Source organism: Ensifer sp. Root142, assembly GCF_001426785.1.
Lineage (GTDB): Bacteria > Pseudomonadota > Alphaproteobacteria > Rhizobiales > Rhizobiaceae > Ensifer > Ensifer canadensis.
The window spans coordinates 169,311-357,500 of sequence record NZ_LMFK01000046.1 but is presented as its reverse complement, the minus strand read 5'-3'; the positions used below and the strand labels follow the sequence as shown (position 1 = coordinate 357,500).

The 188,190-nt window shown below is 62.4% G+C and carries 167 protein-coding genes, 1 tRNA gene, 2 pseudogenes and 2 riboswitches (1 of these 172 cut by a window edge); of the genes and pseudogenes, 81 read left to right on the top strand and 89 right to left on the bottom strand.

From position 1 onward, the window contains the following. A protein-coding gene (locus ASD52_RS32105) for a citrate synthase (protein ID WP_057226510.1) crosses the window boundary here: on the bottom strand, positions 1-377 show its beginning. It extends 754 nt beyond the left edge of the window; the window shows 377 of its 1,131 coding nt (coding positions 1-377); its start codon is at positions 375-377; the stop codon falls past the left edge of the window. 73 nt (positions 378-450) lie between these two features. Between ASD52_RS32105 and ASD52_RS32100 the strand changes: the two genes are divergently transcribed. Continuing rightward, complete coding sequence (locus tag ASD52_RS32100) at positions 451-1,539, top strand: citrate synthase/methylcitrate synthase (protein ID WP_057226501.1); 1,089 nt, start codon at positions 451-453, stop codon at positions 1,537-1,539. 133 nt (positions 1,540-1,672) lie between these two features. Here ASD52_RS32100 and ASD52_RS32095 read toward each other — a convergent pair whose 3' ends face one another. The 10 genes from ASD52_RS32095 to ASD52_RS32050 form a co-directional block, all read right to left on the bottom strand. Continuing rightward, complete coding sequence (locus ASD52_RS32095) at positions 1,673-2,494, bottom strand: alpha/beta hydrolase (protein ID WP_057226499.1); 822 nt, start codon at positions 2,492-2,494, stop codon at positions 1,673-1,675. Positions 2,495-2,631: 137 nt separating this feature from the next. Beyond that, entirely contained in the window at positions 2,632-4,269 is a 1,638-nt protein-coding gene (locus ASD52_RS32090; RefSeq protein WP_057226497.1) for an MFS transporter, read from the bottom strand. Beyond that, complete coding sequence (locus ASD52_RS32085) at positions 4,266-4,727, bottom strand: DoxX family protein (RefSeq protein ID WP_057226495.1); 462 nt, start codon at positions 4,725-4,727, stop codon at positions 4,266-4,268. Before ASD52_RS32085 ends, ASD52_RS32090 begins: the two co-directional genes overlap by 4 nt. A 13-nt stretch (positions 4,728-4,740) precedes the next feature. After that, a complete protein-coding gene (locus ASD52_RS32080) occupies positions 4,741-6,726 on the bottom strand; it encodes an amidohydrolase (RefSeq protein WP_156613067.1) in 1,986 nt (661 codons plus the stop codon). Continuing rightward, the gene (locus ASD52_RS32075; RefSeq protein WP_025430081.1) at positions 6,726-7,013 is read right to left on the bottom strand and encodes a DUF1427 family protein; all 288 of its coding nucleotides are present in this window, start codon (positions 7,011-7,013) and stop codon (positions 6,726-6,728) included. Before ASD52_RS32075 ends, ASD52_RS32080 begins: the two co-directional genes overlap by 1 nt. A gap of 79 nt (positions 7,014-7,092) precedes the next feature. Then, positions 7,093-7,749 carry a hydrolase gene (locus ASD52_RS32070; RefSeq protein WP_057210453.1) on the bottom strand — a complete coding sequence of 219 codons (657 nt, stop codon included), beginning with the start codon at positions 7,747-7,749 and terminating at the stop codon, positions 7,093-7,095. A gap of 214 nt (positions 7,750-7,963) precedes the next feature. After that, entirely contained in the window at positions 7,964-8,884 is a 921-nt protein-coding gene (locus ASD52_RS32065; protein WP_057217638.1) for a helix-turn-helix domain-containing protein, read from the bottom strand. A gap of 179 nt (positions 8,885-9,063) precedes the next feature. After that, the gene (locus ASD52_RS32060) at positions 9,064-9,882 is read right to left on the bottom strand and encodes an AraC family transcriptional regulator (RefSeq protein ID WP_347369228.1); all 819 of its coding nucleotides are present in this window, start codon (positions 9,880-9,882) and stop codon (positions 9,064-9,066) included. A 169-nt stretch (positions 9,883-10,051) separates the two neighbouring features. After that, positions 10,052-10,789 carry a helix-turn-helix transcriptional regulator gene (locus ASD52_RS32055; RefSeq protein ID WP_057226490.1) on the bottom strand — a complete coding sequence of 246 codons (738 nt, stop codon included), beginning with the start codon at positions 10,787-10,789 and terminating at the stop codon, positions 10,052-10,054. A gap of 529 nt (positions 10,790-11,318) precedes the next feature. Continuing rightward, complete coding sequence (locus ASD52_RS32050; protein WP_244497542.1) at positions 11,319-12,350, bottom strand: PLP-dependent aminotransferase family protein; 1,032 nt, start codon at positions 12,348-12,350, stop codon at positions 11,319-11,321. Positions 12,351-13,041: 691 nt separating this feature from the next. Here ASD52_RS32050 and ASD52_RS32045 point away from each other — a divergent pair. Further along, positions 13,042-14,118: a D-alanine--D-alanine ligase family protein gene (locus ASD52_RS32045; RefSeq protein ID WP_057226486.1), complete on the top strand. Its 1,077-nt coding sequence runs from the start codon at positions 13,042-13,044 to the stop codon at positions 14,116-14,118. 104 nt (positions 14,119-14,222) lie between these two features. On the opposite strand, the gene ASD52_RS32040 is transcribed toward ASD52_RS32045, so the two are convergent. Both ASD52_RS32040 and ASD52_RS32035 read right to left on the bottom strand, forming a co-directional pair. After that, positions 14,223-14,804: a dienelactone hydrolase family protein gene (locus ASD52_RS32040; protein ID WP_057226484.1), complete on the bottom strand. Its 582-nt coding sequence runs from the start codon at positions 14,802-14,804 to the stop codon at positions 14,223-14,225. Positions 14,805-14,907: 103 nt separating this feature from the next. Beyond that, positions 14,908-15,135: an amidohydrolase family protein gene (locus ASD52_RS32035; protein ID WP_025430089.1), complete on the bottom strand. Its 228-nt coding sequence runs from the start codon at positions 15,133-15,135 to the stop codon at positions 14,908-14,910. 128 nt (positions 15,136-15,263) lie between these two features. Here ASD52_RS32035 and ASD52_RS32030 point away from each other — a divergent pair, with 128 nt between their 5' ends. Further along, entirely contained in the window at positions 15,264-16,265 is a 1,002-nt protein-coding gene (locus ASD52_RS32030; RefSeq protein ID WP_156613065.1) for a hypothetical protein, read from the top strand. A gap of 71 nt (positions 16,266-16,336) precedes the next feature. Here the strand turns inward: ASD52_RS32030 and ASD52_RS32025 are convergent, their stop codons facing one another. The 4 genes from ASD52_RS32025 to ASD52_RS32010 form a co-directional block, all read right to left on the bottom strand. Next, the gene (locus ASD52_RS32025) at positions 16,337-17,947 is read right to left on the bottom strand and encodes a GMC family oxidoreductase N-terminal domain-containing protein (protein WP_057226480.1); all 1,611 of its coding nucleotides are present in this window, start codon (positions 17,945-17,947) and stop codon (positions 16,337-16,339) included. Between the two features lie 7 nt (positions 17,948-17,954). Continuing rightward, positions 17,955-19,175, bottom strand: a complete 1,221-nt coding sequence (locus ASD52_RS32020) for a mandelate racemase/muconate lactonizing enzyme family protein (RefSeq protein WP_057226478.1) — start codon at positions 19,173-19,175, stop codon at positions 17,955-17,957. A 26-nt stretch (positions 19,176-19,201) separates the two neighbouring features. Continuing rightward, positions 19,202-20,620, bottom strand: a complete 1,419-nt coding sequence (locus tag ASD52_RS32015; RefSeq protein WP_025430093.1) for an aldehyde dehydrogenase family protein — start codon at positions 20,618-20,620, stop codon at positions 19,202-19,204. A 381-nt stretch (positions 20,621-21,001) separates the two neighbouring features. Beyond that, positions 21,002-22,060: an adenylate/guanylate cyclase domain-containing protein gene (locus ASD52_RS32010; protein WP_057217650.1), complete on the bottom strand. Its 1,059-nt coding sequence runs from the start codon at positions 22,058-22,060 to the stop codon at positions 21,002-21,004. A gap of 153 nt (positions 22,061-22,213) precedes the next feature. On the opposite strand from ASD52_RS32010, the gene ASD52_RS32005 reads away from it, so the two are divergent. Beyond that, complete coding sequence (locus ASD52_RS32005) at positions 22,214-22,672, top strand: SRPBCC family protein (protein WP_057226476.1); 459 nt, start codon at positions 22,214-22,216, stop codon at positions 22,670-22,672. 72 nt (positions 22,673-22,744) lie between these two features. On the opposite strand, the gene ASD52_RS32000 is transcribed toward ASD52_RS32005, so the two are convergent. Next, complete coding sequence (locus tag ASD52_RS32000; protein ID WP_057226474.1) at positions 22,745-23,338, bottom strand: histidine phosphatase family protein; 594 nt, start codon at positions 23,336-23,338, stop codon at positions 22,745-22,747. A gap of 407 nt (positions 23,339-23,745) precedes the next feature. After that, a pseudogene (gene leuB, locus ASD52_RS31995) lies at positions 23,746-24,952 on the bottom strand (3-isopropylmalate dehydrogenase). Between the two features lie 515 nt (positions 24,953-25,467). Between leuB and ASD52_RS31990 the strand changes: the two are divergent. The 3 genes from ASD52_RS31990 to ASD52_RS38985 all read left to right on the top strand — a co-directional run bounded on the left by ASD52_RS31990 (position 25,468) and on the right by ASD52_RS38985 (position 28,535). Beyond that, positions 25,468-26,109, top strand: coding sequence for a LysE family translocator (locus tag ASD52_RS31990; protein ID WP_025425268.1), 642 nt, complete (start codon positions 25,468-25,470; stop codon positions 26,107-26,109). Positions 26,110-26,241: 132 nt separating this feature from the next. Further along, on the top strand, positions 26,242-28,305 hold the full coding sequence (locus tag ASD52_RS31985) for a M3 family metallopeptidase (RefSeq protein WP_025425267.1): 2,064 nt from the start codon (positions 26,242-26,244) through the stop codon (positions 28,303-28,305). A 62-nt stretch (positions 28,306-28,367) separates the two neighbouring features. After that, positions 28,368-28,535, top strand: a complete 168-nt coding sequence (locus tag ASD52_RS38985) for a hypothetical protein (protein WP_156585884.1) — start codon at positions 28,368-28,370, stop codon at positions 28,533-28,535. A gap of 65 nt (positions 28,536-28,600) precedes the next feature. Here the strand turns inward: ASD52_RS38985 and ASD52_RS31980 are convergent, their stop codons facing one another. After that, positions 28,601-29,773 (bottom strand): dihydrodipicolinate synthase family protein, encoded by a 1,173-nt coding sequence (locus ASD52_RS31980; protein WP_025425266.1) that lies wholly within the window; start codon positions 29,771-29,773, stop codon positions 28,601-28,603. A 317-nt stretch (positions 29,774-30,090) separates the two neighbouring features. On the opposite strand from ASD52_RS31980, the gene ASD52_RS31975 reads away from it, so the two are divergent. From ASD52_RS31975 to ASD52_RS31955, 5 genes are read left to right on the top strand one after another with little or no spacing between them, the layout of a single operon-like run. Then, positions 30,091-31,134: a LacI family DNA-binding transcriptional regulator gene (locus ASD52_RS31975; RefSeq protein ID WP_025425265.1), complete on the top strand. Its 1,044-nt coding sequence runs from the start codon at positions 30,091-30,093 to the stop codon at positions 31,132-31,134. Then, a complete protein-coding gene (locus ASD52_RS31970) occupies positions 31,131-32,132 on the top strand; it encodes a Gfo/Idh/MocA family oxidoreductase (RefSeq protein ID WP_025425264.1) in 1,002 nt (333 codons plus the stop codon). Before ASD52_RS31975 ends, ASD52_RS31970 begins: the two co-directional genes overlap by 4 nt. 4 nt (positions 32,133-32,136) lie before the next feature. Continuing rightward, the gene (locus ASD52_RS31965; protein WP_025425263.1) at positions 32,137-33,756 is read left to right on the top strand and encodes an acyl CoA:acetate/3-ketoacid CoA transferase; all 1,620 of its coding nucleotides are present in this window, start codon (positions 32,137-32,139) and stop codon (positions 33,754-33,756) included. Then, positions 33,749-34,528 carry an enoyl-CoA hydratase/isomerase family protein gene (locus ASD52_RS31960; RefSeq protein ID WP_025425262.1) on the top strand — a complete coding sequence of 260 codons (780 nt, stop codon included), beginning with the start codon at positions 33,749-33,751 and terminating at the stop codon, positions 34,526-34,528. The genes ASD52_RS31965 and ASD52_RS31960 overlap by 8 nt, the downstream gene beginning before the upstream one ends. Next, positions 34,528-36,036, top strand: coding sequence for an aldehyde dehydrogenase family protein (locus ASD52_RS31955; protein WP_025425261.1), 1,509 nt, complete (start codon positions 34,528-34,530; stop codon positions 36,034-36,036). The genes ASD52_RS31960 and ASD52_RS31955 overlap by 1 nt, the downstream gene beginning before the upstream one ends. A gap of 202 nt (positions 36,037-36,238) precedes the next feature. On the opposite strand, the gene ASD52_RS31950 is transcribed toward ASD52_RS31955, so the two are convergent. After that, positions 36,239-37,303, bottom strand: a complete 1,065-nt coding sequence (locus ASD52_RS31950; RefSeq protein ID WP_025425260.1) for a LacI family transcriptional regulator — start codon at positions 37,301-37,303, stop codon at positions 36,239-36,241. Positions 37,304-37,607: 304 nt separating this feature from the next. On the opposite strand from ASD52_RS31950, the gene ASD52_RS31945 reads away from it, so the two are divergent. The 9 genes from ASD52_RS31945 (at position 37,608) to ASD52_RS31905 (ending at position 47,559) form a co-directional block, all read left to right on the top strand. Then, positions 37,608-38,852 (top strand): ABC transporter substrate-binding protein, encoded by a 1,245-nt coding sequence (locus ASD52_RS31945; RefSeq protein WP_025425259.1) that lies wholly within the window; start codon positions 37,608-37,610, stop codon positions 38,850-38,852. 179 nt (positions 38,853-39,031) lie between these two features. Next, on the top strand, positions 39,032-39,913 hold the full coding sequence (locus ASD52_RS31940; RefSeq protein ID WP_057226472.1) for a sugar ABC transporter permease: 882 nt from the start codon (positions 39,032-39,034) through the stop codon (positions 39,911-39,913). Further along, positions 39,910-40,791, top strand: a complete 882-nt coding sequence (locus ASD52_RS31935; RefSeq protein WP_025425257.1) for a carbohydrate ABC transporter permease — start codon at positions 39,910-39,912, stop codon at positions 40,789-40,791. The genes ASD52_RS31940 and ASD52_RS31935 overlap by 4 nt, the downstream gene beginning before the upstream one ends. Positions 40,792-40,795: 4 nt before the next feature. After that, entirely contained in the window at positions 40,796-41,911 is a 1,116-nt protein-coding gene (gene ugpC / locus ASD52_RS31930) for a sn-glycerol-3-phosphate ABC transporter ATP-binding protein UgpC (protein WP_025425256.1), read from the top strand. Between the two features lie 6 nt (positions 41,912-41,917). Next, entirely contained in the window at positions 41,918-43,417 is a 1,500-nt protein-coding gene (locus ASD52_RS31925; RefSeq protein ID WP_025425255.1) for a GMC family oxidoreductase, read from the top strand. Further along, positions 43,414-44,193 carry a 3-ketoacyl-ACP reductase gene (locus ASD52_RS31920; RefSeq protein ID WP_025425254.1) on the top strand — a complete coding sequence of 260 codons (780 nt, stop codon included), beginning with the start codon at positions 43,414-43,416 and terminating at the stop codon, positions 44,191-44,193. The genes ASD52_RS31925 and ASD52_RS31920 overlap by 4 nt, the downstream gene beginning before the upstream one ends. A gap of 107 nt (positions 44,194-44,300) precedes the next feature. Next, the gene (locus tag ASD52_RS31915; RefSeq protein WP_025425253.1) at positions 44,301-45,956 is read left to right on the top strand and encodes a GMC family oxidoreductase N-terminal domain-containing protein; all 1,656 of its coding nucleotides are present in this window, start codon (positions 44,301-44,303) and stop codon (positions 45,954-45,956) included. An 8-nt stretch (positions 45,957-45,964) separates the two neighbouring features. Beyond that, entirely contained in the window at positions 45,965-46,282 is a 318-nt protein-coding gene (locus tag ASD52_RS31910; protein ID WP_025425252.1) for a Dabb family protein, read from the top strand. A 5-nt stretch (positions 46,283-46,287) separates the two neighbouring features. Further along, entirely contained in the window at positions 46,288-47,559 is a 1,272-nt protein-coding gene (locus ASD52_RS31905; RefSeq protein WP_025425251.1) for a glycerate kinase, read from the top strand. An 87-nt stretch (positions 47,560-47,646) separates the two neighbouring features. Here ASD52_RS31905 and ASD52_RS31900 read toward each other — a convergent pair whose 3' ends face one another. After that, positions 47,647-48,984: an aspartate aminotransferase family protein gene (locus ASD52_RS31900; RefSeq protein ID WP_025425250.1), complete on the bottom strand. Its 1,338-nt coding sequence runs from the start codon at positions 48,982-48,984 to the stop codon at positions 47,647-47,649. 149 nt (positions 48,985-49,133) lie between these two features. Between ASD52_RS31900 and ASD52_RS31895 the strand changes: the two genes are divergently transcribed. Then, the gene (locus ASD52_RS31895; protein ID WP_057226470.1) at positions 49,134-49,682 is read left to right on the top strand and encodes a cupin domain-containing protein; all 549 of its coding nucleotides are present in this window, start codon (positions 49,134-49,136) and stop codon (positions 49,680-49,682) included. Between the two features lie 182 nt (positions 49,683-49,864). Here ASD52_RS31895 and ASD52_RS31890 read toward each other — a convergent pair whose 3' ends face one another. From ASD52_RS31890 to ASD52_RS31875, 4 genes are read right to left on the bottom strand one after another with little or no spacing between them, the layout of a single operon-like run. Then, positions 49,865-51,097 carry a pyridoxal phosphate-dependent aminotransferase gene (locus ASD52_RS31890; RefSeq protein WP_057210881.1) on the bottom strand — a complete coding sequence of 411 codons (1,233 nt, stop codon included), beginning with the start codon at positions 51,095-51,097 and terminating at the stop codon, positions 49,865-49,867. Between the two features lie 9 nt (positions 51,098-51,106). Next, on the bottom strand, positions 51,107-52,639 hold the full coding sequence (locus ASD52_RS31885) for an aldehyde dehydrogenase family protein (protein WP_025425247.1): 1,533 nt from the start codon (positions 52,637-52,639) through the stop codon (positions 51,107-51,109). Positions 52,640-52,669: 30 nt separating this feature from the next. After that, positions 52,670-54,091: an FAD-binding oxidoreductase gene (locus ASD52_RS31880; RefSeq protein WP_057226469.1), complete on the bottom strand. Its 1,422-nt coding sequence runs from the start codon at positions 54,089-54,091 to the stop codon at positions 52,670-52,672. Between the two features lie 10 nt (positions 54,092-54,101). After that, positions 54,102-55,502, bottom strand: a complete 1,401-nt coding sequence (locus ASD52_RS31875; protein ID WP_025425245.1) for a VOC family protein — start codon at positions 55,500-55,502, stop codon at positions 54,102-54,104. 113 nt (positions 55,503-55,615) lie between these two features. On the opposite strand from ASD52_RS31875, the gene ASD52_RS31870 reads away from it, so the two are divergent. The 3 genes from ASD52_RS31870 (at position 55,616) to opgC (ending at position 66,865) form a co-directional block, all read left to right on the top strand. Then, positions 55,616-56,509: a LysR family transcriptional regulator gene (locus tag ASD52_RS31870; protein WP_025425244.1), complete on the top strand. Its 894-nt coding sequence runs from the start codon at positions 55,616-55,618 to the stop codon at positions 56,507-56,509. A gap of 370 nt (positions 56,510-56,879) precedes the next feature. After that, a complete protein-coding gene (gene ndvB, locus ASD52_RS31865) occupies positions 56,880-65,495 on the top strand; it encodes a cyclic beta-(1,2)-glucan synthase (RefSeq protein ID WP_057226467.1) in 8,616 nt (2,871 codons plus the stop codon). A 212-nt stretch (positions 65,496-65,707) separates the two neighbouring features. After that, positions 65,708-66,865, top strand: coding sequence for an OpgC domain-containing protein (gene opgC, locus ASD52_RS31860; protein ID WP_025425242.1), 1,158 nt, complete (start codon positions 65,708-65,710; stop codon positions 66,863-66,865). Between the two features lie 248 nt (positions 66,866-67,113). Here the strand turns inward: opgC and ASD52_RS31855 are convergent, their stop codons facing one another. Both ASD52_RS31855 and ASD52_RS31850 read right to left on the bottom strand, forming a co-directional pair. Next, a complete protein-coding gene (locus ASD52_RS31855; RefSeq protein WP_025425241.1) occupies positions 67,114-67,416 on the bottom strand; it encodes a hypothetical protein in 303 nt (100 codons plus the stop codon). A gap of 349 nt (positions 67,417-67,765) precedes the next feature. After that, positions 67,766-69,523: a glucan ABC transporter ATP-binding protein/ permease gene (locus ASD52_RS31850; protein WP_025425240.1), complete on the bottom strand. Its 1,758-nt coding sequence runs from the start codon at positions 69,521-69,523 to the stop codon at positions 67,766-67,768. Positions 69,524-69,911: 388 nt separating this feature from the next. On the opposite strand from ASD52_RS31850, the gene ASD52_RS31845 reads away from it, so the two are divergent. Next, positions 69,912-70,652 carry an autoinducer binding domain-containing protein gene (locus ASD52_RS31845; protein WP_057210879.1) on the top strand — a complete coding sequence of 247 codons (741 nt, stop codon included), beginning with the start codon at positions 69,912-69,914 and terminating at the stop codon, positions 70,650-70,652. A 115-nt stretch (positions 70,653-70,767) separates the two neighbouring features. Beyond that, entirely contained in the window at positions 70,768-74,226 is a 3,459-nt protein-coding gene (gene pyc / locus ASD52_RS31840; RefSeq protein ID WP_025425238.1) for a pyruvate carboxylase, read from the top strand. Between the two features lie 314 nt (positions 74,227-74,540). Here the strand turns inward: pyc and ASD52_RS31835 are convergent, their stop codons facing one another. From ASD52_RS31835 to ASD52_RS31825, 3 genes are all read right to left on the bottom strand, one after another. Then, entirely contained in the window at positions 74,541-75,302 is a 762-nt protein-coding gene (locus ASD52_RS31835) for an amino acid ABC transporter ATP-binding protein (protein WP_025425237.1), read from the bottom strand. Further along, positions 75,299-75,979 carry an amino acid ABC transporter permease gene (locus ASD52_RS31830; protein ID WP_025425236.1) on the bottom strand — a complete coding sequence of 227 codons (681 nt, stop codon included), beginning with the start codon at positions 75,977-75,979 and terminating at the stop codon, positions 75,299-75,301. Before ASD52_RS31830 ends, ASD52_RS31835 begins: the two co-directional genes overlap by 4 nt. A gap of 212 nt (positions 75,980-76,191) precedes the next feature. Then, the gene (locus ASD52_RS31825; RefSeq protein WP_025425235.1) at positions 76,192-76,965 is read right to left on the bottom strand and encodes an amino acid ABC transporter substrate-binding protein; all 774 of its coding nucleotides are present in this window, start codon (positions 76,963-76,965) and stop codon (positions 76,192-76,194) included. A 272-nt stretch (positions 76,966-77,237) separates the two neighbouring features. Between ASD52_RS31825 and ASD52_RS31820 the strand changes: the two genes are divergently transcribed. From ASD52_RS31820 to ispG, 4 genes are all read left to right on the top strand, one after another. Further along, positions 77,238-78,020 (top strand): DeoR/GlpR family DNA-binding transcription regulator, encoded by a 783-nt coding sequence (locus ASD52_RS31820; RefSeq protein WP_057210877.1) that lies wholly within the window; start codon positions 77,238-77,240, stop codon positions 78,018-78,020. Further along, entirely contained in the window at positions 78,017-78,403 is a 387-nt protein-coding gene (locus ASD52_RS31815) for a glyoxalase/bleomycin resistance/extradiol dioxygenase family protein (protein ID WP_057226465.1), read from the top strand. Before ASD52_RS31820 ends, ASD52_RS31815 begins: the two co-directional genes overlap by 4 nt. 30 nt (positions 78,404-78,433) lie before the next feature. Next, entirely contained in the window at positions 78,434-79,618 is a 1,185-nt protein-coding gene (locus ASD52_RS31810; protein ID WP_025425232.1) for an MFS transporter, read from the top strand. A gap of 188 nt (positions 79,619-79,806) precedes the next feature. Next, a complete protein-coding gene (gene ispG, locus ASD52_RS31805; RefSeq protein ID WP_025425231.1) occupies positions 79,807-81,060 on the top strand; it encodes a flavodoxin-dependent (E)-4-hydroxy-3-methylbut-2-enyl-diphosphate synthase in 1,254 nt (417 codons plus the stop codon). Between the two features lie 103 nt (positions 81,061-81,163). Here the strand turns inward: ispG and ASD52_RS31800 are convergent, their stop codons facing one another. From ASD52_RS31800 to ASD52_RS31790, 3 genes are all read right to left on the bottom strand, one after another. Beyond that, positions 81,164-81,805 carry a LysE family translocator gene (locus ASD52_RS31800; RefSeq protein ID WP_057226463.1) on the bottom strand — a complete coding sequence of 214 codons (642 nt, stop codon included), beginning with the start codon at positions 81,803-81,805 and terminating at the stop codon, positions 81,164-81,166. 99 nt (positions 81,806-81,904) lie between these two features. Continuing rightward, complete coding sequence (hisC, locus tag ASD52_RS31795) at positions 81,905-82,960, bottom strand: histidinol-phosphate transaminase (RefSeq protein WP_057226461.1); 1,056 nt, start codon at positions 82,958-82,960, stop codon at positions 81,905-81,907. Positions 82,961-82,963: 3 nt separating this feature from the next. Continuing rightward, positions 82,964-83,878: a polyprenyl synthetase family protein gene (locus ASD52_RS31790; protein WP_025425228.1), complete on the bottom strand. Its 915-nt coding sequence runs from the start codon at positions 83,876-83,878 to the stop codon at positions 82,964-82,966. A 172-nt stretch (positions 83,879-84,050) separates the two neighbouring features. On the opposite strand from ASD52_RS31790, the gene mtgA reads away from it, so the two are divergent. From mtgA to ASD52_RS31770, 4 genes are all read left to right on the top strand, one after another. Continuing rightward, on the top strand, positions 84,051-84,797 hold the full coding sequence (gene mtgA, locus ASD52_RS31785) for a monofunctional biosynthetic peptidoglycan transglycosylase (RefSeq protein ID WP_025425227.1): 747 nt from the start codon (positions 84,051-84,053) through the stop codon (positions 84,795-84,797). A 178-nt stretch (positions 84,798-84,975) separates the two neighbouring features. After that, positions 84,976-85,623 carry a glutathione S-transferase family protein gene (locus ASD52_RS31780; RefSeq protein ID WP_025425226.1) on the top strand — a complete coding sequence of 216 codons (648 nt, stop codon included), beginning with the start codon at positions 84,976-84,978 and terminating at the stop codon, positions 85,621-85,623. Between the two features lie 159 nt (positions 85,624-85,782). After that, complete coding sequence (gene rpmF / locus ASD52_RS31775; protein WP_025425225.1) at positions 85,783-85,968, top strand: 50S ribosomal protein L32; 186 nt, start codon at positions 85,783-85,785, stop codon at positions 85,966-85,968. 166 nt (positions 85,969-86,134) lie between these two features. Further along, entirely contained in the window at positions 86,135-86,536 is a 402-nt protein-coding gene (locus ASD52_RS31770) for a hypothetical protein (protein ID WP_025425224.1), read from the top strand. Between the two features lie 67 nt (positions 86,537-86,603). Here ASD52_RS31770 and phaR read toward each other — a convergent pair whose 3' ends face one another. After that, positions 86,604-87,182 carry a polyhydroxyalkanoate synthesis repressor PhaR gene (gene phaR, locus ASD52_RS31765; RefSeq protein WP_025425223.1) on the bottom strand — a complete coding sequence of 193 codons (579 nt, stop codon included), beginning with the start codon at positions 87,180-87,182 and terminating at the stop codon, positions 86,604-86,606. 223 nt (positions 87,183-87,405) lie between these two features. On the opposite strand from phaR, the gene ASD52_RS31760 reads away from it, so the two are divergent. From ASD52_RS31760 to ASD52_RS31725, 8 genes are all read left to right on the top strand, one after another. Beyond that, on the top strand, positions 87,406-88,587 hold the full coding sequence (locus ASD52_RS31760) for an acetyl-CoA C-acetyltransferase (RefSeq protein ID WP_025425222.1): 1,182 nt from the start codon (positions 87,406-87,408) through the stop codon (positions 88,585-88,587). Positions 88,588-88,600: 13 nt separating this feature from the next. After that, on the top strand, positions 88,601-88,960 hold the full coding sequence (locus ASD52_RS31755; protein ID WP_025425221.1) for a hypothetical protein: 360 nt from the start codon (positions 88,601-88,603) through the stop codon (positions 88,958-88,960). A gap of 17 nt (positions 88,961-88,977) precedes the next feature. Then, entirely contained in the window at positions 88,978-89,703 is a 726-nt protein-coding gene (locus tag ASD52_RS31750) for a beta-ketoacyl-ACP reductase (RefSeq protein WP_025425220.1), read from the top strand. 685 nt (positions 89,704-90,388) lie between these two features. After that, entirely contained in the window at positions 90,389-93,397 is a 3,009-nt protein-coding gene (locus ASD52_RS31745) for a DEAD/DEAH box helicase (protein WP_057221816.1), read from the top strand. A 7-nt stretch (positions 93,398-93,404) separates the two neighbouring features. Further along, positions 93,405-93,818, top strand: a complete 414-nt coding sequence (locus tag ASD52_RS31740) for an RNA-binding S4 domain-containing protein (RefSeq protein WP_057210875.1) — start codon at positions 93,405-93,407, stop codon at positions 93,816-93,818. A gap of 201 nt (positions 93,819-94,019) precedes the next feature. Beyond that, positions 94,020-94,358, top strand: a complete 339-nt coding sequence (fdxA, locus tag ASD52_RS31735; RefSeq protein WP_025425217.1) for a ferredoxin FdxA — start codon at positions 94,020-94,022, stop codon at positions 94,356-94,358. A gap of 412 nt (positions 94,359-94,770) precedes the next feature. Next, positions 94,771-95,340, top strand: coding sequence for a CarD family transcriptional regulator (locus ASD52_RS31730; RefSeq protein WP_025425216.1), 570 nt, complete (start codon positions 94,771-94,773; stop codon positions 95,338-95,340). A 348-nt stretch (positions 95,341-95,688) separates the two neighbouring features. Then, positions 95,689-96,555, top strand: a complete 867-nt coding sequence (locus tag ASD52_RS31725; RefSeq protein ID WP_025425215.1) for an RNA polymerase factor sigma-32 — start codon at positions 95,689-95,691, stop codon at positions 96,553-96,555. 293 nt (positions 96,556-96,848) lie between these two features. Here the strand turns inward: ASD52_RS31725 and ASD52_RS31720 are convergent, their stop codons facing one another. From ASD52_RS31720 to thiB, 4 genes are all read right to left on the bottom strand, one after another. Next, complete coding sequence (locus ASD52_RS31720; RefSeq protein ID WP_025425214.1) at positions 96,849-98,360, bottom strand: M48 family metalloprotease; 1,512 nt, start codon at positions 98,358-98,360, stop codon at positions 96,849-96,851. A gap of 397 nt (positions 98,361-98,757) precedes the next feature. Beyond that, on the bottom strand, positions 98,758-99,474 hold the full coding sequence (locus ASD52_RS31715) for an ATP-binding cassette domain-containing protein (RefSeq protein WP_025425213.1): 717 nt from the start codon (positions 99,472-99,474) through the stop codon (positions 98,758-98,760). After that, entirely contained in the window at positions 99,471-101,075 is a 1,605-nt protein-coding gene (gene thiP / locus ASD52_RS31710) for a thiamine/thiamine pyrophosphate ABC transporter permease ThiP (protein ID WP_025425212.1), read from the bottom strand. The genes ASD52_RS31715 and thiP overlap by 4 nt, the downstream gene beginning before the upstream one ends. A gap of 31 nt (positions 101,076-101,106) precedes the next feature. Next, a complete protein-coding gene (thiB, locus tag ASD52_RS31705; protein ID WP_025425211.1) occupies positions 101,107-102,135 on the bottom strand; it encodes a thiamine ABC transporter substrate binding subunit in 1,029 nt (342 codons plus the stop codon). 49 nt (positions 102,136-102,184) lie between these two features. Further along, positions 102,185-102,302, bottom strand: a riboswitch (TPP riboswitch). A 134-nt stretch (positions 102,303-102,436) separates the two neighbouring features. Here thiB and ASD52_RS31700 point away from each other — a divergent pair. The 5 genes and pseudogenes from ASD52_RS31700 to ASD52_RS31680 all read left to right on the top strand — a co-directional run bounded on the left by ASD52_RS31700 (position 102,437) and on the right by ASD52_RS31680 (position 107,279). After that, a pseudogene (locus ASD52_RS31700) lies at positions 102,437-102,920 on the top strand (GNAT family N-acetyltransferase). An 86-nt stretch (positions 102,921-103,006) separates the two neighbouring features. Further along, positions 103,007-103,657 (top strand): thiamine diphosphokinase, encoded by a 651-nt coding sequence (locus tag ASD52_RS31695; RefSeq protein ID WP_025425210.1) that lies wholly within the window; start codon positions 103,007-103,009, stop codon positions 103,655-103,657. Positions 103,658-103,660: 3 nt separating this feature from the next. Further along, a complete protein-coding gene (locus ASD52_RS31690) occupies positions 103,661-105,487 on the top strand; it encodes an ABC-F family ATP-binding cassette domain-containing protein (protein ID WP_025425209.1) in 1,827 nt (608 codons plus the stop codon). Positions 105,488-105,564: 77 nt separating this feature from the next. Further along, complete coding sequence (locus ASD52_RS31685) at positions 105,565-106,044, top strand: MarR family transcriptional regulator (RefSeq protein ID WP_025425208.1); 480 nt, start codon at positions 105,565-105,567, stop codon at positions 106,042-106,044. Beyond that, on the top strand, positions 106,041-107,279 hold the full coding sequence (locus tag ASD52_RS31680; protein WP_025425207.1) for a multidrug effflux MFS transporter: 1,239 nt from the start codon (positions 106,041-106,043) through the stop codon (positions 107,277-107,279). The genes ASD52_RS31685 and ASD52_RS31680 overlap by 4 nt, the downstream gene beginning before the upstream one ends. 66 nt (positions 107,280-107,345) lie before the next feature. Here ASD52_RS31680 and ASD52_RS31675 read toward each other — a convergent pair whose 3' ends face one another. Beyond that, the gene (locus ASD52_RS31675) at positions 107,346-108,563 is read right to left on the bottom strand and encodes an argininosuccinate synthase (RefSeq protein ID WP_025425206.1); all 1,218 of its coding nucleotides are present in this window, start codon (positions 108,561-108,563) and stop codon (positions 107,346-107,348) included. A 175-nt stretch (positions 108,564-108,738) separates the two neighbouring features. Between ASD52_RS31675 and ASD52_RS31670 the strand changes: the two genes are divergently transcribed. After that, the gene (locus tag ASD52_RS31670) at positions 108,739-109,380 is read left to right on the top strand and encodes a LysE family translocator (RefSeq protein ID WP_025425205.1); all 642 of its coding nucleotides are present in this window, start codon (positions 108,739-108,741) and stop codon (positions 109,378-109,380) included. Between the two features lie 266 nt (positions 109,381-109,646). On the opposite strand, the gene ASD52_RS31665 is transcribed toward ASD52_RS31670, so the two are convergent. The 7 genes from ASD52_RS31665 to ASD52_RS31635 all read right to left on the bottom strand — a co-directional run bounded on the left by ASD52_RS31665 (position 109,647) and on the right by ASD52_RS31635 (position 115,848). After that, the gene (locus tag ASD52_RS31665) at positions 109,647-110,441 is read right to left on the bottom strand and encodes an ABC transporter ATP-binding protein (protein ID WP_025425204.1); all 795 of its coding nucleotides are present in this window, start codon (positions 110,439-110,441) and stop codon (positions 109,647-109,649) included. Further along, on the bottom strand, positions 110,438-111,316 hold the full coding sequence (locus ASD52_RS31660) for an ABC transporter permease (RefSeq protein WP_025425203.1): 879 nt from the start codon (positions 111,314-111,316) through the stop codon (positions 110,438-110,440). Before ASD52_RS31660 ends, ASD52_RS31665 begins: the two co-directional genes overlap by 4 nt. A 224-nt stretch (positions 111,317-111,540) precedes the next feature. After that, a complete protein-coding gene (locus ASD52_RS31655; protein WP_025425202.1) occupies positions 111,541-112,494 on the bottom strand; it encodes an ABC transporter substrate-binding protein in 954 nt (317 codons plus the stop codon). Between the two features lie 215 nt (positions 112,495-112,709). Beyond that, the gene (gene rlmN / locus ASD52_RS31650) at positions 112,710-113,945 is read right to left on the bottom strand and encodes a 23S rRNA (adenine(2503)-C(2))-methyltransferase RlmN (protein ID WP_025425201.1); all 1,236 of its coding nucleotides are present in this window, start codon (positions 113,943-113,945) and stop codon (positions 112,710-112,712) included. Positions 113,946-114,179: 234 nt separating this feature from the next. Continuing rightward, the gene (locus ASD52_RS31645) at positions 114,180-114,683 is read right to left on the bottom strand and encodes an invasion associated locus B family protein (RefSeq protein WP_025425200.1); all 504 of its coding nucleotides are present in this window, start codon (positions 114,681-114,683) and stop codon (positions 114,180-114,182) included. Between the two features lie 408 nt (positions 114,684-115,091). Next, entirely contained in the window at positions 115,092-115,469 is a 378-nt protein-coding gene (locus ASD52_RS31640) for a YkvA family protein (RefSeq protein ID WP_025425199.1), read from the bottom strand. 61 nt (positions 115,470-115,530) lie between these two features. Beyond that, positions 115,531-115,848 (bottom strand): 4a-hydroxytetrahydrobiopterin dehydratase, encoded by a 318-nt coding sequence (locus ASD52_RS31635; protein WP_025425198.1) that lies wholly within the window; start codon positions 115,846-115,848, stop codon positions 115,531-115,533. Between the two features lie 86 nt (positions 115,849-115,934). On the opposite strand from ASD52_RS31635, the gene ASD52_RS31630 reads away from it, so the two are divergent. Further along, on the top strand, positions 115,935-116,411 hold the full coding sequence (locus tag ASD52_RS31630) for a low molecular weight protein-tyrosine-phosphatase (RefSeq protein WP_025425197.1): 477 nt from the start codon (positions 115,935-115,937) through the stop codon (positions 116,409-116,411). On the opposite strand, the gene thpR is transcribed toward ASD52_RS31630, so the two are convergent. After that, positions 116,348-116,938 (bottom strand): RNA 2',3'-cyclic phosphodiesterase, encoded by a 591-nt coding sequence (gene thpR, locus ASD52_RS31625; protein WP_025425196.1) that lies wholly within the window; start codon positions 116,936-116,938, stop codon positions 116,348-116,350. The two genes, ASD52_RS31630 and thpR, sit on opposite strands and share 64 nt — an antisense overlap. 114 nt (positions 116,939-117,052) lie before the next feature. Continuing rightward, complete coding sequence (locus ASD52_RS31620; protein ID WP_025425195.1) at positions 117,053-117,694, bottom strand: arylesterase; 642 nt, start codon at positions 117,692-117,694, stop codon at positions 117,053-117,055. Between the two features lie 67 nt (positions 117,695-117,761). Here ASD52_RS31620 and ASD52_RS31615 point away from each other — a divergent pair, with 67 nt between their 5' ends. The 4 genes from ASD52_RS31615 to ASD52_RS31600 all read left to right on the top strand — a co-directional run bounded on the left by ASD52_RS31615 (position 117,762) and on the right by ASD52_RS31600 (position 122,674). After that, positions 117,762-118,487, top strand: coding sequence for an ABC transporter ATP-binding protein (locus ASD52_RS31615; protein WP_025425194.1), 726 nt, complete (start codon positions 117,762-117,764; stop codon positions 118,485-118,487). Continuing rightward, positions 118,484-121,036 carry an ABC transporter permease gene (locus tag ASD52_RS31610; protein WP_057226458.1) on the top strand — a complete coding sequence of 851 codons (2,553 nt, stop codon included), beginning with the start codon at positions 118,484-118,486 and terminating at the stop codon, positions 121,034-121,036. The genes ASD52_RS31615 and ASD52_RS31610 overlap by 4 nt, the downstream gene beginning before the upstream one ends. Positions 121,037-121,257: 221 nt before the next feature. After that, on the top strand, positions 121,258-121,995 hold the full coding sequence (locus ASD52_RS31605; protein WP_025425192.1) for a Bax inhibitor-1/YccA family protein: 738 nt from the start codon (positions 121,258-121,260) through the stop codon (positions 121,993-121,995). Positions 121,996-122,116: 121 nt separating this feature from the next. After that, on the top strand, positions 122,117-122,674 hold the full coding sequence (locus tag ASD52_RS31600; protein ID WP_025425191.1) for a GNAT family N-acetyltransferase: 558 nt from the start codon (positions 122,117-122,119) through the stop codon (positions 122,672-122,674). 67 nt (positions 122,675-122,741) lie between these two features. On the opposite strand, the gene ASD52_RS31595 is transcribed toward ASD52_RS31600, so the two are convergent. The 3 genes from ASD52_RS31595 to acnA all read right to left on the bottom strand — a co-directional run bounded on the left by ASD52_RS31595 (position 122,742) and on the right by acnA (position 127,207). Further along, entirely contained in the window at positions 122,742-123,146 is a 405-nt protein-coding gene (locus ASD52_RS31595) for a DUF2794 domain-containing protein (RefSeq protein WP_038576579.1), read from the bottom strand. Positions 123,147-123,559: 413 nt separating this feature from the next. Beyond that, complete coding sequence (locus ASD52_RS31590; protein ID WP_025425189.1) at positions 123,560-124,333, bottom strand: thioredoxin family protein; 774 nt, start codon at positions 124,331-124,333, stop codon at positions 123,560-123,562. 183 nt (positions 124,334-124,516) lie between these two features. Next, entirely contained in the window at positions 124,517-127,207 is a 2,691-nt protein-coding gene (gene acnA / locus ASD52_RS31585; RefSeq protein ID WP_025425188.1) for an aconitate hydratase AcnA, read from the bottom strand. Between the two features lie 270 nt (positions 127,208-127,477). On the opposite strand from acnA, the gene ccmA reads away from it, so the two are divergent. The 5 genes from ccmA to ASD52_RS31565 all read left to right on the top strand — a co-directional run bounded on the left by ccmA (position 127,478) and on the right by ASD52_RS31565 (position 130,553). Continuing rightward, positions 127,478-128,128, top strand: coding sequence for a heme ABC exporter ATP-binding protein CcmA (gene ccmA, locus ASD52_RS31580; RefSeq protein WP_025425187.1), 651 nt, complete (start codon positions 127,478-127,480; stop codon positions 128,126-128,128). Positions 128,129-128,167: 39 nt separating this feature from the next. Continuing rightward, complete coding sequence (gene ccmB, locus ASD52_RS31575) at positions 128,168-128,827, top strand: heme exporter protein CcmB (RefSeq protein WP_025425186.1); 660 nt, start codon at positions 128,168-128,170, stop codon at positions 128,825-128,827. Positions 128,828-129,004: 177 nt separating this feature from the next. Continuing rightward, the gene (locus tag ASD52_RS31570) at positions 129,005-129,766 is read left to right on the top strand and encodes a heme ABC transporter permease (RefSeq protein ID WP_025425185.1); all 762 of its coding nucleotides are present in this window, start codon (positions 129,005-129,007) and stop codon (positions 129,764-129,766) included. 5 nt (positions 129,767-129,771) lie between these two features. After that, on the top strand, positions 129,772-129,948 hold the full coding sequence (gene ccmD, locus ASD52_RS36650) for a heme exporter protein CcmD (RefSeq protein ID WP_171520373.1): 177 nt from the start codon (positions 129,772-129,774) through the stop codon (positions 129,946-129,948). Beyond that, positions 129,945-130,553: a DsbE family thiol:disulfide interchange protein gene (locus ASD52_RS31565; protein ID WP_057210868.1), complete on the top strand. Its 609-nt coding sequence runs from the start codon at positions 129,945-129,947 to the stop codon at positions 130,551-130,553. The genes ccmD and ASD52_RS31565 overlap by 4 nt, the downstream gene beginning before the upstream one ends. 284 nt (positions 130,554-130,837) lie before the next feature. Here the strand turns inward: ASD52_RS31565 and ASD52_RS31560 are convergent, their stop codons facing one another. The 6 genes from ASD52_RS31560 to ASD52_RS31535 form a co-directional block, all read right to left on the bottom strand. Beyond that, the gene (locus ASD52_RS31560) at positions 130,838-131,431 is read right to left on the bottom strand and encodes a DUF2585 domain-containing protein (RefSeq protein WP_025425183.1); all 594 of its coding nucleotides are present in this window, start codon (positions 131,429-131,431) and stop codon (positions 130,838-130,840) included. Next, positions 131,428-132,060 carry a septation protein A gene (locus ASD52_RS31555; protein ID WP_025425182.1) on the bottom strand — a complete coding sequence of 211 codons (633 nt, stop codon included), beginning with the start codon at positions 132,058-132,060 and terminating at the stop codon, positions 131,428-131,430. Before ASD52_RS31555 ends, ASD52_RS31560 begins: the two co-directional genes overlap by 4 nt. A 198-nt stretch (positions 132,061-132,258) precedes the next feature. Beyond that, positions 132,259-133,950 (bottom strand): signal recognition particle-docking protein FtsY, encoded by a 1,692-nt coding sequence (ftsY, locus tag ASD52_RS31550; RefSeq protein ID WP_025425181.1) that lies wholly within the window; start codon positions 133,948-133,950, stop codon positions 132,259-132,261. 18 nt (positions 133,951-133,968) lie between these two features. Beyond that, complete coding sequence (mtaB, locus tag ASD52_RS31545; RefSeq protein ID WP_025425180.1) at positions 133,969-135,243, bottom strand: tRNA (N(6)-L-threonylcarbamoyladenosine(37)-C(2))-methylthiotransferase MtaB; 1,275 nt, start codon at positions 135,241-135,243, stop codon at positions 133,969-133,971. Then, positions 135,240-136,145 carry a diaminopimelate epimerase gene (gene dapF, locus ASD52_RS31540; RefSeq protein ID WP_171520372.1) on the bottom strand — a complete coding sequence of 302 codons (906 nt, stop codon included), beginning with the start codon at positions 136,143-136,145 and terminating at the stop codon, positions 135,240-135,242. Before dapF ends, mtaB begins: the two co-directional genes overlap by 4 nt. Positions 136,146-136,251: 106 nt before the next feature. Then, the gene (locus tag ASD52_RS31535) at positions 136,252-137,265 is read right to left on the bottom strand and encodes an MBL fold metallo-hydrolase (protein WP_057210863.1); all 1,014 of its coding nucleotides are present in this window, start codon (positions 137,263-137,265) and stop codon (positions 136,252-136,254) included. Between the two features lie 129 nt (positions 137,266-137,394). On the opposite strand from ASD52_RS31535, the gene ASD52_RS31530 reads away from it, so the two are divergent. The 6 genes from ASD52_RS31530 (at position 137,395) to trmD (ending at position 141,861) form a co-directional block, all read left to right on the top strand. Next, entirely contained in the window at positions 137,395-137,877 is a 483-nt protein-coding gene (locus tag ASD52_RS31530) for a MarR family transcriptional regulator (RefSeq protein WP_025425177.1), read from the top strand. 303 nt (positions 137,878-138,180) lie between these two features. After that, positions 138,181-139,743, top strand: a complete 1,563-nt coding sequence (gene ffh, locus ASD52_RS31525; RefSeq protein ID WP_025425176.1) for a signal recognition particle protein — start codon at positions 138,181-138,183, stop codon at positions 139,741-139,743. 13 nt (positions 139,744-139,756) lie between these two features. After that, on the top strand, positions 139,757-140,092 hold the full coding sequence (locus ASD52_RS31520) for a chorismate mutase (RefSeq protein ID WP_025425175.1): 336 nt from the start codon (positions 139,757-139,759) through the stop codon (positions 140,090-140,092). A 37-nt stretch (positions 140,093-140,129) separates the two neighbouring features. Further along, positions 140,130-140,504 (top strand): 30S ribosomal protein S16, encoded by a 375-nt coding sequence (gene rpsP, locus ASD52_RS31515; RefSeq protein ID WP_025425174.1) that lies wholly within the window; start codon positions 140,130-140,132, stop codon positions 140,502-140,504. A 92-nt stretch (positions 140,505-140,596) separates the two neighbouring features. Beyond that, on the top strand, positions 140,597-141,157 hold the full coding sequence (gene rimM, locus ASD52_RS31510; protein ID WP_025425173.1) for a ribosome maturation factor RimM: 561 nt from the start codon (positions 140,597-140,599) through the stop codon (positions 141,155-141,157). Positions 141,158-141,168: 11 nt separating this feature from the next. Beyond that, a complete protein-coding gene (gene trmD / locus ASD52_RS31505) occupies positions 141,169-141,861 on the top strand; it encodes a tRNA (guanosine(37)-N1)-methyltransferase TrmD (protein WP_025425172.1) in 693 nt (230 codons plus the stop codon). On the opposite strand, the gene ASD52_RS31500 is transcribed toward trmD, so the two are convergent. Next, positions 141,843-142,589, bottom strand: coding sequence for a sulfite exporter TauE/SafE family protein (locus tag ASD52_RS31500; protein ID WP_025425171.1), 747 nt, complete (start codon positions 142,587-142,589; stop codon positions 141,843-141,845). The genes trmD and ASD52_RS31500 overlap by 19 nt on opposite strands. Positions 142,590-142,916: 327 nt before the next feature. On the opposite strand from ASD52_RS31500, the gene rplS reads away from it, so the two are divergent. The 5 genes from rplS (at position 142,917) to ASD52_RS31475 (ending at position 147,688) form a co-directional block, all read left to right on the top strand. Then, a complete protein-coding gene (gene rplS, locus ASD52_RS31495) occupies positions 142,917-143,459 on the top strand; it encodes a 50S ribosomal protein L19 (protein WP_025425170.1) in 543 nt (180 codons plus the stop codon). Positions 143,460-143,586: 127 nt separating this feature from the next. Beyond that, a complete protein-coding gene (locus ASD52_RS31490; RefSeq protein ID WP_025425169.1) occupies positions 143,587-144,396 on the top strand; it encodes a transporter substrate-binding domain-containing protein in 810 nt (269 codons plus the stop codon). 9 nt (positions 144,397-144,405) lie between these two features. Then, complete coding sequence (locus ASD52_RS31485) at positions 144,406-145,227, top strand: amino acid ABC transporter permease (RefSeq protein ID WP_025425168.1); 822 nt, start codon at positions 144,406-144,408, stop codon at positions 145,225-145,227. Between the two features lie 243 nt (positions 145,228-145,470). After that, positions 145,471-146,880: a 3-isopropylmalate dehydratase large subunit gene (gene leuC, locus ASD52_RS31480; RefSeq protein ID WP_025425167.1), complete on the top strand. Its 1,410-nt coding sequence runs from the start codon at positions 145,471-145,473 to the stop codon at positions 146,878-146,880. Positions 146,881-147,151: 271 nt separating this feature from the next. Next, on the top strand, positions 147,152-147,688 hold the full coding sequence (locus ASD52_RS31475) for a histidine phosphatase family protein (RefSeq protein WP_025425166.1): 537 nt from the start codon (positions 147,152-147,154) through the stop codon (positions 147,686-147,688). A gap of 25 nt (positions 147,689-147,713) precedes the next feature. Here ASD52_RS31475 and ASD52_RS40845 read toward each other — a convergent pair whose 3' ends face one another. From ASD52_RS40845 to ASD52_RS31460, 4 genes are all read right to left on the bottom strand, one after another. Then, entirely contained in the window at positions 147,714-148,013 is a 300-nt protein-coding gene (locus tag ASD52_RS40845) for a GNAT family N-acetyltransferase (protein WP_156613064.1), read from the bottom strand. Then, on the bottom strand, positions 147,962-148,900 hold the full coding sequence (locus ASD52_RS40840) for a GNAT family N-acetyltransferase (protein ID WP_082571914.1): 939 nt from the start codon (positions 148,898-148,900) through the stop codon (positions 147,962-147,964). The genes ASD52_RS40845 and ASD52_RS40840 overlap by 52 nt, the downstream gene beginning before the upstream one ends. A 3-nt stretch (positions 148,901-148,903) precedes the next feature. Next, positions 148,904-149,554 carry a DUF6875 domain-containing protein gene (locus ASD52_RS31465; RefSeq protein WP_128090482.1) on the bottom strand — a complete coding sequence of 217 codons (651 nt, stop codon included), beginning with the start codon at positions 149,552-149,554 and terminating at the stop codon, positions 148,904-148,906. Between the two features lie 156 nt (positions 149,555-149,710). Continuing rightward, entirely contained in the window at positions 149,711-150,259 is a 549-nt protein-coding gene (locus ASD52_RS31460; protein ID WP_025425163.1) for a L,D-transpeptidase family protein, read from the bottom strand. 143 nt (positions 150,260-150,402) lie between these two features. On the opposite strand from ASD52_RS31460, the gene ASD52_RS31455 reads away from it, so the two are divergent. Both ASD52_RS31455 and ASD52_RS31450 read left to right on the top strand, forming a co-directional pair. Further along, entirely contained in the window at positions 150,403-151,086 is a 684-nt protein-coding gene (locus ASD52_RS31455; RefSeq protein ID WP_025425162.1) for a response regulator transcription factor, read from the top strand. A gap of 114 nt (positions 151,087-151,200) precedes the next feature. Then, on the top strand, positions 151,201-151,656 hold the full coding sequence (locus tag ASD52_RS31450) for a cyclic nucleotide-binding domain-containing protein (protein ID WP_025425161.1): 456 nt from the start codon (positions 151,201-151,203) through the stop codon (positions 151,654-151,656). 39 nt (positions 151,657-151,695) lie between these two features. On the opposite strand, the gene ASD52_RS31445 is transcribed toward ASD52_RS31450, so the two are convergent. The 7 genes from ASD52_RS31445 to tesB form a co-directional block, all read right to left on the bottom strand. After that, complete coding sequence (locus tag ASD52_RS31445) at positions 151,696-153,870, bottom strand: TonB-dependent siderophore receptor (protein WP_057221806.1); 2,175 nt, start codon at positions 153,868-153,870, stop codon at positions 151,696-151,698. Between the two features lie 263 nt (positions 153,871-154,133). Further along, positions 154,134-154,940, bottom strand: coding sequence for an exodeoxyribonuclease III (locus tag ASD52_RS31440; protein WP_025425159.1), 807 nt, complete (start codon positions 154,938-154,940; stop codon positions 154,134-154,136). A 231-nt stretch (positions 154,941-155,171) separates the two neighbouring features. Continuing rightward, entirely contained in the window at positions 155,172-155,834 is a 663-nt protein-coding gene (locus ASD52_RS31435; protein WP_025425158.1) for an outer membrane lipoprotein carrier protein LolA, read from the bottom strand. A 136-nt stretch (positions 155,835-155,970) separates the two neighbouring features. Further along, the gene (locus ASD52_RS31430) at positions 155,971-158,643 is read right to left on the bottom strand and encodes a DNA translocase FtsK (RefSeq protein ID WP_025425157.1); all 2,673 of its coding nucleotides are present in this window, start codon (positions 158,641-158,643) and stop codon (positions 155,971-155,973) included. Positions 158,644-158,885: 242 nt separating this feature from the next. Continuing rightward, positions 158,886-160,250, bottom strand: a complete 1,365-nt coding sequence (locus ASD52_RS31425) for an ammonium transporter (protein ID WP_057226453.1) — start codon at positions 160,248-160,250, stop codon at positions 158,886-158,888. Between the two features lie 27 nt (positions 160,251-160,277). Next, positions 160,278-160,616 carry a P-II family nitrogen regulator gene (locus ASD52_RS31420; RefSeq protein WP_025425156.1) on the bottom strand — a complete coding sequence of 113 codons (339 nt, stop codon included), beginning with the start codon at positions 160,614-160,616 and terminating at the stop codon, positions 160,278-160,280. Between the two features lie 231 nt (positions 160,617-160,847). Beyond that, a complete protein-coding gene (gene tesB / locus ASD52_RS31415; RefSeq protein ID WP_025425155.1) occupies positions 160,848-161,738 on the bottom strand; it encodes an acyl-CoA thioesterase II in 891 nt (296 codons plus the stop codon). An 85-nt stretch (positions 161,739-161,823) separates the two neighbouring features. Between tesB and ASD52_RS31410 the strand changes: the two genes are divergently transcribed. After that, entirely contained in the window at positions 161,824-163,038 is a 1,215-nt protein-coding gene (locus tag ASD52_RS31410) for a ubiquinone biosynthesis hydroxylase (RefSeq protein WP_057226450.1), read from the top strand. 4 nt (positions 163,039-163,042) lie between these two features. Here the strand turns inward: ASD52_RS31410 and ASD52_RS31405 are convergent, their stop codons facing one another. From ASD52_RS31405 to ASD52_RS31385, 5 genes are all read right to left on the bottom strand, one after another. After that, positions 163,043-163,435, bottom strand: a complete 393-nt coding sequence (locus ASD52_RS31405) for a hypothetical protein (RefSeq protein WP_025425153.1) — start codon at positions 163,433-163,435, stop codon at positions 163,043-163,045. Positions 163,436-163,522: 87 nt separating this feature from the next. Further along, on the bottom strand, positions 163,523-163,711 hold the full coding sequence (locus ASD52_RS31400) for a Trm112 family protein (RefSeq protein ID WP_025425152.1): 189 nt from the start codon (positions 163,709-163,711) through the stop codon (positions 163,523-163,525). Between the two features lie 10 nt (positions 163,712-163,721). Next, positions 163,722-164,402, bottom strand: coding sequence for an LON peptidase substrate-binding domain-containing protein (locus tag ASD52_RS31395; RefSeq protein WP_025425151.1), 681 nt, complete (start codon positions 164,400-164,402; stop codon positions 163,722-163,724). A 124-nt stretch (positions 164,403-164,526) separates the two neighbouring features. Beyond that, a complete protein-coding gene (gene trxA / locus ASD52_RS31390) occupies positions 164,527-165,504 on the bottom strand; it encodes a thioredoxin (RefSeq protein WP_025425150.1) in 978 nt (325 codons plus the stop codon). A gap of 58 nt (positions 165,505-165,562) precedes the next feature. Continuing rightward, positions 165,563-166,072, bottom strand: a complete 510-nt coding sequence (locus tag ASD52_RS31385) for a prolyl-tRNA synthetase associated domain-containing protein (protein WP_025425149.1) — start codon at positions 166,070-166,072, stop codon at positions 165,563-165,565. 255 nt (positions 166,073-166,327) lie between these two features. Between ASD52_RS31385 and ASD52_RS31380 the strand changes: the two genes are divergently transcribed. Next, positions 166,328-166,402: transfer RNA gene (locus ASD52_RS31380), tRNA-Gly, on the top strand. Between the two features lie 112 nt (positions 166,403-166,514). On the opposite strand, the gene ASD52_RS31375 is transcribed toward ASD52_RS31380, so the two are convergent. From ASD52_RS31375 to ASD52_RS31335, 9 genes are all read right to left on the bottom strand, one after another. Next, positions 166,515-167,537, bottom strand: a complete 1,023-nt coding sequence (locus tag ASD52_RS31375; RefSeq protein WP_025425148.1) for an aldose epimerase family protein — start codon at positions 167,535-167,537, stop codon at positions 166,515-166,517. A gap of 289 nt (positions 167,538-167,826) precedes the next feature. Then, positions 167,827-169,011 (bottom strand): VWA domain-containing protein, encoded by a 1,185-nt coding sequence (locus tag ASD52_RS31370; RefSeq protein ID WP_025425147.1) that lies wholly within the window; start codon positions 169,009-169,011, stop codon positions 167,827-167,829. Between the two features lie 14 nt (positions 169,012-169,025). Then, positions 169,026-169,952 carry a homoserine O-succinyltransferase gene (gene metA / locus ASD52_RS31365; protein WP_025425146.1) on the bottom strand — a complete coding sequence of 309 codons (927 nt, stop codon included), beginning with the start codon at positions 169,950-169,952 and terminating at the stop codon, positions 169,026-169,028. Positions 169,953-170,015: 63 nt separating this feature from the next. Beyond that, positions 170,016-170,093: riboswitch (SAM riboswitch) on the bottom strand. 192 nt (positions 170,094-170,285) lie between these two features. Beyond that, positions 170,286-170,738 (bottom strand): NUDIX domain-containing protein, encoded by a 453-nt coding sequence (locus tag ASD52_RS31360; RefSeq protein WP_025425145.1) that lies wholly within the window; start codon positions 170,736-170,738, stop codon positions 170,286-170,288. Then, positions 170,735-171,574, bottom strand: a complete 840-nt coding sequence (locus ASD52_RS31355; RefSeq protein WP_025425144.1) for a MoxR family ATPase — start codon at positions 171,572-171,574, stop codon at positions 170,735-170,737. Before ASD52_RS31355 ends, ASD52_RS31360 begins: the two co-directional genes overlap by 4 nt. A 121-nt stretch (positions 171,575-171,695) precedes the next feature. After that, entirely contained in the window at positions 171,696-172,076 is a 381-nt protein-coding gene (locus ASD52_RS31350; RefSeq protein ID WP_025425143.1) for a RidA family protein, read from the bottom strand. Positions 172,077-172,084: 8 nt separating this feature from the next. Further along, positions 172,085-172,690, bottom strand: coding sequence for a 3-isopropylmalate dehydratase small subunit (gene leuD, locus ASD52_RS31345; RefSeq protein ID WP_025425142.1), 606 nt, complete (start codon positions 172,688-172,690; stop codon positions 172,085-172,087). 215 nt (positions 172,691-172,905) lie between these two features. After that, on the bottom strand, positions 172,906-173,337 hold the full coding sequence (locus ASD52_RS31340; RefSeq protein ID WP_025425141.1) for a glyoxalase/bleomycin resistance/extradiol dioxygenase family protein: 432 nt from the start codon (positions 173,335-173,337) through the stop codon (positions 172,906-172,908). 249 nt (positions 173,338-173,586) lie between these two features. Beyond that, a complete protein-coding gene (locus ASD52_RS31335; RefSeq protein ID WP_025425140.1) occupies positions 173,587-173,832 on the bottom strand; it encodes a hypothetical protein in 246 nt (81 codons plus the stop codon). A 111-nt stretch (positions 173,833-173,943) separates the two neighbouring features. Between ASD52_RS31335 and ASD52_RS31330 the strand changes: the two genes are divergently transcribed. Both ASD52_RS31330 and ASD52_RS31325 read left to right on the top strand, forming a co-directional pair. Beyond that, the gene (locus ASD52_RS31330; RefSeq protein WP_025425139.1) at positions 173,944-174,849 is read left to right on the top strand and encodes a CoA ester lyase; all 906 of its coding nucleotides are present in this window, start codon (positions 173,944-173,946) and stop codon (positions 174,847-174,849) included. After that, complete coding sequence (locus tag ASD52_RS31325) at positions 174,846-175,052, top strand: DUF1737 domain-containing protein (protein WP_025425138.1); 207 nt, start codon at positions 174,846-174,848, stop codon at positions 175,050-175,052. The genes ASD52_RS31330 and ASD52_RS31325 overlap by 4 nt, the downstream gene beginning before the upstream one ends. Before the next feature lie 88 nt (positions 175,053-175,140). On the opposite strand, the gene ASD52_RS31320 is transcribed toward ASD52_RS31325, so the two are convergent. After that, on the bottom strand, positions 175,141-175,575 hold the full coding sequence (locus ASD52_RS31320; protein WP_025425137.1) for a metallopeptidase family protein: 435 nt from the start codon (positions 175,573-175,575) through the stop codon (positions 175,141-175,143). 170 nt (positions 175,576-175,745) lie between these two features. On the opposite strand from ASD52_RS31320, the gene ASD52_RS40485 reads away from it, so the two are divergent. The 5 genes from ASD52_RS40485 to bfr all read left to right on the top strand — a co-directional run bounded on the left by ASD52_RS40485 (position 175,746) and on the right by bfr (position 182,639). Beyond that, the gene (locus ASD52_RS40485) at positions 175,746-176,705 is read left to right on the top strand and encodes a hypothetical protein (protein ID WP_025425136.1); all 960 of its coding nucleotides are present in this window, start codon (positions 175,746-175,748) and stop codon (positions 176,703-176,705) included. Then, positions 176,656-178,173, top strand: a complete 1,518-nt coding sequence (locus ASD52_RS31310) for a DNA polymerase Y family protein (protein WP_239637582.1) — start codon at positions 176,656-176,658, stop codon at positions 178,171-178,173. The genes ASD52_RS40485 and ASD52_RS31310 overlap by 50 nt, the downstream gene beginning before the upstream one ends. After that, complete coding sequence (locus ASD52_RS31305; protein ID WP_038575756.1) at positions 178,170-181,526, top strand: error-prone DNA polymerase; 3,357 nt, start codon at positions 178,170-178,172, stop codon at positions 181,524-181,526. Before ASD52_RS31310 ends, ASD52_RS31305 begins: the two co-directional genes overlap by 4 nt. A gap of 242 nt (positions 181,527-181,768) precedes the next feature. Next, the gene (locus ASD52_RS38010; RefSeq protein WP_239637581.1) at positions 181,769-182,182 is read left to right on the top strand and encodes a (2Fe-2S)-binding protein; all 414 of its coding nucleotides are present in this window, start codon (positions 181,769-181,771) and stop codon (positions 182,180-182,182) included. After that, the gene (gene bfr, locus ASD52_RS31295) at positions 182,148-182,639 is read left to right on the top strand and encodes a bacterioferritin (RefSeq protein ID WP_025425133.1); all 492 of its coding nucleotides are present in this window, start codon (positions 182,148-182,150) and stop codon (positions 182,637-182,639) included. The genes ASD52_RS38010 and bfr overlap by 35 nt, the downstream gene beginning before the upstream one ends. Positions 182,640-183,273: 634 nt before the next feature. On the opposite strand, the gene ASD52_RS31290 is transcribed toward bfr, so the two are convergent. The 4 genes from ASD52_RS31290 to ASD52_RS31275 form a co-directional block, all read right to left on the bottom strand. Continuing rightward, positions 183,274-183,801 (bottom strand): RNA pyrophosphohydrolase, encoded by a 528-nt coding sequence (locus tag ASD52_RS31290; protein WP_025425132.1) that lies wholly within the window; start codon positions 183,799-183,801, stop codon positions 183,274-183,276. A 238-nt stretch (positions 183,802-184,039) separates the two neighbouring features. Next, positions 184,040-185,257: a divergent polysaccharide deacetylase family protein gene (locus tag ASD52_RS31285; protein WP_057226448.1), complete on the bottom strand. Its 1,218-nt coding sequence runs from the start codon at positions 185,255-185,257 to the stop codon at positions 184,040-184,042. 137 nt (positions 185,258-185,394) lie between these two features. Then, the gene (locus ASD52_RS31280) at positions 185,395-186,717 is read right to left on the bottom strand and encodes a S41 family peptidase (protein WP_025425130.1); all 1,323 of its coding nucleotides are present in this window, start codon (positions 186,715-186,717) and stop codon (positions 185,395-185,397) included. Beyond that, complete coding sequence (locus ASD52_RS31275; protein WP_025425129.1) at positions 186,707-188,125, bottom strand: murein hydrolase activator EnvC; 1,419 nt, start codon at positions 188,123-188,125, stop codon at positions 186,707-186,709. Before ASD52_RS31275 ends, ASD52_RS31280 begins: the two co-directional genes overlap by 11 nt. Positions 188,126-188,190 lie beyond the last annotated feature (65 nt).

Genomic DNA, 188,190 nt, shown 5'->3' with positions numbered 1-188,190 from the left:
ACATCGGCCGCACGGACAGTGATCGTGGGTGTCTGCCAGAGCAGGGTCGCGACATCTTCCAGATCGGCTGTCAACGAGAGCTCAACTGCATCATGGCCACGATAAGACAGGCGTCCATCGGCAATACTGGAGATCGTCGTGGGTAGGACCGGGTCGCCCCAGCGGATCGCCTCGGCGGCGACGGCCGATGCGCGCGGGCGGCCCGCGTGACGTTCCGCCAGCCGCCTGACATCGTCAGCCTGATAAAGGCTGCGGCGCGAGTCGACTGGATCAGCCTTCGCGCGTATGCGCCCACGGCTCACATTCGCATAAAGCGTCTGCGGTTTGGTGCCGAGCTGACTGAGCGCCTCCTCAGCGGTGATCCAGAGCGTGTTCATATTGATCAAATTTATCAAGATTGACGTCAATACATCTTAGCCGGACCATTCTCCCGGTAAAGGAGAAACATCTATGAAAAACGGACTTGAAGATGTCATCGCCGCTGAAACGCAGCTCTCGGATGTGGATGGCGAGGCCGGTCGACTGGTCATTCGTGGTGTGTCGCTCGAACACCTCGTTGATGACGCCAGCTATGAGGATGTCGTTATCCTTCTGCTTGGTGGCCTGATCGAAGGAAATCTGCAGAAGGAGGAACTGCGCCGACGTCTGGGGCACATGCGGACAGAGGTCTTCGCAGATATCCGGACCATCGACGACCATATGCTGGAATTGCCACCTGTCGACATCATGCGCGCGCTCATCGCGCGGCTGCCTGATGGTGACGATCTCGAGGCAGCGCTCCGCCTGCTTGCTGCACCCGCCGTCTTCCTGCCGGCAATCCTGCGCCTGAAGAATGGCGACAAGCCGATTGCCCCATCGCCGTCGCTCTCCCAATCGGCAGACATTCTCGCGATGCTTGGCGGCGGGCTGCCGAGCGCGGGAAAGGTCAAAGCACTCGATGCCTATCTCGTGACGATTTCCGACCATGGCCTTAACGCTTCGACTTTCGCGTCAAGGGTGATCGCCTCCACCGGAGCCGGCCTCACATCGTCCGTCCTCGGGGCGATCGGTGCCCTCAAGGGGCCACTTCATGGCGGCGCGCCCGGACCGGTGCTCGACATGCTCGATGCGATCGGAACGCAAGAGAACGCGAAAGCATGGCTCAACCAGGCGCTTGATCGCGGTGAACGGCTGATGGGGTTCGGCCACAGAGTGTACCGCGTCCGCGATCCACGCGCCGATGCGCTGAGGCTTGCCCTGAAGCCCCTGATCGACGTTGGGCAGGTCGATCGCGAACGCATCGAGCTCGCCAATGCCGTCGAACAGGCAGCACTCATGATATTGAAGGAGCGCAAGCCGGATCGCCCGCTCGACGTCAATGTCGAGTTTTATACAGCACTGCTGCTCGATGCGTTGGGCTTCCCGAGAGATGCTTTCACCGGCGTCTTCGCCATCGGCCGCACCATCGGCTGGATTGCCCATGCACGCGAGCAGGCGCTCAAAGGTCGCCTGATCCGCCCGCGCTCGGTTTATGTCGGGCCGCTGCCACGGGCTGCCTAAGTCACTGACATGGCGCCTGCGGCAGGCAACCGCGCAGCCGCCCACCCGCTTTGTTCAGCCTTTGCCGAAGAGCCGTTGGAGCCGGGTCGAAAAACCCGGCTCCAACGGCTGCATGACAAAGACACGCCCGATATCAAGCCTTGATGAAGGCCAGGACGTCGGCGTTGAACTTGTCGGGCTCGATCTGGGCCAGGCCATGTGCCCCACCCTTGTAAACGATGAGCTTGGCGTCCCTTACGATCTTGGCCGTCTTTGCGGCGGATGCGGCAAACGGAACGATCTGGTCGTCATCGCCGTGGATCACCAGCGTCGGGCGATCGATCTTCTTCAGGTCGTCGGTGTAGTCGACTTCGGAGAATTCGCGGACGCAATCATAGTGACCCTTGATCGAGCCGACCATCCCCTGCAGCCAGAAGGATTCGCGAAGCCCGTCATTCATCTTCGCGCCTTCGAGGTTGAAGCCATAGAAGGGAAGAGTGAGTTCCTTGAAGAACTGCGAGCGATCGCCCGCGGTGCCCTTGCGAATGCCGTCGAAAACCTCAATCGGCGTTCCTTCTGGATTCGCCGCAGTCTTCAGCATGAGCGGAGGGACCGCGCCGACGAGAACCACCTTTGCAACGCGCCCGCTGCCGTGACGGCCGATATAATGGGCCACTTCGCCGCCGCCGGTCGAATGCCCGATCAGGATCGCATCCTTGAGGTCGAGTTTCTCGATCAGTTCCGCCAGATCGTCGGCATACTGATCCATGTTGTTGCCGTCCCACGGCTGGTCCGAACGACCATGGCCGCGCCTATCGTGGGCGATGACGCGGTAGCCGTTCTGCCCGAAGAACAGCATCTGGGCTTCCCAGGCGTCGCCCGATAGCGGCCAGCCGTGGGAGAAGACGATCGGCTGTCCCTTGCCCCAATCCTTGTAGAAGATGTTGGTGCCGTCCTTGGTAGTGATGAAACTCATGGGGTTCTCTCCATCTGGTGTTGGGATCGGGTTCTGGGCGCCAAGGCCGAGGCCGGGCAGAAACAAGGTGGCGCCAACTGCGCCGGCGGTCCTGAGGACCGTTCGGCGGGCAACTGGAAAAAGCGCGTTCCAATCTGTCATGGCGTCTCCTTGATGTTGTCTCTCGCCTGCGTCAGGCGCTCCGGCCCGACGCTCAGCAGGTGGCGAACGAGCGGAGCTGCGTCGCCGCGATGGAATTTGCGCACCTCCTGCTGCAGGTCGGCATCGGCCTTGGAGACCCGTCGATGCTGGCGCAGGTGCTCGGCCCAGGATTCGACGAAGAACCATTCGACCATGATCTCCGGATCAGCAGTGTCTTCCGTCACACCCCAGCCATAGGCACCGTCCCGCCGCCGTTCCGAAGAAAGCCTGTAGAGAGCGCTCGTGAACGCCTGTCGATCGGCGGGATCGACGCGATATTCTATGGTGATCAGCACGGGGCCGCGGTCATTGTCGATCGGCGAGGCCGTCAACGGCTCGGGCCAGTGATTGGAGGCGACCAGATCAGCCTCACCGGCAGGCAGCTTCACGATGTGAAATACCACGCCAACGACCACCAGCCCGGCGGCGCCGACCAGAAGGGTCGCCGGAACGCCAAGGAGTTCCGCTATGGCACCCCAGGCCAGGCTCCCGGCGGTCATCGCGCCGTTGAACACCGTGAGGTAGACTGCAAGCGCCCTACCGCGCACCCAGTTCGGCAGGATCGCCTGAGCCGCGCCGTTGAGTGTCGTCAGCGCGGTTATCCATGCGGCCCCGAGGCTCAGCAACAGGATGATCGCCACCCATTGCGGCGGTGCAGATGACAGGCCGGCCATGACGACGGCCGTGACCAGCGCGGCGGCGAGCAACAGCCCATCTGCACTGAGGAGCCTACGCAGCCTCGGCATGACGAGGGCGCCGCCAATCGCTCCGACTCCGACGGCCCCGAGAAGGACACCGTAAAAGCCGGCATCCCCGCCGAGCAGGTTGCGTGCAACGAGCGGCAGCAGCGCCCAGACGGCGCTCGAAAACGCGAAGAACACGGCAGCGCGCAGCAGCACCACGTGCAGTTCGCGGCTGGCGCGCGCATAGCGCAGACCCGCACGAAATGCGCCGGCGAACTTCTCCGACAAGCCATCGTCCGCACCGGGGGCGCGCCGCCACCAAAGCAGGGCCGCGATGACGAAGAGATAGCTCGCAACGTCGGTTGCATAGGTGATGGCCGCACCGAAGCTCGCAAGGATGAGCCCGCCGACCGCAGGGCCAATGGCACGCGAGATGTTGATGCCGAGCGAGTTCAGGGCGACGGCGCTCTTCAACTCCTGCCGCGTGACGAGTTCGGGAACGATCGATTGCCAGGTGGGTGCCATCAGCGCAGCACCTATACCACCGAGGAAGGTCAGCGCCACGAGCGAGCTCACGCTCTGCAATCCGGTCGCTGAAAGCAGCATGAGCCCGATGCTGACGGACGCCAGCAGTAGCTGGATGACGATCAGAAACCGGCGGCGATCGAGGATATCAGACAGAACGCCCGCAGGTATGGCGAGCAGGAAGATCGGCAGGGTCGCAGCCGCCTGAACCATGGCAACGGCCGCCGGAGCACCGGAGAGATCGGTCACCAGCCATGAACTGGCGACGTCGCGGATGAAACTGCCGGTATTGCCGATGACGGTGGCCACCCAAAGGACGGCAAAGACGGGCTGGCGCAGCGGTGCAAAGCCGCCTGCGGCCGGCGGCGGCGTGACATTCTGGGTCATGGCAGCGGTTCGCCTCCCGCCTCGTTTCGACGGTCAAGATCGTACCACGCGACCAGCAGGAAGGCGCCGGCAAGGCCGAGATGCTCGAAGAAGGCGTTGGTCGCCATGAACCGTTCCTGGCCGGGGGCCAGCTCCCAGAAGCGCAAGGCGATGAAGGTTGCGGCGAGCGTGAACGCGGCGAGGCCGAGAGCGGCAAGCCAACGCAGAATGCCTGCGAGGATCATCGCCGAGGCGAGAAGTTCGAAGACGATCACCGCCACCGCGAACAGTGCGGCCGGCTGAAGTCCGAAATGGTTCATCTCGCCGAGAGCGGCATCAAAGTCGAGGATCTTCGTCAACGGCCCTTGGATATAGGCGGCGCAGAGCCCAAGATGGGCGATGAACCGAATAGTGGGCGTGGTCACAAACGGCTGGACACCGGCCGCCAGCCGCGACGCAATTGTGGAGGAATGTGTCATTGCGGCTCCCTCCTCACACCGCCCAGCAGGCGCAGCCGAGCGCGCCGAAGAAACCCTTGAGATCGGCGATCGGCAGGCGTGATGTCCAGGCGCCGGCGTGGTCGTGGCCGTGGACATTGCAGTCGTTCAGGCATCCGCATGTGGAGATTGCGGTGCGGCGAAGGCTTCGTTTGCCGGCACCTTCCGGCTCCCCCCAGGAGGCATAGCCACCGAAGGTCCTGACCGGCGACCAGTCGGGCATGGCGGGCGGCACCGGGTTTTCGTCATGGGTGGCGAAGTCACCGGCGGCATAGACGACCTTGCCGCCGACCACCGTCAGCTCGGACGTCAGGAACGAGATCTCGTCTTCGGCGCAGGCAAAGAAGTCCTTGTCCGGCACGATCAGGTCGGCGAACTGCCCCTTTTCGATCCGGCCCTTCTTGCCTTCCTCGTTGGAAAACCAGGTGACCTTTTCGGTCCACATCCGCAGCGCCGTCTCGCGATCGAGGCAATTGGCGCGCGGGTAGAGTTGCAGCCCGCCGAGCGTCTTGCCGGTCACCATCCAGGACAGCGAGACCCAGGGATTGTAGGAGGCGACACGGGTGGCATCGGTACCGGCGGAAACATTGACGCCCTTGTCGAGCATCCGTTTGATCGGCGGTGTCGCTTCGGCGACGCCGTGGCCGTAGCGCTCGACAAAATATTCGCCCTGATAGGCCATGCGATGCTGGGTTGCGATGCCGCCGCCAAGCGCGGCGATCCGGTCGATCGAGCGCTCGGAAATTGTCTCGGCATGGTCGAAGAACCAGTTCAGGCCTTCAAGCGGGATGTCCTTGTTGACCTTCTCGAAGACGTCGAGGGCGCGGGAGATCGTTTCGTCATAGGTGGCATGAAGACGCCAGGGCCAGCGGTTTTCGGCAAGGATGCGCACCACCTCTTCCAGTTCGCCTTCCATTTCCGGAGCCATCTCCGGGCGTGGCTGGCGGAAATCCTCAAAGTCCGCGGCGGAAAACACCAGCATCTCACCGGCGCCGTTGTGGCGGAAATAGTCGTTGCCCTGCTTGTATTTGACCGAGGAGGTCCAGTTGAGGAAGTCCTCTTTCTCCTGTTTGGGCTTCTGGGTGAAGAGATTATAGGCCAGCCTCACGGTCATCTGCCCCTCGTCGGACAGTTTTTGGATGACCTCGTAATCATCGGGATAGTTCTGAAAGCCGCCACCAGCATCGATCACGCCGGTGACGCCGAGCCGGTTGAGTTCGCGCATGAAATGGCGGGTCGAATTGACCTGATAATCGAGCGGCAGTTTCGGCCCTTTGGCGAGCGTCGAATAGAGAATGCCGGCATTGGGCTTGGCAAGCAGCAGACCGGTCGGATTGCCCTTGGTGTCGCGGGTGATCTCCCCGCCCGGCGGGTTCGGCGTATCCTTGGTGTAGCCGACGGCCCTGAGCGCAGCGCCGTTGAGGAGCGCACGGTCGTAGAGATGCAAGAGAAAGACGGGCGTGTCGGGCGCGATCGCATTGATCTCCTCGATCGTCGGCAGGCGCTTTTCAACGAACTGATGCTCGGTAAAGCCGCCGACGACCCGCACCCATTGCGGCGCTGGCGTGATCGCCACTTGGCGCTTCAGCATATCCATGGCGTCGGCGAGCGAGCGCACCCCGTCCCATCGCAGCTCCATGTTGAAGTTCAGGCCGCCGCGGACGACATGGGTGTGGTTGTCGATCAGCCCGGGCAAAACCCGCTTGCCCTTCAGATCGATGATCCTGGTGTCGGGACCGGCGAGCGCCATGATCTCCTGATCCTGGCCGACGGCGAGAAACCTGCCGTCCTTGATTGCGACCGCGCTGGCGTTGGGATTGGAGCGGTCAAGCGTGGTGACGAGCCCGTGATGCAGGATAATATCGGCGTCCATCGGATTGTCTCCCTTGGTCGAAACGGTGTCGGCGGCAAGCGCCGGCGAAAACAGCGAGGGGAAGGCGAGCGTCGAGGCTGCCCCCAGAAAGCCGCGGCGTGTCGGCATCAGCCCACCTCCCCTTTCGAAGAGCGGTCGCGCGTGGCCACGTCATGGTCGGTTCCCGTCGGCAGCGCGCCGAAAACGTGGGGCACGCAACGGCTGTTGAACCAGGAGACGGTGACCGGCGCGCCAGAGACCAGCCGCTTGACGAGCGGAACGGCCTGTTCGCCGACGAGGATGCCGAGCAGGCCAAGCAGGGCGATCACGGGCGGCGCCGGCGAGCGCACATTCAGCAGTCCGTAGATGACACCGACCAGCAGACCGACGCCGAGCGACAGAAGATACATTTTCATCGAGTTCTCCTCACGGGACGGGTTGCCCGCTTCTCCGTCCCGCCGACTGGCGAGACGGCAACCTTCGGAATGAGGACGATCAGTGGCCTTCGGAGGCGCCGAACATCGTCTTGGCGTAGATAATGCCGAGGCCGTAGGCGCCGCCGAACTTCTTGGCGATACCGGTCGTCATGTCGTAGGTCTCGGTGCGGGCCCAGTCGCGCTGGAGTTCCAGCATATATTGCAGCGACGTCATCGGCCGAACGCCAGCCTGGACCATGCGGTCCATCGCCCGATCGTGTGCCTCGTCCGAGACGTCACCGCAGGCATCGGCAATCACATAAACCTCGAAGCCCTGATCGAGCGCAGAGAGCGTCGGGCCGACGATGCAAACGCTGGTCCAGAGGCCGCAAAAGACCAGCCGCTTCTTGCCGATGGCGTTGACATTGTCGATGACGGCGGCGTCTTCCCAGGTGTTCATCGAGGTACGGTCGAGAAGGCCCTGGCCTGGAAAGGCATCGGTGATCTCTGAGAACATCGGGCCCGAGAAAGCCTTCTCCGCCACCGTCGTCAGAATGGTGGAAACGCCGAAGCCGGCGGCCGCATGCGCGACCAGCGCCGCATTGTTGCGCAGCAAGACAGCATCGATCGACTTCGTCGCAAAGGCCATCTGCGACTGGAAATCGATCATGATCAGCGTGTGGTCTTTCGGCGAAACCAGGAGGCTGCCGGGCGTCGGCGTGGCGTTTAAGGTCATGGTCATCATCTCCTCGATGTCCTGGATTCTGAAGATCCGCAGGGAATGACCCGACTATGCCCGAGCCGGGCTGCCCGTTCTTGTCGGATATGCTGATGTTTTGAACATTCTGCCCGAGATACATCGCAAGCAAAGCGCAAAAGTCATATTGGAAGCAACGGCATAAGGATGGAGCGCGTGCCGCCGCAAGCAAGGCCCGCGCGCGGCCAGACCGCTAGGCCCTGCGACTGCGCCGCCAGGCGCCGGGGGATGCCCCCGTCGCCCGGGCAAAGACGCGCGTGAAGTGGCTCTGATCGGCAAAGCCGCTGGCGACCGCGATTTCACCGATCGTCAGCGACGAAAATTCCAGCATGTCGCGCGCCCTGTCCAACCGCTGCTGCAGGAACCATTGGAACGGCGTGATACCCAGTGTTTGGCGAAAGGCGCGCAGGAACGTGCCCTGTGACAGATGACAAGCCTCAGCGAGTTCCTCGATCGACAAATCGCCGCCAAGCCTGCTTCGCATTAGTTCCTGCACCATCGACAGGCTGCGCGCCGAGAGCCTGCGCCCCTTGATCGCTGCCCCCGACGTCGTGCGGTGGCTCGCACTGCCGTAGTGTTGAGCGACGTGGATTCCGATCGCCACCGACAATTGGTCGACGAACAAGGGGCTTCTCTCCAATTGGCCGTTCATGTCTGCAAACAGCGCCGCCATCAGCCCGCCCAACACTGGATCGGCTCGCTCGCCGACCGCACACAGTTCGCGGACGCCGCTCAGATCGGCGCAGTCGGCCATCCGCTCGATCGCGCTGTGCCCCACCTCGAGCAAAACAAAATCGAAGCTGCCGGAGAGATCCGCCTGATAGGGATCGTGAAAGTTTCGGAGGTAGACGGAGTTCTCGTCGAACTCATGCATTGTCTCGTGATGTTCGTGAAGGATCCGCCGGCGATGGCCCCCCGACAGTGACAGGCCGAGCAGATAACCGCGGTTGTTGGCCGGCGTGTGCACGCGCTCGCGCGGTGCGGCCTGCGCTTTCTTGCGATAAAAAGTCAACCCGGCGCCGTCAATCCGCCGGTCTTCGTCGAGGCCAGCCACTGTACATCCGAAACTGTCGCGGGGTGGAGGTGCGATCGCGATCGAAGAAGCTGCTGTCATACCTCCGCCTCCGCACAACTTCGCTGCCTGTCCGCGACCACGAGGGTGCCGACTGCGGCGGTCTCAACTTTTGCACGACACCGCTTCGCCAGCGTGCTTGCGCAGCATTGCGTCCGAACATCACGATCATATGAACCGAATGGCTGTCTTGTCGATGGCATCGCGACTATTGTCTTCCGTCACAGGGCCGCTTTTTCCAGCTCCAGGCGTCGGGTACGCCGGAAGCGCGCTGGCGTTTCGCCGGCGATCGCCACGAATGTCTTAGTCATATGGCTCTGATCGGCAAAGCCGCAGGATATGGCAATCTCTGCGATCGGCACGTTCTTCAACAACAACTCCTTCGCACGGGTAACCCGATATTCGGCCAGCCACCGCAAAGGCGTACAGCCGAAGCTCACCTTGAATGCCTTGATGAAATAGCTTTTCGACAACGCACAGGCCTCGGCAAGCTCGCTGAGCGAGAACTGCCCATCGACATGGCCCGAGAGAAAGTCGAGCGCCCTTTTCTCCTGCCACGCAGCCAGCGTCCCCTTGCGCTCTTTGGGTAGATAGAGCCCGCCATAGGTCTGCATCAAATGCGTCAGAATCGCGAGGCTCACCTGGTCGAGAAAGAGCTGGCTTGCCTCTTGCGGTCTCTCGAAAGCTGGAAGCAATGCCTGCGCTAGCCCCAGCATGACGCCGTCATGCGTGCCCGGCGCACAGCGCAGACCGGTAAAGTCAGGCCGTCCCTGTTCAGTCGCAAAGGCGCGCATCTGCGAGAACGGTATCTGAAGGCGCACATTGTCAAAGGGCGACAGGTGATGGCAGCGCCATTCCTCGCGCAGGTCGGTGATGGCAAGCGCTCCCTTGCGATGCCCGCCCTCAAAGACAAGGGTGCCGCCCCGCCACAGCCGATGCAGGCGAAAATCACTGAGCTGGGTGATGATGTTGAACGCCTCCTCGCGCCTGTTGGCAACCGCCGGACCCAGGTCGCAGCCATCACTGCTCAACCGCGTCAGGGTTATGGGGGGAACACGCAGGATCGATCGGCGCAAGGCGCCCACTTCGCTGGCCGTTTCTGGACGAGACTCTAAATTCAACAAAATTCCCCGAAAGTGCACCAGGCATTCAAGCAATGCAGAATACGATACACTGCCGCCAACAATCAATTCCGTCCCGCGACCGGCGCTAATGCAGAGGTGCGCTCCGCCAGGCTTGTGGTGTCGTACCGGTCTCCCCCAGAAACACCGTCGTGAAATGGCTGAGGCTGCTGAAGCCGCAAAGGAACGCGATCGAGCCCAGAGGCAGTGAACTCGCGCGCAGAAGCTGCTTGGCCTGAACAACGCGCCGGCGCATCTGCAATTGATGGGGCGCCCGTGTCGCTTCCTGCCGAATGTGGAACGCCGTCGGATCATTGGATCCGTCGAAAGGATTTCCGCCGTCGTCGCCCTCCATCTCGGCCGAATGGTGGTGCAGAAGATGGGCGCAAACGGCCACGGCGACATGCTGCAGCAGCTCGGGTGGGCTGCTGTCCATACGTTCAAAAAGGGCCAGAAGCGCCAGTCCGAGACTGCAGAGTATCGAGTCCACTTCGCCACGCCGGCACACCAGCCGTTGTGGCTTGACCGTCGGTGACAGGGCGGCGACTTCCGCGATCAGATTCTTGGGAAGGACGAAGGCAAGCGCGCTCAGGTCGCTATGGAGCGCGATCGAGGCCCCCTGGCGCAGATCGACGAGACATATCGAGCCGCGCACGTATCGGCGAACAGCAGACCTCTCGCCGTTTACCTTGATGTCCGCATGTTCGGCATCATCGAGGTAAAGCATCAGAAAATAGGCTTCACATGCGGGCAGAGCCACTTCTGGCCGCTGCGCCCGCGTCAAACGTTTTCGAATTCGGGTGACCGAAAAGACCGCTGCCTCCATCGGGATCGTCGTGAGGCACGGAGCGTCCGGCGTTCCAAAATAGCGCCCCACGCACCCCATTTCCGGACAAGGAGAAGTCAACTCTAGCCTCCCAACCGACGCACTGCGTCATGGCCAAAGCATTGCAAACATTTGATCAAAAACCTCGGTGCATCCGAGACTGGCATGCAAGACCCATCATGGCACGAGACCGTTTTTCGCGACCGCTCTGGCCTCATGGAATGTCTACCGGTTCATCTTTTGCCCACCGTAGGGGCAATCCGCGCGCAGCGACAAGGGCTTCGCGCGGATTCAGTCGGGAATGTTCAAAAAGGAAGACCGTCGTTCAATAAGATGGGATCCGCCTAGCCAAAAATCGCGCTGGGCCAGACGTTCATGGCTATCGCCAGAAGCGTTTCGCATCCACCAGATCGACACACAGACGTCTTCGGCCGCGTCACAGGGCCCCTTCTTATTGCCCTTTGCGATCAGGACGCCGCTGCCGGAACTCCGGACAGTCTCGGACGTTGCATTGACCGGTCACGTAATTCTAACCAACATCGGGAGTTCTGCGAAAATCTCCGCGCTTGAAGACCTCCGCCAGGATCCTGCTCCCCATATCTGCTTCTTGTTCGGAGAGCCCCGAAAATCCAAGCAGCAACCTGGATGTGTCCGATGAAGCGACATTCATGCGGGAAAGGGGCATCACGACAACGCCCTTCTTTAGCGCAGCCTGTGAGACGGCGGTGTCGCTGCTCCAGGTCCCCGTGCTGTGCACGGTCAGATTGATGCCCTGATCCGGCAACGAAACGCTCAGATGTTCGCTGGTACGGTCTTTCAAGAGATTTGCAAGCAAATCGCGTGAGGCACGCAGACGCTCCCTGAGCCGGCGCAGATGCGCCGGAAAATATCCCTCATTGAAAAAGTCGCCGACGACACGCTGCTGAAACGTCGGGGGACAACGGTCAAGCGCGGGACGCACGGCTCTGAATACCGGTACCAGATCCATCGGAACCACGAGATAGCCGATGCGCAGGCTCGGCAGCAGGGCCTTGCTGAACGTGCCCGTATAAAGGACCCGGCCGGCCTGATCGAGGCCCTGAAGCGATGCGATCGGATGCCCATCGTAGCGAAACTCGCTGTCATAATCGTCCTCGACGATCCAGCAGCCATTCTCCCGCGCATAAGCGAGCAACTCCAGCCGCCGGGGCAGCGAGAGGACGGAACCGACGGGGTACTGGTTGGATGGCGTCACATAGAACAGCGTCGGCGGCAGGGAGCAGGCAGCCAACTTTTCCGTCATGATGCCGTCGGCATCAACGGGAAGACCGATGATTTTTACGCCATTCAGTGCCAGGCATTGTCTGGCCGGCGGATAACAGGGGTCTTCGACGACAGCCGTATCGCCCGGCGTCATCAGGACGCGGAACGCGAGATCAAGCGCTTGCTGTGTCCCGGCGGTGATAAATATCTGCTCGGCGGCGCAACGCACCCCGCGTGAAGCGGCCAGATGAGCCGCAATGGCGCTCCGCAGCTCGAATTCGCCCTGAATGTCGCCGTAGCCTTCAGCGGCATAGTTCATGTGCCGGCCAGCAATGCGGTTTAGCAATCTCGCTGTCCGATCGTCATGAGCGATACGCCCCGTGACAAACGGCAAAACCTTCTGCGGTTCGAGGCTAGGCCCGGAGGTGAGAACTCTCGTGGCCGCGTTGGAGACAGCGCGGCGGGTCGAGTAGGCGATTGTCTCATTGCGATGGTCGATTCTGGACAGCCCGCCTGGAACGCCTGACGCAATATATGTACCGGACCCATGCCGGGCGACCGCAAAACCTTCCGCGACGAGGATTTCATAGGCTTCGGCAACCGAGCCGCGTGAAAGCTTCCATTCCTTTGCGGCCAGACGTGTCGATGGCAGCCGTTGCCCGGCATCCAGCCGCCCGTCAGCAATTGCACCGCGCAGGGAAAGATAGAGCTGTCTCACCAAGGGTGCTGGCGAAGAGGTATCGATGCTTGGCCGAAAACCCACCGACGGGCTCTCTCTTCGCCGTCTCAGTGTCATGGGCGCCTTTCGTCAGAGTGGCTCATCAATCTCGCCAATTGTGGCTCTGTAATCTTATCATATGTTGAATTTAAATCGAGCCACTTTCAAGCCGCCATCACAAACGACGTCGGCCGGAAATTGAATTGCGCCTGCGCCGACACGGGACACCGATACGGGAAATGGCATTGCCGTCAGTCTCTGGCCATTACGCTCTGTCATTTTGGAGACTTTCATGACCCCTTCTTCGACCAGGCTGCGTATTGCCGTCCTCTTCGGCGGACGCTCGGCCGAACACGACGTTTCCGTACTTTCGGCTACCAATGTCATGCGCGCTCTGGAGCCTGCAAAATATGATGCCGTGCCGATTTTCGTGACGCGCGAAGGTCAATGGCTGTTGAGCCACTTCGACAATGGTGTGCTTGCCAAGCCTGCGAACGGCACGCAGATCAGCCTCGTTCCCGGCGGGCAAGGGCGGATGGTGGCGATTTCGGCCGAGGGAAAGATGAGCGATGCCGGCACCATCGACATTCTGTTTCCGGTCTTGCACGGCCTTCATGGTGAAGATGGCTCTGTGCAGGGGCTCGCAGAGGTGGCGCGCGTACCGCTCGCCGGTTGCGGGATTCTCGGCTCGGCGACCGCACTCGACAAGGAAATTGCCAAGCAGCTTCTGAGGGCCGCCGGCCTCCCGGTCGCGCGCTCGGTGACGATCCACAAGGATGCGGCACCTGATCTCGCTGTGCTCGAAGGCGAACTCGGGCTGCCGCTGTTCATCAAACCCGCCCGGCAGGGGTCATCCGTTGGCGTTAGAAAGGTATCAGGCAGCCAGGAGTTTGCGCCGGCGTTGGTCGAAGGTTTCCAGCATGATGGCAAGCTGCTTGCCGAGGAATATGTCGCTGGGCGCGAGATTGAATTCAGCGTGCTGGAAGATCCGAAAGGTGGCCTTTTCGTCTCTCGTCCCGGCGAGATCATCCCGGCCGAATCCCACGGCTTTTACAGCTACAACGCAAAATATATCGACGAGGACGGCGCGGCGCTCAAGGTACCAGCGGAACTGCCGCCCGAAGTTGAGGCAGAGATGAGGGCGGCGGCGGCAAGGGCATTCAGGGCTTTGGGCTGCGATGCCATGGCGCGTGTCGACTTCTTTCTGACGACGGGCATGACGTTCGTTGTCAACGAAGTGAACACCATTCCCGGTTTTACCGACATCAGTATGTATTCCAAGGCGATGGCGGCAAGCGGCGTCAGTTATGCCGAAATCATTGAAAGGCTCATTGCCCATGGCCTGACACGTGCCGGCCGAAGCGTCTGAACATGCAAACACAGACCCGTCAGCCGAGCGGGCGGATCAAACGGATCCGTCCAAGGACGAGGCCCACTTTCGAAAATGAGCTCAAGCCAAGACGCCGGCATGGATCAGACGCGATCGAGGAACTCGAGCACTCGGATGGTGAGCAACGCGGTCGCATCCGCGTCGTACGACGGGAGCGAACTGTCGGCGAAGTAGTGCTGATCGCCGGGGTACAGGAACAGCTCTGCGTCCTCGACCTTCTCCACGATCTCGCGGGCCGCGTCGATGTCGCCCTCCCCGACGAAGATCGGGTCGTTGTCCATACCGTGGATCTGGACCGCCACGTCGTCCGGCCAAGGCCCGAAGGCCCACTCGCCGCTGATCGGCAGGCAAGAGTAGAAGAGCAGAGCTCCGCGGGCTCCGGGCCGCGTCTGTGCCAACTTCTGTGCCGGCAGCACACCGAACGAGAACCCGGCGTAGACGAGTTCGGAAGGCAGTTCGTTCGCGACGCGGACCCCGCGCTCCCGCATTTCGTCGAATCCGACCTTGCCGATGTAGGCTAGCCCCTCGTCGATACTCTCGAACGTCCGTCCATCGAACAAGTCCGGCATGTGCACGATGTGACCGGCGGCCCGCAAGTCGTCGGCGAACGCCCGCACACCCGAGGTCAACCCCTGTGCGTGGTGGAACAACAGGACCTCAGCCATATGGAGCCTCCGGGTGTGATGGTCGGGCGCACGTTTCATCACTCTACAGCGACGTCGCCCGGCCCGGAAGAATGCGGACACGTTATAGAGATTTCGTCCCCAGCTAGTCTTGGCCGCTACCGAGTTCGTCGTGAACGACCCTGCCACCAAGCAGCGTCAGCACCGAGCGCAGCCTATGGATGTCGGATGCCGGCATTGTCAGATACGGCCTATCCAGGACGGCGATGTCAGCCAATTTTCCCGCCGACAAGCTGCCTCGCTCATTCTCGTCAAAGGCGATCCAAGCGGCATTGTTGGTGTAGAGCCTCAGCGCCTCATGTCGGTCGAGCAAGCATGGTTCGTTCCAGCCGCCAGCGGGTTTTCACTTTGCCCGTGATCGGTGGTTGCCACATCGGCTGCCAGGTTCTACCATAGGTTTCTCTGTCGGTTATCACTTGGGTATCTTTGATGAGGCCCCCGATGAAGATATTGCTGTCCACACTAGCGCTATCCGGCCACTTGATTTCTTCAGCCGTGGCCGAAGACGGGAAGATTCCAGCCTATTTCGTTCTGGATCAAACCTATGGAGGTGGCTTTGACACCGCCGCCTGGCAGGCCGCGATCGATGCCATCAAGGGTCATGGGAGGCTGGTGCATACTTACAATTTTGCTGGAGACAAACAGGTCGTCAGCCAAGCACAGCAGGACGTAGCCAAGGCAAACGCCCAAAAGCCGATCTACCTGGTGAATGAGAAAGTGGCCAAGGATTCCACCGAACTCCGGCAATCGCTGGCCACGTTCAAGGAGCAGTTGCGGAACGATACGAATTCCAAGGGATCGCAGGTAGTCGCCGAATGGCCGATGTGTGCGCTCGTCGAGCAAGGGTCGGAAGGTGCGGTCCGAGCCATGCAGGGCGGTGTGATCCTGTTGATCGACCACCCGCAGGCCGCAGCTCATTGCTACGCGATGGTACAATCATATTTCCTCACTCCGGCCGCCCCGGACGGCAAGCGGGCCGCGCCGGTCAGCGTCGACGCTACAACCGTCGCGATGCAGGCTAAGTTGCCGCCCATGAAGCTCGCCAGGCACATATTGGCCGATAAGGCGGCATCCAAGCCGGGAGATTTTGTCGAGCGCCCGACAAACGTCTTCGCGCCGGGCGAAGAGATCTTCATTTATGCCTATTTCGAGAATGTCGGGCGGATCAACGTCGGCACGCCGATCTCAAGCTACGAAATCGGCCTCGATATCGAGGTGCGGGACCGCGCGGGCAAGGTTCTCAGGACATTCCCCGACGCGCACGTGTTCAAGGCCGAATCTCCCCCGCCATTTCCGGTTTCCGCCAAGCATTTTACCAATTTCGCGACTGCCGGCATCGCCCTGCATGACCCGGGAGACTATGTCGTGGCATACATCTTCCACGACCGCTCGCGGCCAGAAACGCCGTCGGTGACTGCCGCGTTCGAGGTGACTGTCAAGTAGCAGCCCCAGTCATACGATGGCGCCGTGTTACTCAGTCGCTTCACAGCGTCGAGAGAATAACGAGATGCCGGCTAGCTTCCGGTGATGATCATAGTCGCGGCTTTTTCGGCGACCATCATCGTCGGGGCATTGATGTTTCCGGCCGTGATGTTGGGGAAGATCGAAGCGTCAACTATTCGCAAGCCATGCAACCCATGCACCTTTAGCGATGCATCGACGACTGAGGTGGAATCATCCGGGCCCATCGCTGCGGTGCCGCACAGGTGATAAATTGAACCGCTATGCTCCCGAAAATAGTCCAGGAGCTCGGCGTCGGTGGAAGCTTCTGCAGAAGGAGGCATTTCGCTTGCAGTAATCGATTGCAGTGCCGGTGCGCTCATGATTTTGCGCGCAAGCCGACTTGCCTGAAGCGCCTCCGCCTCGTCATGGGCAGTCGTCAGGTAGTTGGGGTTGATGCGCGGTGCAACGGTGACATCGGGCGACGCGACCGTGACACTGCCTCGGCTTGTGGGCCTGCATGCATTGAACGCCAACAGGAAACCGGAATAGGGCTCCGGCTTCAGACCGGCGCGCGGGTCGGACGGAATACGATAGGAAAGCGGGTTGAAATAGAGCTGGATGTTTGGCCTCTCCTCACCCGGCTCGCCGCGCAGGAAGCCTCCTGCCTGGTTGACGCTGAGAGCCAAGGGACCGCGTCTTGTCAGCACATAGCGCAGCGCCTGCCGCGCCTGACCGAACAGGTTCCCCAGCTCGTCGTTCAGCGTCGGAACGCTTGAGCGGTAGTAGAAGCTCGCGCAAAGATGATCCTGAAGGTTTCTCCCAACCGCCGGCAGATGTCGGACGACGGGGATACCGAACGTTTGCAGCTCTCGGCCATCGCCGATACCGGAGAGCTGCAGCAGCTTCGGCGTATCGACCGCACCGGCACATAGGATCACCTCGTTCCGGGCGGAATAGATTACCATCCCATCGGCTGTGGCAACCTCCACGCCGGTCGCCCTTCCTTCCTCGACGACAACCCTTCTGGCATGGCTCCTGCGCAGGATGGAGAGATTGGGGCGGTTGAGAGCCGGCCGCAGATAGGCGAACGACGAGGACGAGCGCACGCCATTTCGCGTATTGATATCGTAAATCCCTGCGCCCTCGATCGACGCGCCATTGAAGTCGGTATTGAGCGGCAGTTGCAGTTCGGCACAGGCAGAAAGGAACCGCGCGGTAATCGGATGGGTCTGGCCGCGCATCGGCGTGACGTGGATGGGGCCGTCCCCGCCATGAAATTCGGACTGGCCATGCGCATGGGTTTCAAGTTTCTTGAAATAGGGCAGCACGTCCTCATGGGCCCAGCCGGGATTGCCGGCCTTAGCCCAGTCGTCGAAATCCGCCGCGGCGCCCCGCACGAAGATCATGGCGTTTATCGAACCCGAGCCACCTTGTACCTTGCCGCGCGGCGCATAGATGCGGCGATTGTTCAGGGCGGCTTCCGGCTCGGTCCAGTACATCCAGTTGACGTTCGGGTCATAGTAGGACCGCGCATAGCCGACCGGGATGCGAAACCACGGTGAACTGTCGTTGCCGCCCGCCTCGAGCAGCAGCACGCTGTGTTTGCCTGTCTCGCTCAGGCGCGCCGCAACGATACAGCCGGCGGATCCCGCCCCGACAATGATGTAGTCGTAAGTGGTCATGTGTTCCTCAACCGCGCGCCGGGGCAAATGCCTTGATGTCGGCGGGCTTGTCGTCCATCTGCAGGTGCAGACGCTTTCCTTCGTAGGGCGAGTGCTTTTCAACCACCTCGAGATTGAGCTCCACGCCGAGCCCCGGTTCGCGAGACGGGATGAGATAGCCATCGTCGAACTGCAATGGCGTCTTGAGAATCTCGGCGTAGAAGCCTGAGAAGTCGATGATCGCCTCGTGGATGAGGAAATTGGGGGTGGCCGCAGCGAGCTGGATGCTCGCCGCCGCCCCGATCGGTCCGTTGTAGAGGTGCGGTGCGATCTGCGCATAGTGCGCCTCGGCCATGCCGGCGATCTTCTTTGCCTCCAGCAAGCCGCCGCACCGCGCGACGTTCATCTGCAGGATCGAGGCTGCGCCCGTTTCAAGCACGCGCTGGAACTCGTATTTGGTCGTCAGCCGCTCGCCCGTGGCAATGGGGATAGAGGTTGCCTTGGCAACAGATGCCATCGCTGCCTCCTGACCAGGCGGCACCGGCTCCTCGAACCAGAGCGGATCGTATTTTTCGAGCCGTCGCGCAAGGCGAATGGCCGAGGACGGCACCATCTGGCCATGGGTGCCGAAGAGCAGGTCGGCTCGCCCGCCGACCGCGGCACGGACCTTGGCGCAGAATTCTTCGCACCGCTCCATGACGCCAAGCGAAAGCTGGTGGCCGGAATAGGCGGTGTAGGGGCCGGCCGGATCGAACTTGACGGCGGTGAACCCCTTCGTGTCGACCATTTCCGCCGCGAAGTCGGCGGCAAGCTCTGGATCGTTGTAATCATATTCGCCGGCTGCATTCTTGGGGTAGAGATAGGTGTAGGCACGCAGCTTTTCGTGCACGAGGCCGCCCAGCAGCTTGTGCACCGGTCGGCCGGCAGCCTTGCCGATGATGTCCCAGCAGGCGATTTCGAGACCGGAGACGACGCCCATGATCGTCGGGTCCGGGCGCTGCGTGAAGCCGCTCGAATAGGCCGAACGCCAGAAGCGCTCGATATCGTGCGGATCGTGGCCGAGGAGATGGCGCTCGAACACATCCTCGATCAGCGGCACCAACGCGTTCGGATGGAAGGCGGTCGCGTAGATTTCCCCGACCCCTTCGATGCCGCACTTCGTGGTGAGCCTGACGAAGATCCAGTACATCCCGCCGATATGGGGCGGTGGGACGGCAACGACATGAACGGCGAGCGAAGCGATCTGCATGTTGAAGTTCCTTCTGACGAATCCGATCAGTGCTTCAGCACCACGAGACGAGTTTGTGTGAATTCGAGCATGCCGTGCTTGCCGTCATCGCCCCCGAGGCCCGAGCGCTTCCAGCCTGCATGGAATCCCTGATAGGGATCCGCCGGGAAGCGGTTCACATAGAGTTCGCCGGCCTCGATGGTGTCGGCAAAGCGCATGACCGTGCTGTAGTTGTTGGTGAAGAGAACCGAACTCAGACCGAACTGGTGATCGTTGGCAAGCGCCAGGGCTTCCTCGACGCTGTCATAGGAAAGCACGGCGAGAACTGGGCCGAACACCTCTTCGGCGACGACGTCCATCTCCTGCCGGCAGTTGGAAAGCAGGGTTGGCGGGTAGTAGTTGCCCACGCCTTCCGGCAGTACGCCGCCAGCCTCTATGCGTGCCCCCTGCTCCACCGCATGGCGAACCATCGCGTGAACATTGGCCTGTGCCGATTTCGTTTCAAGTGGTCCCATACGCGTCGGATCGCTGGCGCGGTCGCCGAACGTCCTTGCCGCAAAGCCGGTGCGAAGCCGCTCGAGAAGTGCGTCGTGGATGGACGTATGCACATAGACCCGTTCTGGCGCCGTGCAGACCTGCCCGCAATGATTGGTCTTGGCGGCAACGAGCTGAGCGGCAACCGCATCGATATCCGCATCGGGTTCGACAATGACAGGTGTCTTGCCGCCGAGTTCCAGTGATGGCTTGGCGATATTCGCCTTGCAATATTCGAGAACGACGCGGCCGGCCTGCAGGCTACCGGTGAGCGTTATCATGCCGACCGACGGCTGGGTGCAAAGTGTCGCGGCGACGTCATGCGACATGGTCAAGATGTTGACCAGCCCGGCCGGAAGGTCCGCGTCGAGCGCCGCCTCGGCGATCTCGAAAGCGGAGGCAGGCGTCGAGTTGCTCGGCCGCACCACAACGGCGTTGCCAGCGATCAGTGCGGGGGCAATCTTGCGCACCAGCGTATAGACCGGAAAATTGAACGGGATGAGGCAGGCAACGACCCCGATCGGCTCGCGCTTCAGAAGCAAGGTCTCGCCCGGATTGTCGCTCTGGATCACTTCCCCTTCGATCCGGCGCGCCCACTCCGCATGATAGCGCATCAGCTCGACGCCATAGATCGCTTCTGCCGTGGCATCGGCGAGGCTCTTGCCGGACTCGAGGGCGAGCGCCGCGCCGATCTGGCCGGCGCGCGCCTCGATTGCCGCCGCGAAACGGCGCAAGGCATCCCCGCGAGCGATCGCCGGCAAGGCTTTCCACGTCTTCTGCGCTGCGGCTGCGTTTTCAACCGCTGCGATTGCCTCCAGCGCGCTCGCCGCGGGCACCCTCGCAATGACCTCTCCGTTTGAGGGATCGAGCACCGGGACCAGGTCCGATGCGGGCTGAAACGCGCCGGCGACAAAGTTGCGATAGTCGGTCAAGACGATATCCTTTTATGTTTCCACCATAGGACAGGCTTCAGAACGTGCTCCGGCCGGGAGCCGCATCGAGCAATGTTCTTGTGTAAGGGTGGCTCGGGTCAAGGAGCACTTTCGCTGCCCCGCCCCGTTCGACGATCTCGCTCGCTGAGGCACCAGAGATGAAGACGAATCGCGCTCGGCCCGCAGAGATTGTTTGCAGGTTCAGCCTGAAGGCTCGCCTTGACAAGACCGTATTCTGAACGAAAGCGCCGCGCGTCTTATCAGACACGCAAAGGTCGCTGCAGCACTTCGAAATGCTGCGAAAGCGCCCAACGTTGACTAGAACTGGCGATGGTTGCACCGAGACAATCCCGCCAACGATCGACTTCGGCCGCGAACCGCTCAGGTATCCGGCAACGTGAAGACTGCGCAAGGCGCCGCGATGCCGCGCAGCACGTGTTCGCCCAGCGACACCAGCGGCGTGACGGTCTCGGCGGCGACCGCGCCCGAGATCAGCACCGACCGGCCGAGCGGCCGGCAAAGGCCCTCCAGTCGGCTGACCAGGTTTACCGCGGGACCGATTGCGGTGAAGTCCAGCCGGTCGGCCGTGCCGATATTGCCCCACAGCATTTCACCGAGATGCAGCGCTGCGCCGAAGGGCAGCGGCGGCAGCCCCTCTGCCTGTCGCAGGGCATCGAGGTGGGCCATGCCTGCGCGGGCGGCGGCGACCGCTCGCAGCGCCGCTTCGCAGGCGTCAACCGGTGCACTGGCAACCGGGAAGATTGCCAGCACGCCATCGCCGACAAACTTCAGCACCTCGCCACCGAAGGCGTGTATCGCACCGGCAACACGGTCGAACCAGGCGTCGAGGACAGCGATCATTGCCGCAGGTTCCGTCGCCTCGGACAGGGCGGTGAAGTTCCGCAGATCGGCGCAAAGCAGCACAGCGCGGATAGTTTCTCCGGTGCCGCGGTGCAGCGCGCCCGCCTGCACCCGGGCGGCACTGCGTCGGCCGAGATAGGCCTCGAGCAGCGTTGCAAGGGCCGCCCGCTCGGCCAAGGCAGCCAAAGGCGCGGTGGCGAAGCGCGCGGTCTGCCGCAGTCGGCCGATCTCAGCAGGGTCGAACAGACGCGCGCCGGCCCAGCCAAGCAACCGCCCGTCCGGCTCTGGGCCGACCGTGTCCTCCTGCACCGGGCCAAGCGCACTCAGCCAATCACCCCCAGCCTGGCTTTGCGGGCTGTCGGCAAAGCCCAGTGCTTCGATCACTGCTCCGGTCTCGGCTCGCCACAGCCACGTGCGGCGGGTAACGATCGGATGCGGCACTGCCAGTGTCAGGGTACCGCCGACCAACGGAAAGCCGTTAGCCAGCAGCCGGCCGCCGAGTTCGGCCAAGAACCGGTCGGGACCAGGCGAGGCGCTGGCCTCGTCCACCAGCCAGGCGAGGTGTGTGGGCAGATCCATGCACGATCATACCGTCAGGTCCCCCAACCTGTCATCCGTGCAGGTGGTAGCGCAGTTGGCCCAGCGGGCATATCATCGTGGAAGGAGCTGATCCGATAGCCGTCAATTCTGCGCCGCAGTCTGGGCAGATCATAGCAACCAAAGGGGAAGCCGATGCAAGAGGCCCTCATCGTCCGCCGTGAAGCACACATCCCGGCTCCGCCAGCCGCGGTGTTCGCTCTGCTGACCGATCCTGAGAAAATCCTGCGCTGGATGGGAACGGAGGCGCAGATCGAGCCGCAGCGCGGCGGGCTCTACCTCGTCAACGTCACCGGGGCCTGTTTCGCTCGTGGTTCCTTCCGCGAGGTGGTGCCAGTGCACCGCCTGGTATACAGCTTCGGCTGGGAAGACAGCGAAGTGGTGCCGCCGGCGTCAAGCCTTGTCGAGATCGACCTCGTCGAACAACCACCGGACGGAACGTTGCTTCGCCTCACCCACACTGGCCTGCCAAGTGCCGAGCAGTGCGCCGGCCACGAGGAAGGCTGGGCCCATTACCTAGACCGGTTGGCCGAGGTTGCCGCCGGGCGTGATCCGGGGCCGGACCCCTGGCACGGCCGCACTGGTAGGGAATGACTCCGCGGCCAGTATCTTGGCACCTGAGCCTGCCGGCCTGCATTGGCGCTCAGCGATCAAAGGATGAACCCGTTAGGCGAGCATGCTGGGTACGGGATCACTTACTATACTGAATTCACCGTCGCAAAGGCGGTAGAACCCGTCTTGAGGAACGGGCAACTCCAACATTTCGCGCTTCGAAAGACCGGAATACACGCCGCGCACCAATCTACCAAACAGCCCATGAGAAACTGCTACGGTTGGTCCACGTATATCCGCGATCCAGTCCTTTGCCCGGGAGCACGCAGCATCGAAGCTCTCTCCGTCCGGAGATTTGAAATACCAGTCAAAAGCGTCGGAGCCATCCAGCATTCCCGGAAACTCGTTGTCGATCTCGAACCTAGTCATTCCGTCCCAATAGCCGACGGAGACCTCCATCAGGCGGGCTTCTTCGTGTGTTACCAGTGGCAGCACCCGCTTCACGCGTTCTGCAGTTTGTCGCGTTCGGCCTAGGGGGCTGACGTGCATTTGGAATGATTGCCTACTTTCCGAAATTTCCTTCTGAAGGAGTTTCGCGACGCGATCCGCCTGTTCGATGCCGCGCTCCGTAAGGGGCGAATCTTTCTGCCCCTGGAACCGACCCAAGGTGTTCCAAATGGTCTCGCCATGGCGAAGCAGGTAAATCATCAATGTTGCCCCAGACGAAGTCGTGCGTTGGATTAAGTGCGTTATTGGACCGAAGGGTCGGCCACTTGTCACGGCTAATTTGCGCGGCACATCGATGAAGATTGGCGGCCCTAACGTTTGGCGTAGATTGGTTGCATTTCCTACTTCAATTCGCGCTTCTTGAAAAACGTATTGTCGCTGCGAAAGAAGTTCGACAAGCACGACCGCCTCGTTCGGGTCGAGACCGATTTGAGCTTCATCGTTCGTTTTCTCCATACGGCCTCCGCTGGTGATGATGGATCGTTATGAGCATGACGAGTTCTACCAGCCGCCAAATTCAAGACAGTACAACGTAAAACACCTCCGGATTGCTCCGGAGGTGTTTTGAAGAATTGCGTGGCGCCGCCGACTAAGGGCGCTCTTGCAGATCAGGCAGACAGTGCCTTGAACTCGGAGAGGATGGCTTCGCCCATCTCGACGGTTCCGACCTGGCGTGCGCCTTCGGCCATGATGTCGCCGGTGCGGATGCCCTTGTCGAGCACGGCGGCGATCGCCTTCTCCAGGTTGTCGGCTTCCGTCACCAGGTTGAAGGAGTAGCGCAGGCACATGGCAAACGAGGCGATCATGGCGATCGGGTTGGCGATGCCCTTGCCGGCGGTTGTCGGCTTCCGTCACCAGGTTGAAGGAGTAGCGCAGGCACATGGCAAACGAGGCGATCATGGCGATCGGGTTGGCGATGCCCTTGCCGGCAATGTCCGGCGCCGAGCCATGCACCGGCTCGTAGAGCGCCTTGCGCTTGCCGGTGACACCATCCGGTGCACCGAGCGAGGCCGAAGGCAGCATGCCGAGCGAGCCGGTCAGCATCGCCGCCACGTCCGACAGCATGTCGCCGAACAGGTTGTCGGTGACGATGACGTCGAACTGCTTGGGCTGGCGCACCAGCTGCATGCCGCCGGCATCGGCCAGCATATGCTCGAGCTGGACATCGGAATATTTCGCCTTGTGGGTTTCGGTCACCACCTGGTTCCACAACACGCCCGACTTCATGACGTTGCGCTTTTCCATCGAGCAGACGCGGTTGTTGCGGGTGCGGGCCAGTTCGAAGGCAACGCCGGCGATGCGCTCGATCTCGTAGGTGTCGTAGACCTGGGTGTCGATGCCGCGCTTCTGGCCRTTGCCGAGATCGATGATTTCCTTCGGCTCGCCGAAATAGACACCGCCGGTCAACTCGCGCACGATCAGGATGTCGAGGCCTTCGACCAGTTCCGGCTTCAGCGACGATGCGGCGGAAAGCGCSGGATAGCAGATGGCCGGGCGCAGGTTGGCAAACAGCTGCAGGTCCTTGCGCAGGCGTAAGAGACCGGCTTCGGGACGGACCTCGTAAGGCACSGCATCCCACTTCGGACCGCCGACGGCACCAAACAGCACGGCGTCGGCTGCAAGCGCCTTGGCCATGTCCCCTTCCGAAATCGCCTGGCCGTGGGCGTCATAGGCAGAACCGCCGACGAGGCCTTCGTCCGTCACGAAGCCGGCGCCAAGCTCGGCATTCATGTAGGCGATGATTTTGCGGACTTCCGCCATGGCTTCCGGGCCGATGCCGTCGCCGGGCAGAAGGAAGAGATTGCGCACTGTCATGGAAAGTCCTTCTCGCGGGGAAAACTCGCGCGCGTCTTAGCGCAACTTCGTATCGAGGGAAATGATCGCGACGAAAGAATTGTGCGCCAACATCCCGGCCCCGCGCCGGTTACCGGAGAAACAGCGTGCACGCCGAAAGGGTGGAATTCTCACATCCGCGGCCCGAAGCCGCAACGCCCGCACACACACGGAAAAGGATCGAGATCATGCGCAATTTCACTCACGAGATCACGACGCTTCTCGGCGCCAGCGTCAATGCCCTTGTCTTCGGCAACCGTCGAGCCAGCGGTTCCCGTCGCTAGAACACAGTTCTTCGTGTCACTGCATGCCGCCACTCTTCGGTGGAGGTCTGTCTTGCCGTTCGCGCCTACCGATTTTCGCGAAGCGACCGTGCGCCTGGAAATCCTGGAGCGTTTTTGCAGTTCCCGTTTCGACATTCTCTCGGAGCAGCCTTTCCGCTTGACGGAATCGTTGGCTGGGGATCGAATGGCCGCTGACACAACCGGGGACCCGCCATGTCCGAGACGCTGCTGATCGGTGCCTTTCTCGCCGCCCTTTCCTATACGCTCATTCCCGGGCCGGCTTTTCTGGCCTTGCTCGGCATCGGTGCCGGCCAGGGCCGCAAGGCAGGCGCCCTGTTCATGGGCGGCCATCTCGCCGGCGATATCCTCTGGTCGGGCTTGGCGCTGGTTGCGATCGTCGGCGCGCGTTCGGTCGGCACGACGATCTTCGACATTCTCGGCCTCTTCTGTGGCCTCTATCTCGGCTGGATCGGCTGGACCGCGCTGCGCGCCCGGCCGACGGGCGAAAACAGGGCGCTGATCACGGTGGAGCGACCGCTCCGGCGCGGGCTTATCTTCGGCCTGACAAACCCGAAGGGGTATCCGGTGGCGCTCGCGACCTTCACCGCCCTGCTCGCCGGCTCCGCCAACGCGCTTGAATTCGACGCCCTGCCGATGCTGCTCGGCGTCTCGCTTATCGGCTTTCTCGTTGCCGACCTGATCCTGATCGTAATCATCGGCGCGTCGGTCGTTCGGCGTTTCTATCGCCACCATGAGCTGGCGATCGTTCGGCTCTCAGGGCTGCTGTTCATCGGCTTTGCCGTCCAGGCCGTGTGGCACGCCGCCCCCGGCCTTCTCGGTCTGCGCAAGCCCTGAAACCCAAGCCCAAGTCTTGACGCTGGGGCCGCCAGCAACCACCTCAAGCTCTTCCGCCCGACGTTGTCTCCAGCTGCGTGGGCGCTCCCCTCCCCGGCCATTAGCCGGCATCCGCATGCGAAAGGATCCTTCATGACCGCCAGCACCCCGCTCAATCCTGCCCTGACGACCTGGACCGGACATGAGGGCTTGCCCCGCTTCGACCTGGTGAAGGACACGGATTTCGCGCCCGCCTTCGAGGCGGCCTTCAAGGTGCATGAAGCGGAGATCGACGAAATCGCCGGAAGCACTGATGCGCCGACCTTCGACAACACCGTGATCGCGCTTGAGATTGCCGGCGATGAGCTGTCGCGCATCTCCTCGCTCTTCTGGAACAAGGCCGGCGCCGACACCAACGAAACCATCCAGGCGCTGGAACGCGACATCGCGCCGAAAATGTCCCGGCACTATTCCAGGATCGGCACGAATGCAGCGCTGTTCAAGCGGATCGACACGCTGTGGGAAAACCGCGAAACCCTCGGTCTCGACCTTGAGGCGACGCGGGTCCTGGAGCGGCACTGGAAGGGTTTCGTCAAATCCGGCGCGAAGCTGGCGAAGGATGAGCAGGAGCGGCTGGCGGCGATCAACGAGACGCTTGCCGGCCTCGGCGCCAAGTTCGGTCAGAACGTGCTTGCCGACGAAAAGAACTGGGCCCTCTTCCTTGAGAGCGACGAGGATCTGGCCGGGGTGCCGGACTTCCTGCGCGACGCCATGGCGGCTGCCGCCAGCGACCGCGGCGAAAAGAGCAAATATGCGGTGACGCTGTCGCGTTCGATCATCGAGCCGTTTCTGACCTTCTCCGACAATCGCGAGCTGAGGGAGCAGGCCTTCCGGGCCTGGATCGCCCGCGGTGAGAATGGCGGCGAGACCGACAATCGCGGCCTCATCGCCGAAACGCTGGCTCTGCGGGCCGAGAAGGCCAGGCTGCTCGGCTATGCCAATTACGCGGCGCTGAAGCTCGACAACACCATGGCCAAGACACCGGCAGCCGTGAACGGCCTGTTGATGCAGGTCTGGGAAAAGGCGGTCTCCCGTGCCCGCGAGGAAGAGGCCGATCTTGCCAAGCTGATCGCAGCCGAAGGCCGCAATCACGACGTCATGCCGTGGGACTGGCGCCACTATGCGGAAAAGCTGCGTGCCGAAAAGTTCAATTTCTCGGAAGGCGAGCTGAAGCCCTATCTGCAGCTCGAAAAGATCATCTACGCCTGCTTCGATGTCGCCCAGCGCCTGTTCGGCATCACCGCGACGGAAAAGAAGGGCATGGCCGGCTATCATCCGGATGTGCGCGTCTTCGAGATCCGCGACGCCGCCGGCAAGCTTGTGGCGCTGTTCCTCGGCGATTACTTCGCGCGTTCGTCGAAGCGCTCCGGCGCCTGGATGAGTTCGTTCCAGTCTCAGCACAAGCTGACGCTCAAGAACGGCACCGTCGGCGAACTGCCGATCATCTACAACGTCTGCAACTTTGCCAAACCCGCTGAAGGCAAGCCGGCGCTCCTGTCGCTCGACGACGCGCGCACCCTCTTCCACGAGTTCGGGCATGCGTTGCATGGCATGCTATCCAACGTCACCTACCCCTCCGTATCCGGTACGGGCGTGTCGCGAGATTTCGTCGAACTGCCTTCGCAGCTCTACGAACACTGGCTGACGGTGCCGGATATCCTCAAGCGCTATGCGGTGCACTACCAGACCGGCGAGCCGATGCCCGAGGCGCTGCTCGACAAGGTGCTGGCCGCACGCACCTTCAACTCCGGCTTCGCCACGGTCGAGTTCACCTCGTCCGCCTTGGTCGACATGGCCTATCACACGGCGGAAACGCAGGGTGAGCCGATGGCGCTCGAAACGGCGACACTGGAAAAGATCGGCATGCCGAAGTCGATCGTCATGCGGCATCGCAGCCCGCATTTCCTGCATGTCTTCTCCGGGGACGGCTACTCTGCGGGGTACTATTCCTACATGTGGTCGGAAGTGCTCGATGCGGATGCGTTTGCCGCCTTCGAAGAGACGGGCAATCCTTTCGATCCCGTCATGGCGCGCAAGCTCAGGGACAACGTCTATTCGGTCGGCGGCTCCATCGATCCGGAAGACGCCTACAAGGGGTTCCGCGGCAAGCTGCCGAGCCCCGATGCCATGTTGGCCAAGAAGGGCCTGGCGGCCTGAGGCATGATTGTCGGTCCTACCGCGCCATCTGGCGCGATCGGCCCGACCACAGTGCGCGCGCCGTGTTGCGCGCCGCCTCGAAGTCGGAGGCGTTGCCGAGACTGCTCGGCGAAGGCCTGACCCTCAGTGCCGCCGTCTACAATCTCCTGGACAAGAAGGTCGAGCAGACGGATTTCAACACGGTGATGGAGGGCCGCCGTTTCTGGATGAGCCTGACGACAACGTTCTGAGGCCATCCGCCGGGGTCGCTGCCCCGGTCATCGACGGCGCCCGTTGCGGGCGCCGTTTTTCGTTGTCAGCCGGCCTGTTCGACGCCGAGGGTCGTAACAAAGCTCTGCATCCGCTTTGCCGCCAACTCGGGTCGATCAAGCACGTTGGCCTTGTCGGCAAGCCGGAAGATGTCGGAGTAGTGCAGCAGGCCACGCGCCGACTGCATGCCTGCCGGCATGGTGAAATGGCCCTGGTGGCCGTTCAGCCAGGCGAGGAAAACGACGCCGGCCTTGTAGTACTGTGTCGGCGTCTCGAAGATCTTGCGCGACAGCGGCACGGTCGGCTCGATGACGCCACGGAAAGTGGCCACATCGCCCTTGGCCAATGCCGCAAGCGCCTTGGAGGCGGAAGGTGCCACCGCATCGAAAATGCCGAGAAGTGCGTGACTGTATTTCGCGCCGTCGCCCTCGATGAGCTCCGCATAGTTGAAGTCATCGCCGGTGAAGCAAAGTACGCCCTCCGGCAGTCGGTTGCGCAAGGCGACTTCTTTGGCGTTGTCGAGCAGGGAGATCTTGATGCCTTCAACCTTGTCGCGGTTGGCCTGGATGATCGACAGCACCGCGTCGAGTGCCTCATTGAAATCGTCAGAGCCCCAGTAACCCTTGAGCTGCGGATCGAACATGTCGCCGAGCCAATGCAGCACGACCTTGTTTTTTGTCTGGCGCAGAATGTGACCGTAGACGTGGCGATAATCGTCGGGCGAGCGGGCGACGCGGGCAAGCGCGCGGCTTGCCATCATGATGGCGCGGCCGCCCTCACCCTCGACGAATCCGATTTGTTCCTCGTAGGCGGCAATCACGTCGTCGAGCGAGCGTGCCTCAGTGGGCGCCAGGTGATCGGTGCCCGCACCGCAGGCAAGGTCAGCGCCCGGCACGCTTCGCGCCTCGGTGAGGGAGCGGCGGATCAGTTCCTGCGCGCCCGGCCAGGCGAGGCCCATGCCGCGCTGGGCGGTGTCCATCGCCTCGGCGATCTTGAAGCCCAGGCCCCAGAGATGATGGCGGAAGGCCATCGTCCGCTCCCAGTCGATGGCGGCATTGCCCCAGGGATCGGCATCGCGAAACGGATCCGACACAACATGAGCGGCGGCATAGGCAATGCGATTGAAGGTTGGGGCGGCGCTTGGCCGCTCGATCGGGATGCCCGCCAGACTGTATCGCTCAAGTGAACCGTCATGGCGTGGCAGCGTCAGGCTTGTCATCGGCTTTCTTCTCCTCCTCGGATCGTTGCATTCGAATAATTTAGATCGTTCCAAATTTCAAGTGGGAAATCTGGCATCCGATGCCAATCGAGGTGCCAAGGCTCCGGAATGAAAAGAAAAATATGGCATAAGCCATTGTAAACAAGGATATTTATAAACAATTACAACGGTGATGCCGTGGATCTATTACCTGTATCGCTGGGACTGAGATGGCCATAGAATAGTACGGAAACCAAAAAAGTGATCCTCCACCTCTTGACGAATTTGGAACGTTCCAATTATGAATGTGAAAAATAAGGCGGGTTTGGGAGGGTGCTTTGGTCAAGGAACGGGTAACGGTGGTGGATATCGCACACGCAGCCGGCGTGTCGAAGTCGACCGTGTCGCTCGTCCTTCAGGGCAGCTCGCTGGTCAACGAGGTGACGCGCGCCAAGGTCAACGCGACCATTCGCGAGCTTGGTTACGTCTACAATCGCAGCGCTGCCAACCTGCGCCAATCGAAGTCGAAGATCATCGGCATCGTCGTCAACGACCTGACCAACAGCTTCTTTGCCGAACTGGCGGTTGGCGTCGATACCGTGGTGCAGTCAGCCGGCTTCGTCCAGTTTCTCGCCAACACGAATGAAAAGATCGAGCGGCAACGCGAGGTCGTGGCGTCCATGCGCGAGCATGGGGTCTCCGGGCTGATCATCTCCCCGGCGCGCGGCACCGAGGCTGCCGATCTGGCGCCTCTGGTCGATAGCGGCATCCCCGTCGTGCTCGTCGTTCGCGATATCGCCGACGCGGGCGTTTCATCGCTGACGTCTGACAATCATGCCGGCGCCATGGCGGCGGTGCGCCACCTGATCGAGCGGGGTCATCGGCGCATCGCGTTCCTCGGTGGTTTCCACGACACCGCCGTATTCGAGGCGCGCATGCGCGGCTACCGCGAAGCTTTGCTCGAGGCGGGACTTGATGCGGCCGAGGCGCTTGTCATCGGCTCGGCGCCATCGCGCGCCGGCGGTGTCACGGCCATCGAGCAGGCGATGATGCTTTCCGACCGGCCAACGGCCGCGCTCTGCTTCAACGACGCGGTCGCATTCGGTGTCTGCGACGGCCTGCGGGCGCGGCGGCTGGAGCCGGGCGCCGACTTTGCTGTGATCGGCTTCGACGATGTGATCGAGGCGAAGACGGCGGTGCCGGCACTGACGACCGTGTCCGTCGATCCGCAAGGCATGGGGCAGAGGGCGGCGGAATTGCTGCTGAAGCAGATCAATGCGGGCAAGGCGGAGGCCGAAGCGATTATCGGTTCGGTGCGTCTCGTCGTTCGCCAGAGCTGCGGTGCTGCGATCGAGCGCAGAACGAGGGAGGCATTGTCATGAACAGATGGGGTCTGATCGGCGCGAGCACGATCGCGCGCGAATGGGTCATTGGCGCAATTCGCGCCACCGGTGGCGAAGTGGTTTCGGTGATGAGCACCAGCGCTGAGCGCGGTGCTGCCTATGCCACGGAAAATGGCATCGGCAAGTCGGTGACGTCGGTCGAGGAACTGGTCGGTGATCCCGATGTTGATGCCGTCTACGTCTCGACCACCAACGAGCTGCACCGCGAGCAGACGCTGGCGGCAATTCGGGCCGGCAAGCACGTGCTATGTGAAAAGCCCTTGGCGATGACGCTGGAGGATGCGCGCGAAATGGTTGTCGCCGCACGCGAAGCCGGCGTGGTGCTTGGCACCAACCATCACCTGCGCAACGCCGCTGCCCACCGGGCGATGCGGGATGCCATCGCCGAAGGGCGGATCGGCCGGCCGATCGCGGCACGGGTCTTCCATGCGGTCTATCTGCCGCCGCATCTGCAGGGCTGGCGGCTGGAGCGGCCGGAAGCCGGTGGCGGCGTCATTCTCGACATTACCGTGCACGATGCCGACACCTTGCGCTTCGTCCTTAACGACGATCCGGCCGAAGCCGTTGCCATCAGCCATAGCGCCGGCATGGGCAAGGAGGGGGTGGAGGACGGCGTCATGGGGGTGCTGCGCTTCCAGTCGGGCGTCATCGCCCAGTTCCACGATGCTTTCACCACCAAGTTTGCCGAGACCGGGTTCGAAGTCCACGGCACGGAGGGGTCGCTGATTGGCCGCAACGTCATGACGCAGAAGCCGGTCGGCACCGTCACCTTGCGTAATGCCGAGGGCGAAAGCCAACTGCCGCTCGATCCGGCCAATCTCTATGAAACCGCCCTTGCGGCGTTTCATTCAGCGATCGAAGGCCATGGCCAGCCCTCGGCAACCGGCGAGGACGGTGTCTGGTCGCTGGCAACCGGCCTTGCGGTCGTCAAGGCGGCAGCGACCGGTCAGGCGGCTGCGATCGAAACGGGACTTTGAGTTGATGTCGATGAACAAGCATATTTCACCCACTGAGGCCGCCGCGCTGATCCCGGATGGTGCCGTCGTTTCGGTCTCGTCGTCGAGTGGTCTTGGCTGCCCCGATCTGATGCTAAAGGCGATCGGCGAGCGTTTTGACGCAACCGGCCATCCTCGCGACCTGACGACGCTGCACCCGATCGCCGCCGGCGACATGAGCGGCATCAAGGGTGTCGATTACATCGCCAAGAAGGGACTTTTGAAGAGGATCATCGGCGGCTCCTATCCCTCGGGTCCGTCGAGTGCCGAACCGCCCCTGATCTGGCAGATGATCGGCGCCGACGAGGTTGCAGCCTACAATATCCCCTCCGGCGTTCTCTTCGACATGCACCGCGAGGCCGCCGCCAAGCGCCCTGGCGTTATGACCAAGGTCGGGCTCGACACCTTCGTCGATCCGTCGCGCGAAGGCTGCGCCATGAATGCCTCGGCGTCAGTCGAGCCGGTGGTCAAAAAGGTCGCCTTTGAGGGCGAGGACTGGCTCTATTTCAAGGCGATCGCACCGCAGGTGGCGATTATTCGCGCGACGACTGCGGACGAGCGCGGCAATCTTACCTATGAGCACGAGGGTGCGTATCTCGGTGGTCTCGATCAGGCGCTGGCCGCCCGCAACAATGGCGGCATCGTCATTGCCCAGGTCAAGCGCATCACCAAGGAAGGCTCGTTGAAGCCGCACGACGTGCGTGTGCCGGGCGTGCTCGTCGACTATGTCGTCGTCGATCCCGACCAGAAGCAGACGACGCAGACGCTCTACGATCCGGCCATCTCCGGCGAGATCTTCCGTCCGCTCGACAGTTTCCGCGTGCCGGAATTCAACATCCAGAAGGTGATTGCCCGCCGGGTGGCGCAGGAGTTGCAAACGGGCAGCGCCGTCAACCTCGGCTTCGGCATTTCGGCCAACGTGCCGCGCATCCTGCTCGAGGAGGGCCTGCATGGCGCCGTCACCTGGGTGATCGAACAGGGGGCTGTCGGCGGCGTACCGCTCCTGGATTTCGCCTTCGGCTGCGCGTCGAACGCTGACGCCTTCATGCCTTCGCCCTACCAGTTCACCTATTTCCAGGGCGCGGGCTTCGATGCCTCGCTGCTCTCCTTCCTCGAAATCGACCGCAACGGTTCGGTTAATGTCTCGAAGCTCTCCTTCCGGCCGCATGTGACGGCCGGCGCCGGCGGCTTCGTCGACATTACTGCTCGAGCCAAGAAGATCGTCTTTTCCGGCATGTTCAACGCCGGCGCGAAGCTTGCCGTCGCCGATGGCAAGCTGGTGATCGAGAAGGAAGGCAAGCTGAAGAAGCTCGTCAACGAGGTCGAACACGTCACCTTCTCGGGCCGCCGCGGCGTCGAGCAGGGGCAGGACATCACCTATGTCACCGAGCGCTGCGTGATGAAGCTGACGCCCGAAGGCGTGATGCTGACCGAGATCGCGCCGGGTGTCGACCTGCAGGCACATATTCTCGACCAGTCCGAATTTCCGCTCCTTGTATCCGATCGATTGAAGACCATGGATGCGGCACTTTTCCACGAGGCGCCGATCGGCCTGAAACTGCCGGTCAAGGCTGCCCGTACGCTTGCGGGAGGCGCCCGTGTCTGAGGAGCGCATCCAGATCGCAGTCGACGGCCCGATCGCGACGATGACTGTCGCGCGTCCGGACAAGCTCAATGCCTTCGACATCGACATGCTGAAGGCGCTCGCTGCCGCCTGCGATACGGTGGAAGTGATGCGCGACGTGCGCGTGCTGATCCTGACGGGTGAGGGCAAGGCCTTCTCCGCCGGTGGCGACATCAAGGCCTGGGGCGGCATGGATGCCGCAGCCTTCGGTCATGATTGGGTGCGCTTTGGCCATCGCGTCTTCGAGCGGCTGGCGACGTTGAGAATGCCCGTCATCGCAGCGCTCAACGGCCATGCCCTCGGCGGCGGCCTGGAACTAGCCGCGGCGGCTGACATCCGGATCGCCGAAAGCCAGATCAAGATCGGCCTGCCGGAAACGAGCCTCGGCATGGTTCCCGGCTGGTCGGGCACGCAACGTCTCGTCGTCCGTTTCGGCGCGCAGATCGTGCGGCGCATGGTACTCGGCGGTGAGATGTTTACGGCAGAGACGGCGAAGGCCGAAGGCCTTGTCGATGGGGTCGTCGAGACCGGAACAGTGATGCAGGCGGCGCGCGACTACGCAGCCCGCGTGGCAAAGCGCGGCCCGGCCGCGCTCGAGATTTCAAAACTGATGATCGCCTCGGCGAACGGCGAGGACAATGGTGCCGCGGTCGAAGCGCTGGGGTCCATCCTCGTCGCCAAGACAGGCGACCTCAGGGAAGGGGTCGCTGCCTTTTCCGAAAAGCGCGAAGCCCAGTTCAAGGGAGAATGGTAATGACGGTTCTGGTGAGGCCCAAGGCACTTAGCGATCACAAGGTGCGCACGTTCCAGATGCTGATCGACGGCAAATGGGTCGACAGCGCCGACGGACGCACGATCGAGCGCGTCGCCCCCGGCCACGGCGTCGTCGTCAGCCGCTATCAGGCAGCAGCGAGCGGCGATGCCGAGCGGGCGATCTCTGCTGCCCGTCGCGCCTTCGACGATGGCCCCTGGCCGCGCATGACGGCGTCCGAGCGGTCTCTGATCCTGCTCAAGGCGGCCGACATGATTGCCGCGCGCGCCGACGAGCTTGCTTTCCTCGACGCCATCGAATCGGGAAAGCCGATCAGCCAGGCCAAGGGCGAACTGGGTGGCGCTGCCGATATCTGGCGTTATGCTGCTGCTCTTGCCCGTGATCTTCACGGCGAAAGCTACAATACGCTGGGAGACGGCACGCTCGGTGTGGTTCTGCGCGAAGCGATCGGCGTCGTTTCGATCATCACGCCGTGGAACTTCCCGTTCCTGATCGTCAGCCAGAAGCTGCCTTTTGCGCTTGCCGCCGGCTGCACGACAGTGGTCAAGCCTTCCGAACTGACCTCAGCCTCGACGCTCGTGCTTGGCGAAATTCTCGAAGCGGCCGGCGTACCGGCCGGTGTCGTCAACATTCTCACCGGCACGGGTCCCGAGGTCGGCGCGCCGATGACGACGCACGCGGATGTCGACATGATCTCCTTCACCGGCTCCACCGGCGTCGGCCGTCTGACGATGGCCAATGCGGCGCAGACGTTGAAGAAGGTATCGCTCGAACTCGGCGGCAAGAACCCGCAGATTGTCTTCCCCGACGCCAACCTCGACGAGTTCATCGATGCGGCCGTGTTCGGCGCCTACTTCAACGCCGGCGAATGCTGCAATGCCGGCTCGCGGCTGATCCTTCACCGCGACATTGCCGAGGAGGTGACGGCGCGCATCGCCGCACTCGCGGCCAAGGTCAAGGTCGGCGATCCGCTCGATCCGGAAACCCAGGTCGGCGCGATCATCACGCCGCAGCATCTGGAAAAGATTGCCGGCTATGTTTCTGCCGCATCGAAGGATGGTGCCGCTGTCGCTCATGGCGGCGCTGCACTCGATCTCGGCATGGGACAGTTCATGGCGCCAACCATTCTTTCACAGGTGCGACCCGACATGGCTGTTGCCCGCGAGGAGGTTTTCGGGCCGGTGCTGTCGGTGCTGACCTTCGAGACCACCGACGAGGCAATCCGCATCGCCAACTCCATCGACTACGGTCTGTCGGCCGGTGTCTGGAGCCGCGATTTCGACACCTGCCTGACGATCGGCCGCCGCGTGCGCGCCGGCACGGTCTGGATGAACACCTTCATGGATGGGGCTTCCGAGCTGCCGTTCGGCGGTTATCGCCAGTCCGGCCTCGGCCGCGAACTCGGTCGGCATGCGGTCGAGGATTATACCGAAACCAAAACGCTCAACATGCATATCGGCGCCCGCACCGGCTGGTGGATGCCGCGCTAACTTAGAGCATTTCCAGGAAAAGTGCGAAGCGGTTTTCCGTCAGGAAATACGTAAAAACAAAGAGATAGAGCGTCGCCGTGACTCCGTTTAAACCGGAAACGCTCTAGGGGACAAGGGGAGACGGATGATGTCGGCAGGGATCGCAGCAACGAAACGGGCAGGGGCGTCATGGCACGCCGCCGGCCTGTCGTTGTCGCGCGGTTCAGTTCGATGCCGACCAGTTGGCGGGGATCTGCGGAGAGAGCAGAAGCTGCAGTTTGTTGACGTCGGTTTCGCCGCCGATGCGCTGGAGCAGCACGCGGCCCATGTCCTCGCCCGTAGCCGTCAGATCCTCATAGATCGTTTCCACCTGGGGCTGGATCGCGCCCAGGAGGTGCGACGTCTGCTTGGCGACAATGTCGTATTCGTTGCCGAGCGTCAGGCCGCAATCGCTCATGCCGGTAATGGTGGCGAGAGCACAGACTTCGCCACCGCACATGAAACTATCAGGCGGGTCGGGCTCGGCGTAACGCTGGCGAACACGGTCGCGGATGTCGCCGGCCGGGCTGTCGAGATCGATACCGGAGAGAATTTCGTAGGCGCAGCCCGCCTCGCGCACGGCGGTCATGAAGCCGTGCTGCAGGTGGCCGCCGAAGGTGAAGTCGGTTGGGCCGCTGATCAGTGCCGGCTTGCGGCGCCCCTTGGCGATTAGCCGGCGGGTGGCCTGGTAGGAGAAGGTGAAGTTGTCGTAGTCGACATAGGCGTGCGGGGTCGAAAGCTCGGTGCGTCCGTGGGTGACGAACGGAAAGCCGATCTCCGAAAGCAACATGACGCGCGGATCGAGCGGTTCGGTGCGCGAGAAGATCAGACCATCAGCCATGCTGTTGCGGGTGATGTAGTTCACCGCCTCGACATTGGTCGTGTTGAGGAAGTTCGGCATGACGATCAGGTGATAGGACGTGCCCTGCAGCGCCTTGGCGATGCCGCTCATGATCGAGGTGCCATAGCCGAGGATTTCCTCGTGTGGGTCGAGCAGGACGGCGATGACGTTGGTGCGGCCGGTCTTCAGGCGCTGGGCGGCGCGATCGGGCGAATAGCCGATTTCGATCGCCACCTCGCGAACCCGCTTGCGGGTGTCGGCGGAGATTTGCGGCGCTTCGGCGAGGGCGCGCGAAACGGTGGTGACCGCAAGCCCGGTGATCTCGGCGATCGTGCGAAGGGTCGGCTTGCCCCGTCTGGCGGGCGAACCAATGTCTTCGGAACGGGCGGGCTTGGGGGAATCGGCCAATGCTAGTCATCCTCAAGGCGGTCAAGAGCGGCTTTTGTAACGTGGCACGAACGCTTAGGCAATCGAATCATGAAAACGTTTTAAATCTCGCGACGCGGCATGAATTGCTGCACTGCGAAACGCAAACTGTTGTATATAATTCAGCAAATTCAATTGCTTCGTGAGGTGAGGAAGTGCACGCGTGCGGAATGCTTGACTTGCTGAATTTATAACGTTTTAAATTGGCCAGCCGCTGCCTTAGGCGGTGCGATATCCGAGGCGGGAGGAGGTTCCGCTTCGATAACTTGCAAACGGGAGGATAACGATGCGCAAGTTGATGACGACGACGGCTGTTGTGGCGCTGATGATGGCGGCCACCGCCGCGCGCGCAGCAGAAAACGTGGAAGTGCTGCACTGGTGGACTTCCGGCGGTGAGGCTGCTGCGCTCGACGTTCTGAAGAAGGACCTCGAAAGCAAGGGTATTTCCTGGACCGATATGCCGGTCGCCGGCGGCGGCGGCACGGAAGCCATGACCGTGCTTCGCGCCCGCGTCACCTCGGGCAACGCTCCGACCGCAGTGCAGATGCTCGGTTTCGATATTCTCGACTGGGCCAAGGAAGGCGCACTCGGCAACCTTGACGATACCGCTTCCAAGGAAGGCTGGGACAAGGTCATCCCGACGGCCCTGCAGCAGTTCTCGAAGTATGACGGCCACTGGATCGCCGCTCCGGTCAACGTCCACTCGACCAACTGGGTCTGGATCAACAAGGCTGCCCTCGATAAGGCCGGCGGCAAGGAGCCGGCGAACTGGGACGAGCTCATCGTCCTTCTCGACAACTTCAAGGCTCAGGGCATCACGCCGATCGCCCATGGCGGCCAGCCGTGGCAGGACGCGACGATCTTCGACGCCGTCGTGCTCTCGCTCGGCAATGATTTCTACAAGCAGGCCTTCATCGATCTCGATCCGGCAGCGCTCGGTGGCGACAAGATGAAGGAAGCCTTCGACCGCATGACGAAGCTGCGCTCCTATGTCGACGACAACTTCTCCGGCCGCGACTGGAACCTCGCTTCGGCAATGGTGATCGAGAACAAGGCCGGCCTGCAGTTCATGGGCGACTGGGCCAAGGGCGAGTTCCTGAAGGCGAAGAAGGTGCCAGGCACCGATTTCGTCTGCATGCGCTTCCCGGGTACGCAAGGGTCCGTCACCTTCAACTCCGACCAGTTCGCGATGTTCAAGGTTGCTGACGACAAGATCCCGGCACAGCTGCAGATGGCCTCGGCGATCGAAAGCCCGACCTTCCAGTCGGCCTTCAACGTCGTCAAGGGTTCGGTTCCTGCACGCACCGACGTTCCGGATACGGACTTCGACGCTTGCGGCAAGAAGGGCATCAAGGATCTCGCCGAAGCCAACACCAACGGCACGCTGTTCGGTTCCATGGCCCATGGCCATGCCAACCCAGCTGCCGTCAAGAACGCGATCTACGACGTCGTGACGCGCGAGTTCAACGGTGAATTGACCTCCGATGAGGCGGTCAAGGAACTCGTCGCCGCCGTCGCGGCTGCGAAGTAACGGGCGAGGCCCGGTCCGGGACGCGAGCAAGCGTCCCGGACACTCATTCTGACATGCAAGCGTCTTCGAAGCGTCGCGTCCATCGCGGACGCAGGGGAGCGGTTTGATACAAAGAACCTGCGCGGATGCCGATACCAGGGAGTTTCCCGACGGCAGAGCGCCAGAAGTGGTGAACGTTCATGGATAACCGCAGTCGACTGCAGGACCTGATACCGAAGCTGGTCCTTGCCCCGAGCTTCGTTATCGTCCTGATCTTTGTTTATGGCTTCATCGCCTATACCGGCTTCCTGTCGATGACGGACAGCAAGATGCTGCCGTCCTACAATTTCGTCGGTTTCAGCAATTATCAGAAGCTCTGGGCCCTGCCGCACTGGTGGCGGGCGGTGAGCAATCTGGCGATCTTCGCTTCGCTCTATATCGCCATCTGCTCGGTGCTGGGGCTTGGACTTGCGATCCTGCTCGACCAGAAGATCCGGGCGGAAGGCTTCCTACGGCCGATCTACCTCTATCCGATGGCGCTGTCGTTCATCGTGACCGGCACGGCCTGGAAGTGGTTCCTCGATCCCGGCATCGGGCTTGAAAACACCATGCACCTCTGGGGCTGGGAGAGCTTTTCGTTCAACTGGACCAAGGACCGCAACTACGCGATCTATTGCGTGGTGATCGCCGCCGTCTGGCAATCGACCGGCTTCATCATGGCGATGTTCCTTGCCGGTCTGCGCGGCGTCGACAACGAGATCATCAAGGCGGCGCAGATCGATGGCGCACCGACATCGACGATCTACCGGCGGATCATCATTCCCTTGATGCGGCCGGTCTTCCTCTCCGCCTTCGTCGTTCTCGCCCATCTGGCGATCAAGGCCTACGACCTGATCATCGCGCTCACCGGCGGCGGGCCGGGCCAGGCGACCGAATTGCCGGCGACTTTCATGTATTCCTACACCTTCACCCGCAACCAGATGGGCATCGGCGCCTCGTCGGCCATCATCATGCTGGTGATGATCTTCTCGATCATCGTTCCCTATCTCTACTCCGAAATCCGCGGAGGAAAACGCCCATGAGCGCCCCCAGCCCAGACAATGTCATCTCGCACAACCGCCTGACGCGTGCCCTGATCTACACGGTACTCATCGTCTTTGCGCTCTATTCGCTGCTGCCGCTCTATGTCATGCTGGTCAACTCGCTGAAACCGCTCGACGAGATCCGCCAGGGCGGCATGCTCAACCTACCGCAGACCCTGACACTGGAACCCTGGCTTTCGGCCTGGTCGACGGCGCAGATCGGAGTTCAGCCGACAGGCCTGAAGCCGTTCTTCATCAACTCGATCCTGATGGTGGTGCCGGCCGTCGCGATCTCGACGATGATCGGCGCGCTCAATGGCTACGTCCTGACCAAGTGGCGCTTTCCCGGTGCCAACATCTTCTTCGGCATGCTGCTCCTGTCGTGCTTCATCCCGTTCCAGATCGTGCTGATCCCGATGGCGCGCGTGCTTGGCATCATCGGCCTTGCCGGATCGATCTGGGGCCTGATCTTCGTCCACGTGATCTACGGCCTCGGCTTCACCACGCTCTATTTCCGCAACTACTACGAAGCCTTCCCGACGGAACTCGTGCGTGCGGCGCAGATCGATGGCGCCAGCTTCTTCCAGATCTTCTGGCGGATCCTGCTGCCGTCGTCCGGTCCGATCATCGTCGTCTCGGTCATCTGGCAGTTCACCAATATCTGGAACGACTTCCTGTTCGGGGCATCCTTCTCCGGCGCCTCTTCGACGCCGATGACGGTGGCGCTCAACAACCTCGTCAGCTCGTCGACCGGGGTCAAGGAATACAACGTTCATTTCGCGGGCGCGATCCTCGCCGCCCTGCCAACGCTCATCGTCTACATCGTGTCCGGCCGCTACTTCGTGCGCGGGCTGATGTCCGGCGCCGTGAAAGGATAAGCTCATGTCGTTCCTCAAAATCAGCAACCTGCGCAAATCCTACGGCTCGCTCGAGATCCTGAAGGACATCAATCTGGAGATCGACGAAGGCGGCTTCCTCGTGCTCGTCGGCCCGTCCGGCTGCGGCAAGTCCACCCTGCTCAACACCATTGCCGGGCTGGAGCCAATCACCTCGGGCGAGATCGCCATCAACGGCCGGTCGGTCGCCGATCTGCACCCGTCCAAGCGCGACATCGCCATGGTGTTCCAGTCCTACGCGCTCTATCCGAACATGACGGTTGCGGGCAACATCGCCTTCGGCATGGAAATCCGCGGCGTGCCGAAGGACGAACGCGAGAAGGCGATCAAGCAGGTCGCCGACATGCTGCAGATCGGCCATCTGCTCGATCGCAAGCCGAGCCAGCTTTCCGGCGGCCAGCGCCAGCGTGTCGCCATGGGCCGCGCCCTTGTGCGCAAGCCGCAGGTCTTTCTCTTCGACGAACCGCTGTCGAACCTGGACGCCAAGCTGCGCGTCGACATGCGCACCGAGATCAAGCGTCTCCACCACCGGATGAAGACAACCATCGTCTACGTCACCCACGACCAGATCGAGGCGATGACGCTGGCGACCAAGATCGCGGTATTGAAGGATGGCGTGCTGCAGCAATTCGGGACGCCGGCCGAAATCTACAACAATCCGGCCAACATGTTCGTCGCCGACTTCATGGGTTCGCCGGCCATGAACCTGCTGACGGCCCGGATCGAAAGGAACGGCGCCGATGTTGCCGTCACGCTCGCGCGCCCGAACGCCGAGCCGATGAAGCTCACCGTTCCGCATGCCAGCGGCGCACTCTCTACCTATGCCGGCAAGGACGTCGTCTTCGGCATCCGCCCGGAAGCACTGACCGACCCTGACGGTGCCGACCGCAATGCCAAGGCGATCGTCGAAGGCGAATGCCTGATCGAGGTGGTCGAGCCCGCCGGTTCGGACACCTTTGCGGTGACCCGCCTTGGCGGCAAGGAGGTCGTCGCCCGCCTGCGTGCCGATGCGCGCATCGCACCCGGCCAGACGTCGCAGCTCGCCTTCAATCTCGACAAGGCGGTGTTCTTCGATCCTCAGACGCAGCAACGGATCGCGTAACGGCCGATGGAGCAGCAGCCGGATATCGTCATCATCGGGTCGGGCATCGGCGGCTCCACCGTTGCGGCGGGGCTCGCCGGCTCCGGGGCGCGCATAGCCATACTCGAGCGCGGCGAGCGCCTGCCCGACACACCGGAAGCGCGCAGCTATAGTTCGATCTTCGTCAAGGGCCATTTCCGGCCCAAGGAGATGTGGCGCGAAGCCGACGGCACGGAGTTCAATCCGGGCAATTTCTATTTCGTTGGCGGCAATTCCAAACTCTTCGGTGCGGTGCTCTTGCGCTACCGTGCAGAGGATTTCACCGAGATGCAGCATCTTGGCGGCGTTTCGCCGGCATGGCCCTTTCTCTATGAAGAGCTGGAGCCGTGGTACGGCAAAGCCGAGCAACTGTTCGAGGTGCGTGGCGAATTGGGTCAGGACCCTACGGAGCCGTTCCACGCCTCGCCCTACCCTTATGGCCCGGTACCGGACGAGCCGGCAATTGCTCGCGCGCGCGCCGAGTTGAAGGCGCAGGGGCTCAATCCGGCGACGCTGCCGCTTGGCGTCGACATCGAGACGTGGCTGGCAGGCGGGCGCACGCCATGGGACGGGTTTCCCAACACCGGCAAGGGCAAGAAGGATGCCGAGACCGCATCGCTCGCCTCCGCGCTGAATGACCCCAACATCGAGCTGATCACCTCCGCGCATGTCGACACGCTGGAGAAAGGTCGGGGCGGCCGGATCGAGGCGGTCCATTACACCCATAGGGGCGAGAAGAAGCGCCTGTCGCCCAAGTTGGTGATCCTGTCGGCGGGCGCGATCAACTCGGCCGCCATCTTGCTGCGCTCCGGCGATGGCAAGGGGCTCGCCAACGCCTCCGGCCAGGTCGGCCGCAACTTCATGAACCACAATTGCAGCGCCATGCTGGCGATCAATCCGTTCAGGCGCAATGACAGCATCTACCAGAAGACGCTGATGCTGAACGATTATTACCTGACCGGCGGCAGGGACGGTTTGCCACTCGGCAATGTCCAGCTGCTCGGCAAGATCAACGGTGACATCCTCAAGGCCAATGCGCCGGTCTGGGCGCCGCGCTTCGCATTGGATTTCATGGCCGGTCATGCGGTCGACTGGTACATGATGACGGAGGACCTGCCGAACCCGGAAAGCCGCATCATGGTCGACGGCAAGGGCATCATCATGCAGTGGCGGCGCTCGAACATGGAGGCGCTTTCCGGGCTCGAAGCGAAGATGCGCGCCCACTTCAAAGCTGCAGGCTATCCGATCGTGCTCTCCCAGGCCTTCGACAAGCGCACGCCGTCGCACCAGTGCGGCACGATCCGGATGGGCACCGATCCCGGTCAGGCGCCGCTCGACGTTTATTGCCGCGCCTTCGATCATCCGAACCTCTTTGTCGTCGATGCCGGCTTCCTGCCAACGTCCGCTGCGGTCAACCCGGCGCTGACGGTGGCGGCACAGGCGCTGCGCGTTGCCGACCATATCGTTGCGAAGGAGCTGAGAGCATGACGACATCGACGCGTCCCGTGGCTGTTGTCACCGGTGGCCGGCGCGGAATCGGACTCGGCGTGGCCCGGGCACTGGCGCGCGACGGCTTCGACATAGCGCTGACGGGGCTCGGTGCGGCGGATCAAGCGACGCAAGCCACGCTCTCCGAGCTATCGGCGCAAGGCGGTCGCGCCATCTACCTCGAGGCCAATCTCGCCGATATCGGCGCGCATGCCGCCACCGTCGCCTGCATCCGCCAGGAACTGGGCCCGATCCGCTGCCTCGTCAACAACGCCGGCATCGCCTCCGTCGTGCGCGGCGACTTTCTCGACCTTCTGCCGGAGAATTTCGACACGATCGTCGCCACCAACTTGCGCGGCACAGTGTTCTTCACCCAGGCCGTGTTGCTCTCGATGCTCACCGAGCCGCCAGGTGCGGCGCCACGTTCAATCATCAACATCACATCGGTTTCCGCGACCATGAGTTCGCCCGAGCGGCTCGACTATTGCATGACCAAGGCCGGCCTTGCCGCCTTCAGCCAGGGGCTCGCCTTGCGGCTGGCCGACACAGGCATCTCCGTCTTCGAAATCCGGCCCGGGGTCATCCGGTCTGACATGACCGCTGGCGTCTCGGCGAAATACGACGCCCTGATCGACGGCGGACTGGTGCCGATGAAACGCTGGGGCGAGCCAGAAGACATCGGCAACATCGCCGCAGGGCTTGCCAGCGGCAAATTCGGCTTTGCGACCGGCTCAGTCATCCAGGCCGATGGCGGCCTGTCGATCGGTCGACTCTAGAAAATAGTGCAGGGCAGTCCGGGGCTCGCAACGGCGAGCAGGTTTCGAGTTTAACACGTCGGAAATTTGGAACGTTCCAAATGCCGTGCCGTGGAGGAAGACAGGCAATGACATACGACTATATCATCACCGGTGCCGGCCCTGCCGGCTGCGTTCTCGCCAACCGTCTCTCTGAGGATCCGTCGGTCCGCGTCCTGTTGCTGGAGGCGGGTGGCGGCGACTGGAACCCGCTGTTTCACATGCCGGCCGGTTTTGCCAAGATGACCAAGGGAGTTGCAAGTTGGGGCTGGGAGACCGTGCCACAGAAACACATGAAGGGCAGGGTGCTGCGCTACACCCAGGCCAAGGTCATCGGCGGCGGTTCGTCGATCAATGCCCAGCTCTACACCCGCGGCAATGCGGCCGACTATGACCTCTGGGCGTCCGAGGACGGCTGTGCCGGCTGGGACTATCGCAGCGTTCTTCCCTATTTCAAGCGCGCCGAAGACAACCAGCGCTTCGCCGACGACTATCATGCCTATGGCGGTCCGCTCGGCGTCTCGATGCCGGTTTCTACCTTGCCGATCTGCGATGCCTACATCCGCGCCGGCCAGGAACTCGGCATTCCCTACAATCACGATTTCAACGGCCGTCAGCAGGCCGGCGTCGGCTTCTACCAACTGACGCAGCGCAATCGCCGGCGTTCGAGCGCGTCGCTTGCCTATCTCTCACCGATCAAGGACCGCCGGAACCTTACCGTTCGCACCGGAACGCGCGTCGCCCGGATCGTGCTCGAGGGTACGCGCGCCGTCGGCGTCGAGGTGGTGACGGCGAAGGGAAGCGAGACGATCCGGGCGGAGCGGGAAGTTCTGGTCACGTCGGGCGCCATCGGTTCGCCGAAGCTGCTCCTTCAATCCGGTATCGGCCCGGCGGATCACCTGAAGTCGGTGGGCGTGCCGGTAAAGCACGACCTACCCGGCGTCGGTGGCAATCTGCAGGACCACCTCGATCTGTTCGTCATTTCCGAATGCACCGGCGATCACACCTACGACAACGTCGCGAAGCTGCACCGGACGCTCTGGGCCGGCCTGCAATACGTGCTTTTCCGCTCCGGCCCGGTGGCATCGAGCCTGTTTGAGACCGGCGGCTTCTGGTACGCCGACCCGGATGCCCGCTCGCCGGATATCCAGTTCCATCTCGGCCTCGGCTCCGGCATCGAGGCTGGCGTCGCGCGACTGAAGAACGCCGGCGTGACGCTCAATTCCGCCTATCTGCATCCGCGCTCACGCGGCACCGTCAGGCTTTCCGACGCTGATCCGGCCGCAGCGCCGCTGATCGATCCGAATTACTGGGAAGATCCGCACGACCGCAAGATGTCGATCGAGGGGCTGAAGATAGCCCGCGAGATCATGCAGCAGGCCGCCCTCAAGCCTTTCGTGCTGGCGGAACGTTTGCCGGGCAACACTGTCGTCTCCGACGAGCAGTTCTTCGACTATGGCTGCGCCAATGCCAAGACCGACCACCACCCGGTCGGCACCTGCAAGATGGGCACCGACGCCATGGCCGTGGTCGGACTCGATCTGAAAGTGCGTGGGCTGGAGGGCCTTCGCGTCTGCGACAGTTCGGTCATGCCGCGCGTTCCCTCTTGCAACACCAACGGGCCGACGATCATGATGGGCGAAAAGGGCGCCGACATCATTCGCGAGCGCCAGCCCTTGCCGCCGGAGATCTTCGCCCATGAACGAAACGATGCCCGGCCACGTGCCCGCGCCGATATCCGTTGAGGAAAACCATGATCCGCCACTGTGTCTTCATTCGCTTTCGTCCAGACGTTTCGGCGGATGAGAAAGCGTCGATCTTCGCCGAGATCGCGGCGCTAAAAAGCCGGCTTCCCGGCCTTCTCGCGACCTATGCCGGCGCCAATGTCAGCCCGGAAGTGGGCATGGACAAAGGGTATGCCGAGGGTTTCATCGTCGATTTCTCCGACGCAGCCGCGCGTGACGCCTATCTCGACGATCCGGAGCATCGGCAGACCGGTGCAAAGATCGTCGCGGCGGCGCAAGGCGGCATCGACGGCATTTTCGTCTACGATCTCGAAATCGCGGGCTGAAGACGATGGCGGCCTTCGAAGCGCGTCCCTTTCTCACCGCCCTTTTCGACGCGGCCGTCCGCGCCGCCGATCCCTATGAGGCGATCCGCGCGCATCTGCCGGAAAAGCCGAAGGGACGAACGATCGTTGTCGGCGCGGGCAAGGCCGCAAGCCAGATGGCCGCAGCTTTCGAAAAGCTGTGGGATCACCCGCTGACCGGCGCCGTCGTTGCGCGCCACGGGCCGATTGAACGCTGCGAGCGCATTCGCGTGTTGCAATCCGCCCATCCGGTGCCGGATGAGGCTGGCCTTCGGGCGTCGGAAGAGCTGCTGAAGCTGGTGGAAGGCCTGACCGCTGACGATCTGGTTGTCGCTCTGATTTCGGGTGGTGGATCGTCCTTGCTGCCGGCGCCGCCGGAGGGTTTGATGCTTGCCGACGAGATCGCCGTCAACCGGGCGCTGCTTGCCTCCGGCGCACCGATTTCCGCGATGAACGTCGTGCGCAAACATGTGTCGCGCATCAAGGGAGGCCGTCTTGCGGCGGCCGCTGGGCCGGCGCGTGTCGTCAGCCTCGTCGTTTCCGACGTTCCCGGCGACAACCCCGCTTTCGTTGCCTCGGGCCCGACAGTGCCTGACGGGTCGACGGTGGAGGAGGCGCTGGAGATCGTCGGCCGCTATCGCATGGCTCTTCCCGATGGCGTGGTGGCCCACTTGCGATCCGGTGCCGCGCGGGCACCTGATCCGTCCGAACCGGTTTTCCGTCGGCACGAATGCCACGTGATTGCGTCGGCGCGTGTCTCGCTGGAGGCTGCAGCAAGGACGGCGCAGGAATTGGGTGTAGAGGCGCGCATTCTTTCTGATGCGATTGAAGGCGAGGCGCGCGATATCGGCCGCATGCATGCGGCGCTGGCGCGTGAAGTCGCCCAGCGCAATCAACCTTTCGAAAAGCCGGTCGTGCTGCTTTCCGGCGGCGAAACGACTGTGACGATATCGGGCAAGGATTACGGCAAAGGCGGCCGCAACAGCGAGCTGTTGCTGTCGCTGGCGCTCGACATCGAGGGGCTCGACGGGATCGATGCCCTGGCGGCGGATACGGACGGCATCGACGGGTCTGAGGACAATGCCGGCGCCTTTGCCGATGGCGGCAGCGTCAGTCGCATGCGTACTGCCGGTGCTGATCCGCGGGCGCATCTGGCGCGCCACGATGCCTGGTCGGCATTCTCAGTGAGTGGCGATCTTTTCGCGCCCGGTCCGACTGGAACCAATGTCAATGACTTCAGGGCGATGCTAATCCGTTAGCCGGATTCTCCGGCTCAAGGCAGAACAGAAAATCTGCGTGTCATGGTCGCCGCCAAACGTTTCGGCGGCGACCATGATCTCTTGTTTTTACTTGGCGCGCTTCAAGGCATCGCCGAGGATCGAGACGATTTCGCCGAAGTGATTTTCGTCGGCGATCAGCGGCGGCGAGAAGGCGATGATGTCGCCGGTCACGCGGATCAGCAGCCCCTTTTCGAAGCAATCGACGAAGACCTCATAGGCGCGGGCGCCGACAGCACCCTCGCGTGACTGCAGCTCGATGCCGGCGATGAGGCCGATGGTGCGGATGTCGATGACATGCGGCAGGCCGTTCAGCGAATGCATGGCATCATGCCAGGCGTCCTGCAGCTCGGTGGCGCGGGTCATCAGGCCCTCATCGCGATAGATGTCGAGCGTGGCGATACCCGCGGCGCAGGCGGCCGGGTGGCCGGAATAGGTGTAGCCGTGGAAGAGCTCGATCTGGTTTTCCGGGCCGTGCATCAATGCGTCGTGCACCTTGCGGCTGGCAAAGACCGCGCCCATTGGGATGGCGCCGTTGGTGAGCCCCTTCGCCGCCGTCACCAGGTCCGGGGTGACGCCGAAGAAGTCGGTGGCGAACGCAGCGCCAAGGCGACCGAAGCCGGTGATGACTTCGTCGAAGATCAACAGGATGCCGTGTTTGTCGCAGATCGCGCGCAGCCGCTCGAGATAGCCCTTCGGCGGGATGAGCACGCCCGTCGAACCGGCAACCGGCTCGACGATGCAGGCGGCGATGGTTTCGGCGCCGTGTAGCGCCACCAGCCGTTCGAGATCGTCGGCAAGTTCGGCGCCGTGCTCGGGCTGGCCCTTGACGAAGGCATTCTTGGCAAGGTCGTGGGTGTGGCGCAGATGGTCGGAACCGGGAAGCTGCGGGAAGACGCGGCGGTTGTTGAGGATGCCGCCCACCGAAATGCCGCCGAAGCCGACGCCGTGGTAGCCGCGCTCGCGCCCGATCAGCCGCGTGCGAGTGCCCTGGCCGATCGCGCGCTGATAGGCGATGGCCATCTTCAGCGCCGTGTCAACCGATTCCGAGCCCGAGCCGGTGAAGAACACGCGGTCGAGCTTCTGGCCTTCCGGCCCCGGCGCGATTTCGGCAAGGCGTTCGGCAAAATCGAAGGCGATCGGGTGGCCCATCTGGAAGGAGGGGGCGAAATCCATCGTCGACAGCTGGCGTTCGACGGCTGACGCGATCTGGCGGCGGCCGTGGCCGGCGTTGACGCACCAGAGACCGGCGGTGCCGTCGAGGATCGTGCGGCCATCGGTGCTGGTGTAGTGCATGCCCTCGGCGGAGGCGAGCAAGCGCGGTGCCGCCTTGAACTGCCGGTTGGCGGTAAAGGGCATCCAGTAGCTGTCGAGTACGGGGGCGTTGGGTTTGGTGTGCTGGTTCATGGCATCCTCCTGAAGATCAGGGGATTGACGCCATGATTTGAATTGCCAAACAAGTCCTTTTCTGTTGTCATTCAAGCCATTGAATTTTATACAACGAGGTTTGCGAAATTGCGATATTTCGAACAACCTGAACACCGAGATGGACACCCATGAGCGTCGACATTGGAAACCGGCTTCGCCACCTCCGGCTGATGCACAATCTTTCGCAGCGCGAACTTGCCAAGCGAGCGGGCGTGACCAACTCGACGATCTCGCTGATCGAGTCGAATGCGTCCAATCCGTCGGTCGGCGCACTGAAGCGCATCCTCGACGGCATACCGATCGGACTTGCGGAGTTCTTTTCGTTCGAGCCTGAACGGCCGCGCAAGGCATTCTACGCCGCAGAGGAACTGGTCGAGATCGGCAAAGGGCCGATCTCCTATCGCCAGATCGGCGACAATCTCTTTGGCCGCAGCCTGCAGATCCTGAAGGAATGTTATCAGCCGGGCGCGGACACTGGAAAAGTGCCGCTGGTGCATGAAGGCGAGGAGGGCGGCATCGTGCTGTCGGGGCGCATTGAGGTCACCGTCGACGACGAGCGGCGGATTCTCGGGCCTGGGGATGCGTACTATTTCGAAAGCCGGCGACTGCACCGATTTCGTTGCGTCGGGCCGGTACCTTGCGAGGTGATCAGCGCCTGCACGCCGCCGACGTTTTGAAGGAAGGGAGCGGGCGCCCCTCATCCCGCTGCCGCGACCTTCTCCCCGCCTGCGGGGAGAAGGGATATGCCGCCAGCGCCTCATACTCTCTTTGCGAACAGGAGTAGAGAGGCAGCTGTTTGCGCGACCGTCCCCTCTCCCCGCAAGCGGGGAGAGGGCTAGGGTGAGGGGCTACTTCCGAGTTACGAAAGCCGAGCGCAGGCGTCGGCGATGCGCATGAGCGCTTCCTTCAGTTCCGCTTCCGACGTCGCATAGGAGATGCGGAAGAACGGCGACAGGCCGAAGGCCGAGCCGGGGACAACGGCGACATGGGCGTCGTCGAGCAGGTAGGCGCAGAAGTCCGTGTCCGTCTCGATCGTCTTGCCCGAAGGCGTCACCTTGCCGAGCATGCCGGCGCAGCCGGAGAAGGTGTAGAAGGCGCCTTCCGGAACGCGGCAGTCGAGACCGTCGATGGCGTTGAGGCCGTTGACGACGAGATTGCGGCGGTGCTGGAAGCTGGCCGTGCGTTCCTTCAGGAAATCCTGCGGGCCGGTCAGGGCTGCCACCGAAGCGGCCTGGCTGACCGAAGACGGGCAGGAGGTCGCCTGGCTCTGGACGACAGCCATCGCCTTGATCAGCTCGCGCGGACCACCGGCATAGCCGATGCGCCAGCCGGTCATGGCATAGGCCTTGGAGACACCGTTGACCGTCAGGGTGCGGTCCTTGAGCCGAGGCTCCAGTTGGGCCGGGGTGACGAAGCGGAAGCCGTCATAGACGATGTGCTCGTACATGTCGTCGACCAGCAGCCACACATGCGGATGCCTCAAGAGCACGTCGAGCAGCGGCCGGTAGTCGTCAGCGCTGTAGGCGGCACCCGAAGGGTTGGAGGGTGAGTTGAGAAGCACCCAGCGCGTCTTCGGCGTGATCGCCGCTTCGAGCTTGTCGGCGGTGAGCCGGAAACCGGAGGCCGCGTCGCAGGGGATCAGCACCGGCTTGCCTTCGCAGATCTGGACGATATCCGAATAGGAGGTCCAGTACGGCGTCGGAATGACAACTTCGTCGCCGGCGTCGATCGTCGCCATCATGGCGTTGAACAGGATCTGCTTGGCGCCGGTGGCAATGGTGATCTCGTCCTGTTCGTAGGCGAGGCCGTTCTCGCGCTGGAACTTTTCACGGATCGCCTTCTTCAGTTCCGGCGTGCCGTCGAGTGCGGTGTATTTGGTTTCGCCGCGCTGGATCGCCTCGCAGGCGGCCTGCTTGACGTAGTCAGGCGTGTCGAAATCCGGCTCGCCTGCGCCGAGAATAATGACCGGCTTGCCCTCGCGCTTCATCGCTTGCGCGCGCGCGCCGATCTTGAGGATTTCGGATACTCCGATCGAAGAGATCCGCGAGGCGGGCTTGAAGCCCGCCTCCTTGACCGTTGCGTTGATGGTCATCGCTTGGTCCTACTCGATATCGAAGGAGACGCCCTGTGCCAGTGGCAGGGCCTTCGAGTAGTTCACCGTGTTGGTGGCGCGACGCATGTAGGCCTTCCACGAATCGGAGCCCGATTCGCGGCCGCCGCCGGTTTCCTTTTCACCGCCGAAGGCGCCGCCGATTTCCGCACCTGAGGTGCCGATGTTGACGTTGGCGATGCCGCAATCCGAGCCGTCGACGGCCAGGAACCGTTCGGATTCCTGCATGTCGCGGGTGAAGATCGACGAGGACAGGCCGGCTGCAACCGCATTGTGGTCGGCAACGACTGCGTCGAAGTCGCTGTACTTCATGACGTAGAGGATCGGCGCGAAGGTTTCTTCGAGGACCGGGCCTGCCTGCTCAGGCATTTCGACCAGGGCGGGCTTGGCGTAGTAGCCGTTGGCATAACCGAGCTCGACGCGTTCGCCGCCGGTGACGGCGCCGCCATGGGCCTTGGCTTCGTCGATTGCCTTCTGCATGCCGTCGAAAGCGGCCTTGTCGACCAGCGGGCCGACGAGTGCGGTGGTTTCCAGCGGATTGCCGACCGAGACCGAGCCATAGGCCTTCTTCAGGCGGGGAACGAGCTGGTCGTAGACGCTTTCATGCACGAACAGGCGGCGCATGGTCGTGCAGCGCTGGCCGGCGGTGCCCATGGCGCCGAAGGCGATGGCGCGCAGCGCCATGTCGAGATCGGCCGATGGGCAGACGATACCGGCATTGTTGCCGCCGAGTTCGAGGATGGCGCGGGCGAAGCGCTTGGCAAGACGCGGGCCGACGTCGCGGCCCATGCGGGTCGAGCCGGTGGCCGAGACCAACGGAACCTTCGGGTTGTCGACGAGGACTTCACCGACGGCGCGGTCGCCGATCAGAACCTGCGACAGGCCTTCCGGGGCGTCGCCGAAGCGGGCAAGCGCGCGTTCGAAGATAGCCTGCGATGCAAGCGCCGTGAGCGGGGTCTTTTCCGACGGCTTCCAGACGACGGAGTTGCCGCAGACGAGCGCCAGCGCCGTGTTCCACGACCAGACGGCGACCGGGAAGTTGAAGGCGGAGATGACGCCGACGACGCCGAGCGGATGCCAGGTTTCCATCATGCGGTGGCCGGGACGCTCCGTGGCGATCGTCAGACCGTAGAGCTGGCGGGAAAGGCCGACTGCGAAATCGCAGATGTCGATCATTTCCTGAACTTCGCCGAGGCCCTCGGAGGTGATCTTGCCGGCTTCGATCGAAACGAGGCGGCCGAGGTCGGCCTTGAAGGCGCGTAGCTCTTCGCCGAGCAGGCGGATCAATTCGCCGCGCTTCGGTGCCGGAACGAGGCGCCAGGCCTTGAAGGCTTCATGCGCCTTGTCGATCTTGGCGGCAGCCTCCGTGGCCGAAACCGTCTTCAGGCTGGCGATCTGTTCGCCCGTGACCGGGCTGAACGACGGCATGTCGCCGCCGGTGTAGAGTTCCTTGGCGACGCCCATCTTCTCGAGGAGGGCTGCTGCCTCCTTGGTGACGTCGATCTTCTTCGTTGCAATGTTCATCTGGTCTGACTCCCGTTTTCCTGCCCTGGCCTATCCGAAGCGCACGCTGCCGAGTTTCCCCGGCGAGGTGAGCGTCTTCAGGCCCGCGGCCATGTCCTTGAGTTTGTCGGTTGTATAAACGTCGTAGTAGGCCTGGTTGCGGCGGCCTATCGCATGTTCCGCGCTGAAACTGCCGTGATACTCCTCGACCGCCACGGCGAAAACCCATTCTCTCAAACGCTGCTCGAATGTCGGATCGCTGAGCATCGCGCTGTCCTTCGGCACCACGAGATTGAAGTGTACACCACCATCGCCGATATGGCCGAAGTCGCAGACGGTGACATCAGGAAACCTCGTCGGCATTTCGGCCTTCATATGGTCGCAGAAGGCCATGATGTCACCCCTGCGGAAGGAGACGTCGAAGGCGATCAGCTTGCCCAGGTGTTTCACACCTTCCGAAAGTGCGTGGCGCAGCGCCCAGACCTCATGCGGCGGGCCGACGAACGCGTCGGCGAGCGGTGCCGTCTCCATCTCCCAGATCTCGGCCAGCACCGTTTCAAGCACGGCGTCGAGCGATTGCTCGCCTTCGCGTGGGGCCCAGGTGCGGCTGATTTCCGCGAGAATGACGTATTCAGGGACGTGTCCGCCCTGGAACGGGTTCTTCAGCGAAGGCACATGCGCGAACGCCGCCTTGACGGCGTTGCTCGACATGCCCTCGAAGGCCGAGAGGTAGGCGCCGAGCCGCTCTTCCATGGCGCGCAGCAGCGGCAGCACATGGGCGCCGCTTGCCGGCACCAGCAATGCGGTCGCCGTCTGCTGCGGCAGGCGCTCCAGATTGAGCACGCATTCCGTGATGATGCCGAAGGCGCCCGACGTGCCGACGAAGACCTGCTTCCAGTCGACGCCGGTGTTGTTCTTGCGCAGGTCGCATTGAAGATCGAGCACGGTGCCGTCTTCATCGGCGAGAACCACGGTGAGGCCCAGCGTGTTGCGGCGCACGTCGCCGTATTTCAGGAAACGCGAGCCGCCGGTGTTGGTGGCGATCATGCCGCCGATGCGCGGATCGGCGCCGAGATCGATCGGGAAAAACAGGCCATGTTCTTCCAGCCGGCGGTTGAGATCGGAAAGCCTGAACCCGGCATCGACGCGCACCGAACGATTGTCGAGATCGAGTTCGAACGCTTTGGTGAGGCGGTCGAGGCTGAGGATCGCTTCGTTGCCGGAACTATCAGGGGTCGAGCCCGAGACCAGTCCGGTATTGCCCGATTGCGGGATCAGGGCGATGCCATGACGCACGCAATAGGCAACGGTTGCCGAGGTTTCCACTGTTGTCGCCGGCCGCAGAACGACCGAAGCCCGGCCACGATCGTAGCGCGCGCCGGTCTCGTAGGCTTCCATGTCTTCAGCACGCGTGACCACACCCTTGTCGCCAAGGATGCCGGTCAGCGCGTCTATGTGTACCTGTTCAATCATCGTGAACGCATCATTCCGCAGCCATGGCTGCGGTCAAGGCCCGCAGGCAGCTTTCGATCGATGCCTCTTCGATGCCGGCATAGTGATCGAACTCGTTGAGCACTGTGGCGCCGAGGTCAATCTCGAAGCGCTTCTGGTTCGGGCTTGCGACAAAAGCCTGCTGCGCGCCGTCGCCGAGATTGGACTGGAAGATGCCTGCGGCGCTGACCGGCAGGAAGTCTTCGTAGACGATGGCGTCGAACTGCACGAGGCCGTCGGCGATCAGCGTGTTGATATCGCGGCGGTCGGAAATCCGGGTCTTCAAGCCCTTCTCGGTCAGTGAATAGCTGAAATAGCCAAGGCCGGCTTCGCGAATGCCTGCCCAGGTGTCGGGGAAGCTTTCGAAGGCTTTGGCAAGCGCGGCTTCATAGTCGCGGGCGTTGGAGCCGTCGGCTGCCGGGCGCACGATCTTGCGCGAGGCTTCCAGAAGCTCGTCGTAGAGCGCACGGCCCTTGGGAGTGAGCGCAATGCCGCGCTGCTCGATCTCGCCGAAGCGGGCGGTGTGCGAGCCGGCTTTCCAGTCGCCGCCGCCATCACGGAAGGAAACGGCCTCTTCCAGCGCCTTGAACGAGGTCTGGCGAAGCAGGATTGGGCATTTGCGGGTCGGCGGACCTTCGACGACGGCCTTCGGCGCGATGCCGAATTCGGGCATCAGCGCCTGGACCTGGTCGATATCCAGCGTGCGCGGCGTCAGGTGATTGATATGCGGGCCCTTGAACGACACGACGTCGGCGATCAGCCGGTGGGCGTCATGCAGGCGCTTGTACATGTCGGCGCTGACATTGGCCCTGTCGTGCCAGCGGAAGGTCTCCAGCACTTCGGAGACGAAACGCTCGGCGTCGGCCTTGTCGAGGCCGCCATCACGCTCGGCCTTTTCGGCGAGTTCGATGGCAACAGGCGTAAAGATCCGACGCTCGGCCAGGATCGCCTCGGATGCGGCGCGCAGACTCTCGTCCGCAATCAGGTCAAGGCGAAGAAGCGAGGTGAAGACACGGAAGGGATTGCGCTTCAGAGCGGTTTCGCCAACCGGGCGGAAGGCGGTCGAGTGCACCGGTACGCCGGCGGTCGAAAGATCGTAGTAGCCGACCGGGTACATGCCCATGACAGCAAAGACGCGACGCATCATCGAGAGTTCAGCAGGCGTGCCGAGACGGATTGCGCCGTGGCGCTCCTCGGAAATGCGATCAAGCGAATCCGTCGCATCGAGGCGCTCTTTCAGCGCCGGGTCGGCATTGAGCGTATCGTCGTTGACCTTGGCAACCAGTTCCATCAGCGTGCCGTAAGCAGGCACTTCCTCGCGGTACATGACCGACATGGCTGCGGAAAAGGCCGAACGGATATCATCGGCGGATACGAAACTATTCTCTTTCACTGGGGCTCGCCTCGCGCTATGGGTGAAGGACAAGGTCATTCTCATTTCGGATCATATCCAAAGGAAGCGGCCATTGATCGCGCTGCTTGTGACTATGTTGATGCGAGGCTGGAATGAAGTTAAGCCGCAGACTGGTTCCTGATGTTACGACGCTGCAGGCTTTCGAATGCGCGGCACGGCACGGCAGCTTCACGCAGGCAGCCGCCGAACTCAATCTGACCCAGAGTGCCGTCAGCCGTCAGATCAAGGATCTGGAGAACCAGCTCGGCGTTCTCCTGTTTGAGCGGGTGCGCCAGCGCGTCATTCTCTCCGAGGCCGGGCAGAAGTTCCTGCCCGAGGTTCGCCGCCTGCTCAACCAGACCGAAGAGCTGATGGTGCGGGCAATGGCCTCGGCGCGCGCCGACTCGACATTGTCGATCGCGTCGCTGCCGACCTTCGGCAGCCGTTGGCTGGTGCCGCGCCTGCCGGATTTTCTTCGCCAGCACCCCGATACCGTGGTCAATATCGCGTCGCGGTCGGCACCCTTCGATTTCGACGAGCAGAACTTCGACATCGCCATCCACTACGGCCAGCCGGTTTGGGCGCATGCCACCTGCAGCTATCTCTGCAGCGAGATCATCGTGCCGGCGGCAAGCCCGACCCTGCTTGCGGCCAATCCGGTGGCGACGCTGGAGGATATCGTCGGCGGTCCGCTGCTGCACCTGGCGACGCGACCCAAACTCTGGGCGCAATGGTTCGAGGCCAACGGCATGGATGGAAGGGGTGCCTATCGCGGTAACCGCTTCGATCAGTTCTCGATGGTGATCGAGGCGGCCACGGCCGGTCTCGGTTTCGCCTTGCTGCCCCGCTATCTGATCGAACAGGAGCTGGCAGCGGGAACATTGCGCATCGTTCTCGACCGGCCGATGCAGACGGAGAACAGTTATTATCTCGCGGTTCCGGAAGGCAAACTCGAAAACCCGATCAGTCTCGCCTTCCGCGAATGGATCACTGAACAGGTCGGGTAGGTTTCCCATCCTCGAACATGTTTCGACCGATGGCCGGAACCTTCCTGACGCCGTCGGCGTTTCGCGACGGACTGCTACCCAGAGATGCGCCGGGAAGGGGCAAAATTGATACATAGATTTGAGGTTGCCATAGGCGAGCGCGGACTATTGCGTTTTCGCCCGATGAGAGTGTGCGCAATTCGTCCAAACTTGCGCCGCCGATCCTTGCAAGCTGTTGGCACCACGGCTAAAAAATGCCACTTTCATGCATCACGCGGCCTTGAAAACCAATGCGCCGCCGGCTTTGCTTTCTCTGATGCCCAGTTCAAGGGCGGCGCCAGTTTCCGCCAGTTTCCGGTTTGCCGGAAAATGACGGCGGATGGGAGGACACATGACCGTGTCTAGCAACGCGCCGGCCAAGCCTGGAACTTCAGGACCGCAGCCAACCCGGCAGAACAACGAGAGCCGGGCCGATCAACCCCGGTTGGATTCAGAACCAGCACCCATGCCCCTTCACAACACGCCGACCTCCTCTTCTCGCGAACCGGAAGCGAAACAGATCGATTACAACGATTCGATCCGCTCGACCTTTTTCTCGATGGAGGATCTGCGGCAAAGCGGCGAGACCCTTGCGCTCAAGGGCGCACCGTCCCTGCCGGGCTTCTTCCCGTTCGAATTCCGCCCGCGCCACCGCGAGAATGAAAACGAAATCCTGAGGGTGTATCGGGCAACAGCGGCTGATGTCGAAGCGGGGGCGTCGATCACGCCGGCCGCCGAATGGCTGCTCGACAACCACCACGTGGTCGAGGAAGCGATCCAGGAAGTCCGCCGCGACTTCCCGCGCAAGTTCTATCGCCAGCTGCCCACGCTGTCCGTCTCCGGAACAGTCATTCCGCGCACGATGGCGCTCGCCTGGCTCTATGTCGCCCATACGCACAGCACGGTCTCGCGGGAAAGCATTACCGCGATGGTCGAGGGCTTCCAGAAGCACGACACGTTCAAGATCGGCGAATTGTGGGCCTTGCCCTCGATCCTGCGCTTCGTTCTCATCGAGAACCTGCGGCGCATCGCCATCCGCGTCGAGCGTTCGCGCGGCATGCGGCGCAAGGCCAACGACATCGCCGACCAGATCATCCGTCACAACGACCCGGAAAAGTTGCGAGCGCTGCTGGCCGAATCCGAGGCGCTTGCGGCGGACAATACCTTCGTCGCCCAGCTGCTCTACCGCATGCGCGATGGCTCGCAGACCTCCGGCTCGGTGATCGCCTGGATCGAGGAACAGCTCGAGAAGCGCGGCAGCGACGTCGAGGACGCGCTGGTCGCCGAGCAGAACCGCCTGTCGTCAGGCAATGCGACGATGAGCAACATCATCCGCAGCCTGCGCGAGATCGACGATACCGACTGGGCCGTCTGGTTCGAAAGCGTCAGCAAGATCGATGCGGCGCTGCGCGATGGTTCCGATTACGCCGCGCTCGAATTCGGCTCGCGCAACAAATACCGCGATACGATCGAAAAGCTGGCGCGCCGCTCCGGCCACAGCGAATACGAAGTCACCCAGATCGCCATCGAGATGGTGAAGGAAGCGGAAGCGGTGGCTGCAGTCGAGCCGCAGCTTCATGAGCCGAACGTTGGCTCCTTCCTTGTCGGCAAGCAGCGCAAGGCGCTCGAGCAGAAGATCGGCTACCGGCCGTCGGTGCTGCAGAGCATCATTCGCCTCAGCCGCAAGCTCGACTGGTTTGCGATCGCCGGACCGAACATTCTCCTGACGATCCTGGCGATGGTCGCCGTCTATGCCTTCGTCAGCCCGATGGATATTCCGAACGGCGCGAAGCTGATCATGCTTCTGCTGTTTGCGCTGCCGGCGTCCGAAGGTGCGATGGGTCTGTTCAACACGCTCGTCACGCTGTTCGTCAAACCGTCGCGCCTGGTCGGCTATGAGTTCCTCGATGGCGTTCCGGAATATGCCCGCACGCTCGTCGTCGTGCCCTGCCTGATCTCCAAGCGCGACCATGTCGACGAACTCGTGCGCAATCTCGAGGTTCACTACCTCGCCAATCCGCGCGGCGAGATCTCTTTCGCGCTGCTCAGCGACTGGATCGACAGCAAGTTCGAGGAAACCCCGGCCGATACCGATGTTCTCGACTATGCCCGGCGCGAGGTTGCCGAGCTTTCGGCGCGTTATGCCTATGACGGCAGGACGCGTTTCTTCCTGCTGCACCGCCGCCGCCTCTTCAACGAGGCGGAAGGCGTATGGATGGGTTGGGAGCGCAAGCGCGGCAAGCTGCATGAGCTGAACATGCTGCTGCGCGGCGATCGCGACACCTCGTTCCTCCAGGGCGCCAATACCGTGCCGGAGAACGTTCAATATGTCATGACGCTCGACGCCGATACGCGCCTGATGCGCGACGCGGTGACGAAGCTCGTCGGCAAGATGTACCACCCGATCAACCGCCCGATCGTCGACCCGGAAACACAGAAGGTGATTGCCGGCTACAGCCTGCTACAGCCGCGCGTGACGCCGTCGCTGACGACTGGAAGCGAAGCCTCGGCCTTCCAGCGCATCTTCTCGGCCAATCGTGGCATCGACCCCTATGTCTTCACCGTTTCCGACGTCTACCAGGACATCGCTGGCGAAGGCAGCTTCACCGGCAAGGGCCTCTATCACGTCGATGCTTTCGAGGCCGCGCTCAAGGGGCGGATCGAGGAAAATGCCGTTCTCAGCCACGACCTGCTCGAAGGCTCGTTTGTGCGCTGCGCGCTGGTGACGGACGTCGAACTCGTCGAGGATTTCCCGACCCGCTACGAGGTAGAGATGTCGCGCCAGCATCGCTGGGCCCGCGGCGACTGGCAGCTGCTGCCCTATATCTTCAACCCGTCGAACGGCCTGTCGATGCTCGGCCGGTGGAAGATGTACGACAATTTGCGCCGTTCGCTGATCCCCTGCGCCTGGCTCGTCGCCTCTGTCATGGGCTGGTACTACATGCAGCCGACCGAGGCGCTGATCTGGCAGATCGTGCTGATCTTCAGCTTGTTCGTCGCCCCGACGCTGTCGCTGATCAATGGCCTCCTGCCGCGCCGCAACGACATCGTCGCCCGTGCCCACCTCCATGCTGTGCTGACCGAAGTTCGTGCCGCCAATGCCCAGGTCGCCCTTCGCATCGTCTTCATCGCCCATGGCGCGGCGATGATGGGCGACGCGATCGTGCGTTCGCTCTACCGCACCTTCGTCAGCCGCAAGCTGATGCTGGAATGGCGCACCGCTGCCCAGGTGCAAAGTGCCGGGCATGGAAGCATCGGTGATTATTACAAGGCGATGTGGATCGCACCGGCGCTGTCGGTTCTGTCGCTGGCGCTTGCGGCGATTTCCGATACCGGCCTGCCCTTCATCGGCATTCCCTTTGCCCTGCTCTGGGCGCTTTCTCCCGCTGTCGCGTGGTTCGTCAGCCAATCGGCCGAAACCGAGGACCAGCTGGTCGTTTCCGACGAGGCGATCGAGGAAATGCGCCTGATCGCGCGGCGCACCTGGCGCTATTTCGAGACCTTCGTGACCGCCGAGCAGAATTTTCTGCCGCCGGACAACTTCCAGGAAACGCCGCAGCCGGTGCTGGCCGAGCGCACCTCGCCGACCAATATCGGCGTCTACCTACTCTCGGTCATGTCGGCACGCGACTTCGGCTGGATCGGCTTCGAAGAAACGATCAACCGCCTGGAGCAGACGATTGCGACCATCGACCGGATGCCGAAATATCGCGGCCACCTGTTCAACTGGTACCGCACCAACACGCTCGAAACGATGGAGCCGCGCTACATCTCGTCGGTCGACAGCGGCAATCTTGCCGGCCACCTGATCGCCGTGTCGTCCATGTGTCGGGAATGGGCGGAAGCGCCGTCGGCGCATGTCCAGGGCAGCCTTGACGGCATTGGCGACGTCGTCGCCATTCTTGCCGAGGTGCTGAACGACCTGCCTGACGACCGCAAGACCGTTCGCCCGCTGCGCCGCCTGATCGAGGAGCGCATCGTCGGCTTCCAGAATGCTCTGGCTGCCGTCAAGCGCGAGCATGAATTCGCATCGATCCGCGTGATCAATCTCGCCGTTCTGGCGCGCGACATGCACAAGCTGACCGTCAACCTCGACCATGAGGTTCGCACGGCCCAGAGCAGCGAAGTGACGAAGTGGGCGAACGCGCTGGTCACCACCTGCGAAGCGCATATTGCCGACGGCGTGTTCGATCTTGGCGCCATCGAAGCGCTGCGCCAGCGCTTGGCGGTTTTAAAGGATCGTGCTCGCGACATCGCCTTCTCGATGGATTTCGGCTTCCTGTTCCGGCCCGAGCGTCGCCTGCTGTCAATCGGCTTCCGCGTCAACGCCAATGAGCTCGACGAGGCCTGCTACGATCTTCTGGCGTCCGAGGCCCGTCTGACCAGCCTGTTCGCGATCGCCAAGGGCGACCTGCCGACCGAGCACTGGTACAAGCTCGGCCGTCCGATCGTGCCGATCGGCGCGCGTGGCGCGCTGATCTCCTGGTCCGGTTCGATGTTCGAATATCTGATGCCGCCGCTGGTGATGCAGGAGCGGCAGGGCGGTATCCTCAACCAGACCAACAATCTGGTGGTCAAGGAGCAGATCAATCACGGCCGCCGTCTCGGCACGCCGTGGGGCATCTCCGAAGCGGCCTTCAATGCGCGCGACCACGAGCTGACCTACCAGTACACCAACTTCGGTGTGCCGACGCTTGGCCTCAAGCGTGGCCTCGGGCAGAACGCCGTCATCGCGCCCTACGCCTCCATTCTCGCCTGCATGTACGATCCGAAGGCGGCGCTCGCCAATCTCGGTCGACTGCGCGAAGTCGGGGCGCTCGGCGTTTACGGCTTCCACGATGCCGTCGACTTCACGCCGACGCGCGTGCCCGAGGGGCAGAAATGCGCCGTCGTGCGCAACTACTATGCCCACCACCATGGCATGTCGATCGCCGCTGTCGCCAACGTCGTATTCACCGGCAGGCTGCGCGAATGGTTCCACGCCGATCCGGTAATCGAGGCGGCCGAACTGCTGCTGCAGGAAAAGGCGCCGCGCGATATTCCGATCATGAACGCCAAGCGCGAGCCGGAATCGCTCGGCAAGGGCCAGGACGATCTGTTGCGTCCGGAGGTTCGGGTCATCGAAAACCCGCTCGCCCAGGACCGCGAAACCGTGTTCCTGTCCAACGGCCACTACGCCGTCATGCTGACGGCAACCGGTGCCGGTTATGCCCGCTGGAACGGCCAGTCGGTCACCCGCTGGAAGCCGGACCCGGTCGAGGACCGCACGGGCACCTTCATTTTCCTGCGCGACACGACGACGGGCGACTGGTGGTCGGCCACCGCCGAGCCCCGGCGCGCCGTCGGCGAAAAGCTCCTGACGCGGTTCGGTGACGACAAGGCCGAATTCGTCAAGACCGTCGGCGACCTCACCAGCGAAGTCGAGTGCATCGTTGCCACCGAGCACGATGCCGAAGGCCGCCGCGTCATCCTGCTCAACACCGGAACGCAGGACCGCTTCATCGAGGTGACGTCCTATGCCGAACCGGTGCTGTCGACCGACGAGGCCGACAGCGCGCATCCCGCCTTCTCCAAGATGTTCCTGCGCACGGAGATCAGCCGGCGCGGCGACGTCATCCATGTCAGCCGCAACAAGCGCAGCTCAGGCGATCCGGATATGGAAGTGGCGCATCTCGTCACCGATAATGCCGGCAGCGACCGTCCGACCGAGGCGGAGACCGACCGTCGCCGCTTCATCGGCCAGGGGCGCACCCTTGCCGAGGCCGCCGCCTTCGACACCGACGCGGTGCTTTCGGGAACCGATGGCTTTACGCTCGACCCGATCATGTCGCTTCGACGTGTCGTTCGGGTTCCGGCCGGCAAGAAGGTCAGCGTCGTCTTCTGGACGATCGCGGCCCCGAACCGCGAGGCCGTCGACCGCGCCATCGATCGCTACAGGCACACGGAAACCTTCAATCACGAGCTGATCCATGCCTGGACGCGCAGTCAGGTGCAGATGCGCCATGTCGGCGTCACCTCGCAGGAGGCCGCAAGCTTCCAGATGCTCGGACGCTACCTCGTCTACCCCGACATGCACCTGCGCGCCGATACCGCAACGGTTCAGGCGGGGCTCGCGTCGCAGTCAACGCTCTGGCCGCTGGCAATCTCGGGCGACTTCCCGATCTTCTGCCTGCGCATCAACGATGACGGTGACCTCGGCATCGCTCGTGAGGCCCTCAGGGCACAGGAATATCTGCGCGCGCGCGGCATTACCGCCGATCTGGTGATCATCAACGAGCGGGCCTCGTCCTATGCCCAGGACATGCAGCACGCGCTCGATTCGATGTGCGAGAACCTGAGGCTTCGCGGCCTCTCCGACGGTCCGCGCCAGCACATCTTCTCGGTGCGCCGCGACCTGATGGAGGCGGAGACCTGGTCGACGCTCTTGTCGGCTTCCCGCGCCGTCTTCCATGCCCGCAACGGCACGATCTCCGACCAGATCGCCCGCGCCAATTCGCTCTATTCGACGCCACCGGTGAAGGGCAGCGAAAGCAACTTCGCTCTGCTCGCCGCCCCGCAGCAGCCGGCCGACGCCGTCGATGCGGAGATTGTCGGCGACGGTCTCGATTTCTGGAACGGCTACGGCGGCTTTGCCGAAGGTGGGCGCGAATATGTCGTGCGCCTGCGCGGCGGCGAGGCGACACCGCAGCCGTGGATCAACGTCATCTCCAACGAGCAGTTCGGCTTCCACGTTTCGGCCGAAGGGGCCGCCTTCACCTGGAGCCGCAACTCGCGCGACTACCAGCTGACGCCGTGGGCCAACGATGTGGTCGTCAACCGGCCGGGCGAAGCGGTCTTCATCCGCGACATGGCGAGCGGCGCAGTGCTGACGCCATACGCTGCCCTGTCGCGCAGCCGGTCGGTCGTCTTCGAGACGCGCCACGGACTTGGCTATTCGACATTCCGCAGCACACAGGACGATCTCGATATCGAGGCAGCCCACACGGTGCACCGGACCTTGCCGGCCAAGCTGGTCCGCATCTCGATCCGCAACCGCTCCACGGCTGCCCGCCAGCTGAAGGTCTACGGCTTTGCCGAATGGGTGCTCGGCAACAACCGGGCCCGCATGGCGCCCTTCGTTCTGTCGACCTGGGACGAAGCCTCCGATGCGCTGGTTGCAACCAACCCCTACAGCATCGACTATGCCGGTCGTTCGGCCTTCTTTGCTGTCGATGGCGGTGAAGGTGTGAGCCATACGGCAAGCCGTCGCGAGTTCCTCGGGCGGGTCGGCGGCATTCTGGTGCCGCAGGCCGTTTTCGCTGGCGCCGAGCTTTCCGGCTCGATCGATGTGGATGGCGACGCCTGTGCGGCGTTGGCGACCGATCTGGTGATCGAGCCCGGTGCCGAAAAGCAGCTCACCTTCATCCTCGGCGACGCCGACAACGACGAGCAGATGCGCTCGGTTCTCGGCGAGTTGCGCCAGACTGCGTTCGACACCGTCATGGACGCCGCCAAGTCCTTCTGGACCGAGTTCACCGACATCGTGAAGGTGGAAACGCCGGATGCGGCCTTCAACACCATGATCAACAACTGGCTGCCCTATCAGAGCCTTGGTTGCCGGATCATGGCACGCTCGGCCTTCTACCAGGCGAGCGGCGCCTTCGGCTTCCGCGACCAGCTGCAGGATACGCTGGCGTTCCTGATCCATCGGCCGGAACTGGCACGGGCACAGATCCTCAACGCGGCCGCGCGGCAGTTCGTCGAGGGTGACGTGCAGCATTGGTGGCTGCCGGGCACCGGCGCCGGCGTGCGAACAATGATCTCGGACGATGTCGTCTGGCTTGCCCATGCCGTCACGCACTACTGCGAAGTGACGGGGAACGCCGACATTCTCGGTGAGAAGATCGCCTTCATCACCGGACCGGCGCTCGAGGAAGGGCAGCACGACAGCTTCTACAAGCCGGAGATCTCGGACGAGATCGCCGACGTCTACGAGCATTGCGCCCGCGCACTCGATCTCGCGATCAAGCGCAGCGGCGAAAATGGCCTGCCGCTCATTCTCGGCGGCGACTGGAACGACGGCATGAACCGCGTCGGCATTGCCGGCCGCGGCACCAGCGTCTGGCTCGGCTGGTTCCTGGCGGGCACGCTGCGCGGCTTCCTGCCCTTTGCCCGCGAGCGCAAGGACAAGGCGCGTGTCAGCCATTGGGAAGCGCATCTCGCCACCTTGAAAAAGGTGCTCGACGAAGCCGGCTGGGATGGTGACTACTATCGTCGCGGCTACTACGACGATGGCGCGCCGCTCGGATCGAGCGAAAGCGACGAATGCCGGATCGATTCGATCGGCCAGTCTTGGAGCGTGCTTTCAGGCGAGGGTGACGAGCAGCGATCGCAGAATGCGATGGATGCGGTCATGGCCGAACTCGTCGATCCGGATCGCCGCATTGTCCGGCTGTTCACGCCGCCGCTTGAAAGAACCAGGCAGGACCCGGGCTATATCAAGGCCTATCCGCCTGGCGTACGGGAGAACGGCGGCCAATATACCCATGCGGCGACCTGGGTGGCGCTGGCCTTTGCCGAGCAGGGAAGGGCCGAGGAAGCCTGGCGTGTCTTCCAGATGCTGAACCCTGTCTCGCAAGCCCTCAGCCGCGAAGACGCGGACCACTATCGGGTCGAGCCCTATGTGGTCGCCGCCGATATCTATGGCGAAGGCGCGCTCGCCGGACGCGGCGGCTGGACCTGGTATACCGGGTCGGCCGGCTGGCTCTACCGCGCCGGCGTCGAGGGTATTCTCGGCATCCGCCGACATGGCGACAAGCTGGTCATCCGACCGGTGTTGCCGGAGGCCTGGGACGGCTACTCGGCGGAAGTGACGCTGAACGGCACGAAGCACAAGATTTCGGTCAAGCGCGATGCAAAAAGTCGCGAGCCGATCGTCAGCATCAATAATAGTGTCACAAAAAACGCGCATGAAGGCATTTTGCTGTAACTGCCGGTATTGAATGAACGTTGGAACCGGCTTTGCACCCGAACGGGCAAGGCCGGTTTTTTCTTGCTGATTTGCCGGCGGCACGAACCCTGACGGGCTCGTGCATCGATCGACGGCATCGAACGTGCGCTTGCCCCTGGGGCTAAGCGCATGTCCGGTGCCCGTTTCAACAGGGGTGGGGCAGGGGCGCCAGATCCCGGATACTAGACCGCATGCTGCAAAACACATTTGGGGGCGGCTCGAACCCGACGATATCCGCCCGCATGGTTCCCAAGGAGCGCGACACGCGCCTCGACGTGTTGAGGGCGCTCTGCCTTCTGACGATCTTCGTCAACCACGTGCCCGGGCAATATCTCGAATATCTGACCCACAAGAACTTCGGCTTCTCGGATTCGGCCGAGGCCTTCGTGCTCATCTCTGGCCTCTCCGTCGGGCTTGCCTATGGCGGCAAGTTCGTGTCCGGCGCATGCCTGGCGCTGACGCTCAAGATCTGGCGGCGGGCGCTGGCGCTCTACGTCGCCCATATCATGACCAGTATCGTCACACTGGCGATCTTTGCCGGCGGCGCCCTCTATTTCGGCCGGCAGGACCTGATCAGCGAGATAAACATCCGACCCTTCGTCGAGCAGACCGAGCAAGGCATCGTCGCGATGGTCCTGCTCGGGCACCAACTCGGCTATAACAACATCCTGTCGATGTATGCGGTGCTGTTCCTGATGCTGCCCGGCATCCTCTGGCTGAACGGCATCAGCAGCCGGCTGCTCCTCGTGTTTTCCGCGCTGCTCTGGCTTGTGGCCGGGGTGTTCAAGCTGGTGCCCTCCAACTTCCTCGACGAGGGCTACTGGTTTCTCAATCCGTGGTCCTGGCAGTTCCTCTTCGTCATCGGCATCGTCTCGATGACCGCGATCCGCCAGGGCGCAGTCCTGCCGCGCAGGCCGCTGCTGATCGCGATCGCCGCGATCTATCTCGTCGTTTCGGCGCTGTGGGTTCTCTTCTCCTGGTGGAACATCGACCTGTCCTTCGGTCTTCCGGCGGTGCTGACCGGTTTCGACAAGACCTTCCTGTCACTGACGCGGCTAAGCCATGTTCTCGCGATCGCCTATCTCGTCGCCGTCATTCCCGCCGTCAATCGCCTCGCCCGGCTCGATGCCGACCACCCGCTGGCGATGGTCGGCCGCCATTCCCTGCCGATCTTCATTTTCGGCACTATCCTGGCGATGGTCGGTCAGGTGCTGTTGTTCGTGACCGGCCGGAACCCGATCGCCGGCACGCTCTTCGTGATCGTCGGCATCGGCCTGCACTTCGTTTACGGCTACTATCTGGAATGGTTGCGGGGCGTCGTCAGCGCGAAACCGATGCGAGCGACATGATGAAACGATAAGGACGACCAAGGGTTTGCATCAAGGCTCGGCCGCCGGTTCAAATGTGTAGGCAGCCGGCCGCGGAACTTGGGGGCCCCTACCCTCGAGTTCGATCGTCTTGCCATTGGCGCGCAGGACAGTAATTCCGCCTGCTTCGCAGGGCCCAGAGATACACGCGGTACCGATCATCGCCATCTACTGCATGTTTCCTTTAATCTTATTCGATTGAAGGACAAAAACTGCAGCCATTCAAAGGGCTACAGCGACCTTTGCGCGTCTAATAAAGACGCCCGGCGTAGGCCGACGTCACTCAGGGTGCGAAGTCCGGTCGACACGACCATGGCGTCCAGATGCCCCGCAGGAACGCGAACATGAACCTCTTGAAGATAGTCAGTTAGCCCGGCTATGACGATTTGGCCTGACGTGTGGAGCCGTCCGATGACGACATGATCCGCATTTTCGATGTCGATCTTCGGCATCTGTTCGTGCAGTTCCACGATAACCGCAACATCCCTGTTCCGAGCAGTCACGACGACCAGCGCATCGTTGCCTGCAAGCATTCGGATCTTGAAGTCTTCGTCTGTCCAGTTCGATGGGAGATGTAGGTTGTTGGAAGCGTCTGCGAGCTAGAACTGATGATAATCAGCCATGACCCGACCATCGAATAAAACGGTCAATCGTGACCTACCTTCCGAAGGATGTTCGCTGGCCTTCGCTACCGCCGAATTCGCTGGCCGTTCTGACCGAGAACCCATGACGCCAATGGCGGCTGCATGCAGTGCCGTCCAGCAAACGACGGCGCAGTACTTGAACGGGATTGCAAGAGCCAAGTCAATGCGAGCGGCATGAACGAAAAAAGCCCCGGAGGGTCCGGGGCCTTTTGCATTGCGTGATCTATAAGGCGTCGGCTCAGGCCGCCGTGTGGCTCATGCGGACGTCTTCGTCCGTCAGGATGCCGCTGGCGCGAAGCAGGGCGGCGAAGCGGCCGTTGCTCTGGCTGAGCTCGTTGAAGCCGCCCATCTCGACGATCCGACCTTGATCCATGAAGATCACCAGATCGGCCTCGCGCACCGTCGACAGGCGGTGGGCGATGATGAAGGTGGTGCGGTCCTTGCGAAGCGCATCGATCGCATCCTTCACCCGAGCCTCGGTCTCGACGTCGAGCGCGCTGGTCGCCTCGTCGAGCACCAGGATCGGTGCGTTCTTGAGGATGGCGCGGGCAATCGCAACGCGCTGGCGCTCGCCGCCAGACAGGCGGTTGCCGCGTTCGCCGACGACGGTGTCGTAGCCATTGTTGCGGCTTTCGATGAAGTCGCTGGCGGCAGCCGCTTCGGCGGCAGCCATCACTTCGTCGAGCGACGCGTCGTCGCGGCCAAGCCGGATGTTTTCGCAGATCGAGCGGTTCATCAGGCCGGCGTCCTGGAAGACGGTGGCGATCGAGCGGCGCAGCGACTTGCGCGTGACCTTGGCGATATGGACGCCGTCGATCAGGATCTGGCCGTCACGCGGTTCGTGAACGCGCTGCAGCAGGTTGACGAGCGTGGTCTTACCGGCGCCGGTCGGGCCGACGATCGCGATCGTCTGGCCGGCCTTGGCCGTGAAGGACACGTTGCGCACGCCCTGCGTGGTGTTGGCGAAGTCGAAGGACACGTCGCGGAATTCCACTTCGCCCTTGACCGCGCCCAGGTCCATCGCACCGGCCGGCTCTTCGCGTTCGCGCACCGAATCTTCGAGCTGGAAGAAGTCTTCAAGCTTGGCGCGGGCTTCGAAGATCTGCGTAACGAAAGCCTTCATCTGGTCGAGACGGCCGATCAGCAGGTTGGCAAAGCCGATGAAGGCGATGACTTCGCCGACGCCGAGTTCGCCGCGCTGGACGAGCACGGTGCCGATGACGAGGATCGTCATCATCGAGATGGTCGAAGCGACGCGGTTGAGCGCGCTTGCCAGCGCCCACCAGTCAAGCACGGGGAACTGGGCGGAGATCAGGCGTTCGGTGAACTTCTTGAGTTCGCGCGTTTCGGCTTCGATGCGGTTGTAGCTGTGAACGACCGAAACGTTGCTGATGGCGTCGGAAACGTGGGAGAAAACCGTGTGATAGTGGTTCTCGACCGAGGCCTGGCCTTCCTTGGTGCGGTTCATGACAGCCTTGCTGACCAGCACATAGGAGACACCGAGGACGACGAGCACCAGCGACAGGCGTACATCCATCGCAAACGCGGTCGGGATGAGCAGGACGAGCGCTACCGCCGTTGCCAGATGCTGGCGCATGAATTCGAGCCAGAGACCGAACAGCGTTTCACAGGCGCGAAGCAGCGTATGCAGCGCGTTCGACGTACCGCGCTGGCTGTGCCAGGAGAGCGGCATCGAGACGATGCGGCCGAAGGCTTCCGTCAGCAGCGTGGCGCGACGGCCATGGGCCAGCCGATCCGCTTCGCGGGCGACGAGGACGAAGGCGACGGTGTTGAACACACCCAGGCCTGCCCACATCAGCAGCATCGGCGTTACTGCGCCTTTGGAGGAAATGGCGTCGATGATGCGACCAAACAGGATCGGCTCCGCAATCGTGATGACGGCGAGCACGACGTTGGCGAGCACGATCGCCGAGACACGGAACTTGTGAACCGCAAGATACTGAAGCGCTCTTGCATACACTTGGAACAATGACACTGTCTCACCCCTTCCGGGTACCGGATTTTGCGCCGCACCAAACATTCGTGCGGCAAATGCGTCACGCCTCAACACCTCCGGCCGTCGGGCACGAGGCCGCGATTTGCCGGCCGCCAAGGCCGCTCTGGGACGGTCATTTGCGATATTTTAGGAAAAACAGGAGCTTGAGGCGGTTTTGATAGCGAAACTCCGTTCGCCCGTCGTTGGGCTTGGCGAGAGTATTCATAGTCTGCTATCTTTTCCGTCCAATTCCGATTTCTCGCGATTTTCGCACAAGACCGGGCGTGGTATGTCGAATTATCGCGGGTGCAACATGAATGGCCCCTGAACGGTTCATTCATGTCCGGTTTCCGGCCCTCGCACACGTGTTCTACCTGGAAGGTGATCCATGAATATCACGCTGCTTGTGCAATTTCTTGCGCTGATCGAAGAGATGAAGACGCGCGAAGAAATCGTACCGGAGTTCGAACGGTTGCTCGACCGCTGCGGCTTCGACTTCTACGGGGTCGTCAGGCAGCCGAAGCCTCACGAAAACCCGTTGAGGCTGCTGCTCGCCGGTCGCTGGCCGGAAGGCTGGCCGCAGATCTACATCCGCAAGAAGTTTGTCGTGATCGATCCGACCATCCGCTACCTCGGTCACGCCCAGCGCGGCTTCCGCTGGCGCGACACACTGTTTGCCTTCCGTTCCGACCCGCATCGCAAGCGCATGGAAAGCATGATGATCGAGGCCCGCAACCACGGCCTCTATGACGGTTACATCTTTCCGGTGCACGGCCGCCGCGGCCTGTTGGGCAATCTCACGGTCGGCGGCCGCGTCGTCGATTTGAGCCCTATTGAAATCAGCCTGTTCGACCAGATTGCCAAGCGTCTGTTCTGGAAACTGCTGGAACTGACCGATCCGGAGATTTCAGCCGAACTCGCATCGCGTGTCGAAGTGCAGATGACGCGGCGCGAAATGGAAGCGCTCAACTATCTCGCCGACGGCATGACCTCGAACGATATCAGCAAGGTGCTCGATATTTCCAGTCACACAGTCGATTGGTACATGAACGGCATCCAGGAGAAACTGAAGGGCAAGAACCGTCACCACGTCGTGGCGATCGCCTTCCGGCTGGGGCTCATTTCCTGATCCATTTCTCTCGGATTTCCGCTCGACTCTGAAATTGCGCTTCATTCCGCGACCCGCTAATACTTTACTTCGCGGGTGCAGCATTTCCCGCGTTTCAAGTCTTGAGGAGTCCGACTTGCCCATTTCGAAGATCCTTGTTGCCAACCGTTCCGAAATTGCAATCCGCGTGTTTCGCGCGGCCAATGAACTAGGTCTGAAAACGGTCGCGATATGGGCTGAAGAGGACAAACTGGCGCTGCACCGCTTCAAGGCGGACGAAAGTTATCAGGTCGGCCGCGGCCCGCATCTGTCGCGGGACCTCGGGCCGATCGAGAGTTACCTGTCGATCGAGGAAGTGATCCGCGTCGCCAAGCTTTCCGGCGCCGATGCCATTCATCCGGGCTACGGCCTGTTGTCGGAAAGCCCCGAATTCGCCGAGGCCTGCGCCGAGGCCGGCATCACCTTCATCGGCCCGAAGCCGGAAACCATGCGCCAGCTCGGCAACAAGGTTGCCGCCCGCAACCTGGCGATCTCGATCGGTGTACCGGTCGTGCCGGCGACGGAACCGCTTCCCGAAGACATGGCTGAAGTGGCGAAGATGGCCGAGGCGATCGGCTATCCGGTGATGCTGAAGGCTTCCTGGGGCGGCGGCGGGCGCGGCATGCGCGCGATCCGCGACCCGAAGGATCTCGCCCGCGAGGTGACGGAAGCCAAGCGCGAGGCCAAGGCCGCCTTCGGCAAGGACGAGGTCTACCTCGAAAAGCTGGTCGAGCGTGCCCGCCACGTCGAAAGCCAGGTTCTCGGCGATACCCACGGCAACGTCGTGCATCTGTTCGAGCGCGACTGCTCCATCCAGCGGCGCAACCAGAAGGTCGTCGAGCGCGCGCCGGCGCCTTACCTCAACGCCAGCCAGCGCGAAGAGCTTGCCGCCTATTCCAAGCGCATTGCCGAGGCGACTAACTACATCGGCGCCGGTACTGTCGAGTATCTGATGGATGCCGACAGCGGCAAATTCTACTTCATCGAAGTCAATCCGCGCATCCAGGTCGAGCACACGGTGACCGAGGTGGTCACCGGCATCGATATCGTCAAGGCGCAGATCCACATCCTCGACGGTTATGCCATCGGCACGCCGGAATCCGGCGTGCCGTCGCAGGAAAATATCCGCCTCAACGGCCACGCGCTGCAGTGCCGCATCACCACGGAAGATCCCGAGCAGAACTTCATTCCGGACTATGGCCGCATCACTGCCTATCGCGGCGCAACCGGCTTCGGCATCCGGCTCGATGGCGGCACCGCCTATTCGGGCGCGGTCATCACCCGCTACTACGATCCGCTGCTGGAAAAGGTGACGGCCTGGGCGCCGAACCCCGACGAGGCGATCCAGCGCATGATCCGCGCGCTGCGCGAATTCCGCATCCGCGGAGTGGCCACGAACCTGACCTTCCTCGAAGCGATCATTAGCCACTCGAAATTCCACGACAACACCTACACCACGCGCTTCATCGACACGACGCCGGAGCTTTTCCAGCAGGTGCGCCGCCAGGACCGCGCGACCAAGCTCCTGACCTATCTCGCCGACGTTACCGTCAACGGCCATCCGGAAGCCAAGGGCCGTCCGCGTCCGTCGGATGAGATCGCCGCCCCCGTCGTGCCGTTCATCGGCGGCGAGATCAAGCCGGGCACCAAGCAGATGCTCGACCAACTCGGCCCGAAGAAATTTGCCGAATGGGTCAGGGCGCAGCCGCAGGTGCTCGTCACCGACACGACCATGCGCGACGGCCATCAGTCGCTGCTCGCCACTCGCATGCGCACCTACGACATCGCCCGTGTCGCCGGCACCTATGCGCGGGCTCTGCCGAATCTGTTTTCGCTCGAATGCTGGGGTGGGGCGACCTTCGACGTCTCGATGCGCTTCCTCACCGAAGATCCATGGGACCGGCTGGCGCGCATCCGCGAGGATGCGCCGAACCTCTTGCTGCAGATGCTTCTGCGCGGCGCCAACGGCGTCGGCTACAAGAATTATCCTGACAACGTCGTCAAATACTTCGTCCGCCAGGCGGCAAGGGGCGGCATCGACGTCTTCCGCGTGTTCGACTGCCTCAACTGGGTCGACAACATGCGCGTCTCGATGGAGGCGATCGCCGAAGAGAACAAGATCTGCGAAGCGGCGATCTGCTATACCGGCGATATTCTCAATGCCGCCCGGCCGAAATACGATCTCAAGTACTACACCGCGCTTGCCGCCGAACTGGAAAAGGCCGGTGCACATATCATCGCGGTCAAGGATATGGCTGGCCTGTTGAAGCCGGCTGCAGCCCGCGTGCTGTTCAAGGCGCTGCGTGAGGCGACCGATCTGCCGATCCACTTCCACACCCACGACACGTCGGGCATTGCCGCCGCGACCGTTCTGGCTGCCGTCGATGCCGGCGTCGATGTCGTCGATGCGGCGATGGATTCGCTCTCCGGCAACACCTCGCAGCCCTGCCTCGGCTCGATCGTCGAAGCCTTGCGCGGCTCCGAACGGGACCCGGGCCTTGATCCGGAATGGATCCGCCGCATCTCGTTCTACTGGGAAGCGGTGCGCCATCAGTACGCCGCCTTCGAAAGCGATCTCAAGGGACCGGCATCGGAAGTCTATCTGCACGAAATGCCGGGCGGCCAGTTCACCAACCTCAAGGAGCAGGCCCGCTCGCTCGGTCTGGAAACCCGCTGGCACGAAGTGGCGCAGGCCTATGCCGACGCCAACCAGATGTTCGGCGACATCGTCAAGGTGACGCCGTCCTCGAAGGTCGTCGGCGACATGGCGCTGATGATGGTCAGCCAGGACCTGACCGTTGCCGACGTCGAGAACCCGGCCAAGGACATCGCCTTCCCGGAATCGGTTGTGTCGATGCTGAAGGGCGACCTCGGCCAGCCTCCGGGCGGCTGGCCGGAAGGCCTGCAGAAGAAGGCGCTGAAGGGCGAAAAGGCCTATGTGGTTCGCCCGGGCTCGCTGCTCGAAGCTGCCGATCTCGATGCCGAGCGCAAGACGATCGAAGAGAAGCTGGAACGCGAGGTCAACGACTACGAGTTCGCGTCCTATCTGATGTATCCCAAGGTCTTCACCGACTATGCGCTGGCGGCGGAGACTTATGGTCCCGTCAGCGTGCTGCCGACGCCGGCCTATTTCTACGGCATGGCGCCGGGCGAGGAGCTGTTCGCCGACCTTGAAAAAGGCAAGACGCTGGTCATTCTCAACCAGACCCAGGGCGAGATAGACGAGAAGGGCATGGTCAAGGTGTTCTTCGAACTCAACGGCCAGCCGCGCCCGATCAAGGTTCCCGATCGCAACCGCGGTGCTTCCAGCGCCATCCGCCGCAAGGCGGAGGCCGGCAACGCTACGCAGCTCGGCGCGCCGATGCCGGGCGTGATCTCGACGGTCGCGGTGCACGCGGGCCAGGCGGTCAAGGCGGGCGACGTGCTGCTGTCGATCGAAGCGATGAAGATGGAAACGGCCTTGCATGCGGAGAAGGACGGCACGATTGCCGAAGTTCTGGTGCGCGCCGGCGACCAGATCGATGCCAAGGACCTGCTGATCGTTTTCGGCGCCTGAGGTTTCGGGCAAGAATAAATAGAAACGGCCGGGCGTGAGTCCGGCCGTTTTCGTGAGAGGGGATAGGCCGCCATCCCTGTCGTCATCCTCGGGCTTGACCCGAGGATCCAGCCGCAAGCACGGCCCTCCGCCGCGCCTCAAGACGCCTTGGTACGCAGTTCGTGCCGGTGAGCTCCACCCTCTCCTCCGTCATCCTCGGGTCAAGCCCGAGGATGACGGAGGAGAGGGTGGAGAATGGCGAATGAGAGATAGTTCGCCCTCCACCGACCCTGGCCCGCTATCAGTCACCCGGGCGATCGGCCCCCAAACGTCGCTCAGATGTCGTAGCTGTGCGGCGCACTCAGCGAGGCGATGAACTTCTTGGTGCGTTCGCGCTCGGGCGTCGAGAAGATCGTCTTCGGCGCGCCGCTTTCGACGATGACGCCACCGTCGAGGAAGACCACCTTGTCGGCGACGCGCGAGGCTAACCTCAGGTCATGCGTCGCCATCACCATGGTCGTGCCTTCGCGGGCAAGCCGGCTCAGCACTTCGACGACTTCTTCTGCCAGCTCCGGATCGAGCGCCGAGGTCGGCTCGTCACAGAGAAGAACGCGTGGCGACGGCGCCAATGCGCGGGCGATCGCCACGCGTTGCTGCTGGCCGCCGGAAAGCGTGGCCGGCCAGGCATCGGCCTTATGGGCCATGCCGACCTTTTCAAGCAGCTCCATGGCGCGGGCGCGCGCCTTGTCGGCGGGCCATTTCAACACGGTGACAAGGCCTTCCATGACGTTGCCGAGTGCGGTCTGGTGCGGGAAAAGCTGAAAATTCTGGAACACCATCCCGGTCTGGCGGCGCAGGCGCTGGATCGCCTGCCAGCCGGTCTTGCGCCCGGGCTGAAAGTCCAGCGCCTCGTCGCCAAGTCGAATCGAGCCCGATGTCGGGATCTCCAGGAGATTGATGCAGCGCAGGAGCGTGCTCTTGCCGCCGCCGGAAGGGCCGACCAGCGCCGTAACCGTGCCTTCGGCCAGCGTCACGGAGATGTCCTTCAGCACGAGATTGTCGCCGAAGCGTTTTTCGATGTGGGAAAGCTCGATCATGTCCGGGCCTCCAGGAAGCCGCCATAGCGGGCGAACCGGCGCTCCAGCCGCACTTGCAGGGCTGACAGTACCGAACTCATGGCGAGATAGATCAGCGCTGCCTCAATATAGAGGATCAGCGGCTCGTAGGTGGTGGCGACGATGCGCTGGGCGGTCTGGAAAAGCTCTGGAACCGTGATCGCGGCGGCAAGCGAGGTATCCTTCACCAGCGAGATGAAGGTGTTCGACAGCGGCGGCACGGCGACGCGGGCTGCCTGCGGCAGGATCGTGCGACGCATCGCCTGGCTCCAGCTCATGCCGATGGAATAGGCCGCTTCCCATTGCCCGCGCGGCACCGAGGAGATCACCGCGCGAATGATCTCGGAGGTATAGGCCCCGACATTGAGCGTGAAGCCGATCAGCGCGGCCGGGAAGGCGTCGAGCAGGATACCCATGCTCGGCAGGCCGTAGAAGATCACGAAGAGCTGGACGAGCAGCGGCGTGCCGCGGATGACCCAGACATAGAACCGCGCGACGGCAACGACGGGCGCCGGCCCGAAGAGGCGGGCGATGGCCGTTGCCAGGCCAAGCGCCAGGCCGAGAATGAACGAAAGCAGCGTCAGCGGGATGGTGAACGTCAGCCCGGCCCAAAGCAGGGACGGCAGCGAATCCAGCATGAGTTGAAGCCAGGTGGGCAAGGGATGGGCCTTTCGAAAAAGCGCGATCCGCTCCGGAGGCCGGAACGGATCGCGATTCATACTGCATGATGCCTTAAATCGAAATTGGTTTGAGGCGGGGGCATGCAGCGAGCTTGAAGTGTTACCGCGTCCTTTGCGCGTCATGTCCGACGCGCGGCGCCGTAGCGAGCAAGGCCGGGGGAGAAGCTGCCGGCCTTAATGTCAGGCGGGTGTTACTTCGAGACGTCGGCGCCGAAGTACTTCTGCGAGATCGTCTCGTAGGTGCCGTCGGCCTTGATTTCGGCAAGCGCCTTGTTGACGGCTTCGAGAAGTTCCGGCTCGCCCTTGCGGATGATGATGCCGGAATAGTCGGCGTCGGCCTGTTCGGCGGCGATCTTCACGTTGGCATCAGGCTTCTGCTTCTTGAAGTCGAGGAAGGAAAGGCTGTCGTTGATGGTCGCATCGGCGCGGCCGGTCAGAACCAGCTGGATCGATTGGTCGAAGCCGTCGGTGCCGACCAGCTCGGCGCCGGAAGCCTGCGCAAGCTTGCCGAAGTTGCTCGTCAGCGACTGGGCGGACTTCTTGCCCTTGAGGTCGGCGAAGTCCTTGATTTCGGCGTCGTCGCCCTTGACGATCAGCACGGCCTTGGAGGCGATATAGGGCTCGGAGAAGTCGTACTTCTTCTTGCGCTCCTCGGTGATGCCGACCTGGTTGATCACCGCGTCGTAACGGTTGGCGTCGAGGCCGGCGATCAGGCCGTCCCACTTGCCTTCCAGGAACTCGGCCTTGACGCCCAGCTTCTTGGCCACTTCCTGGCCGATCTCGACGTCGAAGCCGACGAGCGCGCCAGATTTGTCGTGATAGGTGAAGGGCGCATAGGTGCCCTCTGTGCCGATCTTCAGCACGCCGGCGGACTTGATCTGGTCGAGGTTCTCACCGGCCATAGCGGGGACGAAGGCGGCAACCTGCAGGAGGGCGGCGGCGAAAAGCGTGGGGAGGAGTTTCATCGTGTCTTTCCATCTTTTTTGTGTTCCGGCCCGTCGTCCGGATTGAGGAGAGAATCTCATAAAAAAATCGCCGCTTGAGCGCATAAAACTCCAATTGCTGAGCGTTTTTGTGAAGATTTTTCCCCGGACCGGTAGAATTTTCATCCGAAACACGCGCCTGTCGGCAAATCTGGCCCTTTTCGATTTTGTCGCCGGATCGCGGTTGAAATCGCTTTCAAAATTCGCTATGCACATTTACATCGATTCATGCACGTTTATGCACGATTGGCCAAATGTCCACGGAACTCCTTCTTCGCGAACGAAAGACACTCATCCAGGAACGGCTGAAGGCCGACGGCCGGGTGCTGGCGGCCGACCTTGCCGCCGAGTTCCGGGTCTCCGAAGACACGATCCGGCGCGATCTGCGCGAGATGGCCGCGGCCGGCCTGTGCGAGCGGGTCTATGGTGGCGCGTTGCCGCTTGCGCCAAGCGCCCTGTCGCTCAGCCAGCGCGTGGCGATGGCGCCGGAGCGCAAGGCCGCGCTGGCGCGCGCCTCGGTCGGCTTCATAGCGCCCGGTAGCACGGTATTCCTCGACGCCGGCTCGGCCAATCTTGCTATCGCCCAGCTTATCGAGCCGGACCTGAAGGCGACCATCGTCACCAACACGCCGTTGATCGCCGCCGCCTTGATGGAGAAGCCGGGCATCGACCTCATTCTCGTCGGCGGCCCACTCAACCGCGCCGTTGGTGCTGCCGTCGGCGCGCGGGCGCAACGGGATATCGAACAGCTTCGGCCCGACCTTTGCATCCTCGGCACCTGCGGCGCCGATGCTGATGCCGGCCTGACGGCGATCTTTTTCGAGGACGCCGAGTTCAAGCGGCTGATCGCATCGCGCAGCCGCGCCCTGCTTGTCGCCGTTACCAACGACAAACTCGGCACGGCCGCATCCCACGCGGTTGTCGGCATCGACCAGGTGACGACGCTGGTGCTGGAGGCCGACGCGCCGGCGCACCACGTCGCCGCCTTCGAGGCATCTGGGACGACCGTGATCATGGCTGGAGGGAGCGAACGATGAGCATCGCGCATGTGGCTCTTTGGACCAGGGATCTGGAGGGGGTCGCGTCCTTCTGGTCGCGTTTCTTCGGCGCGAGCGTCGGAGACGCCTATGAGAGCCGGCGTCGTCCGGGGTTTCGCTCCCGCTTTCTGACCTTTGGCGATGGGCCGGCAATCGAAATCATGGAGGGGCCTTGGGTGGCTCCGGCCGAGCCCGAAGGCGTCGAGCGTACGGGGCTCGCGCATGTAGCCCTGTCGCTCGGCAGCGGAGCGGCGGTCGACGCGATGGCGGCCCGGGCCTCGGTTGAGGGCATTCTGGTATCGCAGGCGCGGTGGACGGGCGACGGCTTCTACGAGGCGGTGCTTCGCGAGCCCGACGGCAATCTGATCGAAATTACCATTTGAGCCGGCGGCTTCCGGCATAGAGGCACAATCATGGACCAACGTTCCGCTCCCACCGCCGTTCGGCAGGGTTACATGACCCGCGACCGGCTTGCCGTGTCGCTGCTCTTCCTGATGAACGGCTTCGTCACCGGAAGCTGGGCACCGAAGATCCCCGAATTCAAGGATCGGCTGGGCATCAGCGAAAGCGTGCTCGGCCTGCTCATCCTGATGTTCGGCGTCGGCTCGCTGGTGCTGATGCCGATCGCCGGCGGCTTTATCGCCCGGGTCGGCTCGCAGAAGGTCGTCAAGGTCACCGCCATCCTGCTGTCGCCGCTGCTCCTGCTTCTGACGCTGCTGCCGAATGTCTGGGCCGCTGCCGTCGGCATGTTCCTGCTCGGCGGCTTCGTCGGCGCGATGGACGTGGCGATGAACGCCAATGCGGTCGAGGTCGAAAAATCGATGCGCCGCGCCATCATGTCCTCCTGCCACGCCTATTGGAGCCTCGGCGGCCTGATCGGTGCCGGCATTGGCGGCTTCCTGATGGCGCGCTTCGGCGTTCTGCCGCACGTCATCGTCGTGACCTTGCTCAGCCTGGCAGTGCTCGCGATCGCCTGGCCGATGATCCTGGCCGACAAGCCGCACCCCGCCGCCACCAAGGAAAAGCTGCGCCTGCCGATGACGCCGCTTCCCTGGCTGATCGGCATCATGGCGCTGTTTTCGATGGTGCCGGAAGGAACCGTGCTCGATTGGGGTGCGCTCTATCTGCGCAACGAACTCGGCGCTTCGGTCGAACTGTCCGGCTTCGGCTTTGCCGCCTTCTCTGCGACGATGGCGACGATGCGTTTTGCCGGAGACCATGTGCGTGATCGTTTCGGCGCCAAGCGGACGCTGCGCATCTGCACGGTCACAGCGCTTGTCGGCATGGTGCTGGCGGGCCTCGCGCCGAATGCCTACCTCGCCATCCTCGGTTTTGCGATTGCCGGGATCGGCATTTCCAACATGGTGCCGATCGCGTTTTCGGCCGCCGGCAACATGCCGGGCCTGCAGCCGGGTATCGGCCTCTCGGTCGCAACCTTCATGGGCTATTCCGGCATGCTGTTCGCACCGTCGCTGATCGGCTTCGTCGCCGAACATACAGGCTTTGCGATCATCTTCGCCTCGGTGCCGGTGCTGTTCATCGTCGTGCTGATGCTGTCGCACCATGCCGTTCATGCGGACCATGGAAAGGGCCATTGAGGTCGGGCGCCTGCCATCAAATCGCCGTCAGGGCATGATGTCGCCGTTGACAACGATGCTTTCCTCATCCACCTGATGGACGAAAAGCAGGAGCGGAACGGGAAAACCCATGCGGGTTTCCGTCTGCATCCCGCGCTGAAACGATGAGACCAGGTCACCGGCGTGACCTGGGGGACCAAGAGGCCTTCATGTCTGCCGCCTTTGATTTTGATCCGCAGCCCCGCCGCGCGTCCGTCGCCGTCGATGTCGGCGGAGTCATAGTCGGCGGCGGTGCGCCGGTGGTCGTCCAATCGATGACCAATACCGACACCGCCGATATCGACGGAACGGTGGCGCAGGTGGCGGCGCTTCACAAGGCCGGCTCGGAGCTGGTGCGCATTACCGTCGACCGCGACGAAAGTGCGGCTGCGGTGCCGAAGATCCGCGATCGGCTCGAGCGCCTCGGCCTCGACGTGCCGCTCGTCGGCGATTTCCACTATATCGGCCACAAGCTGCTTGCCGACCATCCGGCCTGCGCCGAGGCGCTGGCGAAGTACCGCATCAACCCGGGCAATGTCGGCTTCAAGGACAAGAAGGACAAGCAGTTCGCCGAGATCGTCGAGATGGCGATCCGCTACGACAAGCCGGTGCGCATCGGCGTCAACTGGGGCTCGCTCGATCAGGAACTGCTGACGCGGCTGATGGATGAGAACCAGGCGAACGGGTTTCCGCTGACGGCCCAGCAGGTGACGCGCGAGACGATCGTGCAGTCGGCGCTGCTTTCGGCCGAACTTGCCGAAGACATCGGCCTGCCGCGCAACCGCATCATTCTTTCGGCCAAGGTGTCGGGTGTTCAGGACCTGATCGCCGTCTATGCCATGCTGTCGACGCGCTCGGACCATGCGCTGCATCTCGGCCTCACCGAAGCCGGCATGGGCACCAAGGGCATCGTTGCCTCGTCGGCCTCGCTCGGCATTCTCATGCAGCAGGGCATCGGCGACACAATCCGTATTTCGCTGACGCCGGAGCCCGGCGGCGACCGCACCCGCGAGGTGCAGGTGGCGCAGGAACTGCTGCAGGTCATGGGCTTCCGCCAGTTCATTCCCGTCGTTGCCGCTTGTCCCGGATGCGGCCGCACGACGTCGACGGTGTTTCAGGAGCTCGCCCAGAAGATCCAGGACGACATCCGCCGCAACATGCCGGTCTGGCGCGAGAAATATCCGGGTGTCGAAGGCCTCAAGGTCGCGGTCATGGGCTGCATCGTCAACGGCCCCGGCGAAAGCAAACATGCCGATATCGGCATCTCGCTGCCCGGCACCGGCGAAACGCCGGCCGCACCCGTCTTCATCGACGGCCAGAAGGCGATGACGCTGCGCGGCCCCAACATTGCCGGCGATTTCGAGACGCTCGTTTCCGACTATATCGAAAAGCGTTACGGCCAGGGTCAGGCCGCGGCCGAATAGAGCGTTTCCGGTTTAAGCGGAATCACACAAGTGCTCTGTTTCTTTGTTTCTACGCATTTCCTGACGGAAAACCGCTTCACACTTTTCCTGGAAATGCTCTAGCTCAGAGCCGCGTCGTCAGCAGTTTCAATCCTGCGAAAGCGAAGAAGCCTGCCATCAGGCTCTCGATGATGCGTCGCGACTTGAGATAGCCGCGATGCACCGGCGGCAGCGAGAACACGATCGCAAAACCGCAGAAGGTCACGAGACCGAGCAGCATGCATCCGGCGATGAAGGCGGCGGTCACGGCCGTCGGCGCGCCGGCGGGCATGCCGAGCGAGACCAGCATGATCCAGGAGAAAATCGCCTTGGGATTGGTCAGGTGGATGCCGAGCCCCTTGAGATAGTGCTTCTTCAGCAACGCCTGTGGTTGGCCCGGCATCGCCTTTGGGGGCGCATGTCCGCGGATGGCGGCGCGTAGCGCGTTGTAGGCGAGCCAGAACAGGTAGCAGGCGCCGGCGATCTTCAGGACGATCAGCGCCTGTCCGTAAGCGCCGATGAGCGCAGAAAGGCCGGATGCCGTTAGCATCGCCCAGGTGTAGCTGCCGGACAGTACGCCGAAGGCGAGCGCCAGGCCCGCCTTGCGCCCCTGGCTGATCGAGGTGGTGATGATTGCAAGCACCGCCGGACCTGGCGATGCGGTCGCAATCATATAGGCCGTCCAGGCGACCGCGAGTTGCGAAAGGTATGGCGACAGGTCGAACATGGAGAGGGCTCCGGCGTGGATCGCCGGACCTTAGCGAATGTGTCTTTCGCGGCCAAGTGCCTGAGCCAAGTCTGAGAGCCCCCGTCTCGGGACCAGATCTCAGAGAATGTCGTCGAGCGCTTCGATCAGCCGGGCGCATTCGGCATCGGTGCCGATGGTGATGCGCAGGAAATCGGAGATCCTGGGCTTGGCGAAATGGCGCACGAGCACGGCACGCTCACGCAGCGCCTGCATCAGCGCGTCGCCGGAATGGCCGGGATGGCGGGCGAAGACGAAGTTTGCCTGCGATGGGAGGACCTCGAAACCGCGCTCGGCGAGTTGACCGGTGAGGCGTTCACGGGATGCCATGATTTTCTTGCGGGTCGTTTCGAACCAGGCTTCGTCTTCGATCGCAGCGGTCGCTCCTGCCTGGGCCGGGCGGCCAAGCGGATAGGAGTTGAAGCTGTCCTTCACCCGCTCCAGCGCCTCGATCAGCGGCCGCTGACCGATGGCGAAGCCGACGCGCAGGCCCGCGAGCGCACGCGACTTGGAGAAGGTCTGGACGACCAGCAGGTTTTCGTATTTCGGCACCAGCGCGATCGCCGACTGGCCGCCGAAGTCGATATAGGCCTCGTCGATGACAACTGGCTGATCCGGGTGGGCGGCAACGAGCCGCTCGATTTCGGCAAGCGGCAGGCCGATGCCGGTCGGCGCATTCGGGTTTGGCAGGATGATGGCGCCGCAGGACCTGTCGTAATCGGCTAGATCGATGCGGAATTGAGTGTCGAGCGGGACTTCGACGGCATCGATCGCAAACAGCCGGGCGTAGGTCGAATAGAAGCTGTAGGAGATGTCGGGATAGAGCAGCGGGGCGTCGTGCTTCAACAGCCCGGCAAAGATGTGGGCCAGGACCTCGTCCGAACCATTGCCGACGAAGACCTCGCCGGCGGTGACCCGGTGACGGGCCGCGATCGTTTCACGCAGGCGGAGCGCCAGGGGGTCGGGGTAGAGCCTGAGATCGCTGTTGGCCGCTGCGGTGATTGCGCTCAGAACCTTGTCCGAAGGGCCGTAGGGGCTCTCGTTGGTATTGAGCTTGACGAGGTTGGCGATGCGCGGCTGTTCGCCTGGCACATAGGGCTTGAGCTTCGAAACGATGGGCGACCAGTATTTGCTCACGATTCAATTCCTGCGATTGGCGATGAAGCGGGCGGTTTCGGCAAGGATCGACGAGCGCTCGCCATAGGGTTCGAGCAGCGCCTCTGCCTCCGCCACCAGTTGTTCCAGCCGGGTCTCGGCCCAGGCCTGTCCGTGGAGCGCGACGAGCGTGCCCTTGCCGCGTGCGGCATCCTTGCCGGTTGCCTTGCCCATGGTCTCGGCGTCGGCGGTGAGGTCAAGCAGGTCGTCGGCGAGCTGGAAGGCAAGGCCGATCTTTTCGCCGAAGCTGCGCAGACGGTGACGGTCGTTCGCGTCTGCTCCGGCGACGATCGCGCCCGCCTCGCAGGCAAAGCGCAGAAGCGCGCCTGTCTTCATCGCCTGAAGGGTGACGATGCCGGCTTCGTCGGGAGTGGATTTCTCCGCCGCAAGGTCGAGCGCCTGTCCACCGGCCATGCCGCCATGGCCGGCAGCACGCGCCAGCGCGAGGACAAGCGCCGCCTTCTGTGCGTCGGCAAGCGGCGTCTCCGGCGATGCGATGATGTCGAAGGCGAAGGTCAGCAGGCTGTCGCCGGCAAGGATCGCAGTCGCCTCGTCGAAAGCCTTGTGTACGGTCGGCTGGCCGCGCCGGATGTCGTCGTCGTCCATCGCCGGCAGGTCGTCATGGACCAGAGAGTAGCAGTGGACGCATTCGAGCGCCGCACCGACCCGCAGCGCTGCATCGAAGCGTCCGCCCAGCAGGCTGGCGCATTCGATCACCAGAAACGGGCGCAACCGCTTGCCGCCGTTGAGGACGCCGTGACGCATCGCGCCGAGCAGGTTTTCCGGGCGGCCGATCTCGTCGGGTTCGATGCTCAAACCCAGCAGGCGCCCCAGCAGCGTCTCGATCGCGAGCGCGTTGCGTTTCAGTTGGGTCTCGAAGGTCGGTGTTTCCTGTCTCATGAGCGCTCTTTGACATGCGCGAAAGGCGCTTTCAACGGGCTTTCGTGTCGCGGCAGTGCGCTTTGTCGAGGACAGACCTGTGAGTGCCTTGCCTTTTGCCAGAAAGCCCGTTCAACTTTGCCAGCCCATGCACTAAGAGAAACGGATGGACAGAGAGGTGGACAGTCAGGCCGTGGACATCGTTCCCGAGGCGCGTGAGGAGGGCGATATGCCCGCCAGTCGCTGGTCGTCCCTCCGTCGGACGTGGCGCCTGCATCGCCGTCGCATCATTTTCGTCGTTCTTGGCCTGTTGCTTCTGCCCTATGCGCTGATTGCGCTCTATCTCATCGACTTCATTCGCCCGGTTTCGACGCTGATGCTGCGCGACCTCGTGCTGCTGCGCGGCTATGACCGACAGTGGGTCGAGTTCGACAAGATAGCGCCGGTGCTGGTGCAATCGGTGATGATGTCGGAGGATGGCCAGTTCTGCATCCACGACGGCGTCGACTGGGGGCAGATGCGGGGCGTGGTTGAGGATGCGCTCGATGGGGAATCGACGCGCGGCGCCAGCACCATCCCGATGCAGACGGTGAAGAACCTCTTCCTCTGGAACGGCCGCTCCTTCGTGCGCAAGGCGATGGAACTGCCGCTCGCCATCGCCGCCGACTTCGTCTGGAGCAAACAGCGGATGATGGAGATCTACCTGAATGTCGCCGAATGGGGTGACGGTATCTACGGCATCGAGGCTGCCGCCCGCCACCATTTCGGCGTTTCCGCCGCCAAGCTTTCCAGGCGCCAGGCCGCTCTTCTCGCCGTGTCGCTGCCCAACCCGAAAGAGCGCAACGCCGGAAAACCGGGGCGCGGACTGAAACGCCTGGCATCACTGATCGAGCGCCGGGCCAGCCGATCGGGCGGATACATCACCTGCCTTTATGATTGAGATGACGCCTATTCATTGGTCCTGATGCTCGCCGTGGCCTACTGCATGTTTCCTTAAATCCTATTCGATTTAAGGATAAAAACATGCAGCAGTTCAAAGTGCTACAGCGACCTTTGCGCGTCTAATAAGACGCGCGGCGCTGTAATGGTTGCAGCAGGGTGCATAGGGAGATCCAATCTTGAACAAACTCGTCCTTTACGTCGGCAACAAGAACTATTCGTCCTGGTCGCTGCGACCGTGGCTGGCGCTCGAAGCCTCAGGCATTGCCTTCGAGGACGTGGTCATTCCCTTCGATTTTGCGGCCGGAAACCCGAAGCTGCGGGAAATCTCGCCGACCGGGCGTGTGCCGCTTCTCGAGCATGGCGACGTCAAGATCTGGGAGTCGCTGGCGATCATCGAATATGTCGCCGAACTGTTTCCGGATGCCGGGCTTTGGCCGGCAGACCAACAGGACCGGGCGCGGGCGCGCAGCTATGCCTGCGAAATGCTCTCCGGCTTTCGTGCCTTGCGCAGCGCCTGCCCGATGAACATTCGCCGGCAGAAACAGACGCTTGGGGTTTCGGGCGACGTGCGCGCCGATGTCGCCCGCATCGAGACGATCTGGGCCGACGCGCTCGCGCGCTCCGGCGGTCCGTTCCTTTTCGGGTCGTTCACGGCTGCGGATGCGATGTACGCGCCTGTGGTTAACCGCTTCGACGTCTACAATCTCGTTAGCGACCCCACGACGTTGGGATATATGGAGCGAGTAAAGGCGCATCCGGCATCCCGGAAATGGGAAGCGGCCGCACGAGCGGAACCGTGGATCGTTGCCGAGGAAGAAGTCTGATTCGACTTCCTTGCGAGGAGGAGTCGAAAAATTGCGCTCGGGGACTGGTCAAGCGGCAGTTCGCCATGTATAAGCGCGCCAAATTTCCGTGATTAACATCTGTTTTATACGGCCATTTCGGCTGCTGAACAGTGTTTTGCCCGATAAGTGGAGAATGAAATGGCTGTACCTAAAAGAAAAACGAGCCCGTCCAAGCGTGGCATGCGCCGTTCTGCTGACGCCCTCAAGACGCCGACCTACATCGAAGACAAGAACTCCGGTGAACTGCGTCGCCCGCACCACATCGACCTGAAGACCGGCATGTACCGTGGTCGTCAGGTTCTGACCCCGAAGGAAAGCGCATAAGCGCTGACATTGGCGGACCGAGTTAAAGGGCTGGCTTTGCCAGCCCTTTTCTTTTGCATGCCTGACATCTTCTCGACGGAGAGGTTGGTATTAAGTCGGCGTGGTGATCTCTGGCGTCACGTGGCGCATGTAGCGATCACTCATTGAAGAGGGAGCGCATTTGTTCATGCTTGCCGCCATTCCATTGCTGATCCTGCCCTTTGCCATCTACAACCTTGCCATGCTCGGCCTTTTCGGCGGCACGGCTGGCCTCGGTGCCGGCGTGATGTCGCTGTCCATGCTGTCCGGCGCGACATGGGCCATGAGCTTCGGCGATCTCCTGATCGTCGTGGCCTTGCTTCTGCTTTTCGTGGAAATTCTCAAGGCGACCCGCACCGGCACGCGGGCGCTGATGGACCATCTGTTGTCGATGGTGCTCTTCATCGCGTTCCTGGTCGAGTTCCTACTGGTCGCCCCGGCGGCCACACAAATCTTCTTCATCCTGATGACGATCAGCTTCATCGACGTCATCGCCGGCTTCTCCGTGTCGATGCGATCGGCCGGCCGGGACGTTTCAATCGGTCTTTGAAGCGGACTGAAGAAGAACGCTCACATCGCCGCGTGCCGATGAGGACCGCGGCGCCGTCGCGATACGCTCAGCCGAGATTGTCGAGCTTGGTCTGAAGGGCGCGCAATTGCTCCTTCAACTCGTCGATATCCTTGGCTTCCGCCTTCTTGGTCTCCTTGACCGGAGGCGAGGCGATGAACGGCGAAAACATCTGCATCGCCTGATGGAACATCTCTGTGTTGCGCCGAACCTGCTCCTCGACCAGTTGCAGCGGCGCCTGCAGGTTCTTGCCGAGCGGCGTGTCGCCGAAGGCCTTGTTGATCTGCTCCCGCATCTGCACCTGCTGCTCGGTGAAGGCCTGCATCGAGTGCTCGAGATAGCTCGGCACGACCATCTGCATCTGGTCGCCGTAGAAGGAAATCAGCTGGCGCAGGAACGAAATCGGCAGCAGCGTGTTGCCGGTCTTGGATTCCTGCTCGAAGATGATCTGCGTCAGAACCGAATGGGTAATGTCTTCGCCTGATTTGGCGTCCTGTACGGTAAACTCCTCGCCCTTCTTCACCATCACGGCCAGGTCGTCGAGCGTGACGTAGGTGCTGGTCCCGGTGTTGTAGAGCCGCCGGTTCGCATATTTCTTGATTACGATCTGGCCGTCGTTCTTCGCCATCAGGCTCTCCTCATTACCCGCGGTCCGTCTTTTTCTACTTTTCAGAGTATCCGCAAACGAATGCCGCTGACAATGTCTTTGTGCGATGCGGCGACGCAAGTGCGAAATCTCGCGGTCGGCAGGGGATGACGGTTTTGCGGCAGTGCATCAAGGCGTTTGACTTGCGCCCCGCGCTTTGCCAGTCTGCTGTCGTCACGCAAGAAAATCTGAGGAAACGTCCCCCATGAGCAATCCCTCCATCGTGATCGCCAGCGCGGCACGTACCGCCGTCGGATCCTTCAACGGTGCCTTCGGCAACACACCGGCCCACGAGCTTGGCGCCGCCGTCATCAAGGCGGTACTCGAACGCGCCGGCGTCGAGGCGAACGAGGTCGATGAAGTGATCCTCGGGCAGGTGCTGCAGGCAGGCGAAGGCCAGAACCCGGCGCGCCAGGCCGCGATGAAGGCGGGCATTCCGCCAGAAAAGACCGCCTGGGGCATGAACCAGCTTTGCGGCTCGGGCCTGCGCGCAGTCGCGCTCGGCATGCAGCAGATCGCATCCGGCGATGCAGAAATCATCATTGCCGGCGGCATGGAGTCGATGTCGATGGCACCGCATTGCTCGCACCTGCGTGGCGGCGTGAAGATGGGCGACTTCAAGATGATCGACACGATGATCAAGGATGGCCTGACGGACGCCTTCTACGGCTACCACATGGGTATCACCGCGGAGAATGTCGCCCGTCAGTGGCAGCTGACCCGCGAGGAGCAGGATCAGTTTGCGCTGGCGTCGCAGAATAAGGCCGAGGCCGCGCAGAAGGCGGGCCGCTTCGCTGACGAGATCGTTCCGTTCGTCGTCAAGGGCCGCAAGGGTGACGTCATCGTCGATCAGGACGAATATATCCGCCATGGCGCGACCATCGACCAGATGACCAAGCTGCGTCCGGCCTTCGACAAGGAGGGAACCGTGACCGCCGGCAACGCATCCGGCCTCAATGACGGTGCCGCCGCCACCCTGCTGATGACCGAGGCAGAGGCCGCCAAGCGCGGCATTCAGCCGCTCGCGCGCATCGTTTCCTGGGCCACGGCCGGCGTCGATCCGCAGGTGATGGGCACAGGCCCGATCCCGGCATCGCGCAAGGCGCTGGAGAAGGCCGGCTGGGCGATCGGTGATGTCGAACTCGTCGAAGCCAACGAGGCCTTCGCGGCACAGGCCTGCGCGGTCAACAAGGACCTCGGCTGGGATCCGTCGATCGTCAACGTCAATGGCGGCGCGATTGCGATCGGACATCCGATCGGCGCGTCCGGCGCCCGCGTTCTCAACACGCTGCTGTTCGAAATGAAGCGCCGCGGCGTTTCCAAGGGCCTTGTGACCTTGTGCATCGGTGGCGGCATGGGCGTCGCCATGTGCGTCGAGCGTCTCTGACCGGCCCGACCGCATGCGTCATGTCAGCGGGTTGATCTTTTCGGTCCTGTTTGTCGCTTCGTCGGCGAACCAGGGTCATGCGACATCTCCGCCGTTCGAACAGGCAAAAGTGGTCCAGTGCATGCTGGACCACACGACTGTCGATGACGAGACCGTTTTCAAGAACCTGATGATCGCTGCCCTCAACGACGACAGCGGCAGTGTCAAATCCTACGTCGTCCAGATGAGCAGTCTGTTGATGAACCTCGCGCTGACCAAGTGCGAGGTCGGAATGTCCATGCTCGCTGATCCGCAATTTCAGGCTGCGGCCAGGATCTACGGGCAGCATATGGGCGAAAAATTGATGAAGAAGGCCTTTGATAAACTGAATTAATCAAGTGGGAGGCGAGCATGAGCAGGGTAGCATTGGTTACGGGCGGGTCACGCGGCATTGGCGCCGCGATTTCCATCGCGCTGAAGAATGCAGGATACAAGGTTGCTGCCAACTACGCCGGCAATGACGAGAAGGCGCAGGCGTTCAAGGAGGAAACCGGCATCCCGGTCTACAAGTGGGATGTCTCCAACTATCAGTCCTGCGTCGACGGCATTGCCAAGGTCGAGGCCGACCTTGGGCCGATCGAAGTGCTTGTCAACAATGCCGGCATCACCCGTGATGCCATGTTCCACAAGATGACCCCGGAGCAATGGGGCGAGGTGATCAACACCAACCTGACCGGCCTGTTCAACATGACCCATCCGGTCTGGACCGGCATGCGGGACCGCAGCTTCGGGCGGGTGATCAACATTTCGTCGATCAACGGCCAGAAGGGCCAGATGGGGCAGGCGAACTACTCGGCCGCCAAGGCCGGTGATCTCGGCTTCACCAAGGCACTCTCCCAGGAAGGGGCTGCCAAAGGCATCACTGTCAATGCCATCTGCCCGGGCTACATCGGCACGGAGATGGTGCGGGCGATACCGGAAAAGGTTCTCAACGAGCGGATCATTCCGCAGATCCCGGTCGGTCGTCTGGGCGAGCCGGAGGAGATTGCCCGCTGCGTGGTTTTCCTCGCATCCGACGATGCCGGCTTCATCACGGGGTCGACGATCTCCGCCAATGGCGGACAGTTCTTCGTCTGATCCTGTTATCGCCCGCACTTTCGACGGCGCTCCGTTTGGGGCGCCGTTTCATTTTTATTGCCTGCTCGGTTCAAAGACAGAAGGTTAATGGCGCACCGGAATCTGTCCGCAAGTTGGAGAAAGCCGGTTTCTGGCCTGTTGTTTGCCGTGCGTCGACATACCATATGTTGTGGAGAACGAATGTGGAACGCAGTGATGTCTGTGATTCGTCGTCGATTCGTTCCGGCTTTGGTCGATGTGTTAACGCAGCGATTCCCATTCCCTGATTCCGGCGAATCAGCCTGATTCTTCGGTTAAAATTTCCTAAACTTTCCAGAGTCTTGGATTCCGAATCCTTTGCCACCTTTAATGCTTCGGCAACCCAGATTAACGCTCGGGGTGCACGGCGCACGCGCTGCCAGAGACGTGATTCAGCATGTGGTGCAATATTGGCAGTTGCAATCTATATGTAGCCGTGAACATACAGTGAATCGAGTGGAGTCAGCGATTCGTCGCCGATTCGTTCCGTGGCTGTTCCGAACCTTAATTTCGCACGTCCAGATATGGTGGTGCGGGCAGGCGCTGGTTTGCCGGGAAATGGTTTTAGTTGCCGGCGCCCCTTGCGTTTGCCGCGGTGCGTGGGCATGTGTTTGCCGCCGGCGCGTAAAGGCGCCTCTTATGTTCTTGAATGCCCGGGATCGATGACGTGTCCGTTCACCCCATGATCCTGAGCGGCCGCGGCGTCACCGCGGTGCTCGGGCCAACCAATACCGGCAAGACGCATTATGCGATCGAGCGCATGATCGCGCACGATAGCGGCGTCATCGGGCTGCCGCTGCGGCTGCTCGCGCGCGAGGTCTATACGCGTGTTGTCGAAAAGGTCGGCCATCACAACGTTGCGCTGATCACCGGCGAGGAAAAGATCACCCCACATCGCGCCCGCTACTCGGTCTGCACGGTCGAGGCGATGCCGCGCGAAACGACGGCGTCCTTCGTGGCGATCGACGAAGTGCAGCTCGCCGGCGATCTCGAGCGTGGTCACATCTTCACCGACCGGCTGCTCTATCTGCGCGGCCGCGGCGAGACGCTGCTGCTCGGGGCCGCGACGATGCGGCCGATCCTCGAACAATTGTTGCCGGGCATCACCGTCGTCGAACGCCCGCGCATGTCGCAGCTGCTCTATGCCGGGTCGAAGAAAATCACCCGCCTGCCGCATCGCTCGGCCATCGTCGCCTTTTCGGCAGACGAAGTCTATGCGATTGCCGAGCTGATCCGCCGTCAGCGCGGCGGCGCTGCCGTCGTGCTCGGGGCGCTGTCGCCGCGCACGCGCAATGCCCAGGTCGCGCTCTATCAGGAAGGCGACGTCGAGTTTCTGGTGGCGACCGATGCGATCGGCATGGGATTGAACCTCGACGTCGACCATGTCGCCTTCGCACAGGACCGCAAGTTCGACGGCTACCAGTTCCGCAACCTCAATCCGGCCGAACTGGCGCAGATCGCCGGGCGTGCCGGGCGGCACCTGCGCGATGGCACGTTCGGCGTCACCGGCCGGGTCGATCCGTTCGACAACGAGCTGGTGCATCGCATCGAGTCACATGAATTCGATCCGCTCAAGGTGCTGCAATGGCGCTCCAAGGCGTTTGACTATGCGTCGCTTGCCGCGTTGAAGCGAAGCCTGGATGCCGCCCCGACAATTCCGGGGCTTGCGCGCGCTCTACCTGCGGTGGATCAGCAGGCGTTCGAACATTTGTCGCGCTATCCCGAAGTGGCCGATCTGGCGACGACGCCGGACCGGGTCGAAAAATTGTGGGAAGCCTGTGCATTGCCGGATTATCGCCGCATTACACCGGCTCAACACGCCGATCTGATCTCCACGATCTACGCCGATCTTGTCCGACGTGGCGCCGTGAACGAAGATTTCATGGCCGAGCAAGTCCGTCGGGCGGATTATACCGATGGTGAGATCGACACACTTTCGGCGCGAATCGCGCAGATCAGAACCTGGACCTATGTGTCGAACCGGCCCGGATGGCTTGCCGATCCGACACACTGGCAAGAAAAGACGCGGGAAATTGAAGATCGATTGTCCGACGCACTACATGAACGGTTGACGAAACGCTTTGTTGATCGCAGGACATCTGTGCTCATGAAGCGCCTGAGAGAGAATGCTATGCTGGAAGCTGAAATCAGTGTGAATGGTGACGTCTTCGTTGAAGGCCATCACGTAGGACAACTAACCGGTTTCCGGTTTACGCTGGCGACCGGCGGAGACGGACCGGATGCCAAGGCCGTGCAGGGTGCTGCGCAGAAGGCGCTGGCGCTCGAGTTCGAAGCGCGTGCGGCGCGTCTGCACGCCTCCGGCAATGGCGACCTTGCGCTATCGTCCGACGGACTGGTGCGTTGGCTCGGCGATCCCGTGGCTCGGCTTGCGGCCAGCGACCATGTCATGCGTCCGCGCGTCATCCTGCTTGCCGACGAGCAGCTGCAGGCCAATGCGCGCGAGCATGTCGTCGCCCGCATCGAGCGTTTCGTGAACCATCATATCGGCACGGTGCTGAAACCGCTTGACGATATCTCGCGCGCCGAGGATCTCGAAGGCCTCGCCAAGGGGCTGGCATTCCAGCTCGTCGAAAATCTCGGCGTGCTGTTCCGCCGCGACGTCGCCGAAGAGGTGAAGTCGCTCGACCAGGACGGTCGCGCCTCGATCCGCAAGTATGGCGTCCGCTTCGGCGCCTATCACATCTTCCTGCCCGCGCTGTTGAAGCCGGCTCCGGCCGAGCTCATTACGCTGCTCTGGGCGCTGAAGAACGATGGCCTCGACAAGGCTGGCTATGGCGATCTGATCCCGATGCTGGCCGCTGGCCGCACCTCGGTCGTTACCGATCCCTCGTTTGAGCGGACGTTCTACAAGCTCGCGGGCTTCCGTTTCCTCGGCAAGCGTGCCGTTCGCATCGACATCCTCGAGCGTCTGGCGGATCTCATCCGTCCGCTGCTGCAGTGGAAGCCGGGTGCGCAGCCGCGTCCCGAAGGCGCCTATGACGGCCGTCGCTTCACCGCGACGACCTCCATGCTCTCCATTCTCGGCGCAACGCCTGACGATATGGAAGAAATTCTCAAGGGGCTTGGCTACCGCGCCGATAGCGTGAAGGCCGAGGATGCCGCAGCGTTCCTGGCAAGCCAGGGCGTGGCGCCTGCAGCCCCGGCCGAGGCGTCCACGGAAGCTGCCGCCGACCACGACGATGCGGATGCAAGCGGTGAAGGCGAACCGGCGGCTGAAACCGAGGCACCTGCCTCCGTCGAGCCGGCGACTGCCGAAGGCGAAGCTGCCGCTCCCCAGGCAACCGCGGAAGAGGGTGCCGAGGCTGCCGAAGCCAAGCCGGTTCTCCTCTGGCGTCCGGGCACCCGCCAGGACAATCAGCGCCAGGGTGGCCGTCACCAGGGCGATCAGCGCCGTGGCGGTCCGCGCCAGGGGCAAGGCCAAGGCCAGGGCGAGGGACGCGAAGGCGGCCGCAAGGCCGGCGCACCGGCCCGCGGCAAGCGGCACGACGGCAAGCCCGAGGGTGGCCAGCGGCAGGATCGCCATGATCGTCACGATCGCGGCGGCAAGCCGAACGCGGCCAAGTTCGAGGCGCGCCCGCCGCGCAAGGAGAAGCCGATCGATCCGGATTCGCCCTTTGCCAAGCTTGCCGCTCTCAAGGAGCAGATGAAGAAGTAGGAACGCCATGGAGAAACAGTCTGCGTCCAACCCGGCATCGCGCCAGCGTCTCGACAAATGGCTGTTCTTCACGCGCCTGTTGAAGTCCCGCTCGCTCGCCCAAAAGGCGATCGAGGCGGGGCACGTCACTGTCAATGACGAACGGGTCAAGCAGTCCTCCTTCCAGGTGAAGGCGGGCGATGTGCTCGCTGTGTCGCTCGAACGGCGCGACGTGATCGTGCGTGTGCTTCTGCCCGGCGAACGACGCGGCCCTTTCGATGAGGCGCGGCTGCTCTACGAGGACCTGACGCCGGCGGAGCCGCGGGAAAAGCTCTCGGCTTTTGACCTCGCGACGCGTGAGCCGGGGGCGGGGCGACCCACCAAGAAAGAGCGGCGCGAAACCGACCGGTTGAAGCCCGGTTTCAACCCGCTCGACGATTAGAAAACTCTGCCTTCAGCGCGGCGTTTTGCGCATTGAATATTCTTGCAAAGGGTCCATAAAGCCTTTACCTGACAACCCACGTTGAGTGCATCGGTCTTGCTTCGGCAGCTATGCGCGCCGGACATTCCTAGCATGCGCGGACATGAGCATCACCATTGATTGCGGTCCGCCATCAAACGTGAGCATTGGCTGGAGTACCTCATGACGTATGTCGTGACCGACAATTGCATTCGCTGCAAGTACATGGATTGCGTTGAAGTCTGCCCGGTGGACTGCTTCTACGAAGGCGAGAATTTTCTCGTCATTCATCCCGATGAATGCATCGATTGCGGCGTCTGCGAGCCGGAATGTCCTGCCGAGGCCATCAAGCCAGACACCGAGCCGGGCCTCGATATGTGGTTGAAAGTGAACGCTGATTTTGCCACCAAGTGGCCGAACGTCACCATCAAGCGCGACGCGATGCCGGAAGCCAAGGAAATGGACGGGGTCGAAGGCAAGTACGAGAAGTACTTCTCTGCCGAACCCGGCCAGGGCGACTGAGGCGCTCGGCCTCGGTCCGTGCGCCGAGGCTGGCGAGACGATAATGACCCCGGCGTCAAATCTGGGGAAAATCAGGCTCCGCCCTCGCATCTGCGAGAATGGCGGCTTGATGGCTGCCATGCAGCAAATTATTGATTTCCGCAGTTTTTTGTGATAGGGTCCTTCTACTGATCCACAGAGGGTGTTTTTGCGCGCCCGAAAACCTCACGAAAGCAAACGATCTCCACAGCGCGGTTTTTCCAGATACGCACCGTTGCGTCTCTCTATTGTGACCGCGTTTGATGGGATTGTTTGGGTTCCTTTGGACGGACCAGGATGGACCCACCCGGCGGTATCCCCGTCTATCCCGGGCCTCACTGACCCGGCCCCGGCCAAGAATGGCCGGGTGCGAAACAGGGAGTTTTTGAAACGAATGACGACCCAGCAGAAAAAATCTTCGACACGCCACGGCTTCAAGACCGGTGAATCGATTGTCTATCCGGCCCATGGCGTCGGACAGATCGTCGCTATCGAGGAGCAGGAAGTTGCCGGCATGAAGCTTGAGCTTTTTGTCATCGATTTCGAAAAGGACAAGATGCGCCTGAAGGTGCCGGTCGCCAAGGCCGTCAGCATCGGCATGCGCAAGCTCTCGGAGACCGATTTCGTCGATCGCGCGTTGAAGGTTGTGCAGGGCAAGGCTCGCGTCAAGCGGACCATGTGGTCGCGCCGCGCACAGGAATACGATGCCAAGATCAATTCCGGCGATCTGATCTCGATCGCAGAAGTCGTGCGCGACCTCTACCGCGCAGAAAACCAGCCGGAGCAGTCCTATTCCGAACGCCAGCTCTATGAAGCTGCCCTCGACCGCATGGCGCGCGAAATCGCGGCCGTGAACAAGATGTCCGAGACCGAGGCTGTTCGCCTGGTCGAAGCCAATCTTAACAAGGGTCCGAAGCGCGGCAAGGCGATCGAAGAAGACGACGCCCAGGACGAGGCAGCTTAAAGAGCGCCAGTCCCATACCATCACGACAAGACAAAGCCCGGCCATCGCGCCGGGCTTTTTCGTTTGCACCATTCCTGCTTGCAGCTTTTTCGTCGGGGCGAGGGAACTTTTCTCGCCGGCGCGCATTTATCAAAGCCGGCAGGGATGCGCCGCCTTCCTGCCGGGGCGATCTGGGTGCTCTGATCTTCTGTCAGAATTCAGCTTCGTAGTTTGGAAGTAGGGCGCTGCACCGGTTCTTCAAGCTTCGGTGTCGTCGCACCAGCCGCCGTCGGCGTCGGTCGGGTCCTTCCGTCCGGCCCTTGGACTTCACCCGTTAGCGGCGTCCAGGCGCCCGCCATGGAGCGATCGATGAGGACTCTCACAGCAGACAGGCGCATGATCAAGATTGCGATGGAGGCGCCTTATCTCGAGCGTGAAGAAGAACACGCCCTGGCCACGGCCTGGCGAAACGATCACGATCAGGACGCCCGCAACAAGATCGCCATGTCGCATATGCGGCTGGTCATTTCCATGGCGGCAAAATTCCGCAATTTCGGCCTGCCGATGGGCGATCTCGTTCAGGAGGGGCATATAGGCCTGCTCGAAGCCGCCGCGCGCTTCGAGCCCAGCCGTGAAGTGCGCTTCTCGACCTACGCGACCTGGTGGATCCGTGCCTCGATGCAGGACTACGTTCTGCGCAATTGGTCGATCGTTCGTGGCGGCACCAGTTCGGCGCAGAAGGCGCTGTTCTTCAATCTTCGCCGGCTGCGCGCGCGGCTTGCCCAAGGCGATCGTCAGCTCACATCGCAGGCTATGCATGAGGAAATTGCCGCCGCACTCGGGGTCAGCATTGCCGACGTCCAGACCATGGATGCCCGCCTTTCCGGCAGCGACACCTCGCTGCAGGCACCGGTCGGTGGGGCGGATTCCGATGGGGGAGAGCGCCTCGACTTTCTCGCAAGCGACGCGCCGCTGCCTGACGAACAGGTGAGCGACATGATCGACGGCGAGCGTGCCCGCATCTGGCTGCACGACGCCATGGGTGCGCTGACCGAGCGCGAGATGCGGATCATCCGCGCACGACGTCTGTCAGAGGAAGGCGCAACGCTGGAGGAGCTCGGGCTCGACCTCGGCATCTCCAAGGAGCGGGTCCGCCAGATCGAGACGCGGGCGCTTGAAAAGCTCAGGGCGGCGCTGGCAACCAAGGCTCCGGCGCTGACATCGGTCGTGCACTGAAGCATTTTCGGGAGACGTGCCTACAGCGCCGCGCGTCTTATTAGACGCGCTAAGGTCGCTGTAGCACTTTGAATTGCTGCATGTTTTTATCCTTAAATCGAATAGGATTTAAGGAAACATGCAGTGGGTGGCCATCCCGTCCATAGGACGGGTGAACACGTGATGACGCAGTTGCACGTTCGCGCCGGAAACCTCAACGCGTCAAACGCGCGTCGGGCACGGCAAGCGATTTCGCATCTTTGACACGAAGACATAAGACGGCGTCGGACTGAATGGTGCGGCGCCGTTGGCGTTTATTCGGAAATGATCTTCACCCGGTCGCCCGGCTTGATGGTCGAGGTCACCTGCATGGCGTTGATCAGCCGGAACAGATCGAGCTTGCGGTCGGTACCCATCATCCGGGCCGACAGCATGGCGATCGTCTCTCCGGGCTTGACCACGGCGACGCGGATGCGCAGCGGCTTCAGCGACTGTGCTTCGGCCGGCGTCATCTTGCGGAACGTTGCGCGCAGCTGGTTTGCCGTCGGCTCCAGCGCGCGCGACCCTTTTGGAACGGCAGTCAGGAAGCGGTAGATGCGGTTGTCGATGCGCACGACCGTGACGTCGAAGTCCCAGCGATCGGCAGACGCGCGGGCCGTTGCGGCCTCAAGACCGTTGACGCTGATCGGACGGATGGTATCGGGCTGCAGGCCGGTCACCCAGCCGCTGGCGATGTAATCCGTCAGGCTCTTGCGGGCCGTATCGGCGATGCCGTCGAAACGGATCGCCACGTCGCCGGGGCCGGTTGCCAGGACCGCTTCTGCCTTGTTGTCGATCTGGAAGCCGGTCGGCACGTCGAAACGAATGCCGAGCTGGCCATGCATGAAGGTCTGGCCGCGGACATAGCCTTCCTGCGGGCTGTCGCCATAGAGCAGGCCGTCGATGCCGGCGAGATAATAGTCGCGCCCGCGGTCGCCGCTGGTGCCCTCGGCGCCAAACGCGCGCGCGTGCCGGCGCGCGAGATCGACGCGCTGCGGGGCATTCGGGTGGCTCGATAGGAAGTCGAGGCTCTGGTCTGCTTCCGGATCGACCGCGGAGAAGCGGCTGTAGGCGGCCATGGAATCGAGGAAGCGTGCCGCCGCATAGGGGTCGTAACCGGCCTCGCCCAGCATGCGCACGCCGATGACGTCAGCCTGGAGCTCCTGGTTGCGGGAGAAGGCGGCCAGACGCAGCTTGCCGCGCGCCAGTGCCTGCTTGCCGGCGAGATCCGAGGACAGCACCTCGGAGACGACGCGGCTGGCGATGACTTCCGCCTCTTCGCGCTGCTGGCGCTCGATGCCATGGTTGGCGGTGACGTGCGCCATTTCATGCGACAGCACGGCCGCAACCTCGGACGCGTCATTGGCAAGCGCAAGCAGGCCGCGGGTGACATAGAGATAGCCGCCGGGCAGCGCAAAGGCGTTGATCGCCGGGGAATTGAGAATGGTGATGCGGTAGGACTGCTGCGGGTTTTCCGAGACGGCCGTCAGGGCGCCGGCGATGCGGGCGACCAGCCGCTCCGTCTTTGCGTCCTTGTACTCCCCGCCGTAGCTCGCGACGATGCGCGGGTGTTCGCGCGCGCCGAGCTGGGCACGGGGGTCGTTCTTCTGGACTTCGTCGACGATCTGCGGATTGGAGGACGGCGATACGGTCGGCTCGTAGGTCTGCTCGATCACCGACTGGCAGGCGGAAAGCAGCGTCGTCGCAAGCAATGCAACCACAGCACGTGTCCGGAGGCCTCCGCGCTTGGGCGGGAACCGGTCGTTTCTGACTGTATGACTTTCCATGCCTCAGCCCGTTTCCCGTCCAACGCCACCCCACAACAGGGACTCGGGCGGCGTTGAAAGTCTTACTTTTTCAGCCGGATACGTCCGATCCGGCAAGAGTATTCCAGCCCTGGTCTTGCTGTATCTGATTTCAGCGCCACCTGCCTAGTTTACCCCGGTAGAAATAGTTGCCCCGTGGTATCACGGCAACGGATACGCGAATATTCGTGACGCTCCGGCCGGACAATCCGCGCGTCGCATGGCGCGGCGGTCAAATTGTGGCGGAGTACCACGCGCGCTAGAGCATTTCCGGTTTAGACGACGTCGCGGAAACGCTCTATCTGCCTGTTTCCACGCATTTCCTGACGGAAAACCGCTTCGCACTTTTCCTGGAAATGCTCCAAGATTCCACGTCGCATCACGCGTTGCCGAGAAAGCGGTTGATGGACGCCATATCGCGCCGTTCGAGAAAGCGCTCGACCGGGTCATGGGCGATGATACGCCCCTGGTCCAGAAAAAGCACGCTATCGGCCAGCGCCCTCACGTCATCGGGATGGTGCGTGATCATCAGGATCGTGTTGTTTTCCTGATCATGCAGGTCCTGCAGCAGTGCCCGCATACCGGCCCTCATGCCGGGATCGAGAGCGGCAAAAGGCTCATCCAGCAGCAGCAGCGGGCGATGTCGCACCAAGGCGCGCGCCAACGCCACACGCTGTCGTTCGCCGCCGGACAGCGTCGGCGGCAGGCGCTTGCCGAAGCTGTCGAGCCCGACGCGGCCGAGGGCATCGTCTATCCGTGCGCGATCAGCGACCGACAGGCGAAGCGAGGGGCTGATGCCGAAGCCGACATTGGTCGCGACGTCGAGATGTGCAAACAGGTTGTTGTCCTGAAAGATCACGGAGACGGGTCGTTCTGCCGGCGCCTGTCCCGACATCGTCTTGCCGAGAATGCGAACCTCGCCCCGGTCCGGCTCCTCGAAACCGGCGATGACATGAAAGAGGGTCGACTTTCCCGACCCGGAGGCCCCGGCAACTGCGACGATGCCACCTGGCTGAATGGCGCAATCGAAGTGCAGTGCGGTGGTGTCGTAACGAACGTCGACGCCAACAAGTTCTACCGCCGCCTGGGAATTCATGCGTTTCGTCCTTCCGGCACTCGCCTGTCGCCGGCCGTGCCGAGCATGGTGAAGATCAGGCAGATGAGGCCGAGGAAGAGCGCCAGACCGGCTGCATCCGCGGTGCGATAGCTGCCCATCCGGCTGTAGAGCAGCCATGGAAGCGTGACCATGTCCTGCGAACCGAACAGCGCCACTGCACCAAGGTCGCCGAGCGACAGCGCCATGGCGAAGGAGAACGCCATCAGCAACGGTTTCCGGAGCGGCGGCAAGTCGATCCATCGCAGGCGATGGAAGCCGCGGATGCCGAGGCTTGCTGTCAGTCGGTCGGTGCGTGCGGCATGTGTTGCCATCGCCGGTGCCAGGATCCGGTGCACGAACGGCAGCGCCATCAATGCGTTGATGGCGACGACGATGGCGGGGGCGAAACGGGCGACATCGCCGAAGGGGCGCAGGAGCAGAAACCATCCCGCACCGAGCACGACCGGCGGCACCAGCAGCACCAGCGACGTGCTGGCGGTGACAGTGCCCGCAAATGCCCTGGCCAAGGTCGGGGCGTGGCGACGCGCCACGACGATGCCGGCGGCGCGGATCATCGCGGCGGCCATGGTGACGCAAAAGAATGCCGAGAGGACGGCGATGACAATGCTGGTGACGAGAGCACGATGCACGGTCGGGTCGCCGGCAAGCTTCACCAGATCCGCACGCAGGCCGGAACCGACGACGGCGATCAGCGGTGCGCCGATGAAGAGCAGCGAGAACAGGATCCAGCCGGCGTCGGACGTCCGGGAGAGGCCGGTTCCTGCATCATAGCGTCTGGAGATTTTGCCCGCGGTTGCGCTTTGTGCAGGTTCGGTCGCGACACGCGTTAGAGCCAGGAGCAGGGCTCCGGTCATGACGATCTGTAGGGCGGACAGGGCGATCGCCCGCGGCGGGTCGAAATCGAAGCGCAGCGCCTGGTAGATCGCGACCTCGATGGTGCTGGCGGCAGGCCCGCCGCCGAGCGTCAGCACCAGCGTGAAGCTGGTGGCGCAGAGCATGAAGACGAGGCCGGCAGCACCTGGCAGCAATCCCCGAAGGACCGGCCACTCGACAAAGCGGAAGAGTGCGGCTGGCGGCATGCCGAGATTGGCGGCGGTTCTCCAGTATTCCGAAGGGATGCGCTCGAGCCCGGCGAGAAAGAGACGTGCGATAAGCGGCATGTTGAAGAAGACGTGGGCGAGCAGGATGCCGAAAAGGCCGTAGATGCTGATCGGCTGCTGCAGCCCGAGGCCGGCGAGGGCGGTGTTGAGCGCGCCCTGCCGGCCCCAGATCTCGATCAGCCCGAGCGCGCCGACAAGCACGGGCAGGCCGAGCGGCAGGGCCATCACCCGCAGAACCCAGACGCGGCCGGGAAAGCTCGGCCGGCGCGCAAGCGCCCGTGCGATCGGGATGGCAAGAACAACGGAAAGCAGCGTCGAAAGGCTCGCCTGCAGCAAGGTGAAGCGCGTTACCCGCCAGATATAGGCATCGAACAGCACGCTGTTGCCGAAGTCACCGCTCTGGAGCAAAAGGGCTGCAATCGCCAGGCCGACAAACAGCAGGATACCGCCGAGACTTAAAGTCCCGGCGGTCATCGTGATGCGATTTTCGGCAGGCGCGAACAAATGCGCCTCAGTTCTTGCTAATGGCGGCCAGCCATTCGTCGATCCAGGCCTTGCGGTTCGCCGCCACCTCTTCCGACGGCAGCAGGAAAGTCTTCTCCGGATTGACCAGCTTGCTAAAAGCCTCCGGCAGCGGCTCCTTGGTCGCCGCGACCGGCATCATCCAGTTGGTCGTCGGAATGATCGACTGGAACTCCGGGCCGGTCATGAAGGCGAGAAACTGCTTGGCAAGCTCCGGCTCCTTGGCGCTCTTGGTCATGCCGGCAACTTCGATCTGGATGTAGTGACCTTCCGAGAATTCGGCCGCCTGGTAGCGGTCGGTGTTTTCCGCCACCATGTGGTAGGCGGGCGACGTGGTGTAGGAAAGCACCATCGGCGCTTCGCCCTTGGTGAAGAGGCCATAGGCTTCCGACCAGCCCGGCGTTACGGTCAGTACCCTGTCCTTGAGCTTGGCCCAGGCGGCGCCGGCTTCGTCGCCATAGACGGCCTTGACCCAGAGAAGCAGACCGAGGCCCGGCGTCGAGGTGCGCGGATCCTCGATGACGATCTTCTGAGAGGCGTCGCCTTCGACCAGTTCCTTCAGGCTCTTCGGCGGCGTCTTCAAGGTCTGGGTGTCGTAGACGACGGCGAAATGGCCGTAGTCATAGGGAAGGAAGGTGTCGTCGGTGAAGTCGCCGGGTACCTTGACGTTGGCAGGCTCGATGCCGTGCGGCGCGAAGAAGCCGGTGGCCTTGGCCTCGGCGACGAGGTTTGTATCGAGGCCGAGCACGATGTCGGCCTTGGAGGCCGCGCCTTCGAGCTTGAGGCGGGTCAGAAGCTCGACGCCATCGGCGACGCCGACATAGGTGACCTTGCATTCGCAGGTCTTCTCGAAAGCTTCGGCGACCTTGGCACCCGGCCCCCATTCGGTGATGAAGCTTTCATAGGTGTAGACGGTCAGCGTCTTGTCGGCAGCAACGGCATTGGCCGCGAAGACAAGTCCTGCCGTCGCGGCAAGCGCTAGCCGGCTAAGAACCTTGAGTTGCGATGAATTGGACATGGCAGGCACCTCTCCCTAAAAATGATGTTGCATGGGAAAAGGGCGTATCGATCCGATCGCGTCTAATCCCTCCGCCGGTATGAGCCGGATCAGGTTCCGCGGGTTGGCGTTCAACGCCTCTCAGCCTTCGGCCGCCATGCGGTCGGAAGGCACCCCGTTAGAGCGGGTAGAGATTTACCGCCGAGCCGGTTTGATGGCAAGCGAAGTTTGAGGACGGCAAAAGCGCCCGCCCCGCATTTTCGCGCCGCGGCGCATGGGGTAAAATCGTCGGCAGAGTTTGCAGACGCCGAAGGAGCCTGCGATGACTGACATGCTCGTTCGCCTTTATGCACTGCCGGCACAAGCGAGATCACCGCTTGCTGACGGTATCGGCATTCACCGCGCAATGGCACCCGAACGAAGCTTGTTGTTCCCTGGATCGAGCAGACATTTGGCTCCGGCTGGGCGGGCGAGGCGGAGGCGGCCTTCAGATCGACGCCGACGTGCATGCACATCGCGGTGTTCGAGGACCGGATCGTCGGCTTTGCCTGCCACGATGTCACAGCGCTCGGTTTCTTCGGGCCGACGGGCGTCGACGAGGCCATGCGCGGACGGGGATCGGCGAGGCGCTCTTGCGCGTGAGCCTGACGGCGATGCGTGACGCAGGCTACGGTTACGCCATCATCGGCGGCGTCGGCCCGGCCGAATTCTACCGACGCACGGTCGGCGCCATCGAGATCCCCGATTCCAACCCCGGGATCTATGCGGAGATGCTGTTTCCCGATACCTTGCCCGAAGATCACTGACAACGAGGACGCAAAATCGCCGGATCGCGCCCTTGTTCGGTTTTCTTGCTTTTCCTTGCCCGTGCCTTTGCGCTATGGGCTTTGCCATGGCCCGATCCACCTTCACCATTCTGCTCGGCGGTGCACTGACCCCGACCGATCGCCTTGCGCGCCAGCTCGCAGGCAGCCGCTTCGTTGCGGCCGATGGCGGCATGCGGCATGCGCGGGTGCTATCCGTGACCCCCGACGTCTGGGTGGGCGATTTCGATTCGACCGAGGAGGCGCTGCTCGCGGAATTTGCCGATGTCCCGCGCGAGCCCTATCCCGCCGCCAAGGCTGCGACCGATGGCGAAATCGCTGTCGAGGCGGCGCTGTCGCGTGGCGCCGAAGCCTTGATCTTTGCCGGCGCGCTCGGAGGATCACGCAGCGACCATGCCTTCCTGCACCTGCTTCAGGCTGCTTCGCTGGCCGAACGTGGGTTGCCGGTGTTCATGACCTCGGGTGAGGAGGAGGCCTATCCGCTGCTTGCAGGCGAGATCGAAATCGATCTGCCGAAGGGCAGCCTATTCTCGATCCTCGGACTGACCGATCTCATCGGGCTTACGATCGTCAACGCGCGTTATCCGCTCACCGATTTCACGTTGCCGTTCGGGTCTTCGCGCACCGTTTCCAATGTCGCGGAGGGTCCCCTTCGCATTTCCCTCGACACCGGCCGGGCGATCGTTCTCGCCCGCCCCTATGACCTTTCCGGAGCCTGAGCCTTGGCGCCTCCCATTCTGAAACTCGACGATATCTTCCTGACCTTCGGTGGCACGCCGCTTCTGGCCGGCGCCAACCTGCAGGTGGAGCCGGGGGATCGCATCTGCCTTGTCGGGCGCAACGGTTCCGGCAAATCGACGCTGATGAAGATCGCCGCCGGTCTTGCCGAAGCGCAATCGGGCGAGGTCTTCCGCCATCCGTCCTCGACCGTTCGCTACCTGCCCCAGGCACCGGATTTCGAAGGCTACGACACGGTGCAGGCCTATGCCGAGTCGGGCCTTGGCCCAAGCGACGACCCGTATCGCGTCGCTTACCTACTGCAGCACCTGGGTCTGACCGGCGAAGAAGACCCGGCACGCCTTTCCGGCGGCGAGGCGCGCCGCGCAGCGCTTGCCCGGGTGATGGCGCCGGAGCCGGATATCCTGCTGCTCGACGAGCCGACCAACCATCTCGATCTGCCGACGATCGAATGGCTCGAAGACGAGCTGACCCGCAGCCGTTCGGCCCTGGTGCTGATCTCGCACGACCGGCGCTTCCTCGAAAAGGTCTCGAACGCGACGGTCTGGCTCGATCGCGGCCAATCCCGCCGGCTCGACCGCGGCTTCGGCCATTTCGAGGCCTGGCGCGACGAGGTGCTGGAGGCGGAAGAGCTGGAGCAGCACAAGCTCGGCAAGGCGATCGAGCGCGAGGAGCATTGGCTGCGCTACGGCGTTACCGCCCGGCGCAAGCGCAACATGCGTCGTCTCGGCGAATTGCAGGACATGCGCTCGCGCCATCGCGGCCACAAGGGGCCGCAGGGCTCCGTTCAGGCGGCGGCTTCCGACGCCAAGGAATCGGGCAAGCTGGTGATCGAGGCGGAGAAGATCACCAAGGCTTACGGCGAGCGGACGATCGTTGCGCCGTTTTCCATTCGCGTGCACCGTGGCGACCGGATCGGCCTTGTCGGCCCGAACGGTGCCGGCAAGACGACGCTTTTGAAGATGCTGACCGGGCAGATCGAGCCGGATACCGGCACGGTGAAACTCGGCACCAATCTTGAGATGGCGACGCTCGACCAGAAGCGCGAGGATCTCAACCTCGACGATACGCTGGCCCACTACCTGACCGACGGCCGGGGCGAGAGCCTGATTGTCAACGGCGAGCAGCGCCATGTCACCGGCTACATGAAGGACTTCCTGTTCCAGCCGGAGCAGGCGCGCACCCCGATCCGCGAACTGTCGGGCGGTGAGCGCGCCCGGCTGATGCTGGCACGCATTCTCGCCCGCGCCACCAACCTGCTGATCCTCGACGAGCCGACCAACGATCTCGACATCGAGACGCTGGACTTGCTTCAGGAGGTCGTCGCCGGCTTTGCCGGAACCGTCATCCTCGTCAGCCACGACCGCGACTTCCTCGACCGCACCGTGAGCTCGACCATCGCGCCGGCCAATCCCGAAGCGCCTGACGGCCGCTGGATCGAATATGCCGGCGGCTACACCGACATGATGGCGCAGCGCAAGGGCGCGATCGAAGAGCGGCGCAAGACGGAGAAGGCGGAAAAGGCCAAGGTGGCCGATGCCGCTGCCCCCGCAGCCGAGGCACCGAAGGCCAAGGGCAAGCTCTCCTACAAGCAGAAGTTTGCACTCGAAAACCTGCCGAAGGAAATCGCCAAGGCGGAGGCGGAGGCAGCCAAGCGCGAGGAGCGGATGGCCGACCCCAACCTCTTTGCCAAGGACCCGAATACGTTTGCGAAACTGGCGAAGGAGCTGGAAAAGCTTCGCGGCGATCTCGCCCGCATGGAAGAGGAATGGCTGGAACTGGAGATGCTGCGCGAGGAGCTCGAGGGCTGAGCCTCGCCGCTCCCGCGTTGAAAGTTGGCAAGGGGTATGATAAGGAAAACTTATTATATCTCTCGTGAACGATCCTGATGCCGACAAAACTCGAATCCGAAACCATCGGCATGTTGCTGACCGATGTCTCCCGCCTTCTGCGTGGCGCTTTTGACCGCAAGGTCAACGCCATGGATCTCGGCATCACGCCCGGTGAAGCGCGCACGCTGATCCAGGTGGCGCTGACCGAGGGCATCAAGCAGGCGGAAATCGCCACGCGCATGGGCATCGAGCCGATGACGCTGTCGGCCTATCTCGACCGGCTGGAGGCGATGGAGCTGGTTGCCCGTCTGCCCGACCCGGCCGACCGCCGCGCCAAGAACGTCGTCATCACCGACAAGGCCGATCCGCTGCTCGCCGAGCTGATGGCGGGGCTGCGCGAGATGATGAATGCCTATACGGAAGGGCTCGACGAGGCGACGCGCGACATGCTCTGCGCCAACCTGCGTATCCTGCGCGAAAATTTGCGCGGCCTCGATCCGTGCGTCGCCGGCAAGGAGAAGGGTGCAAAGCCATGACGCGCCGCATGAGCGAACGGCGCACCAGCATCATCGGCGCCTTCCTTGTCGCGCTCGGCCCCGTTTCCATGGCGCTCTATACACCGGCAATGCCCGAACTGGTCCGCGCCTTCTCCTCCAGCGAGGCGGCGATCAAGATGACGCTGTCGCTCTACTTCGCAGGCTTCGCCTTCGCACAGCTGGTTTCGGGCACGCTCTCCGACGTCATCGGCCGCCGGCGCACGACGCTGATCTTCATGACCATCTACCTCGCCGGCAGCCTGATGGCAGCCTTTGCCCCATCGGTCGCGGTCCTGCTCGCCGGGCGCCTGGTGCAGGGCATCGGCGCCTCCGTCGGCATGACGGTTGCGCGCGCCATCGTGCGCGACCAGTTCACCGGCCTTCAGGCGGCGCGGATCATGAACATGATCGGCATGATGCTGGCCATCGGGCCGGCGGTGTCGCCGACGCTCGGCGGCCTGGCGCTTGGCCTCTTCGGCTGGCAGTCTATCTTCTTCCTGATGGTCGGCTTTGCGCTGATGGCCTGCGTTTGCGTGCAGTTCTTCATGGCCGAAACCGCGACGCCCGATCCGGCCAAGGGCCATCTGCGGCCGATCCTTGCCGCCTATCGCGAGCTTCTGACAGATACCCGCTTCGTCTCCTCGACCCTGGTGATTGCCGGCGCCGTCGGCGCGCTCTACGCCCAAGCGACGATGCTGCCCTTCGTCCTGATCGGCACGGTCGGGCTGACGCCGACCGAATTCGGCGTCGGCATGCTGATGCAATCCGGTTTCTTCTTCTCGGGCACGGTCACGGTGCGGCTGTTAATGCGGCGGTTCACGCCGCAGGCGCTGGTGCCGGTCGGTCTTTGTTTCATCGCGCTCGGCAGTGTGGCGCTCGCCTACACCATGCACGCGCTCGAACCGAGCTTCCTGGCGGTGATGGCGCCGGTCGGCGTCTACGCCTTCGGCATCGCCTTCGTCATGCCCTACATGATGACGGCGGCCATGGCGCCTTTCCCGCATATCGCCGGTACGGCGTCGGCGATGATGGGCTTCATCCAGATGGGCGCCGGCCTTCTCGGCGGCGCCTTGGCGGCCGTTGTCGGCGTGCCGGTGCTGGCGCTCGGCACGATCATTCCGAGCTTCGGCCTTCTCTGCGTGTTCAGCTATCTCTGGTATCGCCGCACCGTTCGCCTGACGCCATTGGCGGCGCCAGTCGATGGCACGCAGCCCCTGCCGGAAGCGGCTGAATAAGACGAAACGAAAAAGCCTCCGCGACCCGGGTCGCGGAGGCTTTTTCTTGTCAGGTGCTTGCCGCTTTTAACGGTTGCGTGCAGCCAGCGTGCGCAGGCGCAGCGCATTCAGCTTGATGAAGCCGGCAGCATCCTTCTGGTCGTAGGCGCCCTGGTCGTCTTCGAAGGTGACCAGCTTGTCGGAATAGAGCGACTTCGGGCTTTCGCGGCCGGTGACCATGACATTGCCCTTGTAGAGCTTCAGCGTCACTTCGCCTTCGACATGCTCCTGGCTCCTGTCGATCGCCGCCTGCAGCATCTCGCGCTCCGGCGAGAACCAGAAGCCGTAATAGATCAGCTCGGCGTAGCGCGGCATCAGCTCGTCCTTGAGGTGGGCGGCGCCACGGTCGAGCGTGATCGATTCGATCGCGCGGTGTGCCGACAGCAGGATGGTGCCGCCGGGGGTCTCGTAGACGCCGCGCGACTTCATGCCGACGAAGCGGTTTTCGACGAGGTCGAGCCGGCCGATGCCATTGTCGCGGCCGTAGTCGTTGAGCTTTGCCAGCAGGTTTGCCGGCGAAAGGCGCACGCCGTTGATCGAGACGGCGTCGCCGCGCTCGAAACCGACCTTGATGACGGTTGCCTTGTCGGGAGCCGCTTCCGGCGAGATCGTGCGCATGTGCACGTATTCCGGGGCTTCCTGCGACGGATCTTCCAGAACCTTGCCCTCGGAGGAGGAGTGCAAGAGGTTGGCGTCGACAGAGAAGGGAGCCTCGCCCTTCTTGTCCTTGGCGACCGGGATCTGGTGCTTCTCGGCGAATTCGAGCAGGTCGGTGCGGCTCTTGAACGACCAGTCGCGCCATGGAGCGATGATCTTGATGTCGGGGTTGAGCGCGTATGCCGACAGCTCGAAGCGAACCTGGTCGTTGCCCTTGCCGGTGGCGCCGTGGGCGATCGCGTCAGCGCCGGTCTTCTTGGCGATGTCGATCAGGTGTTTGGAAATCAGCGGACGCGCGATGGAGGTGCCGAGCAGGTAGACGCCCTCATAGACGGCGTTGGCGCGAAACATCGGGAAGACGAAATCGCGCACGAACTCTTCGCGCACATCCTCGATGTAGATTTCCTTGATGCCGAGCATCTCGGCCTTCTTGCGCGCCGGCTCCAGTTCTTCGCCCTGGCCGAGGTCTGCCGTAAACGTCACAACTTCGGCGCCGAGTTCGGTCTGCAGCCACTTCAGGATGATCGAGGTGTCGAGACCGCCCGAATAGGCGAGAACGACCTTTTTCACGTCTTTATGCGATGCCATGGTTTCCGTCCGTCTGGTCTTGGAAGAGGGCGGCGTGCCGCCTTGGAAATTCTGCGGCACTTTATCCGGAACACGCCTGGATACAAGCGGAAGAACGCTGCGACACCCAAATCCGCTGGCAAAAGCCGACGCTCCGGAATAGACGAGGTCACCGAGTGTTCCAGGAATCGCGCACATGGACTTCCTTCCCAGCCTGCCCACGCTGTTCGGCTTTGCTGCCGCCACGCTGCTGCTTGCGGCAACGCCGGGGCCGGACATGACGCTTTCGATCAGCCGCGCGCTGTCGCAAGGCAAGAAGGCCGCCCTATTCGTGGTGCTCGGGACGAGCTTCGGCATCGTCGTTCACACCCTACTGGTCGCCTTCGGCATCTCGGCGCTGATCACGGCCTCGCCTGCTGCGTTCATGGTGCTGAAGACCGGAGGTGCCGCCTATCTGCTCTGGCTTGCGGTTCAGGCGATCCGCCACGGATCGACGCTTTCGGTCAAGACCGTCGAAGGTTCCGGCGGTACGGCTCTTTCCAACGTCTCGTCGGGCTTCTGGGTAAACCTGCTCAACCCCAAGGTCATCATCTTTTTCATGACTTTCCTGCCGCAGTTCGTCAGCGCCAACGATGCATCGGTGACGGGCAAGCTTCTGTTCCTCGGCGCGATGTTCATCGTCATCGGCATGCCTGTAAACATGCTGGTGGTATTTACCGCCGACTGGCTGTCCTCCTGGCTGCAGCGCAACAAGGGGTTCATGCGGGCGCTCGACTACAGTTTTGCCGGCGTCTTCCCTGTCTTTGCGGTGAAGATCTTCATGACGACGGCGCGATAGGGCGTCTTCGGAGGGTTTCGCCCCTCATCTGCCTGCCGGCATCTTCTCCCCGCATGTGGGGAGAAGAGCACGTGCTGCATCGTTCGGCGGCAACGGCGATCGCCGGAGCAGCATGGGGAGACGTGTGAAACGGTAGATGGCACTTCACGCCGTTTGCCGGAGAACGGCTGAGAGATTGCCACTTGTCTCTTCTCCCCGTCTTTACGGGGAGAAGATGCCGGCAGGCAGATGAGGGGCAAGCTCTGATCGCCCCGTAAGCGACGGGGTCAGCCGATCAGCAGCGCGTCGTCGTCGAGCGTCTGGCCGCGGATGCGGCGGAACATGGCGATGAGGTCCTCGACCTGCAATTCCTTGCGGCTGTCGCCGGCAACGTCGAGCACGATCTCGCCGCCATGCAGCATGACGGTGCGATGGCCATAGTCGAGCGCCTGGCGCATCGAGTGGGTAACCATCATCGTCGTCAGCCTGCGCTCGGAAACGATCTTCTGGGTGAGGTTCATAACGAACTCGGCCATCCCGGGATCAAGGGCGGCGGTATGTTCGTCGAGCAGCAGCACTTCGGAGCCGGCAAGTGTCGCCATGACCAGCGAGACCGCCTGGCGCTGGCCGCCCGAAAGCAGGTCCATGCGGTCGCCCATGCGGTTTTCGAGGCCGAGATTAAGCTCGGCGATGCGCTCGCGGAAATGTTCGCGGCGCTTCGGCCCGAGCGCTGCCATCAGGCCACGCTTCTCGCCGCGCTTGGCGGCGAGCGCCAGGTTCTCTTCGATCGAAAGCGCACCGCAGCTACCGGTCAGCGGATCCTGAAACACGCGGGCGACAAGGCCGGCGCGAGCGGCGGTGCCCTTGCGGGTCACATCGGTCTTGCCGATCGTCACCTGGCCCGCACTCGGCAGCACGTCGCCGGCGAGAACGCCGAGCAACGTCGATTTGCCGGCGCCATTGGAGCCGATGACGGTGACGAAGGAGCCCTGCTCGATTGTGAGGTCGACGCCGTTCAGCGCCTGCTTCTGCAGCGGCGTTCCCTTGCCGAAGACGACCTGGATGTTCTTGACGCTGATCATGCCGCACCTCCGCGACGAAGTCGGGGAAGGATGAGGGCGAAGGTGACGAGCACGGCGGTCACGAAATTGAGATCGGAGGCCTGCAAGCCGAGCATGTCGGTCGACAGCGCCAGCTGGATGGCGATGCGATAGAGGATCGAGCCGAGCACGCAGCCGATCAGCGCGATCAGGATGCCGCGGGCGCCGAGCAGCGTCTCGCCGATAATGACGGCTGCAAGGCCGACGACGATGGTACCGACCCCGGAAGTGACGTCGGCAAAGCCGTTGGTCTGGGCAAAGAGCGCGCCGCCGAAGGCAACGAGCGCGTTCGAGATCGCCATACCGAGATAGATCTGCCGGTTGGTGTCGACCCCTTGCGCACGGGCCATGCGCGCATTGGCGCCGGTTGCCCGCATCGCAAGACCCGCATCGCTTTCGAGGAAGCGCCAGACGACGATGACGGCAACGAGCACCAGGATGCCGATGAACAGCGGGCGAACGTAGAAATCACGAAGCCCCAGGCCAAAGAACGGCGAGAGCATGGTGTCGGCGTTGATCAGCGCGACGTTGGGTTTGCCCATCACGCGCAGATTGACCGAGAACAGCGCGATCATCGTCAGGATCGAGGCCAGCAGATTGAGGATCTTGAAGCGCACGTTGAGCATCGCCGTGACGATGCCGGCGGCGGCACCCGCCACCATGGCGACACAGGCCGCGATCCACGGGTTGACGCCGGCGATGATCAGCACCGCGGTCACCGCGGCGCCGAGCGGGAACGAACCGTCGACCGTCAGGTCAGGGAAGTCGAGAACCCGGAATGCGAGAAAGACGCCGACGGCGACAAAGGCGTAGACCAGCCCCAGTTCGACGGCTCCCCAGAAAGCGATTTGACTCAAACCCCCGACCCTCTTTTTTTGCCGCGCGCCTTAAGCTTGTTCTATCAGCGCGGCGTCTCCGGTTGGCCATGACGTCCAGAGATCCGGCGTCGGCGCAGCTTCAAACTGTCAGAGCGCATCTTGCGTGCCCCGAGGGAAACGCCGTGCTCCAATAACGAACCGCCCTCGTATGGAACGAGGGCGGCCAAAACGCAATAAACTTGAACCTGAAAAGGCTCAAAGCCTTATTCGACAACGCGTGTAGCGCGCTTGACGACACTTTCCGGAAGGGTGACGCCCATCTTTTCAGCGGCCTTCTTGTTGATCACCAGGTCGGAACCGGCGGCAACCTTGACGGCGATATCACCCGGGTTTTCGCCCTTGAGGATGCGAACGACGATTTCGCCGGTCTGCTTGCCGACATCGTAGTAGTTGAAGCCGAGAGCCGCGAGCGAGCCGCGCGCGACCGAATCCGTGTCAGCGGTGAGGAGCGGCAACTTGGCTTCCTCAGCCACGGCGATCGCACCTTCGAGCGCGGAGATGATCGTGTTATCGGTCGGAACGTAGATCACGTCGGCGCGGCCGACGAGTGCGCGGGCCGCACCCTGGACTTCGGCCGACTTCGTTGCCGCGGATTCGACCACGGTCAGGCCGGCCTTTTCGGCTTCCGTCTTCAAGACTGCCAGAAGCGACACGGAGTTGGCTTCGCCGGAGTTGTAGAGGTAGCCGATCGACTTGGCGTTCGGCAGGATTTCCTTGATCAGCGCGACGTGCTCGGCGACCGGCGACATGTCGGAAAGACCGGTGACGTTGCCGCCCGGCTTGTCCATGTCCTTGACCAGTTGTGCGCCGATCGGGTCGGACACGGCGGTGAAGACCACCGGAATATCGCGCGTCGAGGACACGACGGCCTGGGCCGACGGGGTCGAGATCGGAACGATGACATTAGGCGCTTCACCGGCGAACTGGCGGGCGATCTGTGCTGCGGTCGCCGGGTTGCCTTGGGCGGACTCGTAGAGGAACTTGAGGTTTTCGCCCTCCTTGTAGCCGGCTGCGGCCAGCGCGTCCTTCACACCGTCGCGTGCGGCATCGAGAGCCGGGTGTTCGACGATCGCGGTTACGGCGACGGTCACCTCATCGGCGCGTGCGGGCAGGGTAAATGCCACCGTGGCGGCAAGGGCGACGAGAAGTGAGCGCATGGGTGTCCTCCTAGATTGATTGCCCGCTTTCTTAGGAAACCGGTGACATGAAATCAATCGATAGGAACTGCATCACCCATCAAAGTTCTTCATCGATCACGACATGCCTGCGGTTGAGATGGTGCGGATCGACACAATCCGAGGGCGTTGCGATCGTCTTTGAGTCGTGAAAGGTGAAATGCGGGCGGAAAACCGCGCCGCACCCACCTGATGGCTCAGTCCTCGCCGTGATTGGCAATCATCATTGCTTCGAAGGCGAGCCGGTCGACCTTGCGCATGCGCTCGGATTCGGACTTCAGCTGGCCGCAGGCGGCCAGGATGTCGCGGCCGCGCGGCGTGCGGATCGGCGAGGCGTAGCCCGCCTGGTTGATGAAATCGGCGAATTTCTCGATCTGCTCCCACTCGGAACACTGGTAGTTGGTGCCCGGCCAAGGGTTGAACGGAATGAGGTTGATCTTCGCCGGCACGCCCTTCAAGAGCTTCACCAGTTCCTTGGCGTCCTCGAGGCTGTCGTTGACGTCCTTGAGCATCACATATTCGAAGGTGATGCGGCGCGCGTTCGACAGGCCCGGATAGGCGCGACAGGCATCCATCAGTTCCTTCAGCGGATATTTCTTGTTGATCGGCACTAGCATGTCGCGCAGGTCGTCGCGCACCGCATGCAGCGAGATCGCCAGCATGACACCGATCTCGTCGCCGGTCCTATAGATCTCGGGCACGATGCCGGAGGTCGAAAGCGTGATGCGGCGCTTGGAGAGCGACAGGCCCTCGCCGTCGGAGGCGATCAACAGGGCGGTCTTGACCTCCTCGAAATTGTAGAGCGGCTCGCCCATGCCCATCATGACGATGTTGGTGATCTTGCGGCCTTCCGCCGGCACGATCGCGCCCTGGGGCGTGTCGCGCTCCGGGAAGTCGCCGAGCCGGTCGCGCGCGAGCAGCAGCTGCGCCAGGATTTCCTCGGCCGTCAGGTTGCGCACCAGCTTCTGCGTGCCGGTGTGACAGAAGGAACAGGTGAGCGTGCAGCCGACCTGGCTGGAGATGCAGAGCGTGCCGCGGCCCTCTTCGGGGATGTAGACCGTTTCGATCTCGACCGGGCGGCCGGCGCCGCGGGCGGGAAAGCGCAGCAGCCACTTGCGGGTGCCGTCGCCCGAGGTCTGCTCCTCGACGATCTCCGGCCGGGCGATGGTGAAATGCTGCTTCAGCATCTCGCGCATGTCCTTCGAGACGTTCAGCATCTCGTCGAAGTCGGAAACACCGCGCACGTAGAGCCAGTGCCAGAGCTGGCTGACGCGCATCTTCACCTGACGCTCGGGAATACCTTTTTCGACCAGGGCCTTGGCCATGTCCTCGCGCAACAGCCCGATCAGCGAAGGCTTCTCGGCCTGCGGTGCGATGCGCGCCTGCGGTGCCTTGACGGTATCCACCCGGTTCAAGATTTCAGTGGCTGCCATGCTCTGGTGTCCTGTCGTACAGAAAACGCCCGTCCGGAGAAGGGTCCGGAGATTGTCCTGATGCTCGAATTGAAATCGGTCGAGCCTTCAAGCGCGGCCAATAGGGCGCGGGGGCTCTTAATTTGCCGGGGCTGTAGCATTGTTTTGCTCAAGAGTCACGCGCAGGCGTCAATCCTGAATGCAAAAAGGCCGGCGTCAGGCGCCGGCCTTGTGTTCTGCCAAAGTGGCGAGAGCCTACTTGCAGGCTTCGATCTGCTTCAGTGCAGCCGAGATGCCCGACAGCGAATAGGCGTAGGTGGTCGTGGTGCCCTTGCGCGACTTGGCGTTGACCGACATCGCCTTGCCGGTCTTCATCGCGGCAACGAGCGCCGGCTCTTCAGCGGCGTTCTCGACCCAGGCAGAGTTGCCCTTGGTGAACATCACGAAGGTGCGGCCGTCGATGACGACGTTGACCTTCGAGTTCTCCTGCAGCGGGTAGCCCATCATGGCCTGCGGCTCGTAGCTGATGTTCTGGCCGGGGCGCTGGGAAACGAGGAAGAAGATGTCGCCGTGGTCGACGCCGGCCGGGCTCTTTTCCTTCGGAACCGACAGGACATAGCAGACCTTGCCGCCGCCGGAATTGTAGGAATAGGCGCCCCAGGCGTTGAACTGCTGGATGCGCGTCGGAGACTGGGCGGCAGCCATGCTGGCGGTTGCCAGAACGAGTGCGATTGCGGTTGCGATCTTTCTTACAAACATGAGGTCCTGCCGCTTTTCTTGCTTTTCGATCACCCGAAACAGGTCAGACGGGCGACGCGTAGTCATGATTTCAATTGTTGTGACTTAATTCAGGTTACCAAACCGTCAACGAGGGCCAAAATCCGCTGGTTTCAGCCCCGAAACGAAGCATTTGTCGCCTTCGCTCCAGCATCCGCAGATCTGCCGTCCGTCAATTTTTTGGAGCGCTCTTCCGGCGTCGAGTGTTCGGCGCCTCGAACAGCTCTTCCGGATCGTTTCCTGCCCCATGCCATTCCAAACAACGCGCGTCTCAACCAAGACGTTTCGATGCGTGTCGTTCCAAAATGTCTATGCCACAAAGAATTGGGCAAGAGTTTGACTTTTGGGCAGGAATACGGCGGACACACGGACGGACCGCATTTTCCGCGGTCATTCCTCGGGATTGTCGGCCAGCGTCTCGTCGGCCTTGAGGTAGTGGGCTTCCTTGATTTGCCCGCTGATGGCGGCAAAGGCGGCAGTCAGAACCGCGACATCATCGGAAAATCCGACGACGGCGAGCACATCGGGAAGGAAGTCGAGCGGCAGCACGAAATAGGCCAGTGCCGCCAGCAGGATGCCGCGCGTGCGCGTCGGCGTCTTCGGGTCGATCGCGCAATAATAGGCAGCCACGAGTTCCCGGCTGAACGGTATCTGCCGGGCGGCGCGGCGAAAGGTCGGCCAGAAGCGTCGCTTGACGCGCTTTTCCCTGCGCTCCTGTTCGGATTCTTCGCCGGGCAGGAGAATTTCACCAATCTTTACGTCGTCCATCGCCTCGCTTCCGATGTTGCAACGCTCAACAATATGGGAAGTGCCAGATCCATTTCAAAATCTATTTCAAATGGTCGGGCATGCGGCCGGCCGCAGCCTTGTCCATTCTGGCAGCCAGCTTGAAGTCCAGTTCGGTGAGGCCGCTGGCGTCGTGCGTCGTGAGCGTCACGTCGACGCGGTTGTAGACGTTGAACCATTCCGGGTGATGATCGAGCTTTTCGGCAACGATCGCCATCTCCGTCATGAAGCCGAAAGCCTCGACGAAATTCTTGAAGCGAAAAGCTTTCCAGATGGAGGCGCCGTCTTCGGCGCGCACCCACCCTTCCATCTTGTGCAAATGCTCGGCGATTGCCGCCTCGTCGAGTTTCTCCGGCCTCATCCGTTCCTCCCTTTCACCGCGTCTGTTCCAAGGCTGTGCCGCCGCGTATAAGTCGGCTGGCCTCTTATCTCCTTGAAATGGATAGCATGAAACCGGTCCGAATTCTTTTTGTTTGTCTCGGCAATATCTGCCGGTCACCTCTGGCTGAAGGCGTGCTGCGCGAGCTCGCGGCGCAAAAGGGTCTGGCGTCACAGATTTCTGTCGATTCTGCCGGTACGGGTGGGTGGCATATCGGCGATCCACCGGACCGCCGGTCGATCGAGGCGGCGCGCCGGCACGGCATCGACATTTCCGGCCTTCGCGGGCGCAAGGTTTCAAAGGCCGACTTTGCGGCGTTCGACCTGATCCTCGGCATGGATGGGGAGAACGTCAAGACGCTTCGCCAGCTCGCGCCGGCGGGGCTTGAAGACAGGATCGATCTGTTTCTGAGCTACGCTTCGGGGCGGGACCAGGACGTTCCTGATCCCTATTATGACGGTCCCGAAGCGTTCAAACGCCTTTACCAGATGTTGGAGGCCGGATGCTCGTCGTTGCTGGAAAGGCTGGAAGAGCGGACTTCGTGAAGCGGAAACACCTCTTCGGTGAGGTAGGGGCCGCCGCCGACGGAATCGCGCGACGACAAAAGCACGAAACGTGAGACGGTGAAGGGTGAGGCCATGAAGTTGCCGCGTCCGGAGAGATATTCGACCACATCCTCGACGCGGCTGGAGCGCAGCCTTGCAAGCGTGACATGCGGCGTGAACTTGCGCGGGTCGGCCGGCAGCCGCAGCCTCTGGCAGATGCGCTCGATTTCGGCCTGCAGCGCGTACATTTCCGGGTGATTGCTGACCCCAGCCCAGACCGAGTGTGGCTTCTTCGAGCCGAAGGCGCCGGTGCCGGTCAGTTGCAGCTGGAATTCCGGTCTTTCGATCCGGTCAAGCTTGTCGATGATCTCGTCTGCGGTGCGCCAGTCGACGTCACCAATGAAGCGCAAGGTGATGTGGTAGTTCTCCACATCGATCCAGCGAGCTCCGGGAAGACCTCCGCGCAGCAATGAAAGACTCATCGCAACATTGCGCGGAATTTCGAGGGCGGTGAATAGTCTCGGCATGGCGAGCTCCCCGAATCTCTTGCAGATGTCTCAGCGAATCACGCATCGAGTCTGCAGGCAACTACTATTTGACGCTTGCGAATATTAACACTCTCTTAACTGTGGATGATTTGTTCACTCCGCCTTTGACAATGTTGCAATGAAACGTTCGACCACGGGCAGCGCCTTATCGACCATCGTGCCGACGCCGTTGCCGTTCGGGTGCATGCCGTCCTCAAGCTTGAGTGCTGCGTCGGTGACAACGCCGTCGAGGAAGAAGGGGTAGAGCTGCAGCCCGTATTTCTCTGCGAGTTCCGGATAGATCGGATTGAACCGGGCGGCATAGTCGGCACCCATGTTCGGCGGCGCCATCATGCCGGCGAGCAGCACGGCGATGCCGCGCTCCTTCAATCGTGAAATCATCGCCTCGATGTTCTTGCGGGTTTCTTCCGGCGGAATGCCGCGCAACGCGTCGTTGGCGCCAAGCTCCAGGATGACACCCTTGGTGCCGTCGGGTATCGACCAGTCGATGCGCGCAAGGCCGCCTGAGCTGGTGTCGCCAGAAACGCCGGCGTTCGCCACCGTGACATCGAGGCCCTTTTGCTTCAACGCCTTTTCAAGCCGGGCCGGGAAGGCATCCTCGGGAGGCAGCTGATAACCCGCCATCAGGCTGTCGCCGAAGCCGACGAGGCTGATCGTTTCGGCCCGTGCTGCCGCCGATAACGCAATTGTCATTGCGAGCCCCAAGAAAAACCGTTGAAATCCTTTTAATGCCATGGGTCTGTTCCTAAATCGCGGGTGCTGTTTTCTTATTCCCTTTCCGTTTCATATAGGATTGTTTCGCTTGGCCAGTACCATCATCGAGCTCAAAAATGCCGACCTCACCCTCGGCGAAGCCGCGGCCTCGGTGCATGTGCTGAAAGGCATGAGCCTGACAATCGACGCCGGCGAGTCCGTCGGCATCGTCGGGCCTTCCGGTTCGGGCAAGTCGACGCTGCTGATGGTGCTGGCTGGCCTTGAACGGCTGGACCGCGGCGAAATCATTATCGACGGCACGCCGCTGCACCGGCTGAACGAGGACAGGGTCGCCGACTTCCGCGGGCGCAACATCGGCATCGTCTTCCAATCCTTCCACCTCATCCCCAACATGACAGCCCTCGAAAACGTTGCCGTGCCGCTCGAACTCGCCAATGTTCCCGGCGCCTTCGAGATCGCGCGCAAGGAGCTTGTGGCCGTCGGCCTCGGCGAGCGCTTGAGCCACTATCCCGGCCAGCTTTCCGGCGGCGAGCAGCAGCGCGTGGCGATCGCCCGTGCACTCGCGCCGTCGCCGAAGCTGCTGATCGCCGATGAGCCGACCGGCAATCTCGATGACGAGACGGGCCGGCAGATCGCCGATCTGCTTTTCGCCGAACAGCGTGACCGGGGCATGACACTGGTGCTGGTCACCCATGACGCAGCGCTCGCGGCCCGTTGCTCGCGGCAGGTGCGGGTGCGCTCCGGCGAGATCATTTCCAGTGGCGCGTTCGAACCGGTCGTCGAAACGCAGCGCCAGGAAGCGGCATCCGCATGAGCGAGGCCCTCGCGATCCGACTGCGCCCACTGCTCGCCCTGCGGCTGGCGTTGCGCGAAATGCGCGGCGGCCTCAAGGGGTTCTATATCTTCCTCGCCTGCATCGCGCTTGGCACGGCGGCGATCGCCGGCGTCAACTCGCTGTCGCAATCGATCACCGCGACGATCGCGTCCCAGGGGCGCGAGCTGCTTGCCGGCGACATCCGCTTCGAGCTCAACAACCGGGTGGCAACGACAGAGGAGCGCGCGTTCCTCGACGGGCTCGGACCCGTCTCGGTTTCAGCGGGCCTTCGCTCCATGGCGCGTTTGCCCGATGGATCGAACCAGGCACTCGTCGAGTTGAAAGCCGTCGATGCAGCCTATCCGCTCTATGGCAAGCTGGAAAGCCAACCGGATCAGCCGCTTGGCAGTCTGCTGGCGCGGCAGGGCGACGTGTTCGGTGCGGTGGCCGCACCGCTGTTGCTTGATCGCCTCGGCATTTCCGTCGGTGATGAAATCCTGCTGGGCAATGCCCGCATCAAGATTTCAGGCAAGATCGTGCGCGAGCCGGATGCGCTCTCCGACGGATTCGGCTTCGCACCGCGCCTGATGGTTTCGGATGAAACGCTCAACGCATCGGGTCTCGTGCAGACGGGAAGTCTTGTCGAACACGGCTACAAGGTGAAGGTGAGCGATCCGACCCGGGTCGACGCGGTCCGCGGCGACGCCGAGACGCGCTTTCCGTCGGCCGGCTGGTCGATCCGCACCAGCTCCAACGCGGCCCCGTCGCTGACCGCCAATATCACCCGTTTTTCGCAGTTCCTGACGCTTGTCGGGTTGACGGCCCTGATCGTCGGCGGCGTTGGTGTCGCCAATGCCGTGCGCGCCTATCTCGACCAGAAGCGCAGCGTCATAGCCACCTTCAAGTGCCTAGGTGCGCCTGCCTCGCTGGTGGCGATGATCTATCTGTCGCAGATCCTCCTGATCGCTCTGATCGGCATCGCCATAGGGCTTGTTCTCGGTGCGCTCATTCCCTTCGTCGCCGCACAGTTTCTTGCCGATCTGCTACCGATTTCGACGGAGTTCAGGCTCTATCCCGGTGCGCTCGGCATCGCCGCCCTGTTCGGCGTGTTGACGGCGCTTGCGTTCGCCATCCTTCCGCTCGGCCGCGCACGCGGCATCCCGGCGACAGCGCTCTTTCGCCAGCAGGGCTTCGACCCCTCGGGCTTTCCCGCATGGCCCTATCTGGTCGGCGCGTTCGCCTGCCTGGGCGCGCTTGCAGGACTTGCCATCTGGACCGCCTATGACCGCTACATCTCGCTCGTGTTCCTCGGCGCGATCGCCTTCGCCTTCATCGTTCTGCGTCTCGTCTCGCTGCTGATCTCATGGCTTGCGCGCCGTAGCCCGCGCGTCAACTCGCCGTCGTTACGGCTGGCGATCGGCAACATCCATCGACCGGGCGCGCTCACGCCTTCGGTGGTGCTGTCGCTCGGCCTCGGTCTTGCGCTTCTCGTCACGCTTGCGTTGATCGACGGCAATCTTCGGCGCGAACTGACCGGCAGCATGGCCGAGCGGGCGCCCAATTTCTTCTTCGTCGATATCCAGGGAAGCGAAATCGAGGGGTTCCGCGCGCTGCTCAACGGATCGATGCCTGATGGCAAGGTCATCGAAGTGCCTATGCTGCGCGGCCGTATCGTCGCCTTCAACGGCGAGGACGTGAACAGTCGCAACGTCCCGCCGAGTGGCCAGTGGGTGCTGCGCGGCGACCGCGGCATCACCTATGCCAAGAACAAGCCGGAGAATTCGACGCTTGCAGAAGGCAGCTGGTGGGCGCCCGACCATAGCGGCGAGCCGCTGGTGTCGTTTTCGGCGGAAGAGGCGCGCGAGCTCGGATTGAAGATCGGCGACATGGTGATGGTCAACGTGCTTGGCCGCAACATCACCGCCAAGATCGCCAACTTCCGCAATGTCGAATGGGAATCGCTGTCGATCAACTTCGTGATGGTATTCTCGCCCAACACCTTTGCCGGCGCTCCGCATGCGTGGCTCGCAACGGTGATCGATCCCGGCGCGACGCAGGAGGAGGAGGCGACGGTGCTGAAAGCCGTGACCAACGCCTATCCGACGATCACCAGCGTGCGGGTAAAGGATGCTCTCGACATTGTGAACGCGCTTCTCGGGCAGCTGGCAACGGCGATCCGTGCTGCCGCCGCCGTCGCGCTCGTCGCCTCCGTCCTGGTGCTGGCCGGCGCGCTTGCTGCCGGCAATCGGGCGCGCATCCACGATGCGGTGGTGCTGAAGACGCTGGGCGCCACGCGCGCCACGCTGATCCGTGCCTTCAGCTACGAATACATCATCCTTGGCCTTGCAACCGCGGTCTTTGCGCTGTTTGCGGGCGGCGTCTCCGCCTGGTACGTCGTCAGCCGGATCATGAAGCTGCCGTCGAGTTTCCTGCCGGATGTTGCGGTTGCCACGGTCGTCATTGCGCTGGTGATGACTGTTGGCATCGGGCTTGCCGGCACCTGGCGTGTGCTGGGTCAGAAGGCGGCGCCGGTCCTGCGGGAGCTCTGAGCGGACGGAGTTAACCGTAAATCCCTGTCATACAAGGCCATAAACGCCCAGGCTGTGCCGAATCACGGGTCTGAAGGTCTTGTACGCAAGGGCTTTCGGCATCATATTTATCCACAGGCATGCTGGAGCCCCGCAGCGGCGCCTGGGCATGGGATGATGGCCGATCGGTCAGGTCATCCGCCCGACACCGTAAGTTCAACCGGGGCTTAAATGAGGAAACAATGGCTGATCTGAGAAACTACCAAACCCGAATGTCGCCCGCCGGCGCTCAGGCGGGTGCCGTGATCGACGAAGGCCTTCGCACCTACATGCTGAAGGTCTACAACTTGATGGCCCTCGGCCTGGCGATCACCGGCCTGGCAGCTTACGGAACATTCGCGCTTGCCGTCTCCAATCCGGCATTCGCCCAACTTCTCTATGCGTCGCCCCTGAGATGGGTCGTCATGCTCGCTCCGCTGGGTCTCGTGTTCTTCATGAGCTTCCGCATCAATAGCATGAGCGTTTCTGCCGCGCAGATGACGTTCTGGGTCTATGCGGCCCTGATGGGCGTTTCGCTGTCGTCGATCTTCATGGTCTTTACCGGCCAGAGCATCGTGCAGACGTTCTTCGTGACCGCCGCCTCGTTTGGTGCACTGTCGCTCTACGGCTACACCACGAAGAAGGACCTGTCCGGCATGGGCTCGTTCCTGATCATGGGTCTGTTCGGCGTCATCATCGCGTCGATCGTCAACATCTTCCTCGGCTCTTCGGCACTCGGCTTCGCAATCTCCGTGATCGGCGTGCTGATCTTCGCAGGCCTCACCGCCTACGACACGCAGAAGATCAAGGAAATGTACTACGATGCCGACGACAGCACCGTTGCTGGCCGCAAGGCGATCATGGGCGCGCTGACGCTCTACCTCGACTTCATCAACCTGTTCATGTTCATGCTGCAGTTCATGGGCAACCGGAACAACTAAGCCTGAAGAGATTGACGGAAAAGGCGGCTTCGGCCGCCTTTTTTGTTGCCCGGAAAAGGGCTTGATCCACGGGTGCGATCCATGTGACTGAATGAAAAAATCCAACCGTCAAGATCCTTCCATGTCCCTGACCCTGCGCGACGCCACCGTCTCCGATCTGCCCACCATTGCCGAGATCTATCGCGAATCCGTTCTGAACGGCGTGGCGACCTATGAGGTCGCGCCTCCGTCGCAGGCGGAAATGGCAGCGCGCTTCTCCACCATCGTCGGCCATGGTTATCCCTACATCGTCGCGATCGACGCGGCGGGCATGATCATCGGCTACGCCTATGCCTCGGCCTTCCGCACGCGGACGGCCTATCGCTTCCTGGTCGAGGATTCGATCTACCTGGCGCCTTCGGCACGGGGGAAGGGGGCAGGAAGGATGCTGCTCGCCGAGCTTGTTCGCCGCTGCACGGCGCTTGGATTTCGCCAGATGGTGGCGGTCATCGGCGGTGCCCATCCCGCATCGATCGCGGTCCATCAATCATTGGGTTTCGAACATCATGGGCTGATGAAGGCGACCGGCTTCAAGCATGGACGGTGGCTCGATACCGCGATCATGCAGCTTGCGCTGGGCGATCGAGCGACGAGCGATCCGCCCGAGGGCGTCTACCCGGATACGCTTTATCAAGCCTGAGGGCAGATGTCAGCGAAGCCAGAGCCGGCATGTGGGCCTGACTCTCCGATCGTTCCGATGTGGCGTCTCAGGTTTCGACCAGCTTGAGCGCCTTGTCGAAAACCTTCAGGACCTGTCCGAGCTCGTGCCCGCGCTTCAGAATCGTGCCGTGGACGTTGAGCACGCTAAAGGCACCTTGCTTGGCCGCCAGCTTCGGGTTTTTTTCGATGCGGAAGAGAGGCATCTCGCCCGCGCGCTTGAAAACGGAGAAGACGGCGCGGTCCTTCAGGTGGTCAATGGCGTAGTCGCGCCATTCGCCTTCGCCGACCATGCGGCCGTAGACCCACAGGATCTGGTCGAGTTCTCGGCGGTGAAAGGTGATGGGAGGAGCATTCCGGGCGTTCTTGTATTCCGAGAGATCGACGACCACTTCAGAAGTGGTCTGGCGCTGATGTCGCGCCTCGCCTCGCGGCAGATCCGGCTCATCGGTCATCGGCAATCCGGCCTTCTGTTGTGACAGAACGATAACAGTTTGCCTGACACGAGCCGAAAAGCAAGCCGGAACCGGCCGGAGCCGCTGGGTGCAGATGGCATTTCTTGCCTCTGCCCCATTTCAGTCAAATCGCCGCCCCAATTCACCGCAAAACTCGCGGGCGCTGACGGACAGAGTCGTTGCCACCGTATGTCCGGTCAGATCGTCATGCTGCGTGACCTTCAAAGAACGCAGTCATGGCCGGTTCGGTCCGGTAACTTCGAACCCTCAGCCCCAGCCCCTCGATGCTGCCGGGCCGAACCAACCATTACAGCGCCGCGCGTCAAGTATGACGCGCAAAGGACGCTGTAATGGTTCAGGCATGCCGCCTATTTTCCCTAAATCGATTCCGACTTAAAGCGTCCTGCAGCCGCTCACAGTTTGCCCTGCGGGCCGGCGAGCACGGCAGTCGCGCCGATGATCGCGCCCGGGGTTTCAGCATCTTTCATCGACTGCAACAGCACCGCGCAGCCGCTTTTGCCACGCTGCTCCGTCAGGACGGTTGCAGGCAGGGTGAAGGTCGCAGGCTTGCCATCCCACATGCCAATGGTCTGGATATCGCGCACTGCGTGCCAGTAGGCGATCTTCTTGCCGCTGTTTTCGCCTTTCTCGACATTGACGATCTTCGCCCGGTCGAAATAGACGACGACGACATTTGCCTTGCCGTCACCCGCGCCGACCTTGATCGAAATCTCCTCGCCGTTGATCTTCGCATCAACCGGAACGGCAAGCCCCTTGCCGGCGGTCTTCATGGCGTCGAGCCGGGATTTGATCGCCTGCAGATTGGCGCCGTTGACGTGGTCGCGACCGTTGAGGATCGCCTGCGGTGTGTAGACGCCATTTCGACCCAGCATGCGGGCATAGGCATATTGCCGGTCTGTGTTCTCTGTCGAGGCGAGCGTGTCTTTCCAACCGAGATAGTTCCAGTAGTCGACGTGATAGGACAGCGCCACCACGTCGCCGTCATCGACCAGCTTCTTCAAGGCGGCATCGGCTGGAGGGCAGGAGGAACAGCCCTGGCTGGTGAAGAGTTCGACGACGCCTTTGATAACCTTGCCATCCTCAGCCATAGCCGGAACCGACGCTGCAGCAAAAAGCCCGAAAGCCATTGCAACGGGGCGAAGGAAATATCTGTCTGCGAATGTCATGGCGTCACTTCATTGGCGGCCGACAGGCCTACTTCACGGGGAAGTCCATTACATACGACGCCGATGCTTCAACGGGAAGTCACGTTGGAGTGAGGATATGGGCAGGCAACCTATAGGAAACGTGAAAAGGCCGGGACACCTTGCGGTATCCCGGCCTTTCAATGTTTCAAGCAACCAGAGCGATCAGGCGGCGAGGTCGCGCAGAACCGTCTGCAGGATGCCGCCATTGTTGACGTAGGTGACTTCATCGAGCGTATCGATGCGGCAAACGAGCGGAACGTCCTTCACGCTGCCGTCGCCATAGGTGATCTTGGCGACGCGCTTTTCGCGCGGCTGAACGTTGGCGAGATTGTCGATCGTGACGATCTCGTCGCCCTTCAAGGCCAGCGATTCCCAAGTCGTTCCCTGTTCGAAGACGAACGGGATGACGCCCATGCCGACCAGGTTCGAGCGGTGGATACGCTCGAAGGACTGGGCGATCACGGCCTTGACGCCGAGCAGGTTGGTGCCCTTTGCAGCCCAGTCGCGCGACGAGCCATTGCCGTATTCGACGCCGGCGAAGATGACGAGCGGAACGCCCTCTTCCTTGTACTGCATGGCCGCATCGTAGATCGACATCTCTTCCTTCGACGGATAGTGGATGGTGTAGCCACCTTCCTTGCCGTTCGGGCCGAGCATGTGGTTGCGGATGCGGATGTTGGCAAAGGTGCCGCGCATCATCACCTCATGGTTGCCGCGACGCGTACCGTACTGGTTGAAGTCGGCGACGCCGACGCCATGGTCGATGAGGTACGAACCGGCCGGCGAAGCCGCCTTGATCGAACCGGCCGGCGAGATGTGGTCGGTGGTGATCTTGTCGCCGAACAGGCCGAGAACGCGAGCACCCTTGATATCGGAGATGCCCAAGCCGGACTTGCCCATGCCAACGAAGTAGGGCGGGTTCTGCACGTAGGTCGAACCATCGTCCCAGGCGTAGGTCTGGCCCGGAGGAACCTGAACGGCCTGCCAGTTTTCGTCGCCCTTGAACACGTCGGCGTACTTGGTCGCGTAGAGTTCGCGGGTCACGTACTTGAAGATGAACTCCTGGATTTCCTTGGAGGTCGGCCAGATGTCCTTGAGGAAGACCGGGTTGCCGTCCCGATCTTCGCCGAGCGGCTCGTTGGTCAGGTCCTTCTGAACCGTTCCGGCGAGTGCATAGGCGACGACGAGCGGCGGCGAGGCGAGGTAGTTGGCCTGAACGTCCGGCGAAATACGGCCTTCGAAGTTGCGGTTGCCGGAGAGAACGCCGGCGGCAATCAGGCCCTTGTCGTTGATCGTCTTGGAGATCGGGGCCGGCAGCGGACCGGAGTTGCCGATGCAGGTGGTGCAGCCGAAGCCGACGAGGTTGAAGCCAAGCGCGTCGAGGTCCTTCTGCAGGCCCGACTTGGCGAGGTATTCGCCGACGACCTGCGATCCCGGTGCAAGCGAGGTCTTGACCCACGGCTTGGACTTCAGGCCCTTGGCAACGGCGTTGCGGGCGAGAAGGCCGGCGGCGATCAGAACCGACGGGTTGGACGTGTTGGTGCACGACGTGATCGCAGCGATGGCAACGTCGCCATGGCCGAGATCGAAGTCGGTGCCTTCGACAGCGTAGCGGTTCGAAAGCTGGCCCGGCTTCTTGTAGTCGCCTTCGAGGGCGGTTGCGAAACCGGATGCAATGCTTTCCAGCGGGATGCGGCCTTCCGGACGCTTCGGACCGGCCATGGCCGGAACAACGTCGCCGAGGTCGAGTTCGAGCGTGTCGGTGAACACCAGCTCGGAGCCGTCACCATCGCGCCACATCCCTTGAGCCTTGGAGTAGGCTTCGACCAGCGAAATGCGCTGTTCTTCGCGGCCGGACATGGTGAGGTAGTTGATGGTTTCGCTGTCGACCGGGAAGAAGCCGCAGGTGGCGCCGTATTCCGGACCCATGTTGCCGATGGTGGCGCGGTCGGCGAGCGTCATGTTGTCGAGGCCGGGGCCGAAGAATTCGACGAACTTCGAAACAACACCCTTCTTGCGCAGCATCTGCACGACCATCAGCACGAGGTCGGTCGCCGTCACGCCTTCCTTGAGCTTGCCCGTGAGCTTGAAGCCGATGACCTCGGGCAGCAGCATGGAGACCGGCTGGCCGAGCATCGCGGCTTCAGCCTCGATGCCGCCGACGCCCCAGCCGAGAACGCCGAGGCCGTTGATCATCGTCGTGTGGCTGTCGGTGCCGACGCAGGTGTCCGGGTAGGCCGTGATTTCGCCGTCTTCTTCACGGGTCCAGACAGTCTGGCCCAGATATTCCAGATTGACCTGGTGACAGATACCGGTGCCGGGCGGCACGACGCGGAAGTTCTTGAACGCCTGCTGGCCCCACTTCAGGAAGCGGTAACGCTCGCCGTTGCGCTGGTATTCCAGCTCGACGTTGCGGGCAAAGGCGTTCGGAGTGCCGAATTCGTCGACGATAACCGAGTGGTCGATGACGAGGTCGACGGGCACCAGCGGGTTGATCTTTTCCGGATCGCCACCAAGCGACACCATGGCGTCGCGCATGGCAGCGAGGTCGACAACGGCGGGAACGCCGGTGAAGTCCTGCATCAGAACGCGGGCCGGGCGGTAGGCGATTTCGTTTTCGGCGGTGCCCTTGTCGTTCAGCCAGGCTGCGACGTTCTCGATGTCCTTCTTGGTGACGGAGCGGCCGTCTTCGTTGCGCAGCAGGTTTTCGAGCAGCACCTTCATCGAGTAGGGGAGCTTCGAAACGCCGGCAAGACCGTTCGCCTCAGCCTTGGGCAGGCTGTAATAGACGTAGTCGACACCGTTGACGGTGAGCGTGGAGCGACAATTGAAACTGTCTAGGGACTTGGACACTGGATAATACCCCGTTCCGTCTGATCGCCAAAAACTGACGTACGAACGCCCGAGCGCAATGAAGCGCGAATTGGGATGCGGGTGCGGCCATTTCCGCTGTCCGTACGTGGAAATTCATTCCATGTTCGGCGCTAGGATGAAATTCACGCCGACCGCTGGCGTGTTGGCCGCCTTATAGATAATTTCTCCAAATCGTGCCAGACCAACCAAGGTCCAATCGGGACTTTTTTTTGCCCTGCGGCAAAGAGTGTAAAGGGAAACTGAAAATTCATGCGCCTGCTGGCTGAAGGTCTGAGTGCGAGGCGAGGCGAGGATCTGATTTTTAACGATATTTCCTTTGCTCTTAGTGCCGGCGAAGCCCTTGTGGTGACGGGTCCGAACGGGTCGGGAAAATCGACTTTGCTGCGTGTTCTGGCCGGTCTTCTCATGGCTGAAAAGGGCAGTCTCAAACTTGAGAATGGCCCTCCTGAAATGCGCCATCCGTCAGAGCTCAGCCACTATCTCGGCCACCGAAATGCGATGAAACGCGAGCTGACCGTCGCGGAAAATCTTTCCTTCTGGAAAAACTTCATGGGTGATTCGCCCGGTGGCTCGGGCAGGGACCTGGTCGAAGCGGTGGAAGCCGTCGGCCTTCCTGGGATCGCGCACCTACCCTTCGGCTATCTTTCGGCCGGCCAGCAGAGGCGCATGGCGATGGCCAAGCTGCTTGTCGCCCACCGTCCGATCTGGATCCTCGACGAGCCGACGGCGGCGCTCGACGCCGGTGCCGACAGGCTTTTTGCCGGATTGGTCAACGCGCATCTGGATCAGGGCGGCATCGTCGTTGCGGCCACGCATCAGCCGCTCGGGCTCGAGCGCACTGGGGAATTGCGGATGACCGGCTTTGCCGGCGTCGGCGGAGGCATGTGGCATGACGCGTAATCTGGCGATCGCGGGCAAAGAGATGAAAGGGGCGTGCAGGTGATCGCGCTCTTCCTCCGCGACCTCAAGCTTTCCATCCGCGCCGGCGGCGGCGCGATGATCGGCGTTTTGTTCTTCATGACGGTCGTCGCCGTCATCCCCTTCGGTGTCGGCCCTGACCTTAATCTTCTCGCGCGGATCGGGCCTGCCATCCTGTGGATCGGGGCGCTGCTCGCGTCGCTGCTCGGTCTCGACCGGCTGTTCCAGGCGGAGCGCGAAGACGGGTCGCTCGATCTGATGCTGATGCAGGAAACGCCGCTGCTCGCCACCGTGTTCGTCAAATGCGCGGCCCACTGGGCCGCCACCGGCCTGCCGCTGGTGATCGCTGCACCGCTGCTCGGCCTGTTCATGAACATGGACGAGCTTGCAATCGGCGCCACCATGCTGACGCTGCTTGTCGGAACGCCGGCGATCACCTTCATCGGTGCCGTCGGTGCGGCCGTTGCCGTGTCGCTGCCGCGCGGTGGTCTGCTGGTGTCGATCCTGGTGCTGCCGCTTGCCATTCCGGTGCTGATCTTCGGCGTCAGCGCCGTCTATGCGGCGATCGAGGACCCGGCCCCGTTTCTGCCGCCCTTGATGATATTGATGGCAATCACCCTGTTTTTTGCCGTCATCGGGCCGGTTGCCGCCGCCGCGGCGCTTCGCCATGCGTCCGACTGACGCGGATGGTGCGGGAAACCGATAAACTGTTTGCGGTTTTCCGTCTGTCTCCCGCTCTAACCTGTTAAAATCGATGACGTTTATGATCGTTGGGTTGATGCGACAGAAGAACCATCGTGATCTCGTGATTGACGGGGATCAATTGCAGCAAAGGGCCTTAGGCGTTAAAGAGCCATCATGAGCGAAAACAGCCTTGCTATCCGCAAATTCAGCGATCTCGCCAACCCGACGCGGTTTCTGGCGCTGGCCGATCGCGTCCTGCCGTGGTTTGCGGCGCTGACGGCGCTTTTCTTCGTCCTCGGCCTCTGGCTGTCGTTCACGACGGAAGGCGACTATCAGCAAGGCGAGACGGTGCGCATCATGTATGTGCATGTGCCGGCCGCCTGGCTGTCGATGATGTGTTACTCGGTGATGGCGCTCGCTGCCATTGGCACGCTCGTCTGGCGGCATCCGCTGGCCGACGTGTCGTCGCGGGCCGCAGCGCCGATCGGCGCCTGTTTCACCTTCCTGGCGCTCGTCACCGGCTCGCTGTGGGGCAAACCGATGTGGGGCGCCTGGTGGGTTTGGGATGCACGACTGACGTCGGTCTTCGTGCTGTTTCTGATGTATCTCGGGCTGATGGCGCTCAACCGCGCCATCGACGACCCGGCGCGTTCGTCGCGCGTCTCGGCCGTGCTGGTGCTGGTCGGCTTCGTCAACATTCCGATCATCAAGTTTTCGGTCGAATGGTGGAACACGCTGCATCAGCCGGCGAGCGTACTCAGGCTTGATGGCCCGACGATCGACCCGGAGTTTCTCCGCCCGCTCGTCGTCATGGCCATCGCCTTCACGCTTCTGTTCTTCACGCTGCACATCGCCGCCATGCGCAACGAGATCTGGCGCCGGCGTGTGACGTCGCTTCGCCGTCTGGCGGCCCGAAGTGCCGGCCGGGAGGTCTGATCCAAATGATGAGCCACGCTGCCTATGTTTTTGCCAGCTACGGGATCGCGACGCTGACCGTCGTCGGCCTCTGTCTCTGGGTGATCGCCGACGGGCGCGCGCGCCAGCGTGAGCTGCGCGAACTCGAAGCGGCTGGGGTACGCCGGCGTTCGGCGGAAGCAGCAACCGGAGAGCCGCGATGACAAGCACCCCCGCACCCGGTAGCGAGGAGCGCAAGCCCGGAGCCCTGCGTGTCGGCCTTGCGCTGCTGCCGCTGGCGATCTTCGCGGCGCTTGCCGCCATCTTCTGGAGCCAGCTCAATTCCGGCAAGGATGTCAGCGAAATCCCCTCGGCGCTGATCGGCACCAAGGCGCCGATGCTCGACATGTCGCCGCTCGAAGGCGCGACCCGGGACGGCCAGCCGATGCCGGCGCTGACCGACGCTGCCATCAAGGGCAAGCTGACGCTGGTCAATGTCTGGGCTTCCTGGTGTGTGCCGTGCCGGCAGGAGCATCCGTTCATTCTCGAACTGTCGAAGGACGAGCGTCTGACGGTCGTCGGCATCAACTACAAGGACCAGAACGAAAACGCCCTCCGGTTCCTGGGCGAACTCGGCAATCCCTTTGCAGCCGTCGGTGTTGATCCGCGCGGCAAGGCGGCGATCGACTGGGGCGTCTACGGTATTCCCGAATCCTATCTCGTCGGCGCCGACGGCACGATCCTTTACAAGCGCGTCGGTCCGTTCGACGAGAAGAGCGTGAAGGAAGGGCTGATGCCGGCGATCGAGAAGGCTGCCGCTGGTTCTTGAGCGGTTCAGGCCAAGTCCGCAATTGACCTCGTAACGTTTCGTGCAACGGCTACGATTCGCGCCTCATCCTGTGCTCGTCACAGGGATCCAGCCACGGTGCGTCCGCACCGTGAATGACCATGGGCTGCTTAATTTTCCAAGAAAGTTCGCCTTGCAGTCAGGGCGGAGTCTCGCGCGCCGCCGACGCGGCGCTGCTGGATCCCTGTGACAAGCACAGGGATGAAGGAGGTTGATTGTTCGCCTCCAGCCAACTTTCCGGGGGCGGGGATGAGCGAACCGCCGCCTTAAATCGCCGCCTGCCACTCGCGAATTGCATCCAGCGGCCAGACCAGCATCAGCACATTGAGGGTGAGGTTGTCGCGGATCAGCCAGCCGGTGAAGAGTTCGAAGCCGATGGCGATCAAAACGGTCAGCCAGACGGGCATGCGGGCGGCAAACAGGAAGCCGGCGACCATGGCCAGCGTGTCCATCGTCGAATTGAGGATGCTGTCGCCGAAATAGTCGAGCGAGATCGTCGCCGAGCGGTAGCGGTCGATCACCATTGGGGTGTTTTCGGCGATCTCCCAGGCGGATTCGATGACCATCGCCAGGAACAGCTTGGCGGTCAGTGGCTTGCCGCGCAGAAGCAGGTGGCCGAGGCCATAGAACAGGAAGCCGTGGATGATGTGCGACGGCGTGTACCAGTCAGCAATGTGCTGGGAATTGCCGCTCGATTTGACGACGGGTTCGAAGATTTTGACGTAGCCGCAGTCGCAGATCCAGATGCGACCCATCAGATGCTGGGTGATGACCTGGATCGCGAGAACGCCGACACAGGCCACGAACCAGAGCAGCGCCCGCCGGTTCTGACTGTCATTGCCGTCGATGGCTGTGCTCACTTGGCGCTATCCTGATCCAGCGAATGCTTCATGATCAACGGCATTTGCGCCAGTGTAAACAGGATGGTGATGGGCATCGTGCCCCAGACCTTGAACGCCACCCAGAAATCGGTGGAGAACGAACGCCAGATGACCTCGTTGAGTACGGCCAGCACCAGGAAGAAAATGCCCCACCGCACCGTCAGCTTGCGCCAGCCGTCTTCATCGAGCTTGAAGGCGGAGTGGAAGACGTAGCCGAGCAACGACTTGCCGAAGAGAAGCCCGCCGAGCAGGATCGTGCCGAACAGCGTGTTGACGATCGTCGGTTTCATCTTGATGAAGGTATCGTTCTGCAGCCAGAGGGTCAGCGCGCCGAAGACGAAGACGACGATGCCGGAGATCAGTGGCATCATAGGCAGCGTGCGCGTCAGCATCCAGGAGACCACGAGCGCAATCGCGGTGGCGGCCATGAACAGGCCGGTCGCGATGAAGATCGGGCCGCCGAGTTCGGAGAGCGTCGGGAAATGTCCGGCCAGCCACTCGCCGCGGGAATTGGCGAAGAAGAAGACCATCAGGGGTCCGAGCTCCAGCACCAGCTTCAACAGCGGGCTGACTTCCTTCTGCGGCTTGGTAGCCTCGATCGTCGACATTTCGGGATCCTGTTTTTGCATGTGCCTGCCGCTCATAACACCAGCTTTGCGGCAAAACCATATCAAGGCAGCCGGCTTGCGCAAACGCCACCGGACATTTCCGTAAATCGGAACCGATTTACGGGCAAATCATGCTGCCGATCAAAGATTGCCTCTTATGGCGCATTGCCTCGAACAAGACGTGGCGGACATCCGCCGTCACGCGGCGACGCCCGCGATCGCCTCGGCGAAATCCTTGGCCTCGAATGGTTCGAGATCGTCGATGCCTTCGCCGACGCCGATGAAATAGACCGGCAGCTTGTGCTTGGCGGAGATGGCGACGAGAATGCCGCCGCGGGCCGTGCCGTCGAGCTTGGTCATGATCAGCCCGCTGACGCCGGCGACGTTGCGGAAGATCTCCACCTGCTGCAGCGCGTTCTGGCCGGTGGTGGCGTCAAGCGTCTGCAGCACCGTGTGCGGTGCGTCCGGGTCGAGCTTGCCGAGCACGCGCACGATCTTTTCCAGTTCGGCCATCAGCTCGGCCTTGTTCTGCAGCCGACCCGCGGTGTCGATGATCAGCACGTCGGCCTTCTTTTCGCGCGCCTGCTGGAAGGCCTCATAAGCAAGGCCGGCGGCATCGGCGCCGAGCTTCGATGAAACGATGTCGGACTTGGTGCGATCGGCCCAGATCTTCAGCTGCTCGATGGCGGCGGCGCGGAAGGTGTCGCCGGCGGCGAGCATCACCTTGAGGCCGGCGCCCGACAACTTGGCCGCGAGCTTGCCGATCGTCGTGGTCTTGCCCGTGCCGTTGACGCCGACGACCAGGATGACATGCGGCTTGTGGCTGAGGTCGAGTTCCAGCGGCTTGGCGACGGGCGAAAGCACCTTGGTGATTTCGCCGGCCATGATCCGCGACACGTCCTCGCCGGACACGTCCTTGCCGTAGCGCTCGGAGGCGAGCGTATCGGTGATGCGCATGGCAGTCTCGACGCCGAGATCGGCCTGGATCAGCAGATCCTCCAGGTCCTGCAGCGTCGCCTCGTCGAGCTTGCGCTTGGTAAAGAGGCTGGCGATCTGGCCGGTCAGTTGCGACGAGGTGCGGGCAAGCCCGCGGCGCAGGCGCTGATACCAGGTAAGCTTGGGCTGTGGCGCGGCAACGGGCTCTTCCTGCGCGCGCTCGGCAGCGCTGGCAAAACCCTTCGGCAGGCTGGCGGCAATAACAGCTTCGGGGGCAGGTGCTTCGGGCAGCGGCGTTCCGAGGACCGGCTCCTCGGGGACCGCTGCCTCTGAAACTGGCGCCTCGAAAACACTGTCGTCTTGTTCGACGACATCCTCGACAGGTGCCGCATCTGCAGCCAGTTCATCGCTCGCATCGTCGCCGATCGGCTGATCTTCGACGGCTGCGATTTCCTCCTGCTCGGCCAGATCCTCTGGCTCGACAGGCGGCTCTTCCGGTGCTGTTTCCTGAAGCGCGGCGTAGGCCTCAAGCGCCTCTTGCGTTGTGGGCGACAGTTCTCCCTGTTCTGCCGCTGCATCCACGGGCACGACCGCGTCTTCGCTGACAGAGGTATTCTCGTCGTTGCGCGCCTCGTCCGATGCCGGTCCGCCCGCGGTCTCGATCTCGGCCGGCAGGATCGGGTCCTCGACGGCAAGCGGCAGGGCTTCGATATCAGACAGCGGCTCAAGCAGTTCTTCAGAGGCTTCTTCGGCCGCGGACTGCTCGGCAACGGGCTCGTCGATTTCTACGTCGACCGGGGCGATCGCCTCGGGGATAACGGGCTCCGGCGCCGGCGGCACTTCGGCCGGTACCGCTGCTGCGACGTCCGCTTCCGGCGCGGCATCCTGCGGCTTGGTTTCCTCGACAGTGCCCTTGCCGAAGGAGAAGATCTTCTTGATGAAACCGATTGCCATTCAGGGATTCCGCATGAGTCAGGCCGCAGCCATCTGTTTTACCTGCATCGTCAGATGCTTGCCATTGTGGCCGGTGATCGTGACCGGCACAAGCGCACGGGGTTTGAGGCCGGCGGCGTCGACGAGCGTGAAGTTTTCGGTGTGAGCGAGGCCGTTGTTTTCGACCAGCAGCGTCTGCGCGCTGCCGACCATGCCTTCGAGATGGCGGGCATAAAGGGCCGCGCCCGTCGCGCGAAGGCGGGCGGCGCGATCCTTGACCAGCGCCCGGTCAAGCTGCGGCATACGCGCTGCCGGCGTGCCGGGACGGGGGCTATAGGGAAAGACGTGCAGATGGGCGATGCCGCAATCCTTGGCAAGCCGCACGGCATTTTCAAACATCTCTTCGGTTTCCGTCGGGAAGCCGGCGATCATGTCGGCGCCGAGACTGATATCGGGGCGCAAGCGCCGGACCTTGTCCGTGAAGGCGAGGGCGTCGGCGCTCGAATGGCGACGTTTCATGCGCTTCAGGATCATGTCGTCGCCATGCTGCAGCGACAGATGCAGATGCGGCATGAAGCGCGCTTCGTCGGCAATCAAATCGAACAGATGGCCGTCGGCCTCGATGCCGTCGATCGAGGAAAGGCGCAGGCGGCGGATATCCGGCACCTGTTTGAGAAGCGTCTTTGCCAACAGTCCCAGCGTCGGGGTTCCCGGCAGATCGGCGCCGTAGCTCGTCGCATCGACGCCGGTGAGCACGATCTCGCTGTAGCCGCCCTCGACGAGCCTGCGTGCCTGGTCGACCACCGCACCCATCGGTACCGAGCGGGAATTGCCGCGTCCATAAGGGATGATGCAGAAGGTACAGCGGTGATCGCAGCCGTTCTGCACCTGGATGAAGGCGCGTACGTGACCGTCGATATGCTTGACCATCTGTGGTGCTGTGGCCCGCACGCTCATGATGTCGTTGACGCGCAGCTTTTCTTCCGCCGAGACGCCGAAATCGGGCAGCGATCGGTAGGAGGCGCTTTTCAGCTTCTCCTCGTTGCCGAGCACGGCGTCGACCTCGGCCATACCGGCGAAGGTTTCCTTCTCCGTCTGGGCGGCGCAGCCGGTGACAATGATGCGGGCATGCGGGTTGTCGCGGCGGGCGCGGCGGATCGCCTGGCGCGCCTGGCGCACGGCCTCGCCGGTCACCGCACAGGTGTTGACGAGGATGGCGTTGTTCAACCCCGCCTTTTCGGCTTCCGCCCGCATCACTTCGGATTCGTAGGTATTGAGACGGCAGCCGAAGGTTATGACCTCGACGCCGCTCAAAGCGCCCGGGCCTCGGCGGTTCCCGGTTGGGTTTCATCGCGCTGCCAGGCGCCGGTCGCAGGGTCGACGGTTCCCGACCATTCCCATTCGGCCGGGCCGGTCATGACGACATGGTCGTCCGCTTCACGCCACTCGATCGACAGTGGGCCACCGGGCACGTTGACGATCACCCTGCGGTCGGTGCGGTCGGTCCGGGCGGCGCTGACGGCCGCAGCACAGGCAGCAGAACCGCAGGCAAGCGTCAGGCCGGCCCCGCGTTCCCAGGTTCTGAGGTCCAGTTCATTTCGCGAAAGCACGCGCGCAATCGAGATGTTGGCCCGCTCCGGGAACATCGGGTGGTTTTCGAGCAGCGGCCCGAAGCGTTCGAGGTCATAGGACCAGACGTCGTTGTCGACCCAGAAGATCGCGTGCGGATTGCCCATCGAGGCAACCGACGGCGAATGCAGCACGGGATTGTCGATCGGGCCGATCTGCAGCTCGATCCGGCGCGTGTCGTGAAACTCTTCCGACAGCGGGATTTCGTCCCAGCCGAAGCGCGGGCTTCCCATGTCGACGGAGATCGTGCCGTCGTCGTGCTCCTTGGCTTCGAGCAGGCCAGCAACCGTATGGAAGAGAAAGGCCTTCTTACCGGTTTCGGCGGCAAGCGCCTGGACGACGCAGCGCGTGCCGTTACCGCAGGCCTGGGCCATCGAGCCGTCGGAATTGACGATATCGATCCACGCGTCGGTGCCGGCGGCCTTCGGATCGTGGATCGCCATGATCTGGTCGAAGGCGGTGGCCGGATCGGCGTTGAGCGATATGGCAGCCTGCGGCGTCACGCGGTCGCGGCGGCCGCGCATGTCGACGACCAGGATCTTGTTTCCAAGCCCGTTCATTCTGGCAAATTGCACGTTGTCGACCATGTCGCGATTGTCCAAACCAGCCTCGCCAAGCGGAGGCACCCTTCATTTGGGCTGTATATGGCGGAAAAGCCCGGAAATTACCAGTGCCGGCTTCCCAGTGCCGGCTTCATTGGCGCGTCGACGACGAAGGCGGCACATCGAAGATTTCGCCCGGGCGCATGGCCCTGAAGCGCGTGCGGGCAATCTCGGCCTCGTCAAGCGCCTGTTCGAGCGCCTTGACCGGTGCATCGACGCCTTCATCGGTCAAGCGGAAGGTTCCCCAGTGGTGCCCAGCCACGTGGTCGGCGGCGCAGTCGATCATGCCCTGCACCGCCTCTTCCGGGTTCTGGTGATGATCCTGCATGAACCAGCGCGGCTCGTAGGCGCCGAAGGGCAGGTTGGCGAGGCGGAAGCCGCCATGTTTTTCGCGGGCGGCGCGATAGTTGATGCCGCCGTGAAAGCCGGTGTCGCCGACGTGGTAAATCTTGCCAACAGGGGTTTCGATGACGAAGGCCGCCCAGAGCGCCATGCGGCGATCGCCGGAGCCGCGCGCCGACCAGTGATGGCAGGGCTCGGCATGGATCACCAGTTCGTCTTCAAGGTCCAGCCGGTCGCCCCAGTCGAGAACGGATATGGTCGCGTCCGGCACGGCGCGGCGGATGATTGTGTCGTTGCCGAGCGGCGTGACGATCAGCGGACTGTGCTCTTCGTTGAGGGCTGCCAGCGTATCGAGATCGAGATGGTCGTAGTGGTTGTGGGTGACGAGCACGAGGTCGATCGGCGGCAGATCGTCCATCTCGATGCCTGGCGCATTGCGCCGTGCTGGGCCGACGAAGGAAAACGGGCTCACCCTGTGTGCCCAGACCGGGTCGGTCAGTATGTTGAAGCCATGCACCTGGATCAAAAGGCTCGCGTGGCCGATCATCGTCACCCGCAGGCGGTCGGCCTCGATGCTCAGCTCCGGCTTTGCCTGCTGAAACGGGCTTGGATAATGCGTCGGCCACCTCACCTTGCCTCGACCGAGCTGCCAGCGCAGAAGGTCGCCCATGCCCCGCGGCTGCCGGCCATTGGGGTTGAAGAACCGCGTTCCGTCGAAGTGGTCGGAGGCGGGCCCCCGATAATAAGGATTGACCTTCGGCATCGTCGCTTTCCGGCGATTGTTTGGTGGCGGTGTCTGAAAAAGATAGGCGCTTGCGATGCGTCGTGACAGGGTGAGGGGACAAGGTTTAAGAAATTCTTGAAAATAGCAACTTGATTGCTATCGTGCCTCATGCTGGTTCGCTTCGACAAACAGGAACGTCTGTACAAGGCCATCAAACTGGTCCGGCCGATCCATCTCAATGTGCATCGTTCGATCGAGCACATGCTGGAAGGTTCGGGCATATCCGTCGCCGAAAGGGCGGTGCTCGAGCTTCTCTGCGTGGAGCCATTGACAGTGCCGGAGGCGGCGCGGCGGTTGTCGATGAAACGGCAGTTCGTGCTGCGCGTCGTCGTCGGACTGCTGGAAAAGGGACTTCTGGAAAAGCAACCCAACCCGGAACATCGACGCGCCTATTTCTGTGCGCCGAGCGTTGTCGGTCGCGACCTGTTCGAGGCCATCCACCGGCGCGAACTCGAATTGCTGCACGCGGTTCTGGGCGATATCAACCAGACCGAAGTGGTTGCGGCACTCAGGGTCATGACCCGCGTCGCGACGGCGTTCGATGAGCTGGCACGTGAACTTGGCGCAGCGGATGACAAGGAAGGCTCTTGACCGCCGGGATTGGTGCTGTGAGCGTCGCGGCGCAGTCCGTGCCTGAAATCCCTGCTGCCGGATTTGCCGGCCGTTCTTGACTTTTCGGCCGCTTTCCTGTTTATCGCGGCAAATTCCTTCGCAAGTTGATGACTTCGAAGCCACCGACCAGGCCCCGTAAAGGTATAAAGAGAGCCCGGAGGTCAACATCCGACAGCGCGTTGCGCCCTCGGGTGGTTTTTGGCTTTGCGCCTTGTTTTTCAGGCGAAGGAACCCACGTTTCCGGCTAGTCTCCATGCCACCGGAAACCAGAAGGAAGTGAGAATGTTCGAGAGCCTCCAGGACCGCCTTGGTTCCATATTGAATGGACTGACCGGCCGCGGCGCATTGTCGGAAGCAGATGTTTCCGCGGCGCTTCGCGAGGTTCGCCGTGCGTTGCTCGAAGCCGATGTCGCCCTCGACGTCGTGCGCTCCTTTACTGAAAAGGTTCGCGAGAAGGCCGTTGGCGCCGAGATCCTGAAATCGATCAAGCCCGGGCAGATGGTCGTCAAGCTCGTCCATGACGAGCTGGTCGAGATGCTGGGCTCCGAGGGCGTCACTATCGACCTCAATGCGCCGGCACCGGTCGTCATCATGATGGTCGGTCTGCAGGGCTCGGGCAAGACGACGACCACCGGCAAGATCGCCAGCCGGATGAAGACGCGGGACAAAAAGAAGGTCCTGATGGCTTCGCTCGACACCCGTCGTCCGGCCGCCCAGGAGCAGCTTCGCCAGCTCGGCGTTCAGGCCGGCGTCGATACGCTGCCAATCATCGCCGGCCAGTCGCCGACCGATATCGCCGCGCGCGCCGTGCAGGCCGCCAAGCTCGGCGGCCACGACATCGTCATCCTCGACACCGCCGGCCGTACGCATATCGACGAGCCGCTGATGATCGAGATGGCGGAAATCAAGCGGAAGTCCAATCCGCATGAGATCCTGCTGGTCGCCGATGCGCTGACCGGTCAGGATGCCGTCAACCTCGCCCGCAACTTCGACGAACGCGTCGGCATCACCGGCCTCGTGCTCACCCGTATGGACGGCGACGGCCGCGGCGGTGCAGCACTTTCGATGCGCGCCGTTACCGGCAAGCCGATCAAGCTCATCGGCGTCGGCGAAAAGATGGGCGAACTCGAAGAGTTCCATCCGCGCCGCGTTGCCGACCGTATCCTCGGCATGGGCGACATCATCTCGCTGGTCGAAAAGGCTGCCGAGAACATCGACGCCGAAAAGGCGGCCGCAATGGCCGCCAAGATGGCCAAGGGCAAGTTCGACCTGAACGACCTCGCCGACCAATTGCGTCAGATGCAGAAGATGGGCGGCATGGGCGGTATCATGGGCCTGATGCCCGGCATGGCCGGCATGAAGGACAAGATGGCCTCGGCCGGTCTCGACGACAAGCTGTTCGGACGCCAGATCGCCATCATCTCCTCGATGACCAGGGCCGAGCGCGCCAACCCGGACATGCTGAAGCATTCCCGCAAGAAGCGCATCGCCGCCGGTTCCGGCACCGATGCTGCCGACATCAACAAGCTTCTGAAGATGCACCGCCAGATGGCGGACATGATGAAGATGATGGGCGGCAAGGGCAAAGGCGGCATGATGAAGCAGATGATGGGCGGCCTTGCCAGCAAGATGGGCCTCGGCGGCCTTGGTGGCGGCGGCATGCCCGATCTGTCGAGCCTCGACCCCAAGCAGCTCGAAGCGTTGCAGAAGCAGGCGGAAGCAGCCGGCCTCAAGCCCGGCGGCATGCCGGGCCTTGGCGGCGGCGGCCTGCCCGGTCTCGGCGGCGCCAAGCTTCCGGGCCTTGGCGGTTTCCCCGGCCTTCCGGGCCTACCCAAGAAGAAGTGAGGATCGGTGAGAGATGATTGATCCCGAAATCAAAAAGGAATTGGCGGGTTACCGGCAGTCGATCGACAACATCGATGCCGCGCTCGTCCACATGCTGGCCGAACGGTTCCGCTGCACCCAGGCGGTCGGCGTTCTCAAGGCCAAGCACAATCTGCCGCCGGCCGATGCGGCGCGCGAAGAATACCAGATCGAACGTCTTCGCCACCTGGCGAAGGATGCCAATCTGGATCCGGATTTCGCCGAGAAGTTCCTGAACTTCATCATCAAGGAAGTCATCCGGCATCATGAAGCCATCGCCGCCGATCGCACGCATTCCGCGGGCACCGTCGGCACCACCCATTCCGCTTGAACGAAGCGGTCAAGAAAGCCTGCAAGGAGTTACTCAAATGGCACTGAAAATTCGTCTCGCCCGTGGCGGTTCCAAGAAGCGTCCTTACTACCAGATCGTCGTTGCCGACGCCCGCAGCCCGCGTGACGGCCGCTTCCTCGAGAAGATCGGTTCCTGGAACCCGATGCTCGGCAAGGACGACGAAAAGCGCGTCGAGCTGAACGCCGAGCGCATCAGCCACTGGATCGCCCAGGGCGCCCAGCCGACCGACCGCGTCATGCGCTTCCTCGACCAGGCCGGTATCGCTCAGCGTCCGGCTCGCAGCAACCCGAACAAGGGTCTGCCGGGCAAGAAGGCTCAGGAGCGCGCTGCTGAAGCCAAGCAGAAGGCCGAAGACGCCGCTGCTGCCGCTGCCGAAGGTGCCGCGGAATAATATCCGGCAAACGGATGAAGGAGACGGGCGGCATTTCCATGCCGCCCGTTTTCCGTTATGTGCACCCTGAAATCCCCAAACGGATACGGATGATGAGCAAACTCGAAAACCCGGTTCTGATGGCGACTGTCGGCGCGGCGCAAGGTTTGCGCGGCGAGGTCAGGGTCAAGTCTTTCACCGACGACCCGACGGCACTCGGCGATTATGGCCATCTCCATAGCGCCGATGGGCGCGTGTTCGAGGTGCTGGAAATCCGCGAGGCCAAGAACGTGGTCGTCGTCCGCTTTCGCGGCGTCAACGACCGCACGGCCGCCGAGGCGCTGAATGGCCTCGAACTGTTCGTCGATCGCGACAATCTGCCCGACGACGATCTCGACGAAGACGAATTCTTCTATGCCGACCTCGAGGGCCTCGAGGCCATCGACGGCAGCGGCAAGAGCTACGGCACCGTGACGGGCGTGTTCGATTTCGGCGCGGGCGACCTGCTGGAGCTCAAGGGGCCGGGCAAGCGCCCCGTGCTCATTCCCTTTACTGAATGGTCCGTTCTGGAGATCGATTTGGAAGGCGGCAAGCTGCTGGTCGATCCGCTGGCCGCCGGCCTCATCGACGACAAGGACGAGCCCGGCAGCCCGTTTTCGGCCAAGCGCAAGTGAGCGCCAAGGCAATGTCCTTCCGCGCAACGGTTCTCACGCTCTATCCCGAAATGTTTCCCGGCCATCTCGGCGCCTCGCTCTCCGGCCGGGCGCTGGAGCGCGGCCAATGGTCGATCGATGCCGTGCAGATCCGTGACTTTGCGGAGGACAAGCACCGGACCGTCGACGATACGCCGGCCGGCGGCGGCGCCGGCATGGTGCTGAGGCCCGACGTCCTCGCCCGTGCGATCGACGCGGTGTCGCAGGACGATCATCGCCCGCGGCTGCTGATGAGCCCGCGCGGTAGGCCCTTGACGCAGAAGCGCGTGCGCGAACTTGCCGACGGTCCCGGCGTGGTCATCGTCTGCGGGCGGTTCGAAGGTGTCGACCAGCGCGTCATCGACGGGCGCGCGCTCGAGGAAGTGTCGATCGGCGACTATATCCTCTCGGGCGGCGAGCCGGCAGCGCTGACGCTGCTCGATGCCGTCGTGCGCATCCTGCCCGGGGTGATGGGCAACGAGCTGTCGGGCGTTCACGAAAGCTTCGAAGGCGGGTTGCTGGAGCATCCGCACTATACCCGTCCGCAGGTCTTCGAGGGCAGGGAGATCCCGGCCGTGCTGACCTCGGGCAATCACGGCGCCATCGCCAAGTGGCGCGAGGCGGAAGCCCGTCGGCTGACCGAGGCGCGTCGGCCGGACCTGCTTCCTCAACCCGTGAAGAAGTAATAGGCGGCGAGCAGCAAGCCGACCGCGACGACCAAGGCGCGGATCACCGCCTGCGGCACGCGCCGTGCCGCCCAGACGCCGAGATAACCGCCGAGGGCGGCACCGGGAACCATGATCGCCGCATGCAGCCACGACACGACCCCGCCGGCGGCGAAGACCACGATGGCGATGGTGGCGATGACGATCGAGATGAAGTTCTTCAGCGCATTCAGGCGGTGATAGCCGCCACCGGTGGCAAGTCCCAACACCGCCAGCATCATGATGCCCATGCCGGCGCCGAAGAAGCCGCCATAGATCGAGGTTGCGAACTGGCTGACGACACCGGCCGGGCTGATCGCATGCTCGTCGATGCGGGCCTTGGGCTTCAGGAGCGGCCCGGCGGCGAAGATCGCCGTCGCGGCGATCAGCAGCCAGGGGACGAGCGCACGAAACGAGGCGTTCGACAGGGAGATCAGCAACACCGCGCCGGCAAGTCCGCCGACCGCCGAAATGACGCCAAGCAGGATCGCCTGGCGGCGGTCCGCGCGGATCTCCTTGGCATAGGCAAGGGTCGAGGTGATATAGCCGGGAAGCTGGATGATCGACGACGTGGCATTGGCGACAATCGGCGGCAACCCGCCAAGGGTCATGGCGCCGAAGGTGAGGAAGGTTCCGCCACCGGCAATCGCATTGACCACGCCCGACAGGAAACCGGCGACGAAAAGCAGAAGTACTTCGAAGAAATGCATGGTCTCCCCCATCGCCCCCAGCTCGGCATAGCCCGCGGGCTTTGCAGCCGCAAGCCCGCGATTGAATGCATTTCAATGCGCGTTATTTCGAAATCTCTGATAGAATTCGCGCCGAACGCCTCCATGGCCCGGAAAATATGGCTTGCGGGGATGACAAGCGGGTTTTCTTCGTGTAAGTGCCGCCCCGGTTCGGGTTGTTTGCCCGTCGACCACCAACAAAGAATGGTGAATCCGCTCCTGCCGGGGTCCGGCAACATCTGAAGGTACGTCCGACAGGTCGATCGAGAGCGCTCTGGCTGTTTCAGAAGAACTTGAAAGGTTAACCCGATGAACATCATCCAGCAGCTGGAAGCCGAACAGGCCGCCAAGATTGCCGCCAAGCGCACGCTCCCCGATTTCTCCGCAGGCGACACGCTGCGCGTCAACGTCCGCGTTGTCGAAGGCACGCGTACCCGCGTTCAGGCCTATGAAGGCGTTTGCATCGCTCGTTCGGGCGGCGGCATCAACGAAAGCTTCACCGTTCGCAAGATCTCCTACGGCGAAGGCGTTGAGCGCGTATTCCCGGTTTACTCGCCGCTCGTCGAGAGCGTTGAAGTGGTTCGCCGCGGTAAGGTCCGTCGCGCCAAGCTCTACTACCTGCGCGATCGTCGCGGCAAGTCGGCTCGTATCGTTGAAAACACCGGTACGCGCGCCCGCAAGCTGAACGACGCCGAGCGCCAGGCCGTTGTCGAGGAAAAGGCACGGATCGAAGCTGAAAAGATCGCAGCAGCTCAGGCTCTTGCAGCCGAAAAGGCAGCAGCCGAAGCCGCAGAAGCCAAGGCAGCAGCAGAAGCCGCCGAAGCCAAGGCAGCTGAAGCCGCAGCGGAATAAGATTTCAATCCTTTGGGATTGTAGGGAAGGCGGCCTCGGGCCGCCTTTCTTTTTTGGTACTATGCGCTTGTCTTTTCTTAGCAATCCGTGACATTTTTCGCTGCCACACTTTTCGGGAGCTCTTCCAATGACAATCCGTCGCCATGTGCTTGCGGGCATCGCAGCCGCACTTGCCGTTCCATTTGCTTTTTCTGCACCGGCTTTCGCCAGCGACCTGCCGGATCTCGGTGGCAAGACGGTTGTCGTCGTCACGGAAAATGCCTACCCGCCGCTGCAGTTCGTCGATCCGAAGACCGGTGAGGCGATCGGCTGGGAATATGATGCGATGAACGAGATCGCCAAGCGTCTGAACTTCAAGGTCGAGTACCAGAACACCAGCTGGGACGCGATGATCCAGGCTGTTCACGACGGCCAGTACCAGATCGGCATGACCGGCATTACCATCAAGGACGACCGCAAGGAGAAGGTCGACTTCTCCGATCCGTACATGCGCTCGCAGCAGTTCATGCTGGTGCGCGGCGACGAGAACCGCTTCAACGACGGCAAGAGCTTCGGCGCCTTCGCCGACGGTCTGGTCGGCGCACAGCCGGGCACCTCGCCGTTCTACACCGCCGTCTACGAAATGCTCGATGGCAACGAGCAGAACCCGCGCATCAAGCTGTTCGAAACCTTCGGTGCCACCGTGCAGGCGCTCAAGGCCGGCGACGTCGACGTCGTCCTGACCGACAGCGTTGCCGCCAAGGGGTATGTCGATTCGTCCGAAGGCAAGCTGAAGGTCGTCGGCGGCCCGCTCGGCACCGAGGATTTCGGCTTCATCTATCCCAAGGGTTCGGACCTGGTCGGCCCGGTGAACGCCGCGATCAAGGCGCTGAAGGAAGATGGAACCTTCGACGCCTTGGATAAGAAGTGGTTCCTCGACTACAAGATGGGCGGCTGATCGCAGGCCATGGCCTCCCCACAATCGACTGATAAGTCCGGAAAGGGCGACTATCCCTGGTGGCTGGTCGCCCTTCTGGTGATTGCCGTGGCGCTCGCCGCTGTTATCGTCACCAATGACATCTACACCGAAGTCTTCAACGTCGTCCTCAAGGGCATTGGCGTCACCATTTTCGTGACCCTGATGGGCTTCGTGCTGGCGACGACGCTCGGTCTCGGCATTGCGCTGATGGCGCTGTCGGAGCACGCGGCACTTCGCCAGATCGCACGCTTCTACACCGAGGTCATCCGCGGCGTGCCGATCCTCGTCCTGTTGTTCTACATCGCCTTCGTCGGCGCGCCGACGCTCGTCACGGTCGCCAACTTCATCACCGCGCCGCTGATATCGGCCGGCTGGATGGAGCCGGTGGTGGTGCGCGACATCTCGCTGATGTGGCGGGCGATCATGGCGCTGATGATCGGCTATTCCGCCTTCATCGCCGAAGTCTTTCGGGCCGGCATCCTCTCGGTCGACAAGGGTCAGGTCGAGGCAGCCAAGGCGCTGGGCCTGACGCGCTACCAGCGGTTTCGCCTGGTGATCTTCCCGCAGGCGATCCGCGTGATCCTGCCGCCGCTCGGCAACGACTTCGTCGCCATGGTCAAGGACTCCTCGCTGGTCTCGGTGCTCGGCGTCGCCGACATCACCCAGATGGGCAAGGTCTACGCCTCCGGTTCCTTTCGCTTCTTCGAGACCTATTCGATCGTTGCCTATGTCTATCTCGTCCTGACCATTGGCCTGTCGCTGGGCTTGCGGGGGATCGAGCGGCGGTTGCGGCGCGCCGAGCAGCGTTGAGGCTGCTTCCACCGATTGCCGAAGTGTCAAAAAATTGATATGTACGGCCTCATGGAATCCAAGTTCGGATGTCGAGAGCAAAAAATCGTCGTGCTGCAGGACCACAAGCGTCTGCCGGCACGCTTTTTTGCGCGCGTATCCGGGGCGCTGACAAGCCTCCTATCCTGATCCCTTGATCAGTGTTTCCGGCTGCCTTGCTGCCGGCTTTTCCCTTACTTCTGAAAATTCGATGGATATATCGCCATGAGCGCACCGCGTACTCTCTATGACAAGATCTGGGACGACCATCTGGTCAACAGCCAGGACGATGGCACCTGTCTTCTCTACATCGATCGTCATCTCGTTCATGAGGTGACGAGCCCGCAGGCTTTCGAGGGCCTGCGCATGGCTGGCCGCAAGGTCCGCGCTCCGGAAAAGACGCTCGCCGTCGTCGACCACAACGTGCCGACCTCACCTGATCGCCATCTCGGCATCAAGAACGAGGAGAGCCGCATCCAGGTCGAGGCGCTCGCCACGAACGCAGCCGAGTTCGGTGTCGAATACTACTCGGAAAACGACAAGCGCCAGGGCATCGTGCACATCGTCGGCCCGGAGCAGGGCTTCACGCTGCCGGGCATGACCATCGTTTGCGGCGACAGCCACACCTCGACGCATGGTGCCTTCGGCGCGCTGGCGCATGGCATCGGCACGTCGGAAGTCGAGCACGTGCTTGCGACCCAGACGCTGATCCAGCAGAAGGCCAAGAACATGCTGGTGCGCGTCGACGGCCAGCTGCCGCCAGGTGTGACCGCCAAGGACATCATCCTTGCCATCATCGGTGAGATCGGTACCGCCGGTGGCACCGGACACGTCATCGAGTTTGCCGGCGAAGCGATCCGCTCGCTGTCGATGGAAGGCCGCATGACCATCTGCAACATGACGATCGAAGGCGGTGCCCGCGCCGGCCTGATCGCGCCCGACGAAACGACCTTCGAATACATCAAGGACAAGCCGCGCGCGCCGAAGGGCAAGGCCTGGGAAATGGCGCTTGACTATTGGAAGACGCTGCACACCGACGAAGGCGCGCATTACGATCGCGTCGTCGTGCTCGACGCTGCCGATCTGCCGCCGATCGTCTCCTGGGGTTCGTCGCCTGAGGACGTCATCTCGGTTCAGGGCATCGTCCCGAACCCGGACGAGATCCCGGAAGAAAACAAGCGCACCTCCAAGTGGCGCGCGCTTGACTACATGGGCCTGAAGCCCGGCACCAAGATCACTGACATCGCCATCGACCGCGTCTTCATCGGCTCGTGCACCAACGGCCGCATCGAGGATCTGCGCGCCGTTGCCGCTGTCGTCGAAGGCCGCAAGGTTGCGCCGACCGTTTCGGCGATGATTGTTCCGGGCTCCGGCCTCGTCAAGGAGCAGGCGGAAGCCGAAGGCCTCGACAAGATCTTCCGGGAAGCGGGCTTCGACTGGCGCGAGCCGGGCTGCTCGATGTGCCTGGCGATGAACGACGACCGGCTGAAGCCGGGCGAGCGCTGTGCCTCGACCTCCAACCGTAACTTCGAAGGCCGCCAGGGCTTCAAGGGACGCACACATCTGGTATCGCCGGCAATGGCGGCGGCCGCAGCGGTCGCCGGACATTTCGTCGACATTCGTGAGTGGAAGTAAGCTGGCGCGAGTGGAAATAAGCCGGTTCCTGAGCTTTCCGGCGTTGATGGCCGCCCTTCGGGGCGGCCTTTTTTGTGGTTCACTCCTACAGCGTCCTTTGCGCGTCAGATATGAGGCGCAAAGGACGCTGTAGCGCATTAAACCTGCTGCATAATTTCCTCCTTAAATCGATTCCGATTTAAGGAATTATGCAGTACGGGGACAAAACGTCGAAGCGATGCCAGAATGGACCTGACGGAGTAGATCGTACTTCGCTGCGAAGGAGGACGTGATGGCCGGGGATCGCGGGGCGAAAACATACCGCCTGATGCTGTTGCGCCATGCCAAGTCCGCATGGCCGGACGGCGTGCCGGATCACGACCGGCCGCTCGGCGAGCGCGGCCGCAAGGCGGCGCCACTGATCGGCGCAGATATGAAGCGCAAAGGGCTGATCCCGGGGCTCGCGATCGTTTCCACTGCGCGACGTGCGCGGGAAACCTGGGCGCTGGTTCGGGATAACCTGCCGCCGCCAATCCCCACCCGTGAGACGCGCGACATCTACGAAGTTGGGGCACCCGCCATTCTGGCGACCATTCGCGCCGTTGACCCTGATATCCGTAACCTGCTTGTCGTTGGCCACAATCCGGGCATGGAGGAACTTGCGCATCTGCTGGCCGGATCGGGCAGGCAGGAGGCGCTCGCGCGCATGCGGGAGAAGTTTCCGACAGCGGCGCTTGCCGTACTCGCGTTCGACGGCTCCAGTTGGGAGGACCTGGCATCGGGCCGGTGCCGTCTCATCGATTTCGTCACGCCGCGCCAACTCGCCTGAGGCCGCGCCGGCTTGCCTGATTGGATCAGATCTTGTGTTTTGCCAGCCTGCGCACAAGGGCGGACGGAAGGCGCTTTGCCAAGACCTTGGCCGCCGGTTGCAGCCGCGCCATGACAAGCTCGCGCAGCAGCCAGCCGCGCCAGGAGAACGCGAAAGCATAGTCGCTGACGGCAACCAGCCCGTCGGCGTGCTGCATCTTGTAGCCATCCGCTGGCGCCAGCAGGTCGAAGACACGGCTGCCGCGATCGGCGGCGGCCGCGAATGTCCGGTGGATCAGCAGCCGCCCGAGGCCCTCGCGGTCATAGCCAGGGTCGGTTGCCAGCACGTGTCCGAAGGTTGGCCCTTGCAATCGAAGGACAGATCGACGCCGATCGGCCGCCCATCGCAGGCGATCGTCGAGGCGCAGAGGCCGGCGCCGGGATCGCCGGCCAGGTCCTCGAAGAACGCTTGGAAGCGGCTGTCCATGACGGTCGGCGACAGGATCGCGTTTTCGAGCAGCCAGTTCTTCTTGATGGTGATGGCAGCGGCTGCGGCCGTTGCGGCTGTTGACCCCGGCTCCGGCTCGGTAAAGGTGATGTCGCCGTGCTCTCGCAGCCTTCGCAGCCGGCGCCGATAGTTCGAGCGCTCGCGTGCGGAATAGGCGATGCCGGGGCCATCGGCTGTCACCCGCCGTGACAGGCTTGCGAAAGGCGCCTGCACGTCGCCAGGCAAGGAGGCGCCGCTTGGGATCACCGATCCGCATAGGGCAGCATCCGCTCTTACCCGCCGTGCTTCGAAGAGATCGGCGCCGAGCGATGCGACGGCGTTCCAGCCGGCTTCGAGCAAGGCGTGTCTGTTCTCGCCGGCCTCGACGAGCACGTCGCCGAATTGGGTCACCGGCGCTCCCATGAAACCAAGCACATCAAAACCAAGCTTGCGCCGGCGCACCAGTGGCCAGAGGGTGACGAGACGCCCGTCGATACGACCGATGAGGATGCAGAGCTGCGTCTTTGGATCGAGATAGTGCCGCGCCCAGTGTCGCAGGAAGATATGACGCTGGAACACCTGCTGAGGCTCCGCCGTCCGCTCGAACAGGTCGTCCCATTCCTTGTGCAGGGCCTCGAAGCCTTCGAGACTTGTGACGCAACTGATTTGGAGATTGTCGCCCAAAAGCTGAGAGCTCGGAGTTATCTCAACTGCGTCGGCGATCGGCGACGTCGCTCGGCCGGGCATGGCTCAGCCGCTTCGGAAGTGATTGACGAGCCGCCGCGTTCCTCTGATCGGGAAACGGGCAAGATAGGCAACCATGAGGGCGGGGTGGAGAGCGGCGAACGGGGCATCGTTCTCGACCAGATGCCGGATCGCGAGAACCGGCATCGGCGAGCGCAGTGGTCGGAAGTCCGGGTTCCACAGGCCGCGATCCTCGGAGCCTGCATGCATCATGCCGATCATCCGGGCGCGGGCGAGTGAATAGAACCGATGCCGCCGCTGGATGCGCTTCAACATCGCGATCCCATCCGCATCGGCGCAGTCAGGAAAGCCAACGATCACCGTGCGGAAATGCTTCATCGCGGGTTTGCAGGGGATGGCTTCGAGTTCGCCGAATGCGCCACGGATGAGCGCAAAGACCGTGTCTTCGTCCTCGGCGCGCGCGTCAGAAATCGCCAACCGGACGGTATCGATCTTGGCGGCCTGGCGGGTAAAGGGGCAGACAGCGCCGGTTCGTCCGAGATCGGAATGGCCGGCCATCAGATAGGATTCGACCCAGTCGAGCAGCTGCGCAATGTCGGAACCTTGCGAGACGCCGTCCGCGCTATCACGAACCTCTTTTATCCCGAAGAACCGTCCGTCGGTCGCCGGTATCGCTTTGGCCGTCTTGGTCAGCATCGGCAGCACTCGTCCTGCAAATCTCGCTTGAGGCTACATAGACACCAGAGCTTGCGGAAGTGTTGATGGTTGTGGCCGGTGAGGTTTCTCGCGTGATCTATGCTTTCCGAATTCTTCTTTCGATCGCCGGTCATGCCTCATATTGCAGCGTCGACATTAGACAACTTTGACGACGGTGCCGCGACGCAGATGCGGGATCAGCCGGCGCATGGCGGCAAGGCTTATGGCGACGCAGCCCTCGGTCGGCTCGTATCCGGGGCGGATGAGGTGAAAGAATATTGCCGACCCGGCATAACGGCGCCGGCTGGTCAGGTTCCAGTCCATCACCAGGCAGATGTCGTAGAGCCTGTCCGTGCGCATCATGTCCTCGTGGCTCGGCGCGAAGGGCGCATTGGCTGGACGGTTGTAGCGGGCATGACTGGGAGCGTCGCACCAGAGCATGCCGTTACGCGTGGCCCGCATCGGCAGCGGCGTCGGCGGCAGCAGGATGCGGTCGCGCCTGACATAGCCGCCGATGAGTTTCATCGCGGCGCGCGGCGTGGCACCGTCGCCCTCGCGCTTGCGGCTGGTAATGCCGCTGCGGCCGATGGCCGCTTGCTCCGTGCGGCCATCGAAGGTAACCAGTGCACGCCTGCGATCAAGCGGGGCAGGCCGGACGGTGATGACGGATTTGACTGGCCTTCTTCCCGACGTTTTCTTGCGCATCTCTCTCACAGATTTTTGAATTGTCCGTGATTTGGCGGGCACCATAAGCACGGTTGCATATATAACGAGGTTCCAAAACCGGTTCGCTTGCCAACACGGGCATTTGAGCTAGTTTGAAACCGGAAGCAAACAGGAATTGTCCCATGGCGACCCGTACCATTCTTCTTGTCGACGACGACAATGACCTGCGCGAAACGTTGGTCGAACAGCTTTCGCTGTACGAGGAGTTCGATCTTCTTCAGGAAGCGACTGCCGGCAAGGGGATACAGGCGGCGCGCGCCCAGCAGGTCGATCTGCTGATCATGGATGTCGGTCTGCCCGACATGGACGGGCGCGAGGCGGTCAAGCTCTTGCGCAAGGGCGGCTTCAAGGCGCCGATCATCATGCTCACCGGTCATGACACGGATTCGGATACGATCCTCGGTCTGGAAGCCGGCGCGAACGACTATGTCACCAAGCCGTTCCGCTTCGCCGTCCTCCTCGCCCGTATCCGCGCGCAGCTGCGCCAGCACGAACAGAGCGAAGATGCGACCTTCAGTGTCGGTCCCTACACGTTCAAGCCGAGCCAGAAGCTGCTGACGCTCGAAAACGGCCAGAAGATCCGGCTGACCGAAAAGGAAGCGGCGATCATCCGCTATCTCTATCGCGCCGACCAGAAGGTGGTGACGCGCGACGTGCTGCTCGAAGAAGTCTGGGGTTACAATTCCGGCGTGACGACGCATACGCTCGAAACACATGTCTATCGGCTCCGCCAGAAAATCGAGCGAGACCCTTCCAATGCCGAGATTTTGGTGACAGAGAACGGCGGCTACAAGATCGTTCCGTGAGGCGGCGACGTCCGATGATTTCTCCGCACGTCAGCTGCTTCGGACTATTTGCATCGATTGCTATGCTCTTGGGTTTCGAACCCCGGAGCATCGTGATTCAGGGAGGTTAGCCGTTTGGCGCTCAACGACGACATCGTTCTTCTGTCCAATGTGCCGCTTTTTGCCGATATCAGCGAGGACAAGCTGAGGCTGATTGCCTTTGGCGCCGAACGTCGACGCGTGTTCAAAGGGCAGGAGCTGTTTCGCGAGGGCGCTCCGGCCGATTGCGCCTTTGCCATTGCCAGCGGCAGCCTCTCGCTTTCGAAAGCCAATGCCGACGGCGCGATGGAGGATGTCACCACCGTCGGCCGCGGCGCGCTTCTCTCGGAACTGGCGCTGATCTCGATGGTGGAACGCAAGTTTACCGCGACCGCGGACGAAGACAGCGAAGTGATCCGCATCAATCGCCCGCTGTTCCGGCGCATGCTGGAAGAATACCCGGAAGTTGCCGCCCTCGTGGAGGCGCGCATCCGCGAGAACCTGCAGGCGATGATCCGCCGCGCAGGCGCACTGGCCGGCCGTTTCGCCTGACGCACTCCCGATAGACGGTCGCACGCCAGGCGTTTTCACCTACCATTTGTACTTGAGCGTGCCGAGCACGGTGCGGCCCTGGCCGAAGTAGCAGTAACCGTCGGTGCAGACTTCTTCGCGCCGGTCGCCAATGTTGGTTGCGCTGACGGCCAGCGACAATCCGTTCAGATCGGGATTTTTCACGCCGAAATCATAGGCGATCGACGCGTCGAAGTAGACGGCGCCGCCGTTTTCCGCCGTATTGTCGTCGGAGGTGAAGGACTTGGAGGTGGCGCGGATACCGCCGCCAAGGCTGAGACCGGCGAGCTGCGTATCGTCTGGCACGAGGTAGTTCACCCAGAGGGATGCGATGTTGCGCGGCTTGGTCGAGGGCACGTTGCCGATCAATGCGGGATTGACGTTCCCGGTGATCTCGGCGTCGTTGTAGGTGTAGGCGGCGATCAGGCTGAAGCCATTGTCGAATTCGCGTCGCGCCTCGACCTCGAAGCCCTTGGTGGTCACCTCGCCCGAAGATTTGTAGTAGTAGCCGACGGGCAGCGACGCGTCCGCGACATATTGCGGCGCCCCGGTTTCGACGATCCGGTAGACGGCGGCGCTCAGCGAATAGGCCTCGCCTTCCGGCTGGTATTTGATGCCCAGTTCGATCTGCTCGCCCGTCGTCGGATCCAAAACCGTACCATCTGCCGAGAGCTGCGTGCTCGGCACGAAGGACGTGCCGTAGCTGGCGTAGGGCGCAATATCGTTGTCGAAGAGGTAGAGCAGGCCCACCTGGCCGGTGACTTCACCGTCGTCCTTGCGGTCGACTGCACCGGTGTTCTTGTTGGTGCTCGTCTGGTCCACCCAGTCGTGGCGCAGGCCGGCGACGGCGCGCCAGTTGCCGAATTCCGCCTGGTCCTCAGCATAGATGCCGGTCTGGCGCAGATCGCGGCCACTGAAGCTGGTGAGCGCGGGCGTCGGGCCGGTGATGCCGAAGGTCGGATTGTCGAGGTCGAAGCGATAGGCCGGATCGCTGGCGCCAAAGCCGAGCCCGAAGTCTGACGTGATCCAGGTATAGTCGAGGCCGGTCAGCAGTGTGTGCGAGATGGCGCCGGTATCGAAGGTCGCCAGCAACTGGTTGTCGATCTGGTAGGCGCGCTGATTGTCGGTAATCGCGACCGGCGACCGCTCGTAGACATTGCCAGTTGCCGTGCCGAACTCGAGATAGCGGGCGTCCAAATCCATGTCGCTGACGCGGGCGTGCTGACGGAAGATCAGGCCATTGTCGAATTCGTGCTCGAGCTTGAAGCCAGCCTGATACTGCCGCACCTTCTGGTGATCGTATTCCGGATCGCTGTAGCGCAGCAGCTTGCCGCCATATTCGAACACCCGCGGGCTGGCATCGCTCTCGCCCTTCTGTCCGAGGCCGTAGACGGTCAGCGACGTTGCCTCGTCCGGCTTCCAGGTGAAGGAGGGCTGCAGCAGGTAGCGGTCGTCGGCAACGTCGTAGCTGGTTTCGCCGTTCCGCAGCAGACCGACGATACGATAGAGAAAGTCGCCTTCGGCGGTCGCCGGGCCGCCGAAATCGAAGGCCGTCTGGGCGCGGCCGATCGTGCCGTATTGAACTTCGACCTCGCGGTGCGTGTCGTCCTGCGGCATCTTGGAAATGCGGTTGACGATGCCGCCGACACCGGCGGCGCCGTACAGCACCGACACCGGTCCCTTGATGATCTCGATGCGGTCGAGACCGTAGATCTCGGTCGGGAAGGTGCCGTAGTTCATATAGGGCTGGCGCAGGCCGTCGCGGAAGTCGCCGGTTGTGGTCGTCTCGAAGCCGCGAATGTAGATCTGGTCGAAGCGCGGGTCGAAGCCGAAGGCGCCGGTGGTAACACCGGCGGCATAGCGGGTTGCCTGGATCATGTCCTGGGCGCCACGCTCCTCCAGTTCCTTGCGGGTGACGACGGAGACCGAGCGCGGGGTCTCGACCAGTGGCGTGTCGGTCTTCAGCGCCGTGATATTGCGCGACGGTGCGATGGTATCATTGTCCTCGGCGATGCTGGTGGCCGCCTGTGCGGCCGAAACCTCGATCTTCTGCAGCCGCGTCGTCTTCTCACTCGTGGCCGTCTGCGCGGTGGCGGAATTTGATAGCAGTCCGATCGTGATCGCGAGTAGTGCCGTTGTTGCCGAAAGGGAACGAAGCGAGGTGCGAACGGGTCTGTTCGGAAAAATCTTGCGCATGATCTGGCCCCTTTTGCGGGCGCACGAAAGCCCTCCGGACTGGCCCGGAGCGAAGCACCCGAAAATCAATGGAAACGACGGCTGCTTAGCCGCCGGAGGCGGTGTCCCCGCCGCTCGCAAAAAGGGATAATCGCTTCGAAAAACAGGATCAAGAAAAATATGAGATTTTTACTCATCTTTTCTTGATGCAGCTGATCGTGCTACATGTTTTTATCCTTAAATCGAATAGGATTTAAGGAAACACGCAGTAGAGCGTTGCCGCTCTAAATATCGAAATGCGCGATCACCGGCACATGGTCCGACGGCCGCTCCCAGCCGCGCGCTTCCCGCAGGATATCCACCTGCGTCAGCTTCGGCGCGAGGTCGGCCGACGACCAGATGTGGTCGAGGCGTCGGCCGCGGTCGGCCGCTTCCCAATCCTTCGCGCGGTAGCTCCACCAGGTATAGAGCTTGGTCGGCGCCGGCGCATGCTGGCGCATCAGGTCGACCCAGGCGCCGCCGTTCATCACCGTGTTGAGGCCCTCGGTTTCGATCGGCGTATGGCTGACGATCTTCAGGAGTTGCTTGTGCGACCAGACGTCGTCCTCGAGCGGCGCGATGTTGAGGTCGCCGACGAGGATGGAGGAGATGCCCGCCTCGGCTTCGGCGTGCAGCAGCTTCATCTCATCGACGAAATCGAGCTTGTGGCCGAACTTCGGGTTGATCGACCTGTCCGGTTCGTCGCCGCCGGCGGGAACGTAGAAATTGTGCAGGCGGATCTTCTTGCCGCCCGCCTCGAACACCACCGAAAGGTGGCGCGCATCGCCGACGCCGCAATAGTCGCGGCGGTCGCTAAGCTCGTGCAGGGGCAGACGCGAGATCGTCGCGACGCCGTGATAGCCCTTCTGGCCGTGCATCTCGATATGGTTGTAGCCGAGTGCCTTGAGTGGCTTTGACGGAAACTGGTCGTTCGGGCACTTGGTTTCCTGCAGGCAGAGAATGTCGGGCTGCCAGGTCTTCAGCAGATGTTCGATCAGCGGCATGCGCAGGCGAACGGAGTTGATATTCCACGTGGCGACGGAAAGGGCCATTGCTCATTCCCCATGATTGGGTAGGTCCGGGCGTTCGACGAATGGAAAGCCGGCTCAGGACGGATATGTTTTCGATGTCGGGGAGGTTTAAGCAGGTCTGGCGCGTCGGGACAAGGAATGCATGAAAAGGTCGCTGCGCACTTTGACGCGCTGCATGTTTTATCCTTAGATCGGATCCGAGGACACATGCAGTGGGCGGCCGATGTCCACAATGCCTATGCTGAGGCGGTCTTAGCCGCCCCGTTTGTTGCGAACCTCGTCGTAAGGAATCTTGAACACCTTGTCGTCGAGCGCGATGCCGGTCCGGACGTTGAAGATCATCACCGACGTGTCCTTCTTCTGCGCATCGGTGATCGTCCACTGGCGCAGGTCGTAGGTCTTCGGATCGAACATCATGGTGATGGTCGAATCGCCGAAGATCGAGCGATCCCCGAGCACGATGGTGATGAGGTCTGATTCTTCCTTGACGTCGCGCACCATCTTGCCGGTCAGGTCGATCCGCTCGCTGAGCAACAGGTTCAGCGGCGTCTTGGAGAGCGGGTAGATATCCCAGGTCTTCAGCTTCATATTGCCGATGACCACCGACTTGCCGTCGGAAATCACGCGCATCGGCGAAGGCGCCTCGTAGTTGAAGCGGATGCGGCCGGGGCGGCGGATGTAGAACTTGCCACCGGTCTGCTCGCCGCGCGGGCCGAACTGCACGAATTCGCCGGACATGGTCTTCACCGACGAGAAATGATCGGCGATCTTCTGGGCGGAGGCCGGGGCCTGGGCAAAGGCCTTGGTGACGTCAAGACCGGCGCCACCCATGCCCGCGAGCGCCGCGAGGCCGCAAACGAATACACGGCGCGACATCGCCGGATTGCTGCCCAGGGTGGTTTTCGTCTCTGTCATCACAGTCTCCTTCATTTCCTGAATCATCTGGAGCGCAAGTGCGGCACCTTCAAGGCGTTTTTCATGGCCTTCGGCGGGCCGCGCTCTCACATGACCGTTACCGGGCATGGATCATCGCCCGGGACGAAAGCCGGGTTTACCGGCCAGTGATTTCCGCTTCGGTCGGCACGAGGATTTCCCGTTTGCCGGCATGGTTTGCCGGGCCGATGATGCCTTCCTGTTCCATGCGCTCGATCAGTGAAGCGGCCCTATTATAGCCTATCCCGAGGCGACGTTGCACATAGGATGTGGAGGCCTTGCCGTCGCGCAGAACGATCGCCACCGCCTGGTCGTAGGGGTCGTCGGAATCGGCAAGATTGGACGTGCCGGCGGGGCCGCCGCCGTCATTGTCCTCGTCGTCATCTTCGGTGATCGCGTCGAGATATTGCGGTGTGCCCTGGGTCTTGAGATAGGCGACGACTTCCTCGACTTCGGTGTCGGAGACGAAGGGACCGTGGACGCGCTGGATGCGTCCGCCACCGGCCATGTAGAGCATGTCGCCCATGCCGAGCAGCTGTTCGGCACCCTGTTCGCCAAGGATGGTGCGGCTGTCGATCTTCGACGTCACCTGGAAGGAGATGCGGGTCGGGAAGTTGGCCTTGATCGTACCGGTGATGACGTCGACCGACGGGCGCTGCGTCGCCATGATCACATGAATGCCGGCAGCGCGCGCCATCTGCGCCAGCCGCTGCACCGCGCCTTCGATGTCCTTGCCGGCGACCATCATCAGGTCGGCCATTTCGTCGATGATGACGACGATATAGGGCATCGGCGACAGATCGAATTCCTCGGTCTCGTAGATCGCCTCGCCGGTCTGGCGGTCGAAGCCGGTCTGCACCGTGCGGGTGATCGCATCGCCCTTGGCCAGCGCCTGCTCGACGCGGGTGTTGAAGCCGTCGATGTTGCGCACGCCGATCTTCGACATCTTCTTGTAGCGCTCTTCCATCTCGCGCACCGTCCACTTGAGCGCGACGACCGCCTTCTTCGGGTCGGTCACGACGGGCGAAAGCAGGTGCGGGATGCCGTCATAGACGGAGAGTTCGAGCATCTTCGGGTCGATCATGATCAGGCGGCACTGGTCGGGACGCAGGCGGTAGAGCAGCGACAGGATCATGGTGTTGATCGCCACTGACTTGCCCGAGCCGGTGGTGCCGGCGACGAGCAGATGCGGCATCTTGGCGAGATCGGCGACCACCGGTTCGCCGCCGATGGTCTTACCGAGCGCCATGGCCAGGCGCGCCTTGCTGGTCTCGAAGTCGCGCGAGCCGATCAGTTCGCGCAGATAAACGGTTTCGCGGCGCTGGTTGGGCAATTCGATGCCGATGGCGTTGCGGCCCGGCACGACGGCGACGCGGGCAGCAATGGCGCTCATCGAGCGGGCGATGTCGTCGGCAAGGCCGATGACCCGGGAGGATTTGATGCCCGGCGCCGGCTCCAGTTCATAAAGGGTAACGACCGGGCCCGGGCGGACGTGGATGATCTCACCCTTGACGCCGAAGTCCTCAAGCACACCTTCGAGCATGCGGGCGTTCTGCTCCAGCGCGTCGGCGGAGAGCGAAGCGTCGCGGGTGACGTTCTTCGGCTCGGCGAGGAAATGCATTGGCGGCAGCGCGAAATCGCCGTCATCGTCCTCGACGAAGGAGCGCTGCGCCTCGCGCTCGAGCCGCTGGCTGGTCTTCGGGCGAGGCGGCGGGGTGGCAACACGCGAGCCGGCCTTCGGCAGACCCTGCTTCGGCGGTGCTGCTTTCGGCGCCCAGTCGGCTGCTGCGTCAAGATCGTCGTCCTCGTCATCGGACAGAATGCCGGCGGGGCGGCGCTCGTCCATGTCGAAGGGCATGTCGTCATCGTCATCAGCCATGATCGGCGGTGGCGTGACGATGCGGCGCTCGGAACGGTCGAGCGAAGGTTCGATGCGGTCGCCGGCCATCGGCTTCGGCCGGACCGGCTCGTTCAGCGTGCCGAATTCGTCATTGTTGAAATCGTAGGGCTCATCGTACTGGCGCTTCGTCGGCGTGCGGGTACCGCTCATGCCGAAGATGCGGCGGACGCGTGCCTGCACGGTGTAGCGCAAGTGGGCGAAAGAGCCCATCAGCAGGGTGAAGGGGCCTTCGCTGTCGTCTTCGTCCAGTTCGTCGCGCACGGTGCGCGCCTTGCTCGGCGTCGGCGCCTCGATCTCGTCTTCGTCCTCCTCCTCGCCGACACCGATCAGGCCGGCGCTGTAGATCAGGCACCAGGCGGCAGGAGCGGCGAAGATGCAGGCAAGCACGGTAGCGAAGGTGCCGGTCGGGAAGGCGCCGGTGAACAGCGCGGGAAACCGCAGGATCATGTCGCCGAAGACGCCGCCGAGGCCGTTGGGCAGCGGCCAGGTGATCGGCGCCGGGACGCAGCTCAAGGCCGCGCCTGCAAGCACCGATCCGACGAACCAGAGGCCGAGGCGCTTGAAGATCTTGTCGAAGCGCTTGCCGCCGATCAGCACCAGCGCCCAGGCAACGGCCGGAAGCAGGGCGACGACGCTTGCAAGCCCGAAAAACTGCATGAAGATGTCGGCAAAGGCCGCGCCGGCATAACCGAGCACGTTGGTCGGCTCGTCGGAGGTGGCGTAGGAGAAGCTCGGGTCGGCAACGTTCCATGTCGATAGCGCCGCGATTGCCAGCGCCAGTGCGCCAAACAGCGCAAAGCCCGCCAGCGACGCGATCTGTCGCCATACGAATGTGGTTAGCACGAACCGGTTGGAACGGCTGTCAAGCGTTGCCGGATTGCTTCTGCTCATGTTGCCTGCTGCCCGTCTCGATCTTCAAGACACATTGCGTGCCATGGAATCAACCTAAGCGAAGCACGGTTAATGCGACATTAACCATGCGTGTATGCCGCTAAAATACCGGTGGGCGAGGCGTGCAATCCGCATGAAAGGGAAAAAAAGCCCGGATCAGTCGATCCGGGCCAAAGGCGATCCGTATCAGACGGACCGCGACGGGACGTTGAGCGGCGCCTGTTGACGGCGCCGCGATTGGCTTAGCTGTGGTAGGCGGCTTCGCCGTGGGACGAGAGGTCGAGACCTTCGCGTTCGGCTTCGACCGAGACCCGGAGCCCGACGATCGCGTCGACCACCTTGTAGAGGATGGCCGAGACCACGCCGCACCAGATGATGGTGATGGCGACGGCGGTGAGCTGGGTCATGAACTGGCCGCCCATGGTGACGCCGTCGGCATAGCCGATGCCGCCGAGCGATGACGATGCGAAGATGCCGGTCGCCAGCGCACCGAAGAAGCCGCCGACGCCGTGAACGCCGAAGACGTCAGCGGTGTCGTCGTAGCCGAACTTGTTCTTCACCACCGAGACGAAGAAGTAGCACAGCGGCGAAACGATCAGGCCCATGACGATCGCGCCCATCGGGCCGGCGATGCCGGCGGCAGGCGTAATGGCGACGAGGCCGGCGATCATGCCCGAGGCTGCACCGAGCATCGAGGCCTTGCCGCGGGTGAAGGTTTCGACGACCGACCAGGAAAGGATGGCTGCTGCGGTCGCGAGGAAGGTGTTGACGGTTGCGAGCAACGCGCCGCCTGATGCCTCGAGGTTGGAGCCGGCGTTGAAACCGAACCAGCCGAACCACAGCATCGCTGCGCCGACGAGCGTCAGCGTCATCGAATGCGGTGCCATCATGTCCTTGCCGAAACCGGTGCGCTTGCCGACCATGATCGCGCCGATGAGGCCCGCAACACCGGCATTGATGTGCACGACGGTGCCGCCGGCGAAGTCGAGGGCGCCCATGCCGAAGAGCAGGCCGTTGCCGTCCCAGACCATGTGGGCGATCGGGAAGTAGACGAAGGTTGCCCAGAGGACGGAGAAGAGCACGGCCGCCGAGAATTTGATGCGCTCGGCAAAGGCGCCGATGATGAGGGCCGGCGTCAGCGCTGCAAACGTCATCTGGAACAGCATGAAGATGTATTCCGGAATGACCACGCCTTGGGAGAAGGTGGCCGACGTGCTGTCAACCGAGACGCCTGCGAGGAACATCTTGGCGAAGCCGCCGAAATAGGGGTTGGTCGAGCCGCCGAAGGCGAACGAATAGCCATAGACGACCCAGACGATCATCATCGTTGCGCCGATGACGGTGCACTGCATCAGGACCGACAGCATGTTCTTGGCGCGAACGAGGCCGCCGTAGAACAGCGCGAGGCCTGGGATCAGCATGAAGAAGACGAGCAGCGTGGAGATGAACATGAAGGCCGTGTCGGCCTTGTCGGGAACGGGTGCTGCGGTGGTGGCAGCGGCGGCTGCCGGTGCGGCTTCCTGGGCAAAGGCGACGACCGGTGCAAGAAGGGCGGCAGAGGCTGCGCCGATCCTGACCAGAGAGGTGGAAAGTTTGCTTGACGACATCGAGTAGTGCTCCCTGAACGGCGTGGCTTACAACGCTTCTGAATCGGTTTCGCCGGTGCGGATGCGCACGGCATGGTCAATGGAGTAGACAAAGATCTTGCCGTCGCCGATCTGGCCGGTCTTGGCGGCAACGGCGATCGCTTCCACGGCCTTGTCGACGACCTCCGAGGCGACCGCGATCTCGATCTTCAGCTTTGGCAGGAAGCTCACGGCGTATTCGGTGCCGCGATAGATTTCAGTATGTCCCTTCTGGCGGCCGTAGCCTTTAACCTCGGTTACGGTCAGGCCCTGGATGCCAACAGCAGTGAGGGCTTCGCGAACCTCATCGAGCTTGAACGGCTTGATAATGGCCATCACAATTTTCATCGGTTTCCCATCCTTGTTCGCCTCCGGTCGGAGGCCATCTCTCCTTGCTGCGGAACGCTGAAAGCGCCGTGCAACCGGACAGCTACATTCAAGGGGCGTGCCAGATTCGTCGTGGCACGCTAAACCTATGAAAAGGCATGGGAAAATTATCACGCACAGCGACGGTGCCGCGACGCGCTAAAAAATCGTCACTTTAGAAGATTAAAAAATAGGCAGAAAAGAATAAGTGCCCTATTCCTGTTCAGCTGCCTTTTTCCGGATCAGGCCTTCCTGCGCCACCGAGGCAATCAGCACGCCGGAACGGTCAAAAAGGCTGCCGCGGGTCATGCCGCGGGCACCATGGGCACTGGGGCTGTCCTGGGTATAGAGCAGCCAGTCGTCCATCTTGCAGGGGCGATGGAACCACATGGCGTGATCGAGGCTTGCAACCTGCAGGTTGCGATCGAACACCGACGTGCCATGGGCATAGAGCGACGTGTCGAGCAGCGTCATGTCCGAGAGGTAGGCAAGCACGGCCGCCTGCAGGTGGCGCTCGTCGGGCACATGGCCGACGGCCTTGACCCAGACGTCCTGGGTCGGCTTACCATCGTTGCGGGCGAAATAGTGGGTGAGCGAGACCGGCCGGATCTCGATCGGCCGTGGCCGCTCCCAGTAGCGGCGGATCGCTTCGGGGGCGTGCGCCAGGAACTTGTCCTTCAGCTCCTGCTCGCCCGGCAGGGTTTCCGGCATCGCCACGTTGGGGATGTCGATCTGATGTTCGAAGCCGTCCTCGTCATATTGGAACGACGCCGACATTGAGAAGATCGCCTTGCCGTGCTGGATGGCGACGACACGCCGCGTGGCGAAGCTCGAGCCGTCGCGGATGCGGTCCACCTCGTAGATGATCGGCACGGACGGATCGCCTGGGCGCATGAAATAGGCGTGCAGCGAGTGCACGTAGCGGCCTTCGTCGACAGTGCGCTGGGCTGCGACCAGCGCCTGCCCGATCACCTGGCCGCCGAACACGCGCTGCCAGCCGACCTGGGGACTGCGGCCACGGAACAGGTTCTCCTCGAGCTTTTCGAGGTCGAGTGTGGCAAGCAGCGCATCCATGGGCGTTGCGGTCTCAGTGGGGCGCGACATTTCGGCTGTCTCCGATGGTAGGAACGGCGATGGCATTGATCTATATAGGCATGAAACGATGCTCAAGTGCGACGGGAGAAAGCGGATGATCGATGTGTTGATTGCCGGTGGCGGCTATGTCGGCCTTTCGCTCGCGGTATCGCTGAAGAAGGCGGCACCGCATCTCGAAGTTTCCGTCATAGACGGTGCGCCGGAAGGCGCCTGGAAGCGCGACGAGCGCGCCTCTGCCGTCGCCTCGGCAGCTGAGCGCATGCTCGATGTTCTCGGCGTGTGGCAGGCGATTGTGCCGGAGGCCGATCCGATCCGGCGCATGGTCATCACCGATTCGAAGACATCCGATCCGGTGCGCCCGGTTTTCCTCACCTTCGACGGCGAGGGGGAGGAGGGGCGGCCCTTTGCCCATATGGTGCCGAACACGGCCATGGTCGGCGCGCTGCGCGCCGCCTGCGAGGAGTTTGGTGTAACCGTGCGGCAGTCGACCATGGTCGAAACCTTCGAGAGCGGCGATCATGCGGTTGCGGTGACGCTTACCGGCGGCGAGCAGTTGGAGGCCCGTCTGCTGGTTGCCTGCGATGGCGTGCGCTCGAAGCTGCGCGATGCGGCCGGCATCAAGACGGTCGAATTCGACTATGGCCAGTCGGGCATCGTTACCACCGTCGAGCATGAGCGCCCGCACGAAGGCACGGCCGAGGAGCATTTCCTGCCGGCCGGCCCCTTTGCCACCCTGCCGCTCAAGAACAATCGCTCGTCGCTGGTGTGGACCGAGCGCACTGCGGACGCGGAGCGCCTGGTCAAGGGCGACGATTTCCTCTTCGAAGAAGAGCTGGAGCGCCGCTTCGGCCACAGGCTTGGCCATCTCAAGGTTGTCGGCGGCCGTCGCGCCTTTCCGCTCGGCCTGACCCTTGCGCGCGATTTCGTAAAACCGCGGTTTGCGCTTGCGGGCGATGCCGCCCACGGGATCCACCCGATCTCCGGCCAGGGCCTCAATCTCGGCTTCAAGGACGTGGCGGCGCTGGCCGAGACGATCGTCGAGGCGGATCGTCTCGGGCTCGATATCGGTTCGCTTGCTATCCTCGAGCGCTACCAGAGCTGGCGCCGGTTCGACACCTTCCGCATGGGGGTGACCACGGATGTGCTCAACCGACTGTTTTCGAACGACATTACACCCGTCAGGATCGCCCGCGACTTCGGTCTCGGTCTTGTCGATCGGCTGCCGTCCCTCAAAAGCTTCTTCATCCGCCAGGCGGCCGGCGTTGCCGGCGACGCGGACCCGCGGCTGCTTTCCGGCCAGCCGATCTGAGGGGTCAGAAGATGGTGAGATTCTCGATCCGGTAGACGAAAAGCGCCCAGAGCCAGCCGGGCGCGACATCGACGACGGCAGTGAATTTGTCTTGCAGATCCTGGTACGACAACAGCAATGTCATGCCGATCGCGATCGTCCACGTGAAGCAGATGCGTAGATTTCTGCGGCTGAAGAACTCGTAAAATCCGTCCTCGTCGTATTCGGTCCCGGCGACCATGTCCCAGAAACCGTAGTTCGCACTCAGCATGTCGTCGATGGCGTGATTGCGCCAGAACTGGCCGGGCGCGGCATTGAAGCGATCGGGAATGAAATTGAACGACGAGCGGAAGACATGGACCGCCGCGCCAAGCGCGGTCAGAGTCACGATCGCGACGACGTAGTGCCAGATGTTCATCGTGTCCCGCCGAGCTACCGATAGTCCAGGCAACTTACGGGCTATTCCTTGACTGATCGTCAAAGGATGTGGGATCGGCCGCTGGCGTCAGTCCTCGATCTTGCGTGCCTCGGAGATCAGCATGATCGGCACACCGTCGCGGATGGGATAGGCGAGCCGTGCCTTTTCCGAGATCAACTCATTGGCTTCGGCGCGATAGCTGAGCCGGCCCTTGGTCAACGGGCAGACGAGCAGTTCGAGCAGTTTCGGATCGACCTTGCTGGCGTTGACGTCCATGACCCCTCGCTTACTGCAGAATGTTGTCGACATCGCCGAAATTGCGCGCAAGCACGATCTCGGTAATGGCAATCAGCGTCTCGGCGCGGGTCTTGAGGTCGGGGGCCTCCAGCAGCGCCTGTTTTTCTGCCGGTCCGTAGGGCGACATCATCGCCATGGAGTTGACCAGCGTGCGGTTGCTGGCGCGCTCGACACTCTCCCAGTCGGCCTTCAGCTTGTTGGCCTCCAGATAGGCCCTGAAGGCTGCCAGCAGCGCCGAGCGATCGACAAGGCTTTCATCGTCGCGATTTTCGAGATCGGCCGTGAAGGGCCCGATACGGAAGCGGCGATAGCCGCGTGTGCCGGCCACCTCGTTAAACAGTCGGTAGCGGCATACGCCGGTCAGCGAGGTGATGTAGCGGCCGTCGCCGGTTTCGGCAAAGGAGGTGATGCGGCCGATGCAGCCGACCTCGCAGAGCGCGGGCACCGGCCCGACGCCGATGTCGTTGCGGCCTTCGCAGAAGGAGGGCTGGACAATCCCGACCAGCCGATTGCCGGAAAGAGCGTCGTCGAGCATCGCCAGGTAGCGTGGCTCGAAGATGTTGAGCGGCAGCTGGGCACCCGGGAGCAGCAGCGCACCGGTCAGCGGAAACACCGGAATGATCTCCGGCAAGTCCTGCGGACCAAGATAACGTGCATTTCCGACATGCATTCCAATTGACCTTGCAGATGTCCGGTTCTGCCCCGCCACGCCCATAGGCATAGCCAACCAGATCAAGAAATGGTGCGCCCTTCGAAAATCTCAAGGGAAAAACGCACCGATCTTGCTGCTCTGCTCAGGAAAAGAGGATCGACGACAGCTTGCGGCGGGCGGCGATCGTCGCCGGGTCTTTCGGGCCCCAGACTTCGAAGAACGAGACGAGCTCGCGCCGTGCGCCATCGTCGTCGAAAGCCCGGTCGCGCTTCATGACCGTCAGCAGGTGGTCGGCCGCGCCATTGCGGTCGCCTTCCACGTTGCGGATCTTGGCGAGCATCATGCGCGCCTCATGGTCGTCAGGGTTTGCCGCCAACCGCTGTTCCAGGGCGTTCGGATCGCCGAGCTTGCGGGCTTCTTCGATCTGGTCAAGCTTCTTGGCGATCGCGCTGATGCCGGCATCCTTGGCAAGATCTTCCGGCAGGCTCGTAAGCGCTTCGCGCGCTTCGGCGATCTGGCCAAGCGTGATCATGCAATCGACCATGCCGGCAATAGCCACCACATTCTCCGGGTCTGCCTGCAGCACGGCGCCGAAGAGCCCGGCGGCGTTCTCGGCATCGCCCGCTTCGAGCAACCCCTTGGCGTCGGCAAGTGCTGCCTCGATCTCGGCCTTGCTGTCGTCGACGGCGGGGCCGGCGATCTTTTCGATGAATTGCTTGATCTGGCTTTCAGGCACGGCACCCATGAAACCGTCGACCGGTCGCCCACCGACGAAAGCGATGACGGCGGGGATCGACTGGATGCCGAGCTGGCCGGCGATCGACGGATGGTCGTCGATGTTCATCTTGACGAGCTTCACGCGGCCGGCGGCTTCCGTCACGACCTTTTCGATCACGGGGGTCAGCTGCTTGCACGGTCCGCACCAGGGCGCCCAGAAATCGACGAGAACAGGCTGCTGGCGCGAGGCGTCCAGCACGTCCTTGCTGAAGTTGGCGGTCGTCGTTTCCTTGATCAGGTCGCCGCCCGGTGCGGCGGCCGCGGCCGGCTGGCCGCCGAAGGAAGCCGAAGCGGTCATCTGGTTGCCGAAGGACCCTGCATAGGGATTGTCGTTGCCCGTCATTCTTCTCTCCTCGCCGGCTCGTGATCCGGCTTCCTGCATTCGCGCCAAAGATCGTATGTCAGGCTGTCACTTTCAAGACAAGCGGTTCATGTCCCGTCGCTTCCATGAAGCGCAACAGGTCGTTCGAGCCGATCGAGGTCGTCGCGTCGTTGGAAAGCGGGTGGCAGTTGATCACATCGAACTTCATCAATTCCTCGTCGATGATCACCTTGACGTTGCCGCCGGTGTCGTTGATGGCGCCGAGTGCGGTCACCGCTCCCGGGATGACGCCGAGATATTCCATCAGCTTCTCCGGCTTGCCGAAGGAAACCTTGCTCGCAGCACCGATGACCTGGTGTACCGTCTTCAGATCCACGGTCGCGTGTTCCTCTACGGTCAAAAGGAAGTAGTTGTCCTTCTTGTCCTTCACGAACAGGTTCTTGGTGTGACCGCCGGGGATTTCGTCGCGCAATGCCACCGATTCGGCCACGGTGAACACCGGCTCGTGTTTTTTGGTGCTGTGTTCGATGCCGAGGTCGTCGAGAAAGCGGAAAAGTTCGTCCGCGGTCTTCGGCTGCGCTTCGTTCATGAGGGTGATTCTCCTGCCGCTCCGTTTTTTTCCAGTCTGCTTTAGGGGAGAACGGCCGCGGCGTGCAATCTCAGAGACGGCGGCGCGGCGCGAAAACGCGGCATTTGCGGGCTTCCCGGGGAGGCTTCCAAAAAATATTCGCTTTCTCGACATTTCCCTGTTGCATTCCAAAATCGCTTAGGCCATATAGCGCCCGTCGCCGCAAGACAGCGCGGCACCCACGGTCCACCGACTACCCCCGGACCGAGGTAATGAGCGGGTGTAGCTCAGGGGTAGAGCACAACCTTGCCAAGGTTGGGGTCGGGCGTTCGAATCGCCTCACCCGCTCCAATTTTCCCAACCATTTTACTTGTAAATGCTTTTGGCTTCGGCCAATGCATTCGCCCCGGGCGAAACGCAGCAGCCGTCTTGTCTCTGCTGTCAGCGCCGATGCGCTCGCCTGTCAGCTCTTCATGAAGACATAGTCGGTTTCCTGGCGGCGGAGTTCGCCGGGGCGCAGAACCGCGTTCGGAAAGCCCTCGTGATTGACCGCGTCCGGCCACACCTGGGTTTCAAGGCAGAAACCGGCAAAGGCGCCGTAGCGGCGTCCTTCGAGGCCGGGCACCGGCACGTCGAGCTTGAAGCCGGTATAGAGCTGGACGCCAGCCTCGGTCGTCAGCACTTCCATCGTCACGCCGGAATTGAGGCTGCGGGCAAAGGCGACTGAGTGTTTTGCCATGCGCTCCGGCGAAAGGCAGAAATTGTGGTCGTAGGCGATGCGTTCGCCCTCGGTCTGGCGCTTGAGCGAGGTCATTTCCCTGAGATCGAAGGCGGTGCCTTCGACCGGGCGGATTTCGCCCGTCGGGACCTGGAACTCGTTGGTCGGCAGATAATGGTCGGCGGCGATCATGATGTCGTGGCCAAGCGCGTCCGTGCCGCCATCGAGATTGAAATAGCTGTGCTGGCAGACATTGGCGAGTGTCGGCCGATCGGTCTCCGTCTCGTAGACGACACTGAGCACGCCGCCGGCTTTGAGCTGGTAGGTGCAGCGGATCTGGCAGCTGCCGGGATAGCCGGCGCGGCCGTCCGGGTCGGTGATCGCCAACGTGACGCTGTCCGGTGTGTGGCTGACGATCGTCCAGTTGCGCTTGCCGATGTTGTCGCTGCCGCCATGCAGGTGGGTCACACCTTTTTCATTGCATTCGAGCTGGTAGGTTTTGCCGTCGAGCGTGAAGCGACCGTCGCCAATACGGTTGGCGCAGCGGCCGGGCGTCGCGCCAAAATAGGGGGAATGGTCGAGATAGCTTTCGAGATCGGTGAACCCGAGCACCAGCGGCGGCTCATGGCCATCCAGCCGCAGATCCTGGATCACGCTGCCCCAGGTGAGGATATAGGCAGTAAGGCCACCACCGGAGAGCACGACACGATGAACCGGCTCACCCGATGGCAGGTGTCCGAAGATTTCCGTATCCGCATGCTTGTCCATCGCCTGGCTCCCCCACAGCGCCGCGCGTCTTAGCAGACGCGCAAAGGTCGCTGTACACTCTAGAACTGCTGCATGTTGTATCCTTAAATCGGCTAGAGCGCCGTGCGTTCAGATGAACACACAAAGGACGCTCTAGCACTTTGATTCTAGAGCATCTTATCCGCTTTCAGTGATTCCACTTGAAAGCGGGATGCTCTACGATTTACGGAAACATGCAGTCCTCACGACAAGCAACCTGCGTCATTTCAGGTGGATCGGCAACCGGAAATCGAGATTTTCTGCGGTAGATTCAGCGTGATAGTTGTTTCGTCGCGTCCTGCAGTCCGGCAAGCGTCAAGGGAAACATCCGTCCGCCTACGAGGCTCCTGATCATGCCGATCGACTGAGTGTAGCCCCAATGCTGCTCGGCAACCGGATTGAGCCAGATAGACCGGGGAAAATGGGCGGCGATACGCGAGAGCCAGAGCCCGCCGGCCTCGTCGTTCCAATGCTCGACCGAACCGCCGGGGTGGCTGATCTCATAGGGGCTCATCGATGCGTCGCCGACGAAGATCGCGCGGTAGTCGCTGCCGAAGGTGCGCAGCAGCTCCGCCGTGCGGGTGATGTCGGCGCGCCGGCGGCGATTGTCCTTCCACAGGCCTTCGTAGACGCAGTTGTGGAAGTAGAAGTGCTCCATGTGGCGGAATTCGCCGCGTGCCGCCGAAAACAGCTCCTCAACGATGCGGATATGGTCGTCCATCGAACCGCCGACGTCGAAGAACATCAAGAGCTTGATAGCATTGCGCCGTTCCGGCCGGGTGACGACATCGAGATAGCCGTGCTCGGCGGTGGCGCGGATCGTGCCGGAGAGGTCGAGTTCGTCGGCAGCACCCTGGCGCACCCAGCGCCTGAGCCGTTTGAGCGCCACCTTGATGTTGCGCGTGCCGAGTTCGACCGTGTCGTCGTAATCCCTGAATTCGCGCCGGTCCCACACCTTGACCGCGCGCCGGTGCCGCGAGCCGTCCTGGCCGATGCGCACACCTTCGGGATTGTAGCCATAGGCGCCGAAGGGTGAGGTGCCGGCGGTGCCGATCCATTTGGCGCCGCCCTGGTGGCGCCCTTCCTGTTCGCTGAGCCGCTGGCGCAAGGTCTCCATCAGGGTCTCGAAGCCGCCAAGGCTTTCGACCAGGCGCTTCTCTTCCTCGGTCAGATATTTTTCGGCAAGCTTGCGCAACCACTCTTCGGGGATTTCACCCTGCGCGAACTCGTCTGGCGGATTGATGGCCTCAAGGCCGGAAAAACAATGCCGGAATACGCCGTCGAAGCGGTCGATATGGCGCTCATCCTTCACCAATGCCGTGCGTGCGAGAAAATAGAACGCCTCGATATCGAAGGTGGCAATGCCCGCCTCCATGCCCTCGATCAAGGACAGGAATTCCCGGAGCGTCACCGGGATCTTCGCGGCCTTCAATTCGAGGAAGAAGGGGATGAACATCCGCGGCTCCGGCCCTAGCTTTCGTTCCTGCCGATCAGGTCCATTTCGTAGGGCGTCGTCTGGTACATCTCGTTGATCCAGTTGCCGAAGAAAAGATGCGCATGGCTGCGCCAGCGGTTCTGCGGCGGCAGGGTTGAATCATTGTGCGGGAAGTAGTCATGCGGCATCTTGATCGGTACGCCCGCATCCACATCCCGGAAATATTCGTCCGATAGCGAAGTGGAATCATACTCTACGTGATTGAACATGTAGAGGCGCTTGCCCTTCTTCTCGTGCACGAGGCACACACCCATCTCCTTCGATTCCATCAGGATCTCAAGGTCGGGCACCGCATCGATGTCGGCGCGGCGCACTTCGGTCCAGCGCGACACCGGCACGGCGAAATCGTCGGAAAAGCCGTTGAGATAGACGGAGGAGGGCTGCAGGTTCTGGTGGCGGTAGACGCCGAAAGCCTTCTCCTTCAGCGGATATTTCGGCACGCCATGGAAATGATAGATCGCCGCCATCGCGCCCCAGCAGACGTTCAGCGTCGAATGCACGTTGGTCGTCGTCCAGTCGAGGATGCGCTTGAGTTCGTCCCAATAGGTGACGTCCTCGTATTCCAGCGTTTCGACCGGGGCGCCGGTGATGATGAAGCCGTCGAACTTGCGGGCCTTCACCTCCTCCCAGGTCTCGTAGAAGGCAAGCAGGTGTTCCTCGGAGGTGTTCTTCGCGCGGTGCGCGCCGATGCGGATCAGCGACAGCTCGACCTGCAGCGGCGAGGCGCCGATGAGGCGCGCCATCTGGATCTCGGTCTTGACCTTGTTCGGCATGAGGTTCAGCAGCCCGATCTGGAGCGGGCGGATATCCTGACGGATCGCCACGGTCTCGGTCATCACCCGCACGCCCTCGGTCGCGAGGGTCTCGAATGCGGGCAGCGTATCGGGTATCTTGATGGGCATGGGGCTTCCACTCGATCAATACAAAAAAACCGGCGGCGATTGATCGCGACCGGTCCTCGGAAAATCCACGTTTCCTCGGCCCTTTAGCGATTTGTTTAACGTGGCTGCAAGCCGGCCGGCCAAATCACCACGGATTGTTTGATAGCGCGGCAAGGCCGCGGGGGTCAATGAAAAACGATTCGTGTGGGTTGGCCCCTCTACCGGCTGCCGCCACCTTCTCCCCGCAGGCGGGGAGAAGGGACATTGCCGCGGCCGTTCGGCTCCCTTTCAGGCTTACAGCAGGTGATGAGGTTGCGGTCGCCGCGTTCCCCCGCCCCGCTTGCGGGGAGAGGGTTAGGGTGAGGGGCAATCTGTTGCTAGGTGCAGCAAGTCCAGACCGTTCTGCATGCCATATCCCAGCCGCTTGCCGGCCTCGCTCTGACTGAGCCAGAAGAAGCGAAAGCGGATCGGCGGGCCACCGCTCTCCGGCGTCATTTCGCGGTGCAGCCAGGGTTCCTTTTGTTCGCCGGCTAACGGCCCATGGAAATAGTGCCGGCGATGGCAGATTTTCCGGCCGTTCTGCGTGAAGTGATAGTCCTGCGTTTTAAATGGCAATAATGCCGGCGGCGGCGTCAGCCCGGTCTCCTCGACAAATTCGCGGAAGGCCGCCGCTTCAGGGCTTTCTCCCGGTTCTATCGTGCCGCCCGGGACCTGCAGATCTACATCGGGAAAGTCCGGCTCGTCGAAGACGAGCAGATGCCCTCGCCAGGTGGCGTAGATCAGGACCTTGTTGGCGTCCGGTCTCATCCGTCGCGGCGTGCCATGAAGGCCAGGCGCTCGAAAAGGTGGACGTCCTGCTCATTCTTGAGAAGCGCGCCGTGCAGCTTCGGCAGCATGGTCTTTGGATCGGCGCGCAGGTCGGCCGGGTCGATCTCGTCGGCGACGAGCAGGCGGATCCAGTCGAGCGCTTCGGAGGTCGAGGGCTTCTTCTTCAGCCCCGGCACCTGGCGGATATCGTAGAAGGCGGCAAGGGCTGCCGAAAGCAGCGTCTTGCGGATGCCGGGATAGTGCACCTCGACGATGCGGGCGAGCGTGTCTGCGTCGGGAAAGCGGATATAGTGGAAGAAGCAGCGGCGCAGAAAAGCGTCCGGCAGTTCCTTCTCGTTGTTGGAGGTGATGACGACGATCGGCCGCTGGCGGGCGTGGATCGTCTCGTTGGTCTCGTAGACGTGGAACTCCATCCGGTCGAGTTCCTGCAGCAGGTCGTTCGGAAACTCGATGTCGGCCTTGTCGATTTCGTCGATCAAGAGCACCACACGCTTCCCGGCCTCGAAGGCCTGCCAAAGCTTGCCCTTGCGGATGTAGTTCTTGACGTCGTTGACGCGCTCGTCGCCGAGCTGGCTGTCGCGCAGGCGCGAGACGGCGTCATATTCGTAAAGTCCCTGCTGCGCCTTGGTCGTCGACTTGACGTTCCATTCGATCAGGTCGAGTCCCAGAGCAGCTGCAACCTGCCGCGCAAGCTCGGTCTTGCCGGTGCCGGGCTCGCCCTTGACGAGCAGTGGCCGTTCCAGCCGGATCGCGGCGTTGACGGCGATCATCAGGTCCTTGTCGGCGATATAGTCGGCGGTGCCTTCGAATTGCATGGGCTTCTTCCGGTCATAGTGATGCGGAAAACGGTCCTGCGGGCGAGGGCCGTCGTCATGCTTCTGCAGTAGCGCATAAGCGGTGCAGGTGTCACTGCCGCTGGCTGCGACCCGTCAGACGTCAGCCGCGGAAGGCGGTAACCTCGATCTCGATCAGCATTTCCGGGCGGATGAGATCGCAGACGATCATGGTGGCGGCAGGGCGGATTTCGCCGAACATCTCGCCGAAGATCGGAAAAACCCGGTCGGCGAAACTGGCATCGGTGACGTAGTAGTGATTGCGCACCACGTCTAAGAGCGAGAAGCCCGCCTCTTTCAGCGCGCCCTCGATCGTCTTCAGGCAATTGTGCGCCTGCTCTTCCACCGTTTCCGGCATGGTCATGGTGGCGTAGTCGTAGCCGGTGGTGCCGGAGACGAAACACCAGTCGCCCTTGGCGACGGCACGCGAATAGCCTGCCGTCTTCTCGAAGGGCGAACCGGAAGAGATGAGCTTGCGCGTCATCCCGTCGCTCACGCCCAGGGGCGCGAGGCGGTGGTCGACTTTTCGAAGCTGTCGATGGCCGTTGCCTTCTCCAGCGTCAGGCCGATGTCGTCGAGGCCGTTCAGCAGGCAGTGGCGCTTGAAGGCATCGACCTCGAACTTGACCGTGCCGCCGTCCGGACCAGTAATTTCCTGGGATTCCAGGTCGACCGAGAGGATGGCGTTGGAGCCGCGCGAGGCGTCGTCCATCAGCTTGTCCAGGTTCTCCGGGCTGACGACGATCGGCAGGATGCCGTTCTTGAAACAGTTGTTGTAGAAGATGTCGGCGAACGAGGTCGAGATCACGCAGCGGATGCCGAAGTCGAGAAGCGCCCACGGTGCGTGCTCGCGCGAGGAGCCGCAGCCGAAGTTGTCGCCGGCGACCAGGATCTTGGCGTTCTGGTAGGCGGGCTTGTTGAGCACGAAATCCGGGTTGACCGAGCCGTCCTCGTTGTAGCGCGCTTCGGCGAAAAGTCCGGTGCCGAGGCCGGTGCGCTTGATCGTCTTCAGGTAATCCTTCGGAATGATCATGTCCGTGTCGACGTTGACGACGGGGAGGGGAGCGGCGACGCCGGTGAGCTTGACGAACTTTTCCATAACTTCAGGCCTTCGATTTCAGCGAAATGTTGCGTAAGCGTTTAGATCAGTTTTGCGCCGAAATGAAGGAAAATCTATCCCGAAGATGCTTGCCGGGCGGGTGAAATCGCCTGCCCGGCAAGTGTTGTCGCGGTTGTTTTATCCGTTGGGCGCCTTGCCCGAGGGTTTTGCCGAAATCGGCCGGTGTCTGGCTTCGGTCTCAGCCTGTCTTGACTCTAGCCTGCTTTTACTGGGGCGTTCAGCGCCCAGAGCACGCCGAAGGGGTCGCGCAGCTGCCCGTAGCGATCGCCCCAGAACATCAATTCGATCGGCATCACGACTTCGGCGCCGGCGGCGACCGCCTGGCTCCACCACGCGTCGATGTCGTCGACCGGCAGCATCAGGCTGAAGGCCTGCGGCTTTTCCAGGGCATGGCCGTATTCCGGATAGGCGTCACTGAGCATCAGCGAGCTGCCGTTGATGTGGAGATGGATATGCATCGTCCGGCCCTGGTCGTCGACCGGTTGCCGATAGGCTTCCTTTGCGCCGAAGGCGTGCTTGTAGAATTCCGCCGCCTTGGCCGCGCCGTCGACCTGGAGATAAGGCACCAGGCCGTTGAGGGCCTTCGGCAGCTGGTTTGCGTCTGTTTTCTGCGTCGTGCTGTCCATGTCATGCTCCTGTTGAGGGAATGATGCAGTGGCCATGACCTTTGCTGGCCTGACCCAAGGACGAACGCAAGCGGGTCTTGCCGACACGGGTGTCGCAAAAAAATCGAGCGAGATTGGGCTGCCGCGTCGGGCAGACTCAAGCATTTCGGGAAAAATGCGAAGCGGTTCCCGTCAGGAAGTGCGTAGAAACAAGGAGATAGAGCGCTTCCGCGACGTCGTCTAAACCGGAAACGCTCTGGAGATCGATGCCTAGAGATCGATGATCGTGCCGCGACCGTCGTTCCAGATGCGCATTTCGCGCGGGGCGGCGCCGGAGGTCGGGCGGGCCGTTGCTCGAGCCTGCTTCAGGTTCAGCCGGGCGGCAATGGCGCTGCCGATCGCGACAACGGCGGCGATGCCGGCGAGCGCAAGCGCAAGCGATGCGGTGAAGACGAAGGCTGCCAGCGTAATGGTGATGGCGAGAGCCGTAAAAAGAACAGAACGTATGCTTTGCATGATCGTCACCTTTCTGCTCGGGATGTGGGTGTTGCCGCCGCCGCTTGCAAGAGGGGTGCGGCCGTTCGCCTCGTCTTGCGGAAAAAAGGAAAGGCGGGCACAACTGGCCGCATGACAAAATCGATCGAACATCACCCCGTTCGCCTGCGCCGTTCGGTGCTTTCAGTGCCGGCCGACAATGCCCGCGCACTGGCCAAGGTTGCGGAACTTGCGGCCGATGCCGCGATCTTCGACCTTGAGGATGCGGTGGCGCCGGAGCGCAAGGCCGAGGCGCGGGACGGCCTCGTTCGCCACCTCGTCGAAAACAGGCCGGATTGTGAGGTCATCATCCGCATCAATGCGCTCGGATCGGGCTTCGGCCAGCAGGATCTGGCGGCGGCCGTTTCGGCAAAGCCTGACGCAATCCTGCTGCCCAAGGTCGAAAGTCCGGCCGATATCCAGATCGTCGCCGACTGGCTGGCCGATAACGATGCGCCGGAGGCGTTGCGTCTCTGGGCGATGATCGAAACGCCGCGCGGTGTCGTCAATGCGCCTGTTATCGCCGAGACCGGCCGCACCTTCGGCGGCAGGCTCGATTGTTTCGTCGTCGGCCTCAACGACCTGCGCAAGGAAACCGGTGTTCCCGACCGGCCCGGCCGTCCGTACCTCATCCCCTGGCTGATGCAGATCCTTTTGGCCGCACGCGGGAGCGGTCTCGACGTCATCGATGCGGTGTTCAACGATTTCCGTGACGCCGACGGTTTCGACGAGGAGTGCCGGCAGGGGCGCGACATGGGCTATGACGGCAAGATGCTGATCCACCCGCTGCAGATCGGCCCGGCCAACGAACGCTTCGGCGTCGAGCAGGCGGCCGTCGACGAGGCGCGCGCCATCATCGCCGCCTTCGCGCTGCCGGAGAACGCGGAAAAAGGTGTCATCAATCTTCATGGCCGAATGATCGAGCGGCTGCATCTCGATCAGGCCCTGAAGCTCGCCGCCAAGGCGGAGATGATTGAAAAACGAAAGGCAAGATTTTGAAACTTTACCGCTTCCTCACCGGCCCCGACGATGCGTCCTTCTGCCATAAGGTGACGGCGGCACTGAACCAGGGTTGGTCCCTGCACGGCTCACCGACCTACGCCTTCAATGCGGATACGCAGCACATGCAATGCGGACAGGCCGTATTCAAGGAAGTCGAAGGCAAGGACTACCACCCCGACATCAAGCTGTCGGAACAGTAAAAAGCAGGAACGCTTCGACTTTCCGGCCGGAGCGTTTTTTTGTTTTCCGATTGTTTTTCGGGGGCTCTGCCTCGGAGCGGATGGGGGCTTAGTTGCCCACGTGCTCCACGCTCGCCTCGATCCGTTCCATATCGTCGTCGGAGAGGCCGAAATGGTGGCCGATCTCGTGGATCAGCACATGGGTGATGATGTCGCCCAGCGTTTCCTCGTTTTCCGCCCAATAGTCGATGATCGGGCGGCGATAAAGGATGATCCGGTTCGGAAACTCACCTGTCTCCATGGTGAAACGTTCGCTGATGCCACGGCCTTCGAACAGGCCGAGCAGGTCGAACGGCGTCTCCAGCGCCATGTCCTCGAAGACGTCGTCGCTTGGAAAATCGGCAACCTCGATGATGAGGTCGGTCGTCAGTTGGCGGAACTCCTGCGGCAGGTGGCTGTAGGCTTCCACTGCGAGTTGTTCGAATGTCGTGAGCGTCGGTGCGTGGCGTTCCCGCCAATCATCGGTCTGGTCAATGCGGGCCATAGGCACTCCTTGTTGCCCTCCATATAGCGATTTTGCCTTTGTTTTTCGAGTGTTGAATTCCGGCTGGGGTGGGCGAGGAATAAATTCTTAAACTTGGCTGTTGACTCATGTGGTCAGCTCTGGAATCTATAAGAACATAACAGGAACATCTTAAATGGGAGTTGACCGTCATGGCCGAGAACGCCGTGCAGCGGGAGACCGTTCTTTCGCTTCGCGAAACCATAGCCAGGATCGAAAATCGCAGGCTTGCGGGCGTCGTGAAGGCGGTCAAGGCGGCCGATCCCGCAGGCTTTCGGCGCAAGGAAGAAGGTCACCAGTCCTCCGGCCGCAAGGTCCTGCCGCTCGGCATTCCCGAACTCGACGATATCCTCGAGGGCGGCCTGCCGCTCGAGGGTATGACCGAGATCCGCAATTCCGAGACGCGCGATGCCGGCGCTGCGGCCGGTTTTGCAACCGCGCTCAGCGCCCTTTGTCAGCAGGCGCGCCAGCAAAAGGGCGATGCCGGGGCACCGGTTCTGTGGGTCAGCCAGTCGCTGGCCTCGACCGAGGCCGGCCTGCCCTACGGTCTTGGTCTCAAGGCTTACGGGCTCGACATTCGAAGCCTGATCCTCAGCCTGCCGCGCACGGTGAAGGACGCGCTGTGGATCGCCGAGACGGCGCTTTCCGTCCCGGCCTTCTGTGCCGTCATTCTCGAAATTCGCGGCAATCCGGCATCGCTGGCCTTGAGCGAAAGCCGGCGCCTGCATGTTCGCGCGCGCGCCGGACGCATTCCTCTTCTTCTTCTGCGTCAGTCCGGTCACGAGGAGGCGAGCAGCGCCTTCTTCCGGCTTCATATCGAACCGGCGCCCGCCCGCGAGCGCGCCCTCCCTGACGGTTCGATGCTTTGCGGCAGCATCGGCCATCCCGTCTTTCACGTCATTGCCGAAAAAAGCAGGTCTCCTGCTCCCGTCGGCCTCTTCCTGGAGTGGAACCCCCATGACCGCCGCTTTTACCCCGTCGAGCCCCTACCAGCCGCTGCTGCGGCAGACCCACAACCAGCGCATTCTGTCGCTCGACTTTCCGCATCTTCCGGCCGACCGGGTGGCGCGGAGCCGCTGGGGAACCTCCTGGCTTTCCCGCGGGCGTCCTGATCATCCGCCTGTCGTCTTTGCCGACCGGGTCAGGAATGCGATGCGCCTCGTCGCGCTCGATGGCCTTGCCGAGAAATCAGGATTCCAGTTGGGCCAGGGCGTTGCCGAGGCGCGGGCCATGTGTCCCGAGGTCGATGTGCTGCCCGCCGACCGGGCGGCGGATCGCGCCCTTCTGGAAGGGCTTGCGGACTGGTGCAGCCGCTACACGCCGCTGGTGGCGCTCGACGGCGAAAGCGGCCTTTATCTCGACATTACCGGCTGCGCCCATCTTCTCGGCGGCGAGAAATCGCTTCTCGACGACCTGCTCGCCCGGCTCTTTCATCTCGGCATCGAGGCGCGTGCGGCGATCTCGTCTTCGGCAGGGCTTTCCTGGGCGGTGGCGCGCTTCGGCTCGCAAAGCGTGATCGCTCCGGAGGAGGCCGTACGCGTGCTTGCGCCACTGCCGATGGCTGCCCTCAGGCTTCCAGTCGACATGATCGAAACGCTCGGCCGGGTCGGGCTCAAGCAGGTCGGCGATATCATCGAGGCGCCGCGGGCGCCGCTTGCCCGCCGCTTCGGATCCATTCTGCTCCTGCGCCTCGATCAGGCCATGGGGCTGGAGGACGAGCCGCTCTCGCCGCGGCTCCCCGTTGCCAGCCTCTCGGCCGAGCGGCGGCTTTCCGAGCCGGTCCAGGGTGAGGACGATATTCTCGGCCTGACGCAGGAGCTGGCAGCAAGGCTGAAGCCGGAGCTGGAAAAGCGCGGCGAAGGCGGACGGCTGTTCGAACTGCTGCTGTTTCGCGTCGACGGCCGGGTCTTTCGCATCGCTGCCGGAACGTCTTCGCCGCTGATTGAACCGAGCCGCATTGCCGGCCTTTTCCGCGAACGGCTGCAGGCGGTGCACGAGGATCTCGATGCCGGTTTCGGTTTCGAGATCCTGCGGCTGTCGGTTCCCAAAAGCGAAAAATACGAGGTGATGCAGGAGGATTTTTCCGGCACGCCGGATCGGCAGCAGCCGCTTGCGGCCTTTGCCGACAGGGTCATGGCGCGGCTGGGCGCAGAAAGCCTGTTTCTGCCCGTCCTGTCGCAGAGCCACGTGCCGGAGCGTGCCGCCGCCTTTCAGCCGCTTGCGGATGTGGAAATGCTGAAGACGGTCGAGGAAGCCGCTTCCACTGTTCCGGCCTGCCTTAGGATGGCTTCCGTTCGACCGCAGCGGCTGTTCCAAAGTCCGGAGCCGGTGGAGGCGGTGGCCGAGGTGCCGGAGGGCCCGCCCAGAAGCTTTCGCTGGCGGCGGAGCCTTCATCGCATAGCGCGCGCCGAGGGTCCTGAACGGATCGCGGCCGAATGGTGGGTCGATGGCGAAAAGGCGGCCGAGCGGGATTATTTCCGGGTGGAGGATGAAAAAGGCCGGCGCTTCTGGCTGTTTCGAGAAGGGCATTATGGCGGGCCCGCACAGCCGCGCTGGTTCATGCATGGGGTCTTCGCATGAGCACGCCCTATTTCGAGATCGGCGCCTGGTCGAATTTCTCCTTCCTCGAAGGAGCCTCCCATCCGGGCGAAATGATCGTTGCCGCCAGCCGCCTTGGTATTTCCGGCCTTGGCGTTGCCGATCGCAATACGGTGGCGGGCGTGGTGCGCGCTCATGCGCAGGCCAAGGTGGAGGCGTTTTCCTTCCAGCCCGGCGCCCGGCTTTCCTTTGCCGAAGACATCCCGGATGTGCTCGCCTATCCGCGCAACCGTCGGGGCTGGGGCAATCTCTGCCGCATGCTGAGTGCTGGAAACCTGCGGGCGAAGAAAGGCACCTGTACGCTCTACGAGACCGACCTTGTCGAATGGGGGGAGGATATCCTGATTGCCGTCCTGCCCGACCCGGTGATCGGGGCGTCGGAGGCTAAAAACCTTGCGGAATTTCTCAAGCGGCTGAAGCCGCATTTTGCCGACCGGCTCTATCTGGCGCTGGTGCCGCGCTATGACGGTTTCGATCAGCTTGTCTTTGCCGGGCTGGCGACCATCGCCCGCAACGTGGGCACGAGGCTGATCGCCACCAACAGTCCGCTGTTTCACGCGCCGGCGCGCCGGCCGCTGGCCGATATCGTCACCGCCATACGCGAGCATGTGACGGTGGCGCAGGCGGGGTTCCGGCTTCAGGCGAATGCCGAACGCCATCTGAAACCACCGGCGGAAATGGCGCGCATCTTTCGCGACTACCCCGAGGCGATCGCCAATACCGGGCATTTTTTCCGCCGGCTGAATTTCACTTTGGCGGAACTCGAATACCAATATCCCGATGAGAGTTTTGCAGGCGAGACGACGACACAGACCCTCAGGCGGCTGACGATGGAAGGCGCCCATGTGCGTTATCCCGAAGGCATTCCCGCGAAGGTCTCGACCCAGATCGAATACGAGCTCGAGCTGATCGCCAGCAAGCGCTATGAGCCCTACTTCCTCACCGTGCGCAACATCATGGAATATGCGCGAAGCGTCGACATTCTCTGCCAGGGCCGCGGCTCGGCGGCAAATTCGACGGTCTGCTACTGCCTTGCCATCACCGAGGTCGATCCGCTTTCGACGACGCTGCTTTTCGACCGGTTCCTGTCGACGGAGCGTGACGAGCCGCCGGATATCGATGTCGATTTCGAGCACGAGAAGCGGGAAGAGGTGATCCAGCATATCTATAGGACGTACGGCAAGGAGCATGCGGGGCTTACGGCCGCCGTCATCAGCTACCGGGCGCGGTCGGCCGGTCGCGAAACGGCCAAAGCCTTCGGCTTTTCCGAGGACGTGCAATCGGCGCTTGCCGGTTCGGTCTGGGGTTGGTCGGCCGCCGACCTGTCGGAACGGGAGGCCAAGGCCGCCGGTCTCGATGTCAAGGATCCAACGACGGTGCGAGTGCTCGACTATGCCACCGCGCTGATGAGCTTTCCCCGCCATCTCTCTCAGCATGTCGGCGGTTTCGTCATCACCCGCGATCGGCTCGACGAGGTGGTGCCGATCATGAACACGGCGATGCCCGACCGCTACATGATCGAGTGGGACAAGGACGACCTCGATACGCTGAAGATCCTGAAGATCGACGTGCTGGCGCTCGGCATGCTGACCTGCATCGCCCGGGCGTTCAAGCTGATGGAGCGGCATTACGGCGTGAGGAAAGACCTGCACACGCTGTTCAAGGATGAGCAGGATGACGTCTACGACATGATCTGCCGGGCCGATACGATCGGCGTCTTCCAGATCGAGAGCCGGGCTCAGATGAGCATGCTGCCGCGGCTCAGGCCTCGTGTCTTCTATGATCTCGTCATCGAGGTGGCGATCGTGCGGCCCGGACCGATCCAGGGCAACATGGTGCATCCCTATCTGAAGCGGCGGGAGCAGCGCAATCGCAACATACCCATCGAATATCCGAGCAAGGAGCTGGAAGTGGTTCTGGAGCGGACCCTTGGTGTGCCTTTGTTCCAGGAACAGGCGATGCAGATCGCTATTACCGCGGCAAATTTCACGCCGGGCCAGGCCGATCAGCTCAGGCGGGCAATGGCGACCTTCAAGCGAACCGGCACCATCCACACCTTCGAGCAAAGGATGGTCGAGGGCATGGTCAACAATGGCTACGACAGAGATTTCGCCGTACGTTGCTTCAAGCAGATCGAAGGCTTTGGCGAATACGGCTTTCCCGAAAGCCATGCTGCGTCCTTCGCGCTGCTCGTCTATGTCTCTTCATGGCTGAAGACCTATTATCCCGATGTCTTCTGCGCAGCACTTCTGAACTCACAGCCGATGGGCTTTTACGCTCCCGCCCAATTGGTGCGGGACGCGCGCGAACATGGCGTGCGGGTGCTGCCTGTCGATATCAACCATTCGAATTGGGATGCGGACCTCGAGAGGGGCGGGCATGATCGTGGTGCGGTGGAGCCGCGCCATCGGGACATGCTGGGTGTGATCAAGACGGAAAAGGCCATCCGCCTCGGCTTCAACCAGGTCAAGGGGCTGAGAGAGATGGAGATCGTGGACAAGCTTATCGCCCATCGCGGCCGGGGCTATACCTCGGTTCGCGATCTCTGGCTGCGCTCGGGATTGCCGCGCTCCGTGCTGGAGAAGCTTGCCGATGCGGATGCGTTCCGTTCGATCGGGCTCGATCGCCGCAACGCGCTTTGGGCGGTAAAGGCGCTGGATGAGAAAAGTGCTGCCGAGCGGTTGCCGCTCTTCGAGCAGGCGACGCAGGACGAATTCCAGCTGGAGCCGGCAGTTTCGCTGCCGGTGATGCTGGAGGGCGAGCAGGTCATCAACGATTACCGCTATCTCTCCTTCTCGCTGAAGGCGCATCCGGTTTCTTTCCTCCGGGCGGAGTTTTCGGGGCAGGGGCTGGTCGAAAACCGCGCGCTTGCCACGGCACCCGTCGGCCGAAGAGTGACGGTTGCCGGGCTGGTGCTCGTTCGCCAGCGTCCAGGCTCGGCCAAGGGCGTGATCTTCATGACGATCGAGGACGAGACCGGCGTCGCCAATGCCATCGTCTGGCCGAAGGTTTTTGAAAAATACCGGCCGGTGATCATGGGTGCGCGTCTCGTCAAGATCCGCGGCCGGCTCCAGCGTGAAAGCGAGGTCATCCACGTGGTGGCGGAGTATATCGAGGATATGACCCCGATGCTCGGGCTGTTGCGCAAGGAGGAGCGCCGCTTCGGCGCCAACGATCGTGCCGACGAGGTGCTGCGACCGACGGCCGACGCGCGCGATAAGAAGGTGCTGAAGGAACTGCGCCTTGCGGCTGCCCGCCGTGCCGCCGGCGCCGATCATCAGGCCGTCGCGACCGAAATTGCCGACGTCATGCCGAAAGGCCGCAACTTCCATTGATGAACAGACACGATGGGCTCGGCTTGGCTTCGAAGGCTCGGTCCCTCACAGCCGTTTCATGACCCGTCCTTCCGGAGCTGGGCTTGCCGTACCGGATTTCGGCCACTCACGTTGGTCTTCCTGCGTAAAAATGTCGCAGTATCCTGCGGCAATCGCCGGGAAATCCACAGAAAGAAAGGTCATCAATGCTACGCTAATATTCTGAAAATACGATGTTTTTTGTCATGTTTAGATTCGTTCTAATCTGCGTGCAAGTTCCGCTTGTGGAGTTTTTTGTTGACAATAAATGTCCTCTTTTGCTTTATGAGCGAATTCAGGACGTTGCGTTTCACAGGCAAGACGACATGCTGGTTTGCAGCTGCAATTTCATCACGGAAAAAGAGATCGAGGACATGATTGTCAGCCTTCTCGATGAAGACTGTTGGCAGCTGATCGTGCCGGCGAAAGTCTATCACGCGATGGAAAAACGCGGTCGCTGCTGCGGCTGTTTCCCCAACGTCGTCGACATCATCATCCGCACCACCGAGCAATATCACGGCCGTCGCGACTCGACGGATGTCGAGATATTTGATTTCATGGCCCGCCTCAAACAATTCCATGAAGACAACCGGAGGGCGGATTTTGAAAGGCGACAAAAAGGTCATCGAGCAGCTTAACGAAGCGCTCTATCTCGAACTCGGCGCCGTCAACCAATACTGGCTGCATTTCCGCCTTCTCGAAGATTGGGGCTACACGCTCCTTGCCAAGAAGGAACGTGCCGAGTCGATTGAAGAAATGCATCATGCCGACAAGCTCGTCGCGCGCATCATCTTCCTCGAAGGTCATCCGAACCTGCAGACGGTCGGACCGCTGCGCATCGGCCAGAACGTCAAGGAAGTGCTGAAGGCGGATCTCGCCGGCGAATACGATGCCCGCACGGCCTACAAGAAATCACGCGACATCTGTCATGACGCCGGAGACTACGTCTCCATGAAGCTGTTCGAAGAGCTGCTTGCTGATGAGGAAGGTCATATCGACTTCCTCGAGACCCAACTCGAACTGCTCGAAACCATCGGCGAAGCGAAATACGGCCAGCTCAACGCAGCACCGGCCAACGAAGCCGAGATCGACTGAGCGTCTCGCACCATTCACACGAGAAAGCCGCCGATCACCTCGGCGGCTTTCTGGTTTTCGGGCCAAGACGATCTATGGCGCCCCGTTGCCTGACGCGCTTAGAGCATTTCCAGGAAAAGTGCGAAGCGGTTTTCCGTCAGGAAATGCGTAAAAACAAAGAGATAGAGCGTTTGTGCGGTTCCGTCTAAATCGGAAACGCTCTAAAGAATGGGCGCGCGGGCTGACGGTTCGCCCGCATGCAGACCCTCAAAGAGCCCGGTGGGGGTCTGTGAACCCTCAGGCTCGAGCGCATTTCTCCATGCGTCTTCAAACGGCGATGCGCCCTGCACCGAATTGGTATCGGGCCGGCCGGCGCCTGCTCGATACCAACCTGCCGGATATTGGCGATCGGCCCCAGAGTGGCATTGCTGCCGGGCAGGGCAAAACCTCAACCGGAACCAGGCGGTCGGTGAGGGTTGCCGCGGCAATCGCAAGACCAAAAGCGCGCGCTGCGAGCGGCCGCCTATCGTCCGCTGGCAGCTCGCAATCTGCGACGGATGCCAGGGCATCGCTTTGCGGTGTGCGTGTTGTCGGCTGGGTCCCCCGCGAAAGGTCGATGTCAGCGCAGACCCGGCCCCTGTTGCGAAAGGCGTAGTTACGGCGCCAGGTGGGCGAAGGCGGCAACGACCTCCTCATAGACCTTGCGCTTGAACGGTACGATCATCTCCGGCAGGTCGCGCATCGGCTTCCAATCCCAGGCGTCGAATTCCGGTTCGTGGCCGCCCGGCGGTGGGTTGATGGCGATCTCGTTCTCGTCGCCCTCGAAGCGGAAGGCATACCAGCGCTGCGTCTGGCCACGAAATTTGCCCTTGAGGCCGATGCCGATCAGGTGTGAAGGCAGGTCATAGTTGATCCAGCCCGGTGCCTCGGCGAGCAGCGAAACCGTGCGCATGCCGGTCTCTTCATAGAGCTCGCGATAGGCGGCCTTCAGCGGATCCTCGCCCTTGTCGATGCCGCCCTGCGGCATCTGCCATTGCTGCGGCGAGCCGTCATATTCGGAATTGCCGACGGCGATCCGGTGGCCGGCCCAGACGAGGCCGGCGCGGTTCAGCACCATGACGCCGACACAGGGGCGATAGGGCAGGTCTTCGGCCCGTAGGTTCTTGTCGTTATGCTTGCTCATCCGCTGTCCTCTCCTGGCTCAAGGCGTGACCCACTGCTCGCGCACGGCAGCGTATGGCCCTGAAGTGTTCGAACCTTTGTGAAGTCTCATCGCACCCATCTTTCGGGTTCGCAATGATTTCGTGCGCCTCGCCTGAGGCGCTGGGCTTCTGACATGGCGCCCTACATGCAGCAATTCAAAGTGCTACAGCGACCTTTGCGCGTCCAATAAGACGCGCGGCGCTCAAGGCACGCTTGACCTATCTCTGCTGCGGGTCCTTGACGAGTGCTGAAACGCCGACGATCTCGATGCCGCGCCCTTCCGCCTCGCCGGCCCACTGGGCGATGGCGGCCACGCTCTCGTCGAATGCGGAGGCGACACCGATGGCTGTACCGTTGCGCCGGGCGATGCGTTCCAGCTCGTCGAGTTTTTTCAGGATGGCGCTGCGGCTGAGCTCGCTGTCGACGGTCATGTCGGCGAAGCCATGCGGAACGTCAAAGGCATCGGCAAGCTTGCCGGACAGCGATTGCGCCGACGTGCCGTCGTCGAGGAAAAGCACGCCGCGTTTGCCGAGATCGCGCATCACCGGTTCGAGAGCATCGGCATCGGAGAGAAAGCGCCCACCGAGATAGTTCATGATGCCGGTGTAGTTGGTGATCTGCGCCATGTTCTTGTGCAGTTCGGCCAGGTTCTTCGTCGAACCAAGCGAGAGGCGGAGCGCGCGCGGTCCCGGATCGTTGTCGGGGTAATCGAAAGGCTCCATCGGGATCTGCAGCAGGATCTCATGGCCGCTGCGTCTTGCCTCCTGCATCCAGCGCTGCAGGCTGTTGCCGGCGGCGGCAAAGGCGAGGGTGACGTCGGGCGGCAGGTCGCGGATGGCCTTCTGCGTGCCGGTCTGGCTGAGGCCAAGGCCGCCGATCACAAGCGCGATACGGGTGCCGCGTGCACCCGACCAGGGTCGGGCATATTGATCCATCGGCCGCAGCCCGTCGGCGGCGGTGATCGGTAGCCGGCCCTCAGCGCTGTCTTCCAGCAGGTCGTCATTCGGAAGGGCGGCCATGCGCGGGTCCTGGCCGCGGATCGGGCCGACATTGATCAGCGCAGGCCCGCTGCCGTCGCGTTGGCGCGGCGTGAACTTGGTGACGGTCGCGCCGTCGTTTGTCAGGGTTTCCTCGACATGAGCGCCGGAGAAGGCGGTGCCCGGCTTCAGCGTGCCGCCGCTGGTGTTCGATGCTTGCCCGCTTGTGGAATTGGGTGTCTTTTGTGCCGTTTCGGCCGGTTCCGGCCCAACCATACCCGATTCGGACGCCTGCCTGCGCAACCCATCCGGAGCGACGGCGTTCCAGACGGAAAGGCCGATTATGGAAAGGGCAAAGATGCCGACAAGGGAATAGCTGAGAAGGCGACGACGGTCGCGTCTTGGCGCGGTCTTTTCCCGGCGGTTCTGGCCAAGGGGGGCATTGAGATCTGTTCCCAAACGGAGCCTCGGTCGACCTGAAGGAGAGTTGCCGGTGAGGGATGCGCCGTTTTTAAGAGAATCGGCGGTTTCCGGCAGCACCTGCAGCCCACATAGTATAAAGGCGCCGGGTTGACCAGCCCGGCGCCTTCAATGGCTTACTTCTTGAGCTCTGCCTGCTCCGGGCTTGCCGGGAAGGCCGGATCGGTCTTCTTGCCGCGCAAGAGGTCAAGCGCGTAGTTGAGCTGCAGGTCGTCCTTGGTTTCCGGCGGTACATAGGCGACCGAGCCGGAACCTTCGTCGGTTTCGCTCTGTCCCTGGATGTGGCCACGCAGATCGGATTCGCCCTGGGCTTCGACCCTGCCAAGCAGTTCCGGCGGCAGTGGCTGTTCGACCTTGATGTCGGGCGTGATGCCCGTTCCCTGGATCGATTTGCCCGACGGCGTGTAGTAGAGCGCCGTCGTCAGGCGCAGAGCGCCTGCTTCGCCGAGCGGAATGATCGTCTGTACCGAGCCCTTGCCGAAGGAGCGCGTGCCGAGCACGGTCGCGCGCTTCAGGTCCTGCAGGGCGCCGGCAACGATTTCCGATGCGGAAGCCGAGCCGCCATTGACGAGAACGACCACCGGCTTGCCGTCGGTCAGATCGCCAGGCGTCGCGTTGAAGCGGCGGGTCTCGTCCGGATTGCGGCCGCGGGTCGAAACGACCTCGCCACGCTCCAGGAAGGCGTCGGAAACGTTGATCGCCTGGTCGAGCAGACCGCCCGGGTTGAGGCGCAGGTCAAGGACATAGCCCTTCAGCTTGTCGGCCGGTACTTCGGACTTGATCTTCTCGATGCCCTTCTTCAGGTCGTCGTAGGTCTTCTCGGTGAACGAGATCACGCGAAGATAGCCGACGTCGCCTTCGGTGCGGAACTTGACGGCGCGAACGGCGATCACGTCACGCACGATCGACAGTTCGATCGGCTTGTCGGCGCCCTTGCGCAGGATCGTCAACTTGATCGGGGTGCCGACGGCGCCACGCATCTTCTCGACCGCATCTTCAAGCTTCAGGCCACGAACGTCCTGGCCGTCGATCTTGGAAATGAAGTCACCGGCGAGAACGCCGGCGCGGGCCGCGGGCGTGTCGTCGATCGGGCTCGTGACCTTGACGAGGTCGTCTTCCATCGTCACTTCGATGCCGAGGCCGCCGAATTCGCCGCGGGTCTGGGTGCGCATGTCCTCGGCGTCGGTCGAGTTCATGTAGCTCGAGTGCGGATCAAGCGAAGAGAGCATGCCATTGATGGCATTCTCGATCAGCTTGTCATCCTGCGGAGGGGTGACGTACTGCGCGCGCACGCGCTCAAACACGTCACCAAAAATCGCAAGCTCGCGATAAGTCGAGGTATTGGCCGCGACGGCCGGAACGACAGCCGAATAAATGACGCCCATAGCGGTCGCACCCATCAGCGCCCCGACCAGAACAAGTGAAGCCCTACGTATCATTTCGCGCCTTTCCAACCTCTGCTGCGGTCCACCATGGTCGGGAATCAACCGGTTTTCCGTCTTTTCGGAATTCAATGTAAAGCGTCGGCCGGTCGGTTTCCAGCGCCAAGGCCGCAGCACTTGCGACTCTTTTCGCACCCATCGTCGCAAGCGGTTCACCCGCCACGACAAATTGTCCGGTCTGTACGCTCACCTTCTCCATGCCCGACAGCACAACATGGTAGCCGTCGCCCGGATTGAGAATGATCATCTGCCCATAACTGCGGAAATTGCCTGCATAGACGATCCAGCCATCTGACGGCGCAGTCACCAGCGCGCCGGGGTTGGTTTCCAACATGATCCCTTGCAGGGAGTGCCCTGTACCATCGGCATCACCGAACTTTCGCAAAAGCGATCCCGCGGCCGGATAGGCAAGCTTATTCCTCAGCTCCGAGAACACGTATGCTGGCGCAATGCGGTTTTTGTCGGGCACGGCGCTCCGGGCGAGCTCCCGCGCCGCTTCGCGCTCGGCCTCGCTCATGCGCAGGCGTTCCTCTTCCTGCGCGCGTGCGGCGGCAGCCGCGTCGCGCACCGAAGCGATGTCATTTTCGAGCGAACCGATGAGGCCTTCGAGATTGGTCGCCTGCGAGGCGAGTTCCTGCGCCTTGCGCTGTTCGGCGGCGAGTTCGGCCGCACTTTTCTGGCGCAGTTTTTCCTTTTCGGCCACGAGCATCGACATGCGACGCTCTTCCTCGGCATTGGCCGTCATCGCTGCCGTCAGCTCTTCGCGCTGCTTGCCGATGCCGGTTCTGATATCGGCGAGCGCCTTCAGGTCGGCGACGAGGTTGTCCGTTTCCTCGCGAATTCCGGGTACGACAGCGCCGAGCAGAATGGCGCTGCGAACGGAGCCGAGCGCATCCTCAGGCGTCACCAGGATCGCCGGCGGCGGGTTGCGGCCCATGCGCTGAAGTGCGGCGAGCACTTCGGCAAGCACCCCACGCCGGGCGCGCAGCGATCGGCGCACGGTATCTTCCTTGGAGCGCAACTCGCTCAGCTTCTTCTCTCCATCGACGATCTGCTGCTCCAGACCCTGCCGCTTCCTGGCAGAATCGACGATGGCGGCGCGCAATGCCTCATTGTTTTTGTCGATCTCGGCGATGGTCGCCGCCAGCTCGTCGGCGCGCTCCTGCGACAGCGTGATGGTTTTCGACAGCGCATCGAGCTCGCTGCGGGTGCTGTCTCGACGAAGCGTCAGGTTTGCCGCCGGATCGGGCGGCCCCTGCTGCTGGTCCGCCGCTGATGCCGCTGGCGTCGCCGGTGCATCCTGGGCGGCTGCCGGAAGCGCAGCAACAAGCACAAGCGCCAGCAGCGCCGCACTGCGGCCGGGCCGCCATGCTTCGCCACCGATCTTGCTGAAAGCGCTCATCATGCTTCGGCGCGTCATTCGTCCCTATGCATCCAACTGGAAATGCTTCGCGCTTACTTCCGCCAACC

Excerpts from the sequence above, each read along its gene's own strand:
- ASD52_RS31400 (WP_025425152.1), bottom strand. The coding sequence starts at position 163,711 with ATGGACGTCAACGCCAGCAAGGTCGATCCGAAACTGCTCGAACTGCTC.
- thiB (WP_025425211.1), bottom strand. The coding sequence starts at position 102,135 with ATGTCCAATTCATCGCAACTCAAGGTTCTTAGCCGGCTAGCGCTTGCC.
- ASD52_RS32085 (WP_057226495.1), bottom strand. The coding sequence starts at position 4,727 with ATGACACATTCCTCCACAATTGCGTCGCGGCTGGCGGCCGGTGTCCAG.
- phaR (WP_025425223.1), bottom strand. The coding sequence starts at position 87,182 with ATGGCGAAGAACGACGGCCAGATCGTAATCAAGAAATATGCGAACCGG.
- ASD52_RS31610 (WP_057226458.1), top strand. The coding sequence starts at position 118,484 with ATGAGCGAGGCCCTCGCGATCCGACTGCGCCCACTGCTCGCCCTGCGG.
- ASD52_RS32100 (WP_057226501.1), top strand. The coding sequence starts at position 451 with ATGAAAAACGGACTTGAAGATGTCATCGCCGCTGAAACGCAGCTCTCG.
- trxA (WP_025425150.1), bottom strand. The coding sequence starts at position 165,504 with ATGACGGGCAACGACAATCCCTATGCAGGGTCCTTCGGCAACCAGATG.
- ASD52_RS32030 (WP_156613065.1), top strand. The coding sequence starts at position 15,264 with ATGAAGATATTGCTGTCCACACTAGCGCTATCCGGCCACTTGATTTCT.
- ASD52_RS31475 (WP_025425166.1), top strand. The coding sequence starts at position 147,152 with ATGGCCGGGGATCGCGGGGCGAAAACATACCGCCTGATGCTGTTGCGC.
- ASD52_RS31880 (WP_057226469.1), bottom strand. The coding sequence starts at position 54,091 with ATGATTGAACAGGTACACATAGACGCGCTGACCGGCATCCTTGGCGAC.
- metA (WP_025425146.1), bottom strand. The coding sequence starts at position 169,952 with ATGCCCATCAAGATACCCGATACGCTGCCCGCATTCGAGACCCTCGCG.
- ASD52_RS31895 (WP_057226470.1), top strand. The coding sequence starts at position 49,134 with ATGAGCGTCGACATTGGAAACCGGCTTCGCCACCTCCGGCTGATGCAC.
- ASD52_RS31985 (WP_025425267.1), top strand. The coding sequence starts at position 26,242 with ATGACCGCCAGCACCCCGCTCAATCCTGCCCTGACGACCTGGACCGGA.
- ASD52_RS31925 (WP_025425255.1), top strand. The coding sequence starts at position 41,918 with ATGGAGCAGCAGCCGGATATCGTCATCATCGGGTCGGGCATCGGCGGC.
- ASD52_RS32075 (WP_025430081.1), bottom strand. The coding sequence starts at position 7,013 with ATGAAAATGTATCTTCTGTCGCTCGGCGTCGGTCTGCTGGTCGGTGTC.
- ASD52_RS31435 (WP_025425158.1), bottom strand. The coding sequence starts at position 155,834 with ATGACAGAGACGAAAACCACCCTGGGCAGCAATCCGGCGATGTCGCGC.
- ASD52_RS31445 (WP_057221806.1), bottom strand. The coding sequence starts at position 153,870 with ATGCGCAAGATTTTTCCGAACAGACCCGTTCGCACCTCGCTTCGTTCC.
- ASD52_RS31760 (WP_025425222.1), top strand. The coding sequence starts at position 87,406 with ATGAGCAATCCCTCCATCGTGATCGCCAGCGCGGCACGTACCGCCGTC.
- dapF (WP_171520372.1), bottom strand. The coding sequence starts at position 136,145 with ATGGTCGACAACGTGCAATTTGCCAGAATGAACGGGCTTGGAAACAAG.
- ASD52_RS31370 (WP_025425147.1), bottom strand. The coding sequence starts at position 169,011 with ATGTTCATCCCCTTCTTCCTCGAATTGAAGGCCGCGAAGATCCCGGTG.
- ASD52_RS31945 (WP_025425259.1), top strand. The coding sequence starts at position 37,608 with ATGCGCAAGTTGATGACGACGACGGCTGTTGTGGCGCTGATGATGGCG.
- rimM (WP_025425173.1), top strand. The coding sequence starts at position 140,597 with ATGAGCAAACTCGAAAACCCGGTTCTGATGGCGACTGTCGGCGCGGCG.
- ASD52_RS31965 (WP_025425263.1), top strand. The coding sequence starts at position 32,137 with ATGTCGATGAACAAGCATATTTCACCCACTGAGGCCGCCGCGCTGATC.
- ASD52_RS31275 (WP_025425129.1), bottom strand. The coding sequence starts at position 188,125 with ATGATGAGCGCTTTCAGCAAGATCGGTGGCGAAGCATGGCGGCCCGGC.
- ASD52_RS31620 (WP_025425195.1), bottom strand. The coding sequence starts at position 117,694 with ATGGCATTAAAAGGATTTCAACGGTTTTTCTTGGGGCTCGCAATGACA.
- ASD52_RS32000 (WP_057226474.1), bottom strand. The coding sequence starts at position 23,338 with ATGATTTACCTGCTTCGCCATGGCGAGACCATTTGGAACACCTTGGGT.
- thpR (WP_025425196.1), bottom strand. The coding sequence starts at position 116,938 with ATGCCGAGACTATTCACCGCCCTCGAAATTCCGCGCAATGTTGCGATG.
- ASD52_RS31900 (WP_025425250.1), bottom strand. The coding sequence starts at position 48,984 with ATGAACCAGCACACCAAACCCAACGCCCCCGTACTCGACAGCTACTGG.
- ASD52_RS31630 (WP_025425197.1), top strand. The coding sequence starts at position 115,935 with ATGAAACCGGTCCGAATTCTTTTTGTTTGTCTCGGCAATATCTGCCGG.
- opgC (WP_025425242.1), top strand. The coding sequence starts at position 65,708 with ATGCTGCAAAACACATTTGGGGGCGGCTCGAACCCGACGATATCCGCC.
- ASD52_RS31430 (WP_025425157.1), bottom strand. The coding sequence starts at position 158,643 with ATGAGCAGAAGCAATCCGGCAACGCTTGACAGCCGTTCCAACCGGTTC.
- ASD52_RS32010 (WP_057217650.1), bottom strand. The coding sequence starts at position 22,060 with ATGGATCTGCCCACACACCTCGCCTGGCTGGTGGACGAGGCCAGCGCC.
- leuC (WP_025425167.1), top strand. The coding sequence starts at position 145,471 with ATGAGCGCACCGCGTACTCTCTATGACAAGATCTGGGACGACCATCTG.
- ASD52_RS31855 (WP_025425241.1), bottom strand. The coding sequence starts at position 67,416 with ATGCTTGCAGGCAACGATGCGCTGGTCGTCGTGACTGCTCGGAACAGG.
- ASD52_RS31420 (WP_025425156.1), bottom strand. The coding sequence starts at position 160,616 with ATGAAAATTGTGATGGCCATTATCAAGCCGTTCAAGCTCGATGAGGTT.
- ASD52_RS32080 (WP_156613067.1), bottom strand. The coding sequence starts at position 6,726 with ATGCCGACACGCCGCGGCTTTCTGGGGGCAGCCTCGACGCTCGCCTTC.
- ASD52_RS31280 (WP_025425130.1), bottom strand. The coding sequence starts at position 186,717 with ATGATACGTAGGGCTTCACTTGTTCTGGTCGGGGCGCTGATGGGTGCG.
- ASD52_RS32005 (WP_057226476.1), top strand. The coding sequence starts at position 22,214 with ATGCAAGAGGCCCTCATCGTCCGCCGTGAAGCACACATCCCGGCTCCG.
- ASD52_RS31970 (WP_025425264.1), top strand. The coding sequence starts at position 31,131 with ATGAACAGATGGGGTCTGATCGGCGCGAGCACGATCGCGCGCGAATGG.
- ASD52_RS31695 (WP_025425210.1), top strand. The coding sequence starts at position 103,007 with ATGGCCCGATCCACCTTCACCATTCTGCTCGGCGGTGCACTGACCCCG.
- ASD52_RS31530 (WP_025425177.1), top strand. The coding sequence starts at position 137,395 with ATGCTGGTTCGCTTCGACAAACAGGAACGTCTGTACAAGGCCATCAAA.
- ASD52_RS31385 (WP_025425149.1), bottom strand. The coding sequence starts at position 166,072 with ATGAACGAAGCGCAGCCGAAGACCGCGGACGAACTTTTCCGCTTTCTC.
- ndvB (WP_057226467.1), top strand. The coding sequence starts at position 56,880 with ATGACCGTGTCTAGCAACGCGCCGGCCAAGCCTGGAACTTCAGGACCG.
- ASD52_RS31905 (WP_025425251.1), top strand. The coding sequence starts at position 46,288 with ATGGCGGCCTTCGAAGCGCGTCCCTTTCTCACCGCCCTTTTCGACGCG.
- ASD52_RS31355 (WP_025425144.1), bottom strand. The coding sequence starts at position 171,574 with ATGCAATTCGAAGGCACCGCCGACTATATCGCCGACAAGGACCTGATG.
- rpmF (WP_025425225.1), top strand. The coding sequence starts at position 85,783 with ATGGCTGTACCTAAAAGAAAAACGAGCCCGTCCAAGCGTGGCATGCGC.
- ASD52_RS31425 (WP_057226453.1), bottom strand. The coding sequence starts at position 160,250 with ATGTCGTCAAGCAAACTTTCCACCTCTCTGGTCAGGATCGGCGCAGCC.
- ASD52_RS31290 (WP_025425132.1), bottom strand. The coding sequence starts at position 183,801 with ATGAGCAAGCATAACGACAAGAACCTACGGGCCGAAGACCTGCCCTAT.
- ASD52_RS31520 (WP_025425175.1), top strand. The coding sequence starts at position 139,757 with ATGATTGATCCCGAAATCAAAAAGGAATTGGCGGGTTACCGGCAGTCG.
- ASD52_RS31920 (WP_025425254.1), top strand. The coding sequence starts at position 43,414 with ATGACGACATCGACGCGTCCCGTGGCTGTTGTCACCGGTGGCCGGCGC.
- ASD52_RS31565 (WP_057210868.1), top strand. The coding sequence starts at position 129,945 with ATGACAAGCACCCCCGCACCCGGTAGCGAGGAGCGCAAGCCCGGAGCC.
- ASD52_RS31870 (WP_025425244.1), top strand. The coding sequence starts at position 55,616 with ATGAAGTTAAGCCGCAGACTGGTTCCTGATGTTACGACGCTGCAGGCT.
- ASD52_RS31825 (WP_025425235.1), bottom strand. The coding sequence starts at position 76,965 with ATGAAACTCCTCCCCACGCTTTTCGCCGCCGCCCTCCTGCAGGTTGCC.
- ASD52_RS31455 (WP_025425162.1), top strand. The coding sequence starts at position 150,403 with ATGGCGACCCGTACCATTCTTCTTGTCGACGACGACAATGACCTGCGC.
- ASD52_RS31790 (WP_025425228.1), bottom strand. The coding sequence starts at position 83,878 with ATGAGACAGGAAACACCGACCTTCGAGACCCAACTGAAACGCAACGCG.
- ASD52_RS31410 (WP_057226450.1), top strand. The coding sequence starts at position 161,824 with ATGATCGATGTGTTGATTGCCGGTGGCGGCTATGTCGGCCTTTCGCTC.
- ASD52_RS32055 (WP_057226490.1), bottom strand. The coding sequence starts at position 10,789 with ATGGAGGCAGCGGTCTTTTCGGTCACCCGAATTCGAAAACGTTTGACG.
- ASD52_RS32090 (WP_057226497.1), bottom strand. The coding sequence starts at position 4,269 with ATGACCCAGAATGTCACGCCGCCGCCGGCCGCAGGCGGCTTTGCACCG.
- ASD52_RS31720 (WP_025425214.1), bottom strand. The coding sequence starts at position 98,360 with ATGGAAAGTCATACAGTCAGAAACGACCGGTTCCCGCCCAAGCGCGGA.
- ASD52_RS31605 (WP_025425192.1), top strand. The coding sequence starts at position 121,258 with ATGGCTGATCTGAGAAACTACCAAACCCGAATGTCGCCCGCCGGCGCT.
- ASD52_RS31595 (WP_038576579.1), bottom strand. The coding sequence starts at position 123,146 with ATGACCGATGAGCCGGATCTGCCGCGAGGCGAGGCGCGACATCAGCGC.
- ispG (WP_025425231.1), top strand. The coding sequence starts at position 79,807 with ATGTCTGCCGCCTTTGATTTTGATCCGCAGCCCCGCCGCGCGTCCGTC.
- ASD52_RS31465 (WP_128090482.1), bottom strand. The coding sequence starts at position 149,554 with ATGCTGACCAAGACGGCCAAAGCGATACCGGCGACCGACGGACGGTTC.
- ASD52_RS40840 (WP_082571914.1), bottom strand. The coding sequence starts at position 148,900 with ATGCCCGGCCGAGCGACGTCGCCGATCGCCGACGCAGTTGAGATAACT.
- rlmN (WP_025425201.1), bottom strand. The coding sequence starts at position 113,945 with ATGGCAGCCACTGAAATCTTGAACCGGGTGGATACCGTCAAGGCACCG.
- ASD52_RS31845 (WP_057210879.1), top strand. The coding sequence starts at position 69,912 with ATGAATATCACGCTGCTTGTGCAATTTCTTGCGCTGATCGAAGAGATG.
- ASD52_RS32050 (WP_244497542.1), bottom strand. The coding sequence starts at position 12,350 with ATGAACTATGCCGCTGAAGGCTACGGCGACATTCAGGGCGAATTCGAG.
- ASD52_RS32020 (WP_057226478.1), bottom strand. The coding sequence starts at position 19,175 with ATGCAGATCGCTTCGCTCGCCGTTCATGTCGTTGCCGTCCCACCGCCC.
- ASD52_RS31910 (WP_025425252.1), top strand. The coding sequence starts at position 45,965 with ATGATCCGCCACTGTGTCTTCATTCGCTTTCGTCCAGACGTTTCGGCG.
- ASD52_RS31330 (WP_025425139.1), top strand. The coding sequence starts at position 173,944 with ATGACAAAATCGATCGAACATCACCCCGTTCGCCTGCGCCGTTCGGTG.
- ASD52_RS31490 (WP_025425169.1), top strand. The coding sequence starts at position 143,587 with ATGACAATCCGTCGCCATGTGCTTGCGGGCATCGCAGCCGCACTTGCC.
- ASD52_RS32065 (WP_057217638.1), bottom strand. The coding sequence starts at position 8,884 with ATGACAGCAGCTTCTTCGATCGCGATCGCACCTCCACCCCGCGACAGT.
- ASD52_RS31990 (WP_025425268.1), top strand. The coding sequence starts at position 25,468 with ATGTCCGAGACGCTGCTGATCGGTGCCTTTCTCGCCGCCCTTTCCTAT.
- ASD52_RS31375 (WP_025425148.1), bottom strand. The coding sequence starts at position 167,537 with ATGGACAAGCATGCGGATACGGAAATCTTCGGACACCTGCCATCGGGT.
- ASD52_RS31320 (WP_025425137.1), bottom strand. The coding sequence starts at position 175,575 with ATGGCCCGCATTGACCAGACCGATGATTGGCGGGAACGCCACGCACCG.
- ASD52_RS31590 (WP_025425189.1), bottom strand. The coding sequence starts at position 124,333 with ATGACATTCGCAGACAGATATTTCCTTCGCCCCGTTGCAATGGCTTTC.
- ASD52_RS31750 (WP_025425220.1), top strand. The coding sequence starts at position 88,978 with ATGAGCAGGGTAGCATTGGTTACGGGCGGGTCACGCGGCATTGGCGCC.
- ASD52_RS31570 (WP_025425185.1), top strand. The coding sequence starts at position 129,005 with ATGAGCGAAAACAGCCTTGCTATCCGCAAATTCAGCGATCTCGCCAAC.
- fdxA (WP_025425217.1), top strand. The coding sequence starts at position 94,020 with ATGACGTATGTCGTGACCGACAATTGCATTCGCTGCAAGTACATGGAT.
- ASD52_RS31655 (WP_025425202.1), bottom strand. The coding sequence starts at position 112,494 with ATGCGCTCACTTCTCGTCGCCCTTGCCGCCACGGTGGCATTTACCCTG.
- ASD52_RS31645 (WP_025425200.1), bottom strand. The coding sequence starts at position 114,683 with ATGTTTGTAAGAAAGATCGCAACCGCAATCGCACTCGTTCTGGCAACC.
- ASD52_RS31395 (WP_025425151.1), bottom strand. The coding sequence starts at position 164,402 with ATGCATGTCGGAAATGCACGTTATCTTGGTCCGCAGGACTTGCCGGAG.
- ASD52_RS32070 (WP_057210453.1), bottom strand. The coding sequence starts at position 7,749 with ATGACCTTAAACGCCACGCCGACGCCCGGCAGCCTCCTGGTTTCGCCG.
- ASD52_RS31305 (WP_038575756.1), top strand. The coding sequence starts at position 178,170 with ATGAGCACGCCCTATTTCGAGATCGGCGCCTGGTCGAATTTCTCCTTC.
- ASD52_RS31890 (WP_057210881.1), bottom strand. The coding sequence starts at position 51,097 with ATGACCATCAACGCAACGGTCAAGGAGGCGGGCTTCAAGCCCGCCTCG.
- ASD52_RS31670 (WP_025425205.1), top strand. The coding sequence starts at position 108,739 with ATGGACTTCCTTCCCAGCCTGCCCACGCTGTTCGGCTTTGCTGCCGCC.
- ASD52_RS32025 (WP_057226480.1), bottom strand. The coding sequence starts at position 17,947 with ATGACCACTTACGACTACATCATTGTCGGGGCGGGATCCGCCGGCTGT.
- ASD52_RS31555 (WP_025425182.1), bottom strand. The coding sequence starts at position 132,060 with ATGTCGACGATCGAGGCTACCAAGCCGCAGAAGGAAGTCAGCCCGCTG.
- ASD52_RS31800 (WP_057226463.1), bottom strand. The coding sequence starts at position 81,805 with ATGTTCGACCTGTCGCCATACCTTTCGCAACTCGCGGTCGCCTGGACG.
- ugpC (WP_025425256.1), top strand. The coding sequence starts at position 40,796 with ATGTCGTTCCTCAAAATCAGCAACCTGCGCAAATCCTACGGCTCGCTC.
- ASD52_RS31730 (WP_025425216.1), top strand. The coding sequence starts at position 94,771 with ATGACGACCCAGCAGAAAAAATCTTCGACACGCCACGGCTTCAAGACC.
- ASD52_RS40485 (WP_025425136.1), top strand. The coding sequence starts at position 175,746 with ATGGCCGAGAACGCCGTGCAGCGGGAGACCGTTCTTTCGCTTCGCGAA.
- ASD52_RS31600 (WP_025425191.1), top strand. The coding sequence starts at position 122,117 with ATGTCCCTGACCCTGCGCGACGCCACCGTCTCCGATCTGCCCACCATT.
- ASD52_RS31335 (WP_025425140.1), bottom strand. The coding sequence starts at position 173,832 with ATGCAAAGCATACGTTCTGTTCTTTTTACGGCTCTCGCCATCACCATT.
- ASD52_RS31770 (WP_025425224.1), top strand. The coding sequence starts at position 86,135 with ATGCTTGCCGCCATTCCATTGCTGATCCTGCCCTTTGCCATCTACAAC.
- ASD52_RS31685 (WP_025425208.1), top strand. The coding sequence starts at position 105,565 with ATGCCGACAAAACTCGAATCCGAAACCATCGGCATGTTGCTGACCGAT.
- ASD52_RS31640 (WP_025425199.1), bottom strand. The coding sequence starts at position 115,469 with ATGGACGACGTAAAGATTGGTGAAATTCTCCTGCCCGGCGAAGAATCC.
- ASD52_RS31715 (WP_025425213.1), bottom strand. The coding sequence starts at position 99,474 with ATGAATTCCCAGGCGGCGGTAGAACTTGTTGGCGTCGACGTTCGTTAC.
- ASD52_RS32040 (WP_057226484.1), bottom strand. The coding sequence starts at position 14,804 with ATGGCTGAGGTCCTGTTGTTCCACCACGCACAGGGGTTGACCTCGGGT.
- ASD52_RS31350 (WP_025425143.1), bottom strand. The coding sequence starts at position 172,076 with ATGACGCGCAAGCTCATCTCTTCCGGTTCGCCCTTCGAGAAGACGGCA.
- tesB (WP_025425155.1), bottom strand. The coding sequence starts at position 161,738 with ATGTCGCGCCCCACTGAGACCGCAACGCCCATGGATGCGCTGCTTGCC.
- rplS (WP_025425170.1), top strand. The coding sequence starts at position 142,917 with ATGAACATCATCCAGCAGCTGGAAGCCGAACAGGCCGCCAAGATTGCC.
- ASD52_RS31675 (WP_025425206.1), bottom strand. The coding sequence starts at position 108,563 with ATGGCATCGCATAAAGACGTGAAAAAGGTCGTTCTCGCCTATTCGGGC.
- ASD52_RS31755 (WP_025425221.1), top strand. The coding sequence starts at position 88,601 with ATGCGTCATGTCAGCGGGTTGATCTTTTCGGTCCTGTTTGTCGCTTCG.
- ASD52_RS31940 (WP_057226472.1), top strand. The coding sequence starts at position 39,032 with ATGGATAACCGCAGTCGACTGCAGGACCTGATACCGAAGCTGGTCCTT.
- ASD52_RS31835 (WP_025425237.1), bottom strand. The coding sequence starts at position 75,302 with ATGATCGAGCTTTCCCACATCGAAAAACGCTTCGGCGACAATCTCGTG.
- ASD52_RS31485 (WP_025425168.1), top strand. The coding sequence starts at position 144,406 with ATGGCCTCCCCACAATCGACTGATAAGTCCGGAAAGGGCGACTATCCC.
- ASD52_RS31740 (WP_057210875.1), top strand. The coding sequence starts at position 93,405 with ATGGAGAAACAGTCTGCGTCCAACCCGGCATCGCGCCAGCGTCTCGAC.
- ASD52_RS31665 (WP_025425204.1), bottom strand. The coding sequence starts at position 110,441 with ATGATCAGCGTCAAGAACATCCAGGTCGTCTTCGGCAAGGGAACGCCG.
- ASD52_RS31915 (WP_025425253.1), top strand. The coding sequence starts at position 44,301 with ATGACATACGACTATATCATCACCGGTGCCGGCCCTGCCGGCTGCGTT.
- ASD52_RS31725 (WP_025425215.1), top strand. The coding sequence starts at position 95,689 with ATGAGGACTCTCACAGCAGACAGGCGCATGATCAAGATTGCGATGGAG.
- ASD52_RS32045 (WP_057226486.1), top strand. The coding sequence starts at position 13,042 with ATGACCCCTTCTTCGACCAGGCTGCGTATTGCCGTCCTCTTCGGCGGA.
- leuD (WP_025425142.1), bottom strand. The coding sequence starts at position 172,690 with ATGGAAAAGTTCGTCAAGCTCACCGGCGTCGCCGCTCCCCTCCCCGTC.
- ftsY (WP_025425181.1), bottom strand. The coding sequence starts at position 133,950 with ATGGCAATCGGTTTCATCAAGAAGATCTTCTCCTTCGGCAAGGGCACT.
- ASD52_RS31815 (WP_057226465.1), top strand. The coding sequence starts at position 78,017 with ATGAGCATCGCGCATGTGGCTCTTTGGACCAGGGATCTGGAGGGGGTC.
- ASD52_RS31500 (WP_025425171.1), bottom strand. The coding sequence starts at position 142,589 with ATGCATTTCTTCGAAGTACTTCTGCTTTTCGTCGCCGGTTTCCTGTCG.
- ccmA (WP_025425187.1), top strand. The coding sequence starts at position 127,478 with ATGCGCCTGCTGGCTGAAGGTCTGAGTGCGAGGCGAGGCGAGGATCTG.
- ffh (WP_025425176.1), top strand. The coding sequence starts at position 138,181 with ATGTTCGAGAGCCTCCAGGACCGCCTTGGTTCCATATTGAATGGACTG.
- ASD52_RS31955 (WP_025425261.1), top strand. The coding sequence starts at position 34,528 with ATGACGGTTCTGGTGAGGCCCAAGGCACTTAGCGATCACAAGGTGCGC.
- ASD52_RS31405 (WP_025425153.1), bottom strand. The coding sequence starts at position 163,435 with ATGAACATCTGGCACTACGTCGTCGCGATCGTGACTCTGACCGCGCTT.
- ASD52_RS31535 (WP_057210863.1), bottom strand. The coding sequence starts at position 137,265 with ATGCCGAAGGTCAATCCTTATTATCGGGGGCCCGCCTCCGACCACTTC.
- ASD52_RS31440 (WP_025425159.1), bottom strand. The coding sequence starts at position 154,940 with ATGGCCCTTTCCGTCGCCACGTGGAATATCAACTCCGTTCGCCTGCGC.
- ASD52_RS31820 (WP_057210877.1), top strand. The coding sequence starts at position 77,238 with ATGTCCACGGAACTCCTTCTTCGCGAACGAAAGACACTCATCCAGGAA.
- ASD52_RS32095 (WP_057226499.1), bottom strand. The coding sequence starts at position 2,494 with ATGAGTTTCATCACTACCAAGGACGGCACCAACATCTTCTACAAGGAT.
- ASD52_RS31980 (WP_025425266.1), bottom strand. The coding sequence starts at position 29,773 with ATGACAAGCCTGACGCTGCCACGCCATGACGGTTCACTTGAGCGATAC.
- ASD52_RS31340 (WP_025425141.1), bottom strand. The coding sequence starts at position 173,337 with ATGGACAGCACGACGCAGAAAACAGACGCAAACCAGCTGCCGAAGGCC.
- ASD52_RS31635 (WP_025425198.1), bottom strand. The coding sequence starts at position 115,848 with ATGAGGCCGGAGAAACTCGACGAGGCGGCAATCGCCGAGCATTTGCAC.
- ASD52_RS31885 (WP_025425247.1), bottom strand. The coding sequence starts at position 52,639 with ATGAACATTGCAACGAAGAAGATCGACGTCACCAAGGAGGCAGCAGCC.
- rpsP (WP_025425174.1), top strand. The coding sequence starts at position 140,130 with ATGGCACTGAAAATTCGTCTCGCCCGTGGCGGTTCCAAGAAGCGTCCT.
- ccmD (WP_171520373.1), top strand. The coding sequence starts at position 129,772 with ATGATGAGCCACGCTGCCTATGTTTTTGCCAGCTACGGGATCGCGACG.
- ASD52_RS31810 (WP_025425232.1), top strand. The coding sequence starts at position 78,434 with ATGGACCAACGTTCCGCTCCCACCGCCGTTCGGCAGGGTTACATGACC.
- ASD52_RS31460 (WP_025425163.1), bottom strand. The coding sequence starts at position 150,259 with ATGCGCAAGAAAACGTCGGGAAGAAGGCCAGTCAAATCCGTCATCACC.
- ASD52_RS31680 (WP_025425207.1), top strand. The coding sequence starts at position 106,041 with ATGACGCGCCGCATGAGCGAACGGCGCACCAGCATCATCGGCGCCTTC.
- ASD52_RS31935 (WP_025425257.1), top strand. The coding sequence starts at position 39,910 with ATGAGCGCCCCCAGCCCAGACAATGTCATCTCGCACAACCGCCTGACG.
- ASD52_RS31360 (WP_025425145.1), bottom strand. The coding sequence starts at position 170,738 with ATGAGACCGGACGCCAACAAGGTCCTGATCTACGCCACCTGGCGAGGG.
- trmD (WP_025425172.1), top strand. The coding sequence starts at position 141,169 with ATGTCCTTCCGCGCAACGGTTCTCACGCTCTATCCCGAAATGTTTCCC.